Origin of the sequence: Brevibacillus sp. FSL L8-0520 (genome assembly GCF_037963895.1) — a bacterium.
GTDB lineage: Bacteria > Bacillota > Bacilli > Brevibacillales > Brevibacillaceae > Brevibacillus > Brevibacillus borstelensis.
In genome coordinates this window covers 4,125,251-4,353,726 of sequence record NZ_CP150171.1, presented here as the reverse complement: position 1 = coordinate 4,353,726, position 228,476 = coordinate 4,125,251, and the positions used below count along the sequence as shown (strand labels likewise).

General features: G+C 53.1%; 222 protein-coding genes, 5 pseudogenes and 4 riboswitches (2 of these 231 running past the window's edge). Of the genes and pseudogenes, 159 read left to right on the top strand and 68 right to left on the bottom strand.

From position 1 onward, the window contains the following. Positions 1-363, bottom strand: the start of a protein-coding gene (locus NSQ24_RS21500) for a spore germination protein (RefSeq protein ID WP_024985574.1). 1,149 nt of this gene lie to the left of the window's left edge; the window shows 363 of its 1,512 coding nt (coding positions 1-363); the start codon lies at positions 361-363; its stop codon lies off the left edge, out of view. Next, positions 353-1,441 (bottom strand): annotated as a pseudogene (locus tag NSQ24_RS21495) (endospore germination permease). Before NSQ24_RS21495 ends, NSQ24_RS21500 begins: the two are co-directional and overlap by 11 nt. 186 nt (positions 1,442-1,627) lie before the next feature. Here NSQ24_RS21495 and NSQ24_RS21490 point away from each other — a divergent pair. Genes NSQ24_RS21490 through NSQ24_RS21480 form a run of 3 tightly spaced genes read left to right on the top strand, consistent with a single transcriptional unit; the run spans position 1,628 to position 5,399 of the window. Further along, entirely contained in the window at positions 1,628-3,187 is a 1,560-nt protein-coding gene (locus tag NSQ24_RS21490) for a spore germination protein (RefSeq protein WP_081607824.1), read from the top strand. Beyond that, a complete protein-coding gene (locus NSQ24_RS21485) occupies positions 3,184-4,284 on the top strand; it encodes an endospore germination permease (RefSeq protein ID WP_003391332.1) in 1,101 nt (366 codons plus the stop codon). The genes NSQ24_RS21490 and NSQ24_RS21485 overlap by 4 nt, the downstream gene beginning before the upstream one ends. Continuing rightward, complete coding sequence (locus NSQ24_RS21480) at positions 4,281-5,399, top strand: Ger(x)C family spore germination protein (protein ID WP_339166546.1); 1,119 nt, start codon at positions 4,281-4,283, stop codon at positions 5,397-5,399. Before NSQ24_RS21485 ends, NSQ24_RS21480 begins: the two co-directional genes overlap by 4 nt. An 82-nt stretch (positions 5,400-5,481) precedes the next feature. Here NSQ24_RS21480 and NSQ24_RS21475 read toward each other — a convergent pair whose 3' ends face one another. The 4 genes from NSQ24_RS21475 to NSQ24_RS21460 are packed head-to-tail and all read right to left on the bottom strand — an operon-like array spanning position 5,482 to position 8,550. Continuing rightward, complete coding sequence (locus NSQ24_RS21475) at positions 5,482-5,991, bottom strand: cupin domain-containing protein (protein WP_024985571.1); 510 nt, start codon at positions 5,989-5,991, stop codon at positions 5,482-5,484. Between the two features lie 26 nt (positions 5,992-6,017). Continuing rightward, positions 6,018-6,665, bottom strand: a complete 648-nt coding sequence (locus tag NSQ24_RS21470) for a methylthioribulose 1-phosphate dehydratase (protein WP_003391341.1) — start codon at positions 6,663-6,665, stop codon at positions 6,018-6,020. Next, a complete protein-coding gene (locus tag NSQ24_RS21465; protein ID WP_243014655.1) occupies positions 6,662-7,339 on the bottom strand; it encodes a 2-hydroxy-3-keto-5-methylthiopentenyl-1-phosphate phosphatase in 678 nt (225 codons plus the stop codon). The genes NSQ24_RS21470 and NSQ24_RS21465 overlap by 4 nt, the downstream gene beginning before the upstream one ends. Beyond that, positions 7,339-8,550, bottom strand: coding sequence for a 2,3-diketo-5-methylthiopentyl-1-phosphate enolase (locus tag NSQ24_RS21460; RefSeq protein WP_243014654.1), 1,212 nt, complete (start codon positions 8,548-8,550; stop codon positions 7,339-7,341). The genes NSQ24_RS21465 and NSQ24_RS21460 overlap by 1 nt, the downstream gene beginning before the upstream one ends. 78 nt (positions 8,551-8,628) lie before the next feature. Next, a riboswitch (SAM riboswitch) is annotated at positions 8,629-8,781 on the bottom strand. A gap of 151 nt (positions 8,782-8,932) precedes the next feature. On the opposite strand from NSQ24_RS21460, the gene NSQ24_RS21455 reads away from it, so the two are divergent. The 9 genes from NSQ24_RS21455 (at position 8,933) to NSQ24_RS21415 (ending at position 19,499) form a co-directional block, all read left to right on the top strand. After that, positions 8,933-9,439 (top strand): sigma-70 family RNA polymerase sigma factor, encoded by a 507-nt coding sequence (locus tag NSQ24_RS21455; protein ID WP_031931605.1) that lies wholly within the window; start codon positions 8,933-8,935, stop codon positions 9,437-9,439. Then, positions 9,429-10,637: an anti-sigma factor gene (locus NSQ24_RS21450; protein WP_052259701.1), complete on the top strand. Its 1,209-nt coding sequence runs from the start codon at positions 9,429-9,431 to the stop codon at positions 10,635-10,637. The genes NSQ24_RS21455 and NSQ24_RS21450 overlap by 11 nt, the downstream gene beginning before the upstream one ends. A 99-nt stretch (positions 10,638-10,736) precedes the next feature. Continuing rightward, positions 10,737-10,884, top strand: a riboswitch (SAM riboswitch). Positions 10,885-11,082: 198 nt separating this feature from the next. Further along, the gene (gene mtnK / locus NSQ24_RS21445) at positions 11,083-12,312 is read left to right on the top strand and encodes an S-methyl-5-thioribose kinase (protein ID WP_031931602.1); all 1,230 of its coding nucleotides are present in this window, start codon (positions 11,083-11,085) and stop codon (positions 12,310-12,312) included. Beyond that, positions 12,309-13,352 carry an S-methyl-5-thioribose-1-phosphate isomerase gene (mtnA, locus tag NSQ24_RS21440; protein WP_003391354.1) on the top strand — a complete coding sequence of 348 codons (1,044 nt, stop codon included), beginning with the start codon at positions 12,309-12,311 and terminating at the stop codon, positions 13,350-13,352. Before mtnK ends, mtnA begins: the two co-directional genes overlap by 4 nt. Before the next feature lie 67 nt (positions 13,353-13,419). Beyond that, positions 13,420-13,962: a GNAT family protein gene (locus tag NSQ24_RS21435; protein WP_003391355.1), complete on the top strand. Its 543-nt coding sequence runs from the start codon at positions 13,420-13,422 to the stop codon at positions 13,960-13,962. Between the two features lie 220 nt (positions 13,963-14,182). Continuing rightward, positions 14,183-15,925 (top strand): ABC transporter transmembrane domain-containing protein, encoded by a 1,743-nt coding sequence (locus tag NSQ24_RS21430; protein ID WP_003391357.1) that lies wholly within the window; start codon positions 14,183-14,185, stop codon positions 15,923-15,925. A 21-nt stretch (positions 15,926-15,946) separates the two neighbouring features. Further along, positions 15,947-18,037 (top strand): ABC transporter ATP-binding protein, encoded by a 2,091-nt coding sequence (locus NSQ24_RS21425; RefSeq protein ID WP_024985566.1) that lies wholly within the window; start codon positions 15,947-15,949, stop codon positions 18,035-18,037. 81 nt (positions 18,038-18,118) lie between these two features. Then, complete coding sequence (locus NSQ24_RS21420) at positions 18,119-19,297, top strand: MFS transporter (protein WP_003391361.1); 1,179 nt, start codon at positions 18,119-18,121, stop codon at positions 19,295-19,297. Positions 19,298-19,364: 67 nt separating this feature from the next. Beyond that, a complete protein-coding gene (locus tag NSQ24_RS21415; RefSeq protein WP_255320332.1) occupies positions 19,365-19,499 on the top strand; it encodes a hypothetical protein in 135 nt (44 codons plus the stop codon). Positions 19,500-19,560: 61 nt separating this feature from the next. Here NSQ24_RS21415 and NSQ24_RS21410 read toward each other — a convergent pair whose 3' ends face one another. Together NSQ24_RS21410 and sppA are read right to left on the bottom strand one after the other, a co-directional pair. Beyond that, entirely contained in the window at positions 19,561-20,118 is a 558-nt protein-coding gene (locus tag NSQ24_RS21410; protein ID WP_003391365.1) for an RDD family protein, read from the bottom strand. Positions 20,119-20,142: 24 nt separating this feature from the next. Then, complete coding sequence (gene sppA / locus NSQ24_RS21405; RefSeq protein ID WP_251247122.1) at positions 20,143-21,108, bottom strand: signal peptide peptidase SppA; 966 nt, start codon at positions 21,106-21,108, stop codon at positions 20,143-20,145. A 142-nt stretch (positions 21,109-21,250) separates the two neighbouring features. Here sppA and NSQ24_RS21400 point away from each other — a divergent pair, with 142 nt between their 5' ends. Next, entirely contained in the window at positions 21,251-21,979 is a 729-nt protein-coding gene (locus NSQ24_RS21400) for an amino acid ABC transporter ATP-binding protein (protein ID WP_003391369.1), read from the top strand. Positions 21,980-22,419: 440 nt separating this feature from the next. Beyond that, the gene (locus NSQ24_RS21395) at positions 22,420-23,880 is read left to right on the top strand and encodes an IS1182 family transposase (RefSeq protein ID WP_327927883.1); all 1,461 of its coding nucleotides are present in this window, start codon (positions 22,420-22,422) and stop codon (positions 23,878-23,880) included. A gap of 118 nt (positions 23,881-23,998) precedes the next feature. Here NSQ24_RS21395 and NSQ24_RS21390 read toward each other — a convergent pair whose 3' ends face one another. Further along, positions 23,999-24,685 carry a polysaccharide deacetylase family protein gene (locus tag NSQ24_RS21390; protein ID WP_227278116.1) on the bottom strand — a complete coding sequence of 229 codons (687 nt, stop codon included), beginning with the start codon at positions 24,683-24,685 and terminating at the stop codon, positions 23,999-24,001. 179 nt (positions 24,686-24,864) lie between these two features. On the opposite strand from NSQ24_RS21390, the gene NSQ24_RS21385 reads away from it, so the two are divergent. The 10 genes from NSQ24_RS21385 (at position 24,865) to NSQ24_RS21340 (ending at position 33,292) form a co-directional block, all read left to right on the top strand. Continuing rightward, positions 24,865-25,671, top strand: coding sequence for a DUF2797 domain-containing protein (locus tag NSQ24_RS21385; RefSeq protein ID WP_003391373.1), 807 nt, complete (start codon positions 24,865-24,867; stop codon positions 25,669-25,671). Between the two features lie 52 nt (positions 25,672-25,723). Continuing rightward, positions 25,724-25,906, top strand: a complete 183-nt coding sequence (locus NSQ24_RS21380; protein WP_035990993.1) for a hypothetical protein — start codon at positions 25,724-25,726, stop codon at positions 25,904-25,906. A 91-nt stretch (positions 25,907-25,997) separates the two neighbouring features. After that, positions 25,998-26,909, top strand: a complete 912-nt coding sequence (locus NSQ24_RS21375) for a hypothetical protein (RefSeq protein ID WP_122957771.1) — start codon at positions 25,998-26,000, stop codon at positions 26,907-26,909. A 174-nt stretch (positions 26,910-27,083) separates the two neighbouring features. Further along, positions 27,084-27,446, top strand: coding sequence for an arsenate reductase family protein (locus NSQ24_RS21370; protein ID WP_031931595.1), 363 nt, complete (start codon positions 27,084-27,086; stop codon positions 27,444-27,446). A 2-nt stretch (positions 27,447-27,448) separates the two neighbouring features. Beyond that, entirely contained in the window at positions 27,449-28,630 is a 1,182-nt protein-coding gene (locus NSQ24_RS21365) for an LL-diaminopimelate aminotransferase (RefSeq protein ID WP_031931594.1), read from the top strand. Between the two features lie 163 nt (positions 28,631-28,793). Continuing rightward, positions 28,794-29,342 (top strand): peroxiredoxin, encoded by a 549-nt coding sequence (locus NSQ24_RS21360; RefSeq protein WP_003391382.1) that lies wholly within the window; start codon positions 28,794-28,796, stop codon positions 29,340-29,342. A gap of 173 nt (positions 29,343-29,515) precedes the next feature. Continuing rightward, positions 29,516-29,968: a redoxin domain-containing protein gene (locus NSQ24_RS21355; RefSeq protein WP_003391383.1), complete on the top strand. Its 453-nt coding sequence runs from the start codon at positions 29,516-29,518 to the stop codon at positions 29,966-29,968. A gap of 59 nt (positions 29,969-30,027) precedes the next feature. Beyond that, positions 30,028-30,408, top strand: coding sequence for a glycine cleavage system protein GcvH (gcvH, locus tag NSQ24_RS21350; protein WP_003391386.1), 381 nt, complete (start codon positions 30,028-30,030; stop codon positions 30,406-30,408). A gap of 213 nt (positions 30,409-30,621) precedes the next feature. Then, complete coding sequence (locus NSQ24_RS21345; RefSeq protein WP_339166538.1) at positions 30,622-32,940, top strand: deaminase domain-containing protein; 2,319 nt, start codon at positions 30,622-30,624, stop codon at positions 32,938-32,940. Positions 32,941-32,956: 16 nt separating this feature from the next. Further along, positions 32,957-33,292, top strand: a complete 336-nt coding sequence (locus NSQ24_RS21340; protein ID WP_024984113.1) for an Imm3 family immunity protein — start codon at positions 32,957-32,959, stop codon at positions 33,290-33,292. Between the two features lie 190 nt (positions 33,293-33,482). Here the strand turns inward: NSQ24_RS21340 and NSQ24_RS21335 are convergent, their stop codons facing one another. Both NSQ24_RS21335 and NSQ24_RS21330 read right to left on the bottom strand, forming a co-directional pair. Next, entirely contained in the window at positions 33,483-34,697 is a 1,215-nt protein-coding gene (locus NSQ24_RS21335; protein ID WP_251247396.1) for an IS256 family transposase, read from the bottom strand. A 159-nt stretch (positions 34,698-34,856) separates the two neighbouring features. Further along, complete coding sequence (locus tag NSQ24_RS21330; protein ID WP_024983052.1) at positions 34,857-36,908, bottom strand: methyl-accepting chemotaxis protein; 2,052 nt, start codon at positions 36,906-36,908, stop codon at positions 34,857-34,859. Between the two features lie 396 nt (positions 36,909-37,304). Here NSQ24_RS21330 and NSQ24_RS21325 point away from each other — a divergent pair, with 396 nt between their 5' ends. The 6 genes from NSQ24_RS21325 (at position 37,305) to pckA (ending at position 42,431) form a co-directional block, all read left to right on the top strand. Continuing rightward, positions 37,305-37,739, top strand: a complete 435-nt coding sequence (locus tag NSQ24_RS21325) for a hypothetical protein (RefSeq protein ID WP_003392418.1) — start codon at positions 37,305-37,307, stop codon at positions 37,737-37,739. A 27-nt stretch (positions 37,740-37,766) separates the two neighbouring features. Next, entirely contained in the window at positions 37,767-38,159 is a 393-nt protein-coding gene (locus NSQ24_RS21320) for a VOC family protein (RefSeq protein ID WP_003392416.1), read from the top strand. A gap of 229 nt (positions 38,160-38,388) precedes the next feature. Next, the gene (locus NSQ24_RS21315; protein ID WP_003392414.1) at positions 38,389-38,730 is read left to right on the top strand and encodes a hypothetical protein; all 342 of its coding nucleotides are present in this window, start codon (positions 38,389-38,391) and stop codon (positions 38,728-38,730) included. Between the two features lie 60 nt (positions 38,731-38,790). Further along, positions 38,791-39,798, top strand: a complete 1,008-nt coding sequence (locus NSQ24_RS21310) for an aldo/keto reductase (protein WP_327985969.1) — start codon at positions 38,791-38,793, stop codon at positions 39,796-39,798. A gap of 39 nt (positions 39,799-39,837) precedes the next feature. Further along, positions 39,838-40,578, top strand: a complete 741-nt coding sequence (locus NSQ24_RS21305; RefSeq protein WP_003392409.1) for a metallophosphoesterase family protein — start codon at positions 39,838-39,840, stop codon at positions 40,576-40,578. Positions 40,579-40,850: 272 nt separating this feature from the next. After that, positions 40,851-42,431: a phosphoenolpyruvate carboxykinase (ATP) gene (gene pckA, locus NSQ24_RS21300; protein ID WP_003392406.1), complete on the top strand. Its 1,581-nt coding sequence runs from the start codon at positions 40,851-40,853 to the stop codon at positions 42,429-42,431. A 310-nt stretch (positions 42,432-42,741) separates the two neighbouring features. On the opposite strand, the gene NSQ24_RS21295 is transcribed toward pckA, so the two are convergent. Then, on the bottom strand, positions 42,742-42,939 hold the full coding sequence (locus NSQ24_RS21295) for a hypothetical protein (RefSeq protein WP_251255241.1): 198 nt from the start codon (positions 42,937-42,939) through the stop codon (positions 42,742-42,744). A 189-nt stretch (positions 42,940-43,128) separates the two neighbouring features. On the opposite strand from NSQ24_RS21295, the gene sufC reads away from it, so the two are divergent. The 6 genes from sufC (at position 43,129) to NSQ24_RS21265 (ending at position 49,285) form a co-directional block, all read left to right on the top strand. Then, positions 43,129-43,917, top strand: a complete 789-nt coding sequence (gene sufC, locus NSQ24_RS21290) for a Fe-S cluster assembly ATPase SufC (protein ID WP_003392404.1) — start codon at positions 43,129-43,131, stop codon at positions 43,915-43,917. 20 nt (positions 43,918-43,937) lie between these two features. Beyond that, a complete protein-coding gene (gene sufD, locus NSQ24_RS21285; protein ID WP_003392402.1) occupies positions 43,938-45,236 on the top strand; it encodes a Fe-S cluster assembly protein SufD in 1,299 nt (432 codons plus the stop codon). Beyond that, entirely contained in the window at positions 45,237-46,463 is a 1,227-nt protein-coding gene (locus NSQ24_RS21280; RefSeq protein ID WP_003392400.1) for a cysteine desulfurase, read from the top strand. Beyond that, positions 46,450-46,887 (top strand): Fe-S cluster assembly sulfur transfer protein SufU, encoded by a 438-nt coding sequence (gene sufU, locus NSQ24_RS21275; protein WP_003392398.1) that lies wholly within the window; start codon positions 46,450-46,452, stop codon positions 46,885-46,887. Before NSQ24_RS21280 ends, sufU begins: the two co-directional genes overlap by 14 nt. 20 nt (positions 46,888-46,907) lie before the next feature. After that, positions 46,908-48,305 carry a Fe-S cluster assembly protein SufB gene (gene sufB, locus NSQ24_RS21270; protein WP_003392396.1) on the top strand — a complete coding sequence of 466 codons (1,398 nt, stop codon included), beginning with the start codon at positions 46,908-46,910 and terminating at the stop codon, positions 48,303-48,305. 323 nt (positions 48,306-48,628) lie between these two features. Beyond that, positions 48,629-49,285 carry an SMI1/KNR4 family protein gene (locus NSQ24_RS21265; protein WP_003392394.1) on the top strand — a complete coding sequence of 219 codons (657 nt, stop codon included), beginning with the start codon at positions 48,629-48,631 and terminating at the stop codon, positions 49,283-49,285. Between the two features lie 101 nt (positions 49,286-49,386). Here NSQ24_RS21265 and NSQ24_RS21260 read toward each other — a convergent pair whose 3' ends face one another. Next, positions 49,387-50,193: a putative protein N(5)-glutamine methyltransferase gene (locus NSQ24_RS21260; RefSeq protein WP_203421461.1), complete on the bottom strand. Its 807-nt coding sequence runs from the start codon at positions 50,191-50,193 to the stop codon at positions 49,387-49,389. A 659-nt stretch (positions 50,194-50,852) separates the two neighbouring features. On the opposite strand from NSQ24_RS21260, the gene NSQ24_RS21255 reads away from it, so the two are divergent. The 4 genes from NSQ24_RS21255 to NSQ24_RS21240 all read left to right on the top strand — a co-directional run bounded on the left by NSQ24_RS21255 (position 50,853) and on the right by NSQ24_RS21240 (position 54,263). Then, entirely contained in the window at positions 50,853-51,389 is a 537-nt protein-coding gene (locus NSQ24_RS21255) for a suppressor of fused domain protein (RefSeq protein ID WP_031932738.1), read from the top strand. Positions 51,390-51,404: 15 nt separating this feature from the next. Further along, positions 51,405-51,860 carry an NUDIX hydrolase gene (locus tag NSQ24_RS21250; RefSeq protein ID WP_003392387.1) on the top strand — a complete coding sequence of 152 codons (456 nt, stop codon included), beginning with the start codon at positions 51,405-51,407 and terminating at the stop codon, positions 51,858-51,860. Between the two features lie 271 nt (positions 51,861-52,131). Then, positions 52,132-52,668: an NfeD family protein gene (locus tag NSQ24_RS21245; RefSeq protein WP_024983060.1), complete on the top strand. Its 537-nt coding sequence runs from the start codon at positions 52,132-52,134 to the stop codon at positions 52,666-52,668. Beyond that, positions 52,668-54,263, top strand: a complete 1,596-nt coding sequence (locus NSQ24_RS21240; protein ID WP_171506383.1) for a flotillin family protein — start codon at positions 52,668-52,670, stop codon at positions 54,261-54,263. Before NSQ24_RS21245 ends, NSQ24_RS21240 begins: the two co-directional genes overlap by 1 nt. Before the next feature lie 118 nt (positions 54,264-54,381). On the opposite strand, the gene NSQ24_RS21235 is transcribed toward NSQ24_RS21240, so the two are convergent. Beyond that, entirely contained in the window at positions 54,382-54,837 is a 456-nt protein-coding gene (locus tag NSQ24_RS21235) for a M67 family metallopeptidase (RefSeq protein WP_003392381.1), read from the bottom strand. 29 nt (positions 54,838-54,866) lie between these two features. On the opposite strand from NSQ24_RS21235, the gene NSQ24_RS21230 reads away from it, so the two are divergent. From NSQ24_RS21230 to NSQ24_RS21205, 6 genes are all read left to right on the top strand, one after another. Then, positions 54,867-55,718, top strand: a complete 852-nt coding sequence (locus NSQ24_RS21230; protein WP_122958451.1) for a DUF72 domain-containing protein — start codon at positions 54,867-54,869, stop codon at positions 55,716-55,718. 54 nt (positions 55,719-55,772) lie between these two features. After that, complete coding sequence (locus tag NSQ24_RS21225; protein ID WP_024983062.1) at positions 55,773-56,597, top strand: sulfite exporter TauE/SafE family protein; 825 nt, start codon at positions 55,773-55,775, stop codon at positions 56,595-56,597. 75 nt (positions 56,598-56,672) lie between these two features. Further along, positions 56,673-58,112 carry a bifunctional UDP-sugar hydrolase/5'-nucleotidase gene (locus tag NSQ24_RS21220; protein WP_003392378.1) on the top strand — a complete coding sequence of 480 codons (1,440 nt, stop codon included), beginning with the start codon at positions 56,673-56,675 and terminating at the stop codon, positions 58,110-58,112. A 55-nt stretch (positions 58,113-58,167) separates the two neighbouring features. Beyond that, complete coding sequence (locus NSQ24_RS21215) at positions 58,168-58,407, top strand: DUF6154 family protein (RefSeq protein WP_003392377.1); 240 nt, start codon at positions 58,168-58,170, stop codon at positions 58,405-58,407. A 78-nt stretch (positions 58,408-58,485) separates the two neighbouring features. Continuing rightward, positions 58,486-58,788, top strand: a complete 303-nt coding sequence (locus NSQ24_RS21210) for a DUF1805 domain-containing protein (protein ID WP_003392376.1) — start codon at positions 58,486-58,488, stop codon at positions 58,786-58,788. Positions 58,789-58,915: 127 nt separating this feature from the next. Beyond that, positions 58,916-60,016, top strand: a complete 1,101-nt coding sequence (locus NSQ24_RS21205) for an HD-GYP domain-containing protein (RefSeq protein WP_003392374.1) — start codon at positions 58,916-58,918, stop codon at positions 60,014-60,016. A gap of 21 nt (positions 60,017-60,037) precedes the next feature. On the opposite strand, the gene corA is transcribed toward NSQ24_RS21205, so the two are convergent. Beyond that, positions 60,038-60,973 carry a magnesium/cobalt transporter CorA gene (gene corA / locus NSQ24_RS21200; RefSeq protein WP_024983064.1) on the bottom strand — a complete coding sequence of 312 codons (936 nt, stop codon included), beginning with the start codon at positions 60,971-60,973 and terminating at the stop codon, positions 60,038-60,040. A 611-nt stretch (positions 60,974-61,584) separates the two neighbouring features. On the opposite strand from corA, the gene NSQ24_RS21195 reads away from it, so the two are divergent. Next, positions 61,585-62,901, top strand: a complete 1,317-nt coding sequence (locus NSQ24_RS21195) for a globin-coupled sensor protein (RefSeq protein WP_122958452.1) — start codon at positions 61,585-61,587, stop codon at positions 62,899-62,901. Positions 62,902-62,928: 27 nt separating this feature from the next. On the opposite strand, the gene NSQ24_RS21190 is transcribed toward NSQ24_RS21195, so the two are convergent. Together NSQ24_RS21190 and NSQ24_RS21185 are read right to left on the bottom strand one after the other, a co-directional pair. Then, a complete protein-coding gene (locus NSQ24_RS21190; protein WP_003392371.1) occupies positions 62,929-63,426 on the bottom strand; it encodes a Crp/Fnr family transcriptional regulator in 498 nt (165 codons plus the stop codon). A gap of 86 nt (positions 63,427-63,512) precedes the next feature. After that, positions 63,513-64,043, bottom strand: coding sequence for a cysteine dioxygenase family protein (locus NSQ24_RS21185; protein WP_051925515.1), 531 nt, complete (start codon positions 64,041-64,043; stop codon positions 63,513-63,515). 365 nt (positions 64,044-64,408) lie between these two features. On the opposite strand from NSQ24_RS21185, the gene NSQ24_RS21180 reads away from it, so the two are divergent. The 18 genes and pseudogenes from NSQ24_RS21180 (at position 64,409) to NSQ24_RS21095 (ending at position 82,576) form a co-directional block, all read left to right on the top strand. Continuing rightward, entirely contained in the window at positions 64,409-65,557 is a 1,149-nt protein-coding gene (locus NSQ24_RS21180) for an MFS transporter (RefSeq protein ID WP_339166529.1), read from the top strand. A gap of 191 nt (positions 65,558-65,748) precedes the next feature. Continuing rightward, positions 65,749-66,423, top strand: a complete 675-nt coding sequence (locus tag NSQ24_RS21175; RefSeq protein ID WP_003392368.1) for a GntR family transcriptional regulator — start codon at positions 65,749-65,751, stop codon at positions 66,421-66,423. 10 nt (positions 66,424-66,433) lie between these two features. Then, on the top strand, positions 66,434-67,636 hold the full coding sequence (locus tag NSQ24_RS21170) for a CoA transferase (protein ID WP_003392364.1): 1,203 nt from the start codon (positions 66,434-66,436) through the stop codon (positions 67,634-67,636). Beyond that, complete coding sequence (locus tag NSQ24_RS21165; RefSeq protein WP_024983068.1) at positions 67,633-68,544, top strand: hydroxymethylglutaryl-CoA lyase; 912 nt, start codon at positions 67,633-67,635, stop codon at positions 68,542-68,544. Before NSQ24_RS21170 ends, NSQ24_RS21165 begins: the two co-directional genes overlap by 4 nt. Before the next feature lie 22 nt (positions 68,545-68,566). Further along, positions 68,567-69,652, top strand: coding sequence for a DctP family TRAP transporter solute-binding subunit (locus tag NSQ24_RS21160; protein WP_024983069.1), 1,086 nt, complete (start codon positions 68,567-68,569; stop codon positions 69,650-69,652). Between the two features lie 34 nt (positions 69,653-69,686). Next, positions 69,687-70,193 carry a TRAP transporter small permease gene (locus NSQ24_RS21155; protein ID WP_003392359.1) on the top strand — a complete coding sequence of 169 codons (507 nt, stop codon included), beginning with the start codon at positions 69,687-69,689 and terminating at the stop codon, positions 70,191-70,193. Then, entirely contained in the window at positions 70,193-71,467 is a 1,275-nt protein-coding gene (locus tag NSQ24_RS21150; protein WP_003392358.1) for a TRAP transporter large permease subunit, read from the top strand. The genes NSQ24_RS21155 and NSQ24_RS21150 overlap by 1 nt, the downstream gene beginning before the upstream one ends. Before the next feature lie 157 nt (positions 71,468-71,624). Then, positions 71,625-72,486: pseudogene (locus NSQ24_RS21145) on the top strand (aminotransferase class V-fold PLP-dependent enzyme). A gap of 58 nt (positions 72,487-72,544) precedes the next feature. Beyond that, entirely contained in the window at positions 72,545-73,264 is a 720-nt protein-coding gene (yunB, locus tag NSQ24_RS21140; RefSeq protein WP_031932729.1) for a sporulation protein YunB, read from the top strand. A 178-nt stretch (positions 73,265-73,442) separates the two neighbouring features. Next, complete coding sequence (locus tag NSQ24_RS21135) at positions 73,443-74,531, top strand: NAD(P)/FAD-dependent oxidoreductase (RefSeq protein ID WP_031932728.1); 1,089 nt, start codon at positions 73,443-73,445, stop codon at positions 74,529-74,531. An 85-nt stretch (positions 74,532-74,616) separates the two neighbouring features. Further along, positions 74,617-74,767, top strand: a riboswitch (FMN riboswitch). 185 nt (positions 74,768-74,952) lie between these two features. After that, a riboswitch (FMN riboswitch) is annotated at positions 74,953-75,103 on the top strand. A 104-nt stretch (positions 75,104-75,207) separates the two neighbouring features. Beyond that, positions 75,208-76,323 (top strand): bifunctional diaminohydroxyphosphoribosylaminopyrimidine deaminase/5-amino-6-(5-phosphoribosylamino)uracil reductase RibD, encoded by a 1,116-nt coding sequence (gene ribD, locus NSQ24_RS21130; RefSeq protein ID WP_279041806.1) that lies wholly within the window; start codon positions 75,208-75,210, stop codon positions 76,321-76,323. Between the two features lie 45 nt (positions 76,324-76,368). Further along, positions 76,369-77,028 (top strand): riboflavin synthase, encoded by a 660-nt coding sequence (locus NSQ24_RS21125; RefSeq protein WP_279041808.1) that lies wholly within the window; start codon positions 76,369-76,371, stop codon positions 77,026-77,028. Between the two features lie 13 nt (positions 77,029-77,041). Further along, on the top strand, positions 77,042-78,244 hold the full coding sequence (locus NSQ24_RS21120; protein ID WP_003392341.1) for a bifunctional 3,4-dihydroxy-2-butanone-4-phosphate synthase/GTP cyclohydrolase II: 1,203 nt from the start codon (positions 77,042-77,044) through the stop codon (positions 78,242-78,244). A 6-nt stretch (positions 78,245-78,250) separates the two neighbouring features. Continuing rightward, positions 78,251-78,715, top strand: coding sequence for a 6,7-dimethyl-8-ribityllumazine synthase (gene ribE, locus NSQ24_RS21115; protein WP_003392339.1), 465 nt, complete (start codon positions 78,251-78,253; stop codon positions 78,713-78,715). A 135-nt stretch (positions 78,716-78,850) separates the two neighbouring features. Continuing rightward, on the top strand, positions 78,851-80,362 hold the full coding sequence (locus NSQ24_RS21110; protein WP_243013778.1) for a spore germination protein: 1,512 nt from the start codon (positions 78,851-78,853) through the stop codon (positions 80,360-80,362). Between the two features lie 3 nt (positions 80,363-80,365). Further along, a complete protein-coding gene (locus NSQ24_RS21105; protein WP_243013781.1) occupies positions 80,366-80,587 on the top strand; it encodes a hypothetical protein in 222 nt (73 codons plus the stop codon). Further along, on the top strand, positions 80,571-81,449 hold the full coding sequence (locus NSQ24_RS21100; RefSeq protein WP_243013784.1) for a GerAB/ArcD/ProY family transporter: 879 nt from the start codon (positions 80,571-80,573) through the stop codon (positions 81,447-81,449). Before NSQ24_RS21105 ends, NSQ24_RS21100 begins: the two co-directional genes overlap by 17 nt. Further along, positions 81,446-82,576 (top strand): Ger(x)C family spore germination protein, encoded by a 1,131-nt coding sequence (locus NSQ24_RS21095; RefSeq protein ID WP_003392332.1) that lies wholly within the window; start codon positions 81,446-81,448, stop codon positions 82,574-82,576. Before NSQ24_RS21100 ends, NSQ24_RS21095 begins: the two co-directional genes overlap by 4 nt. 15 nt (positions 82,577-82,591) lie before the next feature. Here the strand turns inward: NSQ24_RS21095 and NSQ24_RS21090 are convergent, their stop codons facing one another. The 3 genes from NSQ24_RS21090 to NSQ24_RS21080 form a co-directional block, all read right to left on the bottom strand. After that, positions 82,592-84,121 carry an aldehyde dehydrogenase family protein gene (locus tag NSQ24_RS21090; RefSeq protein WP_003392330.1) on the bottom strand — a complete coding sequence of 510 codons (1,530 nt, stop codon included), beginning with the start codon at positions 84,119-84,121 and terminating at the stop codon, positions 82,592-82,594. Between the two features lie 5 nt (positions 84,122-84,126). Beyond that, positions 84,127-84,753 carry a TetR/AcrR family transcriptional regulator gene (locus NSQ24_RS21085; protein ID WP_024983074.1) on the bottom strand — a complete coding sequence of 209 codons (627 nt, stop codon included), beginning with the start codon at positions 84,751-84,753 and terminating at the stop codon, positions 84,127-84,129. A 185-nt stretch (positions 84,754-84,938) separates the two neighbouring features. Then, positions 84,939-85,973: a M23 family metallopeptidase gene (locus NSQ24_RS21080; RefSeq protein WP_003392327.1), complete on the bottom strand. Its 1,035-nt coding sequence runs from the start codon at positions 85,971-85,973 to the stop codon at positions 84,939-84,941. A gap of 151 nt (positions 85,974-86,124) precedes the next feature. Between NSQ24_RS21080 and larC the strand changes: the two genes are divergently transcribed. Together larC and NSQ24_RS21070 are read left to right on the top strand one after the other, a co-directional pair. Further along, positions 86,125-87,258 carry a nickel insertion protein gene (larC, locus tag NSQ24_RS21075; protein WP_339166522.1) on the top strand — a complete coding sequence of 378 codons (1,134 nt, stop codon included), beginning with the start codon at positions 86,125-86,127 and terminating at the stop codon, positions 87,256-87,258. Between the two features lie 92 nt (positions 87,259-87,350). Further along, a complete protein-coding gene (locus tag NSQ24_RS21070) occupies positions 87,351-87,908 on the top strand; it encodes a DJ-1/PfpI family protein (RefSeq protein WP_003392322.1) in 558 nt (185 codons plus the stop codon). A 123-nt stretch (positions 87,909-88,031) separates the two neighbouring features. Here the strand turns inward: NSQ24_RS21070 and NSQ24_RS21065 are convergent, their stop codons facing one another. Beyond that, positions 88,032-88,865 carry a LarC family nickel insertion protein gene (locus NSQ24_RS21065; protein WP_122958521.1) on the bottom strand — a complete coding sequence of 278 codons (834 nt, stop codon included), beginning with the start codon at positions 88,863-88,865 and terminating at the stop codon, positions 88,032-88,034. Positions 88,866-89,002: 137 nt separating this feature from the next. On the opposite strand from NSQ24_RS21065, the gene NSQ24_RS21060 reads away from it, so the two are divergent. Further along, a complete protein-coding gene (locus tag NSQ24_RS21060) occupies positions 89,003-90,136 on the top strand; it encodes a DNA repair exonuclease (RefSeq protein ID WP_339166521.1) in 1,134 nt (377 codons plus the stop codon). Continuing rightward, complete coding sequence (locus NSQ24_RS21055; RefSeq protein ID WP_251255238.1) at positions 90,133-92,352, top strand: AAA family ATPase; 2,220 nt, start codon at positions 90,133-90,135, stop codon at positions 92,350-92,352. The genes NSQ24_RS21060 and NSQ24_RS21055 overlap by 4 nt, the downstream gene beginning before the upstream one ends. Before the next feature lie 73 nt (positions 92,353-92,425). Here the strand turns inward: NSQ24_RS21055 and NSQ24_RS21050 are convergent, their stop codons facing one another. Further along, positions 92,426-93,628 carry a TIGR00300 family protein gene (locus NSQ24_RS21050; protein ID WP_024983079.1) on the bottom strand — a complete coding sequence of 401 codons (1,203 nt, stop codon included), beginning with the start codon at positions 93,626-93,628 and terminating at the stop codon, positions 92,426-92,428. 169 nt (positions 93,629-93,797) lie between these two features. Between NSQ24_RS21050 and lipA the strand changes: the two genes are divergently transcribed. Further along, positions 93,798-94,685, top strand: coding sequence for a lipoyl synthase (lipA, locus tag NSQ24_RS21045; RefSeq protein ID WP_024983080.1), 888 nt, complete (start codon positions 93,798-93,800; stop codon positions 94,683-94,685). 38 nt (positions 94,686-94,723) lie between these two features. Here the strand turns inward: lipA and NSQ24_RS21040 are convergent, their stop codons facing one another. Continuing rightward, positions 94,724-95,761, bottom strand: a complete 1,038-nt coding sequence (locus NSQ24_RS21040; RefSeq protein WP_024983081.1) for a YhcN/YlaJ family sporulation lipoprotein — start codon at positions 95,759-95,761, stop codon at positions 94,724-94,726. Between the two features lie 78 nt (positions 95,762-95,839). Here NSQ24_RS21040 and NSQ24_RS21035 point away from each other — a divergent pair, with 78 nt between their 5' ends. After that, a complete protein-coding gene (locus NSQ24_RS21035; protein WP_031932719.1) occupies positions 95,840-96,472 on the top strand; it encodes a YutD family protein in 633 nt (210 codons plus the stop codon). Between the two features lie 98 nt (positions 96,473-96,570). Here NSQ24_RS21035 and NSQ24_RS21030 read toward each other — a convergent pair whose 3' ends face one another. Next, positions 96,571-96,882 carry a hypothetical protein gene (locus NSQ24_RS21030; protein ID WP_122958458.1) on the bottom strand — a complete coding sequence of 104 codons (312 nt, stop codon included), beginning with the start codon at positions 96,880-96,882 and terminating at the stop codon, positions 96,571-96,573. 577 nt (positions 96,883-97,459) lie between these two features. Here NSQ24_RS21030 and NSQ24_RS21025 point away from each other — a divergent pair. Next, positions 97,460-98,093 (top strand): annotated as a pseudogene (locus tag NSQ24_RS21025) (nitroreductase family protein). 128 nt (positions 98,094-98,221) lie between these two features. Here the strand turns inward: NSQ24_RS21025 and NSQ24_RS21020 are convergent. The 3 genes from NSQ24_RS21020 to glpX form a co-directional block, all read right to left on the bottom strand. Next, positions 98,222-99,388, bottom strand: coding sequence for a dicarboxylate/amino acid:cation symporter (locus NSQ24_RS21020; protein WP_003389731.1), 1,167 nt, complete (start codon positions 99,386-99,388; stop codon positions 98,222-98,224). A gap of 216 nt (positions 99,389-99,604) precedes the next feature. Beyond that, a complete protein-coding gene (locus NSQ24_RS21015; protein WP_003389730.1) occupies positions 99,605-99,901 on the bottom strand; it encodes a DUF3055 domain-containing protein in 297 nt (98 codons plus the stop codon). A gap of 10 nt (positions 99,902-99,911) precedes the next feature. Continuing rightward, positions 99,912-100,886 carry a class II fructose-bisphosphatase gene (gene glpX / locus NSQ24_RS21010; protein WP_003389729.1) on the bottom strand — a complete coding sequence of 325 codons (975 nt, stop codon included), beginning with the start codon at positions 100,884-100,886 and terminating at the stop codon, positions 99,912-99,914. A gap of 333 nt (positions 100,887-101,219) precedes the next feature. Between glpX and NSQ24_RS21005 the strand changes: the two genes are divergently transcribed. From NSQ24_RS21005 to NSQ24_RS20995, 3 genes are all read left to right on the top strand, one after another. Further along, positions 101,220-101,654 (top strand): HepT-like ribonuclease domain-containing protein, encoded by a 435-nt coding sequence (locus NSQ24_RS21005; RefSeq protein ID WP_024983086.1) that lies wholly within the window; start codon positions 101,220-101,222, stop codon positions 101,652-101,654. Between the two features lie 89 nt (positions 101,655-101,743). Continuing rightward, positions 101,744-102,379, top strand: coding sequence for a metalloregulator ArsR/SmtB family transcription factor (locus NSQ24_RS21000; RefSeq protein WP_003389726.1), 636 nt, complete (start codon positions 101,744-101,746; stop codon positions 102,377-102,379). 71 nt (positions 102,380-102,450) lie between these two features. Beyond that, complete coding sequence (locus NSQ24_RS20995) at positions 102,451-103,230, top strand: TIGR01457 family HAD-type hydrolase (RefSeq protein ID WP_171506374.1); 780 nt, start codon at positions 102,451-102,453, stop codon at positions 103,228-103,230. Positions 103,231-103,251: 21 nt separating this feature from the next. Here the strand turns inward: NSQ24_RS20995 and NSQ24_RS20990 are convergent, their stop codons facing one another. After that, complete coding sequence (locus NSQ24_RS20990; RefSeq protein ID WP_003389724.1) at positions 103,252-103,767, bottom strand: phosphatidylglycerophosphatase A; 516 nt, start codon at positions 103,765-103,767, stop codon at positions 103,252-103,254. A gap of 123 nt (positions 103,768-103,890) precedes the next feature. Here NSQ24_RS20990 and NSQ24_RS20985 point away from each other — a divergent pair, with 123 nt between their 5' ends. Genes NSQ24_RS20985 through NSQ24_RS20975 form a run of 3 tightly spaced genes read left to right on the top strand, consistent with a single transcriptional unit; the run spans position 103,891 to position 106,851 of the window. Further along, on the top strand, positions 103,891-104,976 hold the full coding sequence (locus NSQ24_RS20985) for a hypothetical protein (protein ID WP_003389723.1): 1,086 nt from the start codon (positions 103,891-103,893) through the stop codon (positions 104,974-104,976). Beyond that, positions 104,933-105,892 carry a D-glycerate dehydrogenase gene (locus tag NSQ24_RS20980; RefSeq protein ID WP_339166514.1) on the top strand — a complete coding sequence of 320 codons (960 nt, stop codon included), beginning with the start codon at positions 104,933-104,935 and terminating at the stop codon, positions 105,890-105,892. Before NSQ24_RS20985 ends, NSQ24_RS20980 begins: the two co-directional genes overlap by 44 nt. After that, positions 105,889-106,851, top strand: coding sequence for an alpha/beta fold hydrolase (locus NSQ24_RS20975; protein ID WP_031932714.1), 963 nt, complete (start codon positions 105,889-105,891; stop codon positions 106,849-106,851). Before NSQ24_RS20980 ends, NSQ24_RS20975 begins: the two co-directional genes overlap by 4 nt. Positions 106,852-106,871: 20 nt before the next feature. Here the strand turns inward: NSQ24_RS20975 and NSQ24_RS20970 are convergent, their stop codons facing one another. Beyond that, positions 106,872-107,093, bottom strand: coding sequence for a NifU family protein (locus NSQ24_RS20970; RefSeq protein WP_003389720.1), 222 nt, complete (start codon positions 107,091-107,093; stop codon positions 106,872-106,874). Between the two features lie 195 nt (positions 107,094-107,288). Between NSQ24_RS20970 and cysK the strand changes: the two genes are divergently transcribed. The 7 genes from cysK to NSQ24_RS20935 all read left to right on the top strand — a co-directional run bounded on the left by cysK (position 107,289) and on the right by NSQ24_RS20935 (position 112,655). After that, positions 107,289-108,212 (top strand): cysteine synthase A, encoded by a 924-nt coding sequence (gene cysK / locus NSQ24_RS20965; protein WP_003389719.1) that lies wholly within the window; start codon positions 107,289-107,291, stop codon positions 108,210-108,212. Between the two features lies 1 nt (position 108,213). Then, positions 108,214-109,350: a bifunctional cystathionine gamma-lyase/homocysteine desulfhydrase gene (locus tag NSQ24_RS20960; RefSeq protein WP_024983091.1), complete on the top strand. Its 1,137-nt coding sequence runs from the start codon at positions 108,214-108,216 to the stop codon at positions 109,348-109,350. Between the two features lie 33 nt (positions 109,351-109,383). Further along, positions 109,384-109,722: a YuzD family protein gene (locus NSQ24_RS20955; protein WP_003389717.1), complete on the top strand. Its 339-nt coding sequence runs from the start codon at positions 109,384-109,386 to the stop codon at positions 109,720-109,722. A 325-nt stretch (positions 109,723-110,047) separates the two neighbouring features. Beyond that, positions 110,048-110,404 (top strand): hypothetical protein, encoded by a 357-nt coding sequence (locus NSQ24_RS20950; RefSeq protein WP_251255237.1) that lies wholly within the window; start codon positions 110,048-110,050, stop codon positions 110,402-110,404. A gap of 105 nt (positions 110,405-110,509) precedes the next feature. Then, the gene (locus NSQ24_RS20945) at positions 110,510-111,409 is read left to right on the top strand and encodes a hypothetical protein (protein WP_251255236.1); all 900 of its coding nucleotides are present in this window, start codon (positions 110,510-110,512) and stop codon (positions 111,407-111,409) included. A 255-nt stretch (positions 111,410-111,664) separates the two neighbouring features. Continuing rightward, positions 111,665-112,006 (top strand): hypothetical protein, encoded by a 342-nt coding sequence (locus tag NSQ24_RS20940; RefSeq protein ID WP_003389713.1) that lies wholly within the window; start codon positions 111,665-111,667, stop codon positions 112,004-112,006. Between the two features lie 178 nt (positions 112,007-112,184). Then, a complete protein-coding gene (locus tag NSQ24_RS20935; protein ID WP_279041810.1) occupies positions 112,185-112,655 on the top strand; it encodes a DinB family protein in 471 nt (156 codons plus the stop codon). A 216-nt stretch (positions 112,656-112,871) separates the two neighbouring features. Here the strand turns inward: NSQ24_RS20935 and NSQ24_RS20930 are convergent, their stop codons facing one another. Further along, the gene (locus NSQ24_RS20930) at positions 112,872-113,207 is read right to left on the bottom strand and encodes a hypothetical protein (protein ID WP_003389710.1); all 336 of its coding nucleotides are present in this window, start codon (positions 113,205-113,207) and stop codon (positions 112,872-112,874) included. A 97-nt stretch (positions 113,208-113,304) separates the two neighbouring features. After that, positions 113,305-113,871 (bottom strand): hypothetical protein, encoded by a 567-nt coding sequence (locus NSQ24_RS20925; protein WP_243013802.1) that lies wholly within the window; start codon positions 113,869-113,871, stop codon positions 113,305-113,307. Between the two features lie 373 nt (positions 113,872-114,244). Here NSQ24_RS20925 and NSQ24_RS20920 point away from each other — a divergent pair, with 373 nt between their 5' ends. Then, complete coding sequence (locus NSQ24_RS20920) at positions 114,245-114,946, top strand: hypothetical protein (RefSeq protein WP_024983096.1); 702 nt, start codon at positions 114,245-114,247, stop codon at positions 114,944-114,946. Positions 114,947-114,961: 15 nt separating this feature from the next. After that, on the top strand, positions 114,962-115,582 hold the full coding sequence (locus NSQ24_RS20915; RefSeq protein WP_031931956.1) for a TetR/AcrR family transcriptional regulator: 621 nt from the start codon (positions 114,962-114,964) through the stop codon (positions 115,580-115,582). Positions 115,583-115,602: 20 nt separating this feature from the next. Here the strand turns inward: NSQ24_RS20915 and NSQ24_RS20910 are convergent, their stop codons facing one another. Next, positions 115,603-116,013 (bottom strand): hypothetical protein, encoded by a 411-nt coding sequence (locus tag NSQ24_RS20910; RefSeq protein WP_003389704.1) that lies wholly within the window; start codon positions 116,011-116,013, stop codon positions 115,603-115,605. Positions 116,014-116,263: 250 nt separating this feature from the next. Next, a complete protein-coding gene (locus NSQ24_RS20905; RefSeq protein ID WP_024983099.1) occupies positions 116,264-117,331 on the bottom strand; it encodes an NAD(P)/FAD-dependent oxidoreductase in 1,068 nt (355 codons plus the stop codon). Between the two features lie 187 nt (positions 117,332-117,518). Between NSQ24_RS20905 and NSQ24_RS20900 the strand changes: the two genes are divergently transcribed. Then, a complete protein-coding gene (locus NSQ24_RS20900; protein ID WP_003389702.1) occupies positions 117,519-117,779 on the top strand; it encodes a DUF1450 domain-containing protein in 261 nt (86 codons plus the stop codon). 127 nt (positions 117,780-117,906) lie between these two features. Here the strand turns inward: NSQ24_RS20900 and NSQ24_RS20895 are convergent, their stop codons facing one another. Together NSQ24_RS20895 and mqnE are read right to left on the bottom strand one after the other, a co-directional pair. Next, positions 117,907-119,142 (bottom strand): MFS transporter, encoded by a 1,236-nt coding sequence (locus NSQ24_RS20895; RefSeq protein ID WP_122958463.1) that lies wholly within the window; start codon positions 119,140-119,142, stop codon positions 117,907-117,909. A gap of 191 nt (positions 119,143-119,333) precedes the next feature. Next, positions 119,334-120,437, bottom strand: a complete 1,104-nt coding sequence (gene mqnE, locus NSQ24_RS20890) for an aminofutalosine synthase MqnE (protein WP_172921021.1) — start codon at positions 120,435-120,437, stop codon at positions 119,334-119,336. Between the two features lie 431 nt (positions 120,438-120,868). Between mqnE and NSQ24_RS20885 the strand changes: the two genes are divergently transcribed. After that, entirely contained in the window at positions 120,869-121,090 is a 222-nt protein-coding gene (locus tag NSQ24_RS20885; RefSeq protein WP_003389697.1) for an aspartyl-phosphate phosphatase Spo0E family protein, read from the top strand. A 139-nt stretch (positions 121,091-121,229) separates the two neighbouring features. Continuing rightward, positions 121,230-121,589, top strand: a complete 360-nt coding sequence (gene erpA, locus NSQ24_RS20880) for an iron-sulfur cluster insertion protein ErpA (RefSeq protein ID WP_003389695.1) — start codon at positions 121,230-121,232, stop codon at positions 121,587-121,589. A 696-nt stretch (positions 121,590-122,285) separates the two neighbouring features. Here erpA and NSQ24_RS20875 read toward each other — a convergent pair. Next, a complete protein-coding gene (locus NSQ24_RS20875) occupies positions 122,286-123,410 on the bottom strand; it encodes a hypothetical protein (RefSeq protein ID WP_024983102.1) in 1,125 nt (374 codons plus the stop codon). Continuing rightward, positions 123,386-123,937 (bottom strand): sigma-70 family RNA polymerase sigma factor, encoded by a 552-nt coding sequence (locus NSQ24_RS20870; RefSeq protein WP_157211838.1) that lies wholly within the window; start codon positions 123,935-123,937, stop codon positions 123,386-123,388. Before NSQ24_RS20870 ends, NSQ24_RS20875 begins: the two co-directional genes overlap by 25 nt. Before the next feature lie 119 nt (positions 123,938-124,056). Between NSQ24_RS20870 and NSQ24_RS20865 the strand changes: the two genes are divergently transcribed. From NSQ24_RS20865 to NSQ24_RS20835, 7 genes are all read left to right on the top strand, one after another. Further along, on the top strand, positions 124,057-124,425 hold the full coding sequence (locus tag NSQ24_RS20865) for a YolD-like family protein (RefSeq protein ID WP_238986183.1): 369 nt from the start codon (positions 124,057-124,059) through the stop codon (positions 124,423-124,425). Positions 124,426-124,767: 342 nt separating this feature from the next. After that, a complete protein-coding gene (locus NSQ24_RS20860; RefSeq protein ID WP_003389687.1) occupies positions 124,768-125,148 on the top strand; it encodes a cupredoxin domain-containing protein in 381 nt (126 codons plus the stop codon). Between the two features lie 336 nt (positions 125,149-125,484). After that, positions 125,485-126,207, top strand: coding sequence for an amino acid ABC transporter ATP-binding protein (locus tag NSQ24_RS20855; RefSeq protein WP_024983106.1), 723 nt, complete (start codon positions 125,485-125,487; stop codon positions 126,205-126,207). Between the two features lie 35 nt (positions 126,208-126,242). After that, a complete protein-coding gene (locus NSQ24_RS20850) occupies positions 126,243-127,058 on the top strand; it encodes an ABC transporter substrate-binding protein (RefSeq protein ID WP_081787775.1) in 816 nt (271 codons plus the stop codon). A gap of 65 nt (positions 127,059-127,123) precedes the next feature. Beyond that, on the top strand, positions 127,124-127,813 hold the full coding sequence (locus tag NSQ24_RS20845; protein WP_003389683.1) for an amino acid ABC transporter permease: 690 nt from the start codon (positions 127,124-127,126) through the stop codon (positions 127,811-127,813). A gap of 42 nt (positions 127,814-127,855) precedes the next feature. Further along, on the top strand, positions 127,856-128,590 hold the full coding sequence (locus NSQ24_RS20840) for an IclR family transcriptional regulator (protein ID WP_003389681.1): 735 nt from the start codon (positions 127,856-127,858) through the stop codon (positions 128,588-128,590). Positions 128,591-128,809: 219 nt separating this feature from the next. Continuing rightward, a complete protein-coding gene (locus tag NSQ24_RS20835; protein ID WP_003389680.1) occupies positions 128,810-130,462 on the top strand; it encodes a M20/M25/M40 family metallo-hydrolase in 1,653 nt (550 codons plus the stop codon). A gap of 300 nt (positions 130,463-130,762) precedes the next feature. Here NSQ24_RS20835 and NSQ24_RS20830 read toward each other — a convergent pair whose 3' ends face one another. The 4 genes from NSQ24_RS20830 to NSQ24_RS20815 all read right to left on the bottom strand — a co-directional run bounded on the left by NSQ24_RS20830 (position 130,763) and on the right by NSQ24_RS20815 (position 135,424). Then, positions 130,763-132,355, bottom strand: a complete 1,593-nt coding sequence (locus NSQ24_RS20830; RefSeq protein ID WP_122958465.1) for a YcdB/YcdC domain-containing protein — start codon at positions 132,353-132,355, stop codon at positions 130,763-130,765. Next, a complete protein-coding gene (locus tag NSQ24_RS20825; RefSeq protein WP_122958466.1) occupies positions 132,339-132,881 on the bottom strand; it encodes an RNA polymerase sigma factor in 543 nt (180 codons plus the stop codon). Before NSQ24_RS20825 ends, NSQ24_RS20830 begins: the two co-directional genes overlap by 17 nt. Before the next feature lie 72 nt (positions 132,882-132,953). After that, on the bottom strand, positions 132,954-134,471 hold the full coding sequence (locus NSQ24_RS20820; RefSeq protein ID WP_339166504.1) for a PepSY domain-containing protein: 1,518 nt from the start codon (positions 134,469-134,471) through the stop codon (positions 132,954-132,956). 89 nt (positions 134,472-134,560) lie between these two features. After that, on the bottom strand, positions 134,561-135,424 hold the full coding sequence (locus tag NSQ24_RS20815) for a helix-turn-helix transcriptional regulator (RefSeq protein WP_003389676.1): 864 nt from the start codon (positions 135,422-135,424) through the stop codon (positions 134,561-134,563). Positions 135,425-135,553: 129 nt separating this feature from the next. On the opposite strand from NSQ24_RS20815, the gene fabF reads away from it, so the two are divergent. From fabF to NSQ24_RS20790, 5 genes are all read left to right on the top strand, one after another. After that, positions 135,554-136,792 carry a beta-ketoacyl-ACP synthase II gene (fabF, locus tag NSQ24_RS20810; RefSeq protein WP_003389675.1) on the top strand — a complete coding sequence of 413 codons (1,239 nt, stop codon included), beginning with the start codon at positions 135,554-135,556 and terminating at the stop codon, positions 136,790-136,792. A gap of 73 nt (positions 136,793-136,865) precedes the next feature. Continuing rightward, positions 136,866-137,288, top strand: coding sequence for a hypothetical protein (locus NSQ24_RS20805; protein WP_003389674.1), 423 nt, complete (start codon positions 136,866-136,868; stop codon positions 137,286-137,288). A gap of 40 nt (positions 137,289-137,328) precedes the next feature. After that, a complete protein-coding gene (locus NSQ24_RS20800; RefSeq protein WP_031931945.1) occupies positions 137,329-137,856 on the top strand; it encodes a hypothetical protein in 528 nt (175 codons plus the stop codon). Between the two features lie 192 nt (positions 137,857-138,048). Then, a complete protein-coding gene (locus NSQ24_RS20795) occupies positions 138,049-138,750 on the top strand; it encodes a response regulator transcription factor (protein ID WP_024983113.1) in 702 nt (233 codons plus the stop codon). Further along, on the top strand, positions 138,747-140,099 hold the full coding sequence (locus NSQ24_RS20790; protein WP_031931944.1) for a HAMP domain-containing sensor histidine kinase: 1,353 nt from the start codon (positions 138,747-138,749) through the stop codon (positions 140,097-140,099). The genes NSQ24_RS20795 and NSQ24_RS20790 overlap by 4 nt, the downstream gene beginning before the upstream one ends. 24 nt (positions 140,100-140,123) lie before the next feature. Here the strand turns inward: NSQ24_RS20790 and NSQ24_RS20785 are convergent, their stop codons facing one another. Both NSQ24_RS20785 and NSQ24_RS20780 read right to left on the bottom strand, forming a co-directional pair. Beyond that, positions 140,124-140,411 carry a hypothetical protein gene (locus NSQ24_RS20785; RefSeq protein WP_003389669.1) on the bottom strand — a complete coding sequence of 96 codons (288 nt, stop codon included), beginning with the start codon at positions 140,409-140,411 and terminating at the stop codon, positions 140,124-140,126. A gap of 159 nt (positions 140,412-140,570) precedes the next feature. Continuing rightward, positions 140,571-141,581 carry an NAD(P)/FAD-dependent oxidoreductase gene (locus NSQ24_RS20780; RefSeq protein WP_003389668.1) on the bottom strand — a complete coding sequence of 337 codons (1,011 nt, stop codon included), beginning with the start codon at positions 141,579-141,581 and terminating at the stop codon, positions 140,571-140,573. A gap of 333 nt (positions 141,582-141,914) precedes the next feature. On the opposite strand from NSQ24_RS20780, the gene NSQ24_RS20775 reads away from it, so the two are divergent. From NSQ24_RS20775 to NSQ24_RS20745, 7 genes are all read left to right on the top strand, one after another. Then, on the top strand, positions 141,915-143,105 hold the full coding sequence (locus tag NSQ24_RS20775) for an NAD(P)/FAD-dependent oxidoreductase (protein WP_003389667.1): 1,191 nt from the start codon (positions 141,915-141,917) through the stop codon (positions 143,103-143,105). A 12-nt stretch (positions 143,106-143,117) separates the two neighbouring features. After that, complete coding sequence (locus tag NSQ24_RS20770) at positions 143,118-143,369, top strand: hypothetical protein (RefSeq protein ID WP_003389666.1); 252 nt, start codon at positions 143,118-143,120, stop codon at positions 143,367-143,369. A 227-nt stretch (positions 143,370-143,596) separates the two neighbouring features. After that, positions 143,597-144,079: an NUDIX domain-containing protein gene (locus NSQ24_RS20765; RefSeq protein WP_039070672.1), complete on the top strand. Its 483-nt coding sequence runs from the start codon at positions 143,597-143,599 to the stop codon at positions 144,077-144,079. Positions 144,080-144,258: 179 nt separating this feature from the next. Beyond that, positions 144,259-144,402, top strand: a complete 144-nt coding sequence (locus NSQ24_RS20760) for a YuiA family protein (protein ID WP_003389663.1) — start codon at positions 144,259-144,261, stop codon at positions 144,400-144,402. Between the two features lie 177 nt (positions 144,403-144,579). Continuing rightward, positions 144,580-144,840, top strand: a complete 261-nt coding sequence (locus tag NSQ24_RS20755; protein ID WP_003389662.1) for a YuiB family protein — start codon at positions 144,580-144,582, stop codon at positions 144,838-144,840. Positions 144,841-145,240: 400 nt separating this feature from the next. Then, on the top strand, positions 145,241-145,816 hold the full coding sequence (locus tag NSQ24_RS20750) for a DUF3221 domain-containing protein (RefSeq protein ID WP_339166500.1): 576 nt from the start codon (positions 145,241-145,243) through the stop codon (positions 145,814-145,816). A gap of 483 nt (positions 145,817-146,299) precedes the next feature. Continuing rightward, positions 146,300-146,917: a 3D domain-containing protein gene (locus NSQ24_RS20745; RefSeq protein WP_003389661.1), complete on the top strand. Its 618-nt coding sequence runs from the start codon at positions 146,300-146,302 to the stop codon at positions 146,915-146,917. Positions 146,918-147,035: 118 nt separating this feature from the next. On the opposite strand, the gene NSQ24_RS20740 is transcribed toward NSQ24_RS20745, so the two are convergent. Both NSQ24_RS20740 and NSQ24_RS20735 read right to left on the bottom strand, forming a co-directional pair. Next, positions 147,036-147,836 (bottom strand): cobalamin-binding protein, encoded by an 801-nt coding sequence (locus NSQ24_RS20740; protein ID WP_003389660.1) that lies wholly within the window; start codon positions 147,834-147,836, stop codon positions 147,036-147,038. Between the two features lie 74 nt (positions 147,837-147,910). Then, on the bottom strand, positions 147,911-148,393 hold the full coding sequence (locus tag NSQ24_RS20735) for a divergent PAP2 family protein (RefSeq protein ID WP_003389659.1): 483 nt from the start codon (positions 148,391-148,393) through the stop codon (positions 147,911-147,913). A gap of 150 nt (positions 148,394-148,543) precedes the next feature. Between NSQ24_RS20735 and NSQ24_RS20730 the strand changes: the two genes are divergently transcribed. From NSQ24_RS20730 to NSQ24_RS20715, 4 genes are read left to right on the top strand one after another with little or no spacing between them, the layout of a single operon-like run. After that, complete coding sequence (locus NSQ24_RS20730; protein WP_003389658.1) at positions 148,544-148,915, top strand: DUF309 domain-containing protein; 372 nt, start codon at positions 148,544-148,546, stop codon at positions 148,913-148,915. 60 nt (positions 148,916-148,975) lie between these two features. After that, positions 148,976-150,478: a leucyl aminopeptidase gene (locus NSQ24_RS20725; RefSeq protein ID WP_031931943.1), complete on the top strand. Its 1,503-nt coding sequence runs from the start codon at positions 148,976-148,978 to the stop codon at positions 150,476-150,478. A 55-nt stretch (positions 150,479-150,533) separates the two neighbouring features. Beyond that, positions 150,534-150,968, top strand: a complete 435-nt coding sequence (locus tag NSQ24_RS20720) for a CoA-binding protein (RefSeq protein WP_031931942.1) — start codon at positions 150,534-150,536, stop codon at positions 150,966-150,968. Positions 150,969-151,019: 51 nt separating this feature from the next. Next, complete coding sequence (locus tag NSQ24_RS20715) at positions 151,020-151,616, top strand: sulfite oxidase-like oxidoreductase (protein WP_003389653.1); 597 nt, start codon at positions 151,020-151,022, stop codon at positions 151,614-151,616. Between the two features lie 58 nt (positions 151,617-151,674). Here NSQ24_RS20715 and NSQ24_RS20710 read toward each other — a convergent pair whose 3' ends face one another. Beyond that, positions 151,675-152,490 (bottom strand): DUF2935 domain-containing protein, encoded by an 816-nt coding sequence (locus NSQ24_RS20710; RefSeq protein WP_227277496.1) that lies wholly within the window; start codon positions 152,488-152,490, stop codon positions 151,675-151,677. Positions 152,491-152,560: 70 nt separating this feature from the next. Between NSQ24_RS20710 and NSQ24_RS20705 the strand changes: the two are divergent. Together NSQ24_RS20705 and NSQ24_RS20700 are read left to right on the top strand one after the other, a co-directional pair. Beyond that, positions 152,561-152,824 (top strand): annotated as a pseudogene (locus NSQ24_RS20705) (helix-turn-helix domain-containing protein); the annotation flags it as partial. Positions 152,825-152,902: 78 nt separating this feature from the next. Next, positions 152,903-153,373 carry a DMT family transporter gene (locus tag NSQ24_RS20700; RefSeq protein WP_024983121.1) on the top strand — a complete coding sequence of 157 codons (471 nt, stop codon included), beginning with the start codon at positions 152,903-152,905 and terminating at the stop codon, positions 153,371-153,373. Between the two features lie 139 nt (positions 153,374-153,512). On the opposite strand, the gene NSQ24_RS20695 is transcribed toward NSQ24_RS20700, so the two are convergent. After that, a complete protein-coding gene (locus NSQ24_RS20695; RefSeq protein WP_024983122.1) occupies positions 153,513-153,755 on the bottom strand; it encodes a hypothetical protein in 243 nt (80 codons plus the stop codon). Between the two features lie 157 nt (positions 153,756-153,912). On the opposite strand from NSQ24_RS20695, the gene NSQ24_RS20690 reads away from it, so the two are divergent. After that, on the top strand, positions 153,913-155,496 hold the full coding sequence (locus NSQ24_RS20690) for an alkaline phosphatase family protein (protein ID WP_339166497.1): 1,584 nt from the start codon (positions 153,913-153,915) through the stop codon (positions 155,494-155,496). A 76-nt stretch (positions 155,497-155,572) separates the two neighbouring features. On the opposite strand, the gene NSQ24_RS20685 is transcribed toward NSQ24_RS20690, so the two are convergent. The 3 genes from NSQ24_RS20685 to NSQ24_RS20675 form a co-directional block, all read right to left on the bottom strand. Beyond that, positions 155,573-155,770 carry a hypothetical protein gene (locus tag NSQ24_RS20685; protein WP_081607785.1) on the bottom strand — a complete coding sequence of 66 codons (198 nt, stop codon included), beginning with the start codon at positions 155,768-155,770 and terminating at the stop codon, positions 155,573-155,575. Between the two features lie 204 nt (positions 155,771-155,974). Next, entirely contained in the window at positions 155,975-156,949 is a 975-nt protein-coding gene (locus NSQ24_RS20680; protein WP_279041813.1) for a globin-coupled sensor protein, read from the bottom strand. Positions 156,950-157,299: 350 nt separating this feature from the next. Beyond that, positions 157,300-158,760 (bottom strand): IS1182 family transposase, encoded by a 1,461-nt coding sequence (locus NSQ24_RS20675; RefSeq protein WP_327927883.1) that lies wholly within the window; start codon positions 158,758-158,760, stop codon positions 157,300-157,302. Positions 158,761-159,314: 554 nt separating this feature from the next. On the opposite strand from NSQ24_RS20675, the gene katA reads away from it, so the two are divergent. Then, positions 159,315-160,778: a catalase KatA gene (katA, locus tag NSQ24_RS20670; protein WP_122958472.1), complete on the top strand. Its 1,464-nt coding sequence runs from the start codon at positions 159,315-159,317 to the stop codon at positions 160,776-160,778. 231 nt (positions 160,779-161,009) lie between these two features. Here the strand turns inward: katA and NSQ24_RS20665 are convergent, their stop codons facing one another. Both NSQ24_RS20665 and NSQ24_RS20660 read right to left on the bottom strand, forming a co-directional pair. Further along, the gene (locus NSQ24_RS20665) at positions 161,010-161,243 is read right to left on the bottom strand and encodes a sulfurtransferase TusA family protein (protein WP_024983458.1); all 234 of its coding nucleotides are present in this window, start codon (positions 161,241-161,243) and stop codon (positions 161,010-161,012) included. A 168-nt stretch (positions 161,244-161,411) separates the two neighbouring features. Further along, positions 161,412-162,482: a YeeE/YedE family protein gene (locus NSQ24_RS20660; protein WP_172920232.1), complete on the bottom strand. Its 1,071-nt coding sequence runs from the start codon at positions 162,480-162,482 to the stop codon at positions 161,412-161,414. A 211-nt stretch (positions 162,483-162,693) separates the two neighbouring features. Here NSQ24_RS20660 and NSQ24_RS20655 point away from each other — a divergent pair, with 211 nt between their 5' ends. Continuing rightward, positions 162,694-163,587: an AEC family transporter gene (locus NSQ24_RS20655; protein WP_003389642.1), complete on the top strand. Its 894-nt coding sequence runs from the start codon at positions 162,694-162,696 to the stop codon at positions 163,585-163,587. A 240-nt stretch (positions 163,588-163,827) separates the two neighbouring features. Here the strand turns inward: NSQ24_RS20655 and NSQ24_RS20650 are convergent, their stop codons facing one another. The 3 genes from NSQ24_RS20650 to NSQ24_RS20640 form a co-directional block, all read right to left on the bottom strand. Further along, positions 163,828-164,022, bottom strand: coding sequence for a hypothetical protein (locus tag NSQ24_RS20650; protein ID WP_024983455.1), 195 nt, complete (start codon positions 164,020-164,022; stop codon positions 163,828-163,830). A 65-nt stretch (positions 164,023-164,087) separates the two neighbouring features. After that, positions 164,088-164,450: a cupin domain-containing protein gene (locus NSQ24_RS20645; RefSeq protein WP_024983454.1), complete on the bottom strand. Its 363-nt coding sequence runs from the start codon at positions 164,448-164,450 to the stop codon at positions 164,088-164,090. A 175-nt stretch (positions 164,451-164,625) separates the two neighbouring features. After that, positions 164,626-165,165 carry a superoxide dismutase family protein gene (locus NSQ24_RS20640; protein WP_003389637.1) on the bottom strand — a complete coding sequence of 180 codons (540 nt, stop codon included), beginning with the start codon at positions 165,163-165,165 and terminating at the stop codon, positions 164,626-164,628. A gap of 393 nt (positions 165,166-165,558) precedes the next feature. On the opposite strand from NSQ24_RS20640, the gene NSQ24_RS20635 reads away from it, so the two are divergent. Next, positions 165,559-167,709: a M28 family metallopeptidase gene (locus tag NSQ24_RS20635; RefSeq protein ID WP_039070648.1), complete on the top strand. Its 2,151-nt coding sequence runs from the start codon at positions 165,559-165,561 to the stop codon at positions 167,707-167,709. A gap of 170 nt (positions 167,710-167,879) precedes the next feature. On the opposite strand, the gene NSQ24_RS20630 is transcribed toward NSQ24_RS20635, so the two are convergent. Continuing rightward, on the bottom strand, positions 167,880-168,284 hold the full coding sequence (locus NSQ24_RS20630; RefSeq protein ID WP_339166494.1) for a hypothetical protein: 405 nt from the start codon (positions 168,282-168,284) through the stop codon (positions 167,880-167,882). Positions 168,285-168,451: 167 nt separating this feature from the next. On the opposite strand from NSQ24_RS20630, the gene NSQ24_RS20625 reads away from it, so the two are divergent. After that, entirely contained in the window at positions 168,452-168,670 is a 219-nt protein-coding gene (locus tag NSQ24_RS20625) for a hypothetical protein (RefSeq protein WP_003389632.1), read from the top strand. A 337-nt stretch (positions 168,671-169,007) separates the two neighbouring features. On the opposite strand, the gene NSQ24_RS20620 is transcribed toward NSQ24_RS20625, so the two are convergent. Beyond that, the gene (locus NSQ24_RS20620; protein WP_339166493.1) at positions 169,008-170,090 is read right to left on the bottom strand and encodes a suppressor of fused domain protein; all 1,083 of its coding nucleotides are present in this window, start codon (positions 170,088-170,090) and stop codon (positions 169,008-169,010) included. Between the two features lie 151 nt (positions 170,091-170,241). Between NSQ24_RS20620 and NSQ24_RS20615 the strand changes: the two genes are divergently transcribed. Together NSQ24_RS20615 and NSQ24_RS20610 are read left to right on the top strand one after the other, a co-directional pair. Further along, complete coding sequence (locus NSQ24_RS20615; RefSeq protein WP_327985901.1) at positions 170,242-171,420, top strand: DUF4272 domain-containing protein; 1,179 nt, start codon at positions 170,242-170,244, stop codon at positions 171,418-171,420. A 194-nt stretch (positions 171,421-171,614) separates the two neighbouring features. Beyond that, the gene (locus tag NSQ24_RS20610; RefSeq protein ID WP_203421438.1) at positions 171,615-172,055 is read left to right on the top strand and encodes a nuclear transport factor 2 family protein; all 441 of its coding nucleotides are present in this window, start codon (positions 171,615-171,617) and stop codon (positions 172,053-172,055) included. A 160-nt stretch (positions 172,056-172,215) separates the two neighbouring features. On the opposite strand, the gene NSQ24_RS20605 is transcribed toward NSQ24_RS20610, so the two are convergent. From NSQ24_RS20605 to NSQ24_RS20595, 3 genes are all read right to left on the bottom strand, one after another. Beyond that, the gene (locus NSQ24_RS20605) at positions 172,216-172,830 is read right to left on the bottom strand and encodes a flavin reductase family protein (protein ID WP_122958478.1); all 615 of its coding nucleotides are present in this window, start codon (positions 172,828-172,830) and stop codon (positions 172,216-172,218) included. Between the two features lie 77 nt (positions 172,831-172,907). Further along, positions 172,908-173,291, bottom strand: a complete 384-nt coding sequence (locus NSQ24_RS20600) for a hypothetical protein (protein ID WP_003389626.1) — start codon at positions 173,289-173,291, stop codon at positions 172,908-172,910. 296 nt (positions 173,292-173,587) lie between these two features. Further along, positions 173,588-174,379, bottom strand: a complete 792-nt coding sequence (locus NSQ24_RS20595; RefSeq protein WP_024983447.1) for a tyrosine-protein phosphatase — start codon at positions 174,377-174,379, stop codon at positions 173,588-173,590. A 231-nt stretch (positions 174,380-174,610) separates the two neighbouring features. Here NSQ24_RS20595 and NSQ24_RS20590 point away from each other — a divergent pair, with 231 nt between their 5' ends. Beyond that, entirely contained in the window at positions 174,611-175,222 is a 612-nt protein-coding gene (locus tag NSQ24_RS20590; protein WP_031931930.1) for a TetR/AcrR family transcriptional regulator, read from the top strand. A 52-nt stretch (positions 175,223-175,274) separates the two neighbouring features. Then, the gene (locus NSQ24_RS20585) at positions 175,275-175,907 is read left to right on the top strand and encodes a TetR family transcriptional regulator (protein WP_171506687.1); all 633 of its coding nucleotides are present in this window, start codon (positions 175,275-175,277) and stop codon (positions 175,905-175,907) included. A 220-nt stretch (positions 175,908-176,127) separates the two neighbouring features. Here the strand turns inward: NSQ24_RS20585 and NSQ24_RS20580 are convergent, their stop codons facing one another. Beyond that, on the bottom strand, positions 176,128-177,093 hold the full coding sequence (locus tag NSQ24_RS20580; RefSeq protein ID WP_003389622.1) for a YafY family protein: 966 nt from the start codon (positions 177,091-177,093) through the stop codon (positions 176,128-176,130). A 294-nt stretch (positions 177,094-177,387) separates the two neighbouring features. Between NSQ24_RS20580 and NSQ24_RS20575 the strand changes: the two genes are divergently transcribed. The 4 genes from NSQ24_RS20575 (at position 177,388) to NSQ24_RS20560 (ending at position 180,725) form a co-directional block, all read left to right on the top strand. Then, a complete protein-coding gene (locus tag NSQ24_RS20575) occupies positions 177,388-178,608 on the top strand; it encodes a cysteine desulfurase-like protein (protein WP_024983443.1) in 1,221 nt (406 codons plus the stop codon). A 212-nt stretch (positions 178,609-178,820) separates the two neighbouring features. Continuing rightward, on the top strand, positions 178,821-179,432 hold the full coding sequence (gene cdaS, locus NSQ24_RS20570) for a sporulation-specific diadenylate cyclase CdaS (RefSeq protein ID WP_024983442.1): 612 nt from the start codon (positions 178,821-178,823) through the stop codon (positions 179,430-179,432). Between the two features lie 180 nt (positions 179,433-179,612). Further along, positions 179,613-179,891: a hypothetical protein gene (locus tag NSQ24_RS20565; RefSeq protein ID WP_003389619.1), complete on the top strand. Its 279-nt coding sequence runs from the start codon at positions 179,613-179,615 to the stop codon at positions 179,889-179,891. Between the two features lie 699 nt (positions 179,892-180,590). Beyond that, a complete protein-coding gene (locus NSQ24_RS20560; protein WP_255320259.1) occupies positions 180,591-180,725 on the top strand; it encodes a hypothetical protein in 135 nt (44 codons plus the stop codon). Between the two features lie 71 nt (positions 180,726-180,796). On the opposite strand, the gene NSQ24_RS20555 is transcribed toward NSQ24_RS20560, so the two are convergent. Beyond that, on the bottom strand, positions 180,797-183,403 hold the full coding sequence (locus NSQ24_RS20555; RefSeq protein ID WP_339166487.1) for a LuxR C-terminal-related transcriptional regulator: 2,607 nt from the start codon (positions 183,401-183,403) through the stop codon (positions 180,797-180,799). A gap of 262 nt (positions 183,404-183,665) precedes the next feature. On the opposite strand from NSQ24_RS20555, the gene NSQ24_RS20550 reads away from it, so the two are divergent. The 10 genes from NSQ24_RS20550 to NSQ24_RS20505 all read left to right on the top strand — a co-directional run bounded on the left by NSQ24_RS20550 (position 183,666) and on the right by NSQ24_RS20505 (position 197,057). Continuing rightward, entirely contained in the window at positions 183,666-184,133 is a 468-nt protein-coding gene (locus NSQ24_RS20550) for a tripartite tricarboxylate transporter TctB family protein (RefSeq protein ID WP_024983438.1), read from the top strand. A gap of 13 nt (positions 184,134-184,146) precedes the next feature. Next, a complete protein-coding gene (locus NSQ24_RS20545; protein WP_024983437.1) occupies positions 184,147-185,664 on the top strand; it encodes a tripartite tricarboxylate transporter permease in 1,518 nt (505 codons plus the stop codon). A 26-nt stretch (positions 185,665-185,690) separates the two neighbouring features. Further along, positions 185,691-186,749: a tripartite tricarboxylate transporter substrate binding protein gene (locus NSQ24_RS20540; RefSeq protein ID WP_003389614.1), complete on the top strand. Its 1,059-nt coding sequence runs from the start codon at positions 185,691-185,693 to the stop codon at positions 186,747-186,749. Positions 186,750-187,145: 396 nt separating this feature from the next. Next, entirely contained in the window at positions 187,146-188,234 is a 1,089-nt protein-coding gene (locus tag NSQ24_RS20535) for a hypothetical protein (protein ID WP_171506690.1), read from the top strand. A 183-nt stretch (positions 188,235-188,417) separates the two neighbouring features. After that, the gene (locus tag NSQ24_RS20530; protein ID WP_024983435.1) at positions 188,418-189,809 is read left to right on the top strand and encodes an efflux RND transporter periplasmic adaptor subunit; all 1,392 of its coding nucleotides are present in this window, start codon (positions 188,418-188,420) and stop codon (positions 189,807-189,809) included. A gap of 9 nt (positions 189,810-189,818) precedes the next feature. Next, the gene (locus tag NSQ24_RS20525; RefSeq protein WP_171506691.1) at positions 189,819-192,950 is read left to right on the top strand and encodes an efflux RND transporter permease subunit; all 3,132 of its coding nucleotides are present in this window, start codon (positions 189,819-189,821) and stop codon (positions 192,948-192,950) included. A gap of 80 nt (positions 192,951-193,030) precedes the next feature. Then, positions 193,031-193,717 (top strand): response regulator transcription factor, encoded by a 687-nt coding sequence (locus NSQ24_RS20520; protein ID WP_339166485.1) that lies wholly within the window; start codon positions 193,031-193,033, stop codon positions 193,715-193,717. Next, entirely contained in the window at positions 193,710-194,972 is a 1,263-nt protein-coding gene (locus NSQ24_RS20515; RefSeq protein ID WP_003389608.1) for an ATP-binding protein, read from the top strand. Before NSQ24_RS20520 ends, NSQ24_RS20515 begins: the two co-directional genes overlap by 8 nt. 230 nt (positions 194,973-195,202) lie before the next feature. Continuing rightward, positions 195,203-195,628, top strand: coding sequence for a MarR family transcriptional regulator (locus NSQ24_RS20510; RefSeq protein ID WP_031931922.1), 426 nt, complete (start codon positions 195,203-195,205; stop codon positions 195,626-195,628). A 139-nt stretch (positions 195,629-195,767) separates the two neighbouring features. Beyond that, positions 195,768-197,057, top strand: a complete 1,290-nt coding sequence (locus NSQ24_RS20505) for an MFS transporter (RefSeq protein ID WP_024983432.1) — start codon at positions 195,768-195,770, stop codon at positions 197,055-197,057. 195 nt (positions 197,058-197,252) lie between these two features. Here NSQ24_RS20505 and aspA read toward each other — a convergent pair whose 3' ends face one another. Continuing rightward, positions 197,253-198,680 carry an aspartate ammonia-lyase gene (aspA, locus tag NSQ24_RS20500; RefSeq protein WP_003389605.1) on the bottom strand — a complete coding sequence of 476 codons (1,428 nt, stop codon included), beginning with the start codon at positions 198,678-198,680 and terminating at the stop codon, positions 197,253-197,255. Positions 198,681-198,866: 186 nt separating this feature from the next. On the opposite strand from aspA, the gene NSQ24_RS20495 reads away from it, so the two are divergent. From NSQ24_RS20495 to NSQ24_RS20475, 5 genes are all read left to right on the top strand, one after another. Continuing rightward, on the top strand, positions 198,867-200,378 hold the full coding sequence (locus NSQ24_RS20495) for a sigma 54-interacting transcriptional regulator (RefSeq protein ID WP_024983431.1): 1,512 nt from the start codon (positions 198,867-198,869) through the stop codon (positions 200,376-200,378). 247 nt (positions 200,379-200,625) lie between these two features. After that, positions 200,626-201,735, top strand: coding sequence for an alanine dehydrogenase (locus NSQ24_RS20490; RefSeq protein WP_339166482.1), 1,110 nt, complete (start codon positions 200,626-200,628; stop codon positions 201,733-201,735). 39 nt (positions 201,736-201,774) lie between these two features. Continuing rightward, positions 201,775-203,190 (top strand): Na+/H+ antiporter NhaC family protein, encoded by a 1,416-nt coding sequence (locus NSQ24_RS20485; RefSeq protein ID WP_003389601.1) that lies wholly within the window; start codon positions 201,775-201,777, stop codon positions 203,188-203,190. Positions 203,191-203,485: 295 nt separating this feature from the next. Then, positions 203,486-203,923, top strand: a complete 438-nt coding sequence (locus NSQ24_RS20480) for a MarR family transcriptional regulator (RefSeq protein WP_003389600.1) — start codon at positions 203,486-203,488, stop codon at positions 203,921-203,923. A 6-nt stretch (positions 203,924-203,929) separates the two neighbouring features. Beyond that, the gene (locus tag NSQ24_RS20475; RefSeq protein ID WP_003389599.1) at positions 203,930-204,685 is read left to right on the top strand and encodes a glucose 1-dehydrogenase; all 756 of its coding nucleotides are present in this window, start codon (positions 203,930-203,932) and stop codon (positions 204,683-204,685) included. A 142-nt stretch (positions 204,686-204,827) separates the two neighbouring features. On the opposite strand, the gene NSQ24_RS20470 is transcribed toward NSQ24_RS20475, so the two are convergent. Continuing rightward, a complete protein-coding gene (locus tag NSQ24_RS20470) occupies positions 204,828-205,838 on the bottom strand; it encodes an LCP family protein (protein ID WP_024983427.1) in 1,011 nt (336 codons plus the stop codon). 257 nt (positions 205,839-206,095) lie between these two features. Between NSQ24_RS20470 and NSQ24_RS20465 the strand changes: the two genes are divergently transcribed. The 16 genes and pseudogenes from NSQ24_RS20465 (at position 206,096) to NSQ24_RS20390 (ending at position 225,121) form a co-directional block, all read left to right on the top strand. Then, positions 206,096-207,670 carry a long-chain fatty acid--CoA ligase gene (locus NSQ24_RS20465; protein ID WP_003389597.1) on the top strand — a complete coding sequence of 525 codons (1,575 nt, stop codon included), beginning with the start codon at positions 206,096-206,098 and terminating at the stop codon, positions 207,668-207,670. A gap of 299 nt (positions 207,671-207,969) precedes the next feature. Next, entirely contained in the window at positions 207,970-209,049 is a 1,080-nt protein-coding gene (locus NSQ24_RS20460) for a CapA family protein (protein WP_339166480.1), read from the top strand. Between the two features lie 70 nt (positions 209,050-209,119). Then, positions 209,120-210,685 (top strand): sensor domain-containing diguanylate cyclase, encoded by a 1,566-nt coding sequence (locus NSQ24_RS20455; RefSeq protein WP_024983425.1) that lies wholly within the window; start codon positions 209,120-209,122, stop codon positions 210,683-210,685. A gap of 175 nt (positions 210,686-210,860) precedes the next feature. Then, complete coding sequence (locus NSQ24_RS20450) at positions 210,861-212,705, top strand: M14 family metallopeptidase (RefSeq protein WP_339166478.1); 1,845 nt, start codon at positions 210,861-210,863, stop codon at positions 212,703-212,705. A 285-nt stretch (positions 212,706-212,990) separates the two neighbouring features. Next, positions 212,991-213,995 carry a hypothetical protein gene (locus NSQ24_RS20445; protein ID WP_003389591.1) on the top strand — a complete coding sequence of 335 codons (1,005 nt, stop codon included), beginning with the start codon at positions 212,991-212,993 and terminating at the stop codon, positions 213,993-213,995. A gap of 168 nt (positions 213,996-214,163) precedes the next feature. Next, positions 214,164-215,167, top strand: a pseudogene (locus tag NSQ24_RS20440) (D-cysteine desulfhydrase). Between the two features lie 373 nt (positions 215,168-215,540). Beyond that, a complete protein-coding gene (locus tag NSQ24_RS20435) occupies positions 215,541-216,740 on the top strand; it encodes a branched-chain amino acid ABC transporter substrate-binding protein (RefSeq protein ID WP_051567342.1) in 1,200 nt (399 codons plus the stop codon). A 144-nt stretch (positions 216,741-216,884) separates the two neighbouring features. Further along, complete coding sequence (locus NSQ24_RS20430) at positions 216,885-217,145, top strand: metal-sensitive transcriptional regulator (protein ID WP_003389588.1); 261 nt, start codon at positions 216,885-216,887, stop codon at positions 217,143-217,145. 136 nt (positions 217,146-217,281) lie between these two features. Next, positions 217,282-217,761, top strand: coding sequence for a DsrE/DsrF/DrsH-like family protein (locus NSQ24_RS20425; RefSeq protein WP_003389587.1), 480 nt, complete (start codon positions 217,282-217,284; stop codon positions 217,759-217,761). Between the two features lie 326 nt (positions 217,762-218,087). Further along, the gene (locus NSQ24_RS20420; protein ID WP_003389586.1) at positions 218,088-219,212 is read left to right on the top strand and encodes an MBL fold metallo-hydrolase; all 1,125 of its coding nucleotides are present in this window, start codon (positions 218,088-218,090) and stop codon (positions 219,210-219,212) included. Between the two features lie 52 nt (positions 219,213-219,264). Then, a complete protein-coding gene (locus tag NSQ24_RS20415) occupies positions 219,265-219,492 on the top strand; it encodes a sulfurtransferase TusA family protein (RefSeq protein WP_085974960.1) in 228 nt (75 codons plus the stop codon). 287 nt (positions 219,493-219,779) lie between these two features. Continuing rightward, positions 219,780-220,637, top strand: coding sequence for a MurR/RpiR family transcriptional regulator (locus NSQ24_RS20410; RefSeq protein ID WP_003389584.1), 858 nt, complete (start codon positions 219,780-219,782; stop codon positions 220,635-220,637). 199 nt (positions 220,638-220,836) lie between these two features. Continuing rightward, complete coding sequence (locus NSQ24_RS20405; RefSeq protein ID WP_003389583.1) at positions 220,837-222,192, top strand: sugar ABC transporter substrate-binding protein; 1,356 nt, start codon at positions 220,837-220,839, stop codon at positions 222,190-222,192. A 26-nt stretch (positions 222,193-222,218) separates the two neighbouring features. Beyond that, positions 222,219-223,184, top strand: a complete 966-nt coding sequence (locus NSQ24_RS20400) for a sugar ABC transporter permease (RefSeq protein ID WP_003389582.1) — start codon at positions 222,219-222,221, stop codon at positions 223,182-223,184. Between the two features lie 19 nt (positions 223,185-223,203). Then, the gene (locus NSQ24_RS20395) at positions 223,204-224,022 is read left to right on the top strand and encodes a carbohydrate ABC transporter permease (RefSeq protein ID WP_003389580.1); all 819 of its coding nucleotides are present in this window, start codon (positions 223,204-223,206) and stop codon (positions 224,020-224,022) included. Between the two features lie 31 nt (positions 224,023-224,053). Continuing rightward, positions 224,054-225,121, top strand: a complete 1,068-nt coding sequence (locus NSQ24_RS20390; protein ID WP_024983417.1) for a GNAT family N-acetyltransferase — start codon at positions 224,054-224,056, stop codon at positions 225,119-225,121. Between the two features lie 107 nt (positions 225,122-225,228). Here NSQ24_RS20390 and NSQ24_RS20385 read toward each other — a convergent pair whose 3' ends face one another. The 4 genes from NSQ24_RS20385 to NSQ24_RS20370 form a co-directional block, all read right to left on the bottom strand. After that, entirely contained in the window at positions 225,229-225,963 is a 735-nt protein-coding gene (locus NSQ24_RS20385; RefSeq protein WP_003389577.1) for an ABC transporter permease, read from the bottom strand. A gap of 3 nt (positions 225,964-225,966) precedes the next feature. Further along, positions 225,967-226,680, bottom strand: coding sequence for an ABC transporter permease (locus tag NSQ24_RS20380; protein ID WP_171506443.1), 714 nt, complete (start codon positions 226,678-226,680; stop codon positions 225,967-225,969). Continuing rightward, a complete protein-coding gene (locus tag NSQ24_RS20375; protein ID WP_024983416.1) occupies positions 226,677-227,600 on the bottom strand; it encodes an ABC transporter ATP-binding protein in 924 nt (307 codons plus the stop codon). Before NSQ24_RS20375 ends, NSQ24_RS20380 begins: the two co-directional genes overlap by 4 nt. Positions 227,601-227,664: 64 nt before the next feature. Beyond that, positions 227,665-228,476, bottom strand: the 3' portion of a protein-coding gene (locus NSQ24_RS20370) for a HAMP domain-containing sensor histidine kinase (protein WP_339166474.1). It continues 553 nt past the right edge of the window; the window shows 812 of its 1,365 coding nt (coding positions 554-1,365); the start codon falls outside the window, past its right edge; it ends in the stop codon at positions 227,665-227,667.

Genomic DNA, 228,476 nt, shown 5'->3' with positions numbered 1-228,476 from the left:
CAATTTTCCCTCGAACACATGGTTTACGATCTCGTCTGCATTGGCCTGAGTCAACTTCCTTAGAAAAAAGGGGCGTTTCTGCTGCAAATCTTGCTCTTCGGTGATCTCTCCGGAGCGAAATAGTTCACTCATTTCCGGGAGGATGTACTCCATGAGGATATGCTTGTCACAAAGGCCTTCCGCATAGATCAGATATACAGTGACGTCTTGCAAATGAGGGAGCATGCCGTAGTGTTCCACAGAGACATCGTGGCAGCCTGAAAAAAGCTGGCGGATCGCTTCAGGACGGAGGCTGTCCAGATGGGGAATCTCACCCGGGGAATTCACTTGATCGGAAGGGTGCTCTCGCGTCTTATTGTTCATGGAGATCCTCCTTCTTGCTGGAGAGTAACGCCAGTAACGTAAGTGTCAAAGTCAGGAGCAAGGCGGCAATGAGCAGGCCGGGCAGCAAAAATCTGGTCAGTGACAAATAGAACCCGATATCGTCATAGGGCCACAATGCCAAACACATGCTCACCAGACAGGCGAAAACGAGGACCCAAACCCGCTTGCGGCCGTCCGGAAAATTGAATATCTCGACGAGCAAATAAAAGGCGAGAGATACGCGGATGAAAGCTCCGCTAAACCATTGATAGATACTGAGAAAATCGACGTGCTCGATATACAGGCCGATTTTCACCAGCCGCCATTCCTCAAAAGCGGGATAACGCAGCTTCGCCGCTTCTGCAGGTCCAAATTCGGTAATGGCACCGGTAAGCGGCCCGATTGTAAGCTATACCATGATGAGGCCAAGGATGGCCAGCCTCCAGAACGGCACCTTTACCCCGACGTGATGCTTGATCAGCAAGAGCAGGAATAATTCCGAAAATCCCGCACCAGCGTACACCATTCCCCTCAAGACGGGCTCCCACCCATACTCCAGTACGGGGAACAGATAAGAATAATCTTTGTACTGCAGGTTGGTGCTCATCACGAAAAAACCCAGAAGAACGACGATCGGCAGCAGAAAGACAGATACCATCGAGATCGAGCGTATGCCAAAGAGAGAGTTGATGAGACAGACAAGAGCAAAAAAAAGCGCATGAATAAACATAGGGGCTTGTGGAGCGAACGTAAGGTTCACCCAGGTAATCGTGTCTTTTATCGTGATTACGGCCAGTCCCACCACATACAAGGCCAACAAAAGAGAGAGAAACCGTGTGACACCGGTTCCGTACTTCCTTTTCATCCATACGAGCAAAGGCTCGTTCCCGGTTTTCCGATAAACGTAGGAAATCATCCAAATCAATAGGAGGTACAGCGGAACTACAGCGATAACAGAGATCCAGGCATCTCGTCTCGCTGCATCCAGAAGTATCGGAATGACAATCACGTGGTTCATCAATCCGTTGGAGAGCATGAGAATAAAGATCAACTGAATAAACGAAATGCCATTTTTCATAGGTTTCCCGCCAGACTTTTCCTGATCTCTCCTAAAGTATGAGCAATTGATGGGGGAGTATACGGCACCCCCGAAAGTTCCGTCCATGTGGGGGCGAAGGTTGGGCGCTGTCAGGACGTGCATATTTTTACAGCAGTTTCCTCACTCTATACGAAAGAATACATTTTTGCTCAAGGGTAGGATCTCATGAGAAATCTGCGAGACTGGCTGCGTGGCAAGAAATCGTTTTTACAACAGGCCGGGGATGCTCAGGTTAGACAACCTGGCTCACCTTCAGCAAAGCCCATAAGTACGAGTCTGTCGGATAATATGCTAGAACTTCGTAAGAGATTTCCCTTAACACCAGATTTGATCATTCGCCATATGGACAATCCTGTGACGAGAGAGCGGGCCATACTGGTTTATCTGAGCGGATTGGTGGATAGAAACGCGATTAACAACAACGTCATCCGGCCGTTTCTGGACAAGCGGCGGTCGAGAGAAAGCAGTATTTTCAATGTCCTTACAGTGGGGAACATGGATTTCATCACAGACTGGAATGACGTCGAATCCTCGATTCTGTTGGGGAACAGCTTGTTGTTCCTTGAGGGGCAAAGCAAGGTTTTCGTGATCGAAGCGCGCGGCTGGCCGCAGCGGGCTATTGAAGACCCCCAGTCCGAAGCATCGCTCCTGGGTGCCCACCAAGGCTTTGTGGAAACGAGCATACAAAATATAGCGATGATTCGCCGGTATATTCCCAACCGCGAGTTGAAAATTCAGGAGTATACCCTCGGGAGTAGAGGGATCAGCAAAGCCTCCGTTCTATACCTGGCTGACGTGGCAAAGCCGGAAGTAGTCAAAGAGATGGTAGACCGGCTTCAACAAGTCAATATCGACACGATCCTAAACACAGGGGAACTGCGGGAAATCATCGAAGACAGCAGGTACTCTCCGTTTCCTCAACTGATCACGACCGAGCGGCCGGATACGGCTGCCTCCCATATCCTGCAAGGGAGAGTTGCGGTCGTCGTGGACCGGACGCCCAAAGTATTGATTGGACCTGCCGGCTTCGTTACCTATTTCCAAAACGTGGACGACTATAATTTGCGCTGGCCTGTCGCTACCTTTATCCGGACACTCCGGTTCATGGCCTTTTTGGTTGCCACCTTTTTGCCAGCCTTGTACATCGCGGTTGTTTCCTTCAATTATGAAATCATCCCGTTGGATTTGCTGCTTTCTGTCGGGGAGTCGAGGGAACGCGTCCCATTTCCGCCGCTTTTGGAGGCGATGCTGATGGAGATTACGCTGGAAATGCTCAGGGAGGCGGGGATACGCCTGCCTGCCCCGATCGGGCAAACCGTCGGCATTGTCGGGGGGATCGTGATCGGCCAAGCCGCCGTACAAGCGGGGATTGTCAGCAACATCATGGTAATCGTCGTCGCGTTCACGGCGATTGCCTCGTTTATCATCCCCAATTACGATATGGCTTCCGCCGTCCGCCTGGTTCGCTTTTTGATGATGGGGCTGTCGGCCATGTTCGGCATCGTGGGGATTGTCATCGGCTTGATGGGATTGATCGGGCATATGATTGCGCTGGAAAGCCTTGGCGTCCCCTATGGGGCTCCGCTGGCGCCTGCGAGATTTGCCGATTGGAAGGACCTGATTCTCCGGATCCCCTTGTGGGATATGGACAAGCGGCCGGTCAGCGCCAGAGCGGTCCAGACCAAAAGGCAGGGTACATCCGGCTCGGGGGAGGAAGGACAGTGAACCCATACGCGACCCGACAGATTACTGTCCTCCAATACATTTTTTTTATCCATGGAGCCCAGGTAGGAATCGGCATTTTGACCATCCCTCGCGATGTAGCGGAAATTGCCGGTACGGATGGATGGATCGGGATTATTCTCGGATGGCTTGCCGCGATTATGGCCAGCTTGATCATTGTCAACACGATGAAGAGGTATCCGGAATGCACCATCATTGACCTGATGCCACTATTCTTTGGAAAATGGCTGGGGAAGTGCCTGATCGCGGTGATTGTGCTCTATTGCGCATACGCTGCCACTACTGTGTTGGCCAATACGGGCGGCATCTTGAAGGTTTGGCTCCTGCCGCTCACTCCTTTTTATCAGATCATGATTTTGCTTTTGATTCCTGTTCTGTTTTTGGTCGGCAAAGGAGTAAAGACGTTGGCGCGGTATGCGGAATTGATTTTTTACTTAAGCCTATGGGTGCCGATCGCTTTGATCGTTTCTCTGAAGGAGCCTCAGTATCTGTATCTTCTGCCCGTTTTGAAGGAGGGCTGGGGACCTGTTCTGAAGGCTGTGCCAACCACGATTCTCTCCTTTTTAGGCTTTGAGCTGGCCTTTTTTCTGTACCCGCATCTGCAAAAGAAACAGTTTGCCGCTGTTGGAATTGTCATTGCCAATACGCTATCGATGCTTCTGTTTCTGTTCGTCACCCTGATTGCTTATGTCATCTTCAGCCCGGATCAAATCACAAAGTTTATCTGGCCTGTTTTAAGCATGTGGAAAGGGGTAGAATACCGGTTTCTGGAAAGGATCGACATCCTGTTTCTTGCTTTCTATCTGTTTATCATTTCGACAACCTGGATGCCGTACATGTACTTTACGGTTTTTGGAGCAGGCCGGTTGTTCAAAAAGTCCAATGAGAAAAAATACCTGCTTGGCTTTATGGCTTTGCTCGTAGCAGTGACAATGTTTTACACCCCTTCCTTTTTCGATATTCGAAAGCTGGGGGAAACATGGAGCAAAGCAGGGATGATTTTCGGATATGCTGTTCCCTTTTTCTTGTGGGGGTATGAGCGCCTGTTTCACAAATACCGGCAGAGGAGGATGCCATGATCCGGCGATTGCACTTCCTGATCCTGACAATGCTGTTGGCCATACTGCCGGGGTGCGCTGATTTGCGAAATCTGGAGGATGTCACCTTGGCGCTCATGGCGGGGATAGACCTGAGCGAAAAAAATGAGCTCTTGTTCTACGTATCAAGTCCTGTATTCAGCAAAGACGCGAAAAAGAAGGTAGAGGAGTACGGAGTAAGAGCCGATAGTATCCGCCAGTCGACCAAAAGGTTTGATGCGCTCGTGACGGCCCTGACGGTAGGAGGAAAAATCCAGTTCATCGTTCTGGGCAAGCGGCTGTTGCAGCATCCCGACTGGTTTTCGCTGCTCGACACTCTCTACAGGGACGGGCGAATGACGGTTAACTCTCGCGTCGTGGTAGTAGATGGTCCCGTGCATTCCGTCTTTCATTTGAATCCTGCGGATAAACCGCGGCTGCCACTTCATTTAACCCAATTGCTCGATACGGCCAACCGCCGGAATTTGACGGTCAAGACAACGACGCAGGAGTTTCACCGCATGATGGCTGAGAAGGGAATGACGCCCTCTATAACGGAGTTCAAAGAGCGAAATAGCGTTGTAGAGGTCATGGGTACGGCTCTGTTGGACCACCAAGGGAAATACGTCACGCTGCTCCTTCCCAAAGATACCATTCTGCTTCAGATTCTCATCCACAAATTGCAGGGAGAAATGACGCTGACAGTGCCGTTGCCAGGGCAATCAGATCAGCAGAAAGTAATCAAGCCGCGGGTCTCCTTCTTTGTGAAGGATGTAACCAGAACAGTAAAAACCGGATACCGCGACAACCGTTTTCGATTTGATGTAGAATTGCAAATGGAAATCTCCCTGGCGGAGCAAATGTTCCCGGTTGAACCGGCAAAGCAATACAAGAAACTGGAACAGTTGATTGAGAAGCAGTTGGCCCAAAAGTACGCCGACCTGATCAAACAATTTCAAAAACAAAAGGTAGATCCTGTCGGCTTCGGGGTGTACGCCCGGGCGTACCAGTACAAGGAATGGAAAAAGGTTCAGGATGATTGGCCGGCGGCATTTGCCAAAGCAGAGGTGCGGGTCAAGCCTGTTATCTCTATCAAAGGAATTGGCATTACGGAATAAAAAACTCTCTTGAGCCAGGCGGAAATGCCGGATGCGGCCAATCCGCCAAGCTCAAGAGAGGGCTCTTTCTGTTATCCGTAAATTAATAAATCGCTTCCCAGCCTGCAGGAGTGACGAACAGGCGGATCGCCTTGATCTTGCGGTCGTCCATCAATGTAAAGTAGTGGCGATAGTTCGGAGGAACGGAGATGAGGTCGCCCGGCTCCATTTCCACATCGAAGTAGCGGTCGTCTTTTCCTTTGATGGCAAAAATGCCGTGGCCGTCTACGCAAAAACGGCATTCGTCATCTGTGTGGTGATGCTCGTTCTTGAATTTGACCAGCAATTCATCCAGATTCGGTGTCTTGTCGGACAGGACAATGATGTCAGCGGTCAAATAGCCGCGGCGCTCGCTGATCGCATCGATTTCCGGTTTAAAAGCGTCGAGGATCTGCTGCTTTTCTTCATCGGTCGGGCTGTAGTTGCTCTTGAGCTGTTCGTCGAGACGGTCAACGCCCCAGTGCTCGTAAATGATTCCCTGCGTGTCCAAAAACGAGATGACACTCTCGCCGGTCAAATACTCGTTGTTGTCGTGAAAGCGTACTTTTGCCATGTTACAGGCCTCCTTGGGGTGGTTGTTTATGGAGCAGCCACAGCGGCTTGGCGAAGCTGCAGCCAGCGCGCGTGGTATTCAAACAGAAATTCAAATGCTTCCAGGTGCCTCTTCGCCGCAAAGTCGCTGTCGCCCCAGGCGTAAATGCCGTGGTTGCGGATCAGCACGCCGGGAACCTCGGGCGTAATGACTTTTTCGATGGCGGAAGCGAGCGTCGGAATATCGGCAAAATTCTCGACAATCGGGACGGTGATGCGGGCGTTTTCTTCCCAGATGCCGAGCCCCTTGATCAATTCCTGTCCTTGTATGGAAAAGGCTCGCTGGCCGAAGTACAGCTCAGAGATGAGGTTGTTCCAGACCGTGTGGACATGGAAGCATGCTTTTGCCGTAGGAATGACGCGGTAGACGACAGCGTGGACCAGCGTCTCTGCTGACGGCTTGAGTGCTGTAGGTTCTACCGGCTGAGAGTTGCCGTCTACGACCAGATAGTCCTCGGGCGAGAGCTTTGTCTTGTCCTTGCCGCTGGCAGTCACGGCAAATTGCAAGGGTTCGTCGCTCAATTTGATCGAAAGGTTGCCGCTGGTGCCGGGAAACCAGTCCCGGCGGGCAAAGGTCAGCTTGGCTTCGTCCAGGCGGCGAAAAGCGTCCAAGCGCTGTTCAAGTGTAATCGTCATGATGATGGTACCTCCTGCCTGCGTTTCAGCTCCTGCAAGATAGCGATGACGTCGTGGAACGTCGCAAACGACTTGAAGGGCAGCCCCAGCTCCTCGCTTTTTTGAGCCAGGAGCGAACGGGCAATGACAAAGTCGGCGATTTTGGCTCCGGCCAGATCGGTGATCGAATCGCCGATGACGACGCGGTAGTATCGCTCTGGATCGTAGCGGCGGATAATGGCTGTTTTGCACATGCCGCAGTTGTTGTCGCAATGCTCGTCGCACGTATGCGGCCAGGTAATCGTGATGCGCGGTCCGCTGAAGTCGCTGCCGTTGCAATAGATCGGCACATCGAGTGCAAACGGGGCAAGGATCGGCTCGACAAAAAAGTCAATGCCGCCGCTGGTGATCAACAGCTCGATGCCTTCCTCCCGGCAGAAGCGGACGAATTCGGCAAATCCGGGGCGAATCGTCGCCTCTTTGACGATGTAGTCTATGATCTCCTGCTTTTTCTCGGATGGGATCAGCTTGAACAACGCGCCGACACCTTCGCGGATCGACACCTTTTGGGTGAGAATCTGCTCGATCAACTCTTCCCGCTCAGGCGGAGCAAAACGTCGCATAATCGCGACAATATTGTCTTTTTCCGTAATTGTTCCGTCAAAATCGCAAAACAGCACGAGTGGCTTGGTCATCATTTTGTTCCCCATTTCTGCAAAGCCTGTGACAGTTCAGCAGATTCGGAGGAAGCGTCCTCCAGCGTTTGTCCTGCCACGACTGCGTTGATCGCTGCGACAAACGCTCGGGCGCCTGCCGTCGCACCACCTGGATGGCCGTGAATGCCCCCACCGGCATTGACCACCTGGTCCAGGCCAAAATCCTCGTACAATTGCGGGACAAGGCCGGGATGGATGCCCGCAGACGGTACCGGAAATGATTTGCGCAAAGTTCCGGTCGGTTCGGTCAAATGCTCCGCCAGCTTGAGCGCTTCTTCTTTGTTCAACGCCACATTTCCGTACGGCGATGGGAAGAGCACCAGGTCTGCGCCAGCCAAGCGCATCAGCTTGCCCAGGAGCAGCGGTGTCCCAATACCGTAGACGGGCGACGGATAGTAGGCTCCGGCGAGCGCCGGGTGGGCCATAATCGGCACCTGAACATCCGGGTCTGCAGCCAGTCGGTGCAGGGCATCGTAGCCAAAGGCAAGCACGTTAAACAGCAGGCAGTCTGCGCCGGCTTCCACAGCTCTCTTGGCACGTTCGGTCAAGTCGGTGACCGGCCCGGTCAGATTGGCCGCATACAGAACCGGTTTCCCTGTTTCCGCTTCTGTTTCCCGGGCAATCTGTTTAAACGCCCGGATTCGTTCCAGAAAGGGAGCACGGTCATCGGCAAAGAAAATTTCGTCATCTTTTACTAGGTCAACGCCGCCCAGAGCCTGTGCCCGAAACTGGGTTTTCAGATCGTCAAACGGCAGGCCGAGGCAGGATTTGAAAATGCTCATCAAGAGTGGGCGATTATGCGCTCCGAGCCGATCTCTGATGCCTGAGATGCCGTATTTCGGGCCGGGAAAAGCGGCCAAAAACGCTTCCGGAAACTGTATGTCAATCAGCTTGATTTTTCCGTCCATGGACAGTTTCCCAAAGACGCCTGTCAACAAGGACGGAATGTCAGCGGTAAAGTTGCGAACCGGGTAGCTGATCGTAATCAATCCGCGGCTTTCGCCGTTTTCCAGGGTATCGAGCACCTGGGCGCCGACAGCTTCACCCAAATAGGGCTTCAAATCTGCCTGCTTGGCTGCGGGCAGATCGGTCCAACTGCCGACAGTCATCCCGACGGCGATCGCTTCCGCCTTTTTTTGCAAGTCCTTTGCCTGAGTCAAATAGGTGACGAGGATGCGTTGTTCGCTCAATGAGGAAACCTCCTTTTCTCGCAAAAAAACCTCCCCTTCGAGAGGGGAGGCGCTTTCGTCCGATAACGTTTTCGTCTCCTCTCATCTCTCGGTTCAGGGTCGAAGTGGCAGACTTTCGTCGGCGGCTTCGACTCTCACCGTTGGAATTAGCACCGTTTCGCCCCCCTTGCAGGGTAAGCGCCGGTTGCCGGGCATCATAGGGCCAGTCCCTCAGCCAGCTCGCGATAAGAGTTTCATGTACAGTATGCATTTGACTTGCGATAACCCCATGATATGCTGTTCCTTTTCGGGAGTCAACCCTTGTTTTGAGCATTAAAAATTTTGCTGCAGGTGGAACTTTTTCTAAAAAAAGGCGTGGTATCAGGTGAAAGGGTGTGAAGGAATGGGAAAGGCAGGAGTGGAGGATGTGTACCGCCTGCACGTCAATGACATATACCGCTACCTCCGCAAGCTCACCGGCGATGCAGGCTGGGCGGAGGATCTGACGCAGGAGACCTTTTTCCGTGCCTTTCAGCACCTGGATACCTATCGGGGAGAAAAAGTGCGTCCTTGGCTGTTCAAGGTAGCGTACCACGCGTTTATCGACTGGCACCGCAAGCAAAAGCGCAGGCCTGTTCAACTGATCGACACCTTGCCTGAGCAGGCGGATCAGGCGGCGGTCAGTCCGGAATCGGCGGCACTGGCTAGGGAGACGGCGGCCCTCGTGCTGACTGTTCTCCGGGGGCTGCCGGAAAAACAGCGACAGGTGCTGCTGCTTCATGCGGAAAAGCTCAGCTATGCGGAAATAGCCGACGTCCTCGGCATCGATGTGGCCGATGTGAAGCGGTCGATCTACCGGGGACGATTGAAGATGCGAAAATGGTGGGGGGACGGTCAACATGGCGGATAACGGCAAGCTGGAGGATCATAAGCAAAAAAGCCGGGAGCGCGATCAGCTCCTTCTCGCTTATCTGCGGGGGGAGCTTGGCGCTGAGGAGACAGCGCGATTGAGGCAGCGTCTCGCAGACGACCCGGAGTATGCGGAGCGACTGGAGGAGCTTTTGCTGGGAGGCGGGCTGATGCAGACAGAACCGGAAGACAAAGCCGCGGATTTTTTGCCGGAGGAGAAGCAGCGCTCCATCATCCGCTGGGGAAAGTGGAAGAGCAGGCTGTCCAACGCCGCCTACACGGTGGGGATCTCGCTGCTGATCGGCTTTGTCCTGTTGTTTGTCAACTATTGGATTGGCCGGTCGCTGTATGAAGATATGTTTCGCGTCTCCAAGGATTTGGTGAATTTCACTCAGCCGGGGATCGTAGCAGGCAGCAGCGGCGCGCAGGTTGGCCTTTTTTATGGCAGCATTCAAATGGAGCTGCGCGAAAAGGTGGGGGGCGACCGTCAGCAGCCAGGGTATTTCGAGACTACGAATGTGTTTACCAAAGTATCCTCCCGCCCGGTATGGAACGACGGCGTTCGGAAGAAAAATCTGTTTTTCCTGTTCCCGCTTCAGACGAAGCTGCAGGAGGATACCTCTTTCAGACGAGAGCCCGCGTGGAAGACGCTTGAAATGCTGCCGGAGGGGACGGTATCGCAACTGGCGATTTCCTTTGACCGGTTTATGAGCCTGGAGGAAATGTACGCTTTCCTGGCTCCGTATAATTTGGACCTTACCTGGCTGGCCGTGGATACCGGACAGGAGGTGCTGCATGAGGATGCCAAAGAAGGCGTGCTGCTGCTTTCGGCCGGTGACGTCTGGGGTTTTTCCGAACATGGGCTGGACTATGGACCGGGACCGATTCAGGTAAATGGCGAAGCAGATCGCCGCACCCGGGCGTACGTGGAGGAGATGAAATACCTCGCCGAGCAGGAGAGGCTGAGCAGGTCGATCGGACAAAGCCTGTTCAACAGCAGATCAGGATTGAAGATCGACGAGCGCTATCGGTATTTGGAGAAAAACGGTATCAAAACGTACGGAATCGTCGTCACCGGTCCGACCAAGGAACTGCTCAAGCTGAAGCAGGAAGCTGCCATCACCGCCGCATTCTTAGGACAAATCGACTGGTGGAACTGGAATCGTCCGAGTGCAAGCGGACAGCAAAACAGCTGGTAAGGCCGAGGATCAGCCGACTGGCAAAAAACAAAAAAGAGTGTTGACAGCGTGCATAGCCGCGTGTATGATTCAAACTAATCAAAACAGCATACGTTGGATACCTTATCCAGAGAAGGTGGAGGGACTGGCCCGATGATACCCGGCAACCGACACAGCGCTTGCCTGTCAGCTAGACTGACGGCGCGATTACAAGCGATGTGCACGGTGCTAATTCCTGCAGAAGCAAAAGTATTCTGGAAGATAAGGGGGAGACGACACGCCTGCCGCGTGTACGTATACGACCTCTTTTCTTCGGGAAAAGAGGTCTTTTTGCATGTCTGGCTGCAAAAACGGCTTGATCGGAGGCGCAGCCTGCAACATACCGTGCGGAATTATCCCCTGCTGAATGGGCCGGGAAAGCCGCTGGAAAGATCCAAATCGATTCACGTGAGGGGAGAAACAAGTTATGGCTTATCGTGCTTTGAGTGAACAAGAAGCAGTACAGTATGTAAAAGAGCTGCCCGGCCTGTTTGAAGCAGGGGCTGTCCTGTCCTCCCGCGAGATAGGCGACGGCAACCTGAATCTTGTCTTTCACATCCGCGATGAAGCGACCGGCAAAAGCGTGATTGTGAAGCAGGCTCTGCCTTATGCCCGCGTCGTAGGCGAGTCGTGGCCGCTGACGCTTGATCGCGCCCGCATCGAGAGTGAAGCGCTGCGCATCCAGTACAAATACGTTCCGGACCTCGTGCCGCAGGTGTACCACTACGATCAGGAGCTTGCCTTGACCGTCATGGAGGATCTCAGCGATCACATCCTGATGCGCAAAGGATTGATCGAGGGGCGACGCTATCCAAATTTCGCGAAGCAAATCGGACGTTTCATGGCCCACACGCTCTTTTTCACGTCTGATCTGGGAGCGCATCCCTACGAGAAAAAAGCGCTTGTCGGAACATTCTTGAATCCGGAATTGTGCAAAATTACGGAAGACTTGGTGTTTACCGATCCTTACGAAAATGCGCCGACCAACAGCTTCAACCCGCTGATTCGGCGGGAAGTGGAGGAAATCTGGAAGAACAAGCCGCTCAAGCTGGAAATCGCCAAGCTGAAGTACGATTTCCTCACCCGTGCAGAGGCGCTGCTGCATGGCGACCTTCATACAGGCAGCATTTTCGTCACCGAAACCTCGACCAAGGTCATCGACCCGGAATTCGCTTACTACGGCCCGATCGGCTTTGACATCGGCGCGGTAATCGCCAATCTGCTCCTGAATTATGCCGGCCAGCACGGACTGGAGAAGGATGGAGGAAAGCGGGAGTCTTATCGCGAATACCTGCTTACAACTGTCGAAGACGTCTGGAACGAGTTCGTCTCCCAGTTCGTCCAGCTATGGCACAAGCAGGCGAAAGAGCGCAGCGCACATGTAGAAGGGCTCTGGCAGAGCTACGTGAAGCGGTTGATCCAGGATACGGCCGGGTTTGCAGGCTGTAAAATCCTTCGCCGCGTGATCGGGCTGGCGGGTGTCGCCGATCTGAACAGCATCAGCGACGAAAAAACCCGTGCCGAAGCGGAACGGCTGGCACTGCTGATCGGTCAGGAGCTGATCCTGAAGCGGGGCGGCATCGAAGATTCGACCGACATCACAGACATCGTTCGCAATGCGACAACAAGATTTGATCAGGAGGCAGCAGCGGTATGACCACAATTCATGAAGCATTCGCACCTGTAAAGTGGGAAGGAGACTCTCTTCTTCTGCTCGACCAGACGCGTTTACCGGTAGAAACAGTCTTTCTTTCCCTCCATACGTCTGAGGAAGTATGGGCGGCAATCCGCCACCTGCAGGTTCGCGGCGCCCCTGCGATCGGGATGGCTGCGGCATACGGGCTTTACCTCGGCGTGCGGAACAGCGAAGCGGCAGATTCGTCAGCCCTCTGGAATCAATTGCTCGAGCAGGCTGACTACCTGGCGACAGCACGCCCTACAGCGGTGAACCTGTTCTGGGCGATCGATCGGGTCAAAGCACGCGTCCAGCAGGAGGGAGAAAAACCGGTAGACGCGTTGAAAGCGGCGGTTTTGGACGAAGCTCTCGCGATACAGCGCGAGGATGCCGAAGTATGCCGGACGATAGGCGAACACCTCCTCACCTTGCTGCAGGATGGAATGGGCATCCTGACCCACTGCAATCCAGGGGCGCTGGCTACCGCCGCTTACGGGACGGCGACAGCTCCGCTCTATCTGGCCAAGGAACGCGGCTGGAACCTGAAGGTATACGCTGACGAAACGAGGCCGGTGCTCCAGGGAGCGCGGCTGACCGCCTACGAGCTGCAGCAGGCGGGAATCGACGTCACGCTGATCTGCGACAACATGGCGGCCATGGTGATGGCGCAGGGAAAAGTGCAGGCTGTCATCGTAGGAACCGACCGCGTAGCGGCGAACGGCGACGTCGCCAATAAAATCGGAACGTATGGCGTTGCCGTGCTGGCGAAAGCCCATGGCATCCCGTTTTACGTGGCTGCACCGCTGTCGTCTGTCGATCTGGAAACGCCGACGGGAGCGGACATTCCGATCGAGGAGCGTCCGGCGGAGGAAATCACGCACGGCTTGGGCAAGCAGGTGGCTCCGGACGGCATCAAGGTCTACAACCCGGCATTCGACGTAACGCCAGCGGAATATATAACGGCAATCGTCACCGAAACCGGCATTTTCAAGCCGGAAGATATCCGCAATTCCAAGCAATAAATCGTGGCTGTATAACAAAAGCGCCCTCGGGCGCTCTTTTTCACTTTTGAAGAAGGGGAGAGATGACATGAAGGTTATTCCGATAACGCAGCATGCAGCGTTGAGGCGCTTGGAGCTTGCCGATGCAGAGGAAATGTTCTGGCTGACCGATACCAATCGTCTCCATCTGCGCGAATGGCTTCCGTGGCTGGATATCGTCACAAACGTGGCGGATACCAGAAGGTTCATCTCTGCCACTCTGGATCAGGACAGCCGCAGGCAGGGCACCCATTTCGGGATTTGGTACAACGGTCGTCTGACAGGAACAGTGGGCGTACATCATATCGACTGGACAAACCGGAAGACGTCCATCGGGTATTGGCTCGGAGCCCAGTACACCGGGCACGGACTGATGACGGCCGCCGTCTCGGCCTATCTGGATCACTTGATCTTTGGCGAGTGGGACTTGCAAAAGGTCGCCATTCACGCCGCTACCGAGAACAAAAAGAGCAGGGCCATTCCGGAGCGCCTCGGGTTCAAGCTGGAGGGAATCCTGCGAAGCAACGAATTTCTCTACGATCATTACGTCGATCACGCCGTCTACGGCATGCTGGCGTCAGAGTGGCGTTGAGTCCTTCAGTTTTTTGCTGCCGATAGAAAAAGCTGGATTGACAAGAAATTTTGTGTAAACTACCATGAAGATATTGGAAAAGGGATTGCGTATATCGCATCCCTTTCTTTTGATCGACAGGGTCAAAGTCGTCCCTGTTGATAACCGGATTACGGAGGCTCCGCCACAATCATGGCGGAGCCAAGTTTTCTAATAGGATAAGGAAGGAGGGACGGACGGCGTGTATATTTTGCGGCAATTGTCCTGGTTTTTCAGAAAATATTGGAAACGATATACAGTAGGGATTGCTTTTCTGTTTTTGATTGATCTGCTCATGCTGTGGCCTCCCCGGCTGATCGGGCAAACGGTGGATCAAATCCGCAATGGATCGCTGACGACATCTGGATTGGCGACGACGATTGTCACGCTGCTTTTGATTGGCCTTATCTTGTACGGGCTCCGTTTCTTTTGGCGGTACCTGCTGTTCGGCGGTTCGCTGATGCTGGAGCGGACGCTTCGCGAGCGGCTGTTTGGCCATTTGACCCGGATGTCGCCGTCCTTTTACTCGCGCCGTCGTTCCGGTGATTTGATGGCGCTGGCTACCAACGACATTCCCGCAATCGAACAGACAGCAGGGATGGGCGTACTGACGCTGGTCGACTCCCTGTTCGCCACGCTGTTGACTTTGGCTGTCATGATGGTGGCCATCGACTGGCAGTTGACGCTGGCGGCACTTATTCCGATGCCGTTTTTGGCCTGGGCGACCGCTTATTACGGCAAGCTTTTGCACGACCGGTTTTACCTGGCACAGGAAGCGTTTGGCGAGATGAACGACCATGTGCAGCAGTCCGTCTCAGGCGTACGGGTCCTGCGGGCTTTTGTACAGGAAAAAGAGGATGTGGAGGCGTTTCGCCGGGTCAGTGAGAAGACGATGGAGCGGAATATCAGCGTTTCCCGGATCGACGCCCTGTTCGAACCGACGATCGGCATTATCATCGGCTTCAGCTTTCTCATCGGGCTTGGCTACGGGACCTACCTTGTCTTTTCCAGCGCGATTTCCCTGGGCGATCTGGTCGCATTCAACCTTTACCTCGGGCTGCTCATCTGGCCGATGTTTGCCTTTGGCTGGCTGATGAACATCCTTCAGCGGGGGAGCGCTTCGCAAAAGCGGTTGTCGGAATTGTTCGCCGAACGGCCTGACGTGGTGGACAGCGAAACTGTGGTGGAAGATGTTCCGGACAATACTGTCGAGGCGAGAGGCTTTACCTTCCGCTATCCGCAGGCAGAGAAGGACGCCTTGTCGGATATCAGCTTCATGCTGCACGAAGGAGAGACGCTGGGGATCGTGGGCAGGACGGGAAGCGGGAAGTCAACGCTTTGCCGGACTCTGTTGCATCAGTACCCGGTAGAGTCGGACGCCCTGTTTGTCGGAGGGAAGCCGGTAGAACGGATTTCGCTGTCTGCCCTGCGCGGGAAAATCGCCTACGTTCCCCAGGAGCATCTGCTGTTTTCCCGAACGATCGAAGCGAACGTCGCTTTCGGCTCGCCGCAGGCGACTACAGAGGAAGTGTGGCATGCGCTCTCCCTGGCCGAAATGAAAGGCGATGTAGCGCAATTCGCGGAAGGGCTCGGAACCATGGTCGGTGAAAAAGGGGTCACCCTCTCAGGGGGACAGAAGCAGCGCATCTCGATTGCCCGTGCCCTGCTGATGAACGCTGACATCCTCATTCTCGATGACTGTCTGTCCGCAGTCGATGCGAGGACGGAGGAAAGCATTCTTCGCCACCTCCGCGATGAACGCAAAGGAAAGACGACGATCATCACCGCCCACCGGCTCTCTGCGGTCCAGCATGCCCAGTTGATTTTGGTGCTGGACGAGGGCAGGATCGTGGAGCGGGGGACGCATGATGAATTGATGGCGCAAAACGGCTGGTATGCGGAGCAGTACCGCAGGCAGCAGATGGAACAAGACGTCGCGGGTTAAGGGGAGAGAGGGGAACGTGTAATGAACGGCAAACAAGTATGGAAGCGGCTTGTAGAGTACGCCATGCCGTTTCGCAGACAGATCGCAGGGGCCCTGCTGCTGCTCCTGCTCGGTACCGCCGCGGAACTGGCCGGCCCCTTTTTGGCAAAAGTGATGATTGACAATCACATTCTGGCGGTTCAGAAGACGTGGTATCGCTTTGAAAAGGAACCGCTTACCATTGAAGGAAACCAGATCGCGATCCGGCTGGCGGATGAGTATTACGTCCGGGAGGATTGGCTGTCGTCCTTGCCTCCGGACGATGCACAAAAGGCGAAAAAGACACAGGTCGTGACCGAGGGAACGACCTACTATATGCTGGACCGTGAGCTGTCCGAGGACGGGGAGCCGAAGCTTTTGCCGCTTCCGGCCGTCGAGGGAAGGGAGCGGGTCAAGGCGACGCTCGTTCGCTCGGGGCAGGAGGTTGATCAGGCGGAGGGAATCCGCTTGACGGCGGACGAGGTGAAGGCGCTGTACAGCAGGGAGATTGCGCCGATATTGCTTTTGGCAGGCGGCTATGCCTTGTTGATCCTGATCAGCGCGGCATGCAACTATACGCAAATTTTGACGCTGCAGATGACAGCTCAACGCATCATCCAGCGCATGCGGATGATTTTGTTCACCCACCTGCAGAAGCTGCCGGTCTCCTTTTTTGACAAGACACCGGTCGGTCAGATCGTCTCCCGCGTGAGCAACGATACGGAGGCCATTCGTGAACTGTACGTCAGCGTTCTGGCAACTTTTGTGCAGAACGGGGTATACCTCGTAGGGATTTTGATCGCGCTTTTTGTCCTGCAGCCGCAGCTTGCCCTGTTTTGCTTTTTAAGCGTGCCGTTGATCGTCGCGCTCATTATCGTTTACCATCGCTTCAGCTCGCGCTATTATGCGGTCATCCGCAGCAGGCTGAGCGATATGAACGCCACGATCAACGAGATGATTCAAAACATGACGATCGTCCAGGCGTTTCGCCGAGAGTCGGGGGTTCAAGAGGAGTTTGCCAAGGTAAACGAAGAGTATTTTCGGGTTCGTCTGAAGGAGAACAACCTGGAGTCGCTTTTGCTCAGACCAGCCGTTGATCTCATCTGGAAAATCTCTCTCACGGTGATTGTCTGGTATTTCGGCTCGACTTCGTTTCACAGCGCCATTTCGTTCGGCGCGCTGTTTGCCTTCGTCGATTACATGGGACGCTTTTTCGAGCCGATCAGCATGATTATGAACCGTCTTTCGCAATTGCAGCAGGCTGCCATCTCCTCGCAGCGCGTGTTTGACATTCTCGATACGCCGGCTGAAGAGGAGAAGGGAGGCAAGGCTATCGAGCGCCCGCGCGGAGAGGTAGTCTTTGACCGCGTTTCTTTTGCCTATCAGGGTGATCAATACGTCTTGAAAGATGTGTCGTTCACGGCCAAGCCGGGACAGACGGTAGCGCTGGTCGGCCACACCGGGTCGGGAAAAAGCTCGCTGATGAATCTGTTGCTCGGCTTTTATCCGGTGACGAAAGGGCGCATCCTGATCGACGGCATGGACATGGGCGAAATGGATACGCGGACGCTTCGCCGCCATGTAGGGCTGGTGCTGCAGGACCCTTTTTTGTTTACCGGCAGTGTCGGATTCAACATTCGCTTGTACAATGACAAGCTTACGAATGACGATGTAAAACAGGCGGCGGAGGCAGTCAGGGCAGATGAGTTTATACGCCACTTCCCCGGAGGATACGAAGAACCCGTCGTGGAGCGGGGGATGACCTTGTCTGCCGGACAGCGGCAGTTGATTTCGTTTTCCCGGGCGCTCGCAGCCGATCCGGCTATTTTGATCCTGGACGAAGCGACAGCGAGCATCGACAGCGAGACAGAGTCGGCGATCCAGGAGGCGCTGCACGTGCTTTCGGCGGGACGCACGACGTTTATCATCGCGCATCGCCTGTCTACGATTCAGCATGCCGACCAGATTCTCGTTCTGTCCCGCGGCGAAGTCGTCGAGCGGGGCACGCATGACGAGCTGATGGCGCAGCATGGCCTGTATCAAAAAATGTACCAGCTACAGCAGGGGCAAATCTCTGCTACAGTAGAACAATAGCGATTGATCTTGACCTTGCCGCCGGGTGAGGGGAGATTATGAATAGAGAGAGTGAGTGCAGGAGAGGAGAACGCATACATCATGTCTTCAACACGTTTTACCTTTTGGGTGCTGATATTGGTCGTAGTCATTGCGGGAGCCAGCCAGGGGCTGACGATTCCGCTGTTGGCCGTGATGCTGGAGCAGCAGGGAGTTTCATCGGTCGCCAATGGGTTGAATGCAGCCGCTTTGTATATCGGTATATTGCTTGTGTCACCCTGGCTGGAAATCCCGCTGCGCCGGATCGGTTATCGGTCGACGATTCTGTGCGGGCTGTTAATGGTGACCGCAGCCACCGTCCTGATTCCGGTGTTTTCCCATCTGGCGGTCTGGTTTGTTCTCCGCATGCTGATGGGAATCGGCGACTCCGGTCTCCACTACGCCAGTCAAATGTGGGTGACCAAAATCGCCGCTCCGGAGAGGCGCGGACGGGATTTGTCGCTCTACGGTCTGGCCTACGGCATCGGATTCAGCATAGGGCCGCTGGGGATCAACCTGCTTCCGATAGGATTTTGGGCGCCGTTTGCCGCACTGACCGTGTTGTATGCGGCAGCGTTTATTCTGCTGGCGCGCATCCGCAATGATTTTCCCGAAGAGATCAAGGCAACTGAAGCCGGTGTGAAAAAACAGAACAGATACACGACTGTATTCCGGTTAAGCTGGCTGGCGCTGATCCCGTCGTTTTTGTACGGATTTATGGAAACGTCTTTAAACGGAAGCTTTCCGGTTTATGCTTTGCGTACCGGCATTTCCATCGAGTGGGTATCGGTTATCCTGCCATCCTTTGTCGTGGGCAGCATCATTTTGCAAATTCCGTTGGGCTCATTAAGTGACCGGATCGGCCGGAAGCGGGTCATGTTTGCCTGTGCGCTCGTCGGAGCCGTGGCGTTCATCCTGTTCCCGCTCAGCGGCGACAACGTCTGGATGATGATGTTCCTGCTGGCGATTGCAGGTGCGGCTGTCGGTTCCTTTTACTCGCTCGGTCTTGCCTTTGCGACCGATATTTTGCCGGGTGCGATGGTCCCTACAGCCGGGATCATTGCCAGCATGAATTTCGGCGTCGCCAGCATCCTGGCCCCCAATGTAAACGGACTGTTGATCCAGCTCTGGGACCCGCGGAGCATCTTCTGGCTGATGGGGCTTTTGCTGTTCGGTTTTGCCGCTGCTTGCCTGTTTTTCCGCACGACCCGCTCTTCTCAGGAGACCGCGGTGGCGTCATAAGCATAAAAATGTGAAGAGAGGGGAAGCGTAGGGATACAGTCATCTTTCCCAGAAAGGGGTTTGCCTGATGATGACGCCCTGTGTTTTCAAGCGGGGAATGATCTGGATTCTGTTTTTTATCATCAGTCTGATCGTGATCCCGTTCTTTTCCGATGACACGCCATCCACGCCTGCTCCGACTGTGAACAATGCAAGCAGGTAAAACCCGGGCAAAAAGGACTCGTCTTTTTCCATAAAGGCGAGTCCTTTTCTTTTGCTTCGGCTTACGTACGTTTGCTGTCTCGGATGACATACGTCCTGGCAATCAGATCGTGCCAGCCTTGCTTTTTCCGGTTCCACCCTGCCCACAAATACCCCAGTCCCAGCGGCAGGGCAGAGAGAAATTTGCCCACAACCTCTCGCAGCAATACCTGCCCCAGCGTCAACTGGCTGCGGTGCTGGCGGGCATTGACCACGCGGATGCCGGTGATGAGCTTTCCGAGTGTCTGTCCCGTCCACCAGGTCAGCAGGATGGCATAGGCGAAGTCGAATACGATTTCCAGCAAGTCGATGTACGAAAAGACGTCCGGCCCGGCAGTGAAAGCCCGGCGGAGCGGATTGAAGATCAAAAAGCTGATGCCGGTGAGAAAAAGTCCATCCAGCAGAGCAGCCCCGACCCGAATCCAGAAGCCGGCAAACGCATAGCTGGCCTCCTGGGAGGCATCCTCGCTTCCGGACGGCTCGGCTCCTGCGAAGCCTTGGACAAGCGCGGTCCGTGCGGCGGCATCAGCGGAGAGCAGGGATTCGGGAAAATCAGCTTCAGACGACGATTGGTCCCGCATGGCGGACACCTCCATTAGAAATGGTTACGGGATAAACTGGTACAACAGCTTGGGCGTCGAGCCCTGCTGCAAAATGCGCTCAAGGCCGAGCGGATCAGGGTTGGACCAGTAACGCTGCATGCGGAAGATCAGATTGCCAAGCGATATGTTTTCGGTAAACCGAACAATCTGCGCTTCCGGCAGTCCAGTCAGGGTCAAGGCATAGCGGGTAGCATCCTCCAGATCGCCAAAGCGATCCACCAGTCCCAGCCGCTTCGCCTGCTCGCCGGAGTAAATGCGGCCGTCGGCTATTTGCAGGACGCGCTCCCGGGGGAGGCTTCTTCCCTTTACGATTACATCGACAAAGCGATCGTAGCTTTGGTTGACCAGCGTTTGGAAAATTTGCCGCTCGGGCTCTGTGAGCGGACGGGCAGGACTTCCGATATCCTTGAAGCGTCCGCTTTTGATCGCATACTCCTGGATTCCCAGCTTGTGTATGGCATTGCTGTAGTTGGTCAGGGTAAAAATGACGCCCAGACTGCCTGTCAGCGTATTGGGATTGGCGAAAATGGCATCTCCCGCTGTAGCCAAGTAGTAGCCTCCCGATGCGGCAGTCGAGCCCATGCTGACAACGAGCGGGATTTGGCGAAGCTCCTTGAGCTGCAGCAGGCGGCGGTGCAGTTCATCCGTAGCGACTACCTCTCCGCCAGGGCTTTCGATCCGCAGGACGACTGCCTTTACTTGCTCGTCCTCCTCGATGCGCCTGATTTGTTCGGTCAACAGGTCGGCCATCGGTGTGACAGATGCAGTGGAGCGCTCACTGGTGATCGTGCCATTGACGTAAAGCTGTACGATTTTGGCCGTACCGGAGCCGGAGACGACATGTTCATCCCAGGCATACTCGGGATGGTCGGTCAGATTGCGCATGCCTCCAAAGATGCTTTCGACGCCGATGCCAAGGACAAAAACAGCCAGTACAAGAAAGAGTGCCGTCCATCTTTTACGGTTCATGGAAAACCACCTCAGATGTAGCATTTGCTCTTCTCTTTCCGGTTACGCATGCCTGTCATTTCACAAACTCATGCAATTTTCTAAAAATTGCGGTACAATTGGTCATAAGACAAGAGAGAATATGTTCGGGGGGTACGGAAGCGTGATTATCCAAGTAACGGATTTGAAAAAAAATTACGGCAGCCTGCAGGTGCTCAAAGGAATCACGACACAAGTGGCGGAACGCGAGGTCGTATGCGTGATCGGCCCGTCGGGTTCGGGAAAAAGCACGTTTCTGCGCTGCTTGAATCAATTGGAAGAGATGACGGCCGGGCGCATCGTGATTGACGGCCACGACCTGTCCGATCCGAGGGTGGACATCAACAAGGTGCGCGAAGAGGTAGGAATGGTGTTCCAGCGCTTCAACCTGTTTCCGCACAAAACGGTTCTGGAAAACGTTACGCTCGCGCCGATCAAAGTAAAAAAGATGACCCCCGAGGATGCGAGAAAACAGGGCCTGGCGCTGCTGAAAAAGGTGGGGCTGGAGGACAAGGCCGATGTATATCCGGATCGCCTTTCCGGAGGACAGATGCAGCGGGTGGCGATTGCCAGAGCCTTGGCGATGAACCCCAAGGTCATGCTGTTTGACGAACCGACCTCGGCACTGGATCCGGAGCTGGTCGGAGAAGTCTTGACAGTGATGAAGAATCTGGCCAAGGAAGGCATGACGATGATCGTCGTCACGCATGAGATGGGATTTGCCCGGGAAGTGAGCGACAGAGTGATTTTCATGGATCAAGGCGTCATCATGGAGGAGGGAGCACCCGAAGCCCTGTTGTCCAATCCGAAAAACGAGCGGTTGCGGGCATTTTTGCGCAAGACCTCGGCATAGCGACCGGTATAAAAAAATCGGCCCCCGATAGAGAGTCCTGCAAAAGTCCACCTAATATCTGTAAACCGTAACCCTAGTGCCCTTAGGTACTGGGGTTTTAAGTATCGAGAATGTAGCTGTAGTGGGGAGAAGCATGTTTCCGATCTGCGCTCCGGTCTACGTCCTGCAAGGATGTGAAACTGTCCGCTCCACAGCGATCCCGGGGGAAGCGCAAAACGGCGCGCAGCTCCGGGGTTTACTCATAGATTGCGCTTCTGTTTCCCCGGGCTCGCTGTTCCGCTTGGCTGGACTCCGCCAGTCGCTCCGCCTGGAAACATGCTTCTCCTCCGAAACAGTAGGTTTTCAACAGGCTGAAACCCAATGCCCCTTCGACACTGGGTTTGTTGTACAATGAAAAGAAAACGAAAGAGTTGGAACCATTGCTACAGCCCTCTAAACAAATCACGGCATCCTTCCATGCCGAATTATATAAACTAATTCCCGCGGATCACCCTTTACGTAAAATCAATGAAATCGTAGATTTCACATTCATTCATGAGTTGGTTCGTTCCTCTTATTGTGAGCATTACGGAAGACCTGCTAACGAACCCGAACTCCTGTTTCGTCTATTGTTTTTACAAGTTCTCTACAATCTTTCGGATGAACGCATCATTCAGGAAACGCAGGTAAACCTCGCTTATAAGTGGTTTTTAGGTTTAAATCCAGAAGATCCCCTTCCTGACCCCTCTCAATTATCCCGCTTTCGTAATCATCGGTTAGGGGCCGGAGCCGTGGATGAGGTGCTTAAATCAGTTGTACGTCAGTGCATCGAAAAAGGACTTGTGAAGTCAAAGACGATCATCATGGATTCCACCCATACACTGGCAGCTTCACAAAAACAAAAGCCGCTTGAAGTACTGCGGGATGCGGCGAAGCGCTTATTCCGTGTTGTGGTGAAAAAGCATCCAAAACTCGAAAAGAAACTCCCACGGTTACCGGAGTTGAAGAAAGATCAAGAGGATGCTGAGAAGATCATGCTTCACTACTTGGCGGAACTTGGAGAGACTGTCGAGACTTTGTTACCCGATCATGAGGGTTCCATCTCGGAGAAGGTCAAGATCGCCAAGGCCATCGTGGAAGACGAACGTCTCCTCGCCAATAAAGGTATTATGTCGGCCATTGATCCAGATGCACGCTTTGGATGGAAGAGTAATACGAAATCCTTTTTTGGCTACAAAGAGCATATTGCCATGACCGAAGAAGAAATCATTACGGCTGTGGAGGTCACCGGAGGAAGTACGGATGACGGAAAACAATTCAAACAACTTTTGAACCAATCGCTTGACGTAGGAATAGAAGTACAAGAAGTGATTGCTGACACCGCATATTCGGGTAAAGATAACTTGGACGAGATGAAAGCCAAGAAGATTCAACCCGTCGTCCCACTAAACCCAATCGTACATAACGGAGGGCTAAGGCAAGAAGGTTTTGAGTACAACAAGGATGCAGACTTTGTTATTTGTCCGGCAGGACAACATAGTATCCGAAAGGCTGTCCAAGGAAGCAAGAGTGGCAAAAGTCGTTCTCTCGTTTTCTACTTCGATACGGAGAAATGTAAGACATGCCCACTTAGGGAAGGCTGTTTCAAACCAGGAGCGAAGAGCAAGACCTACTCCATCCGGATCGTGGCGGAAACCTACAAGGCGCAAATCGAGTTTGAAAACAGCGATACGTTCAAAGAACGTATTCGTCGCAGATCGATTATTGAGCACAAAAATGCTGAATTAAAAAGGTATCATGGGATGACCAAGGCCAAGTACCGTGGTCTCTTTCGTATGCGAATACAGGCAATACTTACGACTTTCGTCGTAAATGTAAAACGGATGATAAAATTGGCAGAAAAAATGCAGCCCGCCTCTTAAAGGAGAATGGGCTGCATTTTTCGTTAAAGTCCTTTTTTGTAAAAAATAGTGTGGGTTACCCGATCCGCAAACCTCAAAAGAGGTATTTTGCAGGCCTCTCCCGATACAGGGGGCATTTTTACTTCTTGTTCGCGTCTCGCTTGCTTCCTTTCACATCGAGCAATTGACTGACCGTAACGAACCGATAGCCCTGCCTCCGCAGATCGGTGATCAACTCCTGCAGCGCGGCAATCGTTTCCCGCTGATTCAGCCCGCCGTCGTGGAACAGGATAATGTCTCCGGGAGCCACGTCGTTCTTGACGCTTTTGGCGATGTGGGAAGCCGTCCGGGCCAAAGACCAGTCGCGCGGGTCGACCGACCAGTGGATGATGTCATAGCCGCAGGACTGGACTGCATTCATGACGTCATGCGTCAAGACTCCCCCCGGGGGCCGGTAATATTGGGCAAGCACGCCGGTAGAACGGAGAATCGATTTTTCCCCCAGCTTGATTTCTTCGTAAATCTCCTGCTCCGTCAATTTGTTCAAATCGCCATGATGATAGCCGTGGTTGCCGATTTCATGCCCTGCTTTCTTGATCCAGTGCATAATCTTGGGATACTTGTCTACTTGAGAGCCAAGCACAAAAAAGGTGGCGGGAACCTTGTTGCGGTGCAGAACCTCCAGGATGATGGGCGTGTATTTGGGATCGGGGCCATCGTCGAAAGTAAGGGCAACCACTTTGTTGGTTGTGTCGATCCGGTGAATCGGCTCATAGGCAGGAAGAGGGCTTCTTGCCGCATCTGTCGGCACCACCCCGAACAGCAGACAGGCGATGAAAGACAGAATGAACGCTCGATAGCGCAGAACAATCCCTCCTTCCAAAGTAACTATCTTTTAGCTTCACCCGCACAACTCAAATCATCCTGCCAAAAGAAAACAGCAATCAGCCTGCGAGCGGGATATGGTAAAATGAAAGGACTGTACATAGGAGAGGAGAGAATACGGTGGAACTCCGCGGTATTTTGCACGGGTTGACCCATCAGTATCACGGCAAGGATCAGCCTGTTGACTACTATTTGCAGCTGGGCGAAGAGAGACTGCCGTTAAATGAGCTGCTGGGCAGCGAAATAACGATCTCATTTCTGGGCGAGAAAAACTGTATCGCCTGTGGACGAAAAACGAACAAAACCTTTAACAGCGGATATTGCTATCCCTGTTTTACGAAGCTTCCGGAGAACGATCTGTGCATCGTCAAGCCTCACGAGTGCCACTATGATCAGGGAACATGCCGGGATGCCAGCTTTGGCGAGACTCATTGCATGATTCCGCACTACGTTTATCTGGCTGTTTCCAGTGATGTAAAAGTCGGCCTGACGAGGAAAAACAATCAGCTAAAGCGCTGGGTCGACCAGGGAGCCATTCGCGCGATCCCGATCGCAGAGGTACCGACACGCCGCATGGCAGGTGAGCTTGAATTCCATCTTAGCCAATTTTTGCCGGATAAGACGAACTGGAGAAAAATGCTCAAGGGCGATGTCCGCGAGGTGGACCTGCTCAGCCTCAGAGACGAGGTGTACGCGCATTTCCCGGACGAGTTCAAAGCCTTTCGCTACCGTGAGGACGAGTGGATAGACATTACCTATCCGATCCTTGAGTCGTTGGACAAGATCAACTCGCTCACATTGGACAAGCAGGAAAGCGTCGGCGGCAAATTGATCGGTGTCAAGGCACAGTACCTGATTTTTGAAAACGGCGTTTTCCAGGCGAGAAAGCACGCCGGCTATCAGGTGCAAGTCAGCGCTTCTGCATAAAGCGGCCGCTTTTCCTCCAGACTGAAACAAAAGACTGGAGGAGGCGATCGGCATGGCACCGGAGCGCATTGAATATACGGAACCGTTGACGGGTACCTTGGCAGAAGCAGCCCAGGCCGATCCGCTGGGCATCCCCTACTCGCCGCTTGCCAGGACGTGGCAGGCGAACCCCCGGGCGGAAGCAGATCCTGCCGAGCGGGGTACGGGGAATGTGGCAGAAACAAAAACGGAATAAAAAACGTCTAGAAGGAAAAAGGCAGCCAGACATGATCGGCTGCTTTTTTCTTATCCAAATAACTAGCCATTGGGGAAGGGAAGGGCACTTCATGCGTACATGGGCATTATCCGTCGCGACAGCGTTGCTGATCTGTGGAAGCGCTTGGGCCGGGTATATGGTAGGAACTGATGTGGAAAGCAAAAGAAACGAGGAACAGGCAGGCAGGGTCATAGCGGAAAACGAAGCGTTGCGGTCAAAGCTCCAGAATCAGGCTCCCGCCGCTGAAGCATCCCCTCCGGCAAACAGTGCTCAACAACCGGCTGAGGCGGCCGAGCAAAACGCGAAGGAGCCCGCTTTCATCGACCACGATGCAATCCTGGATGCTTTTCGGCGGACGGACGACAAAGGCGGAAGCTTTGAAATCACGGAAAAAGACAAGCAGGAAATGATGGCCGAACCGCGCAGCAGGGATTACAAATGGGTGCTGCGCACATTTGTAGAGAAAAAGCTCGGAAAAAAGCTGAATACCTTTCAGACGACCAGCCGGACGGTGAACCCGCGTATCCTGCTGGCAACCACTACGGATGGCACCGCGTATGAAATCGAGATGAAAAAATGGCCAGCCTATGACCAGATTTGGACAGTCGAGCGCTTTAACGGCATGTCCCCGGGAGATGTCGGTTCAGTCGCTCCGCTCTATCAGGCGGTGAAAAAGGAGGAAGTGCCCAAAAACGTGCAGGACTGGCTGGAGCCGCTGCTTGCCTCACCGGAATGGAAAACGGAATACTTGCGAGACGGGAAAAAAACGTATGTGCTCATCAAAACGTCGTCTTCGCCGACGGATTCGGTGGAAGTAGAGGATGTTTCGCTATGGATAGAGGAAGTAACGGTGAAGTACCAGACGTACGACTATGCAAACAGTGAAGACCGCTCGTTTGCAAACGATTACGCTTTGTTGGAAATTCCGTATGAAGCCAAGGACGGGGTCCAGTTTACGAAAACATTGTCGATTGTTCGGTAGACAGGCTCTTACGGACAAGTCTTGATCCGGCAGACTGGCGATGTGCCGTCGCGTTGTTAAGGGAGCCGTTTGATAAACGCGGGAACTGCGTTAAAATAAAGGAAAACACTGGGGATACAGCAAGCAGGTATTCGAGACACCATGATGCTTGATAAGAAAGCGAGGATATGCTCCATGACAATCAAAGCCTATCTGTACGACAAATGCGGCACCTGCCGAAAGGCCAAGCAATGGCTGAACCAACACAATGTCGCCATCGAGGAGATCCCGATCGTGGATGCCCCTCCGACAGAAGACGAGCTGCGCAGCATGTGGCAGGCAAGCGGACTTCCCTTGACCAAGTTTTTCAACACGAGCGGCCAGTTTTACCGCGAGCTCGGCTTAAAGGACAAGCTGCCATCGATGACGGAAGACGAGATGCTGAAGCTGCTGGCCTCCAACGGGAAGCTGATAAAAAGGCCGCTCGTCTCTGACGGAAAAACAGTTACGGTCGGGTTCAAGGAAGAGGAGTACGAAAAGGCTTGGGGGGGACGCTGACGATGCGTACCCCTTCCAGGCGCCTTGAACAGCTTTCTTCGGCAATCTTTTCCGAACTGGCCGAACGAAAAAAGAGCGTTGCAACGGGGCGTTCAGTGATCGATCTGAGCATCGGCAGCCCTGATCAGCCGCCAGCTCCGGAGCTGGTGGAGGCGCTGGCCGAGGCGATCCGGGAGCCGGGTGCGTTTGGCTACCCGATGAGTGACGGAACAGAGGAGTTTCGCCAGGAGGTGGCCCACTGGTATCAGTACCGTTTTGGCGTCGAGCTGGACCCGCGCTCGGAGATTCACTCCCTGATGGGTTCTCAGGACGGTCTTGCTCATTTTGCCCTGGCCTGGTCCGATCCCGGAGACATCGTGCTGGTGCCCGATCCCGGCTACCCGATTTATGCCGGCAGCGTTCATCTGGCAGGTGCGGAGCCATACCCCATGCCGCTGCGGGCAGAAAACGCTTTTTTGCCCGATCTGAATGCCATACCGGAAGAGGTGGCCAAACGCGCTCGCTTCATGATTCTGAACTATCCCAATAATCCGGTATCGGCGGTCGCGACGCTTTCCTTCTTTGAAGAGGCTGTCGCTTTTGCCAAGCGGCACGATGTGATTGTCGTGCATGATCTCGCTTATTCCGAAATGGCCTTTGACGGCTACCGGCCGCCCAGCTTTCTGCAGGCAGATGGGGCCAAGGACATCGGCATCGAATTCAATTCCTTTTCCAAAAGCTTCAACATGGCCGGGTGCCGCATCGCTTATGTGGTCGGCAACGCGGAGATCATCAAGCCGCTGGCAGTCGTCAAGTCGAATGTAGACTACGGCGTCTTCCTGCCGGTTCAAAAAATGGCTGTTGCCGCGCTCAGGCGCGACCGGGAAGCGGGGGAGGACAACACGGTTGCTTCAATTTATCAGGAGCGGCGCGATGTCCTGATCAAAGCCCTGCGAGAGGCAGGCTGGGTCATCGAGCCGCCCAAGGCGACGATGTTCGTCTGGGCAAAAATTCCGTCTGGCTGGAACTCCCGCGAATTCGCTTTTGCGCTTTTGGAGGAGGCTGGGGTCGTGGTCGTGCCTGGAAGCGCTTTTGGCGAGCAGGGAGAAGGGTACGTGCGGATCGCGCTGGTGCAGCCGCCGGACCTGCTGCGGGAAGCGGCCAAGCGGATCGCAAAAAGCGGCCTGTTGAACGGCAGAAGATAGCAAAACAGATGTATATCGTGCTGTGAAAGCGGAAAGGATACATCTGGCACCACAAAAACGACAATCAATTGAAAATGATTCCTACATTGTATTGACTATAAACAACAAGGTTGCTATGATGGAACATGTAGGTGAAAAAACTTATTCCAAGGAGGTTTTACATATGGCACAACGTCTTGTAGGTCTTCCAGCTCCTGATTTCACAATGGAAACAGCTCTGGGCAATGGTCAAGATTTCGGAAAGGTATCTCTCTCCGACTACCGTGGCAAATGGCTGGTACTGTTCTTCTATCCACTCGACTTCACGTTCGTTTGCCCGACTGAGATCATCGCGATGAGCGATTCGATCGAAGATTTCAAAGACCTGGATGCGGAAGTTCTCGGTGTATCCGTAGACTCCAAGCATTCCCACCGCGCATGGATCAACACTCCTCGCGATCAAAACGGTCTGGGCGGCCTGAACTACCCGCTCGCTTCCGACTTCCTGAAAACAACCGCTCGCGATTACGGCGTACTGGATGAAGAAGGCGGCGTAGCATTCCGCGGTCTGTTCATCATCGATCCGGAAGGCGTTCTGCGTTACCAAGTTGTAACCGACCTGAACATCGGCCGTTCCGTAGAAGAAACACTGCGCGTTCTGCAAGCTCTGCAATCCGGCGGTCTCTGCCCAGCTAACTGGCGTCCAGGTCAAAGCCACCTGACTGCGAAGTAAGCATCCGCATTGGAGCGCGATTGATCGGGGCAGCCATATAAAGCTTGCTCCTTTTACGAAAAAGGGTCTAACACAACCAGTTGTTAGGCCCTTTTTTTACAAAAAAGAGGCAAATAAGACGGGAAGATTGCTGTCTTTCTCGTTCCACGATCATTTGAAAGGGGTTGTTTTTGATGCGTTTGCGCGAAGAATTGCCCGATTTCCCGGGGATTACCGAATGGGTAAACGGTCAGGTGAGCAAAGCTGATTTGGCAGGAAGTCCCGTATTGATCCATTTCTGGTCCGTAAGCTGCTATATGTGCAAGGAATCGATGCCGCAAATCCTGGAGTGGCGCGACAAATACGCGGCGAACGGCTTGAAGGTGATCGGAATCCACATGCCACGCTCGGAGGCCGATACAGACATCCAAAAGATCAAGGAAACGATCGTCGAGCACAAGCTGACACATCCGATCGCGATCGACAACGAAATGAAGACCGTAGACGCCTTCCAGAATGAGTACGTCCCGGCTTTCTACCTGTTCGATGAAAACCTGCAGCTTCGCCACTTCCAGGCTGGCGAAAAAGGCTTGAACCTGGTGAAAAAACGTCTCCACCGAATTTTGGGGATTGAAGAGGATTCCTAGGCCCTCTGTCCAATTAATATGGAGTACCTGATTGAACCTGATAGGAGGATACGTGAACGATGGAATTTCCTAAACATCTTCTTTACAGCGAAGAGCACGAGTGGGTTCGTGTAGAAGGAAACAAGGCGTATATCGGCATTACTTCTTTTGCTCAATCCGAGCTGGGCGACATCGTCTTTGTCGAACTGCCAGAGGTGGGCAGCACGATTACACAGGACGAACCTTTTGGCAGCGTGGAATCGGTAAAAACCGTTTCTGAACTGTATGCTCCTGTCAGCGGGAAGGTAGTAGAAGTAAACGGCGAATTGGAAAACGCGCCGGAGCTGGTAAACTCTTCTCCTTATGAGCAAGCATGGATGATCGTTGTGGAGCTGTCTGACGAAAGCGAGCTCAAAAAGCTGATGGACGCAGACAAATACGAAGCGATGGTACAAGAGTAAACAACAACTGAAAGTGTGTATCAAGCCAAAAGGCTGGAGACTAATCTCCGGCCTTTTTCCTGTTTCGCAGGCATAAGAGCCCTCCTCTTGCTCCGTTGTACCCACTGGATTTTCATACTTTTGCTGCATGTAGCCTCTCCATCCAAATACTACCATATGAAAAAGAGACGATTGCAGAAAAAGGAATGTCCGGAGAAATAAGGAGGAGCACTGGTGATTCGGAAGCACTATTTGTTATTGATTCTGGCAATGATTCTTTGCCTGCCGCTGGCCACGTATGCAGCAGACAAGCCAAAGCCAAACATGCTGCGCGCAGATGAGCGAAATGATGCGATTTCGGGCGGAACAGCAAGAGCTGGGGCACCTCCCGACGAGCTGATGAGATTCAGGATCATGTACGCGACATATGCGGAAAGTATGTGGGACGGGCGGATACCGGGCCATTTGCACGGGGATGGGGACGACTTGGGCAGAGGCGGAGACGACCGGGGCAAAGGCGGAGACAACCTGGGCAGAGGCGGAGACGACCGGGGCAAAGGTGGAGACAACCTGGGCAAAGGTGGAGACGACCTAGGCAAAGGTGGAGATGACCGAGGCAAAGGCGGAGACCCGGAGCACGGTACTCCAGCCCATGAAAACACCCGCGCTCCTTTTGACCCCACAGCCAGCGATCATGACCCAAAAAGCGGCGACTCCGATGGGAAAGGCAATGAGTTGAAAGCAAAAGAGGGCAAGCCAGGCTTTTGGGACTGGCTGATCGGCGGAGCCTCCGAAGCGCTCGACAAAGGCTTGGAGCTTTGGGAGTCCACCGTGGACAGCGTAAAGGAAACAGTGAGGGACGCCATTGACACCGTTGTAGATACTGTGAAGGACGTCGTAACTACCGTCGTAGACGCGGTCGTCGATGCAGGAAAATGGGTTGCGGACCACTGGGAGGTCGTGTTGGTCACGACAGCAGGTGTCGCCCTCACCGTGGGCGGCGTGTTCTTTCCGCCGCTGCTGCCGTTTGGCGTCTCGATCCTGGTCGGCGAAGGGATTTCCGGTGTGATCGGGTACGCCTTTGGCATGCGCGGCGATGAACTGCTGCGGGAAATGGCGCTGGGCGGCGTACTGTCGGCAGCGGGCTTTGGGGCCGGCGCTTTAATTGGAAAGGCGGCTACGGCAGTCGCTCGCCTCAAACCGGTGGCAAATGCCCTTGGCAAAGCATCCGCTTTGACGAGCCGGGCTACCAGCGCTGTCCGGACCGCCGTTGGCAAAGGAGCGCAAGCGGCAGGGGCGGCAGCCAGATGGGTGCGGCAAACCTCGGTTGGCCGTGCCGCAGCCCGCTTGGGAACACAAGCAGCAAATGCGGTACGGTCGGCAACGAGCGCGGCAGGCAAGGCGGGGAATGCTCTTCGCAGCGCTCTGGCAAGCACAGCGAAGCAAGCAGGCGGCGCTCTGAGAGCTGTTGCAGCACGCATCGGGCAAACGCGCCTGGCCCAGAGCGCAGCGTCTGTAGCGAAGAATGTAAGAAGTGCTGTCAGCAGCGCAGGAAATGCTGTGAAAAACAGCGGTGTGTACCGGGCAGTGGCCAGCCTCGGACGAAATACGGGGAAGGGCATCGGGAAGCTGGCAAGCAACGTGGGAAGCGGCTTGCGTACCGTGGCGAAGACGACGGGCAGCAAAATGCAGTCCATCGTCCAGACCGTGAAAAAGACGGCACCTGTCCGGGCTGTCGCAGGGTTCACGAGAAAAGCAGGGACGCAAATCAGCCAGGGCTTTCGGCAAATCGGCAGTGCGATCTCCCGCAGTTTGGCAACGACAGTCCTGCGGAGCAAAACGGCGGGGGCTGGCGAAGGCTTTGCCGTCAGCGTGATGGATGACCGGGCGCGTGGGGAAAAGGTGGATTACCGCAAGGCGGTAATTGCTGCGGCCATCGGGGCGCTGCTGGTGACCGGCGGATCGATTGGACTAAACAAAGCGTATTCTACCGGGCAGGAAACGGCGCAGGCTGTGGTGAAGAGCAGTACTGAGCAGAGTGGATCAAAATTCTTGTTACCGATGGATTTACAGTATTTTTCTTCTAAGGGGACGGGTAACCTCACCTATGCCCAAAAGGTTGAAATGTTCCAAGCTAGAGCACAAGCTATTCGTGATACATTGCCAAACAAGTATAAGAATTACGGTAATGTTGCGGTGGCAGATGTGAATATTTCCGGACTTAAAACAGAGTTTAAAGCCCATAGTAGGATTCATAAGGAGAATGCCGACGGTTTTTCAACAGTAACAGGCGAGGGTCAATTCCCTGCAAAATCAGTAAACCAAAAAGGGGAAGTTAACGGTGAGGGGGCTTTTCCTAGGGATAATGACACTGAACGCAAAATTTTAGAGGATATAGCAAATCAATTAGGGAATAACAAGCAAGTTAAAGGCACAATTGATTTATTCACGGAATTACCTGCTTGCGGAAGCTGTTCCGATATTATTCTGAAGTTCAGACAAGAATACCCAAATATCAAATTGAATGTCTACTCAGGGGAGTTTAAAAATTAGAGAGGTGAAGATGCCAATGCTAAGCAGTTATAAGGAACTTGAGCAGTATATTATTGATGATTTTGAAGAGTTCCTAGATGAGGGGCTATCTTTATCGCAAGTAACGGAAAAATTGCTTGTCGAATATCACCGTGGGATTGTCAACAGTCAGGTTGAAAAGTTAGTTGTTTATCTGACAATCGCTCTTCTTTGTCTCGATAAAGGCTATCTTAGAGAGGATATAAAAGATGAATTGAATATCATGATTAGTGATATTGCATCAATGTCATTGAAGGAAGAGTTAGAATCCGAAGATATTACGAAAATTATGAACGGAGTTGAAAAATATAAAGAACAATTAGGGAATATATAGTATGGGGCTACCCAGTAAGGGTCTGTCAAGATTTTTGTGTAAACTCAATCAACCAATATATGAAAAGGTTTCATCCCCCTAATTGGGCCATTTTTCGAAACCAATAGAGTCAAGGGCGAAAGGCGAAGCGAACCCTTGACGCGTTGGTGGAGAGAAAGATAATCCCTTCGGGGATGAAGCCTTTCATTTGTTAACGGATGTACGGCTGTACCCGATCTTCAAAGAAAACGGATAGCTGTAAGAGAATCTGGCCCCAGTTCTGAACTCGTCCCGTCCACTTTCGTAGAACATCCATGGTTACGAGATATAACATCTTCAAAAGGGCATCATCTGTGGGAAACATGGCTTTTCCTTTTGTCACCTTTCGAAGCTGTCGATGATAACTCTCGATCACGTTAGTTGTATAAATCAGCTTTCGAATCTCTGGAGGATATTTAAAGAAAGTGGCAATCTCGTCCCAGTTATTCCGCCAGGAACGAACCATCAAGGGATATCTACTGCCCCAGGTTTGTTCAAACTGATCGAGTTCTTCCAACGCGGCTTGCTCCGTTGGAGCCTTGTAGATAGGTTTTAGCTCGGACGTGATCTTTTTGAGATCCTTATAGGAAACATACTTGATGGAATTTCGGATTTGATGGATAACACATTTCTGAATCTCCGTCTTCGGATAACATGCAGAGATGGCTTCTGTAAAGCCACGAAGATTATCGACGCTTGTAATGAGAATATCCTGGACTCCACGATTTTTCAGTTCGTTGAGGACATGCAGCCAGAATTTTGCCGATTCATTCTCCCCAATCCAGATCCCAAGCACATCTTTATGACCGTCAAGGTCAATACCAATGACCATATAGGCGGCTTTATTGACGATAGCTCCGTCCTGTTTTACCTTAAAGTGAATGGCGTCAAGGAAAACAACAGCATAAACCGCTTGCAAGGGGCGATTTTGCCACTCTTTGATCATCGGTACAATCTTATTCGTTACATTCGATATGAGCGTTGGTGAGACTTCGATGCCATAGAGCTGCTGCAGATGGTCTTGGATATCGCGTGTGGATACGCCTTTGGCATAGAGAGCAAGAATTTGATCTTCGATCCCTGTAACATTGGATTGATGTTTCTTTACAATGTTTGGTTCAAAATCACCCTCTCGATCCCGAGGGACTTGGATGTCGACATCCCCGTACTCAGAACGGACGGTTTTCTTGCTATACCCATTGCGACTGTTGGTTGTCCGCTTGTTTTTCATGTCATGCTTGGCGTATCCAAGAGAGGACTCGATTTCAGCTTCCAGCATTTCTTGGATTGTGTCTGCGAATAGATCCTTTAACGCTGACTGTACGTCGTCCACTGACTTCATGTTTTTCTCTTTGATCCACTGCTTGATCTGCTCTTTTGACATCATAAAAATCTCCCAACCTTTCTACTCCTAATTGTAGTTTAGAGGTTGAGAGTTTACACAAAATATTTTACAGACTCAACCAAAAAGGTCATGAGAGCTTTTACGCCCTCATGACCTTCTTTACTGCCAGCCATCAGCCATCCTATCCTCTACTCACCAAGCCTACAACTTAAACGAACGAATCGAATCGTACAGCTCCGTCGCCATCCGGGCGAGCATTGCGGAAGCTGCAGAGATTTCCTGCATCGAAGCGTTTTGCTCCTCGGCAGCGGCGGCTACCGTCTGGGTATTGCCGGCGGATTGCTCCGAGATCCGGGCGATTTCCTGAATAGCCTCGATCATCGTCTCCATCTGCTTGCTGATCTCCGCCATATACGATGAGACTTCATCGGTCTGGCCAAACAGCACGCGGGTCGACTGTGAAATCTGTTCAAAGGCTTGTCCCGTGGTCTGCACATACGTCATTCCTTCCTGCAAGACGTGAGATCCGTTTTGCATGGCGGCGATGACAGCGGTCGTGTCGCTTTGAATGTCTGTCACGATACGGTGTACCTGGTCGGCGGATGCCGCCGTCTGTTCTGCGAGCTTGCGGACCTCATCGGCAACAACGGCAAAGCCGCGTCCCTGTTCTCCGGCCCGGGCTGCTTCGATCGCGGCGTTGAGCGCGAGCAGGTTGGTCTGGGCGGCGATATCCGTGATCAAGGCGATCATCTGCCCGATCTCCTGCGAACGCTGTCCGAGAATGTTGACCACGTCGGAAGTGTGGGTCATCTGGCCCTCGATCAGATGCATTTGCTCAACGGCTTTGCTGGCCATCTGATTGCCTTCGGCTGCCTGATCCCGCACCGTGGAGGTAGATTCGGTGACGGTTTTTACCGCTTCCTCAATTTGCGAAATGTGGGAAGCGATCTGTGTGACGATTTCTGTGCCCCGTGAAGTCGCTTCCGCTTGTTTATCTGCCCCGTAGGCGATGTCCTGCACGGCTTCGGCGATCTGCTCGGTAGCCTGGCTGGTCTGCTGGGCGCTGGCGGTCAGCTGCTCGGATGTGGCCGCGACTTGCTCGGAGTGAAAGCTGACGCGCTGCAGCGTCTCGCGCAAGGTAGCGGTCATCTCGTTGAATCTGTTTGCCATTTGCCCCAGTTCGTCGGCTGTGTCCAATTGAATCGTTGCAGTAAAGTCTCCCGAGGCCAGCGACTGTGAAAGCCTGTTTGTTTTGTCGAGCTGTCGGGACAGATAACGGCTGAAAAAGTGAATCACCACGACCAGCACGAGAATTCCGGCGACGCTTGTCAAAGAGAGCTTCCAGAGAAGCGAGTTGACCGGTGCCAATAGCTCCGCGTCTGGCATCACGAGAGCCAGCGTCCAGTTCGTTTGGGGAATTTTGTGAAAATAAACGGTATTGCTGCCGTTTTGATCGGTAAAAGCAGCTTGCCCCTCAGGCTCGTCCAGCAAAGTACGGCTGATGGCCGCCAGTGAAGCGTTCTCGTCAGCGGAAATATTCGCTTTCAACAGCTTGGCGGTGTCGGGGAACGAAAGATAGGTTCCCTCGCTGTCGATCAAGAACGACCAGCCGGTTTCCCCGACTTTGATGTCAGAAACCATCTTTTGAATGCTTCCCAGCTCGAGGTCATCGGTAGTCACGCCCATCAGCTTGCCGTTTTGGTCGTAAAAAGGAGCAGTGACGGTGACCATGGCAGCCTTCATTTTTTCATCGTAATACGGGCGCGAAAAGACGTAGGGCTTGTCGGTAGACGCACCGTTTTTGTACCATTCCTGCCCCGTATAGCCAAAGCTCGGGTCATTGTATTCCTCGGTCATGGTGACTGTGCTTTGTGAGCGTTGGCCATATGTCGAGAAGTACTGGATAGCGGGGTCGTATTTGTACGGCTCCATAAAGATGCCCATCCCAAATGATGTCTCATGCAAAGGTACAGTCTTTTTCAGCAGAGCGTGCAGGTCTTGCAGCTTGTAGGAGGAAGGGGCGATCTCAATGGTCTTTGCCAAAGCCTCGGTCACCTTGCCATGGGATTCCAGTTGGCTTTCAATTCGCGCGCTAACCATGCCAAGCTCTTTGCGCATCTTCTCTCCGATTTCTTCAGTTAGGAGGGAATGCGCGGTAAAGGCCGACACGCCCATCACGAGTGCCAACGTCCCCATGATCACAGGGAGCATGATAGCTAGTGTGCGGGTACGAATGCTTTTAAATCGAAACATGATACCTCTCCTCTCAAAAAGGCGTCTCTATCCTATTCCCAATCTGTGGAAGCTTAAAACCGCCGACTCTAACCATTATACAAAATTGGCAGGATAGGCCTATTGTTGGTAAAATGTTCAAATTAGTCAGAAAACATTGGTCATCCCGGTCATTTTTCGCTACAATAGAAATACGTTCCAACCTTTGCAAACTGGTATGATTTTCGACTAGAGACAACACCTTCTTATACGCTACAATGCAAGAAAGACAAAAGACCGCAAAACTTTTTTGAGAAAGTTGCATTTGCGATTTTTACAGGGAAGGAAACAGAAATGCTTTGCGGTCGGGACTTTTGTTCCTCTGATGGACGAGGGAGAATGGTCATACGTTTTGTTTGGCAAAAAGGAGGGAGAGGCATGAGTTTTTGCTGTGGTGCCGGAATGATAGGCTCGATAGGCTCGGTTCGTCATTACAAGACGCTGGTTCACAACGTGCCGATCATGTTTTGTCCGGTTTGTGATAGAATAGAGGTTCACCCTGCTATTGAGGGAGAATACGAAATTTTGGTGGAATACGCACAAGGGGATCGGGCGCCGGAAGTTGACTTTGCCGATTTCGTTAGTGTTGACAATACATCCGAGTTGTTTGAGAATTGTACCATGACGGATGAAGCGGGCAGCTTCGCCGATGTGCTGAAGCAACAGATTGATATATCGCTTGATTTGCTGGGCGTCGCAAAAGAACTGAAAGACGACGACTGGCGTGAAGCGCTGATGCTCAGGCTCAAACGACTCAGTGATCGTTTGAAGCAATACAACCGACGGAAGGAAATGTCAAAGCGCAGCGCGTGACCTGAGTTGACGTGGGAGGCAGTGTAAATGTTTCATTTGAAAGGCGTGCATCACATCGCGTTAAATTGTCAGGATGTGGTGAAGGTAGCTCGTTTTTTTAAGGATATTTTGGAAGTCCCCATCCCGGAAGAAGACATCGAAGAAGGAGCGCCTATCTACTTTCAAATTGGCACTTACACACGGATTGGTCTCCATGCCTATGAGGGCGAGGAAGGAAAAAACGGTGTCGGGCAAGTGGACCATATCGCTTTTTCCCTGACCAGCCGTGCCGAGCTGGACTATCTGGTAGACAAACTGGAAGCGGAAAATATCTGCTACCGCGGACCGATTACGCGTCCGACCAGCTTCAACCTTTACTTTGAAACGCCGGACGGGCATCATCTGGAGGTCCGGCTGGATAAAGACGAGCTGGATGAATAGATATACGAGAGGCACCTTTGGGAGATGCTGCAGCGTCTCGCAACAGGTGCCTTTTTTGCATGCTCCACAAGACAAGCACAGGCCAATGGGCGTTTCCGTGCAAGCAAAAGCTTGTCGAGAAAAAGGCAAACCGTTTGACAGAGACCGACAGCGCTTCTCACCTCTCGTCAAAGGATTCGACTCTGGCTGCCCAGAACCTTGATGGGAGAAGGCGAAGGGGGCGACGGTGATGAATGGAGAAGGTTTGGATTCCTTGCTGGAACGGGTGGCTGGTCAAATACAAGGCAAAGCTTACTTGAAGGGCATCACAGGCGGCTGGGAGAGATGTGTGGGAATCGTCGCCGAGGATGCACAATCGCGGCATTGCCTGCGCTTTTCGCCGGGGGGAATTACCAGGGCAGGGTGGCAGGAGCCGGTGCACCTGGTGGTGAGCGGACAGGAGCGCGATTTGCAGAGACTGTTTGCCGGTGACGAGCTGCTCTACATCAGTGCCAGACAGTCTGTTACCATAAGAGGGCCGCTGCGGGACCAATTGAAACTCGATGCGCTGCTTCGACTCACGTGCTCGTGAGCGAAGCGGCGCTTCTTATTTTTCAGGCATGCTATAATATCCCAGGGAGGGGTACATGGCGTGAGGACAAGCATACTGGGGAAAACAGGATTGACTGTATCGAAGCTAGGCTTTGGCGCCATGCGCCTGCGGGCCATTAGCCATACGGAAGCGGATCGCGTGATCAATCATGCGCTGGATCGCGGCATTACATATATTGATACCGCCGCGAGTTATGGAGACAGCGAGGAGAAGCTGGGGAGCGCCATCAGCCATCGCCGTTCCGAGTATGTGCTGGCCACAAAGACGATGAAGCGCAGCTACGGGGAGGCAAAACAGGAGATCGAACAGAGCCTTCGATTGCTGCGGACCGACTATGTGGACATTTTGCAAATTCACTACGTGAACTATCCGCAGGAGTACCGGGAGGTCAGAGCGGCAGACGGCGCCATACGCGCGGCGGAGGAGCTGCAGTCGAAAGGATACATCGGGCATATTGGGATTACCGGCCATCGTCCTGAGCTGCTGGCCCGTTGGCTTCGGGATTATCCGTTTGCCACCGTGCTGTTTCACCTGAGCATGGTACAGCCCTTTGCCAAACGGGAGCTGATGCCAATGGCCGAATCGCTGGATGTCGGAATGATCGCGATGAAGCCGATCTCCGGTCCCTTTCTGTCGAAGGTAACGGAGTCGCTGCGTTATTCAGCCGCATCATCAGCCCATGTCGTGCTCTCCGGAATGCAGAGCATCGCCGAGGTAGATGCCAACATCGCGGCGCTGGAGAGAAGCGTAGACGCGGAGGAATGCGCCGCTCTGGAGGAAATGGCAGCGGGGCTGGATGAGCACGGCTGCAGACGCTGCAACTATTGCTCATGTCCCTTGGGGATACGGATTCCGGATACGCTGATTCCTTCGAGGTATCGCCAGAAATACGGGCTTTTGGAAGCGGGGGAACTGATGTGGCAGCAGTCGGCTGACAAGTTTGCGCAGTGTATGACCTACGAGCCGTGCAGGGAACAGCCGCTTTGTCAGCAAGCGTGTCCGTATCATTTGCCGATCCAGGCCGAAATCCGCAGGGCGATGGGGTAGTCTGCGAGATTGAGAAAGGATAAAAGGGGATATGGACAAGTGAGGACCTTTGTCATAAGCGATATTCACGGAATGTATGATGAATTTTGTGAAATGCTTGAACAAATTTCGTTTGACGCCGATTCTGACAAGCTGATTCTTCTCGGGGATTACATTGATCGAGGCTGCAAAAGCAAGGAAGTCGTGCAACGGGTGAAAGCATTGACAGAGCAGCAGCAAGCGATTGCCATCAAAGGAAATCACGATGAGATGTTCCTCGAGTTTCTCTACAGCGGCGAGCCGCAAAAGACGGAACGGTATTTGCGCAATGGCGGCAAAGCCACGCTGGAGAGCTTTTGCGGTACCGACTGGTTTCAAAATGAAGTGACGGACCAGAAGCTCCAGAGTGCCAGGGAGCATATTTTGCAGCACTATGCGGAGGAAGTCGCATTTTTGCAGCAATTGCCCTATTATTATGAGACGAAAGAGCATATTTTTGTGCATGCAGGCATCAATCCGGCGTACGAGGACTGGAGAGAGACTCCTCCCTACGAGATGATCTGGATCAGGGATGCCTTTTATCATCAGCCGGTGAAGGAAGCGCGAACGGTTGTATTTGGCCACACGACTTGCAGTACGCTGCACGAAAAGCCGGATGTATGGTTTGGGGAGAGGAAAATCGGGATTGATGGCGCTTGCGTGTATGGATCTCAGTTGAACTGTCTGGAAATCAAGCCGGATGGGTACGCGGTTCATGTAGTCCGGACCAAAAACCCTCCAAACCTGGCAGAGAAGCAATAAAGGCTGCAGATGTGGCTAGGGAGGCAGCGACGGTCTGTTGCTCTAATCCTTTGCTATTTTCCGCAGGTTCCCTGTTTCCTTGAATGTTGTTTTTCGACAAATGTCATATAATATAGGGAGTCTTGCGTTTGTGGGACGAGCCTTCACATTTTCTTCACACCTAAAAATTAAAATCTTGTAGCTTATTTGATCAAATGTGATATACTAATTGCAAATCAACGATGATTAGAAAACATGTTAACGGATAGATACGGGAAGGAGATCGTTCACACATGGAAACCAAGACGGTTCACAAGCTTGCTGACGTACTGGCTAATACAAAGGTGTATGCAAACTTGCCAGTCGCAAGGCTCGTTGAGATGGCGGTACAGCGCGGCGAAGGCATGATGACAGATAGAGGGGCGCTCAACGCGTTGACAGGTAAGTTTACGGGCCGTTCCCCAAAGGACAAATTCGTAGTGGACGAAGCATCCGTACACGATAAAGTAAACTGGGGCCCTGTGAACCAGCCGATTACCCCGGAAAAATTCCAGGTGCTATACCAGGACGTCATGGAATATCTGCAAACAAAAGAACTGTTTGTCTTCGACGGCTTTGCCGGAGCGGACGAAACCTACCGCCTGCCGATCCGGGTGGTCAATGAATACGCGTGGCACAATTTGTTTGCCCGCCAGCTGTTCATTCGCCCGAGCGCGGAAGAGCTGGCAGCCCATAAAGCGGAGTTTACCGTAGTATACGCACCTACCTTCAAGGCAAATCCGGAAGTGCACGGCACCAACTCGGAGACGTTCATCATCACCAGCTTTGAGCAAAAAACCGTTTTGATCGGCGGTACCGAATACGCCGGCGAGATGAAAAAATCGATTTTCAGCGTAATGAACCTGCTTTTGCCTGAACAAAACGTTCTCTCGATGCACTGCTCAGCAAACGTAGGCAAAGACGGAGATGTGGCTCTTTTCTTCGGTCTGTCAGGAACAGGAAAGACAACATTGTCCGCTGACCCGGACCGCTTCCTGATCGGCGACGACGAGCACGGCTGGTCTGACAACGGCGTGTTCAACATCGAGGGAGGCTGCTACGCCAAGTGCATCCGACTGTCCGAAGAAGGCGAACCACAGATCTGGAAAGCGATCCAGTTCGGTACAGTGCTGGAAAACGTGGAAGTCGATCCTGAGACTCGCGAGGCAAATTACGACAGCGACAAATACACGGAAAATACCCGGGCAGCCTATCCGGTCGAAGCCATTCCAGGGGCTGTAATCCCAGGTGTCGGCGGTCATCCGAATGTGATCATTTTCCTGACAGCTGACTCGTTCGGAGTGCTTCCGCCCATCTCCAAACTGACAAGAGAACAGGCAATGTACCATTTCCTGTCCGGATATACAAGCAAAATGGCTGGGACAGAGCGCGGCGTGACCACTCCGCAAACCGAATTCTCCACTTGCTTCGGTTCCCCGTTCCTGCCGCTTCACCCAGTCGTCTACGCGGAAATGCTCGGGAAAAAGATCGATGAGCGCGACGTGCAGGTGTACCTGGTCAATACCGGCTGGACCGGCGGACCGGTCGGCGTAGGAAAACGCATGAAGCTGTCCTACACCCGCGCAATGGTCACCGCGGCTCTGAACGGCGAGCTGGCCAAGGTCGACTATGTGGCAGACCCGACTTTCGGGGTGCAAGTGCCAACCTCTTGCCCGAACGTCCCGGCGGAAGTCCTGCTCCCGCGCAACACGTGGGCGGACAAAGACGCCTACGACAAGCAGGCCCGCGATCTGGCCAACCGCTTTATCGAAAACTTCCAGAAGAAGTTCCCGAATGCAGCCGAAATCGCTGCAGCAGGTCCAAAGGTTCAGTAAGACCGGGAGCAAGGAACAGGGAATAATGAATAGCGAACATGCGTGGCAACGCCGAGTCGGCAATGTGCAGGCAAAGGCGACCTGAAATCGCATGCGAGAAATCAAGCTATCAAGCGATACAGAGAAATATAGGATATTCCTGGGGCTGTCCCTTTGCATCGGTTCAAACTGCTGCAAGAGGGAACAGCCCTTCTTGAATTGCTTGCAATAAGTTGCGGTCGAAGAACCAAGCTGTAGAGATGAAAAAGGAGAAAACGGAAAAGGTCTTTGGGACACCTCCCAGGCGGAATGGAAAAAGCAAAACACGCTTTTAGCGTCCAACTCTGAGACCCCTCATCGTGTCTACTGCTTTTGGACGCGGTTTTGCTTTTGGAATGGAGCCGGACAGTTCAGCTCCCTCGCAGTGGCCCACCGAACCTGCAGCCGTTTTCTCCTTGTTCATCTCCACCACCAAAGCCCGGACCGCACCAAAAAACATATCCGCAGCCACTTTGAGAGCAATCCGCATGATTTCTCCAAAATTAGCCAAAATAAGCAAATGCCCGGTCAACGAGGTGATACTTTTTAAATATAATGATTTAAAAATTACAGATATGTTTCATTCCTTGATTTATAATTATTCTTATTATAAGATGGGTATTGAGAATGGATTGAGAATAAGTCAACTCATTTTTGAGTGTCATGGAGGGAAAAGAAAATGACAGCAGTACCGCATTTGCAGATAAAAAACCTACGCGCCAAGATTGAAGACAAGGAAATCATCAAAGGTCTCAACCTCGAGATCAAAGGCGGAGAAGTGCACGCGATCATGGGACCGAACGGGACGGGGAAATCCACCCTGGCTTCCACTTTGATGGGCCACCCGAAATACGAAGTAACCGATGGGGAAGTGATCCTCAACGGCGAAGACGTTCTGGAAATGGCAGTGGACGAGCGCGCACGCGCAGGTCTGTTCCTGGCGATGCAATATCCGTCCGAAATCAGCGGAGTTACCAACACGGACTTCCTGCGCTCTGCGATCAACGCACGCCGCGGCGAAGGCAATGAAATTTCGCTGATGAAGTTCATCCGCGAGTTGGACAAGAAAATGGGCGCCCTCGAAATGGATGAAGCTTTTGCCCACCGTTATCTGAACGAAGGCTTCTCCGGCGGTGAGAAGAAGCGCAACGAGATTCTGCAAATGATGATGCTGGAGCCTGCCATTTGCATTCTCGACGAAATCGACTCCGGTCTCGACATCGACGCGCTGAAAGTGGTAGCGAACGGCGTAAATGCAATGCGTTCCGCTGATCGCGGCTTCCTGATCATTACCCACTACCAGCGCCTCTTGAACTACGTCAAGCCTGACTTCGTACACGTGATGATGCAAGGACGAATCGTGAAGTCCGGTGGTCCTGAGCTGGCTGAACGCCTGGAGGCGGAAGGCTACGACTGGATCAAGGAAGAACTCGGCATCGTCGATGAAACCGTCAACGCAAACGTGTAAGAGAAGGAGGCAGCAGTGAGATGAGTGTAGATATACAGCTCCGCTTCGATTCCGAAGCGATCACCGAGTTCTCCAAGGCTAATTCTGAACCTGCATGGTTTTTGGAAAAGCGCTTGGCCGGTCTGAAGGCAGCGGGCGAGCTGCAACTGCCCGTCTTGGAGAAAACGAAAATAGACAAGTGGAATATCGATCAGTTTGTACCGTTCCAAACCTCCGGCAAAGTGGCAACAGCCCAAGAGCTGGACGATCTGGTCAAAGGACAAATCGATGCAGATAGCGTAAAAAGTCTGATCGTGCAGAAAAACGCATCCGTCGTTTTTCAGTCCGCAGACGAAGAGCTGAAGAACCAGGGCGTTATCTTTACCGACCTGGCAACTGCGCTGAAAGAACACGGCGAGCTCGTGCAAAAATACTTGGGCACTGTCGTAAAATATGATGAGCACAAGCTGACCGCGCTGCACACAGCAGTGGTCAATGGCGGCGTTTTCCTCTACGTTCCCAAAAACGTGGAAGTAAGCGTGCCTGTGCAAGCCGTATTTGAAGTGGCAGGCGATGATGCGCTTGTTTGTCCGCACGTGCTGATCGTTGCGGAAGCGCACAGCAAGGTTACTTACGTAGACACGTATGTATCCGGCGAAGGCAAAAATATGGTAGCAAACAGCGTTGTTGAAGTATATGTAGGCGCAGGAGCAACCGTGCAAGTCGCATCCGTGCGTTCTCTTTCCACCGAAGTGCACGACTACTCCTTCCGCCGCGCCAGCGTGGACCGCGACGGCAAGATGGAGTGGATCTTGGGCGAGATGAACGACGGAAACACTGTGGCAAACAACACGACCATCCTCCAAGGGGTCGGTTCTATCGCCGAGACCAAGAGCATCTCGGTAGGTACCGGTTCCCAGCGTCAAAACCTGACATCCCAAGTACAGCATATCGGTACTCATTCCGAGTCCGACATGGTCAGCAAAGCCGTCATGACAGATGAAGCGACCAGCATTTTGAACGGAATCACCAAAATCGAAAAAGGCGCCGAAAAGGCAAATGGCGTACAGGCTGAGAACATTCTCATGCTGAGCGAAAAAGCCCGCGGGGACGCCAACCCTATCCTGCTGATCGACGAGGATGATGTAAAGGCAGGCCACGCAGCGTCCGTAGGCCGCGTCAGCGAAGAGAGCATCTACTACCTGATGTCTCGGGGGATCACCCGTCAGGATGCAGAACGCCTGATTATCCTGGGCTTCCTGGACCCTGTCGTAGCCGAGATTCCGGTTGAAGAGGTTCGCAACCGGCTTCGTCAGGCGCTCGAAAGGAAGTTGGGTTAAATGAATGCCAAGGAGCTTCGGAAATACTTTCCCATTCTTCACCAAGAGGTAAATGGCCACCCGCTGGTGTATTTGGACAATGGGGCCACCTCGCAAAAGCCGATTCAGGTTATCGAAGCAATCGATGCGTATTACAAGGAGGTCAACTCCAATGTGCATCGCGGGGTTCACACGCTTGGAAGTCGGGCCACGGACAAATTCGAGGAGGCGCGCGAAAAAGTGCGTGCCTTCGTGAATGCCCGTGAAACGGCAGAGATCGTCTTTACGCGGGGAACGACCACCGCGGTAAATACGATAGCGTACGGCTATGCCCGCGCTACTCTTAAGCCAGGCGATGAAATTGTGACCACCGTGGTTGAGCATCACAGCAACTTCATCCCTTGGCAGCAGGCGGCAAAGGCTACCGGAGCTACCTTCAAATTCATTCCGCTGGCAGAGGACGGTACGATTACGCTGGACGCTGTCAGGGAAACCATAACCGACAATACGAAAATCGTAGCCATTCACCATATTTCCAACGTGCTGGGCGATACGACGCCGATCAAGGAAATCGCACAAATCGCCCACCAGCACGGCGCTGTCCTGTTTGTCGACGGGGCGCAAGGAGCGCCGCACACGAAGGTCGACGTGCAAGATCTCGATTGCGACTTTTACACGTTTTCCGCTCACAAGATGTGCGGGCCGACCGGGATCGGCGTGCTCTACGGCAAGCGCGAGCTTCTGGAGAAAACCGAGCCGATGGAATTTGGCGGCGAAATGATCGACTTCGTAGAGCTGTATGACTCTACCTGGAAGGAGCTGCCGTGGAAGTTTGAAGGCGGCACGCCGATCATCGCCGGCGCGATCGGACTCGGCGCGGCGATCGACTTTTTGCAGGAGATCGGCATGGAAGAAATCGAGCGCCACGAGAAAAAGCTGGTGGCGTACGCGATGGAGCAAATGCTCGAAATGGACGGAGTTTCCGTTTACGGCCCCAAAAAGGACCGCAGCAGTTTAATCACTTTCAACCTGTCAGAGGTTCATCCGCATGATCTGGCCACAGTGCTCGACAGCCACGGGATTGCCATCCGGGCGGGTCACCACTGCGCCCAGCCGCTGATGCGCTGGCTGAATGTCACCGCTAGTGCGCGTGCCAGCTTCTATCTGTACAACACCGAAGAAGAAGTGGATGTTTTCCTGTCGGGCTTGAAAAAGGCGAAGGAGTTTTTCGGCAATGTCTTCTCTTGATGATCTGTACCGCCGCGTGATTATGGACCACTACCAGAAACCGCGCAACCGCGGCAAGCTGGAGGAATCGGAAGGACTCATCGTCAATTTGAACAATCCGACTTGTGGCGACAGCATTTCGCTCTCTTTGAAAGTGGAGGACGGAATTGTCTCGGATGCCAAGTTCCTCGGAGAAGGCTGCTCCATCAGCATGTCATCCGCTTCGATGATGACGGACGCAGTCAAGGGAAAGCCTGTAGAGGAAGCGCTCAAGCTGGCTCAGCTCTTTTCCGATTTGATGCAGGGAAAAGAAGTCGACGATTCTGTCGATCTGGGGGACATCGAGGCGCTCTCCGGAGTAACGAAATTCCCGGCGCGGATCAAATGTGCTACCCTGGCCTGGAAGGCGCTGGAGCAGGGAATCAAGCAGGCTGGACATGAATAAATCGTAAGGAGTGAAATCACATGGCGAAAAAAGCCCCGGAAATACAGGAATACCAGTACGGCTTTCACGACAAGGACGTCTCCATTTTCCGTACCAAGAAGGGTCTGACTCGCGAGATCGTGGAGGAAATCTCCCGCATCAAGGAAGAACCGGAATGGATGCTGGAATTCCGCCTGAAATCACTGGAAATTTTTGAAAAGCTGCCCATGCCGAAATGGGGCGGCGATCTGGACGACCTCAACTTTGACGAAATCACCTACTACGTGAAGCCGTCTGAAAAAGCGGGCCGCAGTTGGGATGAAGTACCGGAAGAAATCAAAGCTACCTTCGACAAGCTGGGTATTCCGGAAGCCGAGCAGAAGTTCCTGGCCGGCGTATCCGCCCAGTACGAATCCGAAGTTGTGTACCACAACATGCAGGAAGACCTGGAAAAACTGGGTGTTCTCTTCTGCGACATGGATTCTGCCGTGAAGCTGTACCCTGACATCGTGAAGGAGTACTTCGCGACAGTCATCCCGCCGGCGGACAACAAGTTCGCGGCGCTGAACTCTGCTGTATGGTCCGGCGGTTCCTTCATCTACGTGCCAAAAGGCGTCAAGGTTGAAACGCCGCTGCAAGCGTACTTCCGCATCAACTCGGAGAACATGGGTCAGTTCGAGCGCACGCTGATCATCGTCGATGAGGATGCGTTCGTGCACTACGTAGAGGGTTGTACCGCACCGATCTACAGCACAGACTCCCTGCACTCCGCAGTCGTGGAAATCATCGTCAAGGAACGCGCTCGCTGCCGTTACACGACCATCCAAAACTGGTCCAACAACGTGTACAACCTCGTGACCAAACGTGCGGTTGCATACGCTGACGCCAACATGGAGTGGATCGACGGCAACATCGGTTCCAAGCTGACGATGAAATACCCTGCGGTGATCATGAAAGGACCGCGTGCCAAAGGTACCGTTCTTTCTATCGCCGTAGCAGGCAAAGGACAGCATCAGGACGCAGGTGCGAAAATGATCCACCTGGCTCCGGACTGCACATCCACGATTATTTCCAAGTCCATCTCTCGCGATGGCGGAAAAGTAACGTATCGCGGACTGGCTCAGTTCGGCCGCAAGTCGGAAGGCTCCAAGTCGAACATCAAATGCGATACGCTGATTCTGGATAAACTGTCCACCTCGGACACGATTCCATACAACGAAATCATGAACGACAACATCACGCTTGAGCACGAGGCGACGGTTTCCAAGGTATCGGAAGACCAGCTCTTCTACCTGATGAGCCGCGGCCTGTCCGAAGCCGAAGCGACTGAAATGATCGTCATGGGCTTCATCGAGCCGTTTACAAAAGAACTGCCGATGGAATACGCTGTCGAGATGAACCGACTGATCAAGTTCGAGATGGAAGGTTCTATCGGTTAACGCTTGCACCACAAGGGTTTCCGGCTTCCGAAACGGGCTTTGCCCCCATTTAGCCCATATTTGGTTTTGGACGCATTGCTCATATAGTGCGAGTGAATCGTCTTCAATCTTCTTTGTAACAAACAGATACGTGTCCATTGCGACCTCACGCTTGCGTGCCTGGTTGCGTGGGCACGTATTTTTGTTTGCACCATCCTCACGTTCCAGATGAAGAGCGATAAAAAATGAACCATTAGTTTTTTAGGGATTTACTTTTTTAAACAATTGGATGATACAATAGATGGAAGCGAGTCTCAGTACAGACGGAGGGACAGTATGTAAAGATGAACTACGATGTTCTCATGAGTCGAATTTATACATTTGGAGACCGAATTAAATCCTTGAATGGCGAGGTTTACGAGATCATTAAAAAACAACCCGCTTCGGATAAACAGATCAAGGATATTGAAGAGCAATTACATGTTTGCTTGCCGGGAAGTTTCAAAAAAGTTCTTTTGGAATTTTCAGCCCGATTCCGTTTCAGATGGTTTCTCCCTGATGAAATTGCATTACCGGAAAAGTTTAGAGGAATATTTTCCGGAGATATGCATTGGGATCTGTCTAAATTAGTTGAGTTAGAACAGGACAGACTAGAGTGGATAAGAGTGGTATTTCCTGACCCACATGATCCTTATGATGCTGTATGGCATGACAAGCTGTCTTTTTATGATGTAGGGAATGGTGATTTTCTTGCCTTTGACCTAAGCCAGGGGGAAGATCCTCCAATTGTTTATCTAAGCCATGATGGATGCACGAGTCATGGCTGCATACTTGCAAATAACTTCATTGACTTGCTTGATAGATGGTCACAACTTGGCTTTGTCGGAGGGGAAGATTGGCAGTGGATGCCATTTACTTCAGATGCAAAGAGCGGGATACTTCCAAACAGTACACAAGGGATTGAGTTTAGAAAGTTTTTGAACTTGAAACAACAAAATTGAACCTTCTTGGAACTTCCTTACCTTCAAACCCTGTCCAGAATAATAGGAATGTACAAGCAGCCCTCCAGCGGTTCTATCGACGGAGGGCTGCTTCTGTGTTTTCAAATCGTTAGGACAGGCCTGGTTCCGATGACCACAGTGGCATCCAGCTCCTCGGAGCTAGCTACCTGCGGTATCAGTCCGCTTTGAGCGAAGATCTCGACAGTCAACGGAGCCTGGCGCTGACTGGTTTCGACCAGCAGATGGCCGCCCGGTGCCAGCCAGAGGGGCGCTGTGCCCGCTACACGCCGCTGGATGTCAAGCCCGTCTGTACCTCCGTCGAGGGCCAGCAATGCCTCGTGCATACGGGCCTCTGGGGGTAGCCGTCTGATCGCCTCGGTGGGGACGTAAGGCGCGTTGGCGACCAGGACGTCGATACGTCCCCGGAGGTTGCCTGGGAGAGGTTCGAAGAGGTCTCCTTCGTATACATGGCCGCCAGCGGCGGTGACGTTGCGGAGTGCGCACCGGACCGCGACGGGGTCGATGTCTGAAGCGTACAGCTCGATTCGTTCCGAGGCTGCGGCCAAAGCGGCTGCCACCGCACCGGAGCCGCAGCACAGGTCAACGACGACAGCTTCCGGACGGACGAGCGCAGCGGCATGATGAACGAGAAACTCGGTGCGGCGGCGGGGTACGAAGACTCCCGGGTCTACGGCGATCCGCAGGCCGCAGAACTCTGTCCAGCCGATGACATGTTCGAGGGGCAAGCCGGCCGCCCGCCGATCTACCATGGCGGCGAGCGACGCCGGCGTTTGCGCTGCAGAGAGGAGCATCCGGGCTTCCTCTTCAGCAAATACACACCCCGCGGCCCGAAGCTTCGTAACGGCCATGGCATACATGGAACTGTCGGGGAAGAGAGCACTGTTCATCCATGGACCCGAGTCTGGCAGCAGTCTTGCTTCGTCTACATTTTGTAAAGACTCACTCTTCCCGCTTGTTTTGCTTTTCTTGCCCGATGACGCTTTTTTTGAGTCCAAATAGGTACCCCATTCCTGACTTGTTATTGTTTTATATAATGGTTTGTTCCAAAGTCTAACAGTTTCGTTTCAACGATAAAACAATATTTTTTATATTCGCTACTCTTTTAGCCTTTATGAAAGCTTACCAACGTAAGAATTTGTTTAAGCCGATACAGCAAACCAGGGAATTCTCAAAATGGTTTCATGCGGGTTTCTGGTTGTCACGGTTTCACTCAATGAATGTCCGATGCATATCATAGATGTGGGATCATCCGGGCATCATATTGGAAGGCTGTTAAACACGCAAGCAATTGCGTTTGGAAGAGGCTATGGGCCTCGAAGCTATGTTATAATGTAAAAGGGCCTGCAAGTAAAAGTCTGGCTATATCAAGAAATTCTACAAGCAAACAGACATGCTTTTGGTACAAACAGTCACGTCTTGCCAAGAGGTCCCGCCTGGTGCAGCATTTGCTGACCGGGTGGGTTCTTTCCATTGGAAAGAAAGCCTGGGCTTGTCTTGTAACAGATGAAGTCATCATTTTACGACTAAAAAGAACGGGGACGCACATATGTTGGTGGCAAGGCAACTGTACGACCACTGCTCCCGCTTGTTTGGCAGTGACGGAGAGCTCTATTATACGGAAAAGGCGGATACTTTGCTTGCCGTGTTTCCGCCTACGCGCGAGCGCGGCTGGTGGACATACACTACGCTGGAGCTGCACAGGAGTGGAGGAGTCGAGTGCATGCTCTACTCGTACCATTTTGATGGCGCTTTCATTTCGCACTTGGGTCGGGTCGCCGCCGAGGTCGCACGCCGCTGGGAAGAAACAGGCAGAGGACTTGCAAACGGGGATGTTTTCGCACTCGGCAAGCCGATCCAAAAGGGCTCGAGTCTGCAGTTTGTCCTCGCTACCCCCGCTGATTTTGAAGTAGAGGGGTTTGATCTCTTTACCAATGGCAGCGATGTAGTCTGGTTCAAAATGCTGCACGCGATATCCGGGTCGGAGGCAGAGTTTTTGAGCCGCGAAGGCTTGGCAGCTTTGGAGAGACAGTTTGCGGATGCTGAGGTCAACTCTCTGGATGTCATGCGTCCCCCTGTCATGTAAAGGGAGCGAGCAAAAATGAACGAAATTCGTATGCGGGTCACCGTCGTGGTGGAGCATCAGGGTGAGATTTTGGTGATCAAGGAAAAATGCTCAGGCCATCCCTGCTACAATTTGCCTGGAGGGGTCGTCGATTATCTCGAAACAATCCCGGATGCCACTCGCCGGGAAGTGTGGGAGGAAACCGGTTTGCTAGTCGAGTTTGACCGGATGCTATGGGTGGACGAGAGAATTGATGGCACCGGCAACGGGAAGCACACCATTGGCATTGGGGTGCTGGCCAGGCTGATCGGGGAGGACCAGACGCCAATCCCGGGAGGACTAGAGGATGAAGAGATTGAATGGGCGGGCTGGGTTCCGCTGGAGGAGTTCCGCTCCCTGCCGCTGTTCCATCCAGGCCGCCGCGAACAGGTGATACAGGCTTTGACAGAAACCGGCTATATGCCTCGCTATCTTGGCAATATGCTTTCATAGAAACAGCGGTCCTGTTTTGCAGCAGGGCCGCTGTTTCATGACAAGACAAGAATCCGAATGCCATTTGGTCCGTCTTTCTTACTAGAGGGAGTAGAGCGGAACGATGCATATACATACGTGGATTTTCCTTCCAGCGAGTGCGCCGTAAATGCCCCAGGCGACAGTGATCCTTCGGAATCGGCACCGCCCGACAAAAACATTCACCATTTTGAAACATTTTCCGTCCTGGTTCGTATGAACAATAGAGACATAAATGGAAAGGGGTGACAGGATGGATACGTGGGACATCATTTATCTTGTCTGCATGGGTACGGGACTTCTGTATACGTTGATAACGCTCTTTTTCGGGGATACCGTTTCGGACTTGCTAGGTCAAATCGATCTCCCGGTGCTGCAGCCGATTCTTTTGGTCAGCGCCTTGACAGCATTTGGAGCCAGCGGCTTTTTATTGACCCGGTTTACTGCCTTTTCACAATGGTTCGTCTTTGCGATAGCTGTAGCGATTGGGCTAATGCTGGCTGCTGCCGCTTACTTTGTCTGGGTCAAACCGATGGAAAATGCGGAGAGCTCGATCGGCTATTCGATGAAACAACTGGAAGGCATGGTAGGCGAGGTGTTGACGAGCATACCGGCTGAAGGGCTGGGTGAAGTATTGATCACCATGGTCGGCGGCACGACCAATCACATGGCGGCCAGCATTGACCGTGAAGCCATTCGCGAGGGAACGCGCGTCGTGGTCATAGATGTCCGGGATCACGTTCTGTATGTCACTCCCTTTCAAAATCCAATGGAAAAGGAGAGCGTGTGATGAGTATGATGGATTCGACCTTTTTCGTACCAGTCGTCGCTGTCGTCGCCGTCTTTGTCGTCTTGGGAATCGCATTCTGGGCCCGCTACAAGACAGTCGGCGCAGATGAGGCGATGATCGTGACGGGAAGCTTTTTGGGCAGCAAAAACGTCATGAGCGATGAAACCGGACGCAAAATGAAAATCGTCCGCGGCGGCGGCGCCTTTATTTTGCCAATATTCCAGCAAGCCAATTTCCTCAGCCTGCTGTCGCACAAGCTGGATGTATCCACGCCCGAGGTGTACACGGAGCAGGGCGTTCCGGTCATGGCCGACGGTGTGGCTATTATCAAGGTAGGCGGCTCCATTGAGGATATCGCTACAGCAGCCGAGCAGTTTATGGGCAAAACGGATGACGCCCTCAAGTCAGAGGCGCAGGAAGTCCTGGAAGGCTATTTGCGGGCCATCCTGGGCAGTATGACGGTAGAAGAAATCTACAAGAACAGGGAGCGCTTCGCCCAAGAGGTGCAAGCCGTTGCCGCGAAAGACCTGAAAAAAATGGGGCTCTCCGTGGTCAGCTTTACGATCAAGGATGTCCGCGATAAAAACGGTTACCTGGCAGCGCTGGGGATTCCCCAGATTGCCGCTGTGAAGCGGGACGCGACGATCTCGCAGGCGGAGGCGGACAAGGAAGCGCGGATTCGTCAGGCACAGGCCGAGCAGGAGGCGCGCAAGGCAGAGCTGTTGAAAGAGACGCACATCGCCGAGTCGGAAAAAGAAAAGGAACTGAAAATCGCTGCGTTCAAGCAAGAGCAGGACAAGGCGAAAGCTTCCGCTGACCAAGCCTACAAGCTCCAGGAGGCAGTCGCCAAGCAGCAGGTAACGGAAGAGGAAATGAAGATCGAGATCGTCCGAAAGCAAAAAGAGATCGAGCTGGAAGAGAAGGAAATTCTGCGCCGCGAGCGTCAGTACGATGCCGAGGTCAAGAAAAAGGCGGATGCCGACCGCTATGCTGTAGAGCAGGCGGCAGAAGCGGAAAAAGCGAAGAAAATCCGCGAGGCGGACGCGCTCAAGTACCGCATCGAGGCAGAGGCAAAGGCACAGGCCGAGCAGAAGCGTCTGGAAGGGCTTGCGATTGCCGAAGCCGAGAAGGCGCGAGGAAGTGCGGAAGCGGAAGTAACCCGCCTGAAGCTGGAAGCAGAGGCAGAAGGGAAACAGAAGCTGGCGGAAGCATTCGAGAAATTCGGCCACGCCGCTGTCCTCGACATTATCGCCAAGATGCTGCCAGAGCTGGCAGGCAAGATTGCCGAGCCGATGAAAGCGATCGACAAGGTAACGATCGTCGATGCCGGCGGAGGCCAGGGAGACGGCGTCAACCGCCTGAGCGGAAACGTCACCAAGCTGATGGCCCAACTGCCGGAAATGCTCAAGGACGTCTCCGGTGTAGATATGAATAAGATCATTTCCAGCTTCATGAAAGCAGATCAGACCGGCGGATACGCTCCGCCCGTGCAGACTGCGAAAAAAGTTCCTGTAGGCGAGGATACGAGCTCGATTGCGACAATCGCTCCACCCGATGCTGTCAGCCAACCACAAAGTCCGGGACAAGAGAAATAGCCTGATTTCTACATAAGCAGGATGGAGTATGGTTTTGAGCTGACCAGGCTGGACCAGACCGGACTAAACCAGAACAGACCAGATCGGACATAACCAGACACAAAACCAGACCGGAAGCTTAAAGTAGAGGCGAATCATAAAGCTGGAAAGTACGCTCCAAAAAGGACCCGCCCTCCCACTGGTAGAGCCTCAGTTCGGGGTCATCACCCGCCAATCCCAGTATCCAATAGCCCAATTGGGGGTAATGCCAGCCGCGGTGATCGGCCGCGGAGGGTACAGGCGGGGCAGTCGGGTGACTGTGCAGGACTCCGAGCCATTGCAGCTCTCGCTGTCTGATGATCTGCAGCGCCTGGAAAAAAGCGGAGCCGTCCCATCTGAAGGCATCGGTGGTGTGATGGGCGGAGGGCATCGGGATATGGCCGGTAATACTGGCTTTATGGCCCACCAACAGAGCAGAATACTCCAGAGGGAACGTCTCCTTGGCTTCGGCCAGGAGGCGTTTCGCTACTTTTCGGTCCAGACATGTTTTGGTATGCTTAAACCCAAAGGGTTCGCCTAGCAGGTCGGGAAACATAGAATATACCTCCTGGAGGTTGTCTATCCATGAATACGATTCATGTGGGAGTGTGCGGCTGGGGAGACCATTACGATCTGTATACCCAGGGAGTGCGCAATCAGGACAAGCTCTCCGTCTACGCAGGTCATTTTCCTATCGTGGAATTGGACAGCTCCTTTTACGCCATTTTACCACAGACTCACTATCAAACATGGGTGCGCGAGACACCCAAGTCATTTGGTTTTATCGTCAAGCCTTATCAAGCGATGACCGGTCATCAGCGAGGCGAAGCTCCGGCAGACCGGCGGGAGCTGTTTCGCCAGTTTGAGGAAAGCATTCAGCCATTGGTAGAAGCGGGCAAACTAAAGACGCTTCTGTTTCAGTTTCCGCCTTGGTTTGACTGCACGCGTGAGCATGTTCAATACCTCCGGGCTTGCCGTCAGACGATGGCCGCTTATCCGGTTGCTGTCGAGTTTCGTCACCAGAGCTGGTTTGAACCCCGTTTTCGGGAAAAGACACTGGAGCTGCTGAGGAATCTCGATGCGACACACGTCTTGTGCGACGAGCCGCAAGCGGGGAAAGGCTCTGTTCCTATCGTAGAGGCGGTGACCAATCCGTCCCTGGCTCTGGTGCGCTTCCATGGGCGGAACGTCTCGGGATGGGGTGATCCGGGCGAGGGACAGAAATGGCGAGATGTCCGCTACCTCTACAAGTACTCGGAGGAAGAGCTTGCCGAGTGGGTCCCGCGCATTCGCAGAGTAGCAGAGGAAGCGCAGGAAGTATGCATCCTGTTTAACAACAACTCCGGCGGAGACGCAGTGGGGAACGCCAAGCAGTTTATGAAAATGCTGGGTGTCGACCCTGTCGGTCTTAATCCCCGCCAATTGGAGCTCTTCTGACCCGTTCCGGGAAGGACGGGGAGGCGGAGTCTAGATCAGAGAGAAGGGTAGCACATGATTTATGCTTTGGCAGGCATGTTTCTCATTATCGGCCTGTTCGCTGGAGTCGTCGGCAGCATCGCCGGTTTGGGCGGAGGCATGTTTTTCGTCCCGGCGTTGCTTTATCTCGGCAACGTATATGCACCAGGTTCTGTCAGCCCGCAGATGGCGGCAGGTACGTCATTGATCGTGATTGGAGTGACGGCCCTGTCCTCCTCCGTTTCTTATATCAAACAGAAAAGAGCGGATATCCAAACCGCGCTGCTCTTTTTTTTGGGCAGTGCTCCCGGTGCTATTGTCGGTGTCTATCTTAATACATTACTACCAATAAAGGCATTTTCACTGTTGTTTGGCTTGTTTCAGCTCAGCATGTTTGCCTTGATGATGGTAAAGGACAAACTGAAGCCGCGCAGCGTGAACTGGGATGTCCGGCGGCGATTTGTCGATGCGGAAGGCGTGGAGTACGAATACGGCTACAATCGCTGGCTTGCCGTTTTTGTCGCTTTTTTGGTCGGGATCGTCTCCTCGCTGTTTGGCGTAGGCGGAGGGATTTTGATGGTGCCGGCGATGATGATCCTGTTTCGATTTCCGCCCCATATTGCCGCTGCCACGTCCATGCTGGTTATCTTTTTCTCCGCAATGGTCGGGTCGGCGACAAATATCCTGCATGACCATGTGAACTGGTTGTACGCGGCGATGCTGGCTCCGGGTGCATGGGCAGGAGGCAAGCTGGGGGTACTGGCGGCTAACCGGATGAAAGGGCAGACGATCGTGCTGGTGCTCCGCATCTTGATTTTGGGCATGGCGATTCAGATGATCGGGGAAGCGGTGACGAAGTAAATCGGGCTTGCAGGAAACCCAACGCAATAGACGTCATAGCGGAAAAGATACCAGAGAGAAAAGGGAGGGAAAGTCGTGGCGGACACCTGTACCTTGCATATTTTGCACACCAATGACGTGCACAGCCATTTTTCCAGCATGTCCCGCATTGCCACTTGTCTGCGGCAAAACAGACAGAGGTGGGAAGCGCTGGGAGAGCATGTATTGACAGTAGACATCGGCGATCACGCTGACCGGATGGATGTGAAGACAGAAGCCACATGGGGACGGGCCAATGTAGAAGTGCTGAACCACAGCGGCTATGAGTATGTGACGATAGGAAACAACGAGGGAATCACCTTTCCGAAAGAAAGACTGGATGCTCTCTATGAGCAGGCGACCTTTACAGTTGTACTGGGAAACCTGATCGATCCGGCAACCGGCAGGATACCGCCTTGGGCGGCCTCGCATGCCGTTCATGAGTGGGACGATCTCCGTGTCGGCATTTTGGGTGTCACGGCGTCCTTTCCCCCGTTTTACAAGCTGCTCGGCTGGGAATCCAAAGAGCCTCTCGAGCATTTGCGGGAGCAAGTGGCAGCCTTGCGTCCGAATGTAGACGTTATCGTTCTGCTGTCTCATCTGGGCTATCCCGACGACTGCAGGCTGGCCCGAGAGCTTCAGGGAGTGGACGTCATTTTGGGAGCCCACACTCATCATCAGTTGGAGCGGGGCGAACACATCAACGGCACACTGGTGGCGCAAACAGGCGTGTTTGGCCGCCACGTCGGACATGTGCGGCTGGTGTGGGACAGAGTGGCGAAACGAGTGCGAGAGGCATCTGCAGAGCTGCTTGTTTCCAGCGAGTATCCGTCTGAACCGGTATTAGACGCCCTCTTAGCCAAAAAACAGGAGGCGGCAGAAAAACGGCTCGATCAGACGGCGGTTGAGCTTTCGGTCAACCTGAATATCTCCTGGACGGAAGAAACGGCGTTCGGCTCGATTCTGGCCGCCTCGCTGCGAAAATGGACACAAGCAGAGGTGGGCCTGGCCAACAACGGCCTTTTGCTCGCTCCTTTGAAAAATGGAAGGGTGAGCTATCGGGATTTGCTTCACTGCGTACCCCACCCGATCAACCCGTGCGCTGTTTCGATAACCGGCGAGCAGCTTTACAAAGTGCTGCAGCAGTCGATCCAGCCGCAGACCGTGAATCGGGAGCTGCGGGGATTCGGCTTCCGCGGCAAGGTGACGGGATGGATGGGAATAGACGGTCTCCACGTATGGTATGAAACGGGGGACAGCCCGCGAATTTCAAGGGTCGAGGTCAACGGAGAAGCGCTGGATGCCGGACGCACCTATCGCGTAGGTACCATCGATATGTTCATGTTTAATCGAATGTTTCCCGAACTGGCGGAAGGGGCCGATGTCCGTTTTTACCTCCCGGAAATGCTTCGGGAAATCCTGGCCCAAACATTGGCTGATACGGAGCTGATTGCCGCGGCTCTCCAGCCTCGCTGGCTCCCCCTGGCGCCTTCCTGACGAAAAGCAGGCCGTGGAATAGGGCATGCTAACAGGGAAAAGGAGGGGGCAGCCCATGCGGTTTATCGATGAAGTATACGAGATGTACAAAGGGCACTTCAACGGCGACGAGGAAGACATCGTTGCGATTATCGTAGGTATTCTGGACGAACAATCCCATCAGGATCTCATCAAGCTTGTGACGGAGATGGACGAAGAAGAGCTGTTTCATATGCTGGCCACCTACATGATTGAAGTCATGAAGCGAAAGGTAGCGATGGATGACGAGCGTCCGCCCGTCTCTCTGATCCACTGATGACTGACACCTTCCGGCCAGCAATATCATAGGATGGTAGCGCGCCTACGTGAAGCTGAAAAGAAGGAGGAACTCACGATGATTGAGGTACAGCCTGTTCATTTTGCCGAAGGAACTGCCATCGCTGTTACGGTTCGCCTGCCGAAGACCACTCTGCTGGCGGTTACGACGGATAAAGGATATATCATGTGCGGAGCCCTGGATGTGGGTCTGTTGAATGAAAAGCTGGCTAGCCGGGAAATTATTGCGGGCCGGGCGGTCGGTGTCAAAACGATCGAAGAATTGCTGGACGCTCCGCTGGAGTCAGTCACTCTCACTGCCGAGAAGCTTGGCATTGCCGCCGGAACGATTGGGCGGGATGCGGTACGAAAAATGTTTTAAGAAGAAAAACGCCTTTGTCCTGGGGACGAGGCGTTTTTTCGACAAAATACAACAAAATCAGGAAAAAGAAATGTAGAAGAATCTTGAATCGCGGTATAATAGGGGTACTTTGAAAGAAAGGCGAAGAATGGAAATGAGATTACTCTCTATTCATAAATGTCAGCCTGGTGTCACGCTGGCTCGCTCTGTCTACGCGGAGAACGGAACCATCCTGGTAGGCGCAGGAGTAAGCCTGACACAGCGCATGATCAATCGGCTGATCAATATGAACATCACCAATGTATACATACAGGACAAACGGACAGAGGATATTGTAGTAGAGGCGCCCGTTTCGGAAGAGACACGGCGGGAAGCAATGGGGCTAATCAACGAGACATTCCGCGCTTCCCACCAAAGTCCCCAGAAATGGCAGCAAATGTTTTCAGACAGGCAGTTTGGCAGGCAAATCAGGCAGGTACTTGCGACAGTCGCAGATGAACTGAAGGGCAAGGACTCCGCCATGAACCTGCTGGCTGATGCCTGCGCGTTCGACCATTACATTTTCGCGCATTCATTTAATGTGATGCTCTATTCTACAGCCTTGGCCCTGAAATCCGATTTTGGGGAGAGAGAAGTGCTGGATATCGGCGTGGGAGGCATACTCCACGATATCGGAAAAATGTCGATTCCCGATGAAATTCTGAAGAAACCGGGACGCCTGACCGATGATGAATTTCAAACAATGAAAAAGCACACAGAAATAGGCTTTGAAATGCTGCGGCGCCAGGATGACATTCCGCTGTTGGCGGCACATTGCGCTTTTCAGCATCACGAAAGAATAAATGGGACAGGCTATCCACGCGGGCTGAAGGGAGACGAGATCCATCCCTACGCGCAACTGATGGCGGTCTGCGACGTTTTTGACGCGCTGACGACCCATCGCGTCTATAGACCGCCCATGCTGCCCCACGAGGCGATGGAGCTTTTGTACACAGGTGTCGAGACACTGTACGCCAAAGAATATGTCGAAAGACTTCGCGATACGATTGCGCTTTACCCGCTGGGATTGACGGTCGTGTTAAATACAGGTGAGTCTGGCGTTGTCGTGGACTACAACAAGGGGACACCGAGCAGACCGATCGTTCGCATCTTGTACGATGAGAGCGGAAGTCCCGTAGCAAATCCGTATGAATACGATTTATCCAAACGGCTCCACCTGATGATCGTCTCCTGCGACGGGCTGTTTTAGCGTCCGTGCCCGCCCGTACCGTTAGAGCCATTCCTTCTTTTTGAAGATCAGGTACATGACGATTCCCAGAGAAGCCATAAAGGCCAAAACGATATAATAGCCATGCGGAGATTTCAGCTCGGGCATATACTCGAAATTCATGCCGTATATTCCGGTCACAATCGTGAGCGGCATGAAAATTGTGGTCAATGCTGTAAAAATCCGCATGATATCATTGGCACGGCCAGCTACCGAAGAATGATAGGCTTCACGAAGGTTGCCGATCAGCTCCCGGAACGTTTCGAAGCTCTCCACGATTTTTACTGCGTTTTCCAGGATGTCTCCAAAATACTTCCGCAGTTTGCGGTCGATCAACGGCAGATCTTTTTTGTGCAGAGCATCGATCAGATCCCGCTGCGGCAAGAGCATTTTACGTGCATACAACACTTCACTCCGCAGTCCGATAATCTGGTGGAGCTGCGCCTTTTTTGCATTCACCAGGATTTCTTCCTCCAGCTTTTCGATCAAGTCCTCGATTTTCTCCACGACCTCAAAAAAACTCTCTACAATTTGATCCACCAGATGATAAAGAAAGGCATCCGGCCGGTTGACCTCTTCTTCTCTGATAATTTGCAGCACCCGCGGGTAAAGGCCGGTGTCGTGCTTTGCAACGGTGATGATATAGTGACCGCCGAGAAACAGATTGACCTCGCGCAAAAAAATATCCTGGTTCCCAAATTCCACACTGTTGATCACGATGAAGTAATGGTCCTCGTACACTTCCAGCTTCGGGCGCTGCTCCTCCTCGTCGATGCAGTCCTCGATCGCCAAGTCGTGCAGGCCAAAGAGGTGCTGCAGCACATCGAGGTCAAACAGCGAGGCATCGATCCAATAAAAGCCGTTTCTCGGCGGGAACTGGGTCTGTTCAATATCGTCAATCAGGGTGATCATTCCGTTTTGGACGAGACGAATCTTCATACGCCATACTCCTGCCAGGAATTGATGTATCGCTGCTTGCGCCAGACCGGACTTTTTGTCCTGCCTGTCTGTTCACACGCGGAAATACGTGGTGGATCAGAAAATCACAGGCCGAGCGCAGAGCCGACTCGCTCGGGGAGCGACGGTTTGGGTGCTCCGGGGTAGATCGTTTCATGGCGACGCCCTCCTCATCCAAAGGTTGTTTAGACCAAAGTATGAGGCTGCGTTTGTCCGTTAGCCCTGTTTCCAACAAGAAGGGGAGCAGATGAGTTTTCAGTGAAGCCGCTGAGAGAGCGTCTGTCCGGGCCGCTACATGGAATAGTGTGCCTCAGTTACCGGCTTTTGTTGCACGATGGGTTTTAAGTCTTCCTGAGTAGAGATTTTCGCTCTATTTTTTGAAAGCGTTAACATTGTGGACTGGTTTGGGATACAATGGTAGGGGTACGGCCGCACAAGAGAGGGAAGGAAGTCCTTGTTCGCTTGCGGAAAACGGTAAAATTTCTCGTCGTGCTGGGCATTTTTATCTAGGGAGGGCATACCAAACTGGAAAAAATTATAGTATAGTTACTGTAAATACAGTGAAAACGAAAGATTCCAAAGGAGACCATACAATGAGCAAGTGCCCGTTTTCCAGCTGGTTTGGCTTAAAAAAAAGCAAGCAGACGGAATCCTTTTTCCACGGCAAGATGGAAACAGGAGAAGTGATAATTGAATCAAAGTCTGAGCTGTTAAAGCAATTATCCTTGATTGATCTGACTGAGGATGATCTGGCCGCGGTAAAAATGCTGCAACCGCTCGTTGTTCAAAATATTGGCGATATTGTAAATTGTTTCTACGAAAACCTGGAAAAAGAGCCGTCTTTGATGGCTATCATTGATAAGAACAGTACGATTGAAAGATTGAAGGGAACGCTGACCCGGCATATCACGGAGATGTTCAGCGGAAAGATTGATCACAGCTATATTGAACAGCGCAGCCGAATCGCGGTCATGCATTTGAAGATCGGTCTGGAGCCGAAATGGTATATGTGCGCCTTTCAAAACCTGCTTGTATCCTTAATCAATCTTTTGGAGCGGGAAATCGCGGACAAGCGTGAATGTATCCGTGCGATTACCGTTGTCACGAAGATTTTAAACATTGAGCAGCAAATCGTGTTGGAGGAGTACGAAAACAAGCATGAACAAATAAGGCAGGAGGCCCAACGCAAGAAGGACGAGCTGCGGGTCGTCCTCTCCAACTCCGCCCATGAGCTGGCGGCAGTTTCCGAGGAGACGAGCGCATCCGTGCATCAATTGACCGAGCAGTCGCGGGAGGTGCTGCGTTATGCGGAGAACGGAACCGGTTTCTCCAACAAGGCTCAGCACCTCTCTGATGAGGGCAAGCAGAAGCTGGAAAATCAGCAGCAGCAAATGAAGCTGATCCAGCAAAGCGCTGAGCAGATCGCGTCGGAAATGCGGACACTGGAGGAGATCTCGGAGAAAATTCGCGGGATTGTAGATGTGGTCACGGCGATTGCCGAGCAGACAAACCTGCTGGCCTTGAATGCTGCGATTGAAGCAGCCCGTGCCGGAGAGCAGGGCCGCGGCTTTGCCGTCGTCGCCGGGGAAGTGAGAAAGCTGGCTGAACAGACGAAGCAGTCGGTGTCGGGCGTGACCGAGCTGATCGAAAAAACGAATGCGCAGACGGCCAGCCTGTCTGCTGTCGTGGCCGAAGTACGAGAGCTGGTTGCGTCTAGTACGACGATGACCAGCGAGACCAACCGGTTTTTCGATGAAATTCGCAGTGCTGTCACAGACAGCAAAGAGCAGAGCAGCCGGATCCAGCGAGAGCTTGAGAACTTTTTCCACGTGATGGAAGAGATGAACCATGCCGTTTCACAGGTAGCGATTTCCGCTGATCAGTTGTCGGAAATCACGGAAAATCTGTAGGAAACAAGCACACCTTTGCGGGTGTGCTTATGTTTGTTTCCGCAGTAACCGGTTGACGGTCTCCCTGCGCAAACCGAGGAATTGACCGATTTCTTCCTGGGTCAGCAGATCGGTAATCGGGTAATTTCCAATATATTTGCCAAACCACTCTGTCATCAGAGCCAGCTTCTCCTTTGGAGAAGAGGCAGTGAGCTGGTCCATGCGCTGTTGGGTAAACCGCAGCTTCGATTGGAGCTGGAGGGCAATCTCCCTGTATTTGTATGGGTCTTCCTCCAGGGACCGGTACCATTCAGCCGGAGTAATCACATCGACTTCACAGCTCATCAGGGCAACGGCAGTGCCATGGTACTCTTTTGCCGTCAACAAGGAATGGTGAGGTATAGTTTCTCCGGGCAAGATCAGGTTAAAAAGAAAGGGCGATCCGTCCTCTTGCAGGCGAACCACTTTCAAAAGGCCGGTCCGGAGATGAAACAGCGGCCCCGTCTCTCCCTGCCGAAAAAGAACGTCACCTTTGTTTAGTTTCACGCAAATCACTCCCTCCCCCCACCATACCACTTCGAAGCGGATCTAGTAAAATGTTTGCTTGATGAAAAGAAAAAGCTGCCCCACAGTCAGGGGGCAGCGCCTTTTCCGGTGCTCTCCGTTTCAGGCAGAAGACAGTCAGGCGAGATGCGATACTCTTTGCAGCCAGACAGTGGCGGCGAATAGACGTTCAAAGAGATGACCGGAGTCTGTCCGCCGTTGCGGATGGCGTGTATCTGTCCTTTTTCAATAAAGTACACTTGTCCAGATGCAACAGACATTGTTTCCTGTACGCTGACGTAAGCGGGGGCGCGGGAAGAGCCGGGGATGACGGAATGATTGATATTCATCAATTCACCCTGGAGCACGTATTCCCACCCAAACGACGAACCGTGGTCGTGAGGGGCGGACTCGTGGCCGGGCGGAAGGTAAATGAGAACGATTTCAACATCGTTCGTGCGAAAGAGGACTTCTCTGCCGTAAGGAAGTCCGTCGGAGGACGGCATGCAGGAAGCGAATGCGTCCGCACTGAGCGGGAGGCGGGACAAAACCTCCTTTATTTCACTGGGGGTTGGCTCAGTCAGTATAGCAAAGGCGTTACGAATTTCCTCTACAATCATTTGCATCCTCCAAAGCGTAGTTTTTCTCGCTTATCTGTATGTGTAAAATCGGGAAGGTGTGAAGGGAGACGACAAAATGTTTTTGCTGTTTTGACGTTTTGGCGTTGGAGAAGAGAGCAAACAGGTATATCATGAAAGAGAGACACAAATCGTGTCCATGCAGACGTTTGGGGAGGACGCCCCTGTCAAACAGTGATTTCTCTTTTCCAGCAAAGCAATGATGGATCAAGACCCGTGTATAAGGCAAAGGAGGCTTGCGCATGTCAACTGCCATAATCAGTGTACAAACGCCCTGAACAGGGGCGTAGGAGCTGAACCGTCTGACCGATCAGGGGGTTTAGCAGATAAAAACAAGAAAGTGGTACGTGTATGTAAATGCCTTGTCCGACCTTGGGTCGCGTATGGATTTAATCGCGTTTTCCGCGTTGATTTTTACTTTTGAAAATAGTGCGATGTGGCTGACCGCTTTTTTTCTTGCCAGACAAGTGGGAGGCCTTCTGTTCAGTCTGGCGGCGGGGGTAGTGGCCGACCGCTTTGACCGGCGAAAGGCAATGATTGCAAGTGATCTCGGCTCGGGCCTGGCGATCGCGGCTGTCGTCCTCTTTCCGCATCCGTATACGGTGGTGGCTGCCGCGTTTGTAAAAGGCATCCTGTTCAGCGTATTCCAGATCAGCTTTCGGGCACCGATGCCGAAGCTGTTTCCGGGAGAAGGGCTGGCTGCTGTGAACGGATTGATTGTACGGCTGGAGGCAGTGGCAGGAATGATCGGATTTGTCCTCGGCGGGGTGGCCAGCGACTTGTTCGGGCATATATGGGTCATCGGGTTTGACGCCGCCACGTTTTTTGCTTCTGCGCTTGTCTTGGTGCGGCTGCGGTGGGACAGTTATCCGGCAGCGACCAGACACAAGCGGCAGCGTGTTTCCTGGATAAAGGACCTGCAGGAAGGCTGGTCATATCTGCGGCAAAACGATGTCTTGCTTGCGGTGATAATCCTGTCTTTCTTCTGGACCGTCAGCGTGGCGGCGTACAACTATGGCCTTCCGCTGCTCGCTGAAATGTCGGTCCGATCCCACGCTTCTTTTCACGGATTGATGTGGTCGCTCTTGAGTGTCGGCACACTCGTCGGGGCGTGGCTGGCGCCGCGTCTTGGCTGGAAGGAGTTTTCGGCACTGAGCATCTCGTTGCTCGCGATGGCCATAGTCATCTCGCTCGCCTTTGCCGGGTGGCATCAGCTGATCATCCTGCTGCTGCTAACCGTGACCGGTGTGCTGGAGGGATGGCGGGAGGTGTTTCAGAGGACGATCGTGCAACAGGCGGACAATACGGTTCGCGGGCGTGCCTTGGGGATGCAGACACTGCTGAAGCGTGGAGGGTTTTTTCTCGGCTTTTTGCTGTCCCCGATGATTTTTCAGGCTTATGGCCTGTTTGCCATGGTTGCCGTTTCGCAGGCGGTGCTGGTGCTCGCGGTATCGGGTACGTACTTGTTTGCTCGAAAAAAGACAGGCCAGGGGTAAGGCTGGTCGCATGATAAAAAACGCTCGCGGGCTGTTGATTCGCCTGTGAGCGTTTTTCTGCTGGGAAAGAGTAACATTCCGTTTCATATGCTGAACAAACATAATTGACACTCTTTTTGCAATTGTATTACTATTTTAAAAACATCTTTGTATACAGAATACAGTTTTCATGTTTGGGGTGGGTTGAGCTTATGGCCAAAATGATCAAGCGGAGTGAGACACTCCAGTCCCAGGTGTACGAGTATTTGCGGGAACAGATACTGTTTGGCGGCCTAGCCCCGGGTCAGCGACTGATTGAAGAGAGGATTTGCGAAGAAACTGGCGTGAGCCGGAGCCCGATTCGAGAAGCAATCCGCCGTCTGGAAAAGGACGGCTTAGTTATCGTTCAGGCGCAGGGAGGCGTAACCGTCTACCAGCCCACTCCGGACGACTTTACTCATCTGTATGAGTGCCGTCTGAGTCTGGAGCCGACCGCAGCCATGTTTGCTGCCGAACGCAGGACTGAGGCGGAGGTAAGAGAGCTTCGGGACCTTTTGGAACGGATGAAGGAACTGAACTACCCCAGTGACTCTCGGCGCACGCACGAGTTGAACTTCACGTTTCACCAGCGCATTTCGGAAGCGAGCAAGAATCCGTACCTGACAAAAATCATGAATGAACTGAAAGTGTTGATCTCGTTTTACCGCAATGCCATCCTGGAGGTTCACCCTCGCCGGCCGGAAACGGTCATCTCCGAGCATCAGGCCATCGTAGAGGCGATTGCCCGGCAGGATGGAGAAGAAGCCAAAGCGAGAATGACAGAGCACATCACACGCGATTTTGAGCTGTGCATGGAAGCCGATCGAAAACAAGCAGATGATCAATGAGGAGGGGCCAATGACTACGACGAAGCCGCTGCAAGGCGTGCGTGTCCTGGAGCTGGGAACGCTTGTGGCCGCACCGTTTGCCGGTAAAATTTTCGCTGAATTCGGCGCGGAAGTAATCAAGGTGGAAACCCCGGAAAAGGGCGATCCCTTGCGCAACTGGCGGACGATGCACAAAGACACGTCTGTCTGGTGGTATGTGCAGGCACGCAACAAAAAATCAATCACAGTAGACATGCGCATGGAGGAAGGGCAGGAGATTATTCGCTCCCTGGCCCGGGAAGTGGACATCATCATTGAGAACTTCAGACCCGGAACGCTGGAGAAGTGGGGGATCGGGTACGATGTCCTCAGCGAACTGAATCCCGGCTTGATCATGGTGCGGATTTCAGGCTATGGCCAAACGGGTCCCTACCGCAACAAACCCGGATTTGGAAGCGTGGCTGAAGCCATCGGCGGCCTGCGCTATCTGACCGGCTACCCCGAACTGCCGCCAGTGCGAGTCGGTGTCGCCATCGGCGATTTGACCGCGGGGCTGTACGCCGTGATTGGCGGGATGATGGCCTTGCACGCGCGAGACAGGTCACCTGAGAAAAAGGGACAGATGGTTGATGTGGCGTTGTATGAAGCCGTTTTCAGCCTGCTCGAGGGCGTCCTGCCGGAATACGACTTGAAAGGGCTCGTCCGCGAAAGAACAGGGAGCACGCTCCCGGGAATCGCGCCGTCCAACACGTATTTGTGCGCTGACGGGAAATACATCGTGATCGGAGCAAACGGCGACAGCATTTTCAAACGGCTGATGCATGCGATCGGACGAAGCGATGTGGCGGAAAATCCGCGCTATGCGAACAATCAGGGACGGGCGGAAGACGTCGCCTACATCGATCAGGTGATCGAGGAGTGGACAAAGCAGCATACGCTCAAGGAAGCACAGCGGTTGCTGGACGAGGCTGCTGTTCCCGTCGGACCGATCTACAGCATCGAGGAGATCGTCCAGGACGAGCATTATCGGGAGCGCGGGATGGTCGAAGAAATTGATTTGCCCGACGGTGAAAAGGTGCTCTTTCCCGGCGTAGTGCCGAAGCTTTCCGAAACACCCGGTACCCATGAGTGGGTAGGGCCTTCTCTGGGAGAGCACAACGAGGAGATTTTCGAAAAGCTGCTCCAGCTGGACCCGGCCGTATTGGCCATGCTGAAGGAGAAGAGAGCGATATGACGAGAGATGTAACCATTCTGGAGGTAGGGCCGCGAGACGGATTGCAGAATGAGGCGGGGTTTATTCCTACGGAGAAAAAGCAGCAGTTGATTCGCATGCTGGCCGACGCTGGTCTGACAAGGATTGAAGCCACTTCGTTTGTCCATCCCAAGCGGGTACCGCAGATGGCGGATGCCGAAGAGGTCGCGAGGTCGCTGGCTGACATTCCGCATGTTTCGTTCAGCGCTCTCGTTCCCAACCGGAAAGGGTACGAACGGGCAGCCGGCTACGCACTGGGCGAGATCAACTGGGTGACTTCGGCAAGTCCGGCCTTTAACAAAGCGAATATCAACCAGACGATTGAGGAGAACCTGGAGGCGTTCCGCGAGCTGGTCCCGTTGGCTGGTGAATCGGGACGCTTGCTCAGGTTTTCCATTGCGACCAGCTTCGGCTGTCCGTTTGCTGGCAGAGTGGACCCGGATGTCGTGGTGCGGCTCGCCGAGCTGGCGCTTGATGCGGGCGCAGGAGAGATCAGCATCGCTGACACCATCGGCATCGCCGTCCCGGATGAAGTATTCTCGCTCTGTGATCGCCTGGTCAAAGCGGTGGGCTCTGAGCGATTGTCCCTGCATCTTCACGACACCCGCGGCCTGGCCTTGACCAATACGTATGCGGCATATACCGCAGGCATCCGGACGTTTGAGACGGCTGCAGGGGGCTTGGGAGGCTGTCCGTTTGCGCCCGGAGCTGCGGGCAATGTAGCGACGGAAGACGTCGTGTATATGTTTGAGAGGATGAAGGTAAAGACAGGTATTGAATTTTCAAAACTTTTAGACGCTTCGGAGTACGCCGTCAGCCTCTCGATGAGAATGCCGCTCGGGCGCATCCGTCTCGTAGAAAAGAAAGAGCAATCGACGATTGGCTTTTAAATAAAAGAGGAGGGTTTCGACCATGAAAAAGAAATGGATAGGAGTACTGACGGCAATCAGTTTGCTGGGAGGACTGCTGGCAGGCTGTGGAGGAGCCCCTGCGCAAAGCGGGGCCGGAGGCAGCGGAAGCGCTCCTGCAGCGAACAGCTCGCAAGGCGGCACGGCGGCGGCTACAGACGAATACCAGGAAGCGACGATTCGTCTGGCTTACAACCTGCCGCAGGATCACCATATTTCCAAGGGAATCGAGGAGTTTGCCAAAAAAGTAACCGAGCGCTCCGGCGGCAAGGTAAAAGTGCAGGTGTATCCTGCCGGCCAATTGCTCTCTGACAAAGAAATGAACCAGGCCATTTTGACAGGCGGCGTGGAAATGGGCGTCAACTCCACGACGCTGTGGGCATCTGTGGTTCCGGCAATGGGACTGTTCGACGTTCCGTTTGCGCTTCCGACCTCGTACGAATTGGCGGGGAAAGCGCTGTCCGGATCGGTCGGCGAGAAGCTGAACGCGGAAATGGAGAAGAAGGGTGCCAAGGTATTGCTGTTTGCGGACTATGGGTACGCGCAATTTGCAAACAGTGCACGTCCGTTGACCAAGCCGGAAGACTTCCAGGGTCTGAAGATTCGCAGTATCGGCCATATTCCGTCCGTGATGATCCAGGCGTATGGCGCGGCACCGGTCTTTATGGGAGCAGGCGAGGTTTACATGGCTCTGCAGCGCAAGACAATCGACGGTGCGACCTCTGGTACGACAGCGATGGTTCAGCGGAAATACGATGAGGTATCCAAATATTTAACCGTCGTCAACTACGCTTATCTGGAGTTCGTACTTGCCGTCAACAAGAAGTACTGGGATGCTTTGCCGCCAAAAACTCAGGAGCTGCTAACCACTACAGCCAAAGAGACGGAAGACTGGATTCGCCAGCAGGCTGAAGCAGAAGACAAGAAAACCGCCGACGAGTTAAAGCAAAAAGGAATGGAAGTCTACGTTGTGCCAGAGGCGGAACTTCCTGCGTGGAAGGAAGCGGCCAAGCCAGCCTGGGACGAGTACCTGAAAACTGCCGGCGACTTGGGCAAAGAACTGCTGGGAGATCTGCAAAACATCAAGTAAAGCCTGAGGCGAGGAGCAAAGAGGGGACGTTTTCATGAAATTTTTTCAAGTGTTGTATGGCTGGATCGACAGTTTGATCAAGTTCGGCGGAGTGATCGCCGGTATCTTTATCGTATTGGCAACGGGGATGACCTTTTACGAGATCGTCTCCCGCTCTCTTTTTAACGCGCCGACGATTTGGGCAACCGAGCTTACCATTTATGCAATCATGGGAAGCTGCTTCATCGGAGCGGCTTACGCGGTTCGGGTGGACGCCCATATCAAGGTGGACCTGCTGCTGCACAACGTATCTGCGTCCGTGCGCCGCTGGATGCTGATCGCATCGGCCCTGATCGGTCTTTTGTTCAGCCTGGTGTTTTGCTATTTGAGCTGGGAGCATGTCCAACAGTCGATGGAGCTGGGATTCACCTCCGCTTCCCTGCTTCAAATCCCGATGTACATTCCGGAAATGCTGCTGCCCATCGGCGGCGTGCTGCTCGGTCTCGCCTTCCTCTTGCAACTGGTTGACTACATTCGCGGACAGGAAGGAGGCGAGGCGTAATGGGATTGTTTTTTGCGGGAGGAATGGCCTCGCTGATGCTGGTAGGGGTGCCGGTCGCCTTCACTCTCGCGGTACTGGCGGCAATCGGCATGTACTGGTTCAACGGAGGGGCTCTCGGGCTTTCTCAAGTCCCTATCATTGCCTACAAGGCATTGGATGATTTTACGATGAGCGCCTTGCCGATGTACGTGCTGATGAGTCAAATTCTTTTGTTCAGCGGAGTCGGCAAGGAGCTGTATGAGATGGCAAGCCGCTGGCTGCGTCATTTGCCCGGGGGCTTGGCCCTGGCGACGCTGGTGTGCTGCGGAATTTTTGCTGCGATCTCCGGCTCCAGCGTAGCGACTGCGGTCACGATCGGGATGGTGGCGATCCCCGAGATGACGGCGCGCGGGTATGACAAAAAGGCGGTGCTTGGCCTGCTCGCTGCGGGAGGAACCTTGGGTATCCTGATTCCGCCGAGCGTGCCGATGATCATTTACGGCTCAGTCACTGGCGAATCTGTCGGAAAGCTGTTCATCGCCGGTGTCCTTCCGGGGATCTTGCTGCTGCTGATCTTCATGGGATACGCCTCCTGGAAAATGCGGCACATCAAGGAGGCGCCAGCGACCTGGGCAGAGCGCTGGCAAGGGACACGCAAAGCGATATGGGGGCTGATGATGCCGGTACTGATCATCGGCGGCATCTACTCCGGTATCTTTACCCCGACAGAAGCCGCTGCTGCCGGTGTCGTCTTCAGCGCACTCGTAGCCGGACTCGTGTATCGCAGCCTGTCCTGGGACAACATCAAGAAAATATTGCTCTCGACGGTGGCAACCAATGCGATGATTTTGTTTATCATCGTGGGGGCGATGCTGTTCGGCTTTATCCTGACATCGCTGCAAATCCCGCAGGCCATGACCGAAATGGCGACAAGCCTGCCTGTTTCCAAATGGGTCGTCTTCATTCTCATCAATATCCTGCTGCTCGTTCTGGGCTGCTTTTTGGAGACGGTATCCATTCTCGTCATTACGCTGCCGATCCTGTATCCGATCATCACAGCGCTGGGATTCGACCCGATCTGGTTTGCCATCATCATGGTCGTCAACATGGAGCTGGCGTTGATTACGCCGCCGGTCGGACTCAACCTGTTCGTGCTCAAAGGCGTAGACCCGTCGTCGCCGATATCCACAATCGTTCGGGGCGCCGCGCCGTATGCGGTTATCATGGTTTTGTTCATTGTGCTGCTCGCTGTCTTCCCGTGGCTGTCGCTCGGGTTTATCGACGGCGTGAAATAGAACGAGCAGAAATCCTCTGTACCTTATTGGTTCAGAGGGTTTTTGCTATGCAGGGGAAACAGACGGCAAAACGAAAAACAATAGGAACAATAGAAAAGCCGAGGAGGGTAAACAAGTGAGCAGATGGAAGGAAGTAAACCCGTCGCTTCGCACGATCATGACTCCGGGTCCGGTTGAGGTAGACCCGCGGGTATTGAGGGTTATGGCAACTCCTGTACTGGGGCAGTTTGATCCCGAATTTACCGATATGATGAATCGCGTGATGGAAATGCTGCGAGAATTGTTCTGCACTCGCAATCAGTGGGCGTATCCGATCGACGGGACTTCCCGCTCGGGGCTTGAGGCCGTGCTGTGCAGCCTGATCGAACCGGGCGACAAAGTGCTCGTTCCCATCTACGGTCGATTTGGCCATCTTCTGACGGAGATTGCCCAGCGTTCAGGTGCGGAGGTGCACACCATGGAAGCGCCGTGGGGCGAAGTGTTTGATGAAGAGAAGATCATCAGGGAAATGGACCGCGTCCGCCCGAAAATTGTAGCGATCGTGCACGGCGAAACCTCGACCGGCTGCATGCAGCCGCTAGCCCGGGTCGGACATGCGTGCCGAGAGCGGGAGGCGCTGCTCGTGGTAGACGCTGTGGCTACGCTCGGGGGATCGCCTGTCGATACGGACGGGTGGATGCTCGATGCGGTCGTCGGCGGAACGCAAAAGTGCTTGTCCGTTCCCGCTGGAATGGCTCCGATCACCTACAATGAGCGGGCTGAGCGAATTATCCAGGAAAGAAAAAGCGTGGAGCGCGGGCTGGCGGGGAATCTCTCTGAGCCGTCAGAGCGGAGGATCCGCAGCAACTACTTTGACCTGGGCATGCTGGCGCATCGGCACGATGGGCTTCAGTTGCCGGAAAAAGAATGTCCTGCACGTGTTGGCAGGTCTTGAGGCGGTGCTGATCCGCATGGGAGCGAAGGTTCATCGCGGAGAAGCTCTGCAAGCCGCGCTGGATGTATACGAAATTCCGTCATAACTCCTTTTTGGTTACGTATTTTTTGCGCCTCCCAGCCATAGGATGTACCAACTGGGAGGTGACGGGCGTGGCCGTGTTTCGACCCCGTCGGCGGTGGAGGAACCCGCTTTCTCGTTCGAAAGCGTTTTTTATCGCACTGGTCATTTTTTTGGCGATGAGCATTCAATTTTTGTTTTTTATCGAAAAACGCCTGGAACCGACGCTGAAGATTCTCGCAACCCAAAAAGCCGAGCAGTTGGCCAAACAAGCGATTACAGATGCGGTCACCAAGCGGATTGCCCAGCAAGGGGTAGATTTCAACCAGATCGTCAAAATTGAAAAAGACAATCAGGGGAGAATCCAGGCGTACCAGTTCAACTTCAAGGAGTATGCCCGGATCGTAGGGGAGACCACCTCCCGCGTACAGAACCGGCTGAGGGAGTTTGAAGAGGAAAAGGTAGACCGCTATATCCCTTTGGGGCTGGCGACAGGCAGCAGTTTTTTGGCGCAAATGGGTCCGGATCTGCCGGTGACGTTTGTGCCGATCGGATCTGTCAAGACGAAGCTGGAGACGGAATTGACCGAGGCCGGCATCAATATGGTCCTGGCAACCGTCTACATTTTTGTTGAAGTGGACTTGCGCATCGTGATTCCTTTTGCCACCGACCAGAAGACGATCACGACGAAGATTCCCATTACCCATTCGCTGATCATTGGCGATGTGCCTCAGTACTTGTACAACAATCCGGAAGGAAAGCCGGATGTGCCCAGACCGGAAGACGTATCCAGGCAGCCGTAAAAGAGCCAAACAGGCGGCTGCTACAAAAACGAGCACGTTCCCGTTGCTTCGGGGAGTGCTCGTTTGGGCATTTCCAAAACATGGAGGAGGAAGATTCCAGGGAGGAAACTGATAGAGGGAATAAAAGGTGTCGGTTCGTCAAGAATGTTAGGAAAACAGACGAACGGATGATGAAAGCGTGAAGGTTGCGATTATGGGCGCCGGTCTGTCAGGCTTGGCCTGCGCGATCACACTTGAAAAACACGGAATATCGCCCGCCGTTTTCGAAGTGAGGGAGCGGTTAGGCGACCGCTTTGTGAACGCTGAATCCATGCTCTCCATTTTGCAAAAGCCGATTACGGATCCGGTTGCCTTTTTCGCGGAGAAAAACGGCATTTACCTCAAGCCGACTGCGAGCATCCAAAGGCTGCTGGTGTTCTCGCAGAGCCAAAAGGCGGAAATCGAAGGAAGTCTGGGATTTATCAATTACCGCGGCAGACATGAGCACGCTTTTGAAAGGCAGCTCGGCCGGCAGGTAAAAAGTGCCATCCAGTACCGGTCCAAAGCGACATACGAGGAATTGCTGATGGAGTACACGCACGTAGTAGTCGCCACAGGAGACGGGGAGTACACAAGGAAAATGCATAACTTCCGGACAGACCTGACCGTGTCGCTAAAAGGTGCAATGGTAACCGGAGACTTTGACAGGTACACGCCTTGTGCATGGCTGGATTACAGCTATATGGAAAAGGGATACGGCTATTTGCTCCCGCTTTCGGACACGGAAGCGAACCTGGTCATGGCCTACCCCGACTATCCAGAGAATGACCGGCTTGATGTCGACGAGCGCTGGGGTTTATTTTACGAGCGGGTTTGCCGGGACCTGCGTCAGCCGCTCAGGATTACCAGTCACTTTCATGTGACCGGATACCCGATCGGCATCTGCCGCAGGGCGAGGATTGGCAATACGTTTTTTGTCGGAAACTGCTTTGGCGCACTGATGCCCTTCTTGGGATTTGGCCAATTCACGGCGCTGTTGACAGGCATATATGCAGCGTATGATATATGCGGCAAGGGCGCTTATGAAGAATTGACGCAGCCTTTACGGCGCAGTTACGAGAATTCACTGGTTTTACGCAGGGCAGTGGAGAGGCTGGACAATGAGGATTTGGACAGAATCGTCCCTGTCTTGGGAAGCAGGTGGGGAGAGAGCATTTTGCAGGGCAAATCTTTCAATGCTTTGCGCTGGCTTGCTTTTGCCTTGCGACCATGGATGACAAAGCGGTAGTTGCCGACAGGAGGGAAACTGCCGACTTCCAATAAAAAAGTGTAGTGCTTGTAAAAAAACGTGTTATAATGCAAGCAACTGATTATCCAACCTTCAGGGTAGGGTGAAATTCCCGACCGGCGGTGATGACGAACGCACGTCCGAGCCCGCGACTCGCCCATGAAAGATATTTCGTGAGCGACTGACTTGGTGAAAATCCAAGGCCGACGGTAAAGTCCGGATGGGAGAAGGTGGCTATAGTCTTTGGCTTTGTTTAAAAAACCGAGCACCAAAGGCTTCTTCTTCTATGCCCTGAAACTTGTTCAAGGGCATTTTTTATTGGGAAAGGGTGATGGCGACTCGCGCGACAGGAAGTAGGAGACATGCCTTGGTAGTCTCCTGGCTCGTGATTGCGGGCTGGCGGCTCGGCAGCAACTGAATAGATGACCTTCAGGGCAGGGTGAAATTCCTGACCGGCGGTAATGACGAAAGCAGCGTCTGAGCCCGCGACTCGCCCATGGCTGAAGCCATGAGCGACTGACTTGGTGAAAATCCAAGGCCGACGGTTACAGTCCGGATGGGAGAAGGTGCATGTGGCCTTCGTTTCTCTGTGAAAAAACAGAAAAACGAGAGGCTTCTTTCCCAATGCCCTGAAGCGTGCTTCGAGGGCATTTTTCATTGGGGAGGAGAGGAACTCATGTCAGGAAATGACTTGTCGTATATGGCGTTGGCACTGGACTTGGCGAGGGCGACAAGAGGACAAACCAGTCCCAATCCGGTAGTGGGAGCCGTTGTCGTCCGGGACGGAGCAGTCGTGGGGATGGGCGCTCACGTAAAAGCGGGTGAACCACATGCCGAGGTGCATGCACTGCGGATGGCTGGTGAGCATGCGAAAGATGCCGTGCTTTACGTCACATTGGAACCTTGCAGTCATCATGGGAGAACCCCTCCTTGTGTGAATGCGATCATTGAAGCCGGCATCAAGCGAGTAGTGGTTGCAGTGGCGGACCCGAATCCGCTTGTCGCCGGTACAGGAATCGCTCGCCTCAGACAGGCGGGTGTGGAAGTAACAGTGGGAGTGGGAGAAGCACAGGCGAAGAAGGCAAACGAAGTCTTTTTCCATTTCATCACGACGAAAACACCGTTTGTGACCGTCAAAACGGCAGCTTCGCTGGATGGGAAAATCGCTACGCATACGGGGCACAGCCGCTGGATTACGGGTGAAGAGGCCCGCCAGCAGGTCCATCAGCTACGGCGAGAGCACGATGCTATTTTGGTTGGGGTTCAGACAGTGCTCGCGGACGACCCTGAGCTCACGGCCCGCCAACAGGGAATAGCCAGGGGAAAGCAGCCGCTTCGTGTCATTCTCGACAACCAGCTGCGGACCCCTTCGGAAGCCCGCGTGATACGGGACGGCAAGGCGCCGACGCTCGTTTTCACAGCGGATGACGCACCCATCGGCAGGCAAAAAGAGCTCGAGAGCCACGGGGCCGAGATTGTGAGACTGGAAGGGCGCGTAACAGTCGAGCAGGTGCTTGCGGTGCTGGGGGAAAGAGGGATCACTTCTCTGTTTGTCGAAGGCGGAGCGGCGGTCAACGGCTCTTTTTTGCAGGCACGGGCCATTCAAAAGGTCGTGCATTTTCTCTCCTACAAGCTGATCGGCGGACAGGGGGCGCCTGCTCCCTACGGGGGACTGGGCGCAGCTCATATGGGGGAAGCCATCTCTCTGGCGGACGTGGATGTCGAGCCGATCGGAGGAAGCGATCTTTGCATTACCGGCTATCCGGTATGGCCGGATGGAGCCAGCGAATAGCGAAACGCGCAGGAATGCGGGCTGCAAATGATAGGAGGGGAAGCCGTGTTTACCGGATTGATTGAAGAAGTAGGTACAGTAGATTCCATTGCGGTCACCGAGCGGTCCAGCAAGCTGACGATACGGGCCGCGGCCGTTTTGGAGGATGTTCGCCTGGGTGACAGCATCGCTGTCAACGGCGTTTGTCTGACGGTCACCTCGTTTTCCGCGAACCGCTTTCAGGCAGATGTCATGCCGGAAACGTGGCGGGTGACGGCCCTGTCCAGCCTGAAGCCGGGGATGCGTGTCAACCTGGAGCGGGCGCTGCAGCTCGGAGATCGTCTCGGCGGCCATCTGGTCTTGGGCCACGTAGACGGCACAGGAAAAATCCTCTCCAAAAAAACGGACAGCAATGCGGTGCGATTTGCGATCCAGGCGAAACCGCACCTGCTTCGCTACGTAGTGCCGCGCGGCTCGATCACTGTAGACGGCATCAGTTTGACCGTAGTGGCCGTTGACGAGGAGAGCCTGTCCGTTTCGATCATTCCGCATACGCTCAAGCAGACCAATCTGCTGGAAAAACAGGTCGGCGATCCGGTCAATCTGGAGACGGATGTGATCGCCAAATACGTGGAGAGGCTGCTTGGCGGCAGGACTCCGGGCGAACAACAGAAAGCACCAGCAGGCCTGAACCTGGCTTTTTTGCAGGAACACGGCTTCGCTTAAGGAGGGAACAACGATGTTTCATACCATTGAAGAGGCGATTGAGGCTTTGCGAAGCGGCCGCCCTGTCATCGTCGTGGATGACGAGGATCGGGAGAATGAAGGCGATTTCGTTTGCCTGGCCGAAGCGGCAACGCCGGAGATGATCAATTTTATGGCAATGCACGGACGCGGTTTGATCTGCGTCCCTGTCACACAAGAGCATGCGGAACGCTTGAAGCTGGCTCCCATGGTGGAAGCAAATACGGATCGCCAAGGCACTGCCTTCACGGTCTCTATCGATGAAACTGGGACGCATACAGGCATTTCTGCGCATGAGCGCTCCCATACGGTGCAATCCATGCTGGACGAGAGCAAAGGCGCAGACGATTTTCGCCGTCCGGGACATATTTTCCCCTTGATCGCCAAAGCAGGAGGCGTGCTGAGGCGCGCAGGACATACCGAGGCAGCAGTCGACCTGGCCAGGCTGGCCGGAGCGAAGCCGGCTGGCGTCATCTGCGAAATCATGAACGAGGACGGGACAATGGCTCGCCTTCCGCAGTTGATCGAGATCGCCAAGCGGTTTGAGCTGAAGCTGATCACGATTGCCGACCTGATCGAGTACCGCATGCAGCATGAAAGATTGGTAAAGCGCGAAGCAGAGGCCAAGCTGCCTTCCGCCTTCGGGGATTTTCGCATTGTCGCCTACACCAATGAACTGGACGGCAAGGAGCATGTGGCGATTGTAAAAGGAGAGATTGACAGCAGCAAGCCCGTCCTGGTAAGGGTCCATTCGGAGTGCCTGACCGGGGACATATTCGGTTCGCATCGCTGCGATTGCGGCCCGCAATTGCATGCTGCCCTGCGCATGATCGAGGCCGAGGGCCGAGGCATCGTTCTCTACATGCGCCAGGAGGGCAGGGGCATCGGACTGATCAACAAGCTGAAGGCTTACCGGCTGCAAGAGCAGGGCTATGATACAGTGGAAGCCAACAAAAAGCTCGGTTTTCCCGCTGATCTTCGCGATTACGGGATCGGGGCGCAAATTCTGCTCGATCTGGGCGTAAAGCAGATGCGGCTGATGACGAACAATCCGCGCAAAATTCGCGGCCTTTCCGGCTATGGAATGCAGGTCGCCGAAAGGGTTCCGCTGCAAATGCCGGAGCATCCCGAAAATGAAAAGTATTTGCACACAAAACAGGACAAACTGGGCCATCTGCTCCAGTTTGCAGGGGAGTGAAGGATCATGAAACATTGGGAAGGAAATTTGATCGGAACTGGCTTGCGTGTCGGGATTGTCGCAGGGAGATTTAACGAGCTGATTGTCAGCAAGCTCGTCGGTGGCGCTCTCGATGCATTGAAGCGGCACGGTGTCGAGGAAGACGCGGTAGAGGTTGCCTGGGTGCCGGGGGCATTTGAAATCCCGCTGATCGCCAAAAAGATGGCGGAGTCCGGAAAGTACGATGCAGTCGTGACCCTGGGAGCGGTCATCCGCGGTTCCACTCCGCACTTTGATTACGTGTGCAGCGAATGCGCCAAAGGGGTAGCATCGGTCTCGCTGAATACGGGGATTCCCGTTATCTTTGGCGTACTCACGACCGACTCGATCGAGCAGGCGATCGAACGAGCGGGGACCAAGGCAGGCAACAAAGGTTGGGAAGCGGCTTCGGCAGCCATCGAAATGGCAAATCTGAGCCGGCAATTTGCTTGACATAGGGGTATCCTATACGGCAAAGCAAAAGCGGGGGCAGGCGCGAGGGCGCATCGTCCCCGCTTTCCTTTTGGATAATTTGACCAGGGATGGGCAAAGTAAGAAGGATTTTCCTGTGCACAGGGGGCGGGATCCATGGATGTAAAAGCGTGGTGGAGAAAGAACGCTGACAAGGTACTGACACGTCCCGGTTCTGGCCATTCTGCGAAAAGGCGCCCAAAACAGGCTGCACACAAGGTCCGAGCCTTGCTGCAAGCGCGAATGCAAAACGTGGATGATTTTACAGTTCTCCATCTGTCGATGAACGATGAACCTGTAGAGGTTTACTTTCTGAATACCTTGGTAGATGAGTCCAATATTTACGAGAGCATCCTTCTTCCTCTTCAGCGAGAAGACGGGCGCCGCCCTGTGCGAGCCCTCCCCTTGGGCCAGTTGGTCAATCCCGATGAGGAAATGAAGATAACGGACAACCTGCTGCGTGGACATACGATTCTCATCTTTCCCGAGCGGGACGAGGTGCTGCAGGTAAATACATTCAAAGCGCCGCACCGTACGATCAGCCCGCCGGAGACGGAATCGACGGTGCTTGGTCCGCAGGATTCATTTGTGGAAATGCTTGAGGTGAATCTCTCGCTGATTCGCCGCCGGATCGCAAACCCTGACCTGAAAATCGAGGTACATAGCATCGGGACTCAATCCAGAAACAAAGTAGCCATCCTGTACCTAGAAGGCATCGCCAACCCGGAAAATATCACTCGCGTTCAGGAACGAATTAAAAATACGGAATATCACGGCTTTGTCGGGATGCCGATTTTGAAGCAGATGCTGGAGGACAAGCCTTATTCGCCATTTCCCCAGTTTGGACTCACCACACGGCCGGACAATGCGGCGGCGGCTTTGCTGGATGGGCGCATTTTGCTCATTTTGAGCGGAAGTCCGGAAGCGGCCATTTGTCCCGCTGCTTTTTTCGAGTTATTCAGCAGCCCGGAGGATTTTTACAACCGCTGGTCGACAGCCAGCCTGCTGCGGATGATCCGTTTCCTGGGACTTTTCCTGACCGTTTTGCTCACTTCCAGCTATGTTTCGGTATTAACCTATCACCCGGAAATGCTGCCCCCGCCACTGCTGACGATTTTATCCGAATCGCGCAACAGAGTGCCGTTTCCGCCTGTAATCGAGGTGCTGATCATCGAGCTTGTCATCGAAATTCTCCGTGAGGCCGGAATACGCATGCCGACCAAAATCGGCCAGACGATCGGTATTGTCGGGGGTATCGTGATCGGGACCGCCTCCGTACAGGCGGGCCTTGCCAGCAATATCTTGATCGTTCTCGTGTCCGTCTCTGCTCTTCTGTCCTTTGTCCCCCCTAACTTCCTCATGAGCAATGCCATTCGGCTGGTTCGCTACGGATTTATTCTGTCGGCCGGGTTCTTGGGGATGTACGGACAAATGTTGATGCTTGCTCTGATGTTTGCCCACTTGCTCAATCTGACCTCGCTCGGTACGCCTTATATGAGCACAGGTATTCCACGCGTCTGGAGCGATGTCTTTAACAGTTTGCTGCGTACTCCATTTAAATTCATCGCATTTCGGAGCGGAATGGCGAACGCCAAGAAAAAGCAGATTTTTCCCATAGACGAGGAGTAGCCGATGGATAAAGGGAAGCTTGAAAAATTGAATCCGTTCCATGTCACGTTTTTGATCATCAACGTGATTGTGGGCATGAATCTGCTGACCTTGCCGCACAGCCTGAGCATGCTTGGATACGATCAATGGTGGATGCCGGTAGTGATGTGCCTCCTAGCACACTTGACGCTTATTCCCATGGTGGCTCTTTGCAGGCCCTGGCGACACTTTGTTTGTCATCAATGAAAAGCTTCTTGGAAAATGGCTTGGCTACGCAGTGAACGGTGTCCTGATTGTTTACGGCTTGCTCATGGTGGCGTCCATCTCTGCTGGCTATATCAGACTGGTGCAAACATCCATGCTGAATACGTCGACAATCACGTATCCGCTCTTGGGTTTGCTTTCGGTCATGATCTATATTTCTCTCGGGGGGATCAAAGCGATCGCCCGTTTTTGCATCTTGACCTTCTTTTTTACTTTTTGGATGCTGTATTACCTGCAGTGGGGGTTTCAAAAAGGGAACATCATGCATATTTTCCCGCTGTTTCAGGTAAATGTCATGGAGATCGTTGCAGGAGTCCATAATGGGTTCTTCAGTTTCCTCGGTTACGAGCTCATCCTTTTTTATTACCCCTACGTGCAAAAGAAGGAACAAGTCTTCAGGCACGCATCGATTGGGCTGTGGGTTGTCTGCGCTATCTATGTGTTCGTCCTCATTGCCAGTGTCAGCTATTTTTCGGTATGGCAGGTTACGCAAGTCGTTTATCCCATTCTGAATCTGTTCAAGGCCGTGGAGCTGTCCTTCATAGAGCGAGTGGAGAATCTCGGGATTGGCCTCTGGGTGTTTTTAGTTCTTTCAACAGGCGCTGGCTATCTGTGGATGGCGAAAAAAGGCATAGACCGGTGGAGGAGAAAAAACAGTGTCCTGCACTTGTACATCGCGACCATAATCGTATATTTCAGCGTCCGCGGTCCGCTTCCGATCCCCATGGAAATTTTATTGTATGGAAATGGAAGCATCTACTTTGCTTACGGGGTCATCCTCTGGCCGTTGGTGCTTCTGCTATTGCATGCCATTCGGGAAAAGCGGGGAGGAGACACGCTGTGAAAAGCGCGCGATGGAGAAGGCTGATGTTCGGGCCGCTGCTGGCCGTTTGTGCGCTGTCTGGAAGCGGATGCGCTCCCGAGATCGAGAAGCCGACGCTCGAAGATATGGCCCTGATCGGTGTCATGGGTATCGACTATGTCGACAAGAAGCATATGAAGGTATCCGTTTCTGTACCAGTACCCTCGGAGAAAGAAAAGGAAAGTACACAGTTGTATGCAGCGGTCAGCAAAATCCCGAGCGAAGCGACGATTATGCTGTCTAGCAAGGCGGATCGAACCATATCGCTTTCCCAATTAAGGGTGATCCTGTTTGGCGAAAAATTCGTCCGCGAATGGGGGCTTCGCGAGACGATCCTGGATTTCTACCGGAATCCGGCCGTCGGAGAGAATGTGGTCGTGGCTGTTGTGGGTGGCAAGGCGGAGGATGTCATCAAAGGCAAGTACGAAAACAAGCCGGAGATCAATACGTATCTGAACAATCTTTTGCGTCCCAGAGAGGAGACGGCGTTCACGTCCTTTGCCACGCTTCACGACCTTGTTTTCATGCTGACCAATCAGGTGAGCGATCCCGAGCTTCCGTATTTGAAAAAGGAAGATGGGGAAATCGTCATTTCAGGGGTTGCGGCTTTTCGGGGAGAGCATATGGTTGGTACCCTTTCGCAAAGGGAAGGGCGATTCATACAGATGGTAAAGGGACGCAGGCATCTTCCCTCCATCAGTTTCATAATCGAAGATGAATACGCTGCCGGAAAAAGGTCACAGCTAGTCTTTGATATTATCCGCTCCCATTCAAAGGTGCGCAGCAACGGGGCTCTCAACAAGCCAGTCGTGGATGTTGCGGTCGAGGTTCGCGGCATCCTGTTCGGGTATACGGGTGCGCGAAATCTGGAGGACCCTTCGGAGCGCAGTGAAATCACCAGAAAGTTAGGAGCGGAAATAGAAAAAGAGATCACATTGCTGCTCAAAAAGCTTCAAAAGAAAAAGTGGGACCCCGCAAGTATCGAAGAGAGCTTCCGGCAAAAATACCGCGGGGAGTGGGGCCGATCAATCGGTCTTGAGCTGTATCAGAAGGCTGAGTTTCGGGTAAAAGCGAAGGTGGAGATTATCGGAACAGGTACGATGAATTAGCGGTTTTGCGGCAAGCTAAAACAGACGTTTCCACTCTCGCCAGGCAGCAAGCAGATTTCGGCTGTTCCAGGTTTGTCCCTTGCCAAACAACGTCTTGGTCAAGCCGACAAACAGCGTCTGCTGCTCCTCCGTATACGGGTACCAGTTGATCTCGCGTTTCTTCTTCCCGGGGTCGTGGATGATCGAGACAGCATGGGTAAAGGCTTGCAAGCCTTCAGGGCCGCGATAGCGCCCGATGCCGCTCTGTTTGACACCGCCGAACGGAAGGTTGGGATTGGCGAAGCTGATAATGACGTCGTTGATGCAGACATTGCCGCTCTCGAGCTGGAGTGCGACTCTTTTTGCCTTTGCTTTGTTCTGTGACCAGACGGAGGCGTTCAAGCCGTAGGGCGTATCATTGGCGAGACGAATCGCCTCTTCCTCTGTGGAAAAGGTCATGATGGGCAGGATCGGGCCAAATGTCTCCTCCCGCATGATTTTCATCTCATGGGTTACGCCGGTCAGTATTGTAGGTGGCAAAAACATGCCGTCCTCGGAAAAGCTCCCGCCGAGCTCTGCAATCGCCCCTTTGGCCAGCGCCTCTTCGACATGCTGCCGAACGATGCCAATCTGCTGCGGCGAGGTCATCGAGCCGACTTCGGCCTGATCGGGAAAACCGTGACGCAGGGCTGCCGTTTTTTCTTTGACCAGGCGAAGGAATTCCGGGTAGACGCGTTCATGCACGTAGACGCGCTCAACAGACATGCAAACCTGCCCGGAGTTGGTAAAGGCACCCCAAACAGCGCCGTTTGCCGCCCGTTCGAGATGGGCGTCCTCCAGCACGATCATCGGGTCTTTGCCGCCGAGCTCCAATTCTACCGGGATCAAATGCTCCGCAGCCTGTGCCATGATCTTTTTCCCTGTGGCTACCGAACCAGTGAAAAAGATTTTGTCCGGCCGCGCCGCCACCAGCGCTTGCCCGACTTGTCTGCCTCCGTGCAGCACCTGGACGATGTGCTGCGGGGCAGGGACAGCCTGAAACAGCTCCTCGATCAGCACACCGACCCCGGGAGTTATCTCGGAAGGCTTCAAAATGACGGTATTCCCCGCAATCAGTGCCGAGAGAACCGGAACGACAGACAGTTGAAACGGATAGTTCCAGGGAGAGATGACGGCGACAACGCCCATCGGCTGGTAGTGAATAGACGACTTCTTCGGAGAGAGGGCGATCGGCGTCGGCACTTTGCGGGGTGCCAGCATGCGCTCCGCGTTTTTTTCATAGAAGCGGATGGTGTCTGCGGTCACGAAAATCTCGGTCATGTACGCTTCCAATGCCACTTTGCCGGTCGCCTCACTGATTTTTTTCGCCAGTTCTTCGCCATGCTCCACCAAATAATGGCGGAGGTTGCGAAGGTAGTGAACCCGCGCGGAAACAGGCGTGCTGCCCCAATGACCAAATGCCAGTCTGGCCCGTTCCATGGCCTTGTGAACCTCTTCAGGGGAGTTTTCCTGCAGTGTCCCCATCACTTCTCCGGTAGCCGGATTGCGCAGTGTGAGAGTGCCCATTTGCTTCACCTCGTCTTATGGGAGTCGAAAAGCATAGCCAGCAGCCGGGACAAGTCGCTGTCCAGTTTGGCGATCATTCGGTCTGCTTGCTCTGGTTCCATCAGCAGGGCCTGGAAGAACATGCCGTCCAGCGCAGTGTAGAGGAGATGTACCCATTCCTGGGATGGCGGCGGGGTGTTCTGCCCTTTTTCAGAAAGCAGTTTTTCCAGCATCCGCGAGATCAGGGTGTAAAGCCGTTCGCGAATCTCTCGGACAGGCTGGCGGAAGGCGTCGACGTACATGGCCTGCACCTGTAAGTCGTACCAGAGACGGTGGAGGTTGCGGTCTTCTGTCATAACCTTGCGCAAAAGCGAAGACAGGCGCGTCTGCCACCCGGTGACAGGACCCAAGATGAGATCTTCCTCCAGCTCTTGTAAAAAACGTTCCTTGTAACCGGAAATAACGGAGAGCAGCAGGTCTTCCTTGCTGGCAAAGTAATAGTGCAATATCCCGAGAGAGACTCCCGATTCTCGGGCGATATCCCGAAGCGAGACAGAGGCGTAGCCTTTTTCGGCGAGACATCGAGTCGCCTGTTCGATCAGATGGGCCCGCTTTGCTTCTGCTTTGGCCTGTGCACGGGGAGAACGAGTCATCAGATATGCACCAACTTTTTTGGACGAACGTCCAGTTTTTCTATCTTGATTGTATGTAGGGGAAATGTCCGTGTCAATGGTAAAAGGAAAGTTTGGAAAACGGAGGAACCAACCAATCGAACAAGCTGTGTCTGCATACTGGCAAGCAGCCAAAAGACGCGGGAGAGCAATTCCCGCGCTCATCTTCACCGCTTTTTCTTTTTGCTGTACATCTGCCGCTCCCATCGCTTCAAGTAAGGATACGGATCGAACGCCCACTCATTGCTCCCCGTGTCACTGTACATGCCGTAGTGCAGGTGGGGCGGAAACTTGCCGGAGGTGCCAGGTTTTCCATAGCCGGAGCTGCCGACGTACCCGATCACTTCTCCCGGCTCCACGATATCGCCCGGTTTCAAACCCTTTTTAAACGAAGAAAGGTGGGCGAAATAGTGATAGACGTTGCCGATGTCTCGCATGCCGATCCGCCATCCGCCGTAGCGGTTCCAACCGACGACTTCAATTACTCCATAGCCTGTGCTTAGCACCGGCGTGCCGTATCCGGCGAAGATGTCCGTTCCCTCGTGGATACGTCTGCCTCCCCAGCCGCGGGGATCGCCCCATGTACTGCGATAGCTGTATGTGTAGCGTTTCGGGATGGGAAAATGGTGGTCATCCAGATCAAGCCGCTGAAATTTCTCGAAGACAGAAGCAAACTGGTCGATCGTTTTCACAGCCCTGTCGCGTTTGTAATACGACCAGAGCCCGATCTTCCAATCCTCGCGGGTAAAGCCGTATCGAGACAGAAACAGGGTCATCGTAGTCAGCACGTCGACATCATTTTCCCTGTCTGCTCTGCCGTCCCCATCTCCATCCACACCCAGTCCGCCGAAAAATTGGATGGAAGCGGGAGTGGCATCCCGGTCGTCCGGGTTCAATGGTCCGCCCCACAAGGCAGGAGGAATCTCAATGGCTGTCAAGCGCTGGGGAGCTTGCTGCCGGTTGTCTTTTTGCCTTGAGCGTTTGTTGATGGAACGCTCGTACTGATCCACCGCCGCCAGATATGACCAGGGAATGCCGTATACGGATTCAAAGCGCTGAAACAGCGCCAGTCGTTCCTGATAGATGGGATCTCCTGAAGTAGCCGCCGGGACGGACAAAGCTGCCTGTGAAACAGGAGGCCATGAACACAAGGTTAAGAGTACGCACAAACTGATTTGCATCATCAGGCGAAACGTAGTCATGCCCGTCTCCCTCCAGCAGTATTCTCCTTTGTAGGTTCTGCCAGCACACTGTGATTATCCGAGATAGTTTTTGCCAGTCCCGGGAGCCAGAATGGGCCAACCCCGGGTTTTGGTGTATGATCGTATCAGAAGACAGAACGGAGGAAACTGGATGCAGACGATGATGATAAGAGGCGATCAGCCGCTGTTTTTCCACAAATTGCGTGGTCCGCTGCTGCGGTTGTGGGAGAAGGCCGGGATTGATTCTCTGGAGCAGGTGGAAGGTGCAGCGTGCAGCGGACTTGCAGGACGGGTTCGGGCGGAAGCAGAAAATCAGGAGGCCCGGCTGGGAGTTGCAAACCAGAAGGTCCGTCCGGGAGCTGCAAATCAAAATCAGGCGGTCCAGCCGCATAAGACGCATTTCGAGGCTTTTTTGCAGCGTGCCGAGAACTTTCGCACCACATGCCCACCCGACGTATGGCAAAAGGAAACGGAGGCGTTGCGACAGCTATGGACCGTGATAGAGCCGGAAGCGTGCAGAAAAAATGTGCAAATCCTCGTTCAGCCTTTGGTGATTCCGGCCAGATTGCCGGTAGCCGCTCTGCCCTTGCTGGATGGATGGAACGTACATGAGGACCCGCACATTCCGCCAGAACAGTTTTCTCCGCTTGTGCTGCTGTGGCTGCAGGAGACCGGGGCAAAACCGATCGGGACGATCAGCGGCAAGATAAAGCGCGTGGAGGCCGGAGATGGAGTGGCTGTCTTCTTTGCCGATATGAACGACCCTGCCGGCTGTGGAGAATCACGGACGGGCATTCCCGTGGTCCATGAATACCGCGATCACGGCGTTGAACATATTGACGAAGGGATGTTCCTCCTGCAGGCCAATCTGGACGACAGCAGTCCGGAATGGATGGCCCACGCCATGGAGCGTTTGCTTGAGGCGGGAGCCAACGATGTCCACTTTCTTCCGGTTACGATGAAAAAAAGCAGGCCGGGCGTATTGGTGCAGGTCTTGTGCTACCAGAGCAGACTGGAAGAGCTTAAATCTGTCTTGTTTCAGGAGACAACCACCTTCGGTATCAGGTATTTCCCCGTGGCCTGCCATCGGCTGGCAAGACAGTTCGCAACCGTGAAAACACAATGGGGCGAGGTTCCCGTAAAAATCGGGCTGCACCGCGGAAAACAGGTACAGTGTTCACCGGAGTATGCCGTTTGTGCTCAATTGGCGAAAGAAGCCGGCATCCCGGTGAAGCAGGTTTATCAAGAGGCGCTTTCGCTTGCCCTTGCGATGAAAGTACGCTGACGCGTGATGCTGCCAGCAGGAGTTCATCGGTCCGTGAAGAAATGGGTAGAGAGAGGTTTTTTTCCTCAAAAATCCAGCGGGGAGGCTGTACTATGAGCAAAAAGGTGCTGATTGTAACCGGTGACGCGGTGGAAGCTTTGGAGATCTTTTACCCCTATTATCGCTGCCTGGAGGAGGGGCTGGAGGCCGTCATCGCTTCGCCTGCCAAAAAGACGCTGCACACGGTCTGCCACGATTTCGAAGCCCACAGTGAAACCTATACGGAAAAGCCTGCTTATCAACTGGCCTCGCATGTGGCTTTTGCGGATGTAAATCCGGAGGAATACGACGGCCTGATCATTCCGGGGGGCCGTGCCCCTGAATATATCCGGCTGAACGAGCATTTGAAACCGATCCTGACTCACTTTTTTGAGGCAAACAAGCCTGTGGCCGCCATTTGTCACGGTTCGCAGGTGCTGGCGCTCGTAGGCGAGCACGTTCGCGACCGCGAGATGACTGCCTACCAGGCATGCCGCCCAGATGTAGAAGCGTGCGGAGCCATTTATCGCACGGAACCTCTGCACGTTCACAATAACCTCGTGTCAGCCCACGCATGGCCTGACCTTCCGGGATTCATGCGTGAATTCCTGCGCCTGCTCCGCGAGGCTTGATCGGAAGCTTGTGCATCCGTGGGCCTGCCTCATGCAGAGCAGTGGCAGCAGACATGAAAAAGCCTTGTCCTGATTTTGCGGACAAGGCTTTTTTGCTTCCGGATGTCTCGGACTTAAATGAGATCACATAGTGCCGACCAGCACCCGCAGTACGTTAGGCTGATCGGGAAGATCGCGGGTCCCTGCCCCGTAGCCGATGGCGTCCACGGTCATCGCCGGAAGCGGCCCGAACTGCTTGACCAAGGCGGCCGCAACCCCTGCTCCGGTCGGAGTAGTCAGCTCTTTTTGTATGTCTGTTTGGCGAAGCGGAATTCCTTTCAGCATTTCCATCGTCGCGGGTGCAGGGACCGGGTACAGGCCATGGTCACAGCGGACGTAGCCGTTTCCGGTCGGAACAGGGCCGCTGTACAACTGATCAATGTCCAGGTCTTCCAAAGCCAGGGCGATGCCGACGACGTCGACGATTGAATCCAGCGCCCCTACTTCATGAAAATGAACCGTATCTACCGGCACATTGTGAATTTTGGCTTCGGCAATGGCGATTTTCTCGAAGATCGCTTGCGCTCGGGCGGTCACACGCGGTGAGAAGTCAGCCTCGTCGATCATCGCAGAAATTTCTTTGTACCTGCGGTGATGATGATGTCCGTGATCATGGCTGTGATCGTGCTCGTGGTGGTGATGTCCGTGATCATGGCTGTGATCGTGATGATGTCCGATGTTTAGCACCGGCAATGTTTTCAGCGCTTTGAGCTTCTCCAGCTCTTCATCGATCACATCCAGCTTTAGCGAGCTGACCCCTTTTTTCACCACCGTCTTCCACTCCATGCGGAAATTCCCCAGCGGCAGCTTGCGCAGTTCACGTTCAATCGTTTCGCGGTTCGCACCCGCATCGACCAGTGCAGCGAGCAGCATGTCGCCGCTAATTCCCGAAAAACAGTCCAAATAGGCAATACGCACAGCAATCGCTCCTTTTATCCGGTACTCTTTTCCTGTATCATAAAAGGGAAAATATGTTCGTGTATGAGACAGGGGAATCTGCTGACCAAAGTGTACCATTTCCTCCAGCAGTCTGTCATGCCAAGGAGTGAGTTTTCATGTTGTCGTTTATTCATATAGCTGACGTCCACCTGGACGCGCCGATCCGTGCCATGTCCGTTTCTTATGAGCTGAGGCAGGACGACTTTCGGCGGACGATGCGGACGGTTCGGGATCTCGTGTTGGAAAAGCGGGCAGATGTTTGGCTGATCGCCGGTGACCTCATGGAGCTGCATGGCGGGAGAAGAACCACGGCGATTTTTTTGCGTGATCTGTTTGCCAGCGTGGCTCCTACACCGGTCTGTATCGCTCCGGGGAATCACGACCCGTGGCGGGCCGATTCCTTTTACCAGTCGTTGGAGTGGCCGGGAAACGTGTACTGGTTTACGCCGGAGTGGGGGGCTTTCGAATTTCCCGAAAAGTCTTGCGTCGTCTACGGATGGGGCTTTCCCCAGCCGCATGTGTACGAGTCGCCGTTGGCGGAATTCCCCGGAAAGCTGCCTGGCTACCGGCACCATCTGATGGTTTTGCACGCCAGTGTGGTCAACGGGGGAGGCGAGGAGCATCATCCGTACGCACCGGTAACCATAGAGCAGCTCGCAGAAACGGGAATGGATTACATTGCGCTCGGACATATCCACAAGCCTGCGCGCTTCGCTCATCCGGTACATAGACGGACGTTTGCCGCATACCCGGGTTCTCCCGAAGGCTTGTCTGTCAAAGAAAACGGGCCCCGTCACGTCCTGTACGGTGAACTGAATGAAGCGGGCGAGCTATTGCTTGAGGAGCTCCCGGTCCAAACGCGAATGATCGTGAGGCGGGAGATCGATATACAAGGGGCGGAAACGGTCGATCAAGTCGCCGACATACTGGAAAGCGGGCTGGCCGATGTGCAGGACGGGCAAATTTTGGACATCACCTTGACAGGGGACAGGCCCGTACATTTTACGCCAGCTACAGATGTGCTCGAAAAGCGCTTTTCTCGCTTTTTTGCCATCCGCATCACAGACCGGACGAGACCGGACCTGGATGCGGGCAAGCTGGTCGCCGAGGGCGGCATCTGGGGACGCTGGCTGCAGCGTCTCGCCGAAGAGGAAGCGGCTGCGGCCGCGTCTTCCGATGAACAGCGCCAGGCAGTGGCTCGCATGGCCATGAAAATAGCGCTGGAGCGGATCGGAGGAATGATCGGATGAAGATTCACGAGCTATCGATCAAAGGCTTTGGCAAATGGCGCGGAGCCGATTTTCGCTTCGCCCCGGGACTGAATGTATTTGCCGCTCCCAACGAAGCGGGAAAATCTACGCTGCTTCAGGCGATATTTGCTTCGCTGTACGGGCTGAAGCGGGATTATGTTCGTTCCGCCCGGTATTTGCCCGAGTACGACAAATACTTCCCGTGGCATTCGGGCAGCTACGAGCTTAGCGTTCTCTACGAGGTAGACGGCAGGCGCTATCGGCTTCACCGCCGTCTGGAAAAGGAAAGGGAACAGGCTCAGGTTTTTCTCGACCCCGACTGGACAGAGGTAACGAACCTGTATCAGGAAGACCGGCGCAAAGAACGAAACTTTCTTGAGCTCCATCTCGGCTTGACACGCAGCTTGTTTACTGACCTGACCTGGATCAGGAGAAGTCCGCTGGAAGCTTCGGAATACCTCCTGCCTTCGCTGTTTGGCACGAGCGAAGCTGATCCGGCGGTAAACAGAATGCTGGCAGCCCTGGACAAGGAATTGACGCTGATCGGAAAAAAGGAACGGGCGGAAAATACGCTGCTTGGCAAGGCAGGAGCGCTGGTCGCGCAAAGAGAACAGGAGCTGGCCGAAGCGGAAGCCGGCTGGGCAGCCGTTCAAACATTGACGCAGCAGATCGCCCACTGGGAGAAGGCAAAGCAGGAAATGGAGCGGACCCGGGAGCGGATGCGGCAGCGGCTTCTCGTCCTGCAAAAGGAGGAGCAGGCTTGGCAAAGGAGATGGCAGGACAGCTACAGGGAGCCTGATGAGGAAGGCTGGCCGCAGTGGGAAGCGACAGCCCGCACAGAAGAAGAGCGTGCGCTGCATCGCCAGGTTCAGTCAGTTTTGGCTGCCCAGGGGGATTGGGGTGAAGCTGAACAAGACAAAGGAAATGCGGACGTACCTGAAAGCGATGCTTTGGAAAAGCTGGAAGCGGCTTACCGGCAGGCATTGGAATTGCGGAAGGAGCGAGACGAGTACAAGGAGCAAGCCGACCGGTTGGCTGAAGCGGCGCTTAGGACCGCTCCGAGCCGTGTGGGCCGGGGGAAAGAGAAGCGGACCGGAAAAGTCCGTCTGTGGTGGACAAGCTGTCTGGCGAGCCTGGTCGTCGCCGCATTATTTCTGCTTGCGGGCAACGCTCCGGTCGGCTGGATCGCTGCAGGAATCTCAGCTGCATGTGCCCTTGCGGCTGCAGCCGCGAATCGGGGACAGACAAGGCAGAGAGAAAATCGTTCCGCCGGCAACGAGCACGAATGGCAAGCCTGGCAGGACAAGGCTGCCCGCTGCGACCAGGAGCTGCAGCAGCTTTTGCAAAAGTGGAATGCCGCTGACTGGGATGCCTTCCTGATCATGAGGGAGGAGCGGAAAAACCGCGTGCAAGACAGACAAGCGAGTCTGGCAGCGCAAGAGTGGAAACGCCAGGAGGAGAGAGCCCGCCTGATAAAAGAGTGGGGAGAAGCTTTGCGGGCACTGCTGGAACAAGAAAAGGCAGTACGCGAGCAGGAACGGACAACCCTTGAGCGCGAGGCCAAAGAGCTGGATCGGGAGCTCCTCGCAATTCGGGAGCGCATCGCCAGGGCATCGGGAGAGCTGGGCCAGCAGGATGAAGTCTCACTGGCAAAAGTACGCGGGGATTACGAGGAGGCGGTCGAGGGGCTGCGCCAACTGCAATTGAACCGGGAAGCGCTCACTCTCGCCAGGGATACGCTGCAGCAGACTTTACACGAATGGAACAAAGAGCTGTCACCCGCGGTCAATCGGATTGCCTCCGACATCATGGCCCAAATGACCGGAGGCAAATATGAGGAAGTCAGGCTGGACCCCCAGGAGAAATTTGGCATAAAGGTCTGGGACAAGCCGCACCAGCGAATTGTCGAGCATGATTGCTGCTCTTCGGGAACGCAGGACCAGCTTTACTTTGCCCAGCGACTGGCGCTTCACAGGCATGTCAGCCAACAGACGGAGCCGCTGCCCCTGTTTTTGGACGACCATTTTGTCCATTACGATCCGGAAAGGCTGGAGCGAGCCCTCCATACGGTCATGCGGCTGGCTGAGGAATATCAGATTTTTTTGTTTACCTGCACAGATCGGGAGAGCAAGCTGTTGCAGCCGCTTCTGCAGGGATCAGACCGCCACTGCCTGCATTCCTTGAGGGAAACGGCCAGCAGCGAGACGCAAATATAGGAAAGATACAAAAAGCCTCCAGACAGGAAAAGGTCCTTTCTGGAGGCTTTTACATGTATTACATTTTTTTACTTCAGTTTAATTCCTTGTCCAGCATCGTCAGGAACAAGCCGACATCGGTTACGACGCCGACGGTTTGGGCGGAACCGCGGTCCATCAGCTTGGTGACAACGGCAGGGTTGATATCCACACAGACGGTTTTGATCCAGCTCGGCATCATATTGCCTGTTCCGATCGCATGCAGCATCGTAGACAGCATGACGACCATTTCCGCGTCGGCGACCTGATCCGCGTATCGGGCCTGCGCTTCGATCAGGTCCATCAAGGTGTCCGGAAGCGGACCGTCATCGCGGATGGAACCGGCCAGCACGAAGGGCACCTGGTGTTTGACACACTCGTACATGATTCCGCTTTTCAAGGTTTGATCCGCTACCGCTTCCGCGATGGAGCCGGAACGATTGATCGCATTGATCGCCCGCATGTGGTTTTTGTGCCCGCCGCGGACCACTGATCCGGTGTCCAGGTTGACGCCGAGGGACGTCCCGAACAGCGCTCTTTCAATATCGTGCACGGCGAGTGCATTCCCCGAGAGCAGTGCATTTACATAGCCTTTGCGAATCATGTTCTGAAAAGCTTCCTGCCCGCCAGTGTGAATGACGACGGGACCGGCGACGAACACAATGCGACCGTTGCGTTTGCGAATGTCCCGCATTTCTTCTGCCAACTGCTTGACGATGACTTCGACACGGCGCTCCGAGCTTACTTCATTGTTCATGAAAGAAAATTCGGAGGAGCGTTCCTCTGTCGGTTGCAGGACGAGACGAACTCCGTTGCTGCCGCAAATGACATGATCGTCCTTTTTAATATCGCGCAGCTTGACGCAGTGAACCTCTTCGCCCTTGACCACAAGACAGGCATCCATCCGCTGATGCTTGGCCCGGACCCATTTGCCGTTCAGAAACACTTCGGTGGCATGATTGGTGGTAGAGTAAAAATCGTCAGGCACCACCTTGTCCTTTTCCGCCAGTTTGATCGTTGGAGCCTCTTCCCCGGTAGGAATCGTACAGCCGAGGTTGATCAGCTCGTTTAAAATCAGCTCGAGCTTGTCTTCCGGCAGGTTAAGAGCGATCTTGGCGACTGATTCGTCGTCTACCTGATCGCCTACGGATAATTCCAAAACGCGGTAACGCCCGTTGTACTGTACGACAGAAGCGTCGATTTGCTTGAGAATGTTATCGCGGATAATGTGTCCGCGCACCTCGATGACACGTTCCATGGTTGCTCCCTCCCCATTGTTGTCAGTATTGGTTCTTCTTAGTATATCGGTTGGAGGGACCGGCTAAAAGAGGATGCTGATAAACGGATAATTATACAGGTGTTGCCCCATTCCAGAGCAAACTCTATAATGAATGGAGAGACCCAAGTCCAATGAGGAGTGAGCCCTAATGTCGCAACGCAAGCCGGAGTGGCTCAAGATCAACCTTGTATCAGGAAAAGAACTGGCCAACTTCAGAGAATTAAAGCAAACGATGCGCAGTCAGACGCTACATACAGTATGTGAAGAGGCGAAATGCCCCAACATCCACGAGTGCTGGGCCAATCGAACCGCCACTTTTATGATTTTGGGCGATATATGTACGCGTGCTTGTCGATTCTGTGCGGTAAAAACGGGGCTGCCCACTGAGCTTGATCTGGCAGAACCGGAACGCGTTGCGGAGGCCTCGGAGCAAATGGGCTTGAAGCATGTCGTCGTAACTTCTGTTGCCCGTGACGACCTGGCAGACGGAGGAGCAACTGTTTTTGCAGAAACGATTCGCGCTATTCGCCGGCGCTTGCCACTTGCTACCGTAGAAGTGCTGATCCCTGATTTTATGGGGAACTGGGATGCGCTCAAGGTAGTGATGGATGCCCGTCCGGACGTCCTGAACCACAACATTGAGGCAGTTCGCCGCATGTCCGACCGAGTCAGAGCCCGGGCGAAGTACGACCGTACGCTGGAGCTTTTGAAAAAGGCAAAGGAATTTCAGCCTGACATTCCGACCAAGTCCAGCCTGATGATCGGTGTAGGCGAAACGTTCGAAGAAATCATAGAGACGATGGATGACCTGCGCAGCGTCGATGTCAACATCATGACGATCGGTCAATACCTGCAGCCGACTAAAAAGCACCTTTCTGTTGAAAAGTACTACCACCCTGACGAGTTCGTCCGCTTGAAAGAGGAGGGCATGCGTCGCGGATTTTCCCATGTGGAAGCAGGGCCGCTGGTACGCAGCTCCTACCATGCTCATGAACAGGCGAATGCAGCCAAAGCGACAATTGCACAAGCGCAATGATAAAAGAACCCCTATGCGAGCATAGGGGTTTTACGCATTTATCGGGAGGAGGTTCCCATACCTTGTTTTGCTTTGTTGGTACGATTGTTTTCGGTCGTCATCGTTGACCCTTTTGTGCGCATTTCTTCGCCGTCCACTGTTCCGCCCATCCGCTTGATCAAGGCGTCGATTTGACGAGTGTCTTCAGCCCTCGTAACCGGGCCGTTGGAAGTGCGGCTCGCAATTCGGGAAATCTCGTCAATGTCTTGTTGGTTGTCCGTTACGTACACTTTGTAGTAACGAGGAGAAACCGACATCGCGTTCATTCTCGCCTGATCCTTTGCTGTCCGTCCATCCGGGCCTTGCGTATTGAGACCGACGAATACTTCTTCGTCTGTCACCAGGACGGTGGAACGATCTACCCCAGGGCAGCTGACAGTCACATTGCCCACTGCACGGGCCAGTGCATCGCGATCCACGAAGACGTTATTGGCACCACCGCCAAAGCCTGTGCCATTCGCACCGCCAACACCGGCAGCTTGCATGTCAGCGCGATGTGCCTGGGCATAACCCATGTGCGGCATCGTGTTGGTCGCCATTGTACCAGCACCTTGATTGGTACGGTAAATCGACTGGTTGTTGGTACCGGCGCGATTCAGAGGGCGCATGCCATTGTCCGTAAAGGCGTTGTAGCTGTTGATGCCGCCGTTGTAGCCTGTATCCCCAAAGACAGTGCCTCGGGTTGTCCCGGCGGTCCCGTTCATGGTACCGAATCCAGTTCCGGTTCCGGCAGCCCCGAACCCGGTTCCGGCAGTACCGTTTCCGGTTCCGGCCGTGCCGAACCCGGTCCCGGCAATACCAGCAGGACGGTTGGCGTTAGTATACGGAAAGTTTGTTCTGGCATTGTCCGGCAACCCGGGTGCATTGTTGTAGACACCCGCTTTGTCAGCATTGAAAAGACGCGGAGCGGCTTGATTGACCGTAGTGCCGTTAGGACGATTGGCGTCAGGCGCAGCGTTGTTCGCACATGCGGAAGTCAACAGAGCAATACCTGCAACTGCTTGAAGCAACCAAGTTTTTTTATTCAATGGTTCCACCCCCTACAGCTAGGGTGTCCTCGGAGCTGGTCTCGTTTTCGTGGGAATTTTATCTCTCTCTGCAAAAAATGTGGTAAGATGGACGTAGTATGCATTGGTAAGGAGGAAGCGGCCTTGATTCGCACCCAAGCAGGCACTTATGAGGTCATGGAAGACAATCGCGACGGTTGGAATTCGGAAGCGTTTAAAGAGCGCTACAGCGACATTCTTGACAAGTACGATTATATTGTGGGCGATTGGGGTTACGGCCAGCTCCGCTTACGTGGTTTTTACGAAAGCACCAACCGGAAAGTGCCGTTTGAGCAGCGAATTTCCGCTCTGGACGAGTATTTGCATGAGTTTTGTAATTTCGGCTGTCCCTATTTTGTCCTGAAAAAGGTGAAAGCTACTCCATATACATCTGATCAGCAAGCAGATGATCGCGATGACCTCAGCGGGGATACCGCGAGGGAAAGTCAAGTGGACGATGAGATCTTTGTAGAGCGCAAAGAGCGCAAGCGCGTTCATCCCAGGCAGCACCGCGCAGAGCGAAATGACCGCAATCAGGGGCAGGGAGCGGGAGAGCGCAAAGAACGGGGAGACAAGCCTAAATACAGATCGGATAAGAACGCACGAGACGGTGGAAAGGATCGCCAAAAGCAAAGTCAAGGCCGCCCAAATCGGGAGCGGGACAAAGTCCCAACCGGGCAGGGCCAGCCTAAAAAAGAATAATGCGTGAAAAAGAAGAAAAAGGCACTGCCTCCTGAAAAGGGCAGATGCCTTTTTTACGTTTTCCATCAGTTATTTCAGACCGCTTTTTTGTTTCTATGTCATTGAGATTCTTCCACTCCGGAAACCGGCCAGTAGCCATACGGATAATAGTACGGGTAGGGGGAAGGAAACGGAGGATAGTATGGATAGAAGGGCTGGCGGAATCCAAAATGAAACGGAAAGACAAACGGAAAAACAAAGTCTATTCGAGGTCTCCTGCGTCTTCTCCATTGAACAGGATAAGCATACTCCTCCAGATACGCTTGATAATTGTGGGAGGGATAACCGGCAGAGGGATAGCCGGCAGAGGGATAACCGGCAGAAGGATAACCGGTCGAAGGATCAATTGGCTGCTGGTAATACGGTTGCATGGTGCGAATGACACTCCTCTCAAGGTTTCTATCTGTTTTCCAGTAGCAGTATACGGGGTATTCGCCCTGTCGGAGCATTGTCCGACAGAAATGGGCGGAAAAAACTCCAGTGCCGAAAGGACTGGGGATCAATAAGTATCGAATGTTAAGGGAATCTATCGTGGATGTGATTTCGCTGCTCGTCTAAAAACTGTTCCTTGTAAACGATATTTGCACGTCCCTCATGTTTTACGCTCTCCGACAGACGTTCGCTTCTCCGCTTCTTGTTTATTGTCAGCTCATAAACAATCCCGAAAACCATGAATCCTGCAAAAAGATACAGCAAAAAGGCCCACATTGGCAAGAGAGATTCCTCCTTTACCGGTCTGTATAGAATAAGACGAAAAAGTCGGAAAAATGTTTCCAGCTTCGTAAATAAAAGGGAGTAGATACGGAAACTGCTTTACTTATCTACCATAATTATATACTTACTTTTAGTAACGTAAAAACGCATTCAAAATCCCAGGGACATAGTCAGTAGTGCTGATTACATTTCGTACATAGTTCGTCTTCGGGGAAAAGCAGAGGAGAGAGAACGATGAAGTACCTGGTTTCGGTTATAAAGGAACGACGCTCTGCCAGCAAATTTATAAAAGGGCAGGAGATTTCAAAAAGGAGAACTGGATGACATTTTTGCTCTTGTAAAGTATGCTCCTTCCGCATTCAACCTGCAGCATGCCCATTACATTGTGGTAACGGACCCGCATTTGAAGGAAAAGGTCTATGAGGCCGCTTACCGGCAGTACAAGGTTCAAACCGCATCAGCGGCAATTGTCGTTCTGGGAGATACGCTGGCTTATGAGCAGGCGGGGCGGATTTATGAAGGACTTCTGCATCTCGGCGTATACAACCAACAGGAGTATGATCAAATGGTCAGGGAAACTGTTCAGTTTTATCTGGATCGCGGAGAGGTATTCGCGAGAGAAGAGGCCATCCGCAATGCCAGCTTGTCTGCCATGCAATTGATGCTGGTCGCCAAGGAAAAAGGCTGGGATACCTGCCCGATGATCGGTTTTGACCCCGAGGCGCTCCGAGAGGCTCTCGACATTCCCGAACGCTACGTGCCGGTCATGCTGATTGCACTCGGAAAAGAGGATACTTCCAGCCAGAGACCGAGGGGCTATCGCAAGCCGGTAGGAGAGTTTGTCACCTACGACGAAAGCCCGAAGTAAAATGCAGCCACAGAAAACGTTCATTCATAGAAAAACTGCACCCCATATGTTCGCAATCGCTGACAAATAGGTGCAGTTTCTTTTTTTGTGTTTTTTCAATCGTTCTGAAATAGCTCATCCAGCCAGCTTTACGCTGCTTTGGACTTGCTCAATCCGTCTGTAATGACTGCAATTGCGCCGTCTCCTGTCACGTTGCAGGCTGTACCGAAGCTGTCCTGAGCGATGTACAGGGCTATCATCAAGGACGTGAGCGTGGTGCTGAAGCCGAGCATCGATTCCAGGAGACCGAGCGCTGCCATGACCGCACCGCCGGGAACGCCCGGGGCGGCAACCATCGTGATACCGAGCATGAGAATAAACGGAAACATGACTGAGAAAGATGTGGACATGCCGTTCAGCATCATGACTGCCATAGAACAGGAAACCAGGGTAATGGTGCTGCCCGACAGGTGAATGGTCGCACACAGCGGGATTACGAAGTCGGCAATTTTATCCGTGACTTTGTTTTCCTTTGTTTGACGCAGGGTTACCGGGATGGTGGCTGCAGAAGACTGTGTCCCGATCGCGGTAAAGTAAGCCGGCATCATGTTCTTCAAAAGAACAAACGGATTTTTCCGTCCGAACTGTCCGGCTACAATGTACTGGATGACCAGGTAAAGCAAATGCATCGCGATAATAATCACAAACACCTTGGCGAATACAGACAGGATCATACTGACCTGCCCGCCATAAGTGAGGTTCGCAAAAACGGACAAGATGTGGTAAGGCAGCAGCGGAATGATCACCGAAGAGATCATTTTCTCCACGATCTCCCTCAAGTCAACCATGACCCGCTGGAGCGAGTCTCCCTTGATCACGGAAGCGCCCAAGCCAAGGGTAAATGCCAGCAAAAGTGCGGTCATAACGCCCATGATCGGAGGCATATCCACGGAAAAGTAAGGCTGGACAAGCGCTTCTTCCGGATTGGCAAACGTTTTGGTCAATCCTCCAACCTCCAGAATGTTGGGGAACAGCCCGGAACTTACAAGATAGGCGATTGTGCCGGCAATAATGGTGGAACCGTACGCGACAGCGGTCGTCAATCCGAGGAGCTTCCCGGCTCCTTTGCCGAGCTCGCCAATACCCGGCGCGATGAAACCAATGATGATCAACGGGATGGCAAAACCAAGAAAATTGCCAAAAAGCCCGCTGTATGTAGCCAATGCCTTAATGACTGCCTCCGGTGAAATGGAGCCGATCAGAATCCCCAAAATAATTGCGATAATAACCTTGGGCAACAGGCCCAACCTTTTCATGGCGTAAACCCCCTGTAGAACTGTTTGTTTAAGGTGAACACATATCCACGTGGAATGGATTAAAGCAAAAGTAACATAAACAGATGTTGATGTCAGTATAAACGGGAAAAATAATAATATTTAAAATATTTAGTGCAAATAAAAAGAACATGCTTTTTTTTGCATGTTCTTTTGGATCATTGACCGTTTTCTTGTGTTTCTTTTCGCAAAGGGTCTTTAGTCGCTGTCGCCCGCCCCTGCTGTGTAGATGATCTGTTCCAGAAACGCCTTCAATTCTGCTGCCTCTGTTTCATTCAAATTAAAGGCGAACTCCAAGTAGCCCTCTTCCTCCAGGTCATCGCTGCCGATGATGGCGGAGCGGCCGTTTTGTATGTTTATGACCAGCTTTTTTCCGTAAAAGCGATTCGTCGTCATGATGGCCAGATCGAAGCGGGTCGACTCAGCCATAAAGCTGACGAACCGGGTCTTCGTTTCCTCTGACTCGTCGTATAGATAAAACAAATCGTTGGACATGTTCTTCCCTCTACCTCCCGATAAGATATTGTTTTTGGGTGAGATTGTGCAATGCCCGAACGAACCGGATGGTTTTCGTTTTGGCACGCATGACGATCGAATCGGTTTCTACCAGGTCATCACCCAGGTAGCGGACGCCCTTCAAGAGCTCGCCGTCCGAAACGCCCGTCGCAGCGAAGATCGCGTCGTCCCCCTTGACGAGATCGCTCAGGGTAAGCAGCTGCTCGGGGTCCTTGAGCCCCATTTTGATGCATCGCTGGCGTTCGGCCTCGTTTTGAGGCCGTAGCTGTGCTTGCATATCCCCATCCAGGCATTTGATCGCAGCCGCGCTGATAACGCCCTCCGGAGCACCGCCGATCCCGAGGAAGAGATCGATACCCGTTTGCGGCATGCAGGCTGCGATAGCCGCACCGACATCGCCGTCGCCAAACAGCTTGACGCGAGCCCCTTTTTCCCTTACAGCGTTGATGATTTCCTGATGCCGCTCCCGCTCCTGGATGATGACGGTAACATCCTGGATTCGTTTGCCGTTTGCCTGAGCGACGACTTCGATCATCTTTTCTACAGGGTCGTTGAGATGAATTTTGCCTGCGGCTCTTTTGCCTACGGCCATTTTCATCATGTACATGTCCGGCGCGTGCAGAAGCGTGCCTCTGTCTCCGATCGCAACGACCGACATCGCGTTGTTGTGGCCTTTGGCGACGATGGTCGTACCCTCCAGCGGGTCTACCGCCACGTCTACCTCTGGGCCCGTTGATTCGGCATGGCCCAGCTTTTCGCCGATGTACAGCATCGGGGCCTCATCCAGCTCGCCTTCGCCGATGACGACCGTTCCCCGCATATTGATGGTGTCAAACATCGTCCGCATGGCGTTGGTAGCTGCTCCGTCCGCTTCGTTTTTCTTGCCGCGTCCCAACCAATGGGAAGATGCCAGGGCTGCCATTTCCGTTACACGTACGACTTCCAATGCCAGTTCGCGTTCCACTGTTTCAAGCTCCTCCTTGTGCCGCAAAAAACTCAAAACTCATTGTAACACAAAAAACCACAGGTTTTCGTGACAGCACGTACAATTTTGGTATACTGTTGGATGAAAAGAGGTGAGTCGAATGAGCAATTCCTACTTGCAGGAAGGGGAATTGGTTCTGGTTGTTTTACTCCTTACTTTTGTCATTACGATATGGTACGCAAAGCGCAAAAAACGGAACAAATAACCATTCGCAGAAAATGATGCCTCTTCCTCACTAGTTATTCCCAGTTTACCCGGGTTGGCTTTGCGCAAATATCGGAAGAGAGGCAGTATCGCATGAGGGGGATTGTCATGTACGACGTAAATACAAAGCGGATCGATGAGGTATTGGGGCATATGTCGCAAATGCTCGCGCTCCTGGAAACATTGGCATCTCGCAGGCAAGATGCTTTGCTTGAAGACAGGGTGGCGGTTGCAGCGATGGAAAGAGCCCTGCATCTGTCCATTGAAGCGATCCTGGACGTCGGCAATGCGCTGATTGACGGATTTATTATGCGCGATCCGGGGAGCTATGCGGATATTGTAGAGATTCTGCGGGACGAGCAGGTCATCAGTGACGAGCAGGCGCGCGTTTTGACTGAGATAGTCGAATTCCGCAAGTTTTTGGTCAATGAATACGCAAAGATTCCACACGAAGCGATGATTCCACTGGCCGCAAATGGTTTGCCTGTGCTGCGGCAATTTGAGCCGGCAGTCCGGGCCTATTTGGAAAAAGAGCTGTTTTAAGGGCGCTCGTGGATTTTATATACAAAACGATTTCTTTTGTTTACTAAAGTGGCTAAGTTCGGTACAATGGAGGAAAGGGCGGTGATACAATGAGTACCGAAAACACATCTACCCGCGACCAGATTTTGAGTATGCTAAAGGTGAAGGGGTCGCTTTCTGTCAGTGACATGGCCGTAGATCTGGGGATTACGGAGATGGCCGTACGGCGCCACCTGAACACCCTAGAGCGGGATAACCTGATCAAGTCGACGTTGGTTCGGCAGGCTATGGGACGCCCGACGAATGTGTATTCCCTGTCGCAAGAGGCTGATGAGCTGTTTCCGCGCAATTATTCCCATCTTACCTTGGATTTCTTGCGCGATTTGCAGGATATAGATGGAAATGGAAAAGTAGAAATGCTGTTCCGCCGTCGTGAAAACCGACTGGAGGAGGCGTATCGCAACCACGTCCAGGGGAGCCTGGAAGAGAGAGTGGCCAAGCTGGCTGAGCTGCAAAACGAAAAAGGATACATGGTAGAATGGGAAAAGGCGGATGAGGAAGGGCATTATCGCATCCGCGAGTTCAACTGCCCCATTTCACAGGTAGCCCGTGAATTCAACCAGGCTTGCAGCTGTGAGCTCTCTTTGTTCCGCCGGGTTTTGAAGGCAGATGTCGAACAGACCACCTGCATGGCCAAAGGCGGGGAGAAATGCGTGTTTGAGATTCGCGAAGCGAACAAAGCATAATCTCGGAAAACAACAACGACAATCATCCACTCGGTTTCGGGTGGATTTTCTTGCATAGAGGAGGATATTTTGTGAAGACATACCGAGGCTACTTGCTTGATCTTGACGGAACCATTTACCGGGGCAAGGAAGTCATACCCGGTGCAGCAGAATTCATTTTGCATCTGCGTAAGGCGAAAGTGCCGTACCTTTTTCTGACCAACAACTCGGCTGCCACATCGGAGCATGTAGCTTCGCGTCTGCAGGCCATGGGAATTGCCGCAGCGGCAGATGATGTGTATACCTCTGCCATGGCAACGGCTCATTTTCTGGCAGAACATGCCTCACCGGGCACGCCGGTCTGCGTCATCGGCGAGGAAGGCTTGCGAACGGAGTTGACGCGTCAGGGCTTCGTCTTGACAGAGGAAAAGCCGCATTACGTCATCGTCGGAATTGACCGGGCCTTTACCTATGAAAAACTGACAGTCGCCGCACGTGCTATCCGCGACGGGGCTACGTTTATTGCAACGAATAGAGATGCGGCCCTGCCTTCGGAAAATGGACTGTTTCCCGGGAACGGTTCACTGGTAGCCGCTGTTTCCGTCGCTTCCGGAAAGGAGCCGATTGTGATTGGGAAACCGGAGCCGATCATTGTCCGCCTTGCCCTGGATATGCTGGGAACAGCAGCGGAGGAGACCCTGATCGTCGGTGACAACCTCTTTACCGACATCGATGCAGGGGCCGGAAGCGGGATCGATACGCTTCACGTCCTGACCGGTTTTTCCAGTGCAGAGGATGCGCAGAACCATCCCAATCGTCCCACGCATTCGGCAGCCGATTTGTCGGAGTGGCTTCGCCGTATCTCCTCGTAGATCATTCGCAGAGTCGCAGCCTCATAGACAGGACTCTTCCTCCTGTTTTTGCCGATGGGCAATGCGGCTGGAGGCTGCCGCTGCGACTGCGCCTACCAGATCGTCTAAAAAGGTATGGACACCAAAGCTTTTGTCGTTTAACTGCTTCAGTTTCCCGTACTTCAGTTTGTCTACATAGCCGTAGTTGGTAAATCCGATGCTGCCGTACAGATTGACGATGGCCAGCGCCATCACCTCGTCGATGCCGTAGAGGGATTCATCAGTTTCGATAATTTCTTGAAGCGGGGAAAGAAGCTGCTTTTTTTCCGCAAGCATGTCCAATTGAATCCCGGTCATCAGCGCATTTTGCACCTCGCGTTTTCTCAGGACGGCGGCTACGCTTTCTCTGCAAGCTTCCAAGGTCAGATGAGGGAAGTAGTCCTTTTGCAGGAACAACACGATTTCTGCGATATCATCCACCTGTACTCCTCGCTGCTTCAACAGCTCCAGCGTGACTTCATAGCAGGTCATGCTGTTGAGCGGACTGTATTCTTTCATCAACCGGACCTCCTCGCACGCTTATTCGTGGCACGAAGGTAGTATTTACAAGGAAGTAGGCACCTATCCCGGTGTTCTGACATACCTTGCTTCATGAGAAGGTGTGCAGGGAGGGTTGTTCTGATGGAGTATCATACGATTTTGCAGGAGGCATACGGACTGTCTCTCGTCAACTACAGTCGAAGCGGAAACGCTGCGCGGTTGAAGACAGACCAGGGATTGTTCTATCTATATGAAGCTCCAGCTGTTTACAAATACAAAAACAAGTTCATTGAAAAGGTAAGAAAACATCTCAGCGGGCAAAAAGTGCTGAAGCCTCTTGCGCTGATCAAGACGGTCAAAGGCCAGCAGCACGTCGTCCACGACGACCAGATTTTGTATGTGTACCGGGGACTTAGGGAAACGGTTCCGGAAAATCAAGCATTCCAGTGCGGGCAGGCACTCGCCCACTTCCATCAGGGGACGGGATCGCTCAAAGGGGATAAGCTGTTTTTGCCCTACAGCTCGCTTGGTACCTGGCCTGCGATGTGGCGGAAAAAGCTGCGCCAGTACGAAGGATATCGCGATGATATGGACGAAGTTGATGTGGAGATCACTGCTTTTGACGAGTACCTCTTGACCAGCTACACCTATGTTCATCAGCTCGGAGAGACAGCGGTCCAATATTTGTACCACGCCGATTACGACAAAGTGGTCAAGGAAACATCTGCCTGCGGGAAAGTGGCGTACCAGAATTTTGAACAGGACTTCATTCTCTGGGACGAGGAAAGAGGCGCCCATCTGACAGGAGAGTGGAACTGGGTCTTGGACATGCGCTCGCGCGACATCGGGCAGTGGATCAAGGCCGAGGTCAAGCGCAGCGGATGGGAAGAAGAGCGGATCGCGAGCTTTCTCGACGGGTACAACAGCGTGACGCCCCTTTTGGAAAGCGAGTACGCCGTCATTTACGGTTTGATGCTGTATCCGGGGAGATTTCTCAAAGTGGTGGAAGCCTACCGGGAGCTGTCCCCCGAAGAGAAGCAGGAAGTCGACGGCAGCGGATGGCAGGAGCAACTGGATGAGGAACTGATAAAAATGGAAGAGGCGCTGCTAGCATACCCGGTGTTCATTCACCGGCGGTACGGCGTTTCGATTCCGCAAATTGATTGGTTGTGGAGGCCAGAAGATGAAGAAACCGATCGTGTTCGTGACGAGGCAAGTAGCGAATGAAGCAATCGCGTATGTAAAAGAGATAGCTACGGTCGACGTATGGGAGGAGGACCGTCCCTGCCCGCGGGAGATTTTGCTCGAAAAAGCGGAGCGGGCTGACGGACTTCTTGCCATGCTGACTGACCGGGTCGATGAGGAACTGCTGTCCCGGGCCAAACGGTTAAAGGTTGTGGCCAATATGGCGGTAGGATACGACAATATCGATGTTACGGCAGCGAAAAAGCGCGGCATCCAGGTAACCAACACGCCTGATGTGCTGACCGAGGCAACCGCCGATTTGACCTTTGCCCTGTTGATGGCGGCAGCCAGACGAATCACGGAAGCAAACCGCTTTTTGTTGGCGGGTCAGTGGACGTCGTGGAGCCCGACATTGCTGGCGGGGCAAAATGTATTTAATGCGACGCTGGGGATTGTCGGCATGGGGCGGATCGGGGAGGCTGTAGCCAGACGAGCCAAGGGCTTTGGCATGAGTATTTTGTACTGCAACCGCCACCGGAAGCCGGAAGCAGAGCAAGCGGTCGGTGCCCAGTATCGCGAGCTGGATGATCTCTTGAAACAGGCGGACTACGTCGTCATGCTGACGCCGCTGACTCCGGATACGGCGAAAATGATCGGGGAGCGGGAGTTTTCCCTGATGAAGCCGACGGCGGTATTCGTCAACGTGTCCAGGGGCGGTACAGTTGACGAAGAGGCGCTTTACAAGGCACTGGCAGAGAAAAAAATCTGGGCCGCCGGATTGGATGTATTCCAGAAGGAGCCGGTTCCGTTGGATCATCCGCTGCTCACACTGCCCAATGTGGTCGCCCTGCCCCATATTGGCAGTGCTACATATCAGACACGCATGGAGATGGCAAAGCTGGCCGCGGTCAATATCCGGGCAGTTTTGGAGGGAAAGGAGCCTGTTACACCAGTATGAACATCATGATGATCGCAGTCGTGATCGCAGTGGCAGCAATCGCGGCTGCAGCAGCGGTAGCCCTGCGTGTTACCTGGAAGCTGACTCATCCCCGCCGAAAGCCGGTGGAAAGCAGACCGGAGGAGTATTCGCTGCAGGCCTATGAGTCCGTCTCCTTTCCGAGCAGAGAGAGCGGGATAACGATTCGCGGCTGGTATATTCCGGCAGAAGGAAACGGGTTTGAGAAAAGCGACAGGACGCTGATTTTTTCTCATGGCTATGGACAAAATCGCCTGGAGCCTCATCTTCCCGCCTTGTCGCTTGCCGCCGACCTCGTCTCGAAAGGATACAATGTGCTTCTGTTTGACTTTCGCAACAGCGGGGAATCCTCGCCGGCATTGACGACGATCGGTCTTAGGGAACAGCAGGATTTGCTGGGTGCAATTGACTTTGTCAAAGAGACGCGGCCCGAACAAAAAATCGGCCTGGTCGGCTTTTCCATGGGGGCAGCCACCTCCCTGATGGTGGGAGGACTGGACGAGCGGGTAGAGACGATCATTGCTGATTCGCCTTTCTACTCCCTGCAGGAGTATCTTGAGGAAAATTTGCCGCAGTGGACAGGCCTGCCCCGCTTCCCGTTCAACTGGCTGATTTTGACGCTAAGCCCGCTCATGCTTCGGGCCAACCCCAGGCACGTCAGGCCGTATGAAGCTGTGAGACAGGCGGATAAGCCGATTTTGTTCATCCACGGAACGAAAGATGCGACTGTGCCGTGCTCCAACAGCGAGCAATTGTATCGGCTTGTGACTCACGAAGCTTCCCGTCTCTGGCTCGTACCGGGAACGGGGCATGTGCGGAGCTATCCGCATGATCCGGAAGCGTATATAGACCATGTGATCGATTTTTTGCGGCACGCCTGGAATAGCGAGGCGGAGACGAAAAGCTTCGCACATGCAAAAAAGCCCTCGCCGATCGACTGACCGGAAAGGGCTTTTTCAGCTTAGAATACTTGTTGTACTTCCTTCACGCCTGGAATCTCTTCCAACAGTGCGCGCTCAATCCCTGCTTTCAGGGTGATGGTCGAAGAAGGGCAGCTGCCGCAAGCTCCCATCAGACGAAGCTTGACAATGCCATCTTCCACATCGACGAGCTGTACGTCGCCGCCGTCGCGTTGAAGATAAGGACGCAATTTATCGAGGACTTCTTCTACTTGGTCGAACATGTTATCCATGGGTACTCACTCCTTTCATTCCTACCTCTATTATAATCCTCGTGTCAAAAGAAATCCATGACCGGTTCCCCGGCCGCTGCACTTTGTATAAATTGGGCGGCTTGCGCTCCGCGCGTGGACTTTTTGTTATGGCCTCATGTTATAATAAAACGGAAACGAAACAAATACGATGAGGGGTCTGGTGCCGTGAACGTATATGGAAATATTAAAGAACTGATCGGAAATACGCCGATTGTCGAATTGACGAAGTTTTCGCTCCCGCAGGGCGTCCGCTTGTTTGCCAAGCTGGAGTATTTCAACCCTGGCGGAAGCGTCAAGGACAGGCTGGGTGTCGAGCTGATTCGTGCTGCTGAGGAAAGCGGCCAGCTTCAGCCGGGCGGCACGATTATCGAACCGACTGCGGGAAATACGGGGATTGGCCTGGCTCTGGCGGCCGTCGGGACTGAATACCGCGTGATCTTTTGCGTTCCGGAAAAATTTTCCGAGGAAAAGCAAGAGCTGATGCGCGCACTTGGCGCAGAGGTCGTCAATACGCCGACCGAGCTGGGCATCAAGGGTGCCATCGCGAAAGCGCAAGAGCTGGCCGCAAGCATCCCGGGCTCGTTCGTCCCGCAACAATTCGCCAATCCGGCCAATCCGGACGCACACTACAAAACAACGGGACCGGAAATTTGGGAACAAATGGAAGGGAATGTGGATGTGTTTGTAGCGGGAGCAGGCTCCGGCGGTACGTTTATGGGGGCAGCCCGGTACTTGAAAGAGAAGAATCCGCAGGTCAAAACCGTGATTGTCGAGCCGGAAGGGTCCATCCTGAACGGCGGCGAGCCCGGTCCGCACAAGACGGAAGGCATCGGCATGGAGTTTTTGCCGCCGTTTATGGATACCGGCTATTTCGACGCGATCCATACCATCCTGGATGTGGAGGCCTTCAAACTGGTGAAGGAGCTCGCTGCGAAAGAAGGGATTCTGGTCGGCAGCTCTGCAGGTGCGGCCATGGCAGCGGCACTGCGGGAAGCGCAAATCGCCAAGCCGGGGACGAATATCGTTACCTTGTTCGCGGATGGAAGCGAACGCTATCTGAGTAAAAAAATCTATCAAGGGGGCATATAAGATGCGCATCAAAACGCGCCTGATTCACGGAGGAATCGAGGGAGATCCACACACAGGAGCAGTTTCCGTCCCGATTTATCAAGTGAGCACATACAAGCAGGAAGCGATCGGCCAGCACAAAGGCTTTGAATATTCCCGGACGGGGAACCCGACCCGGCATGCCCTGGAAACGTATATCGCCGAGCTGGAGGGCGGTGCGCGTGGACTGGCGTTTGGCTCCGGCATGGCGGCGCTTTCCACGATACTCTCCATGTTCAACAAAGGTGATCACGTGGTAGTCGGGGACGATGTGTACGGGGGAACATACCGCGTCATTACCCGCGTGTTCTCGCGTTTGGGCCTGGAAGCCACCTATGCGGATACGAGTGACGGAGCTGCTGTAGAAGCAGCCATTCGCCCGGAAACAAAGGCGATCATCATGGAGACGCCGACCAACCCGCTCCTGAAGGTAAGCGATATTGAGTCGCTGTCGAAGGTTGCGAAGAAGCATGGCATTCTGTTGATCGTCGACAATACGTTCATGACGCCGTATTGGCAAAATCCGCTCGACCTTGGAGCAGACATCGTCTATCACAGCGCAACCAAATACCTTGGCGGCCACAGTGATGTTGTCGCCGGTCTGGTCGTAACCAAGGATGCGAAACTCGGGGAAGAGCTTCATTTTCTGCAAAATGCGATTGGGGGCATTCTCGGTCCTCAGGACTCCTGGATTCTGCTGCGCGGCATGAAAACGCTCGGCATCCGGATGGAAGAGCACGAGCAAAATGCTCGTACACTGGCCGAATGGCTGGAAAAACGAAGCGATATTTCTCGGGTGATTTATCCTGGATTGGCCAGCCATCCGCAGCATGAGCTGGCGAAACGCCAAGGTCGCGGCTTTGGCGGCATGATCTCCTTTGACGTAGGAAGTGCGGCTCGTGCAGATGAAGTGCTGTCCCGAGTGAAATATTTTACGCTCGCCGAGTCTCTGGGTGCTGTCGAAAGCTTGATCAGTGTTCCGGCACGGATGACGCACGCCTCGATCCCGGCAGAACGCCGCGCCGAGCTCGGAATTACCGATGGCCTGGTCCGCATCTCTGTCGGAATCGAGGATGTACAGGATTTGATGGAGGATCTGGAACAAGCGCTCTCCAAGTGATAAGATGGAGAAAATGTGGAGGGGGCGGAAAGCGTGAGTGTGGAGATAAAGGTGTACGGTACAGAGCAGTTGTGTGCAAGCTGCGTCAATTTGCCTTCAGCCAAGGAAACGGCTGAATGGCTGCAGGCAGCGGTTGGCCGCAAGTACGGGAACGACAATGTCCGCATCACGTATAGCGACTTTCAACAGCCGGAGACAGAAGAAGACAAAAGCTGGGCGAAGCGCATACTGGAGGAAGATTTGTGGTATCCGCTTGTCGTAATTTCCGGGGAAATTGTCGGCGAGGGAAATCCCAAGTTGAAAAGTGTTTATGAAAAGCTGGAGAGCATGGGCTTGCAGCCTTTGGCTGCTCCTGTTGACAGCGATGAATAGATCAATGGTTTAAATAGCAGTAGGAAGCGGTCAGACGAGATTTACGGTCTGGCCGTTTTTTTGTTTATGGAAACGGAAACCGATCGTGCTGTTGAAATGTGAGAAGACGTTCGACAAATGGAAGGGATGCAGGAAATAAGGTAAAAGTAGAGGCAGAGATAGATGGAGATTGAGTTTTTCTTGCTTGCATCAATAGGTCCGGATGATTACATAGAGGAATACGCCTACGAAAGATTATTTGATTTCATCACGTTTGTTTTGCTAGGAAGGAAAACACAATGGCTGGGAATACTACCGCCTCCAGCTCAAGCCGGAAATGGTTCCGATGCAATACCGGGATGTATTGTTCATCAACGGAAGAGCGTATCAGGAAGGCTCAGACCCGTGGCCATCCGATGATAGAACCTATACCATACGAAAAAAAGTAACGGAATTTGCTGTTCCGCGCTTTGACCAAATGCTTGCGCAGGCAAGAGCGGACGCGCTGAAGCCGCGGGCCTGGGACTGGAGCCGCGACCTGATCCACCATCCGAAGTTTACCAAGCAGGTAGCTGCCTATCGGAAAAACAAGACAAGCAAAAATTTGAATGCCGTCTATCAAGCGGTGCGCAAGCATTATAATCTGAACCGCAAGCAAGATTCGGTCGAAGTGATCAAAAGCGTGCTGAATCATGTGAAATAGCAGATTTTTACCTCTTTGTTTTTGTTTCGTCATCCGTTTGTAACGAAAGATAAGGGGTTTCGTCCTATAGTTATGAATGTAACCATCACCAAGGAGGAAATCACAATGAATAACAAATGGATGAAGCCCGTTACATTCCTGCTGCTTGCCGGCGTAATCGGAGGTACTGGTCTGACGGTGGCCCATACAAAAGTAGCTCATGCGGACGCAGAGAAAGGAAAGCCGTTTGCAGCAGCAGCAGAACTGAAGCTGGACAAGAACACCTATGTCATCGACCAGAAATCTGCTGATGTCAACGGCGATAAAGTAGCGGACACGGTATACCTGGTAGGAGTAAAGGAAAAGGCGGACGATATATACGCCGCCGATATGAACATCGTGGTTCAGGACGGAAAGACAAAAGCCTACAGCAAAACCGAGATGAAGGACCTTGGCGGCTATGAGGGCGAGCTGACTCTGCTCGACTTTACGGGAGACCACGTCGCCGATGCCTTTGTCAAAACAGCGACAGGCGGCAGCGGAGGCATCTACAACCATGTCATTGCGACATTTGCGGACAACAAGGGGAAAGTAATCTTTGGCGAAGAAGAAAACGAAGGAATCCGCTACGAGGGCAAATTCGCAAACGGTTTTAAGGTGGAAGGAAAGGGGACCCATCTGCAGCAGCCGTTGACTCTCGATGTACAGGCAAACAAAGAGCTTTATCAGATGGCCAAGCTGTACGACAGGGACGGCAAGCTGCTGAAAAAAGATGACGACTTGTCCGTCTATTCCTATCCGTTCGGCTCGCTGCAGCCGATTGATATCGACAACAACGGAACGTTTGAACTGATGGGCGAGCAGCGGATCGTCGGGTTGAACAATACGGATACCGTTTCCACACTCAAGTCGATCTGGGGCTTTGGCAGCGAAGGCAAATGGGCACCATATGAAGTGGAATACTCCACCTTCCTCTTGAAGCATCCGAATGAAGCGATCAATGTCACGCCTGATGCAAACGAATAAGACAAGCTGCGACCTGCTCAAAAATCTGTAGCAGGCAAGAAAAAGACGCGGTGGCTGCCGCGTCTTTTTGCTGTTATCAAGTTGTTTTCTGAAACCAAGTTTTTTCTGTTACCAAGAATTTTTCCTGTTGCCAAATTGAATGAAGCCCGCTAAACCCATCTCTGTCTAACCCGAAATAAGCTGCCAGTCACTGTTCTACCCCTCCTGTTTTGTTCATATATATCGACCGACATGGACAAAGGGGGAGACGATGGAATGGAAGCGCGGTTGGCACGCTATTATCAGCTAAAAGAAGAGCAGAAAAAAATCGAGGAAGAATTGCAGGGGATCAGACAGGAAATCCTTGAAGAATACCCTGACGCGGGGTCCGTAATCCTTGGTGATTACAGGTTGGCGATCAGCTTTCAGGAAAGGCGCGAATATTATGACGACAGACTGTACAACGCCCTGCCTGAGGCTTCTTTGTGGAGGCTGGTGTCGAGAGCGGATGCAGGAAAAATATCCAGCTTGCTAAAGCTGAACGTCATCCATGAAGGAATATTGGAAGGGACGTATGAACTGAAACGAGTCCCGGTCGTAAAGGTTCAAAAAAACTGAATAAATGAGGCTAACCACGGAACCACTGGTGGATTAAACATTTAGGCAACTTCCAAAGAAATCATTGTAGGGTGACGGATTATTGGTAAAACCAAGAAGGTATTTGTTCTATAACGAATAATAATATTTGTTATCGAAAGCTTCCTGTGACACAAATAATAATGAAGGAGAAGATCGGATGGAAAAATTGATCGAGGATTATAGCCAAGACTATGCGCTGCTGCGAGAAGCCGTCGAAGGATTGTCTGAGGAAGAACTGCGTTTCCAACCTGGACCGGACAAATGGAGCATCCATCAGATTGTGATCCATGTGACGGATGACGAAATCCTGTCGACACATCGGCTAAGAAAAGTCTTGGCTGAGGACGAACCGCTTCTGCTATCATTTGATCAGGAAGCCTGGACGGATAACCTGGGATATGGACGGTTGGACCAAGAGCAGCATCTGCTCCTGTTCCAAAATCTGCGGGCCAGCATGTTGCCACTTCTGGAAAATCTGACTCCCAAGCAGCTTGAGCGGGTCGGGAAATATCCCGATGGAATGCGGTACACGTTCAAAGAGCTGCTTGAATTACGCGTCCAGCATGTCCGTGACCACCTCGCTCAGATCGAGCGAGTAAAGCAGGTATTCCGGAAAGATAGGGGATAACACGATACTAACAAAGAGCTCTCGTTTAACAACAAAAGCCGATCATTCTTCTTTATAAAGAAGACCGGCTTTTACTTTTTATCCATCCTTATGCCATTCATTTTTTGAAAATAGGTTTTTCTCGTCAGTCTGACCGGAGCGATGCTCCGGTTTTTGTGTCTTGCATGTCTGAAGCCAGTTTAAGAGAAAATGATGGCTGCAGGCAGTTGCAACTCTTTACTTCGCAGCGTATTTATTCGGTTTGTCCTTTCCCTTGCTGAAGAAAAGCATCCACCAAACCAGCAAATACAAGTAACCCGCGCTGACATACACAGACCAGACAGCACCTTCTTGCAGTTGACTGATCAAATGATTCAATTCATGGGTGCCCTCTGCTCTCCCAATGCTGTTGACCAAACTGACAAGAGGGACGGTGATTGCGAAGATGATAGCGACAATCGACGCGCTTTTCATTTTCTTTCGAGCAAGGCTCCACAGGCCCAAGGCTAATGTAGCAAACAAAAAAAGGTAATAAATCGCCCAAAACCAGGCAGGGAGGGTTACCATACTCATTTTTTTGCACCTCTTTCCATTCGACTCTCTTTACGATCGATGTCCGATACAAACAGGGAGCTATCCTGCACTGCAATTTCCTTGCATAGAGGATGGATCATTGCCCTTTCCTTTTCACATAGCTGAGATAAGCAACAAAAACAGCCGCAATGGAAACCAGCAGTCCGATTATCCACACGTTTTCCTGCTTTTCCCAAAAACCGCTTGGTTGGCTATTTTCTGGCGGGTCCGCGGTTACAGGTGTTCCCGGGCCGATGGCAAGCAAATCAACTGAGGCATCGGAGAGAAGCGTCGTTCTAGTACAGATATTGGTCGCCAGCCCGCCTGATTCACTGTAGTACGTATCCGGGTGGGCGTACACAAGATAATCATTGCCTGCTTGGAAGGCGATGCCGCAGTCGCCGTCTCCGCTGCCTGTTGCAACGAGAACCTGGGATTGATTCACTCCTTTCCACGTAGTGTTGACCTGAAATTGCACCTCATTACCATACTTTGCGGAAGTGACAGCTGTAACCGTACCTGCAAAGACGGCTTCGGCCTGTTCAAGCGCTTTTTTCGGAGCCGGAGGCTGGGCGCAGGAACAGGCATAGACACTCGACGGAGTGAAGACAAACGAAAAGAGAAGCAGGAGAGGCACCAATCCGAATGCAAACCACCTTGCCATACAATCACCTCGACGTAAAGACGCAGCAGCAGTAATGCACGTTACATAGACGAGGAAAAAATGTCATGAGTCAATCCCTCAAAGTCAGTGATCGGGGGCTTGCGGCAGGAGAAAACACGAAGAAGACAACTGAAGAACAGAGACGTGAACTACATGTTGAGAATAATAATCTCGATTTTGCCTATTTACAGAAGTCGAACAAAAAGTCATAATTTGATTATGTAATCGATATTTTGGTTAATCGATCAAATCGTTTAATCCACTTGTCTCGCTCCTCAGACCTGAGAGTTAGGGAGATGTAATATTGGGTGTCTGTTGCACTCCCATTCTCTAGATTCAAAGACGTTTCTTATGAAAAGGGGTAAGGTAGTTTATGTTCAAATCTCAACAGAGCAACAAGCATATGACAGTTATTGGACTTGCGCCAGTCGAGCGCGTTCTTGTGATGCTTACTCCACCTGTTTTGGGAATGATTCTAGGGTATTTCTTGCCGTCAATTGCTGATTGGGTTGCCGGATTGCCTTGGTTCCCACTTCAAGGTCCTTTGCAGTTGGTCGCTTCCTTTGATGAGAAGTGGGTGGCGATTGTAACGACTTTTTTAGGTTTGATTGCAGGTGTATGGCTCTCTGCTGTGGCGATAAAAGAAAGCCTTGTAATCGCTGTTTCCGATGATGAAGTAACAATGAAAATCAATGATGGTACTCAACGGTATTCCAAATCCGAAATTGCGTCGGTGTTTATTGACGGCAAGGAGCTTGTCCTGCTTGGAAATACCGGGCAAGAGTTAGCGCGCGAAGCTTATGAATCAACGCCTGCCACTATCGCTGATGCGTTTGTCAAGCACCGTTATCCATGGTCGGTAGAGGGGGACCCCTATGAGGCAAAATATCGCCTTTGGGTGGATCAAACGCCAGATTTGTCCCCAGCCTTAAACGCTCTTTTGAAGGGCCGCGAGCAAGCATTGCAAGAGAAAGACGTGGAATCGGCCAAAGAGATGCAACGCGAAGCTTGTAAATTTGGCATAATGGTAAAAGACAGAGGGAAGTTTCAGTACTGGAGAAACCTAAGCAAATAAACGAGGTCGATCAGGATGAGAACGAAAAAAACGGATGAAAAAAAATCTTTTATTTCCGAGGCCAGGCGCGCGCAAATCGTCGATGCGGCGATTAAGACCCTGGATGAGATCGGGTACATCCACGCCAGCATGGCCCAAATAGCAAAAAAGGCTGAAATTAGCACGGCATTGATCTCATACCATTTTAAGGACAAAAATGATTTGATGGACTATACATTAACGCAGCTTTTATCTGACATGTCCTCTTATGTTTTGGAACGTACGCAAGCAGCAACCACTCCCCGCGACAAGCTCCGCGCCTACATCGAAGCCAGTATTGCCTATCATGCCAATAAGCCTGAATACAATATTGCTCTGATTGAGATCGTCTTTCATGCGCGGACGGCTAATAATGTCCCCTATTATAAGCTGGACGACGATGAAGAGAATCCTCTGGAGAGCGAGCTGCAACAAATTCTGGTTGCGGGACAGGAGAAAAAGGAATTCGGCGAGTTCAATGTTTTGGCTATGGCAAGCGCAATTCGAGGAGCGATTGACGAATATATATTCAACAGGAAGCTGAACGGCAGTATCGATCCGCAGTCGTATAGTACCGAACTTGTGAATCTGTTCTACCGTGCGGTTTTAAGAGAATGAAGGAAAATTTCTTTGAACACTTACTGCACGAACCAGCGGCATCGGTTTTTGTATTCGTCTTCGGAAAGATTCCGCTGCTTTTCAATTCCGGTCAGGCTTACGAGGTCCGGACGATCCCGTACGGTTAGGGAGACGAGACCATACGGGGGCTGTCCAAATGCCTCGCCGAATGTAACGACTTCGATGACTACCTCGAAGGCCGGGAGTCTGGGGTCGCCCAAACGCTTGATGCCGGCGATTTTTCCGCAGCCAAAAGGCCTTTGAAGAGTGCTGCCGATCAACTCCAGGTAGCGGTTTAGCAGGGCGCCTTCGAGAAGCTGCTCGCGGCCAGGTGCGGGAGATGCAAATGAAAGCCGTACTTTCTCCGACGCGGCGGCGGCAGCTTGTAGCTGTTCTTGCCCAAATGCCGCGGCGGTAGTGTGAAGTGGCACTCGCTCAGATTCCGAAGCAGAAGTGTAATGCGGCACTCGCCCGGCTATTGAAGCGTCAATGTATCTGTAAGTAAATGTTACAGGGACCAACAAAAGGAAAAGGAGTGCATGTTTCATTGACTCACCTATACGGGGGAAGACTTTGCGTACGAATATGCCGTTAGTATGAGGAGACCATCAACAAACCATGCAGCAGAGCAAACAAAAAAGCCCTCGGCTTACGAGAACCGATAGGCTTTCTATTGCCGGGCTAGCCCAGATGTTTCTTGTACATCCAGAGAATGCCGCTTTTTATGACACGAGGCATCTGGCCGACCAGGGATACTTTTCCGAGGACGCCGAAGCCTTCTTTTTTACCCAGAGAGCCGAACATTCCCTTGTGCTTGATAACAGGCAGCGAGGCAGGATAATCTTCGCCTTTCATATCCTTTTTCAGCATGAGTGCAATTTGCTCTCCCTGCAGTTCCGCTGTTTGTGCGCTCGGCGCATAAGGAAGGCTCGCACAGTCGCCCACTACGTATACATTGGGGTAGTTGGGAACCTGGTGGTAGGCGTTCAGCTTGGCTCGTCCAATGTTATCCGTTTCGATCGGCAGCCCGCGGACGATCCGGTTTGCTTGAATACCTGCGGTCCAGACGATGACATCGCTCTCAACCGGTTCGTTATGGTTGTACACCACACCCGGTTCGACGCGATTCACATTCGCCATCGAGACCAGTTGGACATCGTGCTCAATAAACCATTGGGAAGCGTATTCTTGCAGCTTTTTGGAGAACGGGCTGAGAATGCTCTCGCCGCGGTCCACGATGCGAATGTTCAGATCGGCACGGCTTTCCCGCAGTTCGGAGGCAAGCTCAACGCCGCTAAGTCCTCCACCGACGATGGTAACCATACTATATGGGTTGAGGTTATTGATTGCCGCATACGTATTTCTTGTTGCGGCCATGGTCTGGATCGAATTGGTGAACTCTTCGGCTCCGGGAATATCGTGATAACGGTCTTCACAACCCAGTGCCAACACCAGCCAGTCATAGGAAAGCGTATCGCCGTTGTCAAAATTGACGATTTGTTCGTCCAGGTTCACTCCTGCTACTTCTCCGTACTTGATTGTTAAACGAGGATCGCTGGGAAAAGCGACGCGTACGGCCATTTCCGGCTCCGTACCTGCAGCCAGAGCGTAATACTCCGTCTTCAATCCGTGAAACGGCATCCGGTCCACAAGCGTGACAAAGACGTCATCTGGTAAATCAGGGGACAGGATGCGCTCAATAATTCGCAGACCCCCGTATCCTCCGCCAAGGATAACAAGTCGTTTCATAGAAGGTCTATCCTTTCTTCTGTCCGTTATTTTACAGCACCCACTCTATTGTTGTTCTCTTTCGCTTAAATTGCAAGCAGAATCTTTTTCCCAGATAACGGTGCACTTGTGTACTGAATTTTTCCTTGATAAGCGGTACAATAAAGAACGAAATACGAAGCCAATAACTATGGCAGGTGAGAAATAGATGAAGCCCTTAGTAGAATTTTGCGCGAGTAACGTTTCTTCCTATACAAAGCCAGTAATGGAAGCGCTCGAAAATGACCCGGAGCTGGATGTCGACGTGCTGGAATACGGCTGCCTCGGATACTGCGGCGAATGCTACATGCAGCCCTTTGCCTTGGTAAACGGGGACCTGGTGCAAGCGGAAACGGCCGATGAGCTGTTGGAAAAAATCAAAGCGAAGCTCAAGGCAGATGAAGAAGAGCAGGAGGACTTTCCCTTTTGAGCAATCGGGAAGGGAAATGAGCAGCTTCGTTTGACCTGTTGCGATAGTGAAGGGCTGTCCCCTCGTAAGTCTTTACGAGCGGGACAGCCCTTTTTCATTGCATGCGAGTGCTTTTTATAGGAAACGGCTACTCGCTGCCTGCGCTTGCTTCGGCTGCCCTGTCGCGAAAGAACAGCCTGGCGAACGGCAGATGGGTGACCAGCATAAATCCGAGGCACACTAGCAGTACAGAGAATATCGGCAGTGTAGTGAGGAGCGCACCCGATAACATGATGCCAGCCGCATAGCATGTATCCAGTACCGGCAAGGTCATGCTATTGAACAAACCTTGCTGCTCATACGGAATCCGCGTCTGTATCACTGAAAAGTAAATGATCGTCGCCACGATTTCAAACACAGCAGCCAGGACGAGGACGAAAAGGGTCCAGGTAAGCCCGAGCGGAAAGGCAAGGCCGGTCAAAAGGACAGCTTCCCCCAGTCCAAACAGGAAATAGACCCAGGTCAGGGAGTACGTCCGTGTCAGCCGGTTTACAACCCTGTCGCAGACAAGTGCTCCTGCGAGCGACCCCAACCCCTGTGCTGCCAGAAGCAGCCCCCAGTATTGCTGGGGATCTCCGTACAAGCCGGCAAGTGACAGCAGAAAGATCTTCAGCATTCCCAACAAAAGGGAATACCCGATGGCTGTCACGACAAAAGCAGCGATCATCCGGTCACGAGAAAGCAATCCGAAAAAGGCAGGGAGCGCCGAGAAAATCGCTTTTGTAAAGCCATTTTCGTTCTCTGCCTGCTTTTGGCTTTCCGCTGCCGGAAGCATGTAAAACAGAGCAAATGCAGCAAGTCCGGCAAAGGAGCAGAGCAGAAGCATCGTTCCGATGCCAAAAACGAGGATGGCCATGCTTGCGGCCAAGGGCCCGATGATTTTGCAGAGGCGCTCGATACCCATGATTGCTGCGTTTCCCTGAATCTCCAGCCCTTTTGGGATGACCCTGGCCCGCAAGGTGAGCGAAGCGGGAGACCCTGCTGTTTTCGCGATGCCGATGCCGAGCAGAATGAGCTGCACCTGCCACAGCGAGGATGACAGGGGCAAGAGCGTGACCAGGATGCTGTAAGCCGCGATATCCAGGGTCGTCACTCTTTTTGCGCCCCAGCGGTCAATCCAGGAGCCGATGATTGGACCGAGCAGGATGCCGGGCAGCAGTTCAATGACAATACTGAAGACAAATTCTTTCCCCAGTCCGTAGCGTTGGTGCAGAAACAGCGGGATAGCGGTAACCAGCATCCACTGCGTCCACTCCCACAGAAACAAGGCAGCGAGATAGCGTCGGAACATCTTTTCATTTTTTGCTATTTTCCAGAAAATCAATTGAGATCCCCCCAAGTTATGAATTGCCTAACCGGGGGGCTGCAACAATTAAGAGCGGCACGGTTCACACCTCCTGAACATTTGAAAATGTCTTACAATCAGTAACGTAACAAAAATGGCTGATAAAAACAAATAAAAAGACAGGACACCGGTTAAGGCGTCCCGTCTGTAGACTTCAACAGCGTATTCGTTTAGTGTTCTTTGACAACATTGTAGAAGGTGTCGCGTTCCAGCGCGCGTTTGCCGGCGCCCTTGATCAGCCAGACCAGCTCATCGACAGTAAGCGCTTGCTGTGTAAGCGCCCCGGCGGAGTGGCTGATGCGCTCCTCGATCAGCGTTCCGTGCACATCGGACATCCCCATGGTCAGGGACAACTGGGTCAGCTGGGTGCCGATGTTGATGAAGTAAGCCTTGATGTGCGGGAAGTTGTCCAGCATCAAGCGGCTGATCGCCATTGTTTTCAGGTCGTCGATAGCAGAGTTGCGGCGTTTGATGCCGGCTGTCGCTTTGATCGGCTGGACCGCCAGCGGGATGAATACCAAAAATCCGTTGGTTTCATCCTGCAATTCACGCAGGCGGAGCATGTGGATCACGCGTTCTTCCAATGTTTCGATCGATCCGTACAGCATGGTGGAGTGAGTTTTCATACCCATTTGATGGGCAGTACGGTGCACTTCCAGATACATATCTGTCGATGCCTTTTCCGGACTCATTTTCATGCGGTACCGCTCGGTCAGGATTTCCGCGCCGCCTCCCGTCAAGCTTTCCACTCCGGCCTTGCGCAGCTCCTCGAGCACTTCACGGATGGACAGGCCAGAGATGCGGGAAAAGAACTCGATCTCGGCACCGGTGTACGCCTTCATCGTGACATGCGGATACGCTTTTTTCAGCGTGCGGATGTTGTCGAGATAGTAATCAAACGGCACATGCTGGTTGTGGCCGCCGACGATGTGAAACTCGCGGATGCCTTCGTGGTAGCGAGTCTCTACATAGTGAAGCAGCTCTTCGGTGTTCATCGTATAAGCGCCGTCTTCGCCCAAGTCGCGGCGGAACCCGCAGAATTTGCAATGAGCCTCGCAGACGTTGGTCGGATTAATGTAGAGGTTTTGAATAAAGTAAACATTGTCTCCGTTTTTCCGTTGGTTGACCAGATTGGCAAGCTGGCCGATCGTCAGCAAATCAGTAGAATTAAAAAGGGTGAGACCGTCCTCCAATGTAAGTCGTTCACCGGCAATTACCTTGTTGGCCACTGTGGACAAATTTTTGTCCTGAAGAACAAGGGTGTCGAGTGCCATCATAAACACTTCCCTTCAGCTAGAATTACTCGCAATCCTGTGATGTTGTTCGAAAGGGTATCAGTCTCTGCCGGGCACTAAAAGCCAAGGAACACTCCTCCAGATGAAGCCTTCCGTTCAGCGAGAGCGTCCACAATCAGCGCCCCGTAAGCAACGACAATAGTTCTACTCTTCACATGAGCAGTCTGGTGATCTGTAATCAATGATTACCCTTTTCCTCACGATAACAAAAGCACCTATATTATAAACCTCTTCAGGAAGGGGAACAATATGAGAAGTTTTGAGAAGTATTGTTTGTAAAAATATAACAAATGTCGCCAAATTTCCAGATCTTTCATGGTTATAAAAGGAAAATTTGTTTGCCTAATGTCTTATCATCTTGTAAAATAAAGGTACGAAAGCCTTAATGATCTTTAGGAGGAGCTTCAGCAATGCGGGACGTTTTGCTTGAAAAAATTGAACTCCTTCGACAGCGTATGGTTAGTATGGGGTTAGAGTTTGGGTTGGATCATCCAGAAGTACTGGAATACAGCAAGAAGATTGATCAACTTCACAACGAGCTGAACCAAATGGATCATAATCTGTCCAAGGTAGGTAAAAAGAAGCAGTCCTACTGCTTTTATATTTTGGATAAAAAGGCCTATTTTGCATAAGAGGGGGCAACCCTCTTTTTTTGCTGCCTTTTTGGGCCCGCCAAAGTGCAGCGCAGTCTTGAGAGCACAGGTGCTTCTTCGGTATACTGTAAGGAGAACGCCGCATCATAGTAACAACGGCTGACAAGGAGGGAAACGAATGATTACCATGTCCGAGCAAGCCGCCCTGAAGGTAAAAGAAATGCTGGCGGCAGAGAACAACCCTAACCTGTTTTTGCGCGTAGGTGTCCGCCCGGGTGGGTGCAGTGGCTTTACCTACGGGATGGGTTGGGATCAGGAAATCAAAGAAGGCGACCAAACCTTTGAACAAAATGGAGTCAAGATTGTTGTCGACAAAGACAGCTACCTATATATCAAAGGCACGGAAATCGACTACAAGGAATCGATGATGGGCGGAGGGTTTTCCATTCATAATCCGAACGCGGTCGCTTCCTGCGGCTGCGGTTCTTCTTTCAAGACCGCGCTGGCTGAGGGGAAAGCGGAGAAGTGCGACGACTAAGGAAAGACAAAAGCTGAAACGAGAGACCTCCTTGGGCATATGCAGAAGCTGGATGCATTGCCCAGGGAGTTTTTTTTGTACCAATCATGCAGATCTATCTCTACGACATGTCCGGTTGGCAAAAGGAAAAGATCGGTCTTGCAGGGGAGGGGAATCTGAATCTTATGATCTACATGATCACAATGCTAAGTGTGGCGATTGTTTTTGTTATCTGGAGCTATGTGCTTTCGCATAAGTACAAATGGAACAGAATCACCTTGGTTCCAACCATCGTTACACTTGTTTTGCTATTTTACTTGCTGGGAAATTTTTTAAGAATGTAAAGGTTTCACGCGAGTCCGTTTTTTGTAGAATATCGTTTTGCTCCTGCAGTCTTATAACCTCTAAACGAAGACCTTACAGGACCCCTTGACTCTCATTGAATGTAGTGTTTGCGTCCTCCCGCAATACCAAGGAAAAGGCTACGGCCATGATATGCTTGCGCGTGTAGGGAAACTCCTGGCAGAGCGCTGCAAACAGGTTCGTCTGGGAGTGGTCACTCATCACAGGCGTGCTTTGAACCTCTATCAGTCGATAGGTTTTGAAGCTGTTGCCGAGTTTCACTATTACGTCATCGATCTCAAAGACATATAGAGAAAGGGTAGGGCGCGAATACGCGCCTTTTCCTGTTTCAGCAAGCCACCCCACGAGCTGCGATCAGCCTTTCGGCGGGGGCGCAGCAGCATGTAGATACTCCATCACCTCTCGATCTGCAACATAGCTGTCCACCAGCTTCACCTGTTTCTCTGTTACCTCGTAGGTCCAGTAGCTAGGGATCGTCATTTGGCGATTGTCGCCACCCTGAATCGTCCACATCCGTTCAAATGTAACGAGATAGCTGTCTCTCGTCTGCAGCTTGACCTTCGTTCGCAGGCTGGTGGTTGCCAGTGTCTCGGGTATTCCTTCGACACGGACTTGCCTGGTTTCACCTGTGCGGGCAGGAAACTCCGGCTGCTCCGACAGCGCCCGCTCAATCGCTTCCTGGACGGTAAACTCTCGATCCCGGTATAGCTCCTCCAATGCCTCTTCACCTCCTTGCAGCCCCCAGATGAGGATGTAGCGGCCGTCCCAGTTTTTCGTCAGACCGAGCCCAAAGAAGGGGCTCCATGCCGAACTCGTTCCCGATTCAAGCGCTTCTTCTTTTGGCGAGCCAAAATCGCTTGCATAGAACGTCTCCAGCTCGGCTTTTTTCTGCATGATCCTCTGTTCGTCTTTGCTTTCGATCTGGTATCGGGCAGCATAGAGGAAGCCGTGTTCAAAAGAGAGCGTCAGCTGTACCTGCTCGTCTCCCAAGGTGACGGGCATGAAGGCTTCTTGCAAGCCGTCCGCACCCAGGCTTTCAATTCCCCCAAGCGGCTGCAGTTCTCCCAATTCGGGGAAGAGCGCCTTTGCTTCGTCATAGGTCATGCCGAGCGAAAATACGCGGTAAAAAGCCAGTTTATCCGCTTCTGTCTGCCAGGCGACAGTCTGTTTGGGTGCTTCGGGCAGTGCAGGGGCTGGCGTCTGCTGGTGATTGGGCGTCGTCACAGGAGGAGAAACCAACTGGCTTGGATTTTCTTCCGGAAGCTGAGCGAGCGGACCGGCCCAAAGAAGGATGGCGGCCACTGCCGCGACGCCAGCTATGGCACATGTGCGGACAAGAAATCGTTTTTTTCCACTTTTAGCCATTGCTTGGGAAGCGAGCGTTCTTTGCTCCAGCCGGGACACTTCCTCCTGGGTCAGTCTGAGCGAGTCGTGTACCAGTTCCTTTCGTTGTTTCAGCTGTCGGTCAAGGATGTCCAATCCTGATCTCCTCCTTTCAGCAATTGCCTCAGCTTTTCCAAGCCTCGCGAAAGCCTGACCCGCACTGTTGAATCCTTCAGTCCCAAAAGCTCGGCAATGTCGGGCGTTCGCATCTCTTCAAAGTAGTAGAGCACAATGACTTCCCTGTATTTGGTCGGAAGCCCCATGACGTTTTGGACCAGCTCGTCATTTTGAAACTGCTGCATAACCTGCTCCTCGATAGACTGAGAGGAGCTCCTTTCAAAAAAAACGGAAGTAAAAAAAAGATGCCGATGATTCCATGATCGCAAATAATCCTTGGCGGTGTTTATGGCAATCCGGTAAAGCCAGGTCTTCGGATTGGCGTCTTCCCGAAAGGAATCAAATTTTTGAAAGGCTTTCACGAACACCTCCTGGGTCAAATCCTCGGCGATTGCTCTATTTTTTACATAGTAATAGGCTGTTCGAAAGACCAGGGCATGGTGCGTGGCCACCCACTCCTTGATGACCTGCTCTCTTCTCTTGGCTAGCGGTTCGAAGGGAATCACCTCCTTGCTCATTGCTTATTTGACGAAGCTGGGGGCAAGAGCGCTACAAAATCCTCCATTTGCATATTCGCAAAAAAGGAGTAGAATAAGAACAAATGTTCCTGTTGGAGGGTACCGGAATGGCTAAGAACATCGAAGACTTTTCAGGAAGTATGGAGATGGCAGTTTTGAAACACGCGTTGTCGCTGACGAAAGGCGGCGAGGAAAGCCCGGCGCTGCCTCTTGTTGGACGCCCGGTCGTGGACGAAGACGATTTTGGCGAAATGTGCTTCCGCGTCTACGATTCGACGCAGTACGACTACGCGATCACCGTTTCCTGGTTTCGCGAAACAGCCGGGGGACTGGGAGTGGTCGAGACAGCCTGGGGGGTCGTGCGGAATATCGATGTGGGACAAAAGAAATTCAAGCTGGTCAACGACTGGGAGGCGCAGTGGATCGGGGTTGAAGATCTGGTGCGCGTCGTTAAAACAAAAAGGGCGAGCTTTTAGGATGTACAGCTCAGTGCGTGGTTTGCCATAATAAGGAAGAAACTCGTGAAGTTGTGTCGAACTTGATTTGCGATCAAATCTTGAGGCTCACTCTCTTCTTTCGGCTCAGGGACAGCCCTTTCGCTGGAAGTGCTTTCCCGAAATGACCGTCTTCTATATCTCTCCTGTCGCAGAGCAGGGAAACATAGTAAAAGGTAAGGGCTTTCCTAGTTTTTGCCAAAGTTCACCAATCGTTCTCAGGTTCGTCAAGATTCATTCACAGACTGCCAGATTTTGGACGGCCTTCTTTCGCTATAATGAAATTGTAGAACTTGCAGAAATTGCATGAAAGAAGGGTGCCTTATGAAAAAAACGTGGGGTTTACTGATTTCGGCAGTGGCCATTTCCGCTATGCTTGCGGGCTGCGGAGGAGACAAAAAAGAAGCAGCGGCAGGAGGCGAACAAGCGCCTGCAGCAGCCACTGAAAACGCAATCAACATCGAAGCTAGCAACTGGAAGTTTAACCAGGAATCTTTCGAGGTGAAAGCAGGAGAGCCGTTCACGATCAACTTCAAATCGACTGAGGGCTTCCATGGGATCGGCATCGAAGGCCTGGATGTAGATATCCAAAACGAGGGCAGCAAAACGATGACCATCGACAAAGCAGGAGAGTACAAGATCTTCTGTAACGTGATTTGCGGACCTGACCACGGCAAAATGATCGCCAAGCTTGTCGTGAAGTAACAACTGGCCAAAGCGCCGGCAACGATTTGAATAACAAAACCCAAACACTCCGGCCGCTTTCGGTCGGGGTGTTTTTTGTTGATACAGCGCATTTGGCCTGGACGGTTGCTCGCAAAATAGTTTCAAAGATGCATAGAGAATACAGTCCCAACTGGAAAGGCTTATTTGTCCCGAAAAGACGAGCCTTTCTTTTTTTGCGAAAAAAAGGGTGACAGAATGCTATTGAGTAAATATAATCAAAACAGAAACTATTTTCACAATTCGGAAAAGTATATGTATGCATTTTCATGATTTGATTATTCACCACGAATTACCGGAAGGGGGGCAAGCACAAAAATGATTGAAGTGAAAAATTTGTACAAGTCGTTTGGCTCGCTTACCGTCTTGAAAGGCGTAGATCTGCAGGTGGGCGAGAGAGAAGTGGTAGTTTTGCTGGGGGCCAGCGGCTCGGGAAAAAGTACCTTGCTGCGATGTCTGAACTTTTTGGAAATGCATGATCAGGGGGAGATTCACGTCAACGGCCAGAGGATCGACCCGAAGACGACGGATTTGAACAAATTCCGGACAGAAGTCGGGATGGTCTTTCAGCACTTCAACCTGTTTCCGCACAAGACGGTCCTGGAAAACGTGATCGAAGCGCCTGTCCACGTAAAAAAGACTCCCCCCGACAGGGCGCGGGAAGAAGCGTACGCCCTGCTGGAAAAAGTGGGAATGAGGGACAAGGCCGACGTTTATCCGGACATGCTCTCCGGCGGACAAAAGCAGCGTGTCGCCATCGCGCGGGCACTGGCGATGAAGCCGAAAATCATGTTGTTTGACGAGCCGACCTCGGCGCTCGATCCCGAACTCGTCGGGGAGGTACTGCAGGTGATGAAGCAGCTGGCGAAGGAAGGCATGACGATGGTCGTGGTCACGCACGAGATGGGCTTCGCCCGCGAAGTGGCCGACCGGGCTGTTTTCATGGACAACGGGCAGATCCTGGAGCAAGGGGAGCCGGAGCATTTCTTTACCAACCCGCAGCAGGAAAGAACCCGACAGTTTTTAAACAGCATTTTGTAAAGCAAGGAAAGACAACGATAAAAGGGGGCATCACGATGAAAATGAAAAAGAAATGGACGATGGGGGTACTCTCCACCTTGCTTTTTGGCTCGCTCGTATTGTCGGCCTGTGGAACGTCCCAGAGCACGGGGGGAACAGCCGGGGAACAGGGGGCCAAAGACCCGAACAAGAAAGACTTTACGTACGCGATGAGCGGTGTGTACAAGCCGTTTAACTTTAAAGAAAACGGGGAGCTGATGGGCTTCGACGTGGAGATCGGGCAGGCGCTGGCAGAAAAAATGGGGATGAACCCCGTGCCGATCACCAACCCGTTTGAAACGATCATCCAGGGGCTGCAAGCGAAGAAATACGATACGGTCATCGGCAGCTTGACGATTACGCCTGAGCGGGAAAAAGCCGTTGCGTTCTCCAACGTATACTATCGCTCCGGCGCTCAAATTTTCGTCGCGGCCGGCAACGACTCGATCAAGTCAGCCGACGATTTGAAAGGCAAGCGAATCGGTGTCCAAAAGTCATCCAGCTATGAACAGCAGGCGCTGAAATTGACAGACAAAAGCAACATCACGACGTATGACAGCGATGTCACGGCATTGATGGATCTGCCGACAGGCCGCCTGGACGCGGTGATCACGGATCAGATGGTCGGCTTCCGCTACATGAAGGAAGTGCCGGACAAGATCAAGGATGTCGGGGAGCCGCTCAGCCATGACAATCAGGGGATTGCGCTGCGCAAGGACGATAAAGAGCTGCTGGAGAAGGTGAACAAGGCTCTGGACGAGATCATCAAGGACGGCACCTATCAGAAGATCAGCGAGAAATGGTTTGGACGCAACATTTTGGGAAGTGAATAACCCTTTCCGCGGCCAGTGGGCGTCTGTTACGGGCGCCCCTATTTTTAAAAATGGGGTGAACCAATATGTTTGACATCCTTTTGTCCAGCTATCCCATGTTTTTGGAGGCGACATTCTTAACACTCCGGTTAACGGCGATCTCCCTGATCATGGGGTGTGGCGTCGGTCTGCTGATTGCCTTTTTCCGCATCTCTCATTCCAAGGCGCTGCAAACGATTGCCCACGTGTATATAACGGTCATCCGCGGAACGCCCCTGATCGTACAAATCATGGTGCTCTACTTCGGGATAACCGAGATCGTCACGCTCTCTTCCTTTTGGGCCGGCGCTTTTGCGCTCGCCATTCACAACGGGGCCTACATTGCCGAGATTTTTCGCGGCTCTATCCAGTCCATCGACCGCGGACAGATGGAGGCAGCCAAATCGCTGGGGATGTCCTATCCGCTGGCGATGCGCCGGATCATCCTGCCGCAGGCATTCAAACGGGCCATCCCTCCGCTCGGCAACCAGTTTATCATCGGGTTGAAGGATTCGTCGCTTGTCGCTTACGTCGGGATGCAGGAGCTCTGGGGTACCGGGCTGGGCGAAGCGGCATCAAACTACCGGCAGCTCGATACGTATTTGGTAGTCGGTCTCTACTACCTTGTGCTGGTCCTCATTTTCACCTACGTGGTAAATCGACTGGAAAACCGCTTGAACACGGGGGCGGCAAAGAAAAAGAGCAAAGGCTATGATTCGGCATCTCAATCCGTGTGAGGAATGTCGGTACAATCGGGGTAAGGATGGGGAGTTTAGCCAATGGTACAGTCAATTGACAGGGCAATGGAACTTATCAATGTGCTTGTCTCCGATGAAACGAAGTCGGATTGGTCCATCTCGGAGCTGGCACACGCCACCTCTCTGCCGCTCAGTACGATTCATCGCATCCTCGGGACGCTGAGTTCACATGGATTGATCAGTCAGGACCCGGTGACCAAGCACTACCGGATCGGTTACACCTGGATGACCATCGGCATGCGCATGCTGGACAAGATCGATATTCGCGTCGTCGCAAAGCCGGTGATGGAGCGCCTCGCCCGGGAAGTGGAGGAGAGCATCTGCCTGAACATTCCGAGCGGCCTGGATGCCATTTTGATCGAAAAGGTGGAGAGTCCGCTCAAGCTGCGCGTGGCGGAGGATTTGGGCGACCGGATTCCGCTCACGATCGGTGCTCCCAACAAGACGATGCTGGCTCATATGCCGCAGGCGGACATGGAGCGGATCGTCAGCCAGCTGCTTCCTCGCCATCAGCAAAGCGAGTTTATCGAACAGTTGGCAAAGATCCGGGAAAACGGCTATGCCATCAGCTCTGGAGAACGGACGGAGGGAACGACGGCGATCGGCGCTGTGATCATGGGACGGAACCAGAAGGTAGCCGGCGCCCTCTCGATTAATGCCGTTGCTTTTCGCATCACCGACGAAAGGCTTCCCATGCTGATCGGGAAAGTCAAAGAGGCGGCGGAGGAAATCTCGCTGCTGAGCGGGAATAGATGACCCGAGCGGCAATATTTGACTCGAACGGGGACTGCATGGCGGAACGGACTTCAAGACCGGAACAAGTCTACACGACCGGGGCGGGACTGTATGGCGGAACAGGTCTGCAAGATCGGAGCAGCACAATATGACCGAAGCCAGTGGCCATATTTGGCCGCCTATTTTTTCACCATCATTCAGAAAATGATTCCATGATACGGAAAGTAGAGGGGTTCCATTATGGGAAATGCATGGAAATGGCAAACAAAAGAACAACTGATCGAGCTTTTGGGCAAGCTGGTAAGCTATCCGTCCGTCACGGGCTCTAAAGCTGAAATCGAGCTGGCCCGATTTGTCGCCGGAGAAATTGCAGCGCTTCCCTATTTCCAGGCCAATCCGGGCCATGTGCAGCTTCATCCGACAGGCGACGGCCGGTTTTTCGTCACGGCGCTGGCGAAAAAAGCGGAAGGGGTTCAGCCTACCGTTGTCCTGGTCAGCCACTTCGACGTGGTAGATGTACAGGACTTTGGCGAGTGGAAGCCGCTTGCTTTTGATCTCACCGCATTGACCGATGAGTATTTGCGGCACCGGGATGAGCTACCGCAGCATGTCCAGCAGGACCTGGCTAAAGGTCAATGGCTGTTTGGACGCGGCTCGATGGATATGAAAGCAGGACTGGCCCTGCAGATGTCGATGCTGGAGCGGGCTTGTGCCGGCGAGTTTGACGGGAACGTGCTGCTTTTGACAGTACCGGATGAAGAGGTGAACTCACTCGGCATGCGTGCGGCTGTGCCGGTATTGCTGCAGCTTGCCGAGCAGCACGATCTCGACTATCGCGCCTGCCTCAACTCCGAGCCCGTCTTCTCCACGTATCCGGGGGATGAGAACACGTACATCTACAGCGGATCGCTGGGAAAAGTGCTGCCCGGCTTCTACTGCTACGGCAAGGAAACCCATGTGGGCGAGCCGTTCTCGGGATTGAATGCCAACGCGATGGTATCCCGGCTTACATGCGAACTGGAGCTCAACACCGATTTTTGCGAGGTGGTGGAAGGAGAGGTCACGCCGCCGCCAACGAGTCTGCTGCAAAAGGATTTGAAGAAAGAGTACTCGGTGCAAATCCCCGACCGTGCCGTCGCCTTGTACAACATGTTCGTGATGGAAAAACCGATCGACGAGGTGACAAAACAGCTCCGTCAGCTTGCGGAGAGGACCGCAGACAAAATCGAGCGGGAGTACGCAGAGCGGGCGGCAATTTTCGCCAGTCTGAACCAGTCGCAGCCAATCTCGATGAAAGTAAAGGTATTGCAATACGAGGAGCTGCTTGCCTATCTCATCGGGAAAGTCGGACGGGAGCAGGTGGAGAGCATCCAGGAGCAGGTCATGGCAGGCCGAGGCGAGCTGGACGACCGCGAAGTGACGATCCGCCTGATCGACGAGCTCGGTCTGTTGTGCAAAGAGCTGGCGCCGATGATCGTGCTGTTTTATGCGCCTCCGTACTATCCGCCGGTCAGTTCGCGGAACGATCCGCTCATCCAGCACGTGATCGGGGAGGTCAGCGCCCGAGCCGCTGCAAGCCACCAGTTGGAGCTGAAGCACCAGCACTACTTTCCGGGTCTCTCCGATCTGAGCTACACCGGTCTCCCGGAAGCTGCTCAGGCCATCCAGCCATTGGTGGACAACATGCCGCTCTGGGAAAAAGGGTACGCGCTGCCGATCAAGGAGCTGGTCGCCCTGAATATGCCTGTGATGAATCTCGGACCGTTTGGCAAGGATGCCCACAAATGGACAGAGCGGCTGGATGTTCACAGTGCGTTTGAGGTGCTGACCGACCTGCTGCCGTTTGCGATCGAGCAGCTTTTGCAAAAAGGAAGCGACGTAAAAACAGGCTGACGCTTACAACTATGCTGCCGTCAAGAACAACGCTTCAAGCATCATACATGCTGGCAAAGAGGCAGGCTCCCGCAGACACCTCAGCGGAGAGTGATGTCCATCCCGCTACCTGCAAAAGGAAGAATGGGAAGGATCGCGGAGAAAAGCAAGTGCTCCAGGTTCGTTGAACAGGCGGGGAGCTCCGAGCCCTCCAAAAGGCAAAGAGCAAAAAGGGAGAAAAATGCGAGGGCCGGAAGAAGCCCATGCGTTTTTCTCCCCTTTTCGATGGAAGGAAGTCTGTTGGTCAGATTACTTTTAAAATTATTGCCCGGTCGGCAATATACGAGGGTTCAATGGCAAGTAAACAAGCGAGGGAGCAGGAGTTCCTTTGGGCCAAACGTAAACAAGTGAAGCCGGATGCTTGCTCACAAATTCCCGCGCGGCTTCCCCGGCCGACTGCAGGCTTGCATCAGCCCTACGCTCACGGTTTTTTCGGGAAAAGTCTCCTTTAAACCCGGTTACCTTTCCGGATGAAGGATCGACATCTACCGAGTAGGTGTCATCCCATATAGGAAGCTCCCGGTAAACCCCGGTGAACGTAATCCGGGTAAATGACGGTTCTTTTTCCACCTTGGCTATCTGCAGCATTTTCGTATCGGAATCAAGGTATGTTTCAAGAAAGGAGGCGGCAATTTCGGCAGCTTTTTCTGCGGTCGTTTTGGTATCTCCGACAGGGTGATGATTCACGTATTCGATTTCAACAATTTCTCCCGATGATTCCTTTGTCACGACTGTGACTGCGCTGTCATTCCCTACGGCCCAGCGATACTCTTTTACATGATTGATCCCATCGTTTAAGCGCTGCGGCTTGCCCCCAACCGCAATGCCAAAATCCGTTTCCAGCACGGCAGCAGCCTCCTCTGCTGTTCGGGCAATCAAGGGCTTTTCGGCAGGCACGATTTCCATCCGCTTTCCGAGCAGCCGGGAATGTTCCTGTCCGGACCCGGCTGGTTGGCCGTCCAGTGCATGTACATAGCCCATCAGGCCGGGATCGTAAACCATGGCCGAAGCGCCCGCCGGCGATTGTTCTCCGGTTTGACCGGCGTAGAAGAGCCTGAGTTTGTCAGCGATAAGCTGCTCGGCTTTTTCCCTGGGAATCGCCTTGGCCGGATCGGGAAACACGCGCTCGTCCGTCCATTTGCGGTTGCTGCTCGACTGCAGCTTTTGACCCTGATTGGAATTATCCAGGGTTACGACAAAGCAATCATCAAGAAACGGAACGCCATTCACCATTCGGGTGAAGACATATTGCCGCTTTGCCGGATCGGATAATGCCTCGATGAGCCGGTAATGCCGGCTCTCCCGGCCGATCATTTGCTGGAGGTACGCTGCCGCCGGATGATTGTCAGTCACTGCGCTGTCGGTACCGTCTCCGGGAGAATCTGGCAGGCTTGGTGCTGTTGCCGAAGGTGTGTTCCCGGATGCATTGCCCAAAGGAGAGATGGATGGTCTGCGGCTTTGGGGTGGCTGCGGATTTGCTGTTTTCCTTGAGGCGTCATCCAGCTCTTTTGTCTCAGTCTGCGAATGCTTCTGATCAGCCTGCTGCTTCTTGGGAGCCGCAACGGAGAATTCGGGCCCCTGCTTGTCATGTACTGAGGAGTGAGGAGTGGCCATCGGTATTTGTTCCGCAGAGGGAAAGGCGAGTACAGTCCCCAATGCGGCGACAAACAGAAAGCAGGCTGCTTTCAAGGCGAAGACAGCATACGCTTCGCTGCCTTTTGCCTGATCCATCCTTCTGGCTTTTTCGGCCAGCATCGTCTGCAGCTGCTCTTTGGCCTCTATTCTGGGGGCTGGAACGCGGCTGTTCAGTTCCCTTAATTGCTGGTGCAAGCTGTCGTTATTTTCCCAGTGCATTTACGACCCTCCCTCCGTGGCATTCCGGGCCGAGCTTCTTTTGAATGAGCTTGATGGCTCGGTGAAAATCGACCTTTACTTTCGCTTCGGAGATTCCCAATATTTCAGCCGTTTCCTTTACGCTGCATCCTTTGATGGAGCGAATGATAATGACCAGCCGGTACTTGGCCGGAAGCGCGAGGATCGCCTCTCGCAGTTCCCGCTCCTGTTCCTTTTCGGCAAACTCTTTTTCCGGCAGTCCGGTTTTGGCAGGCAGCCCGTGAAACCAGCTGTCGACGAATATTTGCTGAAATCGTTTCCGGCGGTATTGATCGATGGCGACGTGCTTGGCGATCGAGAATATCCACGTTTTGAGCGTCACGCGCCCGTCATAGCGAGGGAGCGCCTGCAGCACACGGGCGAATACCTCCTGCGTAATATCCTCCGCATCGCTTCGATTTCCCACAAAGTGATATAAAAAATAATAGATTTCCTGGTAATAAGCCTCGCAAATTTCGCGGATGCGCTGTTCGCAGCTTCCAGACATCCCGTTCCTCCTTTCAGAGACGGTGCTTGCCTCCAGGTAATGGAGAAGCAAGCACCGGCGCGGTTGCCTTTCTTAACGCGGAACGATCTTTCCTGTGACCGCATCCACAAATTCGAGCACGTCGGGATTGATCCGGGCTTTGTACACGAGAACGGGCTGATCTGCTTGCTTGGATTGGTTGATCGGATAAAAATACGTCAGCTCGAGCGGATGGTATTTGAGATATTCTTGCATGGCCTGTTCCGCGCTGATCGCGTTTTTGGGGTCGGGAAGAGTGAATTTGTCGCGAACGGAAGGGCCGATCAAACGAATGGGCTTGCCTGTATCGCTGTTGATGGTTACCTGAAACGCTTTCTCCACGAAAGGTATTCCGTTTGTCGCAGGATAAACCGCGAAGTTGAAATGCCCCTGTGGTTCAATGTACAAGCGAGTCTCCATCACAACGGTCTTGCTGTCTGGATCAAGGAATGGCTGAATCAACTGAACAGCAGCCTTTTTCGCGTCTTCCAGAGAAATTTTGCTGCTGGCTGGCGGCTGTACAGAATCTTCGCCGGTATCGAGTCCTGCGGAGAAGACCAGTCCGCTGGTTGGATCGACGGTTACGAAACGGTTCTCATTGTTTTTCGTCCACCTGTACTCTTTATAGCTTTTCCCCGCCGCAGAGCCGTTTTGTTCCGAAAAGGAAGCGCCAGCGAGTTCAAAGCCGAAAACGTTTTGCAAAATGGACGCAGCTTCTTCTTTGCTGCGGGCAGCCAGTGGCTGGCCAGGCGGAGCAACAGGTATATCATAAAAGAACTCTCCGGTGAAGCTCTTGAATTTTGCATGCTCAGTGTCCACCCAGGAGCCTGTCTTGGCATCCATGTACCCGGAGCCGACAACCTGATAGACCAGGCTGGGTGTTTTGTCAGGGCCGGTCAGACGGTAAAACGGCTTCATCATGTTGGTCATAGCTTGCTTGGCTTGTTCCGGGGACATGGCCTCAGACGGGCTCGGAAGCTTGGACGGATCAGGTGAGCCGTTCAGTGAGGCTTCGTTGGAAAACTCCACAACATTTCCTGCTCCATCCAAGGACACAAACACTTTTTTCTGTTCGACGGGGATGCGGTTGATCGATTTGGCGAACACGGCTCCATTCAGGCTCTTTGACGACGCTTCGTTGTATTGCAATTCCGCCAGGCTGCAGTCAACCAATCCCTTTTGATGAGCGGCAGTCAAAAACGCCTCCGCCTTTTTCTTTTGTTCGCCGAGTGAAAGCTCCTGGTCCATTTCATTAGCGCCGCTATCCAGCGAAAAGCTTTTGATCTCTCCGGTTTTCTGCATAAAGATGGTCATTTCCGGCAATTTTGCTTTTTCGGCTTTGCGGGTAATCACGACCGTGCTGCTGTCCGCAGCCATTTCCACTGTTTGAACGGGGAGCTCTTTCATGTAGGGCAGCAGCGTAGATAATTGCTCCAGGTTTTTTTGGATGACGTCATTCAAAGGGGCTGGGCTGCTGGCATAGACTGCCGTCGTCCCGGCAGCCCAAAGAGGGCTTGCGCTTAAAAGGCTTGCTGCCGCGATTGTCAGCATTGCTTGATTCAGCTTTTTCATGCTACGAACCTCCTAGGTTTTCTTTTCTCACCTGCGTTATTCGCATGAAACAGCAAAAGGTTACAAAATTTTTCCGGATTTGTTTGTTTTTATTCCAATTTTGCTGTTCGGGCAGACTGGCGCTCCATGAGCTGCTTCAGCTTTTCCTCCGTCGAGGAATCCGGAGCGGGGGTGTAGATGCTGCAGCGCAGATCGGCATCGCCCTGTACCTGCAGAGACGTCAGATGGAACAGCATTTTGCCTGCTTTGGCGTGCCTGAATTCAATCAAGACCTCCGGGGCAGAGCTCACCCGGCTTTGCTCCCACAGCGGATGGAAGTCGGGATGGGTCCTTTTCATCTCGTCGAGGAACTGCTCGTACCATTCGTCCTCTACGTACTGGCCGTAATACGCGCGGAAAATGGACAAAAAGCCGCTGACGAAGTGCTCCCAGTTCACCGCCAATCGGCGAAGCTCTCTTCTGGCAAACAGTAGACTGATGAGATTCCGTTCCTTGGCGGGAATTTGTTCAAAATCGAGGAAGACATGGGAGGCCGCCTGATTCCAGCCGACGATCTGGCAGCGCCTGTCCGAGATAATCGTCGGGCAATAGCGCAGCTCCTGCAAAATCCTTTGCAGCGACGGACTGATTTTGGGCTGCTCCTCCTGTGAAAGAATGGGTCCTGTTCCGCTCTCGAACGCGAGGGCATACAAGTATTTGCGCTCATCGACGGTCAATTGCAGGGCGTTGGCGATCGCATCGAGCACGGATGCCGATACGCGAATGTCCCGCCCTTGTTCCAGCCATGTATACCAGGTAAGGCTGACTCCGGCCAGTTGTGCGACTTCTTCCCTGCGCAGTCCTGGCGTTCTTCTGCGCTTCCCGGCGGTCAACCCGACGGACTGGGGCTGCACCTTGGCTCTCTGCGTTTTTAAAAAAGCGGATAATGCCTGCAATCTGGTCTGGTGGTTCATCATCGATCCCTGCCTTGTTTTAGTCGGTAAGGTGGTAGTTGTTATACTAGTATAAACGACAACTTGTAATAGGATAACGGGTGTGACAAGATTACTTCCAGAAAGACATTTTCAGGGAGGAATCAAACGATGGAACGAGTTGTGATCACAGGTATGGGTGTCATCTCGCCGCTCGGCAATGACGTCCAGTCTTTTTGGAGCAAGCTGATCCGGGGAGAGTCGGGGATCACGCGGATCGATACGTTTGACACGGATGGACATAAAGCAAAAATAGCGGGCCTGGTCCGGGATTTTGATGCCGAAGCGCGATTCGGGCGCAAGGAAGCGCGGCGGATGGACCGTTTTTGCCAGTTCGCCCTGGCGGCGGCAGAGCAGGCCTTTGCGGATGCCGCACTTGATCCGGAAAAGGTGGATCGGGAGCGGATGGGCGTATACGTCGGCTCTGGCATCGGGGGGATTCAGACGCTGCTGGAGCAAGAAGCGCTGCTCCAAGAGCGGGGACCTGGACGGGTCAGCCCGACGCTCGTGCCGATGATGATCGCCAATATGGCGGCCGCGATGATCAGCATCCGGTTTGGCGCTCACGGTCCGACAATGGCTCCGGTGACGGCGTGCTCCATCGGAAACACGGCGATTGGCGAGGCATTCCGGCTGATCCGGGCCGGAGGGAGCGACGTCGTCCTGGCCGGGGGGACGGAAGCGGCGATTACCGATATTTCGCTCGCCAGCTTTGGCAATGCCACAGCGATTTCCACCCGCAATGACGAGCCTGCCAAAGCGAGCCGGCCGTTTGATCTGGAGCGTGACGGCTTTGTCATGGCCGAGGGAGCGGGCATAGTGGTGCTGGAGTCTCTCACGCACGCGCTCAAGCGAAATGCGAGGATTTATGCAGAGGTCATCGGCTATGGAGCCAGCTCGGACGCCTATCATATGGTAGCGACGCATCCGGAAGGCATCGGGGCGTATCTGGCCATGAAAGCGGCGCTGAGGGAAGCGGGAATAGAGCCGCAAGAGGTCGATTTGATCAGCGCCCACGCGACGAGCACGGAGATCGGCGACAAGACGGAGACAGCGGCGATCAAAAGACTGTTCGGGGAGGCCGCCTACAATATCCCGGTAACGGCCAACAAATCGATGATCGGCCATATGCTCGGGGCGGCAGGCGGAGTGGAAGCGATCGCTCTGGTCAAGAGCCTCGGGGAGGGCGTCATTCCGCCGACAATCAACCTGGAGAACCCCGATCCCGCATGCGACCTCGACTACGTGCCCAATCGGGCGAGAAGGGCCGACCTTTCCATTGGCATTTCCAACTCCTTTGGCTTCGGCGGCCACAATGCGGTGATTGCGCTGAAAAACTTTGCCGAATAAATACATGTTTTTCCTCCGAAACGAGCATGGTAAAAAGGAGAAAAGCTGGAGGCAAAAGGAGGGATGTGCGTCCGTGGAAAAAAAACGGTACTACATCACGCTGCAGTCCGGCACGACAGTGGCCGAGATTCGGGATGTGAAAGGGGAATCCACCTACGATTTTGAAATCGAGGCATCCCCGATGGAAGCAGGAATGATGCGCGATTTGTTCGAACACTGCGCACATGGCGACTTTATGATGTGGATGCATGGCCACACGTTGTGGACCGACATGCCTGACAGGGACAATGACGAGTACGACGACAACCTCCGGGAGATTTATCGCATGATGTATCGTCTGGGGACGCCGAAGACGAAGCAGGATCTCGAACAGATGGGTCTGGTGAAGGCACTGGGGCTGAATCAGGACGAAATGCCGCAAGAGCTGAAAAATCCGGCTGCTGGCCAGGTGGAAGACCCGCCGCAAGGACCTTTGGAAGGCATTTTGGAGCGCTAGGACAAGACTTTACTGACAGCATGAAAAGGAGTGGTCCTCGATGAAATGTTGGAAAAGCAAGCTTTTGGCAGCAACACTTGTGATCGGGCTGGCGGTGCCGAGTGCAGCTCTGGCGATGGAAAGCCGCTCGGATGGATTGTCGCCCCAAACCAAACAGCAGCAGGAGCATGGTGAACACGGCGGGGGACATGGCGAGCATTATAAAATGAAGCGTCTGCATCATTCCCACATGGGGGTTCATCGCCAGATGTACTTGACGCTGCTCGCGGAAAAGTACACCCCGGAGAGCGCCGAAGAGTGGAAGGCTGCCCTGGCAGAACGCAAGCGGCTAAAAGAGGCCTACAGGGCGCAAAAAGCGAAGCAGCAAAACGATGCAGGGCAGCATCAGGAGCACAAAGAAGCGATGCACGCGTTAAAAGAGAAGTACAGGGACACTCATACAGAGTTTCACGCGGCGATCGAATCAGGGGATGCCGCGAAGATCAAGATCGTCCTGCCCAAGCTTTTGGCTGAGGTAAAAGAGGGAAACAAGCTGCTTGCAAAAAAACTGGAAGAAAAGAAAAACTAGCAGAGCCCGAACTCGCTTCGTACAATAAAATAGCGTATGGCAAAAAGGACGTGTCCCGTGCGCGTCCTTTTGCTTTTACCAGGAATTGCTTTTTACGAAGAAGATTGCCCTTGCAGAAGGCTGCGACATAGCTGAAAAAAGCCTTGCTAGCAAGCACAATACGTTCACATGGTCAGGCAAGGGGAGAGGAACATGAGCTACTTGATTTATCTGGTGGAGGATGAGGAGAATCTAAACCAGGTTCTGGCCTCCTACCTGGAAAAGGAAGGCTGGCAGGTGCGCTGCTTTTCCGACGGGAATGCAGCAAGGGCTGCGATCATGGAGGCGCCGCACCTCTGGATTTTGGACATTATGCTTCCTCATGTGGATGGATACCAATTGATTCGCGAGATTAAAGCCCGCCAGCCACATACTCCCGTAATCTTTATTTCTGCACGCGATGCGGAGCTGGACCGTGTCATCGGTCTGGAAATGGGCAGCGACGATTATTTGCCCAAGCCTTTTTTGCCGAGGGAGCTGGTGATTCGGGCCGGAAAGCTGCTGCAGCGGATCTATGCGGCAACGAGCCCGCCAGCGGCCAATCAGACAGCAGCGGCTCTTGGCCGGTCTGTGCGGATGCTGCCGCCTTACGAAATCGACGAAGGCTCCCGAATGGCCCGAATCGACGGGCAAAAGATTGAGCTGACCACCAAGGAGTTTGATTTGCTCTTGCTGCTGTCCGCTCATCCGGGACAAGCGCTGTCGCGGGAACAGATTCTGCTGCGGATTTGGGGAGAAGAATATGATGGCAGTGACCGCGTCGTCGACGATTTGATGCGCCGGCTGCGCAAAAAGCTGCCCAAGCTGCGTGTGGAGAGCATTTACGGGTATGGATACAGGCTGGTGGAGCGATGAAAAACTATCCGTTGGCTGTTCAAATTTGGCTCATTTTTGCCAGTATTACGCTGGGGGTGACCTTGCTGCTCGCGCTGCTGTTTCCGTGGGCGCTGCGCAGCTTCTTTACCAAAGAAATTTATGCGCAGATCGAAGCCTCCCAAGACGTATTCCTTGCATATGCGACCTCCTCCGTGGACGGCTGGGAGGACAAGGGGCTCTTGAAGCGGGAGCTGGAACGCCAGAATGTTCGGACCGTCACACATGTCATTTTTCGCGAAAATGGAAAGGTGATCGGCGGGAAGGCACTGCCCGAATCGCTTGTAAAGATGCTGAACGAGGATATCGGAGAACAACTGGCCGATGTCCAGCAATACGTTCGGCCTGTGGAGGACGAGTCGATCTACTACGTAATCCGGCGAGAGACGCTGGCCGGAAAGACAATCTATCTGGTCTCTTATGTTTGGAACTCGTATTTGAACGGATTGGTAAGTACCTTGTTGTGGCGGCTTATTCTCATCATGGCGGCGGTGCTGCTCATAAGCTGGCTTCCGTGCTTGTGGCTGGCCCGTTACTTGACCAGACCGCTGGTGGAGATGGAACAGCGGGTCAAGCGAATCGCCGACCGGGATTGGAGCGAGCCGTTCGTGCTGGAGCGTGCTGACGAGATCGGCCGTTTGGCGGGCTCCATCGAGCGGATGCGCGAACGGCTCGTATCGCAGAACGAGAAGCAGCAATCCTTTTTGCAGCAGGTTTCGCACGAGTTGAAAACGCCGGTTATGGTCATCCGCAGCTATGCCCAGTCCATCCTGGACGGCATCTTCCCAAAAGGAGATATACCGGGGAGCGTACGGGTGATCGACGAAGAGGCGGAAAGGCTGGAGGAGCGAATTCGGGGACTGCTGTACATAACGAAGCTGGAATATTTGGAGCAGCAGTCCTCCCGCAAGCTATTTCGCCTTGATGAACTGGTCGTAGAGGTGTGGGACCGGCTCAAGTGGAAGCGGACCGATGTCGACTGGAGCTGCTCTGCGGAAGCCGTGACCATATCAGGGGACCCGGAGCAGTGGAAGGTAGCAGTGGAGAACCTTCTGGACAACCAAATGAGGTATGCGCAGAAAAAAATCACGCTTGCTTTGGGACAAAAGAACGGAAATGCCGAGCTTCGCATCGGCAATGACGGACCGCCGATCCCCGAGGAAAAAACGGAACACCTGTTTAACCGTTTCAGCAAAGGGGAAAAGGGGGAGTTTGGCCTGGGACTTGCCATCGTCAAGCAGATCGTCCAGCTCCATCATGCGCGCATTCAAGTGGAAAACGGAGCCGGTGAAGTGTTTTTTGTCATTTCCATTCCCCTCATGAAGCGGTAGCGGCCGGGCTGGTAGTTCCGATGCCTAGTCGCTCGCAGCCTGCATATAGCGAAACAGGGTGTTTTCGTCCCATTCCTCTACGGCCAGGATGTGTTCCTCCGAACAGTTGGGGCACCAGCCGAGATGCAGGCAGCGATGTTGCAGGGCATCGGGCACGCCATTGCTCAGCTTTGAATCTTCGATCTCCCTGTACGGGCTGTAGTCCCCGTAGTAATCATAAAGCCGGCCGCTGTCATCCAGAGGATGGGAGCATAGCGGACATGCCTCGCGCAGATCGAGGAGACCGTTGCATACGGGACAGAGATGATCCATCAGGCGCATAACTCCTTTTACGTGTCTGGTTCTCTCCCTACTTTGCACAGGGGAAGCGGTGTCTATACAAAAATGCGAAAGGTCTGCTGCTTGCCGGGGAACCGGCAGCATAAAAAAGCTCTGCGGCCCTTCAACAGGGTGGCAGAGCTTTGATCTTGTCTACGCCTTGAAATTGTCCATGCTGGAGGAGTGGCCGGGCTGCAGCTTCGCATCCGGATTGATGTAGCCCACGGCGTTGTTCACCGCTGTCGGCGCTTCGCCGAATCCGACGGCGATCAGCTTTACTTTGCCCGGATAGGTCGAGACATCGCCTGCCGCGTAAATGCCGGGAATGTTGCTCTCCATCTTGGAATTTACGACGATCGCGCCCTTTTCCAGCTCGAGACCCCAGTTTTTGATCGGGCCAAGCGATGAGATGAAGCCGAAGTTGACGATGACGGCGTCTACTTCCAGTTCCTTTTCTTCTTTTGTGGTGCTGTTTACGAGTGTGAGGCGTTCGATTTTCTCGTCTCCGTGGATGGCTGAGATTTCGTATGGTGTTGTTACGTTTACTTTGGAGGACATGAGCAGCTCGACGCTGTGCTCGTGTGCACGGAATTTATCCCGGCGGTGGATGAGTGTGACTTCCTTGGCGATCGGCTCGAGCATCAAGGACCAGTCAACAGCAGAATCCCCGCCTCCGATGACGGCAACGCGCTGCCCTTTGAAGGAGTTTAAGTCGGTAACGAAGTAATGCAGATTGGTTTTTTCGTATTTGACGGCGTCTGGATGCTCTAACTTTCGAGGTTCAAATGCGCCGACTCCGGCGGTAATAATGACGGCACGCGAATAGTGTATGCCTTTGTCTGTCGTAAGCTCGAAGATGTTGTCTGCTTTCTTTTCGACATTTTCCACCTTTTCCTCAAGGCAGATCGTCGGATTGAATCGGGACAATTGCTCTTTTAGATTGTTAATCAAATCTTGCGCAAGCACTTTCGGAAACCCGGCCACATCGTATATGTATTTCTCCGGGTAAAGAGCGGAAAGCTGTCCGCCCAGTTGGGGCATACTTTCAATAATTTTTACGCTTACCTGACGCATTCCGCCGTAAAATGCAGTGAACAGGCCAGCAGGGCCTCCACCGATAATCGTAATGTCGTATACCTGCTCGTCCTTTTGCAGAAGATTCAACCTAAGCACCTCCGAAATATTCTGAAAGCATCCTTTCCTATTATACCCATACTTGAAAATGAAAAAAAGCAAAGAAAAGAACAGCGTAGGCAAATATGGCTTGCAAAACTTGTCGATTCCCCTTAATATGATCTTGAATGTAAAGAAATTGACACATTTTTTTTATCCCAGCGTTTGTGCCATTTTTCACAGATTGCCGCATAGGATGAGACATGGCAATAATTCCGTTTATTCATTGGCGATCAAAAAGGGAACCTTAAAGCGTAGCCAATCACGTGAAATTTCGCACAAACCTTCAGGGATTACTATCATTCATGAATGGAAGGGATATCCATGAGTACACCCAAAATCCTCATCCTCGGCGCCGGGTACGGGGGCCTGTTGACCACTCTGCACCTGCAAAAAAAGCTCAACTACAATGAAGCAGAAATCACGCTGGTCAACAAGCACAACTATCACTACATCACGACCTGGCTGCATGAGCCGGCTGCGGGAACAGCACCTGCGGATCATGCCCGCGTGCCTCTCGATCAAATTATTGACATGAACAAAATCAATTTTGTCAAAGATACCGTCCAATCGATCCAGCCGGAAGAGCGTACGGTTACACTGGATAGCGGAAACGTTTTGAGCTACGACTACCTCGTGATCGGCCTCGGAAGCGATCCGGAAACCTTCGGCATCGAGGGTCTGAAAGAGTATGCGTTCAGCATCCGCAGCATCAACGCTGTTCGTCAAATCCGCGAGCATATCGAGTACATGTTTGCGAAATATAAAAATGAACCGCATCGCACGGATTACCTGACATTCGTCGTGGGCGGAGCCGGATTTACGGGCATTGAGTTCAGCGGCGAGCTGGCTGACCGCATTCCTGAGCTGTGCCAGGAATTCGACGTTGACCCGAGTTTGGTAAAGATTTACAACATTGAAGCGGCTCCAACCGCACTGCCAGGATTCGATCCGGAACTGGTTTCCTACGCGGTCGATATTCTGCAGAAAAAAGGCGTCGAGTTCATGATCGGAACGGCGATCAAGCAATGCACGCCTGAGGGCGTAGTGCTCGCCAATGGAGAAGAAATCAAGGCTGCTACAGTTGTCTGGGCCGCAGGTGTTCGCGGCAACAGCATCGTGGAAAAATCCGGATTTGAAGTCATGCGCGGACGTGTCAAAGTAGACGAGTTCCTGCGTGCTCCAGGGTACGACAACGTATTCGTCGTCGGCGACTGCGCCCTGATTTTCAACGATGAAGGCCGTCCTTATCCGCCGACTGCTCAGATTGCCGTACAAGAAGGGGAAGCGCTCGGTGACAATCTGGCGGCTCTCATTCGCGGCGAAGTGATGATGCCGTTCAAGCCAGCTCTCCAAGGATCTCTTGCTTCGCTCGGAAAAGGCGAAGGAATCGGTATGGTCGGCACGAAAAAACTGTTCGGCACCTCGGCCGCACTGATGAAAAAAGCGAGCGATCTGCGCTACCTGTACAAAATCGGCGGCGTTGGTCTCGCTCTGAAAAAAGTGCGCCTGTAAAAGGAGAAACCTATGCGCCACGCCAGTATCCAGGTCAGAGGATTGATGACCCGCGAAGAGATGGAGCGCTACAACGCGCTGATGGACGTAGGCGCCTACCTGGAAGACCAGGGGCGCCACGATCTCGCCCATCATATTCAGCGGGAAGTGGACATACTCATCCTGCCAGCGATTGATCGTTTGAAGGAAAAGGGCCGCGAACGCGACCGGGAAAACCTTCGCTACATGATTGACAACGGACTTCTGGATGAGGACGACGATTGACCAAGCTAGCGAATAGATGACTCGAAGATGCCCTCGGCGAACCAGAAGCCGGGGGTTTTTCATTGGAGGAACGAGCCAAATGGGCCGGCTGTTACTTGAAATGCCTCACACGGAGCTTCCTTGTTTTGAAGACATCCGGGCTTGCGTTTCGGTGCCAAATCGTATGTTCCGAGCTGGCGCTGTACAACCGGTTTCGCTATACTGACGAAAGAAAGGTGGGAGACCGTGTGCGAAAGACGAATGTATGGCTGGGCGCCTGCGGAATTGTGATTCGCGGCGAAGAGGCGCTGGTCGTGAAGAAAACGTACGGGGGTCTCAAAGGACAGTGGTCCTTTCCGGCCGGATTTGTGGAGCCGGGGGAGACCGTAGATGAAGCCGCCGTGAGAGAAGTTTGGGAGGAGACTGGAATACGCGCGGAAATACGGCGGTTGGCAGCCGTCCGCTCCGGAGTCATCCGCGATACGATCAGCGACAATATGGTGGTCTTCTGGATGGATTATGTCAGCGGTGAACCGCGTCCGCAGGAAGGGGAAATCGAGGTGGCAGCCTTTGTACCGATCCGGCAGCTTCTGGAAGATCCGCTTTCCTCGACCTATTTGAAAATCATCCTGCCCACGTACCAGAAGCGAGAACAGAGCTTGGGCGGAGACGAATACCCGATCGACCCCGTTTTTCAATACACACGCTATAAAATCTTCTCGCAATCGTGAGTATACGCTAGATAACAGCCATTGTTGCCGCTTACATAGCGGTTTTTTTCTGTTTTTCCTCGCTTTTTTCAGTTGAAGAATGCTGTCTTTTTCTGATATAGTTAGACACATCCAAAAAATCAGAATTTTAAAAAATGTCGGTTATGCGAACCCGGCGCCATGGGAAAGGAGCGATCATCATGAGAAAAGAACAGGAACAATGCCCATACTGCAATGGACAAGGCTATTTTCAATTGCTGCTGGGTGGGACAGAAAACTGTCCGGGATGCGAGGGCTCGGGTGCCCACTCGGAGGAGATGTCCGCAGCTGCCGGCAATCGATGAGGGAAGTCTTTGAGAAGCCGATGAAAGTCGGCTTTTTTTGTGCGCCGCCAAAAGCGAGGCAAGCCCCAGTTTCCCAATTGACCTTATGCTTTGATTTCGATAGACTAGAAGCGATAACGGGCCGTCGGCTGCCGCGGTCCCATTTCTGTCGGAAGAGAGCAGGAGGTCTAAAAGCTCATGAGCTTGCTGCAATTTGTGGTGTCTGTTGTCTTGTTTGCTGTGCTTGGATTCGGGATCGGCTTTATTATAAACATGATATTGCGTACCACCTGGATGCCCGTCATCCTCGTCTTCGGAGTGGTCGTGGGCGCATTGATCTACAAAAACATCGTTCCCGGCCTTTGGGACTCCATCATTCTCGGCGTCGGCCTGATTGGAGCGGTGGCCAGCGGCTGGACGATCCAGACACTTCGGAAAAAAGGATATCGGATGTTTTAACTGACTTAGAAAGCGGACCTTACTCGGGTTCGTTTTTTCTTTTTTTAAAAGCGCTTGGAAAGCGGCTGCGGGGGAGAGAAGCATATTTCCAGTCCTGCGCTCCGGTCTTCGTCCTGCGAGGAAGCGCAGACTGTCCGCTACACAACGATTCGCGGGGGAGCGTAAAAGTGGCAGCCGCTTCGTAGCGGAATCAGGTTACGCTCCTGATTCCCGCGAATCGTTGTTCCGCTGGGATGGACTTCGCTAGTCGCTTTGACTGGAAATATGCTTCTCTGTAGCGGTTGATTTACGAATGATCAGGAAGCGGGAAAGACAGGACAGACAGGTAATTTTTGATATTATTTATGTACATGAAACAAAACGAATAACCCATTTAAGAGGACGCGAATAAGGAGGAGTTATGAAAAGGGTTATATCGATTGTAACGTTAACTACCTTCACACTCCTGGCAACAGGATGCTCAAATGATAAATCTACAGTCGAACGTAAAGGTCTTACAGGATTCGTCGTAGAGGCAGATTACCAAAAAAACAGACTTCTTGTAGTTGAAAGTGATGAAACAAAACAGGGTGAGGATTATGAAGCTGAATGGTACTCGTTGAACAAGGATGCGATAATCCTTGACAATAATAGTAATCCAGCTTTGTTTACCGATGCTGAAGTAGGGTCTAAGGTCGAAACGTGGTCAACTTCACATTCTTTAGAATCGTATCCAGCGTCTGCAGACCTGAGTAAATTGATAATTGCAGATGATGTGAAGCATCCTGATTCCCCCATGCTCCAAAAAACAGCCATACAAGCTGCTATCATTTATATAAAGAACCTTACAAATAGACCGGGAACGATCATTATCCAGAATGTGAGCACAAACGAAACAGAGTGGATCATTCAAATCTATCATTACATTTACAATGAAGAGAAGAGTTATAAGTTAGGAATTGATGCAACAACCGGAGAGGTCAGGGAGATCCAATAGTAGTAGTTCATCAATTCAGTGATGAGGGGCAGTTTTTCCTTACTTCTTAGACGAGACGATTCCCCACTTTTTTAACTTTCTAAGAAAAGCAACGAAAAACCCAACAGCTGTAGAGATGAAAAAGGAGAAAACCGCAAAGGTCTTTGGGACACCTGCCCAGGCTTGCGAGCAAAAGTGGAACGGCATTTGCGTCCAACCTGAGAGACTTCGAGGAATGGGCTGCTTTTGGACGCAGTTCCGCTTTTGCTCGCAAGCCGGACAGTATCCGCATCCAAGAAGTGTCCCACCGAACCTGCCGCGGTTTTCTCCTTTTTCATCTCCTCCACAACAGTCTGAACCAACCGTTTTTCCACCGATGAAAAGCCTCAAAAAAGAAACGCAAACCGCCCAAACTATCCCGAATATTTCAGCTTCTGGTTGAATTTGTGTATAGTTTCCTCCTCTCCGGGACAAGATTAGTAGCGAGAGGAGGTTTTTTACAGAATGAATGTGAAGCGATTGGTTAGTGTCATCGTTTTGGCTGTAACCGTCCTGACAGGCTTTGCGAGCGATGGATTGGGCTACAACGCGATCGGTGATCGATCTGTCCAGACCGCTTATGGAATCAGGGAAACCAGGGAAGGGCAGCAGGTCGTGAAAAAACGGGCTGTCTCCACCAGTTCATTTAGCCAGGTCATCGACAAAGCAGATGCGATGCTGGAGCAATATCCGAAAATCCGCGTTGTCGCTACCGGATACTACGCCGGATATGAATCAACGGGGAAACATCCGAGTCATCCATCCTACGGGATTACATATTCAGGCGTGAAGGTCCGTCGTGGCGAATACTCCACCATTGCTGCTGATCTGCGCGTGTTTCCACTGGGGACAGTGTTGTACATCCCCGGCTATGGTTACGGAGTTGTCGCTGACAAAGGAGGGGCTATACGCGGCAACAAAATCGACCTGTATTTTGAAACCAAGCAGGATGTATTCAAGCAGTGGGGGAAGAAGTCCGTAGACGTATACCTGGTCCGCCGGGGCGACGGGAAAGTAACAGAGGCGATGATGCAAGGGTTGAATGAAAAAGGGATTGCGGCGATGGCCGAACCTATTGACTAGTGTGATCGAAAGCAAACGAATGTGACTTTTAAAAAAGGATTTGCTTTAGCTATTTCAGCTGGCAAATCCTTTTTTCGCATGAGCTCTGATCAAAATCTTGCAGCGTTCCATGCAAAGCTTAGTTTCGAGAAGCGGGCAGCTTTTCGGCGAGCTCGGGGTGGATCAGGGAGACAAGACGCTCCAATCCGTCCAGGATACGCGGAGAGGGCCTGCAGTAGAGGCCTTCTTCCAAAAGGTGCACCTGCTTTTTCCGAATAGCCGCCATCTCTTGCCATTCAAGGCGATCAGTGATCATAGCCGGTTTAATCCTTCGAAGCTCAATGCCGCACCAGACTACGCAAATATGGTCGGGATTGCGTTCCAGGACCATCTCGCGGGTCGCTTTTACATTGGGGACGGAAAAATCGGCAAACACATTCATGGCGCCCGCGATCTCGCTTACATCCGTCAGCCAGTTGTCCCGGCCCGGGGTGTAGATCGGATTGGGCCACCACTCCCAGTAGAGCTTTGGCGTAGTTTCAGCAGCCAACGCTGTTTGCCTGATGGTTTCAGATCTTTCGACAAAGTGATTGGCAAGCCGCTCTGCTTCCAGGTGTCTGCCGGTCGCTTCCCCGACGAGCCGGATATCCCGCGGGATGTCGGTGAAACGCTGCGGGTTGAGGACGATATGGGGAATCCGGCGGGCAATCAATGCTTCCACATTCTTTTCCATTCCAGGGACACTGAGCGAAGCTACGACCAAATCCGGTTTGAGGGCTTCCACCTTTTCCATGTCGATGGTCAGGTCAGGTCCGACGCGAGGCAAATGCTGCCACTCGCCTGGCCAGTCAGAGTGATCATCCAGCCCCACCACTTCCTCTTTCAACCCCAGATAATAGAGAATCTCCGTATTGCTCGGACAGATGGAAACGATCCGCATAACCCTTCCCCCTCCGGTTGTGTAAAGATCAGACCAGGACAGATTTTTCGTCTCCTGGTCTTTCTGTCGCCTGCTTATGCATAGAAGAGACGATCGACGATAATGGCGATCACGATTCCCAGCCATCCGCCGATAAGCACCTCGATCGGCTGGTGACCGAGCAGTTCCTTCAGCTTCTGGGCCTTTTCCTGATTCGGACGGACCTTGAAGGTTTTCATGCCTTCCAGAAGGTGATTGAATTCATCCACCAGCTTATTCAGAACGACAGCCTGCATTCCTGCATGGCGGCGAACGCCAGCCGCATCAAACATGACGATGATGCCGATAATGGCAGAAATGGCAAACATGCTGCTGGTGAAGCCTTCGCGAATGCCGACTGCTGTGGACAGTGCGGTAACAGCTGAGGAATGAGAACTGGGCATACCGCCTGTGCTGAACAAAAGCGACCACTGCCACGTCTTGGTGGCAAAGTAAGTAAGGGGAATCTTGACAAACTGGGCAATTCCTATGGCAATCAAAGCCGCCCATAAGGGAAAGTTGTCAAATATCGCTGCCATAGTGAAAATCCATTCCTTTCTGCTGTGCACTTCTAGAGATTATTGTAACAGAACGGCGTTATGCTCATCCGTGAAGTTTTCGTTGGGATTTCGAGACAAGCCAATCTGTGTTACCATAAAGATGGAAGGTTTGAAACGGAGGCAACGCTTATGAGTTACCCCGAGCAGTATCTCCAGTTTATTGATTTGTTCAATAAAAAAGAATACTACGAGTGTCACGATCTGCTGGAAGAAATCTGGATGGAGGATAAATCCAACAAGTTCCTTCAGGGACTCCTGCAGATGGCAGTCGGGCTGTACCATTTCTCCGGCGGCAACATCAAGGGAGCGCGCTGGATGTTCGAAAACAGCCGCAAGTACCTGACGCCCTATGCGCCCAGGCACTGGGATCTGGACGTATCTGCCGTGCTTGCTTTTCTGAATGAATGCATAGCAGCACTTCCCGAGGAGAATGCCATCCCGTACACAGAGGCAAAGGCGATGCCGTTTCCTGACTTGCACCTGACGCTGGGCACGCGCTGAAAATCGGAAAACAAATGTGCCCATAATTGTATCCTATCACAGAGAAAGAAGGAAGAGTATATGAACGTCACTGTAGAAAAACGTATGGATGGGTGGAACGTCGCCTGCGACGAGCTGATCATTCCTCTCTGGAAAGGAGAGGAGATTGCGGCGGCGTATCCGGAGTTGGACCAACGCTTTGACGGCGGTCTTGCCGCGATGCAAGCGGATAAGGAGTTCAGCGGCGAAGCGAAGACAGTGGCTATTGTTCACACGATGGGAAAACTGGCGGCAAAAAAATTAATCATCGCCGGCATGGGCAATCCCGAGTCGTTTGACTTCGTTTCGGCACGGGCTGCATGGGGACGTGCAGCCAAGGTTTCCACGACGAAGGGGAAGGAAAAGCTCGTTGCGATCGATGTGCGGACGAAGGGAAGTCTGGAGCTGGACCGTCTGGCTCAGGCGATGACAGAAGCGTTTGGGCTCGCTTCGTACCATTACGAGGGCTACCGTCAAAAGCCGAAGCGCGAAGCGGAACCGCTCAGCACCGTTCAGCTTCTGGTCGGCAGCGATGAGGAAGCCGCGACCGCTATGGTCGGCGTGATGCGCGGCGAGGCGCTGGCGCAGGGAACCAATTTGGCCCGCACGCTTGTCAACGAGCCCGGCAATTACTTGACGCCGACCGCGTTGAAGGACGCTGTCGTGGCTGTCGCCGAGCGCTACGGTATGGAGTATGAAGTGCTGGCAAAAGATAAACTGGAGGAATTGGGGATGGGCGGCGTTCTGTCCGTTGCAAAGGGAAGCGCGGAGGAGCCGTTCGTCGTCGCCGTCAAATACCAGGGCAAGGAAAACTGGGAAGACGTCATCGGTCTGATCGGAAAAGGCGTTACCTTTGATACGGGCGGTATTTCCATCAAGCCGGTAGCCGGCATGGAGGACATGAAATCGGATATGGGCGGGGCAGCGGCCATGATCGGGGCTCTGGAAGCGATCGGGCAGCTAAAGCCGAAAGCAAACATCCTGACCGTGATCGGCTGTGTCGAAAACATGCCATCATCAACGGCCTACAAGCCTGGGGACGTCATCACTACGATGAGCGGGAGAACCGTTGAAATCATCACCACCGATGCGGAAGGCCGACTCGTTCTGGCGGACTGCATTACATATGCCAAACAGAAAGGCGTTTCCTGCCTGCTCGACGCGGCTACCTTGACCGGGGGCATCGTCGTCGCACTGGGCCACTACTGCTCCGGTGTCATGACGAACAACGACGCTTTGGTGGGAGAGGTACTGGATGCTGCCGGCCAAGCGGGTGAACGGCTCTGGCAGCTTCCGACCTTTGACGAATACCGCGAGCTGAACAAAAGCCGTTTTGCCGATCTGAAAAACTCGGGCGGACGTTACGGTCACGGCATTATCGGCGGAGTCTTTTTGCAGGAGTTTGCCGAAGAGACGCCGTGGGCGCATCTGGACATCGCGGGCACAGCGTATTCTGCCAGCGCGAATGATATGAACCCGGCAGGCGGTACAGGCGTCATGGTGCGAACCATCGCCCAGTTTGTAATGAACCGCAGCCAGGCATAAGTACAGATACACGATCAAACAGCCAATCATAGCGGAATGAAGGAGGAAGTTATCCATGTTCCAAAATCCAAGCGATGAAAAACGCCGCCAGCTCCTGCAGGAGGCAAACACAATCGCAGTCGTAGGTCTTTCCGACAAGCCGGATCGGACCAGTCACATGGTAGCGGCAGCCATGCAGAGCGCTGGCTACAAGATCATCCCGGTCAATCCGGTGATCGCGGGAAAAACGGTACTGGGTGAAAAAGTCGTCGCCTCGCTTACCGACATCGACGAGCCTGTCGACATTGTAAACGTCTTCCGCCGCAGTGAGGATACTCCTCCCGTGGCCGAAGAAACGCTGAAGATGAAGCATAAGCCGAAGGCATTTTGGCTGCAGCAGGGCATCTCCAACGAGCAGGCGGCAGAGCAGGTGTCCAAGGAAGGCATCGACGTCATTATGGATCTGTGCATAAAGGTGGACCACGCTCTTTTACGCATTGGCAAGAAGTAATGGCTGCACAAAAACAACCGTGGAATGGTTTCGGCGAAGGAGTGAAGTCAGATGTTTTACAACAAGACAGCAGAGGCAAAAAATGACCGTGTCCCACCGAATCAAAAGGTGACGACCGGCTTCCCTGTATTGCATTACGGCGAAGTGCCGGAGTACACCGATCTTGCTGCGCAGTGGAGCTTCCGCATCTTCGGGCTCGTGGAAGAGGAAGTGACATTGTCGTACGAGCAGATGATGGCTCTTCCAAAAGGAACGACCACGAACGACATTCACTGCGTTACAGGCTGGAGCAAGCTGGACAACGTCTGGGAAGGCATCCCCGTAGAAGAGATCGTCAAGCTCGTCAAGGTCAAGCCGGAGGCCAAATACGTCATGCTTCACGCGGAGCACGGCTGGACAGCCAACATGCCGCTCAGCGACTTTTTGACGCCGGGCAATCTATTTGCCAACAAGCATAACGGCGAGGAACTGACGCCGGACCACGGCTGGCCGCTCCGTTTTGTCATTCCTCACCTGTATTTCTGGAAGAGTGCAAAGTGGGTGCGCGGCATCGAGTTTTTGGAGCGTGACAAGCAGGGCTTCTGGGAGAAAAACGGGTATCATATGTATGGCGATCCCTGGAAGGAGCAGCGTTTTGCGTGGGATTAAATAGACGTAGAAAGGAGGCGGAGAAACCGCCTCTTTTTTTTGAACCATAGCGGGACTTCTACTGTTCAATCCTCGGCCTCGTAGGATAACAGTCCGGCATTTTCACATCCGATACCTCAGACAGCTTCATCAAGTAATAACACTCCTCCCGCGACATGTGGTCGGCCATCAGCGGAGACAGCACGCCCAATACTTCATCCCGCAAGCGCATTTCCGTCAATTCATGCAAGAAGGATTGGAAAAGCTGAATCTCCATTTCTGCCTGGTGATGGAAACGGCTTAGCGCAGGAAAGCTTTGCAAATGGGTACGGAGATATCCGGCCAATTCAACGGCTTTTAGATAAAAATGTTCAAACTGCTTCGTAAAATGATGGCTTTTTTGCTTATAGTCATGTTCCACCATGTCCAGAAGCGAACTGATCGTAGCAGCATGCCCGGCAGCGTCAGACAGCCACAGCAGATGATAATGAACGGCATGAAAAGTGGGAGCTCCGCTTCCGGAAAGGACATCGTTCAGGATTCGTTCGTATTCCTCCAATTCGTTTACCATGTGGTTTAAAAAAGTGGGAGGCAGGCTGATCGCAATCTTTCCGACAAGATGCCGCTCCAATAGATGAAGCTTAAATTCACGCAATTTCTCCGTGAAGAGGCTCGCCTGTTGATTCAGCAAATGAATGTCCTCGCCAGAAAGATTTTGGCGTGCGTATTCAAGCAGCTTGTCAAAGGACTTGATAAAGTGGCTTGCTTGCTCAATCTCACGGGTCTCTTTTGGCGCCAGTGACTGATGAATAAACCGGGCATGATCGCCGAGTATTTGCAGCCAAAATCTATGTTCAAACATAATGTCACTTTGTACATCGACTTTGTTTTTCATGTCATTCCCTCCCTTTGCACACTTCAGGGTATGTGCAGGAGCCCAAATGTGTGTAAAGGGTGAACAGGGGAATCGGATGCACCCCGTGGAAGTGAGATTGGCCAGTTATCTGTTGTCTGTCTGCTTTGATGCAGCCGATTCCCGGTTTCAAGGGCAATTGAGCACGGCCAGTCTGAGGGATGCCGCGAACTCAATCGGAACCAGCTACCGACATCTGAACAGGGTCATCCGGCAGTTTTGCACGGAGGGTCTGATCGAACGCAGCAAAGAGTACATCCTGGTTGCGGACAAGGAAGGGGTAAGAGCGCTGGCAGGCGATAATATTTACGAATAGACACATGGCAATAGGCTTCAGAAGAGCAGGGCGGCGATCAATCATCATCCAGGGTGCAATCACGGGAGAGGAAAGCGTATGATATCGGGACGGATACTTGCAGTTCTCGCAGGTTCGCTGGTCAGTCTGCAAAATATTTTCAACAGCAAGGTAAATGAACGAGCGGGATCCTGGGCAACCACGGCGCTCGTATTAGGCATGGGATTTTTGGCTTCGCTTGTGATCGGTCTGCTATTTGAAGGCGCAGAGCTGTCTGTCTTGGAAAAGATGCAGCCCTGGTACTGGTTTAGCGGTTTGATCGGAGTTGGAGTAGTCATTTGTCTGGTGCAGGGGATCAGGCTGCTCGGCCCAACGTACGCCAGCTCGGTCGTTTTGTCAGCGCAGCTCGGATTTGCGTTATTGTGGGTCTCTCTAGGCTGGTTCGGTTTGGAGCAAGTCCCGTTTACTTTCAAACAGGTGGTCGGCGTGCTGGTCCTCGTCGGCAGTATCATCGTTTTTAAATTTGGCGGTAAACATGAGGCGCAGGAGTCGTCCAAGCAGCCAGCGTAGATGATCCGTTGAGCTTTCTCGCAGGCGATGACCTGTGTGCACATTCCGTTTTCGTTATCGGAAATAGCTGCCATCCGTTTGCCTCTTCTCCCTGGCGGTTGCGCTCAGGGATTTTTTATTGGGCAGGCGGGTACTGCCACTACAGCTTGACAGCGAACAGCCAGAGAATCACCCCAGCCACGGCAGCACCTAGCAGGAGCAGCACCGCCCATTTTGTGCTATTTCCCTGCTGCTTTGCTTGTACTTGTTCCTGACCCTGGTTCTTTTCTTGTTCCTTTGGTTGTTTCTTTCTGAACAGCAGCGGCAATTGAGAAGCGGCTATCGCGGCAATGCCCGAAAAAATCCAGAACCGCATCGTTTTCTTCGTTTCGTTGTCTTCCATGCTCTGCACCCTCCTAATAGCTTCAGTATGCGTCAAATGCCGGGAAATGTTGTAGGAGGAACGGGTTTGTCCAACCGAGTCTAAATTGACTGTATGGGCAGCATCGCTGCATAGAAATATTGCGTTGGGAAATTTTATGGTTAAAAAGGGTGGGCTCATGAAGATCAAGGATAGGGTTTCTTTATTGCTCGCCGTCAGCCTGTGCCTGTTGACCATCGGTTGCCGGACAGACCCCGGCCAGCAGCTAAACCAGCAAAGCGTCAAATCCCCGGCGTCTGCCAATCAAACGGCAAAACCCGTCATACTGATTGTCATTGATTCGTTGATGGACAAGCCATTGCGGGAAGCGATTCGGCAAGGCCGCGCCCCCGCTTTGAAGCATTTGCTAGCGAACGGGCACTACTTTCCGAAGGTCGTCAGCTCGTTTCCGACGATGTCCGTCACCATCGACAGCACTTTATTGACCGGGACATACGCAGATCGGCATCATGTTCCGGGCCTTGTCTGGTACAGCGGCAAAGAAAAGCGGATGATTTTCTATGGAAACGGCCCAAAGGAGGCCATGAAAATCGATCAGCCGCAAGTATTGATAGACTCCGTGCAGCAGTTAAACCAGGTTCAATTGAACAAGGAAACGAAAACGATTCATGAGGAGCTGGCGGAAAAGGGAAAAAAATCGGCGTCGATCAATGCGATTGTATTTCGGGGAAAAACGGAACACAGCTTGAAAGTCCCCGGCTGGATCTCAGCCGCCACTCATATGCCAGACGCATTGAACGTAACGGGACCTGAATGGCTTTCCTATGCGGCGTTTGCACAACTGGACCCGAACAACCGCCACGACCGTCTGTGGAAAAAGTACGGGATGAACAATGATTTTTCCGGTCATGACGTGGCCTATTTGATCACGAAAAAACAGCTTCCGCCTTTTACAATCGCATACTTCCCGGAGAATGACATGACCGTCCACAGAGGGGGCGTCGCCAACCTGGATGGGATAGCAAAAGCGGATCAGGCGCTGCAGGTCGCGCTTAACGCTTACGGCTCGTGGGATCGGGCGGTGAAGAACGCCGTTTGGATCGTTATGGGGGACAGTGCACAGAGCGCCGTGTACGACGACCGGGACAAAGCGACGGTCGACCTAAGACCGCTATTGGCTCCGTATCGGATCGCGAAAATCGGCCAACCGGTAAGGCCCGAGGATCAGGTTGTGATTTCCACCAACGAGCGCATGGCTTACATCTATGCGATTGATAAGAAGGTCCGGTTAGCCGACATCGTGAAGCGGCTGCAGGCCGAGGACAAGCTCGATATCATTGCCATGAAAGACGGCAAAAACGTGCGGGTTACTGCAGGCAATACCAGCGATCAGTTTTCTTATCGTCCCGGCGGAAGATACACGGATGAGTACGGGCAAACATGGACGATATCGGGAGAACCGAAGCTGGCGGATATTGCGATTGCCAATAAGCGGATCAAATACGGGAAGTATCCGGATGTTTTGGCGAGACTGTACGGTGCGGTGCATTCTCACGAAGGAAGGTATGTTGTCGTCACGATCAAACCCGGATACGAACTGGTCACGGAAAGCTCCCCCACTCATCTCGGCGGAGGAGCTCACGGTTCGCTTCATGAAAAAGATTCGCTTGTCCCGATGATTGTAGCCGGAACAGACACCCGGCCAAAAACGCTGCGCCTCATCGATATGAAAGACTGGATTTTGCAATTGGCAAATCGGTAGAGAACAAACTCCCTCGCTGCCTGGACAGCACAGGGAGTTTGTTTGAAGCATTACAGGCTGCTCGCCCCGCGACTGATTATGCCTTTGACGGATCACCCATAAACCAGGATATATACGTGCACCGCTTGCAAATCAGGATGGCTGCCTCTTTGTTTGCCCAATCCAGCCCGAAAAAGGTAGCTCCCCGCGAGTTTAACTGTCTATAGTCCTTGTCAAACGTGTCGTTTTGACAGCACGGACAAGTGAGAATCGTCCCGCCGATTTTATATTTCAAACCCATTCACTCCCTGTCATTTGATACATAAAAATACGAAATTACCCAAAAAAAGGTTTCAAAAGGAGGCGGTCTGTGTGTCGTGGCAGTGTCCTCAAAAGGAGCGGCTTCCTCCCAAAACAAGTGATTTGGGGACTGAAGCGGAGCTTTTTGCAAAAAAGCAAGCGGCCATAGGAAATCAATGAGTCCATGGCCGCATGCCGTTTATTGGTGCTTGTTATGTAATCGGTTCGAAATCTCATCCAGCGTGTGGATGATCAAAAAGAGCTGGTCGGAGGTAGCAGCCACCTGTTCAGCAGAAACAGTGGAAAAGGCTATCTGTTGGTCAATTTTTTGCAATTGGTTGGTAATCTTCAGCAGAGATTGATGGATATGTTTGGAGGAGGCATTCGATTTATCCGCCAATTTTCGCACCTCATCCGCAACGACGGTAAAGCCGCGGCCGTGCTCGCCAGCTCTGGCAGCTTCTATGGCGGCATTGAGTCCAAGCAAGTTGGTCTGCGAAGAGACTTCCGAAACGAAGTCGCTGAGCTTTTCGATTTCTTCGTTGTGCGTTTTCAGAACATCCATGGAAAGGGCAATCTCTTCATTGCATTCGGCAAGCTTTGAAGCCGACTCGGCAAATACGGAAGAGATCCGAACGGCTTCCTGTGTCGTGGTCGTAAGCTCTGTTGCCATTTGCTCCATTCGCTGGCGATATGCCAAATTTTCTTCCATGGTATCCCCGATGTACTGCTCGAGAATGATGGCAGAATCAAAGAAAACTCGTTTGCTAAGCGCGCGATAAAAGGCATGCCCATCAGGCAAAGCTTGGATTCTTTCAGCAAACAGGCGCAAATAGAGAGAGTATCCGCCCAGAAACCAGGAAGCGGACAACCCGATCTTGGCATGGATAGCGCCTATTTTTTGCCGAGTGTGTATATAGTCAGCATCAATGACGGTAGAAGAGAGAGATTCCAGGTACCGCAGTTGTGTTTTCTTTAGTCTGTCTACAGTACTGTTGGTACGAATGAGTTGGTCGAGAATCGAGTGTCTCTCCAACTCCTGATAGAAACAGTCTACGATCTCTTCCGAGTAAGTCTGAAAAAAGTCGCGATGTGAATGCAAAAGATTCAGATCGTCTTTTGTCAGGTCATAAAACGCGAGGAGTTGGCTCCATTTGTTCTCTAGCGTAACCATGATGTGTGCCCCTTTTAGAAAAATAGAAAAATATATTCTCAAATTTTACCAGAGTTGAAAGTAGGATGAAACCCAAATTTTTCATGCACGGGGTTGTCATTCCTTCTTCTCGAACTATTCCCGAATGTTTCTGATGCGAAACCTGATGGGTTTGGCACTGTGATTCAGCACAGTTTGGAGAATAAAATCGCAAGATCCGGGCATAATAAAAAATACGCTGTTAACAACCTTTTTCATCCCCCCGCTTTGGGAGAGGCCTGCAAAATACCTCTTTTGAGGTTTGCGGATCGGGTAACCCACACTATTTTTTACAAAAAAGGACTTTAACGAAAAATGCAGCCCATTCTCCTTTAAGAGGCGGGCTGCATTTTTTCTGCCAATTTTATCATCCGTTTTACATTTACGACGAAAGTCGTAAGTATTGCCTGTATTCGCATACGAAAGAGACCACGGTACTTGGCCTTGGTCATCCCATGATACCTTTTTAATTCAGCATTTTTGTGCTCAATAATCGATCTGCGACGAATACGTTCTTTGAACGTATCGCTGTTTTCAAACTCGATTTGCGCCTTGTAGGTTTCCGCCACGATCCGGATGGAGTAGGTCTTGCTCTTCGCTCCTGGTTTGAAACAGCCTTCCCTAAGTGGGCATGTCTTACATTTCTCCGTATCGAAGTAGAAAACGAGAGAACGACTTTTGCCACTCTTGCTTCCTTGGACAGCCTTTCGGATACTATGTTGTCCTGCCGGACAAATAACAAAGTCTGCATCCTTGTTGTACTCAAAACCTTCTTGCCTTAGCCCTCCGTTATGTACGATTGGGTTTAGTGGGACGACGGGTTGAATCTTCTTGGCTTTCATCTCGTCCAAGTTATCTTTACCCGAATATGCGGTGTCAGCAATCACTTCTTGTACTTCTATTCCTACGTCAAGCGATTGGTTCAAAAGTTGTTTGAATTGTTTTCCGTCATCCGTACTTCCTCCGGTGACCTCCACAGCCGTAATGATTTCTTCTTCGGTCATGGCAATATGCTCTTTGTAGCCAAAAAAGGATTTCGTATTACTCTTCCATCCAAAGCGTGCATCTGGATCAATGGCCGACATAATACCTTTATTGGCGAGGAGACGTTCGTCTTCCACGATGGCCTTGGCGATCTTGACCTTCTCCGAGATGGAACCCTCATGATCGGGTAACAAAGTCTCGACAGTCTCTCCAAGTTCCGCCAAGTAGTGAAGCATGATCTTCTCAGCATCCTCTTGATCTTTCTTCAACTCCGGTAACCGTGGGAGTTTCTTTTCGAGTTTTGGATGCTTTTTCACCACAACACGGAATAAGCGCTTCGCCGCATCCCGCAGTACTTCAAGCGGCTTTTGTTTTTGTGAAGCTGCCAGTGTATGGGTGGAATCCATGATGATCGTCTTTGACTTCACAAGTCCTTTTTCGATGCACTGACGTACAACTGATTTAAGCACCTCATCCACGGCTCCGGCCCCTAACCGATGATTACGAAAGCGGGATAATTGAGAGGGGTCAGGAAGGGGATCTTCTGGATTTAAACCTAAAAACCACTTATAAGCGAGGTTTACCTGCGTTTCCTGAATGATGCGTTCATCCGAAAGATTGTAGAGAACTTGTAAAAACAATAGACGAAACAGGAGTTCGGGTTCGTTAGCAGGTCTTCCGTAATGCTCACAATAAGAGGAACGAACCAACTCATGAATGAATGTGAAATCTACGATTTCATTGATTTTACGTAAAGGGTGATCCGCGGGAATTAGTTTATATAATTCGGCATGGAAGGATGCCGTGATTTGTTTAGAGGGCTGTAGCAATGGTTCCAACTCTTTCGTTTTCTTTTCATTGTACAACAAACCCAGTGTCGAAGGGGCATTGGGTTTCAGCCTGTTGAAAACCTACTGTTTCGGAGGAGAAGCATGTTTCCAGGCGGAGCGACTGGCGGAGTCCAGCCAAGCGGAACAGCGAGCCCGGGGAAACAGAAGCGCAATCTATGAGTAAACCCCGGAGCTGCGCGCCGTTTTGCGCTTCCCCCGGGATCGCTGTGGAGCGGACAGTTTCACATCCTTGCAGGACGTAGACCGGAGCGCAGATCGGAAACATGCTTCTCCCCACTACAGCTACATTCTCGATACTTAAAACCCCAGTACCTAAGGGCACTAGGGTTACGGTTTACAGATATTAGGTGGACTTTTGCAGGACTCTCGCTTTGGCGGGGGCTTTTTTTTGCTTTTTTACAGCAATCATTGTAACAATTACTTATTTAAATTTATTATAAAAAAGTATTGATTTTATTTTGAGAAGTGTTATCATTTGTTTTGTAAGAACAAACTGGTGAGGTGAATAGGTGATGAGTGCAAACAAGAACAACAACCTGACGACTAGCTGGGGTACTCCGGTCGGGGACAACCAAAATTCGATGACAGCCGGTTCCCGCGGTCCCACATTGATTCAGGATGTGCATCTGCTTGAGAAATTGGCGCATTTCAACCGGGAGCGCGTGCCAGAACGGGTCGTGCATGCCAAAGGCGCCGGTGCGCATGGCTATTTTGAAGTCACAAATGACCTGACAGCGTACACCAAAGCTGCTTTCTTGTCAGAAGTAGGCAAACGTACACCTCTCTTTGTTCGCTTCTCGACGGTTGCAGGCGAGCTGGGCTCGGCCGATACAGTCCGCGACCCTCGGGGTTTTGCCGTCAAATTTTACACAGAAGAAGGCAACTATGATTTGGTAGGGAACAACACGCCTGTTTTCTTTATTCGGGACGCGATCAAGTTCCCGGATTTCATCCATACACAAAAAAGGGATCCGAAAACGCATTTGAAAAATCCGACAGCGGTATGGGACTTCTGGTCTCTTTCCCCAGAATCCTTGCATCAGGTGACGATCTTGATGTCTGACCGCGGCATCCCTGCTACTTACAGACATATGCACGGCTTTGGCAGCCATACCTTTAAATGGGTCAATGCAAAGGGAGAGGCCGTCTGGGTCAAATACCACTTCAAAACGGAACAAGGGATCAAGAATCTAACGCCCGAAACAGCGGCTCAAATTGCCGGTGAAAACCCTGACTATCATACAGAGGATCTGTTCAATGCGATTGAAAAAGGCGACTATCCTGCGTGGAGGCTATACGTGCAGATCATGCCGCTGGAGGATGCCAATACGTACCGCTTTGACCCATTTGATGTGACGAAGGTATGGTCGCAAAAAGACTATCCGCTGATCGAAGTGGGGCGCATGGTGTTGAATCGCAACCCGGAAAACTACTTTGCCGAGGTTGAGCAAGCGACATTTTCACCCGGCACGCTTGTTCCCGGCATTGAAGTGTCTCCTGACAAAATGCTGCAAGGACGCCTGTTTGCCTACCATGACGCACACCGTTACCGCGTAGGGACGAATCACCAGATGCTGCCGATCAACCGGCCGCGCAACGAGGTGAACAACTATCAACGCGACGGACAGATGCGTTTTGATCAGAACGGCGGCGGCTCGGTGTATTATGAGCCCAACAGCTTCGGCGGTCCGACGGAGGCGCCCGAGCACAAGCAAACGGCTTATCCGGTGTCAGGCTTGGCCGACAGCGTCGCCTATGATCGGGATGACCACTACACGCAGGCCGGAGATTTGTACCGGCTGATGAGCGAGGATGAGCGCGCGCGTCTGGTTCAAAATATTGTGAATGCGATGAAACCGGTGGCAAAAGAAGAAATCAAGCTTCGCCAAATCGGACACTTTTACAAAGCGGACCCCGAATACGGAACACGTGTTGCCGAGGGACTTGGCCTGTCTGTACCGGAAGAAGTGAAATAAGACGGTCGGGACTGTCTGCTTCAGCCGTTTGGCAAAGCGGGAAATAACGAAGAGGTGAAAGACGATGAACCTTCAAAAGGTGCTATGTCCGGTCTGCCAATCGGAAATCAGGTATTTGAAGCACAGCATTATTTGTGATTGCGGCATGCGGCTGAAGCCAAAACGGAAACGGGCGTAGGCAAGATAGGCGCCTTTTGAGGGTGGATACGAGAGCAAAAAGACGCGGCAGCTTCAGCCTGCCGCGCCTTTGCGTATCGTGATTTGCCACTGGGCATCATCGGTTTGTTCGAAGGAGACGACCTGATGTCCGTTTTTGACGGCCCATCGGGGCAAGCTTTCTGTCGCTTGCGTGCAGTCAAAATCGATGATCAGCTCCTGTCCCGGCGCCAGCTCCCTAATGGCGCTTTCCGCTTCGACCAGCGGGAAGGGGCAAACCATGCCGATGACCTGCAAATGTTTTTTCATGCGGATTCTTCCTTTCTTAGAAGAGTATGAGGCAGTAAAAGCGTTGTGCCTGGCCGCAGCAAAACCAGTCGGCAGCAAAGCCGGTCGCAGCAATGCTAACTGCCAAAGCCCACGGCAGTCACAGTTTCGCGAGGGTAAAGCTTACGATCGTCAATCTGCTACCGATCGTCAAACCGCTACCGACTGGCTCGGGGCTGCTCCGCTGTTGGCTTTGCGTTTTCCGCGAATGATCACAAAATAGGTGGCAACCCAGGTGCCCAAAATGATGAACAAGGTGGCGACCCAGCCCTGCCAGGTGAACAGCGACGTGTTGACCAGCCCGTTTCCGATCGTGCAGCCGCCGGCGATACTGGCGCCGAAGCCCATGAACAGGCCGCCAAAGAAGTTGTTCCGGATCGTTTTGATGTCAGGCAGCCGCCAGCGGAACTCGCCGCTGCCCTTGGCAGCGACGTAGGAGCCAAGCGCGATGCCGATGACCAGAAATACAGCCCAGTCGAGAAATTTGATGTCGCCGGTCGTGATGTAACGCAAAAGGTTGCCGCTCGGAGTGGTAATGCCCAGTCCAAACATGCGGCCGGTAGCTTCGCTCATCGGCCATGCCGCAATGGCGATTACGCCGACGATCAGTGCGGTCACAAACGGATGCCAGCGTTTTTCAAACAGCAGATGGGCAAGCCCTGTTTTTCGCCGTTTCAACGTCGGTACGGCGAAGGACGGCTGGCGCAAATGCCTCCAGACGATCAGCCCGACGAGAACAGAAAACAAGGCGACGAGCACCCAAGGGGAAATCCCCAGAGTCGTATAGATAAACACATCCTCGCTCTTTTGTCCGGTCAAGGCATCGGAAGCCGGCTTTAAAACGCCCCATTTTGTCGCCACGGTCCCCAGCATGTAGGCGAACAGCGCGATCCAGCTGCCTAGTAGCCCTTCGCCCGCACGGTACCAGGTGCCGGTTGCGCACCCTCCGGCAAGGACGATCCCCAGGCCGAAGATAAATCCGCCTAGTGTCGCTCCGAGCCACGTGAACGGCACTTCCGAAAGCTGGATCAGGCCGAGGCCGGCCAGAGCGTAGACGCCGATGCTCTGAACGGCGATGGCAATCAAGACGGCGATGAACATGCGATTGTCCTTGACCAGAATGACATCGCGATAGGCGCCGACCACGCAAAACCGTCCCCGCTGCAAGACAAATCCGAGAGCGAGCCCGCAAAGAAGTCCCAATACAATTTTCGCTGCCATGTTCATCCTCCCCAAGCGTGGTGTTTTGATTGTAAATTATAAATACAGCAATTCCGATATGTCAAATATGAATTGTGTGGAAACTTGTTTTTGTTTCTTGCTTTGAACAACGCGTTGGAAAGGAAAACGGGCATAAGAAGAATCAGCGGTTTGCAACTTCGTCTGGTATACTATTCTCAATCAACAATCGACTCGGAAGTAGGTTGCTATCATGATCTTTTTTGAAGTCATTTTGCCCGTTCTGCTTATTTTTTTGAGCGGCTACGTCTTGCAGCGCATTTTCAAGCTGGATCTAAAACCGATCTCCACGCTTGCCATTTACGTTTTGACGACCGCCCTGGTGTTCCGCACGTTTTACAAAACCCCGCTGGATCTGCAGTTGTTTTACATTGTGATCATTTCGCTGCTGCTTCTGGCCGGATTGATCGTCATTACGCAGCTGACCGCAAGATTTTTCAAGTACGACAAGCAGCAGGAAAGCGCGTTGATGCTGTCGACGGCTTTCATGAACAGCGGAAACTACGGAGCGCCGATCATTCTTTTCGCGTTTGGGGAAACGGGCTTTCACTACGCCGTGCAAATCATGGTGTTTCATTCCATCATCATGGGCGTGTTCGGCGTCTATTTTGCTTCTCGCGGGGAAAATGGGGCGAGAACAGCGGTCAAGGCGGTATTGAAGCAGCCGTCCAATTATGCGGTCATCGTGGCCGTTGCGATGCAGCAGTTCCAGGTGGTCATTCCGGAGAGCTACTACCAGGCGATCGATCTCGTAGCGCAGGCGGCGATCCCTACCGTTATGCTGATCCTCGGGATGCAGCTGGCGAATGTATCGTCGAGCACCTTTGAATGGCAAAGCTTGAGTGTGGCCACCGTGATTCGACTGGTGGCCTCGCCGCTCCTGGCATATCTCATCTGTCTGTGCTTTCCGATTGATCCGCTATTGCAAAAGGTTCTGGTCATTCTGGCCGCTATGCCATCGGCTGCCACGACAGCGATGTATGCGATCCAGTTCAACATGCGCCCCCAATTCGTCTCCAGCAGTGTTTTGGTCACAACGTTGATAAGCGTGGGGACGCTGACGTTTTTGCTCAATATCATGCAGTAGGAAAAAAATGCCTGACATCCTGTCTGCGGCTATCGGCGGCGGGTTTGCTTCAAGCGTAAAGGTTGACATTTTACGTTTAACGTCTAAACTCGAAAAGTCTATCGTTGTTCACTTATAAAAATTGTTTGGGATTGTGGCATGCCTGTCCCGTGCTTCCCTCGCTCCGGCGGGGGATTTTTTTCGGACAAAAAATAAACTCCGCCCAAAAACTGCGGAGGTAGTAGGCATATGGCTTGCAGGCTAGCTGCTGAAAAAACCGCTGCTGGAGCGTTTCTTCTTTTTGTAATAGGAGCTGCCGTAGTAGGCATGCCCGTTTCCGTGAGGATGGCTGTGGCCTTTTCTGTGATGGTAATCGCTGCTGCTGTACTTGCGGTATTTGTGTGAATGAGTCGTTCCATGTTTGCCGAGCAGGTTGTTTAACAGTTTTTTAAACACGTTCATCACTCCCGCAGGTAATGGTTGCTCTATCCTTTACGATTGTGACGGCTGGAGGTTTCAGTCTAAATGGTATCCAGCTTGGCGACGGTCCTCTCGTTGTTCACATTTCCTGTGTTCAATGTGCTTTTCGGCTCGATCAGAATGACGTGGCATTCGCCTTCCGGTACGGACGGTTTGTGCTCCACGCCCTTGGGAACGATGATAAACTCGCCTTCCTCGACCCATTCATCCCGGTCGCGGAAATGCATCAGCAGTCTTCCTTTGACGACCAGAAAAAGCTCATCCTCATCTTCATGATGATGCCAGACGAACTCTCCCTGAAACTTGGCAAGTTTGATGTAGAAATCATTGAGGTCGCCGACAATCTTTGGACTCCAGTATTCCTGGAACAGCGCAAACTTTTGCGAAATATTGACCTTTTCCATCCCTGCACCTCTTTGGTTTATATTTGTCCACGTGCAAGTATGATTACGTTAGCCTTTTGATTATAGCACGCTGCTGATGTACCAAACGGGAGGGATTGCACTTTGACGAACAAAAACAGGCTGCCACAAAGGGCGCCTGTTCAGTTGTTTTTCGTGTATGCAGGTATCGGTATCGTTACGCTTCCCACGGCTGGATGATCCCGCAGGCCAAGCGCTTGCCGGAATTGCCTGCCGGCTGGGTGCGATAGTCGTCCGGGTTTTGATGGATGATGATCGTTTTCCCGATGATGTCTCTCACCTGGAACCGATTCGTGAAAAAGCTCATGCGGGCGTATCCATCGTTGGAGAACAGCACGGGAAAATCGCTCGCGTGATTGCCGTGGGGCTGATTCGTCGGATTCCAATGTTCTCCCGCCCGCTTGAATGGGTCCTGCGGATCGCCGATTTCGCAAGTGGTTCCATCATGTATATGGAAGCCATGGGGCCCGATTGGCTGTCGGCCCGCTGATCCCGGTCGGTAGGGAGGAAGGCCGGTTACTTCGACAAGAACGTCAGTGCCATAAGGAACTTCGGTAAATGTCACATAGCCTTGGAGATTGGGCGCCAAGGGACCCCCTTGTATCCAGGCAATCGCCCGGGCCGGTTGAGCGTGCACTTGCTCGGAATCCGCGACTGGATAGGGATAGGGAAAGCCCTGTTCTGAATAACTGTACATAACACTCCTCCACTTTCTGTTTTTGAGACTGCCTACTGTATCTTACGGTGAGCATAGGCATTGTGTTCTGGCTTTTGAAAGGTTGCCGATGATGACTGCCCGATTGTTTGCGATTCCGGTTTTGTCATGCTTCATCAGGAATCGAATGGAATACTTCTCACCGATAGATGAACAACTGCCATATGTCTGTCGATCAGAGAAAAAGGGTGTAGGCCCTGCGTTCTTCCTCAACCTAGGGCTACATGGAAATTGCCTGCTTCTCAAGCTTTTCAACGAGTCAATAGGACAGAAGCAACTGCTGGGAATTACACCCAACAACCTATGTTTTATTGCAGGTAATTTACCTACTATTATGATTAATCAGAAATTTAATGGCGGTAAGGGGGAGTCTGCTTGAGCAAGCTGGAATCTGCATCTTTATGCGCAAGGAAAGTTTCTTCGCTGTTATTGGGTCTCACTGTTGCTTCGACACTGGTCTTCACGTCAGCCGTTCCGTCGCTGACATACGCTGCATCGGCAACAGCAGCTTCAAAAACCGCAACAGGCTTTTCAGCGGAAAAAGCGGATTGGCAACTGGAGTATGAACAGACTTTTGCCCAACTGGTCAAAAAGGAATCGCTGGCCCGCTATTCCAAAGATTTGAGTGAACGCTCCTCGCTGGTGGGATCGCCCGGCAATGAGGCCAATGTAGAGTATGCCGTGCGGGAGTTGAAAAAGGCGGGGCTTCAGCCGGAAGTGAAGACCTATCATGTCTACATGTCCGTTCCCAAAAAGATTTCGGTCACGCAAACCTATCCGCAAAAACGCGAGCTGCAGGTCATCGAGAAGCTGCCCAAAGGGACGAAGCACGCAAACGAGATTGTGCCGGGATACAACGCATATTCACCCGCTGGCGAGGTGGAGGCGGAGCTTGTATACGCCAACTACGGCAGGCCCGAGGATTTCGAAGAGCTGGAAAAACGGGGCATTTCGGTAAAAGACAAGATCGTCATCACCCGCTACGGTGCCAACTTCCGCGGCGTCAAGCCGGAACAAGCGGCGAAAAGGGGAGCCGTCGGCATGCTGATGTACAGCGATCCGGCCGATGACGGGTACATAAAGGGACTCGTCTATCCGGATGGTCCATGGAGACCTGCAGACGCCATCCAGCGCGGAAGCATCCTGTACATTTTCCGATATCCGGGCGATCCGCTGACCCCGGGAGAGCCGTCAACGCCCGATGCCAAACGGCTCGATCCGGCTGATGCGGATTCTCTGCCGACGATCCCGACGACTCCGATCTCTTACGGGGAGGCACGTTCCTTGCTGGAAGCGATGGAAGGAGAAGAAGCGCCGGAGTCCTGGCAGGGAGGACTGCCGTTTACGTACAAGATCGGACCGGGGCAGACGAGAGTAAAGATTTCCCTCGACATCGATTACAAGCAGCAGCCAGTCAATGACGTGATCGTCCGCATTCCCGGGGCAAAATATCCGGAGCAAATGGTGGTGATCGGGGCTCACCGTGACACTTGGGTAAAAGGGACAAGCGACGATCTGTCGGGCTGGACGGCCACGATGGAGATTGCCCGCGTCCTCGGGGAAATGGCGAAAAAAGGCTGGCAGCCGGATCGCACGATTGTCCTGGCCGGATGGGACGGGGAGGAATACGGCTTGCTTGGCTCGGTCGAATGGGCCGAGGATGAGCGCGAGGAATTGACGAAAAACGCCGTCGCCTATATCAACATGGACGGATTGGGCGGTCAGTTCTTCGGCGCATCTGCGGTGCCTTCACTGAAGCAGCTCGTATACGAGATCACGAAAGAAGTAACAGAGCCAAGAAGCGGCATGTCGATCTACGATGATTGGTATTTGAGATCGGGACGCAAAGAGCCGGCGATTGGAAAATTGGGCAGCGGGTCGGACTACACTCCGTTTATCCAGCACCTCGGCGTGCCGTCGCTCGATATGGGGTTCGGCGCTGCTGGCGGGCTCTATCACAGCGCCTATGACAACCTTGATGCGATGGAAAGGTTTACCGATCCCGGCTATGAGCATCATGCTGCCGGTGCCCGTTTGGTCGGAATGACAGCGCTTCGCTTGGCAAATGCGGAAGTAATACCGTTCAAATACTCCGATTATGCGGCCGACGTTCGGGCAATGCTGGAGGAGCTGGCCGATAAAGGAACGCTCGGTGTCGATCTGTCTCCGGTGATCGCTCAGGCTCAGGAGTGGCAGGCTGCGGCCGCTGCACTTGAGGAGAAGGCGGCGAATATCATCGAAGACGGCGTAACCGAAGAGGAGTACGGCGATTTGGCAAAGCTGAATGCGGCACTGCTCCAGCAGGAGCGCGACCTGCTCAAGCCAGAGGGGCTGTCCGGCCGTCCGTGGTATAAGCATCAGGTATGGGCGCCGGGGCTTACGACCGGTTATGCGGCGCAGCCTCTGCCAGCCATCGCTGAGGCCCTTGAAGCCAATGATCCCGCGGCATTGCAAAAGGCGGCGGAGCAGCTGAAGGAAGTGTTGGCAAAGGCGGCAGAAACGGCTCGTTCGGTGAAAGAAGAATAGGCAAGCACTCGGGGGTGTACAGCCAAGAGGTCCGCGTGAATGCGGACCTTTTTCGTGTACCGAACCAATGTCGGGTGCGGAACCAATATCGAGTGCAAACCACTATCGAGTACCGAACCAATTTCACGGATACGCACATAATCAAGACGGTTTTGCAAACAGGGCCAGGTTCACTCGTTTGACAGAGAGAGCGGATGGTCCGTCACGGGTGCTTTGAACAAGACAAAATCGCCGGACCACATTCTTGAAGTGATCACGATCTTTTCCGTCCCTTGCTGAAAAAAATAACCCGAGCCTTCTTGCTGTAAAAAAGTCCAGCCCGCTTTGCCCATTTCTTCGATCAGCTTGTCTTTTTCTGCTCCTCTTTGGGCAGTAATGCCGTACCAGACATAGCTTCGTTCGGTTGCCAGTTTTCTGAACCGGCCGTTTGCTTCTCGCAATTGGGATACGACCGTCTGTTTCGAAACGGATGGAAAGGGCAGTTCGGGATAAAGAAAGGCAGGGCGGTCGGCAAAAAGGAGCATGCCGCCCAATAGACAAATCAGCAAAAAGAGAAAAACTGTTTTTCTCGCCATATGTTCGCAGCTCCATTCAATCGTGGTCGGGTCATGCGATAGAAATCTTTTTACCAGCGAACCATTTGAGAACATGAGTTCGTTTGTGTACAATGTAATTTATGATGCTTGGTTCACACGATCTCTAACTTTTATATACAACATGCTCGTCAACGGAGGGATGACAATTGATCGAAACCATCATGGTTCCATTGGACAGTAAAATGCAGCGGGTGCCCGTGCTGACTTCCAAACATCTGAAGGTGTACGGCTTGCTGATCAAGGGTACGGACATAAACGAGCTTGTAGCTGACAGAAAGACGAGACATATTATAAATGAGCTGTGTCGTCTCGGGTGGGTAAAGCCTCGTGCCGAGAGGAAATATTCTTCGCAGAGATATATCTGATTTTTCAAAACTGAATTGTTTTACAAAGATTCATGAAATTTTAACACATTGCAAGAAAAACGATCACATTTATCGGATATAATGGGGGTGAAGTACACAGGAAGCATCGAAAGGGGTAAATACTCTTGAATCTGGTGTTAACGGAAGTACAATGCAAGGAATGCAAGGCTCGGCTCACGGAGTATGAGATCGAAAACAACAACTCTGTTTGCATGGATTGCTATAAGGAGACTCAAGAAGATAATTAATCTGTTTGGATAGAAGGACCCGTCTTTGCGATTGCAGCAGAGACGGGTTTTCTTTTGCCGCGTCCATTCAAAAAGAGATTCGCCTGCATTTAAAATTTGCATTCACCATTGAAAACCAACAAATCTTTTCCGGCAGACCTCTGGATCAGCGCTTCCGACCCGTGGTTTTCGGCGAATTGTCTTTCCTCATCGGTTATCGGAATCATCCAGAGCAGGTTGACCGGGTCTTCTCCCATGTCCGGAAAAGAAATAGCAGGAGCATTCGCCGGTTGGGCGAGCAGGACAGATGTGAACCTCTCGTGAATCTGGCCGATTTCGCGGCAAGGAATAGTATGGCCGCGGGCGAAAAAGGTGAGGTATGACCAGGGCAGCGAGGTTTGCCCACTGATGTATTGCAGCATCTGCTTTTCGTTTTTGGCCAGCCACTCTGTTTCGCAGGCAAAGGCGAGCTCAAAGCGCCGTAGCTGCTCCGGTGTTTCCGTATACTGCTCGACCTTGGGCTGCGGCAGGATGGAGACGCCGAGTGTGACGACATAGGTGATCTCTTCCTTGACAATCTTGACCATCGCTTGAGGCGGCCAATGGCCACCGTCGATCGCGTAGTAGTTGTCGATCGGGCCCAGCTCTCGGGTGATGGCGTCAAGGTATTGCTGCTGCAGGTGCGTCCATGGATTCGCGTCCCAGCTTTGCCAAAACTGCTTGGCAGACTCTACGCGCTCATACAGTGCATTCGTCTCGGACGTTCCCAGCGGAAAGCACAGGTCCGACTCGCCGATGCAATCCCGGGCATAGGAAGGGTAGAAGGAACGTCCGTCGTCCGAAGGGCCGGCCCATCCGGGGATGACGCTGAGAATCTCCTCTTTGTAAAGAAGGGCGGCAGCATCGCATTCCTCAAACCAGACGATAGACAGGTGATCGGGGTCCAATCTTTCGGCACCTTCGGGATGGGCGCACAAGGCTCGCGGCAGCATCGGACCTTTGCCGCTTTCCATCGCCTCCAGATCGAGCGATTCCGGCGCTTTTTTGTAGTTTCGGACCCAGCAGGAGCGGATGCGGGCATACTCCTCGCCGGGGTAATCCCATAGGTAAAAGTAGACGCAATCGTCGTATTCTTCTACAAAGGCCTGGATAGGACAAAAGGGGGATAATTCCTCCAAAAGAATGTTTTTCATCTATTCACCTCAATAATCATGTTCTCCCAACCGATACATATATGGATTGATATACAACTTCAGGGTGGATATGGAAAAAGGATAGCACAGTTGTTGCGAAGGAAACAAATTTAGAAATAGTAAATCAATTTTCTGGAAGAGAGGGTTTGCCATGCAGCAGTGTACATTGTACGTTTCCATTCAAGATCGTGAAAGCGTAACGGATGCCATTCGGAAGGCGTTTTCCGAAAAAACGGTTGAAGTCTCAACAGATGGCCGGGCTGTGACCGTCAGCAGCAAAAAATGGTTCAGCAAAAGCACGATTACCTTCAATACGCTGAGAGAGGACCTCGATCCGGAAGCGTTTGACCAGATGAAAAGAGGGATGTACGGTTATTTTTCGCAGATTGAAACGCCTCATGTGCGTGTTCAACAGAAGCTGCTCATGCAAATCACGGCTCTCAATGTCGCAGTAGGAATCGTGTCGAGTGACGGGATCGACAAGGAAACGTTTCAAAAAATACTGGAGATTGCCCGAAGCGTGCATGGGATCGTTTTCCTCCCTACAGGCGAGATGCTCGACAAAGAGGGCAAACTCATTCTCGACACGGCAGGCGAATCAGAGCTGGAGGATTTTATCTTGACTGTCAGTGTTGATCTGATTGATGGACATATACACCCCACGCCATCGGGAGAGGCGCGCAAACAGAGAAGCATGCAGCTTCTCAGGGAGCAGGGAATCCCGGTGATTGATCACCTTCCTGTAATCGTCGGGGACGAAGATGCGGTGATCCGGACAAAGGATGAGATCGTCCAGCGAGCAATCGCACTGTGTCTGATCGCGGTTTATTCCGGCGGCATTGCCGAGAATGGCAATGTTGAGGAAGAGCGAGAGTTTATCGAGGGAATCATCGAGCAATACGGCGCGGAAGGATTCTTTACGGAAAAAGAGCGGGCCTTCCTGTACAACGATGCTCCCGACCGGACGGACACGATCCAGATGGTATGGATGTACGAATGCTACTGGGTGCTTCTATGGGCGCTCGGTTACGTGGAGACGCTTGATTTCCCATCAGACATTTGCGATGTGCAATCTGCCATTGACTGTCTGCGTCTCGCCGAAAACTACGATGCCTTCTACCAAAATGCGACGGTACGCAGCAAAACAGAAATCCTGGACCAGGCAGATTTGATATACCGTTACGACTGGGCATGTGTAGACGCGAGAATCAACAATCGTCCCGTCGCAGGCGGTTTAAACGACGAGGTGGTGCTGGAGAGGCACAGAGCGCTGAACTGGCTGGTGCGTTATATGGATGCCGACTGGGATGACGTTCAGATGGATACGTAAGGCAAGCCGTTTTTCGACATTTTGCTTCTATTTATAGAACATTTCTTGTCTATTTGCACAGACGGGCCGCTGCTGTTGTTTACTAGACGAATCGGCTGCTGCTGTCGGTTGAGCATGTTCTCTCATCGGGGTAAGATATGATCAACATCGTGTCAATAAAGTGATGGACGAACCAAAAAGGGAGCGTGCGACAGATGAACAACAGCCCGACGATGAAACAAGCATTGCTTGCGTATGTAGACGCATTCAACGCCGGTGACGCGGAACGTCTTCTCGCGTTGTTCGCTGAGGAAGCGACGGTGGAAGACCCGGTCGGTCTGGAGCCGAAGAGGGGACGAGCAGAGTTTGAGCAATTTTTCCGCTATGCCATCTCAGGCGGGGCCAAGCTCGAGCTGGTTGCGCCGCCGCGCGCTTCTTTCAGCAACCATGCAGCGGTCACCTTCATCGTGCACACCGAAATGGAAGGCCGTGCCGTCGGGATTCACGTCACCGATGTGATGACTTTCGACGAGAACGGAAAGATTGTCCACATGCGGCTTTTTGGGGACAGGATGACGTGCGTCCGGCGGATTCCCCCAACGCGTAAACTCCTCCAACACGTAGTCGAAGACATTGTCCGAGCGGATCGCAAATAGATTTGCAAAAATGATCGTCGGTTTTGAAGAATAGCATTTGGCAGGCAGCCAGGCTTGGATGTAATTCCGCCCGGCTGCCTTTTTTTTGCCGGCCCGATCAGCTTCATGAGCAGGAGCATCGCGTAGAGAAGCCTGTTTTTCCGATGCATCGCAAGAGTTTTCAGGTCTCGGAGCGATACGATTTTCCCATTTGTGCGCCCAGGCCGAAGTAATGGCGGAAATTGTAAATGAGCGGAGACCAGGAGGCAGGATCGATGTAATTTTCTCCGAGGACGATATCCTCTGAGGCGTGCACCTTGACTGCCTTTACTTCCACAATGGCAAAATCCGGGCTGTGCTCGGGCGTGCGGATGTTTACGACCTTGGCCTCTATCTGGAGCGGGCATTCGAGAATCCGCTTCGGCTCTACGGTAGCGGAAGGCATCGGCGTGAAGCCGGCAGCCGCAAATTTGTCCTTTTCATAGCGGAAGCCCATCTGCTCTTTATAGGAAGGAACGGGGTCCTTGCCGGTGAGCGGCGCCAGCAATTCTACCTGTTTCCACAGGGAAGGGTCGGGAAGATTGAGCACGCATTCGGGATGCTGACGCAGGTTCTCTACTGCTTTTCCGCCGTATCCGATGCCCATGACGATGCAGTCGCCGAGCGCCCAGGAAGAAGAGATCGGGCTGATATTGGTCGAGCCGTCTTCGTTTTTGGTTGTCAGCAATACGACAGGTGTGCCGTAATACAAAATGTTGGGCTGAATGCTTTTGTGAGCGAGTGCGTTTGTTTTCATAACCTACCTCCATCGTTTCATCATAAGACGAAACGATTATAGCAAGCAGATATTTCGGCAGGGATCGAAGTATGGAATTATTTCGGGAAAGCTTTTGGCTGAAGCAGGCTCTTGTAATGATCGCGATACGCCCAGAGCAGGAAGCATTGCAGAACAAAGACGATGATTCCCAAAGGAAGCAGCGAAGGATCGGCGAACAGGTGAAACGTCAAAATATTGACGGCAACCGGGGCCAGAATGACCAGTGATAAAGGCACGAAAAAATTCAGAAGCAAGCCCAGTCCGCAGACGATCTCCACCGTTTTGACCAAGACCAATAAATACCCTTGCAAAAACTCCATCGCTGGCGGACTCGTCGGAAAGATCGGCGGCTGTCCGAAAATAACGAGGTAGCCGTTGAAGCCTGCGCCTAAAAAGATAAGTCCGAGTAACAGGCGGCACAGCAAAATGGTGGTTCGCATGATCATGACATCCTTTCTGGAAGGAGATAGGATATGCCACCGGGTGTGTGACCGGGTGGTCAATAAGGAAAGTATAGTCCGTTTTGACCGGGTGGTCAATACAGGGTGTGAACACTCAATTTTGCGGGGCCAAGCAACGCTCTGGAACGAAGGGTTGCCATTCCAAGCAGCAATGTCATTGTCATCGGTACGGGGGGCCGTGTCTTTGAGGAGGCAGCACTTGTGCAAATTGCCGGGCAACAAAAAAGCCTCGAAAAACCGATGGTTCCGAGACTCCAAGTATTGATGATGTATGCTTATTCAAGCAGATGCTGCTTGAGTCTTAACAAGCGCTCGGGCTGGATGCTGCAGGCCTGACACAAATAGGTTTCCATGTCTCCGTACTCATTCAGAATGCCCTGACAAACCTCCTCCAAATAGTCCCGGCGCACCTCCAGCATCGGCTTTACCTGATCCGGCGAAACTCGAAACAGACTCATCCACCTGATAAAGGTCTCGATTTTTTTCATGCGCGGCCCGATGGCATCGTTTGAAAACAGGTAGTCTTCCAACACATTTTGATAAGGGACCCCGACGAGAAGCTGAATGACGGCGGAGACAAAGCCAGTCCGGTCCTTTCCTCCTGTACAGTGAATCAGCGCCGGCAAATTCCTTTGTTCGGAGAGATGCGTGATGATTTCGTTCAACTGAGCATGACTGTTAAAAGCCATGTTGTGATACATGTCCTTCATGATGTGCTCAAAATTGATCGTATTTGCTTGACTGACCAAAAACTTGAAAAACGCCAGGCGTGTAAATTCCTGGCTGCTGTCATAAAGAGATACGCGAATGACTTGGATCCCGTGCTGGGAAGTAATCCGGCTGGTCTTTGAACTTCGCTCGCGCGGCGTTCTTAAATCACAGATGGAGGCGATTCTCAGTTGCTTGAATTTTTCTATGTCTTTTTGCGACAACCGGGACAAGTCTGCAGAGCGAAACAGCACACCTTTCTTCATTACACCGCCGTCTGTGGTTTGAAAGCCGCCTGCATCGCGAAAATTATATACTCCGTCGAATGGAAGGACCGAACGTGGCTCCAAGGTTTTCATGAACATTTCCCCCATGCAAGCAGATGAAAAACGGGTACCTCCTGGAACGTTCTCAAAAAAATGTGCACATGTGATTGAAATGGTTTTTATGGTCACATAAAAGCCGGAAGAAAAGACTGCGACTCATACAGTCCCCGGTTTACTTCTAGGTACTGAGCGATTATGATAAGTATAATGACCATGTGACGAAAAGTCCATAAAAAGTCACACGATTGTAAAAGGGAGTTTGTCATGCCGAAATTCACCGAGCAAGAAAAAGAACAAGTTCGCCAATCTCTCTTGATAAAAGGCAGGGAATTATTTATTCAATACGGGCTGGCCAAGACCAGCATTGATGATGTCATCCTCGCGTGCGGAATTGGCAAGGGCACCTTTTATAAATTTTTTGCTTCCAAGGAAGAGCTTTACTTTGAAATTTTGAAGAATGAGGAGGAAGTCAGGGAGACGGTGCTAAGGGAGCTATTTCGAGAAAATCTGCCTCCAAAGGAATTGCTGGCTTCTTTTTTCCGCACCTCATTTGAACTGGTCGAGAAGAACCCCTTTCTTCAACGCGTTTTTCAAAATGATGAACATGAGCGGCTTGCCCGCAAGCTTCCTGAGCAAATGAGACAATTTTCACAGGAGAACACAGAGCGAGGCATCCGTGCAGTCGAGCTCTTGATCGAGCGCGGGGCGCTCCCGAAGGATGATCCGCAAGTCATCGTCGGCATTATGCAGGCTGTCATGATGATGCGGCTGCACAAGCAAGACATTGGCCACGAGATCTTTGCCGATGTGATGGATAAAATCATCGAGTTTGTAGCGGAAGGATTGACCCGAGAGAAGCAGCATGCGGAAAAATGATTGCTGTTTCCCGTGAAAGGGTCCAGCTACGCAAAAAGAAGAAGGTGACGAGGTGCAAACCATTCATTTATGGAGCCAGGACGAAGAACCGAACAAAGTCAAGCTGCTGAATGCGGCTCTGCTTGAGTTTGCCGAAAAAGGCTACACACTTGGCTCTACGAACCAGATCGTGCAAAATGCCGGCATCTCCAAAGGGATGCTGTTTCACTTTTTTTCCAATAAAAAAACGCTGTACCTGTATATCGTGGATGCTTGCCTTGATTACTTCCAGACTTACCTGAAGGGGCACATGCAGATGCGTTCAAGCGACCTGCTGGACCGTGTGGCGGAGCTTGGCATGGCGCGAATGAAGCTGTTTTTCGAGGAACCTTTGATCTACCGGCTGGCGGTCGAGACCTTTGTCCGGTACCCGGCGGAGATCAGGGAGGAGATTGCGGGGCGGGAGCAGCAGGTGTATGCGAGCTATTTGACGATGCTGCTTGAGGGATTGGACAGCTCCGTCCTCCGCGAAGGCATTTCTCCGGCGAGAGCGGCCGACTTCCTGATTACGGCTGTCGAGGCTTTGATTCAGAAGCACGTCCGGGCACATGTAAATCAGGAGGACAAGGGGCTGGACGCTCTGCAGCAATTTTTCGGCGAGCTGTCCACCTATATGGATATGGTGCGCTATGGACTGTACCGTTAGACGGTGAATGAAGAAACGGCTGTCTGGCCAAGATCTGTTGATCGATCTTTGCAGGACAGCCGTTTTTTCGCGGGTACGACAAATACCTTTTTGCAGTATATGAGCAATGGAGTCGGGGGTAACGAAAGGCGGTTGAAGTGTAAGAAGGTTATTGCTGTGCAGGGGGGTGGCAGAATGTGACGATGTTCCCTGTTTAAAAGGCTGGACCGAACAGGAGGCGTCATGCCTCTTTCTCTGACTGGCGATACAGGGCGGTGATGGCCTTTGCCTCTGCGATGACCTTCTCGCGCAGCTCGAGCGGCTCAATGACTTCTATGCGCGACCCGAGTCCGAGGACAATTTCACAAGCAGAGTCCAAAGTCTGAAATTCGACTTCGGCTTCGATCCACCCGTCGGCAGCGGGAGCGGTATGAATGACTTTGGCATAACGCTCCTGGCGAAAGCGGGACAAACTCGTTTCCACAAGCTTCACGCGCCCGGGATAGGTCGGCAGATTCGCCTTGAACTGCTCGGTAGACTGCTCCCAGTAACGGGCGAGGTCAAAATCGGCCGGCCGCTCAAAGGCTTCGTCAAGCATCCGGGCAGAAAGCAGGCGGGAAATCCGATAGGTGCGAACTTCGCCGTCCACCTGCGCGACCATGTACCAGACGCTTCGTTTTGCCACCAGTCCTAACGGCCAAACAGTTCGTTCCACAGCGGTTTCCTCTCTTTGGTAGGAGATGAACAGCTTTCGGCTCGCCCATACAGCCTCTTGTACAGCAGGGAGAAAAGGAAACGACTCGTCGGACTGGTGCCAGCCAGCTCCGTCGATGTGGATGAGCTGGCGAACAGCTTCGGCGTCACGGCGTGCTTTTGCCGAGGACGCTGCCAGCAGTTTTTGGAAGGCAGCCTCGAACCGATTTTTGAGGCCGAGATCGCTCAGCAGGCTGGAAGGATGCACAAGCAGCAGCGATTGAAGCTCCTCCGTCGTCATCCCTGTCAAATTGGTCCGGTATCCCTCCGACAGCGACCATCCGCCCTGTGAACCGCGTTCGGCAAAAACGGGGATTCCCGCCGCGCTTAGAGCCTCCATGTCGCGGTGAATCGTCCTTTCGGAAACCTCGAGCATTTCCGCAAGCATCCGGGACGTCAGCCGGCCGTGGTTTTGCAGCAGCAATAAGATGGAAAGCAATCGATCTGCCCGCAAGGAAAGTCCTCCTTTGATCCGAAACGGTTTTCCGGTTTTCATACCGGTTGCTTTTTTGATCATACCATTTTTATATGACAGGAGCTGTCATATATCATGTTCAGTAAGAACTTCAGTAGCTGGGACTGTCAGATGAGTACGGTCTCACCGCGCGGGACGGAAGCCGGCCGCACTGGGGCAAGTGCGTGGCAGAACGGGCTTTTGAATACTGGCCTTCTTTTTTTAGGAAAAGAAGTGTACAATCCATCATATAGTTAGAATATTCTGCATAAAAAGGCGGAGGAGGAGCAGATCATGGACTTTGACGTACATCGTTACCGGAACCACTTTCCTTCCTTGCAGCGGAAGGTTGGGGACAACTGCGCAGCCTATCTGGATGGCCCGGGAGGAACCCAGGTGCCAGCGCAGGTCATCGCCGCCATCGCCCAGTACTATGAGACAAGCAATGCCAATGCCCACGGCCCGTTTGTGACAAGCGAGGAAACGGATGTGATCGTGGAGAGAACGAGGGAGGGGATGGCCGCTTTTTTAGGGGCTGCTTCTCCCGGCAGCATTTCGTTTGGGGCCAATATGACCACGCTCGCCTTTTCTCTCAGCAGAGCGCTGTCGCGCCTCATTTCTGCCGGAGACGAGGTCATCATCACCGATCTCGACCACGAAGCCAATCGCGGACCATGGCAAACGCTGGCTGAAAAAGGAGCAGTCATCCACTCGGTCAGGATGACATCGGGCGGGCAGCTCGATATGGACCATTTGCAGTCGCTTCTATCCCCCAAGACGAAGATCGTCGCGGTCGGGTACTCATCGAACTCGCTCGGTACCGTCAATGACCTGACTGTAATAAGGGAATGGACACGGGCTGTCGGTGCCTGGATGATCGTGGATGCCGTCCACTACGCCCCGCATTTCCCGATGGATGTGGCGGCGCTTGATCCCGACTTTTTGCTATGCTCCGCCTACAAGTTTTACGGTCCCCACGTCGGTGTGCTGTACAGCCGTCCCGGATTGCTGGACCACATTCCGACCGACAGACTCCGGCCGCAGCTGGCGGAGGCTCCCTACCGGATCGAAACGGGCACGTTGAACTTTGCTGCATTGGCGGGGGTGAGAGCAGCCGTCGATTATATCGCTTCGTTTGGGAACGGTGAAAGCCTTCGCGAGCAGCTCACGAGCGGCATGGCGCTGATCCATGACCATGAAGAGCACGTCGCCCGTTACTTGTACGACAGGCTTTCAGCCTTGCCGCAGGCAAGTGTATATGGCCAGCCGTTTGGAGAAGGGCTGCGGGCGCCCACTGTTTCCTTCACTGTACAGGACGTACATACGGCAGACGTGGCGAAGGCTTTGGGCGAACAGGGACTGTTCGTCTGGGGCGGCCATTTTTACGCCATGCGCGTAGTCGAGACTCTGGGACTGGAAGATATGGGCGGGCTGGTCCGCGCAGGCATCTCCTTGTACAATACGGTGGAGGAAATCGATCGATTGATTGACTGTGTCGAGGCGTTGAAAAAGTAAAAAATACAGGATGCAGGCAGGCTTTTCTTCGGTTAAAGCCTGCTTTTTTTTTGTGCTTTTTTGTGTGCCGTTTTTTAGTCGAGCAGAAGAATAGCCGGACCGAGCAAAACAGGGAGTATCGTATATTCCTGCGAGAAAATGGAATGCTGTACGTAGTGGCATTGTGGCAAATCCGGTTTGCATGAAGGGAGGTACAGTGCAAAGTGATGGCGATGGAGCCGAGAGATTGCGATATGTCTCCGATGAAACTGCAGGTAGAGAGTGATTTGCAACAGCTAATCCTCGACATCCAGCACAGTTTGGTCTCGATGAGAGATGAAAATCACTGCGTTCTGGGAAACCTGGACCAGATCAAGCGGGGATTCTTCCAGATTGAATCGACAGCCGCTTCCTTTTATCTCTATTGTTACTTGGCGCCCTTTACCGATAAATACCCGGATTTATCCCTGACCATCCAACATCTGTCCAGCCGCAGACACGGCGCCTTGATCGTCATTGAGCGAAATGAGCCGCTCGACCAATGGATATACAAGGGGACACCGGTTGGGGCCACGGTAAGCAGCTCGCTATTGGAGTCCATTTTTTATCCCGGAAGTCCGCTGCACGATGGCGCTGTGCTGATCCAAGGAAACTCGATTGTCTCAGCGGGGAATGTGCTGCCTCTCTCCGACAACAATCTGGGTGATCCCAGCCTCGGTACAAGGCACCGCGCTGCCTTGGGATTGACAGAACGGAGCGACGCGCTCGTGCTCGTGGTTTCCGAAGAGACGGGAAGAGCTCGCTTTGCCTATCAGGGAAAACTGTACCCGCTGCCGACTGTGTAAGAACAATGCGTGCAGCGGGTTTTCGTTATGCCATCCGCCCGGCAGCCACCCCTTTTTGCAAAGAGGGGCGACAACGTATCACATTAATTCCGACTTGACATATATGTATTATATGATTTATCTTTACACATAATCCTTTTCGTCAACATGGCACGTATAGCGCGATGGGGAGGAATCGATATGGAATTTTATTGTCCCGCATGCGAGCAGGCATTCTCGAAAAAAGAGGAGATATGCAGTCATTTGACGTCCTTCTTTCAATCCTTGCACGGCAAAAAAGTGTGGCGAATCCGCTTTCTTCATCATCATCCGTATCACATTTACAGCGATGAGCAAATCCACGAAATGCTGCAGAAGCAGCCGTTGACGGTCACTCATGCCATGTGTTTGACAGATTTTGATTCCGACTTGTGTACGGGCACTGACTCCCTTGGCAAAACCGTTTCGATTTTTGACTAGAAGCTGAGATTTTCAGTGCTGGGAGAACCGACAGGTTTTTAGAAAGCCTGGACAGATTTCTGTTTCAGTCCAGGACGAAGACTGGCACGGAGAGTGGGCCCAGGCTTTTCTTCACCACAGCTTTTCTTTTTTAGCGGTTGGACGGGCTTTGGTGAAGGAGATGAAAAAGGAGAAAACCGCTCAAGGTTCGGTGGGACACTGCGGGGAGCTGTACTGGCCGGCTCCATTCCAAAAGCAAAACCGCGTCCAAAAGCAGCCTGCTCGGGAGAGTGTCCCAGAGTTGGACGCTTAAAAGCGTGTTTTGCTTTTTCCATTTCGCCCGGGAAGTGTCCCAAAGCCCTTCGCGGTTTTCTCCTTTTTCATCTCTACAGATGCTGGATTCTATCCAAAAAACCGTTCGGACATAAGCCCGAACGGTTTTGAGCGAGGCTGGCTTGAAAGAGGCTTGCTTGAAAGGAGGTTCGAATCAAAGAACCGCCGTCAACTTACCGGGATCAGGTTTGCCGCAGCCATAGACAATCAGAAGTGAGCCTGCTGAAAAACCTTGACTTGATTCTTTTGGCGCCATGAAATATCCCGCAAGCATTTTAAAGCTGGAAGAAGCCATTCTGCTCGCCAGAGAAGCCTGTTTCCAGTCGGAGCGACTAGCGAAGTCCCACCCAGCGGAGCAGTGATCCCGAGGAAACAGAATCGCAACCTATGAATCCGCTGCGAAGCTGCGCGCCGTTTTGCGATTCCCTCGGGATCATTGCGGAGCGGACAGTCTCCGCTGCCCTGCAGGACGAAGACCGGAGCGCAGAATGGAAACAGGCTTCTCTGCACCGCAGCCGCTAAAAAAGCATCCTAGCTTTGCAAACATTCTCTTACAAACGCAACTCGTTTGCTAGTCAAAAAGGGGCAAACCGCTAAGGAGCAATCAACCCCAAATCCTGCGCCTTCAGCAAAGCTTGCGTCCGGGAGGAAACCCCCAGCTTCCCGTAAATGCGGTTCAAATACACCTTTACTGTCCCCACGGTTAAATCAAGCTCTGCCGCGATCTGTTGGTTGGTTGCGCCTTGTCCCAATAGTCCGAGAATGACGCTCTCACGCTGGGTAAGCGGCTCCGGAAAACCGTCGGCAGGAAGGGCAGGAGGACTACCGGCTCGCGGCTTCCCTGCGGCAAACCGATCCAGCAGATTATTTACATAGTCCCAGGAAACTCCTTCCCACTCCTGGCGTTTCGCAACGATTCTCCGCTGTTTCCCGTAATCCCGCAGCAAGCGGGCCATCCTTTCTCCCTCGTCCAGGAAGCTGCGAATATAGCCGTTTTGCTCTCCGAGGGCGAGGGCTTCATGCAGGTAGCGGAATGCTTGCAGGCGGTGCCCCAGCTTATGATGGATCAGTGCCTGGAGAACCGGGATTTCCACCATGCTCAAAAGACAGCCATCGCGTTTGCCCAAAGGCTTGAGGGTTTCCAATATGCGCAGTGCATCGGTGGTGTTCCCTTTTGCCTCCAAAAGACGGACAAAAGTCAGATACTCCAGCTCCTTGTCCAGCGTCGGTTTATCCTGTGCGGACAGGTGAAGCAAGTCCATGACGCGCTCTGCCTCCGATGGATTGTCTTCCAAAAGATCGATCCGCGCCCGAAAGGCGTACAGAGAAGGCAGCCAGTGATATTCCGTCCATTCTTTCACAGTGACAATTGTTTCGTCGATCGCTTCTTTTGCAGAATCGTACTCGCCTTTTACCAGGCGCAAGCGGGCAAGCGTAATCCGATTGGGGACGAGCAATCCGGCCACCTGCTTTTGGAGGGCGATCCATTCCACCTGCTTCAGAAGCGTCCCGCTGTCTTCCTGCCTGTCCCAATCATAGTACCCTTCGGCGAGGGCCTGGACTACATACAGGTTGATCAAGGAATCCTGCCAACCGTGGGATTGGAGAATGGCAATGAATCGTTTGCCCACTTCTTCTGTTTGTGCAGAGAGCAGTCCCTTGAGTCCAAATGCAGTCCGCCTGATGAGCGGTTCACTCGTATTGAAATTCAGATTGTAAAAAAGCGGATTTTCCGGCAAGACGTCATAGATGAGATCGGCATGGGCGAACCATTCCTCAAAGCGACGCGTAGAGAACACGAGATTGGCTTTGACAAAAAAGATGCCGCTCCGGATTTCCTGACGCTGCTCTTCAGTGACATCCGCTATGCTCCGTTCCAAATCGTCCAGCAGCGGATCGACGCGGTCGAATTTTCCGACGACATTCAAGGTAAAGGCGTAGAGCAGCAGCAGCACGGGGGAAAGAGTCCTGACGGGTTCGGGAAACGCTTCGAACCAGCGGAGCAGGGTGGAAAATTCGCCTCGCTTCAGCACTGTGACGATATGCTGCTCCAGCCACTTGACCGCCAGCGCATAGTCTTTGGCGAGCAGGGCATGCTCGATGGCCTCATCCATCATCTGGCGTTCGGCAAAACACGCGCTTGCCCTCCGGTGAAGCTCGCTCCATGCCTGAGGATGCTTGATGAGCAGTTCCTTTTGCAGAAATTCCGAAAACAAATGGTGGTACCGATACCAGGTGCGTTCTTCATTTAGCGGGAGAATAAACAGGTTCAGAGTAATAATGCGCTGCAGCATGGCATGGCTGTCCGTCCTTTGCAGCACAACATCGCAGCTTTGAAAGTCCAGTCGCTGAAGCACGGAGGTTTGCAGCAAAAAGTCGTGAATATCCTCCGGCAGTCCGGAAATGACTTCGTGCAACAAGTAATCGGCGACATTTCGGTCATACCCGGACATCCGCTGCAACAGCCGGTCGTAGTTCGAGCTGGCCAGCAGGGAGATGGCAAATAGCTGCAGTCCCGCCACCCAGCCTTCGGTAAATCCGAGCAATTTTTCAAGCTCGCTCGAAGAAAGGGACAATTGCGCTACATCCTTGTAAAAATGGGCAGCTTCCTCCCGCGTGAACAGGAGTGAAGGAGCGTCAATCTCGTTATATTCGCCGCGCAATTTCCACTTTGCTGCAGAGAAAGGCAGGGCGGCGCGGCTGGAAAGGTACAGATGGATGTTTCCAGGAAGATATTCAATCAGGTAGGAAAGACTTTCATGGATCTGCTGATTCGCAATCACATGCAAATCGTCCAGAATCAAGCTGGCGTGATCCGGCAGCAAATCCAGCTCGTTGATCATGGCGTCAATCATCGTATAAACAGAGCTGCCGGAGAGCGAATCGAGCAAGGGAGTCATGCGCTCAGTCAACTGCGGGCAACAAGCGGAGGCGAGTGAGTAGGCCACGTATCGCCAGAACCTGCTGAGGTCATTGTCTTTTTCGTCCAACGATACCCAAGCCGCGCGGACGTTTGTGTGGAAAATCCATTGCCCTAAAAGCGTTGTTTTGCCAAAACCGGCAGGAGCGCAGATAGATGTCAGGCGGCAGTGCTGGCCGGTGCTGAGCATCTCCAGCAAATGTCCTCGGTTCACGGCTTTATCCTTGAATACAGGCAGGTTGATCTTCGTTTTTAACAGCACATCGGCAGGATTAAGCATGCTCCCTCCATGAAGGTGTTTTTCCAAGCGTCAACATGGATGAAAACCCTGAGTATTTCGGTTATTCCCATTATAGCCCATCTTCCCTGAGCAAAAAGAAAAACATTCGGGTCCGAGTAAGGCAAAAGATGATGCCAGCAAAACGAGAAAAGTCCCAAGGGATTCAATAGCTCGCCAAACGGTGGCGAGTTTTTGTTTTCACGTAACACTATAGGCCTCTGTGCCATAGGCTGTTGTATGGTTCAGATGCTGAGGTGATGATGTGAGACTTCCGTATAACCTGCCTGACTTTTTTGGTGCCTTGCTATCCATTGCGATCGGAATCGTCGTCAGCCTGGAGGCTTTTCGCCTGCACGCATATTCTCCCTCACAGTATGTCGGGGACCACACCCTGCCCGCCACCTTGGGGCTTCTGCTCATCACGCTAGGCACGGGATTGCTTTTTCATTCCTTTCGGGACAAAAAAGAAGAGAGGAAGACTGATGCAGAGAGTGGCTTCCGGCCAAAGAGCGTACTCCCTTGTCTTCTTGTGCTGCTTCTCTACGCGCTGGTGATTGACATTGTGGGATATGTGCTGGCTACCTTTCTGGCTTCCATTGCCTTGTTTCGCGTCATCGGCTCGTACAAATGGAGCCGTTCCATCGCGATGGCGATTGTCCTGACGGGGTGCTTGTACGCGGTTTTCGTGGTTTGGCTGAAGATTGCGTTTCCGACCGGATTCTTCTTTTGAAAGGTTGCTGCTTATGGATACCTTGCATCTTCTGCTGTCCGGCTTTGCGGAGGCCCTGACGCTGGAAAATGTGTTGATGGCTGCTCTAGGCGCTCTGGTCGGGACCTTTGTAGGCGTACTGCCCGGACTGGGGCCTACATCAGCTATTGCCATCCTGCTTCCGGTTACGGCTGTTCTCGAACCTACGCAAGGCATCATCATGCTGGCCGGCATTTACTACGGGGCCATGTACGGAGGCTCCACGACAGCGATTTTGCTGAACATTCCGGGAGAGCTGTCCTCGGTGCCGACCTGTCTGGATGGATACCCTCTGGCGAAGCAGGGGAAAGGCGGACCGGCTTTGGGCATCTCGGCTATCGGCTCGTTTGTGGCTGGAATCATGGGCGTGATCGGGCTTGTCTTTTTTGCTCCCGTCCTGGCGGATCAAGCACTCAAATTTGGCCCGCCCGAATACCTGGCCTTGATGGTGCTGGCCTTGACCTTGATGGTCAGCCTCTCCGGGGGTTCTTTTCTCAAGGCGTTCATCATGGGGGCATTCGGGTACGCCCTGTCACTTGTCGGACTGGGTCCTTCCACGGGGGTCCCCCGGTTTGATTACGGCAGCGCAAAGCTGGTCGGCGGCCTCGATATGATCAGCATTATCATCGGGTTGTTTGCCATCACGGAAGTATTGAAGGGAATCGAGGAAAAACGGGTGACGACGGTGATCGGCAATCCGGGGAGCGTTTACCCGTCCAAGGCTGATCTGCAAAAAAGCGTAAAGCCGATGGTGCGGGGAGGACTCGTAGGTTTTTTCCTCGGACTTCTGCCGGGCTGCTCGGCCGCTATTACGTCGTTTCTCGCCTATGATCTGGAGAAAAAGGTATCGAAACACCCGGAACGGTTTGGCCATGGGGCGATGGAGGGGGTAGCTGCGCCGGAAGCGGCAAACAACGCGACGAGCAGCGCCGGTTTTATTCCCCTGTTCTCGTTGGGAATCCCTTCTTCACCGCCGCTCGCCATTCTGTTGGCGGGATTGATGATTTACGGTCTTACGCCGGGACCCGTGCTTTTTGAGCAAAATACCACATTCGTCTGGGCGGTAATCGCCTCCATGTTCGTGGGAAATGCCATGCTCCTGGTGCTCAATCTGCCGATGGTCTGGCTGTGGGTCAAATTGACGAGAGTGCCGTATGGAATAATGGCCCCGATCATTTTGATCTTTTGCACCATCGGGGCCTATTCGGTAAGAAACAGCATGTTCGACGTCTTCGTCGCCTTTCTTTTTGGCGGGCTCGGGTACCTGTTCTCCACGTATAAATGGCCCGTGGTACCGCTGGTGCTCTGCTTCATCCTCGGACCGCTCCTCGAGGAGTCGCTCATCCAGACGGCGGCCATGTCAGCGGAGGGACTGGCGATTGTCCTGCAGCGCCCGATCTCATCGGTGATCCTTGTTGCGGCCGCAGCGCTGCTGATCATTTCTCTTGTGTTGAACAGGCGGACGCAAAAGAGGGTGCAGGAAGAGCGGGAGCGGGGAATAGACGTCAGCTAGATACACAAGTACGGGAGGAATTTTGGTTGAAAGCAGCCCATGTTTGGTTTCGCATCGCTTTTTCTCTCTTGATCGCAGTTGCCACGACGGCTTGCGGTGCCGGGCAGGCCCAGCCGCCTGCATCCCCGGCGGTTCCACAGCAGCCGGCCACAGATCAATCGGCTGGACAGTCGGAGCCCGCCTACCCGACGAGACAGATTGAATACATCGTCCCTTATTCGGCAGGAGGCGGGGTAGACCTGGTAGCCCGGGCTGCCGCCGACTATGTAAGCAAAGAGTGGGGCCAGCCCATCGTCGTGGTCAACAAGCCGGGAGGCGGCGGTACAGTAGGCGCGGAATACGCGCTGAAGCAGGCAAAGCCCGACGGATATACCGTATTGGCCGTCAATGTATCCAACACGACGATGCTGACTGCGGGGATGAAGGACTCCCTGATCACCAGTAACGACCAGATCTACACCGCCCGCATCGGGAAAGGAACGATGGCCTTTGCTGTGAAGGAAGACGCTCCGTGGAACGATTTTCACGCTTTCTCCCAATGGGCGAAGGAGAACCCCGATCAGTTGACCTGGACATCGGTAGGTCCAGCAGGCTTTTCAGCATTTGGCGTAGCTCAATGGTTTGACATGATTGACGCGGACTTTGCCAAGACGCGGATGATCGTGACAAAAGGGGCGTCCGACTCCGTTCCGAAGGTAGCGGGAGGCCACGCGGTAGTGGCTATCCATACGATCGGGGAAATCAACCCCATGCTTCAGGCGAAAAAAGTGAAGATATTGGCCGTCGGCGGGACAGAAAGAAGTCCGTTTCTCCCCGATGTACCGACTGCAAAGGAGCAGGGCATTGACGGACTGACCGTTTTCTGGTGGACGGGTGTGTCGTTCCCGAAAGGCACACCGGAAGCGGTCATCAAGAAGTGGGAGGCTGTCGTTGCCAAAATGACCAGTGACCCCGACTTTGTGAAAAAGCTGCACGAACTTCAAGTGGAGCCTGCTTACGCGGATTCGGCACAGTTTACGGCTGATGTTGAGAAGGAGACCCAGTATTATACCGATCTGGCTACGAAGAGCAATATACGGAAATGAATCTACGCTGCTGGTGGGGGACTTCCCTCCACCGCAGCCTCTTTTTTGGGGTGGTCGGACAGGCTTTGGTGGGGGAGATGAAAAACGAGAAAACAGCAGCAGGTTCGGTGGGACACTGCGGGGGGACTGGACTGTCCGTCTCCATTCCAAAAGCAAAACCGCGTCCAAAAGCAGCCTGCTCGGGGGAGCGTTTCAGTGTCTCCAGATCGTCAGAGAAGCCTGTTTCCATTCAAAGCGACTGGCACAGTGTCCTTATGCATTCCACCTGTTCTCCGCAAACCTCCACAGTTTTTCCCCCACTTTTCCACAGTTCTCAAAAACAAATCAAAATTTCCCCGACTAGACTAAAGCTGTGCCTAGGTACAAGACGAAAAATCGAGAAAGGTGGATGATAATATGTTTAGCAAAGCAAAAGTGGGAATCGCGCTGGGGGCGCTGGCTGCGGTGCTGAGTGCAGGAACGATCAACGGTGTATACGCTGCAACCAACGATCAGGCAACGTCTGTGCAAGCTGCAAACAAAGCCGACCAACATAAAATTGTGATCAAAGGCTTCAAGGGAGGCGAAGGAAAAGGCTTCTTCCTCAAAGGAAAAGGGCTGGATCAAAACGAAGACCTGCTGAAGCTCTTGAACCTCTCCGCAGACGAGTTGAAGGAGGCACTGAAGGCAGACAAGTCTCTCGCGGACGTGGCCAAAGAACAAGGCGTGTCTGTAGAGGATGTCGTCAAACTGATCGCAGAGCAGGAGGAAGCGCAGCTAACAGAGGCTGTGAAGGCCGGAAAGCTGACCCAGGAGCAAGCGGATAAAATGAAGGAAAACGCCGCTGGGCGCATCCAAAAAATGGTTGAAAGCACGCGCCAGGACAGAGGCTTCGGCCCACACGGCGGTTTCGTTTTCTTCAAGAGCGAAGAACTGCTGAAGCTGCTCGATCTCACCGCCGAAGAGCTGGATACAAAGCTGAAGGCTGGCAAATCTCTCGCAGACGTCGCCAAAACACAGGGCGTATCCGTCGAAGATGTCGTGAGCCTGATCGCCAAGCACCAGGAGGAGCAGTTGGCAGCGGCCGTGAAAGCAGGCAAGCTGACCCAGGAGCAAGCCGATAAAATGAGCGAAAACGCGTCTGAGCGCATTCAAAAAATGGTCGAAAGCACCCATCAGGATAAAGGCTTCGGCCCGCGCGGCTTCGGATTTTTCAAAAGCGAAGAGCTGCTGAAGCTGCTCAATCTCACCGCTGAAGAGCTGGAGACAGAGCTGAAGGCCGGCAAATCGCTGGCAGAAGTCGCCGAAGCACAAGGAGTGGATACGGATGAAGTGGTCGCCCTTTTGGCAAAACAGCGCGCAGACCAGCTTTCCGAGGCAGTCAAGGCGGGCAAAATCACACAGGAGCAGGCAGACAAGCTTCAGGCTAACCTGACAGAGTCCATCCAAAAACAGCTTGAGCACAAACGGGGAGAAAAGCCGGAGAAGGTCGTCGTAGAAAACTAAGCGCCTCCGCTTCCACACAACGAGAGCAGTTTCGGGCAGGTGAATCGATCACCTGCCTTTTTCAAATCTTTTTCAAAAAAAGACGTGCTTTAATTGGACCCAAAGACCTAATTGGAAGAGACAGGGATTTTTCATGCGGGTTGATTTGTCACAGTTTGGTAGAGAAAGAAGGAGGAAGCCAGTTTGAGGTCCAGCAAAATAAAAACGACCGCCGCCATCCTCGCGATTTTTGGCCTGTTGGCCGGATGCTCGCCGCAGCAGGGCGGCATGGGACAACGGGCAGGAGCCGCACAGAGGGCCATCCCGGTGGAAGTGAAAAAAGCAGACAAGGAGCTGTTTGGGCAAAAGCTGTCTCTCAGCGGCAGGTTGGAGGCGAAAAGCCAGGTGGCGCTGACATCAAAAGCGAGCGGCCGGATTACCCAGGTTCATGTAAACGTAGGCGACCAGGTCAAGGCGGGGCAGCCCATCGTGACGCTGGATGGCGAAGAAGCGAAAATCCAGTTGCAGCGGTCCCAGGCGTCTCTTCTCTCTGCGCAAGCGAGATACGAGGAAGCCAAGGAGGGGACTCCTGAAGAAACGGTAGCCCAGACGCAAAATCAGCTTGCCGATTCGCAAAACAAGTACGACGCGGCCAAAAAGGAGCTGGAGCGCACAGAAGCTTTGTACAAGCAGGGAGCCATCTCGGCGGCAGAATACGAAAAAGCGAAGGCAGCGCTCGACAGTGCCGCGATCAGTCTGGAAAACCAGAAGCAGAAGCTGAAGCTGGATCAAAAGGGACCGACCGCCGCTTCGCTCGCATCGGCGCAAGCGTCATTGAAGCAGGCCCAGGCCGATCTGGCACTGGCTCAGCTCAACGCGTCCAACCTGGTCGTAAAAGCGCCGATTGACGGCGTGATCGGTTCCCTTCCTGTTTCTGTCGGCGCGAATGTCGGCAGCAATACAGAGATCGCGCAAATCATCAATATGACGACGATGAAGGTGAAAACGCAGGCTACGGAAAGCCAGGTCGGTCTGTTCCAGAACGGCCAGGAGGTCGAGATCAACGTTCCTGCCGTTCAGCTCACGACGAAAGGAAAGGTGGCTTCTGTCAGTCCGCTGGCAGACTCGACCAAGTCGTACCCGATCGAAATCGAGATCGCCAATCCGAGTCTGAAGCTCAAGGCAGGCATGATCGCTTCCATCGAGATGACAGGCAAGCCGCATGATGCGTTGATCGTTCCCCGCGAAGCGATTATCTCCCGGGAAAATGAGGACTATGTCTACATCGTCCAAGAGCAGAAAGCAAAGCTCGTCCCGGTCAAGCGCGGAGAATCGGACGGGGAGCGGGTCGAAATCCTCGAAGGACTTTCCGGCGGTGAAGAGGTCGTGGTCAAGGGGCAGAACACGCTTGCAGACGGATCGTCTGTTGTCGTCATTGATCCAAACCAGTCCGCCGCTTCGCAGGATGCAGGCAAGCAGGAAAATAGCGGAAAGCGCCAGCGGGGCCCGCAGAATCAACAAAACCCGGAAAACCCGCAAAACGCACCGACAAACGGATCGGAAAATCAAGAGCGTCCGGCAAGACCAAAAGGATAGGTGAACCCCATGCATATCTCTGATCATTCGATTCGTCGTCCGGTGACCGTGATGATGGGCATTCTCATGGTCGTAATTTTGGGAATCCTCTCCTTGACGCGAATCCCGATCGATCTTTATCCGCCGATTGAAATACCGACTGTGGCCGTATCGACGAGCTACTCGGGGGTCGGCCCGAAAGAGATGGAAAATCTGGTGACCAAGCCGATCGAGCAGGCTGTGGCGACGGTTGCAGGCATCAAGTCGGTCACGTCCATCTCCCGCGAAGGCACGTCACAGGTCATCGTCGAGTTTGGCTACGGAACGGATATTGACGGGACCGTCGCCGAGATTCAGCAGAAGGTGGAACGGGCCAGAAGGTCGCTGCCGGATGATGCCGATTCCCCGACAGTGATGCGCTTTGACCCAAACAGCTCACCGGTATTGACTCTGGCTCTCTCCTCCGAGATGAGCGCTGACCAGCTGCGCTCTTTTGTGGATGAGCAAATCGTGCCCTATCTGGAACGGGTAGACGGCGTCGCGTCTGTGACCGTGTCCGGCGGACTGGAGCGGGAAATCACGGTCCGGGTCGATCCCGGCAAGCTGGAGCAATACGGTATTACGCTGGCCGACATCAGCCAGCAGCTCCGCAACCAGAATATCGATTCGCCGGGCGGCACCATCACAGAGGGCGGGACTACTTATACGGTTCGCTCTGTCGGCAAGCTCGCCTCTATCGATGACATCAAGAAGGTATCCATACCGCTGCGCGGCGAAGGCCAGGTATTTCTGGAGGATGTCGCACTCATCACGGATGGCTATAAAGCCGTAACGATCGAGAGCAAAATGGACGGGCAGCCGACGGTTACCCTTTCCATCATGAAGCAGTCCGGCACCAATACAGTTGCCGTCGTCGATCAAATCAACCAGGAGCTGGAGAAGCTGCAAGGCACTCTGTCCGCCAATCTGAAGGTGTTCAGCATTTCCGATCAATCTGCCTTTATTCGCGCATCGATCAATACGCTTGTCCACGATACGCTGATCGGGGGCATTTTGGCCATCTTTATCATCTGGTTTTTCCTGAAGAGCATAAGCAACACGCTGATCATCGGCACAGCGATTCCGATCTCCGTCATCGCCACGTTTGCCCTGATGTTTTTTACCGATATGTCGATCAACACGATGAGTCTGGGCGGGCTTACCCTTGGCATCGGGATGATCGTGGACGATGCCATCGTCGTGCTGGAAAACATTCACCGCCACCGGGAAAAAGGACTGTCCATCAAGGAAGCGGCTGTCTCGGGCACGAAGGAAGTGGCGATGCCCGTGATCGCGGCTACATTGACCACGGTTGCCGTGTTTTTCCCGATCGTCTTTGTCGAAGGCGTGACGGCACAGTTGTTTAAGGATATGGGCGTAACCGTTTCGTTTGCCCTGCTGGCTTCACTGGTGGTGTCGCTGACCGTCACACCGATGCTCGCGGCCAAATGGACGGCTTCACATGCGAAAAAGCTAAGTCACGAGGAAGCAGACGCGAAAAGCAGGCTGGTCCAATTTTACAAGCGAGTCCTGGCCTGGTCTCTCGGCCACCGGAAGAGCGTCATCGCGATAGGCCTCGCCTCGCTGGTCGCTGGCGCGGGGCTCGTACCTTTTATCGGCATGGAAGTGATGCCCACATCGGATCAGGGACAGGTCAACATCTCCATCTCCTTGCCGAACGGGACGGAGTTGGAAAAAACGAGAGAAGTCCTGACGAAAGCAAATGAGATCGTGTCACATGTCCCCGAAGCGAAGACGATCTTCTCCACGCTGGGCAGCGCCAACGCAACCCGCGGCGGCAACGCGAACAGCTCGGCGGCTTCCTTTTTGCTGATCCTGTCCGATTCGTCAGAGCGCAGCCGGACGACAGCAGAGGTCGTAGACGATCTGCGGAACAAACTGAACCGCTTCCCGGGAGCGCGCGTACGGATCAGCGAGACTGGCGGCATGATGCTTCCCGGTATGGGCGGACAAGGCTTTTCCGGCGGATCTTCGCCGATTTCCTACGCGCTGCGGGGAAATGATGAGGCGACCTTGAAGGATCTCGCCGAAAGGTTGACTGCCGCTATCAGCGAGGTGGACGGCATCCGCGAGGCGGACAATACGCTGGAGGAGTCCCGGCCGGAGATCCAGATCAAGCTTGACCGCATCAAGGCGGCTGGTCTCGGCATTACCCAGTCGTCTCTGACCAGCACGATCCAGACCGCCTTGCGCGATCAGGTGGCGACCCGGATGGAGGCGGGGGGAAGCGAGATCGACATCACCTTGAAGCTCGACAAGGAAGGGCAGGCCAGCATGCAGGATATCGAAAACCTGCTGATCACCACTCCGAAGGGAGAGGTTGTCCAGGTGAAGGATGTGGCGACCGTCGCCATTGCCGGGGGACCGCAAGCCATCCAGCGCTACAATCAGGCCCGGGTGGTCAATGTGACGGGGATGCTTGCTCCGGGAAGAGATTTGGGCAGCGTCGCCGAGGAAGTCAATCGAGTCGTAGCAAACTTCCCTGTGCCGCCCGGCTACGTCATCGAGCAGCAAGGGCAAAACCAGCAGTTGGATGAAACGACCCAGGGAATGATTCTCGCCTTTGGCCTCGCCGTGGTGCTTGTGTACATCATCCTGGCGGCACAGTTCGAGTCGCTCGTCTATCCGCTGTCGATCATGCTGTCCGTGCCGCTGTCTTTCTTCGGCGCGAGCTTCAGCTTGTGGATGACCGGACGGACACTGAGCATTCCCGCCTTTATCGGGATCATCCTTTTGACCGGGATCGTCGTCCGAAATGCGATCGTTCTGATCGACTTTATCAACATTCTCCGCAGGCAGGGGATGGAGCGGAGCGAGGCGATCCTGACCGCTTCGCCGATCCGGCTGCGGCCGATTTTGATGACGACGCTGTGTACGGTGCTGGGCCTCTTCCCGCTCGCCCTCGGGATCGGCGAAGGAGGAGAAAGCCAATCGCCGATGGCCACTGTCGTGATCGGCGGGTTGCTATTCTCGACAATGCTGACCTTGATCGTCATTCCCGTCGTCTACACGATTCTTGACGACTTCTCCGGCAGGCTGAAAAAGCTCTCCAACATCTTCCGGCCTTCGCGGAAGCTGAAAACGGCGAGCATCGAAAAATAGAATAGTATAATGAATAGATAACATGGACAGGGGTGGCATTCTTCGGGTGCCACCTTTCTGAAGCATCAGGAGGTGTGACGATGCGGATTTTGGCAGTAGAAGATGAACTCGCATTGCTGGAAGCGGTTTGCGGCGTTTTGCAAGAGGAGGGCTATCAGGTGGACAAGGCCGAGCGGGGCGATGAAGGGCTGCTGCTCGCCGAGCGCGGCATCTACGACTTGCTCATCCTGGACATCATGATGCCCGGTCTGGATGGCGTCTCACTCGTGAAAAAGCTGCGGGCAAAAGGACAGCTTACGCCGGTTCTGCTCCTTACCGCCAAAGACAGCGTAGAGTCGCGGGTCGAAGGTCTGGACGCCGGGGCTGATGATTACCTCGTCAAGCCTTTTGCCGTGGAGGAATTGCTGGCCCGCACGAGAGCGCTGCTGAGAAGAAACGGCAAGTATTCGGCCGACGGAGAAGTATCCTACGGGCCGATTTCGCTGAAGACAAATGAACACGACGGCTTCGTGGGCGAGCATCCGTTGAAGCTGACCGGAAAGGAATACGATCTGCTGCAGTATTTTCTTCACAACCGGGAGCAAATATTGACGCGAGATCAAATCTTCGACCGAATCTGGGGGATCGATTCGGAGGCGAACTACGGGATCGTCGACTTGTACGTGCATTATTTGCGCAAAAAACTGGCTGAGTACGGATGCGACAACTACATCCGGACGATTCGCAATGTCGGCTACATTTTGAAGGGACAAAAGGAGAATGTTTAAAAAGACGAGGATTCGCCTGGTTATTTTGAATACGATCGTGTTTGTGCTGCTCTTGAACGCGCTCGGAAGCGCGCTCTACTTCTCCATTCAGTACCGCTTGTTTTCACAGGTGGACAGAGAGCTGGTCCGGTCGGGCAAATGGTTCGTGCAGGTGCCGCCTCCGTTTCTGAAGCCGGAGCGCAAGCGGCTGCCCGATGTCGACAGGCGCATCGTCTTTTTGCTGTGGGACGACCGGGGCGGGCTGATCAGCAAGGATTACGGCGAATCGCTTGAAAATGGCGACTTGAACCTGTTCCACCCCGTAGATCGGAGCAAGGAAATCGAAAATGTGACGGTCGGCGGGCAGGTGTACCGAGTCTATACGATGACCACGGACAAGCGCGTCATCGACCGCGGATTCATCCGAAATGTCAGCCACATTCAGCTGATTTACAATCTGGAGCCGGAGATGAAGATGCTCGATACGCTCCTCTATGTGCTCGGAATCGGCGGTCTTGCCAGTATTTTGATCGCGCTGTTTGCGGGGCTGTTTTTGGCCAAGCGGGCGCTTGTTCCGATCCAGCTTTCCTGGGAAAAGCAGCAGCAGTTTATCGCGGACGCTTCCCATGAGCTGCGAACGCCGCTCTCCGTGATTCTGGTCAATCTGGAGAGGCTGTTTCGCTCTCCGGAGCGGACGATTGAGGAGGAGAGCGAGCACATTATGGTCAGCATTCAGGAGACCAGGCGGCTGAACAAGCTGGTCGGCGATCTACTGACCCTGGCCCGCTCCGACTCCAATGAGCTGCAAATCCTCAAGCAAAAGGTGGCCATGGATGAGCTGGTCCAAAAAAGCGTCCACACGTTCCGGCAGCTGGCTGTTGTCCGAGGCATCGAAATCGAGACGGACATCCAGCAGCCGCTGGAGCTGAACGGGGACCAGGAGCGGATTCAGCAGCTGCTCGTCATTTTGCTCGACAATGCGCTCAAATACTCGAATGAGCAAGGAAAAATTGCGGTGAGCTGCAAGCGGGAGGGGCAGGGCATTACCCTCGTTGTAAAAGACAACGGGATCGGGATCGCCAAGGAAGACATTCCGTACGTGTTCGACCGCTTTTTCCGCGCGGACAAGATGCGCTCCCGCCAAACAGACGGGACGGGGCTGGGACTGTCCATCGCCAAGTGGATCGTCGACGCCCACGGAGGGAGAATCCGCGTCGAGAGCGAGGAAGGGGCAGGGGCCACCTTTACCGTCTGGCTGCCGGCCAAACACGGATGAGGAAAAATGGCTCTATGCCATTTTGCAAAGCCGAGCCCGGCGGCAAATAAGGTTATCGACTGGATATGAGAGCATAGACAAGCCGAGTCTCTGCCATGTCAGCTTGTTCCCATGAGGAGCAAGCTTTTTATTTGCACATAAATAATTTGCATACAAACTTTTTGTGTACAAATCGTGTGAGCCTATGTTATTCTTTTCAAAAAGTTTTGGGAATGAACGGGAGGGTCATCATGGAGCGAATCGAGGACTGCTTTGGTTTTTTGTTGGGAAAGGCGTACCAGAAGGTTTTCCAGCTGGAAAAAGCGCGATTGAGCGAGTACGGAGTCACTCCGGTGCAATTTGTCTTGCTCCACGTTCTCTGGGAAAAGGATGGGCAAAAAGGGGTGGAATTGGGCAGCCGGCTCCGTCTGGATGGAGCGACGATTACAGGCCTCTTGGATCGGCTGGAGCAGATGGGCTTGATCGAGCGCAGGCCGTCTCCGACCGACCGCCGGACGAATTTGATTTACCTGACTCCGCGGGGGAGAGAATTGGAAAAGCCGCTCAACGAGATCAGCGACGAGGTAAACCGGGAGGCCATGTCCATTTTTCGGGAAGAAGAGCTTGCGATGTTGAAAAGCATGCTGACCAGGCTCGGATTGGAGAAAGAAGCGTAATCCATCGTCCGGATGCCCGGATGGCCTTTACGGCGAATGGACTGACTTTCGGTCTGCCGTAGGGACGGATAGATGGGCAACTCCGAGGATCGGACGCCTGAACGGCAAAGAAGCATCTTTTACAAGTGGGGAGAAGCAGATGGAGAAAAAGATTCACTATGCTTGGATTGTATTGTTTGTCACGTTTTTGGCTTTGCTGGCCGTCCAGGGCGTTCGCCTTTCCTTCGGCGCCTTTATCGAGCCGTGGGAGACCGAATTCTCGATGGACAGAGGCACGATCTCACTCATTTCTACGCTGAGCTTCATCGTATACGGCATATCCCAGCCGGTGGTGGGCAAGCTGGTCGACCGCTTCGGCGCTCGGATGATTTTGTCAGTCAGTGCACTGCTGGTCGGGATAAGCATCGCCCTGACGTATTTTGTGACCTCGCCGTGGCAGCTTTTTCTTCTGTACGGCGTGATCGCTTCGCTCGGAGTGGGCGGGGCGTCGAACGTGGCAGCCACCGTTGTGGTGACAAACTGGTTTCAGGAAAGGCGGGGCCTCGCTTTCGGGTTGATGGAAGCCGGCTTCAGCGTCGGGCAAATGATCGTTGTGCCAGCCTCGCTGTTTTTGATTCACTGGTATGACTGGCAGATGGCCGTCGCAGTATTGGGCGCGTTTCTGATTTTGATCGTCTTTCCCGTCCTGCTGCTTTTGCTGCGCAATCATCCTTCCGAAAAAGGTATCCAGCCGATCGGAGGCGACAGAGCTGCGGAAGGCACTGAAAACGGGACAGACGAGAGCCCAGGCGGCCAATTGGCGGAAAACGTGTTTCGCACGAGAAGATTCTGGTTTCTGATCCTGCCGTTTTTTATCTGCGGTTTTACGACGACCGGTTTGATGGATACCCACCTCATCCCGTTCGCCCAGTTGTGCGGCTTTTCCGCGGTCGTAACCGGGTCGGCGGTCAGCCTGCTCGCGGCCTTCAATACGCTGGGAACGCTGCTGTCGGGAGTGGTCGCAGACCGCTGGAGCAATAAAAAATTTCTGGCCCTCCTGTATGCGGCAAGGGCTGCAACTATCGTACTGCTGCTCGTGTTCGTCAGCGATCCCGAGCTGCTGCTGGTATTTGCCGCACATCCGTCTCTGTTGTTTTTGTTCTCCATTTCCTTCGGCCTTGTCGACTTTGCGACGGTCGCTCCCACGCAAATGCTGGCGACGCAGTACTTCAACAAGCAGTCGCTCGGCTTCATTGTCGGCTGGCTGTTTCTCAGCCACCAGCTAGGCTCCGCGCTTGGCGCTTACTTGCCTGGATTATTGTTTAGTCAGACTGAAAATTACAATATGTCATTCTACATTGCGGTGGTTTTGCTGGTCGGAGCTTCCGTGTTGAATCTTCTCCTTCCTGAACCCGCCCGAGTCAAAAGGAATGTCGCCTCGGAGAGCTAGAGGCTTGGAAGCCGGACATGCTCTACAGCCACAAAGAGTTGCAGAGCCCCTTTCTCAAAAAGGCGGCCTGCTCCGACAGTCTGCAAAAACAACACAAAAAGCCGGCTCCCCCCTCGATGCGGGGCGGAGCCGGTCTTCCTATTTGAAAGCATATGGTTTACGAACGAGCTTTTCCGTTTTTGTACGGCGATCTCTTTAGTCTTTAAACAACAGCGAAGCGCCGGCGATTCCCGGATGGGTCATCTCGTACGGATCGAGAATCAGATCGAGCTCTTCCTCGGTCAGAACATTGTGCTCAAGGCACAGCTCCCGCACCGATTTGCCCGTCAAAATCGCCTCGCGGGCGATGCGTGCCGCCACTTCGTATCCGAGGTGAGGGTTGACGGCGGTAATGACGCCCACGCTCTTCTCGACGTAAGCCTTCATCACTTCTTCGTTGGCACGGATGCCGTCCAGGCAGTATTCCTTGAATGCGCGGAAGGCGTTGTTCATGATGCTGATCGATTGCAGCAGGTTAAAGACAAGCACCGGCTCCATGACGTTCAGCTCCAGTTGTCCCGCTTCGGAAGCGAGGCAGATGGTGTGGTCGTTTCCGATTACCTGGAACGCCACCTGATTGACCACCTCGGCCATGACCGGATTGACTTTCCCTGGCATGATGGAGGAGCCTGGCTGACGGGCAGGCAGGGAGATTTCCCCGAGTCCGGCGCGCGGTCCGGAAGCCATCAGGCGCAGGTCGTTGGCGATTTTGGACATGTTGATCATGCACACCTTGAGGGCCGCGGACACTTCTGTGTAAGCATCCGTGTTTTGCGTGGCGTCGACCAGATCGGATGCGCCTTTGATCGGCAGGCCTGTGATCGAAGCCAGATGCTTGATGACACTCTCGATATAGCGCGGCTCCGCATTCAAGCCGGTTCCCACGGCAGTCGCGCCCATGTTTACTTCGTACAGATGCTGGCGGGAGCCGGAGATTCGCAGGATGTCCCGGGACAGCACTTTGCGGTACGCTTCAAATTCTTGGCCCAGACGGATCGGAACCGCGTCCTGCAGATGGGTTCTGCCCATTTTGATAACGCTGTCAAATTCTTTCGCTTTTTGCGAGAACGACTCCTGCAGGCTATCCATCGTCGCGAGTAGCTGGTCCAGCATCATCAGTACGGAAATGTGGATCGCAGTCGGGAAAGCGTCATTCGTAGACTGGGACATGTTCACGTGCGTATTCGGGCTGACCTGGAAGTAGTCGCCTTTTTCAAAGCCGAGAAGCTCCAGCGCACGGTTGGCGATGACTTCGTTGGCGTTCATATTGATCGAGGTTCCGGCGCCGCCCTGAATCGGATCGACGATAAACTGGTCGTGCAGATTGCCATCGATAATCTCTTGTGCCGCCTGAACGATCGCTTCTCCGATGCGGCGGTTGAGCTGGCCCGTTTCCATATTGGCAAGTGCTGCCGCTTTTTTTACCATCGCCATCGCCTTGATCAGCGATTCGTGGATTCGATATCCGGTGATCGGGAAGTTTTCCAGGGCACGAAGCGTTTGTACACCGTAGTAGGCGTGTTTCGGCACTTCTTTTTCGCCGAGGAAGTCTTTTTCTACCCGTTTGGTTACTGCTGTATCCATGTGTATACAACTCCTACAGGATATTTTTGATGTTAAACAACGTTGTTTACTTTCATCAAAATCGTAACATAGTTTCAAAGAAAGAAGTAGCTTTAAATCAATTGAACGAACGAATCGAAATGATTGTAGAACCCGATCAGTGTTGATAAGATGGGATAAATCTTTGTGAACAAGGAGGCGGACCGCATGCATCGGGTTGAGCTGCTGCAGGAGATCACGTATATTGACGGAATTACGATCATCGATACGTCGGGAACGATCCTCTTTTCGGTGAAATTCAACCCCCGCTTCGCATCCGGGAGCGAGAAGACGGATGAAATCGTCGGGGAAAATCTGTTTACTTCCTTTCCTATGCTGAATGAACAAACAAGTACACTCTACCATGCGCTGAAAACGGGGCGTCCGACTTTTCGCAAGCGTCAGGAAATCATTGATTTTACCGGCAAAAAAATCGAAACGACCAATGTTACGCTGCCGATCAAGACAAACGGGCGGGTGATCGGGGCGATTGAGCTGTCCAAGGATATCAGCAAGCGGGGGGAGCCGGTAGACGAGCTGATCGAACTGGACGCCAGCCTGTTCATACCAAGCAAAGCGGAGCAAGCGAATATCCAGCCGGAAGGAGCCAGATACACGCTGGACGATATCGTGACGGGCAACGAGCAAATGCTGGAGCTGAAGAGGCAAGCAAAGAAAATGGCTCGCGGCCGCTCGCCGCTTTGCCTGTTCGGTGAGACGGGCACGGGGAAGGAGCTGTTCGCCCAGGCGCTGCATCATGCAAGCGGCCGCTCGCACAAGCCTTTTATCGCCCAGAACTGTGCGGCCATTCCCGAAAGCCTGATGGAGAGCATCCTGTTCGGGACGAAGAAAGGCAGCTTTACCGGGGCGGAGGACAATCCGGGGCTGTTCGAGCTGGCCGATGGCGGCACGATTTTTCTCGACGAATTCAACTCGATGCCCCATTCCCTGCAGGCAAAATTGCTGCGTGTGCTGGAGGATGGCCTCATCCGAAGACTGGGGGACAAGCATGTCCGCAAAGTAGACGTGCGGGTGATCGCTGCCACCAACAAGCATCCCCGTCAGTGCGTCAAGGATGGACAGCTCCGCCCAGACCTGTACTACCGGCTGTGCGTGATGGCCTTGCACCTGCCGCCGCTGCGCGAGCGGCCCGAGGATATCGAGCTGCTCCTGCCCTATTTTATCAACAAGTACAACCATCTGATGGGCAAAAGCGTCCGCCACATCGCCAAAGGCGTGTACGAGTATTTGCAGATGCACGATTGGCCGGGGAATATCCGGGAGTTTGAATACGTCGTCGAATTTGCCCTGCAGCTCAAGGAAGACGGTGACGAAACGCTTCAACGCAGCGATTTGGAGCCGATCATGAACCACCTGAGGGACGAGCAGGCACCCGAACAGACAGCCGCTTCGGAAGGAAAAGCGTGGGGAGCAACAATTGGAGAGGATTACGGGGAAGTGACGGGAGCAGGCGAGGGCCAGGAAAAACAGGAGGCACAGGAAGCACAGGAAGAACAAGATGAGCTTGTGCCTCTCAAGGAAGCGGTCGCTTCTCTGGAAACGCGGCTGATCCGGCGAGCGCTGGCGAAAACAGGGGGAAATGTCTCGAAAGCGGCACTTTTGCTGAACATTCCCCGGCAGTCGCTGCAAAACAAAATCCGCGACTATGAAATCAAATAGCAGTAAAAACGGGGCTCCAATCGATTTTCTGCCAATTTTGCTTCTGCCCAAAAACGTACAAAGAAGTGCCCGAAAATTAACACGCTGTGCGAATGAAACTGGAATTTTCCTTTCGATAGATGGTGTATCCTCCCGAAAAAGGAGAGATGCCCGTCTTTTTTTTGAGAATATTCCACAAAATGGCTGGCATGGTCCTTGCTTTGAGAAGACGGCATCATTGCATTTGCAAACAAGGAGGATGCCTTCCATGATTATCGGAACGTTTAAAGAATTGAAGCCGGGGGAGTCGCGCGTCGTGCTTACCCCGACGGAAGTGGCCGAATTGACCGGCGGCGGCCACACCGTCCTGATCGGCAAAGGGACAGGCGAAAATGCCGGGTTTCCCGATCAGTCCTATGCCGAAGCGGGCGCCGAGCTGAGAGACGGCATGGAGGAAATCTACGCCGAAGCGGAGCTGATCGTAAAGGTAAAAGAGATTTTGCCGGAGGAATACCACCTGCTGCGGGAAGGACAAATCCTGTTTACTTGCCTTCATCCCGCTGCCAACCGGGAAGAGGTGGATGTGCTGCTGGACAAAAAGGTCATCGCCTTTACCGCCGAGGATACGCATCAGTACGGCTCTCCCAATGGAGAAGTGGCCGGAAAGCTGGGAGCGCTCTGGGGCGCCCATTATTTGCTTAGCGTGAATGGCGGGATGGGCAAGCTTGTCGGCGGCATCGGAGGCGTACCCGGCATCCAGGCGCTCGTCATCGGTGCGGGAATTGTCGGACGCAGCGCAGCCCATGTCCTCTCCTCGCTTGGAGCTCGGGTAACAATGATGGACGTGAATATCGGCGTCCTTCGGGAAGCGCAGTATTTGCTGCCAAAAGGGGTAGACACGATGTTTTCCAACCGGAGCAACATCCGCCAGGTGCTGCCTCACGTCGATTTGGTGATGAACTGCGTCAAATGGCCAAAGCACCGCAAGGACCATCTGATCACACGCGATATGCTGCAGCTCATGCGCAAAAAGGCGGTTATCGTCGACATTAGCGCAGACGTCGGCGGAGCAGTGGAGACATACAGACCGACGACGTACGAGGAGCCTGTCTATGAAGTCGACGGCATTATCCACTTCGGCGTCGACAACATTCCGGGCGCTGCCCCTCATACGACTTCGATTGCTTATGCGGCATCCGTATTTCCGCACATCAAGTCGATTGCCGACCACGGAGCGGACGAGGCAGCTCGTCGCAATCCGTATCTGCGCCGGGGATTGACGTCGTACAAAGGGATATTGACTCATGAGGAAACCGCTTTGATCCAGCAGCGCGAGCGTACGACAGCAGAAGAACTGCTCGGCTTGCCGGCGAAATAGCATTTACAAACAAAAGGAAAAAAGGGGGAAGTGCTGTCTATGGAGGCGACAGAAGCAGTTCATCTCGGCATCATTTCGCTGGTTCCCGCGACGGTCTCTGTCATTCTCGCGTTTTGGACCAGAAATACCGTGTTTTCGCTTGCAGTAGCCTGTTTTCTCGGCATCCTGCTGTCGGGACAAGGCCTGATGGGATTTCCCGCCTTGCTGAAAACCGCGCTCGGTACGACCAGCTTTTCCGGACTGTTGCTCCTGGAGCTGTTTATCGGCGTGATGATCGCATTTTTCCAGCGGACCGGAGCGATCCAGAATGTAACACTGATGCTGGAGCGCAGGCGGTTCACACGTGTGAAAACACAGCTTGTCGCCTGGTTTTTGGGCATGTTCGTGTTCTTCAGCGACTATTTCAGCCCGCTGTTTGTCGGCTCGACGATGCGCAATCTGGCTGACAAGGCGAGAATCTCCCGGGAAAAGCTGGCCTATATCGCCGACTCCACCTCGGCGCCGGTCAGCGTGCTGGTGCCGATTACGGGCTGGGCGGCCTACTTTACCGGCCTGCTGATCGGCGTCGGCACCATCGCCAATGAAGCAGACGCCATGTCCCTGTTCTTAAAGACCATCCCGTTCAACTTTTACGCCATCCTGTCGGTTCTCTTCGTCGGTTTGCTTGCGCTCCGCGTCATTCCGGAATTTGGCCCGATGAAAAAGGCGGAGAAACGGGCATTGGAGGAAGGGAAGGTGCTTCGCGACGGCGCAGACCCGCTGATGGGCTCGGAGCTGACCGACACGCCTCCTTACGAGGGAATCAAGACAAATGTGTTCCTGAATTTCATTCTGCCGGTGATCATCGTCATCTCTATCGCCGTCGGCACCTTTATGACCATGAAGTCGGCCAAAACGATGGAAGCCTTTTTGGCGGCAGCGGTCATACTCGGCATTATCATGCGTATTCAAGGGGTGCCGTTTGCCGACATCATGAAGACGGCGACAGCGGGGATGAAAGGCGTCATGCCGGCCATTCTCGTTCTGGCTTTTGCCTTTTCGCTCAACCAGCTCAGCAAAGACATGGGGACAGCCCACTACATCATTTCCGTCACGGAAGGCTGGCTCACTCCTCATTTGCTGCCGTTCCTGATTTTTATTACCTGCGCCGTCATTTCCTTTGCCACCGGGACCTCGTGGGGCACCTTCGCCATCGTCATGCCGCTGGCCGCTCCGCTCGCTTTCACCTTTTCCGGCGGAGAGGTTTCCATTCTGGTCGTCGCCACGATTGCAGCAGTCGCCGGGGGAGGCGTCTTCGGGGACCACTGCTCGCCGCTGTCCGACACATCGGTCCTCGCCTCCACAGGAGCGGCTTCTGACCACATCGACCACGTCAAGACGCAGCTTCCGTACGCGCTGACAGTCGCGGTCATCTCGGCTTTGCTGTATCTGGTGATCGGGTTTGTGTTTGTGTAGAGCGGGTGATTGCCGTTTGTGGGTAAGATCAAACAGTTAAATGCGCACCAAAAAAACCGGAGGGTATTCCTCCGGCTTTTCTTTTGGCAGGAAGAAAGCTGTGCATTGATAATCCAACACCCTCTCACAAATGTTCTCCTCATTTATATAGTCGAACGGAGCCAAGCTCCGGTTCATGAATTTTTTGCAAGGCACGTTGACATGAGCTGATCAAATGATTTAGACTAAAACTGAAAAAGTTAAAAGTATTAACTATTAAACGTTTTAATAAACTAGGGAGATGGTATAGCCTGCCATGGATGTAAAACAGTCACTATCCAAACAGTTTTCCATCATGATGCACAAGTTTATCGTGGCCTATGGCAAGGCCCTCGACCCGGATATTTCCGGTTCTCAGGTGTATATGCTGGAGATCTTGCAGGACGAGGGAACAAAAAAGAGCTCGGATGTGGCGGCACAACTGGAGATCAGTCTTCCAGCCGTTACGAATCTGGCCAACAAGCTGGTCAAAAAAGGGTATATCAAACGATCTGTCTCCGCAGAGGATCGCCGGGTAACGCTCCTCGAGATCACACCGACCGGGTCGGACGTTTTGAAGCGGATTCTGGACAAGTACCATCATTTGACGGAAACGCTTTGGAGCGGCTTTGCTCCCGAGGAATTGACGCAGCTTCTGCAGCACTACGAAAAAATGGTTGCCAACCTCAAGCATTACCAACCTGACAAGGAGTGAAATGACATGACAACACAACAACAAGTAGCTGTAATCACTGGTGCAGGGAGCGGCATGGGCCGCGCGACTTCGATCAAGCTGGCCGAGCTCGGCTATCGCCTGGTACTGGTCGATTTCAACGAGCAGTTCGGTGAAGAAACGCTCGCGCTCGTAAAGGAAAAAGGCGCAGAAGCGATCTTCGTAAAAGCAAACGTGGCCGAAAGCGCCGATGTGCAAAACTATGTCAATCAAGCGGTCGAGACGTTCGGCCGGATCGATGTCTTTTTCAACAACGCGGGAATCATCCAAAAACCGTACCTGTTCGCAGATATTCCGGATTCCGAGTTTGACCGCATTTTCGCCGTAAACACCAAAGGCGTGTTCCTCGGCATGAAATACGTCATCAAAGTAATGGAAAAGCAAGGCTCCGGCGTGATCATCAACACGGCATCCACGGCAGGCGTGAAGCCCGAGCACAGCCTGGGCGTTTACTCCGCTTCCAAGCACGCAGTCGTCAGCCTGACCAAGTCCGCTGCGATGGAATACGCGAAAACCGGCGTCCGCATCAATGCCATCTGCCCTGGCGGCGTAGCGACCAACCTGGTAGCCGGTTTTGAGCAAACGATCAAAGAAACCGGAAATGTTCCGGAAATCCAATTCCCGCGCATCGGCTACATGGCTGATCCGAATCAAATCGCGAGTGTGGTCGCTTTCATGGCTTCCCCGGGCGCGTCCTACATGACAGGCTCTATCGTCGTTGTTGACGGTGGTCTCACGCTGTAAGCGGCTGTTTCCGCGATCGAACACCATTTGTCAAAACCTGTTTATGCCAACTAGCCGAGAAGGCTGTCCTCCAAGCAGATGCTCTTGCTTGAGGGACAGCCTTCTTTTTTGGATGCATGGTCTTGCGGGGGGTGTACATGTATTACGAAGCTTGCGGCAGCGTACTGCTTTTTGCGAGTCCCAAATGCTCCTGCAGCGTTTTGCGGATCTCGGCCAAGTCCTGCTCGTCCAGCTTGTAGTAATAAATGTTGTTCTTGTACATGCTGCTGCCTTTCAACTGCAGCTTCTCAATATTGACGCTGCTTCCCTTGGCAAAATGATAGAACGCCTCCAGGTCAGACAGCCGCAGGTTCGTCTTCACATTGTCGCCCAGCGCCTCCAGCAGCGCTCCGTACTTGGTGACAGAGCCGAACGACAGCGTTTTGTGGAAGATCGCTTCCAGCACGAGCTGCTGGCGTTTGCCGCGCTCCATGTCGCTGTCTATTTTTCGGGTCCGGACCAGCGCCAGGGCTTCTTCGCCGTTTAACGTCTGCAGCCCTTTTTTCAGCTTGATCGCACGCGGCCTGTCTTTGCTGTCCTGCTCCGTAAACGTGATCGGAACATCTACCTCGACCCCGCCGAGCGCGTCGACGATTTCCATAAACGCCGTGAAATTTACTTTTACGTAGTAATCGACCGGGACGTCGAGCAGACCTTCCACTGTTTCCACCGCAGCGTCCACGCCGCCGAAGGCATGGGCGTGATTGATCTTGTCCTTTTTCTGCTCAACCGGCACGTATACGTAAGAATCGCGCGGAATGCTGAGCAGCTTCACGGAGCGGTCTTTTTTGTTGAAGGTCGCAAGCAGAAGGGCGTCCGTGCGGATGGCTTCCCCGTACTGCTTATGTCTTTGCTCGCTGTCATCGACACCCATGAGCAGGACAGAAAAGCTGTCTGCCAAAGCATCCTTCTTTTCCACACGCTTGGGTGAGATCGTTCCCCGCTGCAGCTCCTGATGGGACTTTTCCTCCAGCATGGCTGCCTTGCGGTACAGATCGACCGCATACCCGGTTGAGACGAACAGCAGGACCAGAATGGGGATTAGCAAAAAAACGATGCGACGCTTGCTCTTTCGTTTTCTTTTTAGATTTTGAGTTTGGTTATTTTTCACAATAAACTCCACCTCGATAGGATGTACACTGAGTGTAGACGATTTTCGACAAGATTTCGTTACAGGGGGGTAACAACTGGCAGAAAGGGGGCATTTTTTGACGAGTTTTTGTTTTCTTCTGAAAACAGGCAGGAAAAATGGCGAACAAGCTGTAAAATTAGGAGAGAGGTAATAGGATAAAGTACCGCGAATATGTTGGCATCGGCAGCACATGTCTGAACGGAAGCTTTCGAATCAAAATGATGAGGGAGTGTAGGACGATGAGCACAAACGAACTTTTGCAAAGTACCTTGCCGCAAATGCTGGAACAAACTTGTAAGCGCTTTCCTTGGCGCTGCGCCGTTTACTTCAAAGGACAGCAATGGGATTACGGGACACTGGGAGTGCTGGTCAAGAAGTTCGCCGCCGGATTGCACAGTCTCGGGATCGGGCAGGGAGACCGAGTGGCGGTCATGCTGCCCAATTGTCCGCATTACGTGGCAGCCTACTACGGCATTCTGCAGCTTGGCGGAATCGTCGTACAGGTCAATCCCATGGCGGTCCCGGCCGAGCTGGAGCATTATTTGACCGACTCGGGTGCCAAAGCCTTGATCACCTTTGCTCCCTTTTTGCCGGTGGTCGAAAAGGTAAAAAGCGCTGAAGGCTTGGCGGCGAGAATCATCGTTGAACTGCCTCCTACGGATTCGGAGCTTCCAGCCGGATGGCTCCGTTTTGAAAACGTCATGGCACTTGCCGAAGATTTGCCGGAGGTGTCCGTGTCTCCGGATGACATCGCGGTTCTCCAGTATACAGGCGGTACCACAGGGCGCTCCAAAGGGGCGATGCTGACTCATCAAAACCTGTATGCCAACGCCTATCAGTCACACATGATCATGGGAGGAGACGTCGACAATCCCGACCGGATCTTGACAGTGATTCCGCTCTTTCACGTTTACGGCATGACCGTTTGCATGAACATGGCCATTTTTGGAGGATCGCAGCAGGTCATGCTGCCCCGCTTTGACCTGGAAGAAGTGCTGCAGACGATCAAGGATACGAAGCCGACGGTATTCCCGGGGGTGCCGACGATGTACGTGGCGGTCAATGCCCATCCGCAGGCGGAAGAGTACGGCATCTCGTCCATTCGCCTCTGCGCAAGCGGCTCCGCACCGCTTCCGGTAGAGGTCATCAAAGGCTTTGAAGCCAAGACGCAGGGCATGATTCTCGAAGGCTTCGGCCTGACGGAAGCCTCCCCGGTCACTCACTTCAACCCGAGGGATAAGCGAAAGGCCGGGTCGATCGGGACGGCTATACCGTTTACAGAGTCCAAAATCGTCAGCCTCCAGGACGGCGAGACGGAGCTGGGGCCGAATGAAGCGGGAGAGCTGGTCGTGCGCGGTCCGCAAGTGATGACCGGCTATTGGGGAATGCCGGAAGAGACGGCGGCAACGCTCAAAGACGGCTGGCTGTACACAGGGGATATCGCCTACAAGGATGAAGAGGGATATTACTATATCATCGATCGGAAAAAGGATTTGATTATCGCCGGGGGCTTCAATATTTATCCGCGTGAGGTAGAGGAGGTCCTCTATCAGCATGCGGCGGTGCAAGAGGCTGTCGTCATCGGCGTGCCCGATGCGTATCGGGGAGAGACGATAAAAGCGTTCGTGGTTCCGAAAAAGGGAGTTGTCCTGACCGAAGAGGAAATCACGGATTTTTGCCGGGAGAACATGGCCGCCTACAAAGTGCCGAGAATCATCGAGTTCCGCGACGCCCTGCCGAAAACGGCCGTCGGCAAGATTTTGCGGCGGACGCTGCGGGAGGAAGCAAAAGGAGCAGGCGCGACGCAAGAATAAGGCTCAGGCGCGACGCAAGAATAAGGCTCAGGCGCGACGCAAGAATAAGGCTCAGGCACGACGCAAGAATGAATAAGGGGCAGACAGGACGCAAAAACGGACGGATAATCAGATTGGACGCAGGTGCTGCAACAGCCTTTTTTGTCCGCCCCAAGCTGTTCCAATACGAAACAGCGCTCCTTAAAAACAGAAAACAGAGGGCCGCCTGGGCATCCGGGCGGCTTTCGCTTTTCGTCATGTTTCACGCTCTTGCCCTCATAGAATGAGGCAAACGAGCAAAGAGGTGAAACAAGATCGACATGTGGAAAGCGGTTGTCTCCATCCTGACTGCCTGGTCGCTTGCCAATCTCAGCCTCTTTCCTGCGTTTGCGGGGGCGGAAACGAGCGGGGCAGTGCAGCAATCGGCCCAGGCGCAGCAAGACCCGCCTGCTCCGCAGACAGATGAGCCGATCACGGTCACGGTGGTGGGCGACATTTTGCTGGACAAGAACGTCGGAGCGCAAATCGAACGCTATGGGGTGGACTATCCTTTTGCCAAAACGGCCGAGCTGCTCAAGCAGGCTGATCTGACAGTGGGGAATCTGGAGACAGCCGTCAGCAAACGGGGATCGCCCGAGCACAAGGAATATACCTTCCGGGCCAAGCCGGAAACGTTGGCGGGCCTTGCGAATGCCGGCTTCGACGTCGTCAATTTGGCCAACAACCACACGATGGACTACGGAATGGACGCCTTTTTGGATACGATGCAGCATTTGCGCGAGAACGATATCGCTTACGTGGGCGGAGGAAAGGCGGAGGAGGAGGCGTTTGCCCCTTACATCCAGACGATCAAAGGAAAGAAGGTAGCAATCATCGGGCTGAGCCGTGTACTGCCCAATCAGAAGTGGTTTGCGGGGAAGAACAAGGCGGGGCTGGCTCACGCCTATTCGCGGGAGCCGATGCTCGGCTATGTTCGCAAGGCTGTGGCAGAGTCCGACATCACCATTGCGATCATGCATTGGAATTTGGAGTACAAGGACTACCCTGAGCCGTACGCCCGCCAGATGGCCCGTTTGCTGATCGACAATGGAGTGGATGCGATTGTGGGGTCCCATAGCCATTCCCTCATGGGGGTCGAATGGTACAAAGAGGCCCCGATCTTTTACAGCGTGGGCAATTTCGTCTTTACGACGCCGCGAAATCCAAAGGGCTCCGAGTCGCTGATCGTCACTTTGACGTTTGCCCAGAACAAGACAGACGGCAAGATCATCCCGGCTAAAATTGTAAATGGCCAGCCCGTTCCCCAGGCAGGAGACAATGCGAAAAAGCTCAGGGAGAAGGTTGCGAAGCTCTCGTATGGGGCAGGGGTTGACGAGGCGGGAAATATAACGAGGAAATAAAAGGCAACGAGTTTCGGTGAAAGCAAAAAAGGGTATCTCCTCTATTGTTATGTAGAGGGGAGCAAACCTGATGGATTCCTATAAACACTTTACCCTGCGCTTCTGGCTGATCTTTTTGTTTTCCGTCTCGACGTTTTTGATCGTGCTGAGCTGCGGCGCCGGCATCTATCTGGTGGTCAAGCAGGTGATGACAGATGACATCCTCGACATCAACCGCGCCTATAGCGAGAAGATGGCCCAGACTACCGATCTTATGTTTCAGAGTATGAAAAAGAATCTGGAGACGAGCGCCGGCGAGATCGCCCCTCTTCTGAAAGATCGCCAGAGGCTGCAGCAACATTTGAAGCTGTGGCAGGAAAGCACGTTGTTCTTCAATTCCATCTTGGTCGCAAACAGCAAGGGAAAGATTCTCGCAACGGAGCCGAGGATGGAAGTCGATGGGCGATTTCTGATGTCGAGCGGTGCGAGAGAAGCGCTGGAAAAGAAAAAAACAGTAGTGTCGCAGCCATATAAAGCGATTACGGGCAGACTGATTGTTTTGGTATCCACGCCTCTGTGGGACGAGAACGGAAATTATGCCGGTTTTCTGGGCGGAACGTTCTACCTGGAGCAGGACAACACGTTGCATGAGTTCCTCGGCAAGCATTTTTACGAAGACGGCTCATACTTGTACGTTGTCGACCAGAATGGCACGCTTATCTACCACCCGGAGGAGGAAAGAATCGGTCAAATGGTAGACGGCAACAGCGTCGTCCAAAAACTGATGGACCAAAAATCGGGCGCGGAGCGAGTGGTCAATACGCAAGGCGTCCCGATGCTGACCGGGTACGCCTATGTGCCATCCGCCAATTGGGGGATCGTTTCCCAGACCCCGGAAGAGGAGGCGCTGGCTCCAACCCTGAAGGTCGTCCTCGACATGTTTGGATATATCAGTCCCTTCTTCATTTTGCTACTCTTGATCTCGTTCTCTCTGACCCAGAAAATGGTCAATCCATTGCGCCAATTGGCCAACTACGCCAAAAGCGTGCGAACGGCGGGAACAGAGGTACAGCCGTTTCCGACGATCCCGACCTGGTACTACGAGGCCGAGCAGATCAATCACGCTTTTCAGCAGTATGCGGAGACGCTGCGCCACAAAATGAACGTGATCAAACGAGAGTCATTGACCGACCCGCTGACCGGACTTGCGAATCGCAGATACATCGAAAATACGTTGCGTCAGTGGACGGAAACGAAAAAACAGTTTTCGGTTCTTCTGCTGGACGTAGACGGATTCAAAAAGGTAAATGACGAATTCGGTCACCAGACCGGAGATGAGGTATTGCGCTTTCTCTCCCAGGCGATGAAGCAGCATGTGCGGAAAGGGGACATTTGCGGCCGCTACGGCGGAGAGGAATTTATCGTGCTGCTGCCGGAGACGAGTGCAGAAACGGCGTATCTGATGGCAGAGTCTCTGCGGATGTTTATGAGCGATACCGTCAGTCCCACGGGCGAGCCTGTGACAATCTCGCTTGGAGTGGGGACGATCGCTCCGCAGATCGATACAAAGACATTGCTGGCTCTGACTGACGAGGCCATGTACAAGGCAAAACAGGAAGGACGAAATCAGACGAAGCTGATGAGAACCATTGTGTAGCCGATCCTTAAAAAGCCCGCTCTTTGACGAAATTTCGTCAAGCAGCGGGCTTCTTGCTGTCAACATCCAAGAGAGAGCCGGTGCGACTCAAATCAAGAGGAATAAACAGAGACCTGTCCCAGTAATTATGTAGTATATTTCAGAAAATTCAAAACAACATAAGGAGAGATGAATGGTGAAACGCTGGTTTCCCGGACTTCTGGCGACGATTGTGTTGTCACAGGCAGGTATTGTATCGGCTGCTGCTTCCCCAGTCGGTCAGGTACCGTTTCTGAAACGCCCGTTTATCCCTGCGCAAGCATCCTTTGAGGTAAAGCAGTACGCATATCCGGAGACCAAGCCGATACAAGCTGGCAAGTTTGACATCCAGCACTATCCCCTTTACGACGAGGTGCTGTATTGGCTGGAGACGTGGGCGAAGCAGTATCCTGATCTCGTAGAACTTCAGTCAGCGGGGAAGTCACTGGAAGGCAGGGACATCTGGCAAATTACGATCACCAACAAAAAAACCGGTACTGCTACCAGCAAGCCGGCTATGTGGGTAGGGGCAAACCGGCATTCCGGAGAAGTGACGACAAGGGTGGCTGCGCTGCATTTTGCGCATGAACTCCTCTCCAAGTACGGGAAGGACCCTGAGATTACCCGCTTGCTGGATACCCGCACATTTTATGTGAGACCTGTTGAAAATCCCGACGGCTCCGAGCTGTACCTCAATACCATTCAAACCAATCGCTCCACCAATCGGCCCGTTGACAACGACGGAGACGGCATCATGGACGAAGATATTCTGGAGGATTTGGATGGTGACGGCTATTCCCGGCAAATGCGTCAGTATGTCGGGATGGGAAAGGGGGACTACATAAAAGACCCGTCTGACTCGTCCGGACGTTTGATGAAGCAGGTTGGAGAAGGAAAAGGAGACTATCGGGTATTGTCCGAGGGCATCGATAATGACGGCGACGGAAAATACAATGAGGATGGCATTGGCGGTTTGGACATTCACCGCAATTATCCGGAGAACTGGCGGCCCATGACGGAACAGACCGGGATGGGATGGACCCAGGGGGGAGCGGGAGAATATCCGTTATCCGAACCGGAGATGCGGTCAGTCGTCTTGTTTCTACTGGAAAATCCCCACATTTCGGTCGTAGAGACGATGGATACCACGGTGCCGATGCACCTGCGTCCCCCATCCACCAGCAAGAGTGAGGAGTCCATGTTTCCGGAAGATCTGAAGTACTATGAGCATTTGGACAAAAAGGGCCAGGAATTGACCGGCTATCCGTGGGCGGGAGACGTTTACTACACGTACCACACCCGCAGGGGCGGCTCGGAAGGGACACCGCTGTTCGGGCATTCGCCTGACTGGGGGTACTTTCAGTATGGAGCGATCTGGTACGGTGACGAGCTGTGGGGGAAACAGGAGTATGTCAAAGACTACAACAAGGACGGCAAGACCGATGAGCTGGATCAGCTATGGATGAATGATCACATACCGGAATTGAAGGGCAAGCTGTTCCAAAACTGGATTGCCTACGATCACCCGCAGCTGGGGAAGGTAGAAATTGGCGGCTGGAACCCGAAATTTTGGAACCAAAACGCTCCTGCGGGAAGCTATTTGAAACAGGCGGTCGAAAAACAAAGCAAATTCAATCTGGAGTTGGCCAAATCGCTTCCATTGCTGGTCGTTACAAAGACAGAGGTGAAAAAGAATCAGGACGGTACTTCAACGGTGAGTGTGACGGTGACAAATGAAGGCTTTTTGCCAGATGCGTTAAAGCAGGCATGGCTCGTCAAAATCGTGCGCAAAGGCTCCGCGAGCATCGAACTGGGGGATGGACTGGCTTTGGCCGACGAGAATACGGATAAAATCCAGGATGCCGGATTCTTTGGAGGCGCCTTGGAAGAGGAAGAGCGGACGAAAACATTTTCCTGGACCGTCAAAGGAAAGGGGAATGCCGAGGTGACCATTCGCTCGACCCGCGGCGGGACCGTGAACGTGGTGATACCTGTCAAATGAGACTCCCACGGCTAGAACCACAGGCTTTCAGTCGGCAATGTCTGTAAAGAAAGCACCAAACGAATGAGGGGTTGTCCAAAAAAGCAGTGAAGCTGCTTGACGGAAGAGCCCCTCGTCTCTTTTCGTGCGCCTACACCATCTTCACTTGGAAATGGTCAAGTCCATTTTTTTCATGCGCTCCTGTCAACAAATCGTTGCAACTTGCACAAGACCCCAGCCCGTCTGTTTCATTAAGAAGGCAAAGAGGCAGATGCCTGAAAAAAACAGGGCGAAGGAGGCAGCCATATGAGCACGATCCCCGCTAAAAGACGATGCAAGCGAGTACACCGGTACCTTTGGCTAAGGCTGCTGCTCACCCTGACGATAACAGCTACGATGCTGTGGCTTTTTTTCGCGTCGGCCCCGAGCATAAGAGCGACATGGCTTTGGAACACGGAGCTGATCACAGAAAAGGGTGAGGCCATCCTTTCTTTTGCCGAAGAAAACGACATCAACAGAATTTATCTGCACATCGATCAAAAGAATGTGCCGCCGGAAGCGTATCGCACATTCATCAAGGAAGCGAGCGCAAGGGATATACAGGTGGATGCCCTTGGCGGCGACCCTGCCTGGTCGCTCGTCTCCAGTCAAAAAAGCATTGCCTCCTTTATAGACTGGGTGCATGTCTACAACCGTGCTGCGGCTGAAGACGAGCGCTTCACCGGAATTCACGTCGACATCGAGCCGCATGTGCATCCGCAGTGGAAGCGTGACAAGGAAGCCTTGAAAAGCCAATGGATGGAAAACATGCAGCTTGTGGTCCAGGAGACGAAAAAAGATCCCGCTCTGCAGGTGAGCGCCGATATTCCATTCTGGATGAACGAGCTGCCTGCGAGCGAGACGCAGAGCGTCAGTGAATGGCTGATCGGGCAGCTCGATCATGTGACATTGATGGCCTACCGGGATTACGTGGAAGGCTCCAACGGGGTGCTGGACATCTCGAGCCGCATCCTGGACGAAGCAGGATATGATCGGCAAAAAGTGGTGGTCGGCCTGAATGTGCTGGAAAGCGACGAAGGGGACCGGACGACGTTTTATGAAGAAGATACCAAGATCATGCGAGAGCAGGTAAGCATACTCGAGACGCGGATGAAGAAATACTCCGCTTATGCGGGATATGCGATTCATGATTACGAGCAATGGGAAAAGAAAAGCAGGCGTGAAAAAGAACGGTCCTCAGCCAAGAAAACATCGGCGGAATCTGAAGAAAAGCCAAAGGAGGGCAAGAGTGCGGCCGAGGAAAAAACATAGTGTAGTGGAGATGCTGCCGGTAGAAACTCCCTGCAAATTAGGCTATGATGAAGGCAATCTTGAATGTGATCATGCAGCCAATCAGGCAGAACACATATGAACGTAAGCAACTCACGCAGTTTCCAAAATCGCAAGCGATTGTTGGAGACAGGAGAGGAGACGAGCAAAGTGAACCACATCCGTTATGAGCGCAGACGGTATACGAACGGACAGACACCGATCGAAGAGCTGAAACGCTTATCCGAAGCATTAGGCGGCCCTGCCATCTATATCAAGCGAGATGATCTGCTCGGGCTTGCAGCGGGAGGAAACAAGACGCGCAAGCTGGAGTACCTGGTGGCGGATGCGCTCAAGCAAGGTGCGGATACGCTGATTACCTGCGGAGCCGTACAGTCCAACCACTGTCGGCTGACTCTCGCCGCAGCAGTGCGGGAGGGGCTGCGCTGCCAGCTGGTGCTGAGCGAACCGGAAACGGGGGCTACAATCCCCAGGCGAGCGGCAATCATCTGCTCTTTCACCTGATGGGAGCCGAGAAGCTGCAGATCATTCCTGCGGATGGGGATATGCCTGCAGAGATGGAAAAACTCGCTGCAGCCCTGGAGAAAGAAGGACGAAAAGCGTACCAGATCCCGGTCGGCGGCTCCAGCGAGGTAGGGACACTCGGGTATATGGCTTGCGCCGAAGAGATCGAGCAGCAGGCATGGGAGATGGGCATTCCGTTTGACTATGTGGTGACCGCGACGGGAAGCGCCGGGACGCAAGCCGGACTGATCGCCGGTTTTGCCGCCCGCCAATCCTCTGCTTCCGTCATTGGCATCAATGTCAGCCGGGACCGCGAAACGCAGGAGAAAAAAGTCCATGAGCTGCTGCTCTCTACGGCAGAGCTGGTTGGACTGAAGGGAGAATGGCCTGCTTCGCTGGTTCGCTGCGAGGACGAATACGTGGGCCCCGGCTATGCGATTCCGACACCTGAGATGGTGGAGGCCGTGAAGCTGCTGGCCCAAACCGAGGGGATTCTGCTCGATCCGGTCTATACAGGAAAGGCCATGGCCGGTCTGATCGGGTTGATTCGCAAGGGAGCGTTTCGCAAAGAGGATCGGGTGTTGTTCCTGCACACCGGAGGGGCACCGGCGCTGTACACTTATGCAGATGTGTTCTTAGCGGAGAGATAAGGTATGAACAAGTCCGTAATCCGTAATAAGAGGAGAAATACGCCTGCCTTTTGTCGCACTCTCCAGAAGCCGACGCAATGATGCGTCGGTTTTTTTATCTCCTCTGCCGAAAACTGATCCATAAATGTAATGAATTACAAAAGATGGAATTTAAATAACGGTACGATACATACAGAACGAAAATAAGAAGATGAAGCACAAAAATGCGATTATGAAAATAGATAGAATGTAACATTTATGCAGGTTATTCATTGACGATATGTAAGGTTAAGAATTTTCTATTTTTTCTTATATTTACAGATAAGATAGAAATAGAAAACATACAGGGGGGATTTTCGTGAGTCAAAAAAAGTTGACTACCGTGCTGGCGTCCATGCTGCTCCTCAGCATGTCGCTTGTCGGCTGTAATTCGCAAGGTACAGCTCCTGCTCAGAACAACCAGTCGGGCGGCAATACCGCATCGTCCGGCGGCAGCAGCAGTGGGGGCGGCGGGGGCGGCGAAAAGATATTGATCGCCACGCAAAGCCCGCTTTCCGGATCACAGTCCGCCATCGGCGATGCGATCAAGACCGGAGCCGGATTTGCCATTGAAAAGCGGAAAGAGGAGTTCAAGCAGCTCGGCTTTGACTTGCAGTTGTTCCCTCAGGACGATCAGGCTGACCCGAAAATTGGCGTATCCAACGCGGAAATGCTCGTAGCCAACCCGGATGTTTTGGGTGTAGTCGGCCATTTCAATACGGGCGTAGCGATCCCCTCTTCCGTAAAGTATGAGTCGGGCAGTCTGGTCATGGTATCTCCGGCAAACAGCGGGGTTACATTGACGGAGGAGGGCAAAAAGACCGTTCACCGGATCTGTGCCCGCGATGACGCCCAAGGTCCAAAAGGAGCCAAGTATGCCAAAGAAGTGCTCGGCGTGAAATCCGTCTTCCTGATCCACGACAAGACCGCTTACGGGCAAGGGCTGGTCGATCAGGTAAAAGCGCAGTTCGAGAAGGACGGCGTTCAGGTACTGGGCTACGAAGGGGTAAACCAGGGCGAGAAGGATTACAATTTCGTCGTGAATACGGCCGTCGCCAGCAAGCCCGACATGATCTATTTCGGAGGCATCTATCCGGAAGCGGGCATCATCGTGAAGCAGGCGAGGGAAAAAGGATATACCGGCATGTTTATGGGCGGGGATGGCATCGATTCCCCTGACTTGATCAAGATCGCCGGAGCCGCAGCCGAAGGCGTCTATCTGACTGCTCTGGCTGGAGACGCGAAGCAGTCCGAGGAAGGCCGCAAATGGGCGGAAGAATATGAAAAGGTAATGGGCAAAAAGCCGGGAACCTATTCCGACTACGCATATGAGTCGGCCAATGTGATTCTCGACGGACTGGCAGCCGCCATCAAAGAGAACGGCGGGAAAAAGCCGACCCGCGAGCAGGTTCTGGAAAAGGTCCACAGCACGAAAGATTACCAGGGCAAATTCGTAAAGGTCACCTTTGACGAGAAAGGCGACAACGAGTTCGCGGATGTCTTCATGTACAAGTTTGAGAAGGAAGGCACGAAGTTCATCGGAAAAATCGAATAGGAGAGTTATGCAAGAGGGGTTCTGCAAATTTGACAGAGCCCTTCCTTCCTGTCTATTATATACCCATAGGGGTAAGGGGATTGCGCATGCAAATCCTCCTTCCCAGCAAAAAGATCGGCCGGCATAGGTCAGGAGGAAGCCAAAATGAAATACGGAGACAATGTGAAAAACCGCCTGAAACGGGTAGAGGGGCAGGTCCGGGGAGTCCTCAGCATGATGGAAACAGACAAGGATTGCAAGGAGGTCGTCAGTCAGCTCTCGGCCATTCGCTCGGCTGTGGACAAAGCGATCGCCTTGATCGTGGCGGAAAATTTGGCGGCATGCATCAAGGAGGAGCTGGCGGAAGGCAGGGATACCGATCAAGTCGTGCAGGAAGCGATTCAACTGCTGGTCAAGAGCCGATGATGCACTCGGTCTTGACAGCAAAACGCGGCTTACAATATACTAATAGGGGTAGGGGTATATAACGATTGGGAAGCCAGTCTGTTTTTTTGATCTCATAAATACCCCTGTAGGTATAATGGGAGGAAGGAGTTCAAAAATGGAAGCTCAAAAGCAGACGACCATGGTCGTATTCAGCGGTGATCTGGACAAGGCGATGGCCAGCTTCATTATCGCAACCGGAGCTGCAGCCATGGGAAACAGGGTAACGATGTTCTTCACCTTCTGGGGCTTGAACATCTTGCGAAAAGAGCAGCATGTACCGGTGCAAAAAGGATTTTTGGAGAAAATGTTTGAGCGGATGATGCCCCGTGGTCCCGGAAAACTGGGGATTTCCAAGCTGAACATGGGCGGAATGGGCCGGACGATGATGAAGCACATCATGAAGAAAAAGAACGTGGCTTCGCTGCCCGAGCTGATCCAGCTTGCCAAGGAGCTGGATGTGGAGATGATTGCCTGCACGATGTCCATGGACGTCCTGGGAATCAAGGAAGAAGAGCTGGCAGACGGCCTGAAATTTGCAGGAGTGGCAACCTATTTGGCGGAAGCCGAACAGTCCAGGGTCAATCTGTTCATTTAAGCGAAACATTTGGAGCCGTACGTGTTTGAAAGCAAAGAGTGCCGGATCAAAAGGGGAAAAAACATCCAAAGCCGTTTCATAGAAGGCTGATTTCCCTGGTGGCTTCTTTCGGCATTTTATATACCTATATGGGTATATGCGTATATAAAGCATGTGATCCTGACCTGCCAAAGCGGGATGAGAAGCAGGCAAGCAGCGAGGATTTTGCTGAAAAACGGGATGAAACAGGTCAGCCATTTGCGCAACAGGCATGTCAGGATGGACAGGAGCAGTGAAAAAGTAGTTTTGCCCGCATTCAAGCTTAAAACAACCAGGAGGTGATTGATATGTCAGCAGGAGCAATAAACGCAATTCAACTGAACGAAAAGGTGGAGCAGGGTGTTTTCCTGCTCGATGTGCGCAATCCGGAAGATTTTGCGGACTGGAAGATCGAAGGGAAAGAAGTGCGATCTATCAATATCCCGTACTTTGATTTCCTTGACGACAACGAAAATATCTACGGACAGCTTCCCGCTGACGAAGAGATCGTCGTCATTTGCGCCAAGGGCGGAAGCGCCAAAATGGTGGCCGATCTGCTGGACGAGAAAGGCTTTCAGGCGAGCTATCTGGAGCAAGGCATGCAGGAGTGGAGCCAGTTTTACCGCCCGGTGACCGTCATGGAGGACGACAACCTCAAGCTGATTCAGGTAAATCGGCTGGCAAAGGGCTGCCTGTCCTACATGTTGATCTCAGGAGGCGAAGCGCTGGTCGTCGATCCCAATCGGCATATCGAGGAATACTTGTCGCTAGCCGAGCAGGAAGACGCCGCCATCAAATACGTCCTCGATACGCATCTGCACGCCGACCACATTTCGGGTGGCCATGAGCTGGCCGAAAAAACCGGGGCTGTCTACTACATCTCCTCCAGCGAGATGCAGGGCTCCGAACTCTCTTATGAGCCGCTGGAAAAGCAGGGCATGCTGGAAGTCGGCCGTGCCGAGGCAAAAATTCTCGCTGTTCCTACGCCCGGACATACCCCGGGGAGTGTCTCCGTATTGGTAAACGATCGCTACCTGCTCTCCGGCGATACCATTTTTGTCGGCGGCCTCGGCCGACCCGATCTGGGCGGCAAGGCGGCAGAGTGGGCGCAAGCCTTGTACGACACGGTGTTTACCACAATCGCTTCCCTGCCGGACGACGTGCTGGTGCTGCCGGCTCATTATGCCGAAGCAAGCGAGATTCGGCGGGAGGGATATGTGGGAGCGCCGCTCGGAGAGATCCGCGGAAACAACGAAGTGATGCGGACGGCAAACCGTGATCGATTTGCGGAAAAAGTCGCTCATGCCGTCGGAGCGACGCCTCCCAACTACGAGGAGATCGTCGAAATCAACCGCGGAGCTGCCAGTGCATCTCCGGAAAAGGCGACAGAGCTGGAGATCGGGCCCAATCGCTGCGCCCTTCACCACGGTTAAACCATTGTCAAGAGAACAAAACCAGGAGGCTGCCAAGGAGGTCATATTCATGATAAACGTAGACGTATTTGTAGATGCAAAAGGATTGTCCTGCCCGATGCCAATCGTCAAGGCGAAGAAAGCGATGGATGCGATGGAAAGCGGGCAGGTCATGCAGGTGGAATCCACCGACAAGGGCTCCGTCAACGACTTTCAGGGCTGGGCTCGTTCCAACAGCCATGAGGTGTTGAAAACGGAAGAGGAGGGTGGAGTATATCGGATATTTGTGAGGAAAGGCTGAGGCGAATAAAACAATTCGGGGGCCGGCTTCCGCCATAGTGTCAGGGGAAGCCGGCTTTTTGCAGCCTGTTTGTTTCATCGTTGCCGATCCATCTTTTCTGTTGATAGCGGAAGTCTGAAAATTATTTTTATGGAGAATAGTTTGTGTTGATTTTTTGTTTCAAAGTCGTATAATGATTGTAAAATGGCAAAAGATACCTGCGATGCTCATGATTGGATGAGCTGATTCATACTGGCTGAAATAGGTATCGCTTACAACAACCACTTGTGATAAAGGGTGATGAAGCCGTGCTGAGCGGAGGATTGCTGCGAATCCGTGAATACTTGCAAGATATAAAGCCGTCCGAGCGGAGCGTGGCAGAGTACATCCTGGAGCATCCGCGGGAGGTCATCCGCATGTCAGTCAAGGAGTTGGCGGAGCGGAGCAACGCCAGTCCAGCCGCGATTATCCGCATGTGCAAAAGCATGGGCCTGGAAGGCTTCCCGGAGCTGAAAATACGCATCGCGGCCGATCTGCAGTCCCCTTCCGCTGGAGAGGACGAGTACAAGGAAATCCGTCCTACCGACGACATTCCCACCCTGATCGAATCCGTCACTGCCAATCACATTTTCTCCCTGCGCGAGACGATCAAGGTTCTGGATCCAACTGCCGTCGAGCAGGCGGTTCGGGCCATGTATCGGGCACGCCGGATCGACTTTTTCGGAGTGGGCGCATCCCAGTTGGTCGCTCAGGACGCGCAGCAAAAATTTTTGCGCATCAATAAAATGTCGACGGCACACGCCGATGCCCATCTGCAGATTACTTCCGCTGTCACGCTGACGGACAAAGACGTGGCTGTCGGCATCTCCTATTCCGGGGAGACCCGCCAGGTTTTATCCGCGATCAAAAGGGCGAGGGAAGCGGGAGCAGTCACGATCGGCATTACGAAGTTCGGGCAAAATTCGATGTCGGCGCTGGCAGACATTCACCTGGCCACGGTTTCATCGGAGGCAGACATGCGCAGTGCCGCCACTTCGTCCCGCATTGCCCAACTGGCTGTCATCGACATGCTGTTCATGGGGGTAGCCGCGCAAAGCTATGACAAGGCTGTATCCTCATTGCGAAAGACCCGTCAGGCAGTGCTTGCCGAGTTTCGCACCGATTAGGCAAATCCTATTCAGAATATTGAGACTATATTACCCTGCATATCCGCCGTTCTTTGACTAGCAGATCTGCCGCATTGGCGCTTGTTCAGTCAGCCAGCATACCGTACCCGTGATCCCACTCTATTCGCACTACAGACCGCAGGCAATACCCATACCTTATTGGCAATACATTTTTAATAGATAAATGGAGGGGTCTGCATTGAAACGAAAGAGGAGCTTTTCACTTTTTTTGTCGGCACTCTTGTCTGCCGCCCTGCTGATTACGGCCTGTACCGGTCAGCAGGCAAACACTGGCGATCCGCAGAATGCGAAGAACGATTCTGAGCAGATCGTACTGAAAATGGGGTACTACTCCGATCCTCCCACGCAGAAAAAAATGGAGGAGCTGCTCGCGAAGTTCATGGAGAAGCACCCGAATATCAAGATCACGACAGAAACAGGGCCTCATGCGCAATTTTTCCAAAAGCTGAATACGCAGATAGCAGGCGGCAATGCTCCCGATCTGTGGCTGAGCGACGGGGTGAAGGTGTTTGAATTCGCCGAGCGCGGCGCTGTCAAGGACTTGCGCGAACTGATCGAAAAGGACCTCAGCAAAGAGGAGTACTACGGCATGGACGCCAACAAAGGCCCAGGCGGCGAGGTTTGGGGTGTTCCGCAGGGAATCCAGATCGGGGTGCTCTACTACAACAAAGCCCTTTTTGACAAGGCGGGCCTCAAATACCCGGATGCCAACTGGACGTGGGATCAGGTGAAGGAAGCGGCCGAACTGATGACCATTGACGCTTCCGGAAAAAATGCCAAAGATCCTTCCTTTGATCCAAACAAGGTTTCGGAGTACGGCTTCACCATCTTCAGCAGTCCGGTCGGGGTGAGCCGAGGCTGGTTCCCGCTGATGAAAACGTTCGGCGGCGGTGTGCTGGACAGCAGCCTGCAGAAGGCCGTTCTCGACACGCCTGAAAACAAACAGGCGATCGAGTGGATGGTAGACGGCATGAAGCGGGGGATTTTCCCTGATCCGGTCGACCTGCAAAGCTTCCAGGACCCGTTCAAGCCTTTCCTGAGCGGCGTGTCCGGAATGCAGATCGACATCTACGCCGCGCGGGTAAAAATGCGCGAAGCCGGACTGAACTTCGATGTGGCGCCGATTCCGGCAGGACCTGGGGGCAAACGCTTTGCACCGAGCATCGTCAACTCCTGGGTGATCAGCAAAACGGCCGACGAGAAAAAGACCCAGGCAGCCTGGGAGTGGATCAAGTACTGGGCGACGGACGACGAGGCGCAGAGGGAGTGGGCGTCGCTTGGCGAAGCCATTCCGGTCAAGAAAAAAGTGGCCGAGGAGGTCCTCACTTCCGATACTTCGCTGAACGCGAAGGTTTTCTTGGACAGCATGGAATTCGCCGGTTCCCTCGATGCCAACGCTGTATTTGGCGAATGGCGCAAAGCGTTTGACGAGTCCATGTTCCCAGCGTTTTCCGGCGAGGAGAGCGTCGAGCAAGGCTTGAAAAAGGCCAATGAGGCCGTGCAAAAGGTTCTGGATGGATTCTACAAGAAATAAAAAACGCTTACGGGGGATAGGCAGACATGAATCAAAATACACAACTCACTGGTGAATGGAAAACCGATGAGCGGCCTGTACCAAAGCCCCGAAAACGAAAGCGGCTCGACAGTGAGGGGAGATGGGGGATTTTACTCATCTCCCCGTATCTGATTCACCTGATCGTCTTTGTCGCGTTCACTTCCATCGCATCGCTGTACATCAGCTTTACGGACTATGACATGCTGAATCCTCCCGAGTGGACGGGACTGGCCAACTACAGCAAGATGATCGACGATCCGCTCTTCTGGAAGGCGCTGAAGAACACGCTCTACTTCACGATCCTGCTCGTTCCGATCAAGACAGCGCTCGCTCTGGTGCTGGCTGTCGCGCTGAATCAAAAGCTGAAAGGCTTGAAGCTGTACCGGATCGCTCACTTCATCCCGGTCATCTCGTCCTGGACGGTTATCGCCTACGTAGCTGACTCGATTTTCAATCCGCGCTTCGGCTGGGCCAACAGCCTGCTTGTCAGCCTGGGACTGGAGCCGAAAAACTGGCTGGCCGATGAGCAGCTGGTCATTCCCGTTCTCGTCGCGGTGGCGATATGGAAGGGCGTCGGCTACATGATGGTGCTGTTTCTGGCCGGTTTGCAAAACGTGCCGGGCGACCTCTACGAGGCAGCGGAGATCGATGGAGCCGGACCCTTGCAAAAGTTCTGGCGCATCACAGTGCCCCTGATCTCGGGGACGACCTTTCTCGTGCTGATCCTGAGCACGATCAGCTCGTTCCAGAGCTTTGAACAGATTTACGTCATGACGGCAGGAGCGGTCGATGGCGTGGCAGGCGGTCCCAACAATGCCAGCCTGGTGCTGATGCTGCACCTGTACCGCGAAGGCTTCACCTTCTTCCACATGGGCTACGCATCCGCGATTGCCTGGGTGCTGTTCCTGATCCTGTTTGTCTTTACATTTATGCAAATGAGACTGCAAAAACGCTGGGTCCACTACGATTGAGGAAAGGGGGCAGCCACATATGAGCATACGTAAAATACTCGCCTATGCCGCTATCGGAATCAGTTCGGCCATCATGTTCATTCCCTTCCTGACAGCACTGTTCAACTCCTTGAAAACAGTGGGCCAATTCAACAAGTATCCGCCGGAGCTGTTCCCCGATCCGATCAAGTGGAGCAACTATTCGGAAGTATGGGAACTGGCCAATTTCAGCACCTATACGTTGAACAGTCTGACGGTGTCGGTGCTCTCCATCCTGGGGGCGATCCTGTCCAGCTCGATGGTAGCGTACGCTTTTGCCCGGCTTCAGTTTCCATTCCGGGATACGCTCTTTATGATCGTGCTCGGAACGATGATGATTCCCGGCGTCGTCACGATTATCCCGCAGTTCATCATCTTCAAGCAGCTCGGCATGCTGGATACGCTGATGCCGCTCTGGGTGCTGGAATGGCTGGGACAGCCCTTTGGCATTTTCCTGATGAGGCAGGCGTTTTTGGGAATTCCCCGGGAGTACGAAGAAGCGGCCAAGATCGACGGCTGCAATCCGTTCCAGATTTACTGGCGGGTCGCCCTGCCGATGTGCAAGCCGTCGCTGGCTACGCTCGCGATTTTCACCTTCATGGCGAAATGGAACGAAATCCTCGCTCCCGTCATCTACATCACGACCCGGGAAAAATACACCCTGCCGGTCGGCATTCTGTCGTTAAAGGGGCAGTGGACAGGGGGGAACGACCAGTACCTGGTGGCTGGGGCGTTGATCAGCCTGATCCCGATCCTGATCGTATTTCTGATCGCCGAGAAGTATTTTGTGGAAGGAGCCAGAAGCTCCGGGCTGAAGTAAAAGCTGGCTTCCAAATGAACGGAGGAGCAATATGGAATATCATCCGTGGTCGTCAAAATGGCTGGACGCCGTATGTCAGCTTTGGAATGAGCAGTGCGGCGACCGTTTTCCGATGAGACCCGAGCTGCTTCGGCAGAACAGCCTGGATGATCCGCATCTGCTGCCGGAGGGCTCATGGGTTGCCGTAGAGAAGGAAAACCAGCGCCCGGTCGGTGTCGTGATCGCCAAGAAATGGAGCGAAGCAGATCCTGTCACATGGGGAAAAGGCTCGGGCTGGATACAGGCTCTCCTGGTGGACCGGGCTTGCCGCAGGCAGGGGATTGGCGCAGAGCTGCTGAAGCGGGCGGAGAGTGCGCTCTTTCAGCAGAACGTCGAGAAAATCAGCCTGGGGAGCGATTGGTGGCACTATTTCCCAGGTGTTCCCGACGAGGAACAGGAGACGATGCGCTGGGCAGAGAAACGGGGGTACATCGCCGGGAAGCAGCTGTTTGATTTGATCTCCTCGCCGGAGGAAACAGCGGGTAACCGGTCAGCATCCGGCGTCGGGCAGCCTGCGACAGGCAAGGAACGGCCAGCATCCGGCGTCGAGCAGTCTGTGTCCGGCAAAGAACGGCCTGCGTTCGGCACCGAGCTGCCCACCTTTGCGGAAGTCACGTTTCGGGAAGGCAAGCCCGAGGACCGCGACGCGCTGATGGCCTTTTTCAACAGATGCTTTCCCGGACGGTGGGAATACGAAGCGCTCTGCTATTTCGAAAAAGGAGGCACCGGACGGGAATTTGTCCTCGCGGAGAAAAACGGGGCGATCATCGGCTTTTGCCGGATCAATGATGCCCGTTCGCCCATTATCGCCCAAAATGTGTACTGGGCTCCGCTCTTTGCCGACGAACTGGGCGGGATCGGCCCGCTCGGCATTGATCCGCAGGAGCGAAAGTTCGGATACGGGCGGGCGGTTGTCGAGGCGGGCATATACTTCCTTCGGCAGCGCGGAATTGAGCGGATTTGCATCGACTGGACCGACCTGGTGGACTTTTACAGAAAGCTGGGCTTTGAGGTGTGGAAGGGGTATCGCAGCTACTCCAAAATCTTGAACGTGGGGTAAAAGAAATCAAGGGGACACTTCCACCCAAGACTCTGCAAGGAAGCCAAGCTGCAGCAAAGCTGCCTCAACAACGGTTGAGGCAGCTTCTTTTTTCTGCGGCACGGTACTCAGATCATTTTACGCTGAAAATAAACGAATCCGGACAGGAAAAACGCGATGAAGCTGCCCAAAATGACGATGAACAGCGTTTCTGGCGGCACGCCCAACACCCCAGGTTCGGCTTGTTGCGCCCCCGAGAGCATGGCAATCATTGGCTGCGCCCACGGGTACCACGGGCCGTATTTCTCGGAGTTGACCAGCAGGATGTTCGGCAGCGTGAAGATGGCGCTTACCGCCATCGGTGCAGCGAAGCTTGACCAGGCCACGGAGACGGCGAGCTGCAGCGCAGCCAGCGGCATGCAAGCCACCCACCCCCCGACGAGGCTGCTGACAAGAATATCCCAGGGAACAGCTGCCGAGTAACCCTTGACCGTTCCGACCGCCAGCAATCCTGCGAGCAGAAGGCATTGGGTCAAGAGCAGCAACCCCATCACCCAAACGAATTTCACCACATAGACGGTACCGCGGGAAACGGGCAGCGCAAGCATCTGCTTCCATCCGCCGCCGACATGCTCGTAGCGGCAGACGAACGCAGACAGTACCCCGGTCAGCAGCGGCAGAAACAACAGGCCGTGAGGGGCCGCCATCATAGTGTACGTCATTCCCCATGCCATCTCTTCCATCTCTGGAGTGATTCGCATCCCCAATCCAAAGATCGTGGACAATGCAGGACTGACGAATACCAGCAGCCAGATCGGCGATTTCCGCAATTTCAGCAGCTCAGATCGGAAAAACCTCCACATGGCCTAACTCACGTCCTTTCGGATGAAATGGATGAGACCGATAACGTAAATGACCAGCCCCAGGAGCAGGCCCGGTCCAGCCGAATAGAAGGGTTCGTTCCACTGATTTTCAAGGTAGAGCCATTTCAGCGGAACCCAATCACCCACCGCTGTCCCGAACAGGCAGAGGACAGAGAAAAGAACGCCTGTCGTCAACGGAATCGCCTGATTTTTGATCGTGATCGAAAGCCAGGTTTGCAGTGCGGCAAAGGGCATCGCCGCAAGGAATGGCAAATACGACTTGACCAGCAGCGTGACAAGCGGAATATTGGTGCCGTATCCGAGGGCGATGCCGAGAACCACTGTGCCGGCTGCCAGCAATGTGCAGGCGCACACCAGAAGCGTGCAGAGCAGGGTGAACTTGCAGGCAAAGACGCACCACTTCGATACGGGCAAGGCCAATGTCTGTTTCCAGGCGTTCGTCTGGTGCTCGATGCCCGCAATCATGGAGGCGACAATCGCAATCCCCATCAGCAGGGTCGGCACCGAAAGCTGGTGCACGTTTCCGATAACCGCCCCCCACAGATCGTCGGCATACCGCTTGGTCAAGTAATCGTACCGGAGGAAAAAATTTAGTGCCTGCAACCCCACAACGCCGAGCGGGCCGAGCGCGATCAGAAGCCAGATCCCTTTGCGGCGGATTTTGAGCCATTCGGATGCCATCACTCCCCGCATCATAAGCTGTCGCCTCCACCGGTCAGCTCGAGGAACATGTCTTCCAGAGAACGCTTCTCCTCTTCCACCCGATACACGGAAATATCGTTGTGCACAAGAAGTTTGACCAGCCGGGCCAGCTGCTCGTCGGATTCGTGAGGCAGCAGCAGCCGATTTGCATCGGTCAGCTCCCATTCCGCCTGGATTCCACTGGCAAGCAGCATCTTCCATGCGGCCTCGCCTTGATCGACGCTTATTCGGATACGGGAGCCCGAGTGCTGCCTGAGCGCTTCGATCGAATCCTGAAAAATCAGCTTGCCCTGGGCGATAATGCCGACCTGCGTGGCCATCTGCTCTACCTCGGACAATAGGTGGCTTGATACCAGAACGGTCATGCCAAGCTGCTTCGGCATGCTCTTGATCAATTCGCGCATCTCCAAAATGCCGGAGGGGTCCAGGCCATTCGTCGGCTCATCCAAAATGAGCAGCTCCGGCGAGCCAAGCAGCGCCGTCGCGATGCCGAGCCGCTGCTTCATCCCGAGGGAAAAGCCCTTGACCGGCCGCTTCGCTTCCTTCGTAAGCCGCACGACCGACAACACCTCGTCGATCCGGGATCGCGGCACATCCAGGATGCAGCGTACCGCCTCCAAATTTTCATAGGCCGTCAGGTGTCCGTAGTAGGACGGATATTCGACCAGCGATCCGACGCGCCGCAGCACCGACAGCCTGTCCTTTTGCAGATCGCGTCCAAAGATCCGCACGGTGCCGCGAGTCGGCCGGATCAGGCCGAGCAGCATCCGGATCGTCGTTGTCTTTCCCGCGCCGTTCGGCCCGAGAAAGCCGTAGATTTCACCTTGGCCGATCCGCAGGTCCAGCCGATCGACGGCCATTTTATTTCCCAGCTTCTTTGTCAATTGATTGGTTTCGATTACGGCTTCGCTCATGACAGTTCATCACCTCAATACCGGATTGTAGCGGTGCGAGGTTAAATCCACGGGAGAGCGAAGGTTAAATTTCGTTTAAGCGCAAGCCGGCAATGGCCATTCGAGTTCCACCACAGTCGCTTTTGACCTCCCACTTGAGCTGCATTTCTTTCAGCATCAGCTGCACGATCGTCAGGCCGATCCCGGCTCCCTGGTTCAGCGACTTGCCGTTCATGCCAGGCCCCCGGTCCTCAAGGCGAATGGCTGCCTGTCCGCCCTCCGGCTCGAGCCTGACGGAAAGATAGCGGCCGGTCCGTGCATGCCGGAGTACATTTTGCAGGAGATTGTCCAGAATGCGTTCGATCCACATCGGGTCGACCCGGCATACGACAGCCGATTCCGGAAGCTCCAGCTCCACGGTAAAGCCCTTTCTTTCAAAGGCGGGGTACCAATGAGCCAATATCGTCCGCAGCAGCCGGACCATGTCGGTTGGCTCCGGACGATACGGGTATTTGCCGGCTGACAGCAGCGTATAGGAGAGCAGGTTGTCGATCAGCTCAGCCAAATAACCGATCTTGTGGTCGATCAGCTCGACTGATTGCATCCCTTGCTCACTGAGGTTTTCTTGTTTGAGACTGTAGGCATGGCTTCGGATGGATGTCAGCGGCGTACGCAAATCGTGCGACAGGTTGGCGATGAGCTGTCGCCGCAGCTGCTCTTCTTCCTGCTCCCGTTTCCGGCCGAGCTCAAGCTGCCTGATCATCGCGTTGAACGCCTGCTCCAGCCTCCCGATTTCGTCCGGATTGTTCACCTCGATCGACTTCGGAATCCCGTTTTCGGTCGGAGACGTCATTGCTACCTCCAATCCGAGCAACCGTTTGCGCAGCCGATAGATAA

What these genes read in the sequence shown, in the direction of transcription:
- NSQ24_RS21490 (WP_081607824.1), top strand. Translation starts at nt 1,628, where the DNA reads ATGAGAAATCTGCGAGACTGGCTGCGTGGCAAGAAATCGTTTTTACAA.
- NSQ24_RS21480 (WP_339166546.1), top strand. Translation starts at nt 4,281, where the DNA reads ATGATCCGGCGATTGCACTTCCTGATCCTGACAATGCTGTTGGCCATA.
- NSQ24_RS21475 (WP_024985571.1), bottom strand. Translation starts at nt 5,991, where the DNA reads ATGGCAAAAGTACGCTTTCACGACAACAACGAGTATTTGACCGGCGAG.
- NSQ24_RS21470 (WP_003391341.1), bottom strand. Translation starts at nt 6,665, where the DNA reads ATGACGATTACACTTGAACAGCGCTTGGACGCTTTTCGCCGCCTGGAC.
- NSQ24_RS21465 (WP_243014655.1), bottom strand. Translation starts at nt 7,339, where the DNA reads ATGACCAAGCCACTCGTGCTGTTTTGCGATTTTGACGGAACAATTACG.
- NSQ24_RS21455 (WP_031931605.1), top strand. Translation starts at nt 8,933, where the DNA reads ATGGGAAAGGCAGGAGTGGAGGATGTGTACCGCCTGCACGTCAATGAC.
- NSQ24_RS21450 (WP_052259701.1), top strand. Translation starts at nt 9,429, where the DNA reads ATGGCGGATAACGGCAAGCTGGAGGATCATAAGCAAAAAAGCCGGGAG.
- mtnK (WP_031931602.1), top strand. Translation starts at nt 11,083, where the DNA reads ATGGCTTATCGTGCTTTGAGTGAACAAGAAGCAGTACAGTATGTAAAA.
- mtnA (WP_003391354.1), top strand. Translation starts at nt 12,309, where the DNA reads ATGACCACAATTCATGAAGCATTCGCACCTGTAAAGTGGGAAGGAGAC.
- NSQ24_RS21435 (WP_003391355.1), top strand. Translation starts at nt 13,420, where the DNA reads ATGAAGGTTATTCCGATAACGCAGCATGCAGCGTTGAGGCGCTTGGAG.
- NSQ24_RS21425 (WP_024985566.1), top strand. Translation starts at nt 15,947, where the DNA reads ATGAACGGCAAACAAGTATGGAAGCGGCTTGTAGAGTACGCCATGCCG.
- NSQ24_RS21420 (WP_003391361.1), top strand. Translation starts at nt 18,119, where the DNA reads ATGTCTTCAACACGTTTTACCTTTTGGGTGCTGATATTGGTCGTAGTC.
- NSQ24_RS21415 (WP_255320332.1), top strand. Translation starts at nt 19,365, where the DNA reads ATGATGACGCCCTGTGTTTTCAAGCGGGGAATGATCTGGATTCTGTTT.
- NSQ24_RS21410 (WP_003391365.1), bottom strand. Translation starts at nt 20,118, where the DNA reads ATGCGGGACCAATCGTCGTCTGAAGCTGATTTTCCCGAATCCCTGCTC.
- sppA (WP_251247122.1), bottom strand. Translation starts at nt 21,108, where the DNA reads ATGAACCGTAAAAGATGGACGGCACTCTTTCTTGTACTGGCTGTTTTT.
- NSQ24_RS21380 (WP_035990993.1), top strand. Translation starts at nt 25,724, where the DNA reads ATGGCACCGGAGCGCATTGAATATACGGAACCGTTGACGGGTACCTTG.
- NSQ24_RS21375 (WP_122957771.1), top strand. Translation starts at nt 25,998, where the DNA reads ATGCGTACATGGGCATTATCCGTCGCGACAGCGTTGCTGATCTGTGGA.
- NSQ24_RS21370 (WP_031931595.1), top strand. Translation starts at nt 27,084, where the DNA reads ATGACAATCAAAGCCTATCTGTACGACAAATGCGGCACCTGCCGAAAG.
- NSQ24_RS21365 (WP_031931594.1), top strand. Translation starts at nt 27,449, where the DNA reads ATGCGTACCCCTTCCAGGCGCCTTGAACAGCTTTCTTCGGCAATCTTT.
- NSQ24_RS21360 (WP_003391382.1), top strand. Translation starts at nt 28,794, where the DNA reads ATGGCACAACGTCTTGTAGGTCTTCCAGCTCCTGATTTCACAATGGAA.
- NSQ24_RS21355 (WP_003391383.1), top strand. Translation starts at nt 29,516, where the DNA reads ATGCGTTTGCGCGAAGAATTGCCCGATTTCCCGGGGATTACCGAATGG.
- gcvH (WP_003391386.1), top strand. Translation starts at nt 30,028, where the DNA reads ATGGAATTTCCTAAACATCTTCTTTACAGCGAAGAGCACGAGTGGGTT.
- NSQ24_RS21340 (WP_024984113.1), top strand. Translation starts at nt 32,957, where the DNA reads ATGCTAAGCAGTTATAAGGAACTTGAGCAGTATATTATTGATGATTTT.
- NSQ24_RS21335 (WP_251247396.1), bottom strand. Translation starts at nt 34,697, where the DNA reads ATGATGTCAAAAGAGCAGATCAAGCAGTGGATCAAAGAGAAAAACATG.
- NSQ24_RS21330 (WP_024983052.1), bottom strand. Translation starts at nt 36,908, where the DNA reads ATGTTTCGATTTAAAAGCATTCGTACCCGCACACTAGCTATCATGCTC.
- NSQ24_RS21325 (WP_003392418.1), top strand. Translation starts at nt 37,305, where the DNA reads ATGAGTTTTTGCTGTGGTGCCGGAATGATAGGCTCGATAGGCTCGGTT.
- NSQ24_RS21320 (WP_003392416.1), top strand. Translation starts at nt 37,767, where the DNA reads ATGTTTCATTTGAAAGGCGTGCATCACATCGCGTTAAATTGTCAGGAT.
- NSQ24_RS21315 (WP_003392414.1), top strand. Translation starts at nt 38,389, where the DNA reads ATGAATGGAGAAGGTTTGGATTCCTTGCTGGAACGGGTGGCTGGTCAA.
- pckA (WP_003392406.1), top strand. Translation starts at nt 40,851, where the DNA reads ATGGAAACCAAGACGGTTCACAAGCTTGCTGACGTACTGGCTAATACA.
- NSQ24_RS21295 (WP_251255241.1), bottom strand. Translation starts at nt 42,939, where the DNA reads ATGCGGATTGCTCTCAAAGTGGCTGCGGATATGTTTTTTGGTGCGGTC.
- sufC (WP_003392404.1), top strand. Translation starts at nt 43,129, where the DNA reads ATGACAGCAGTACCGCATTTGCAGATAAAAAACCTACGCGCCAAGATT.
- sufD (WP_003392402.1), top strand. Translation starts at nt 43,938, where the DNA reads ATGAGTGTAGATATACAGCTCCGCTTCGATTCCGAAGCGATCACCGAG.
- NSQ24_RS21280 (WP_003392400.1), top strand. Translation starts at nt 45,237, where the DNA reads ATGAATGCCAAGGAGCTTCGGAAATACTTTCCCATTCTTCACCAAGAG.
- sufU (WP_003392398.1), top strand. Translation starts at nt 46,450, where the DNA reads ATGTCTTCTCTTGATGATCTGTACCGCCGCGTGATTATGGACCACTAC.
- sufB (WP_003392396.1), top strand. Translation starts at nt 46,908, where the DNA reads ATGGCGAAAAAAGCCCCGGAAATACAGGAATACCAGTACGGCTTTCAC.
- NSQ24_RS21265 (WP_003392394.1), top strand. Translation starts at nt 48,629, where the DNA reads ATGAACTACGATGTTCTCATGAGTCGAATTTATACATTTGGAGACCGA.
- NSQ24_RS21260 (WP_203421461.1), bottom strand. Translation starts at nt 50,193, where the DNA reads ATGAACAGTGCTCTCTTCCCCGACAGTTCCATGTATGCCATGGCCGTT.
- NSQ24_RS21255 (WP_031932738.1), top strand. Translation starts at nt 50,853, where the DNA reads ATGTTGGTGGCAAGGCAACTGTACGACCACTGCTCCCGCTTGTTTGGC.
- NSQ24_RS21250 (WP_003392387.1), top strand. Translation starts at nt 51,405, where the DNA reads ATGAACGAAATTCGTATGCGGGTCACCGTCGTGGTGGAGCATCAGGGT.
- NSQ24_RS21245 (WP_024983060.1), top strand. Translation starts at nt 52,132, where the DNA reads ATGGATACGTGGGACATCATTTATCTTGTCTGCATGGGTACGGGACTT.
- NSQ24_RS21240 (WP_171506383.1), top strand. Translation starts at nt 52,668, where the DNA reads ATGAGTATGATGGATTCGACCTTTTTCGTACCAGTCGTCGCTGTCGTC.
- NSQ24_RS21235 (WP_003392381.1), bottom strand. Translation starts at nt 54,837, where the DNA reads ATGTTTCCCGACCTGCTAGGCGAACCCTTTGGGTTTAAGCATACCAAA.
- NSQ24_RS21230 (WP_122958451.1), top strand. Translation starts at nt 54,867, where the DNA reads ATGAATACGATTCATGTGGGAGTGTGCGGCTGGGGAGACCATTACGAT.
- NSQ24_RS21225 (WP_024983062.1), top strand. Translation starts at nt 55,773, where the DNA reads ATGATTTATGCTTTGGCAGGCATGTTTCTCATTATCGGCCTGTTCGCT.
- NSQ24_RS21215 (WP_003392377.1), top strand. Translation starts at nt 58,168, where the DNA reads ATGCGGTTTATCGATGAAGTATACGAGATGTACAAAGGGCACTTCAAC.
- NSQ24_RS21210 (WP_003392376.1), top strand. Translation starts at nt 58,486, where the DNA reads ATGATTGAGGTACAGCCTGTTCATTTTGCCGAAGGAACTGCCATCGCT.
- NSQ24_RS21205 (WP_003392374.1), top strand. Translation starts at nt 58,916, where the DNA reads ATGGAAATGAGATTACTCTCTATTCATAAATGTCAGCCTGGTGTCACG.
- corA (WP_024983064.1), bottom strand. Translation starts at nt 60,973, where the DNA reads ATGAAGATTCGTCTCGTCCAAAACGGAATGATCACCCTGATTGACGAT.
- NSQ24_RS21195 (WP_122958452.1), top strand. Translation starts at nt 61,585, where the DNA reads ATGAGCAAGTGCCCGTTTTCCAGCTGGTTTGGCTTAAAAAAAAGCAAG.
- NSQ24_RS21185 (WP_051925515.1), bottom strand. Translation starts at nt 64,043, where the DNA reads ATGATTGTAGAGGAAATTCGTAACGCCTTTGCTATACTGACTGAGCCA.
- NSQ24_RS21175 (WP_003392368.1), top strand. Translation starts at nt 65,749, where the DNA reads ATGGCCAAAATGATCAAGCGGAGTGAGACACTCCAGTCCCAGGTGTAC.
- NSQ24_RS21170 (WP_003392364.1), top strand. Translation starts at nt 66,434, where the DNA reads ATGACTACGACGAAGCCGCTGCAAGGCGTGCGTGTCCTGGAGCTGGGA.
- NSQ24_RS21165 (WP_024983068.1), top strand. Translation starts at nt 67,633, where the DNA reads ATGACGAGAGATGTAACCATTCTGGAGGTAGGGCCGCGAGACGGATTG.
- NSQ24_RS21160 (WP_024983069.1), top strand. Translation starts at nt 68,567, where the DNA reads ATGAAAAAGAAATGGATAGGAGTACTGACGGCAATCAGTTTGCTGGGA.
- NSQ24_RS21155 (WP_003392359.1), top strand. Translation starts at nt 69,687, where the DNA reads ATGAAATTTTTTCAAGTGTTGTATGGCTGGATCGACAGTTTGATCAAG.
- NSQ24_RS21150 (WP_003392358.1), top strand. Translation starts at nt 70,193, where the DNA reads ATGGGATTGTTTTTTGCGGGAGGAATGGCCTCGCTGATGCTGGTAGGG.
- ribD (WP_279041806.1), top strand. Translation starts at nt 75,208, where the DNA reads ATGTCAGGAAATGACTTGTCGTATATGGCGTTGGCACTGGACTTGGCG.
- NSQ24_RS21120 (WP_003392341.1), top strand. Translation starts at nt 77,042, where the DNA reads ATGTTTCATACCATTGAAGAGGCGATTGAGGCTTTGCGAAGCGGCCGC.
- ribE (WP_003392339.1), top strand. Translation starts at nt 78,251, where the DNA reads ATGAAACATTGGGAAGGAAATTTGATCGGAACTGGCTTGCGTGTCGGG.
- NSQ24_RS21110 (WP_243013778.1), top strand. Translation starts at nt 78,851, where the DNA reads ATGGATGTAAAAGCGTGGTGGAGAAAGAACGCTGACAAGGTACTGACA.
- NSQ24_RS21105 (WP_243013781.1), top strand. Translation starts at nt 80,366, where the DNA reads ATGGATAAAGGGAAGCTTGAAAAATTGAATCCGTTCCATGTCACGTTT.
- NSQ24_RS21090 (WP_003392330.1), bottom strand. Translation starts at nt 84,121, where the DNA reads ATGGGCACTCTCACACTGCGCAATCCGGCTACCGGAGAAGTGATGGGG.
- NSQ24_RS21085 (WP_024983074.1), bottom strand. Translation starts at nt 84,753, where the DNA reads ATGACTCGTTCTCCCCGTGCACAGGCCAAAGCAGAAGCAAAGCGGGCC.
- NSQ24_RS21080 (WP_003392327.1), bottom strand. Translation starts at nt 85,973, where the DNA reads ATGACTACGTTTCGCCTGATGATGCAAATCAGTTTGTGCGTACTCTTA.
- larC (WP_339166522.1), top strand. Translation starts at nt 86,125, where the DNA reads ATGCAGACGATGATGATAAGAGGCGATCAGCCGCTGTTTTTCCACAAA.
- NSQ24_RS21070 (WP_003392322.1), top strand. Translation starts at nt 87,351, where the DNA reads ATGAGCAAAAAGGTGCTGATTGTAACCGGTGACGCGGTGGAAGCTTTG.
- NSQ24_RS21060 (WP_339166521.1), top strand. Translation starts at nt 89,003, where the DNA reads ATGTTGTCGTTTATTCATATAGCTGACGTCCACCTGGACGCGCCGATC.
- NSQ24_RS21055 (WP_251255238.1), top strand. Translation starts at nt 90,133, where the DNA reads ATGAAGATTCACGAGCTATCGATCAAAGGCTTTGGCAAATGGCGCGGA.
- NSQ24_RS21050 (WP_024983079.1), bottom strand. Translation starts at nt 93,628, where the DNA reads ATGGAACGTGTCATCGAGGTGCGCGGACACATTATCCGCGATAACATT.
- lipA (WP_024983080.1), top strand. Translation starts at nt 93,798, where the DNA reads ATGTCGCAACGCAAGCCGGAGTGGCTCAAGATCAACCTTGTATCAGGA.
- NSQ24_RS21035 (WP_031932719.1), top strand. Translation starts at nt 95,840, where the DNA reads ATGGACGTAGTATGCATTGGTAAGGAGGAAGCGGCCTTGATTCGCACC.
- NSQ24_RS21030 (WP_122958458.1), bottom strand. Translation starts at nt 96,882, where the DNA reads ATGCAACCGTATTACCAGCAGCCAATTGATCCTTCGACCGGTTATCCT.
- NSQ24_RS21020 (WP_003389731.1), bottom strand. Translation starts at nt 99,388, where the DNA reads ATGAAAAGGTTGGGCCTGTTGCCCAAGGTTATTATCGCAATTATTTTG.
- NSQ24_RS21015 (WP_003389730.1), bottom strand. Translation starts at nt 99,901, where the DNA reads ATGTCCAACGATTTGTTTTATCTATACGACGAGTCAGAGGAAACGAAG.
- NSQ24_RS21005 (WP_024983086.1), top strand. Translation starts at nt 101,220, where the DNA reads ATGTACGACGTAAATACAAAGCGGATCGATGAGGTATTGGGGCATATG.
- NSQ24_RS21000 (WP_003389726.1), top strand. Translation starts at nt 101,744, where the DNA reads ATGAGTACCGAAAACACATCTACCCGCGACCAGATTTTGAGTATGCTA.
- NSQ24_RS20990 (WP_003389724.1), bottom strand. Translation starts at nt 103,767, where the DNA reads ATGAAAGAATACAGTCCGCTCAACAGCATGACCTGCTATGAAGTCACG.
- NSQ24_RS20985 (WP_003389723.1), top strand. Translation starts at nt 103,891, where the DNA reads ATGGAGTATCATACGATTTTGCAGGAGGCATACGGACTGTCTCTCGTC.
- NSQ24_RS20980 (WP_339166514.1), top strand. Translation starts at nt 104,933, where the DNA reads ATGAAGAAACCGATCGTGTTCGTGACGAGGCAAGTAGCGAATGAAGCA.
- NSQ24_RS20975 (WP_031932714.1), top strand. Translation starts at nt 105,889, where the DNA reads ATGAACATCATGATGATCGCAGTCGTGATCGCAGTGGCAGCAATCGCG.
- NSQ24_RS20970 (WP_003389720.1), bottom strand. Translation starts at nt 107,093, where the DNA reads ATGTTCGACCAAGTAGAAGAAGTCCTCGATAAATTGCGTCCTTATCTT.
- NSQ24_RS20960 (WP_024983091.1), top strand. Translation starts at nt 108,214, where the DNA reads ATGCGCATCAAAACGCGCCTGATTCACGGAGGAATCGAGGGAGATCCA.
- NSQ24_RS20950 (WP_251255237.1), top strand. Translation starts at nt 110,048, where the DNA reads ATGCAATACCGGGATGTATTGTTCATCAACGGAAGAGCGTATCAGGAA.
- NSQ24_RS20945 (WP_251255236.1), top strand. Translation starts at nt 110,510, where the DNA reads ATGAATAACAAATGGATGAAGCCCGTTACATTCCTGCTGCTTGCCGGC.
- NSQ24_RS20940 (WP_003389713.1), top strand. Translation starts at nt 111,665, where the DNA reads ATGGAAGCGCGGTTGGCACGCTATTATCAGCTAAAAGAAGAGCAGAAA.
- NSQ24_RS20935 (WP_279041810.1), top strand. Translation starts at nt 112,185, where the DNA reads ATGGAAAAATTGATCGAGGATTATAGCCAAGACTATGCGCTGCTGCGA.
- NSQ24_RS20930 (WP_003389710.1), bottom strand. Translation starts at nt 113,207, where the DNA reads ATGAGTATGGTAACCCTCCCTGCCTGGTTTTGGGCGATTTATTACCTT.
- NSQ24_RS20925 (WP_243013802.1), bottom strand. Translation starts at nt 113,871, where the DNA reads ATGGCAAGGTGGTTTGCATTCGGATTGGTGCCTCTCCTGCTTCTCTTT.
- NSQ24_RS20920 (WP_024983096.1), top strand. Translation starts at nt 114,245, where the DNA reads ATGTTCAAATCTCAACAGAGCAACAAGCATATGACAGTTATTGGACTT.
- NSQ24_RS20915 (WP_031931956.1), top strand. Translation starts at nt 114,962, where the DNA reads ATGAGAACGAAAAAAACGGATGAAAAAAAATCTTTTATTTCCGAGGCC.
- NSQ24_RS20905 (WP_024983099.1), bottom strand. Translation starts at nt 117,331, where the DNA reads ATGAAACGACTTGTTATCCTTGGCGGAGGATACGGGGGTCTGCGAATT.
- NSQ24_RS20900 (WP_003389702.1), top strand. Translation starts at nt 117,519, where the DNA reads ATGAAGCCCTTAGTAGAATTTTGCGCGAGTAACGTTTCTTCCTATACA.
- mqnE (WP_172921021.1), bottom strand. Translation starts at nt 120,437, where the DNA reads ATGGCACTCGACACCCTTGTTCTTCAGGACAAAAATTTGTCCACAGTG.
- NSQ24_RS20885 (WP_003389697.1), top strand. Translation starts at nt 120,869, where the DNA reads ATGCGGGACGTTTTGCTTGAAAAAATTGAACTCCTTCGACAGCGTATG.
- erpA (WP_003389695.1), top strand. Translation starts at nt 121,230, where the DNA reads ATGATTACCATGTCCGAGCAAGCCGCCCTGAAGGTAAAAGAAATGCTG.
- NSQ24_RS20865 (WP_238986183.1), top strand. Translation starts at nt 124,057, where the DNA reads ATGGCTAAGAACATCGAAGACTTTTCAGGAAGTATGGAGATGGCAGTT.
- NSQ24_RS20860 (WP_003389687.1), top strand. Translation starts at nt 124,768, where the DNA reads ATGAAAAAAACGTGGGGTTTACTGATTTCGGCAGTGGCCATTTCCGCT.
- NSQ24_RS20855 (WP_024983106.1), top strand. Translation starts at nt 125,485, where the DNA reads ATGATTGAAGTGAAAAATTTGTACAAGTCGTTTGGCTCGCTTACCGTC.
- NSQ24_RS20850 (WP_081787775.1), top strand. Translation starts at nt 126,243, where the DNA reads ATGAAAATGAAAAAGAAATGGACGATGGGGGTACTCTCCACCTTGCTT.
- NSQ24_RS20845 (WP_003389683.1), top strand. Translation starts at nt 127,124, where the DNA reads ATGTTTGACATCCTTTTGTCCAGCTATCCCATGTTTTTGGAGGCGACA.
- NSQ24_RS20840 (WP_003389681.1), top strand. Translation starts at nt 127,856, where the DNA reads ATGGTACAGTCAATTGACAGGGCAATGGAACTTATCAATGTGCTTGTC.
- NSQ24_RS20835 (WP_003389680.1), top strand. Translation starts at nt 128,810, where the DNA reads ATGGGAAATGCATGGAAATGGCAAACAAAAGAACAACTGATCGAGCTT.
- NSQ24_RS20830 (WP_122958465.1), bottom strand. Translation starts at nt 132,355, where the DNA reads ATGCACTGGGAAAATAACGACAGCTTGCACCAGCAATTAAGGGAACTG.
- NSQ24_RS20825 (WP_122958466.1), bottom strand. Translation starts at nt 132,881, where the DNA reads ATGTCTGGAAGCTGCGAACAGCGCATCCGCGAAATTTGCGAGGCTTAT.
- NSQ24_RS20820 (WP_339166504.1), bottom strand. Translation starts at nt 134,471, where the DNA reads ATGAAAAAGCTGAATCAAGCAATGCTGACAATCGCGGCAGCAAGCCTT.
- NSQ24_RS20815 (WP_003389676.1), bottom strand. Translation starts at nt 135,424, where the DNA reads ATGAACCACCAGACCAGATTGCAGGCATTATCCGCTTTTTTAAAAACG.
- fabF (WP_003389675.1), top strand. Translation starts at nt 135,554, where the DNA reads ATGGAACGAGTTGTGATCACAGGTATGGGTGTCATCTCGCCGCTCGGC.
- NSQ24_RS20800 (WP_031931945.1), top strand. Translation starts at nt 137,329, where the DNA reads ATGAAATGTTGGAAAAGCAAGCTTTTGGCAGCAACACTTGTGATCGGG.
- NSQ24_RS20795 (WP_024983113.1), top strand. Translation starts at nt 138,049, where the DNA reads ATGAGCTACTTGATTTATCTGGTGGAGGATGAGGAGAATCTAAACCAG.
- NSQ24_RS20790 (WP_031931944.1), top strand. Translation starts at nt 138,747, where the DNA reads ATGAAAAACTATCCGTTGGCTGTTCAAATTTGGCTCATTTTTGCCAGT.
- NSQ24_RS20785 (WP_003389669.1), bottom strand. Translation starts at nt 140,411, where the DNA reads ATGGATCATCTCTGTCCCGTATGCAACGGTCTCCTCGATCTGCGCGAG.
- NSQ24_RS20775 (WP_003389667.1), top strand. Translation starts at nt 141,915, where the DNA reads ATGAGTACACCCAAAATCCTCATCCTCGGCGCCGGGTACGGGGGCCTG.
- NSQ24_RS20770 (WP_003389666.1), top strand. Translation starts at nt 143,118, where the DNA reads ATGCGCCACGCCAGTATCCAGGTCAGAGGATTGATGACCCGCGAAGAG.
- NSQ24_RS20760 (WP_003389663.1), top strand. Translation starts at nt 144,259, where the DNA reads ATGAGAAAAGAACAGGAACAATGCCCATACTGCAATGGACAAGGCTAT.
- NSQ24_RS20755 (WP_003389662.1), top strand. Translation starts at nt 144,580, where the DNA reads ATGAGCTTGCTGCAATTTGTGGTGTCTGTTGTCTTGTTTGCTGTGCTT.
- NSQ24_RS20750 (WP_339166500.1), top strand. Translation starts at nt 145,241, where the DNA reads ATGAAAAGGGTTATATCGATTGTAACGTTAACTACCTTCACACTCCTG.
- NSQ24_RS20745 (WP_003389661.1), top strand. Translation starts at nt 146,300, where the DNA reads ATGAATGTGAAGCGATTGGTTAGTGTCATCGTTTTGGCTGTAACCGTC.
- NSQ24_RS20740 (WP_003389660.1), bottom strand. Translation starts at nt 147,836, where the DNA reads ATGCGGATCGTTTCCATCTGTCCGAGCAATACGGAGATTCTCTATTAT.
- NSQ24_RS20735 (WP_003389659.1), bottom strand. Translation starts at nt 148,393, where the DNA reads ATGGCAGCGATATTTGACAACTTTCCCTTATGGGCGGCTTTGATTGCC.
- NSQ24_RS20730 (WP_003389658.1), top strand. Translation starts at nt 148,544, where the DNA reads ATGAGTTACCCCGAGCAGTATCTCCAGTTTATTGATTTGTTCAATAAA.
- NSQ24_RS20725 (WP_031931943.1), top strand. Translation starts at nt 148,976, where the DNA reads ATGAACGTCACTGTAGAAAAACGTATGGATGGGTGGAACGTCGCCTGC.
- NSQ24_RS20720 (WP_031931942.1), top strand. Translation starts at nt 150,534, where the DNA reads ATGTTCCAAAATCCAAGCGATGAAAAACGCCGCCAGCTCCTGCAGGAG.
- NSQ24_RS20715 (WP_003389653.1), top strand. Translation starts at nt 151,020, where the DNA reads ATGTTTTACAACAAGACAGCAGAGGCAAAAAATGACCGTGTCCCACCG.
- NSQ24_RS20710 (WP_227277496.1), bottom strand. Translation starts at nt 152,490, where the DNA reads ATGAAAAACAAAGTCGATGTACAAAGTGACATTATGTTTGAACATAGA.
- NSQ24_RS20700 (WP_024983121.1), top strand. Translation starts at nt 152,903, where the DNA reads ATGATATCGGGACGGATACTTGCAGTTCTCGCAGGTTCGCTGGTCAGT.
- NSQ24_RS20695 (WP_024983122.1), bottom strand. Translation starts at nt 153,755, where the DNA reads ATGGAAGACAACGAAACGAAGAAAACGATGCGGTTCTGGATTTTTTCG.
- NSQ24_RS20690 (WP_339166497.1), top strand. Translation starts at nt 153,913, where the DNA reads ATGAAGATCAAGGATAGGGTTTCTTTATTGCTCGCCGTCAGCCTGTGC.
- NSQ24_RS20680 (WP_279041813.1), bottom strand. Translation starts at nt 156,949, where the DNA reads ATGGTTACGCTAGAGAACAAATGGAGCCAACTCCTCGCGTTTTATGAC.
- katA (WP_122958472.1), top strand. Translation starts at nt 159,315, where the DNA reads ATGAGTGCAAACAAGAACAACAACCTGACGACTAGCTGGGGTACTCCG.
- NSQ24_RS20665 (WP_024983458.1), bottom strand. Translation starts at nt 161,243, where the DNA reads ATGAAAAAACATTTGCAGGTCATCGGCATGGTTTGCCCCTTCCCGCTG.
- NSQ24_RS20660 (WP_172920232.1), bottom strand. Translation starts at nt 162,482, where the DNA reads ATGGCAGCGAAAATTGTATTGGGACTTCTTTGCGGGCTCGCTCTCGGA.
- NSQ24_RS20655 (WP_003389642.1), top strand. Translation starts at nt 162,694, where the DNA reads ATGATCTTTTTTGAAGTCATTTTGCCCGTTCTGCTTATTTTTTTGAGC.
- NSQ24_RS20645 (WP_024983454.1), bottom strand. Translation starts at nt 164,450, where the DNA reads ATGGAAAAGGTCAATATTTCGCAAAAGTTTGCGCTGTTCCAGGAATAC.
- NSQ24_RS20640 (WP_003389637.1), bottom strand. Translation starts at nt 165,165, where the DNA reads ATGTACAGTTATTCAGAACAGGGCTTTCCCTATCCCTATCCAGTCGCG.
- NSQ24_RS20630 (WP_339166494.1), bottom strand. Translation starts at nt 168,284, where the DNA reads ATGGCGAGAAAAACAGTTTTTCTCTTTTTGCTGATTTGTCTATTGGGC.
- NSQ24_RS20620 (WP_339166493.1), bottom strand. Translation starts at nt 170,090, where the DNA reads ATGAAAAACATTCTTTTGGAGGAATTATCCCCCTTTTGTCCTATCCAG.
- NSQ24_RS20615 (WP_327985901.1), top strand. Translation starts at nt 170,242, where the DNA reads ATGCAGCAGTGTACATTGTACGTTTCCATTCAAGATCGTGAAAGCGTA.
- NSQ24_RS20610 (WP_203421438.1), top strand. Translation starts at nt 171,615, where the DNA reads ATGAACAACAGCCCGACGATGAAACAAGCATTGCTTGCGTATGTAGAC.
- NSQ24_RS20605 (WP_122958478.1), bottom strand. Translation starts at nt 172,830, where the DNA reads ATGAAAACAAACGCACTCGCTCACAAAAGCATTCAGCCCAACATTTTG.
- NSQ24_RS20600 (WP_003389626.1), bottom strand. Translation starts at nt 173,291, where the DNA reads ATGCGAACCACCATTTTGCTGTGCCGCCTGTTACTCGGACTTATCTTT.
- NSQ24_RS20595 (WP_024983447.1), bottom strand. Translation starts at nt 174,379, where the DNA reads ATGAAAACCTTGGAGCCACGTTCGGTCCTTCCATTCGACGGAGTATAT.
- NSQ24_RS20590 (WP_031931930.1), top strand. Translation starts at nt 174,611, where the DNA reads ATGCCGAAATTCACCGAGCAAGAAAAAGAACAAGTTCGCCAATCTCTC.
- NSQ24_RS20575 (WP_024983443.1), top strand. Translation starts at nt 177,388, where the DNA reads ATGGACTTTGACGTACATCGTTACCGGAACCACTTTCCTTCCTTGCAG.
- cdaS (WP_024983442.1), top strand. Translation starts at nt 178,821, where the DNA reads ATGGAGCCGAGAGATTGCGATATGTCTCCGATGAAACTGCAGGTAGAG.
- NSQ24_RS20565 (WP_003389619.1), top strand. Translation starts at nt 179,613, where the DNA reads ATGGAATTTTATTGTCCCGCATGCGAGCAGGCATTCTCGAAAAAAGAG.
- NSQ24_RS20560 (WP_255320259.1), top strand. Translation starts at nt 180,591, where the DNA reads ATGAATCCGCTGCGAAGCTGCGCGCCGTTTTGCGATTCCCTCGGGATC.
- NSQ24_RS20555 (WP_339166487.1), bottom strand. Translation starts at nt 183,403, where the DNA reads ATGCTTAATCCTGCCGATGTGCTGTTAAAAACGAAGATCAACCTGCCT.
- NSQ24_RS20545 (WP_024983437.1), top strand. Translation starts at nt 184,147, where the DNA reads ATGGATACCTTGCATCTTCTGCTGTCCGGCTTTGCGGAGGCCCTGACG.
- NSQ24_RS20535 (WP_171506690.1), top strand. Translation starts at nt 187,146, where the DNA reads ATGTTTAGCAAAGCAAAAGTGGGAATCGCGCTGGGGGCGCTGGCTGCG.
- NSQ24_RS20525 (WP_171506691.1), top strand. Translation starts at nt 189,819, where the DNA reads ATGCATATCTCTGATCATTCGATTCGTCGTCCGGTGACCGTGATGATG.
- NSQ24_RS20520 (WP_339166485.1), top strand. Translation starts at nt 193,031, where the DNA reads ATGCGGATTTTGGCAGTAGAAGATGAACTCGCATTGCTGGAAGCGGTT.
- NSQ24_RS20515 (WP_003389608.1), top strand. Translation starts at nt 193,710, where the DNA reads ATGTTTAAAAAGACGAGGATTCGCCTGGTTATTTTGAATACGATCGTG.
- NSQ24_RS20510 (WP_031931922.1), top strand. Translation starts at nt 195,203, where the DNA reads ATGGAGCGAATCGAGGACTGCTTTGGTTTTTTGTTGGGAAAGGCGTAC.
- NSQ24_RS20505 (WP_024983432.1), top strand. Translation starts at nt 195,768, where the DNA reads ATGGAGAAAAAGATTCACTATGCTTGGATTGTATTGTTTGTCACGTTT.
- aspA (WP_003389605.1), bottom strand. Translation starts at nt 198,680, where the DNA reads ATGGATACAGCAGTAACCAAACGGGTAGAAAAAGACTTCCTCGGCGAA.
- NSQ24_RS20495 (WP_024983431.1), top strand. Translation starts at nt 198,867, where the DNA reads ATGCATCGGGTTGAGCTGCTGCAGGAGATCACGTATATTGACGGAATT.
- NSQ24_RS20490 (WP_339166482.1), top strand. Translation starts at nt 200,626, where the DNA reads ATGATTATCGGAACGTTTAAAGAATTGAAGCCGGGGGAGTCGCGCGTC.
- NSQ24_RS20485 (WP_003389601.1), top strand. Translation starts at nt 201,775, where the DNA reads ATGGAGGCGACAGAAGCAGTTCATCTCGGCATCATTTCGCTGGTTCCC.
- NSQ24_RS20480 (WP_003389600.1), top strand. Translation starts at nt 203,486, where the DNA reads ATGGATGTAAAACAGTCACTATCCAAACAGTTTTCCATCATGATGCAC.
- NSQ24_RS20475 (WP_003389599.1), top strand. Translation starts at nt 203,930, where the DNA reads ATGACAACACAACAACAAGTAGCTGTAATCACTGGTGCAGGGAGCGGC.
- NSQ24_RS20465 (WP_003389597.1), top strand. Translation starts at nt 206,096, where the DNA reads ATGAGCACAAACGAACTTTTGCAAAGTACCTTGCCGCAAATGCTGGAA.
- NSQ24_RS20460 (WP_339166480.1), top strand. Translation starts at nt 207,970, where the DNA reads ATGTGGAAAGCGGTTGTCTCCATCCTGACTGCCTGGTCGCTTGCCAAT.
- NSQ24_RS20455 (WP_024983425.1), top strand. Translation starts at nt 209,120, where the DNA reads ATGGATTCCTATAAACACTTTACCCTGCGCTTCTGGCTGATCTTTTTG.
- NSQ24_RS20445 (WP_003389591.1), top strand. Translation starts at nt 212,991, where the DNA reads ATGAGCACGATCCCCGCTAAAAGACGATGCAAGCGAGTACACCGGTAC.
- NSQ24_RS20435 (WP_051567342.1), top strand. Translation starts at nt 215,541, where the DNA reads ATGCTGCTCCTCAGCATGTCGCTTGTCGGCTGTAATTCGCAAGGTACA.
- NSQ24_RS20430 (WP_003389588.1), top strand. Translation starts at nt 216,885, where the DNA reads ATGAAATACGGAGACAATGTGAAAAACCGCCTGAAACGGGTAGAGGGG.
- NSQ24_RS20425 (WP_003389587.1), top strand. Translation starts at nt 217,282, where the DNA reads ATGGAAGCTCAAAAGCAGACGACCATGGTCGTATTCAGCGGTGATCTG.
- NSQ24_RS20420 (WP_003389586.1), top strand. Translation starts at nt 218,088, where the DNA reads ATGTCAGCAGGAGCAATAAACGCAATTCAACTGAACGAAAAGGTGGAG.
- NSQ24_RS20400 (WP_003389582.1), top strand. Translation starts at nt 222,219, where the DNA reads ATGAATCAAAATACACAACTCACTGGTGAATGGAAAACCGATGAGCGG.
- NSQ24_RS20395 (WP_003389580.1), top strand. Translation starts at nt 223,204, where the DNA reads ATGAGCATACGTAAAATACTCGCCTATGCCGCTATCGGAATCAGTTCG.
- NSQ24_RS20390 (WP_024983417.1), top strand. Translation starts at nt 224,054, where the DNA reads ATGGAATATCATCCGTGGTCGTCAAAATGGCTGGACGCCGTATGTCAG.
- NSQ24_RS20385 (WP_003389577.1), bottom strand. Translation starts at nt 225,963, where the DNA reads ATGTGGAGGTTTTTCCGATCTGAGCTGCTGAAATTGCGGAAATCGCCG.
- NSQ24_RS20380 (WP_171506443.1), bottom strand. Translation starts at nt 226,680, where the DNA reads ATGATGCGGGGAGTGATGGCATCCGAATGGCTCAAAATCCGCCGCAAA.
- NSQ24_RS20375 (WP_024983416.1), bottom strand. Translation starts at nt 227,600, where the DNA reads ATGAGCGAAGCCGTAATCGAAACCAATCAATTGACAAAGAAGCTGGGA.